Raw genomic sequence first — 230,686 nt, 5'->3', positions numbered from 1 at the left:
ACATAGCTAAGCCGATACTAGCTGCTTTGAGTCTTTTTTTCACTAAAGTAGTATTTGATCCTTTTTGAGTCATCTGTGATAAGGCATTTTCAAGTTTACTAATTGTTGACTGTAAAGATTTTATTGATTCTACTTTATCTATATTTGATACGTTTTTCATGTTAATGTTATCCCTTCTACGTTGCTAACTTGTTTTGTTTAATGTTCAATGAAATCCTTAAAAGCTTGATTTCACTCGAAATATTTTAACATAAATAACTAACTGTATTCGAGTTGGACAATAACTTAAAGCAAAACAGCTATTCCTCTCTCCTCCCCTGCATCATTCTATTATGTGTACTTCTTTCTTCTCGTTAGAATTCCTATATAAACTAGTTGTTAATATTGAATGTTTTATGAACAAAAAAACGTACAAGTAATGTAACCTGTACGTTTTCGCTTTTATTCAGTAAGGTAATAAAGTAATAGCTTCCTGGTCTTCTCATAACTTATGAAATCTCTATACAAAATGGGATAATTCACAATTTCTGTTTCTAGAAAACGATATTGCGGAAACCAATCAAAAAACGATTTTCTTAACCACTTTATTTGTTGAAACGTAATGTTCTGTTCGTTTCCATTTAGTATAGAATTTAAAGTAGCTGCTGTATGCATCCAATAATGATTAAAATCAGCGTTTATACAATCATCTTCGGTAAATTTACTTTTTAGGTCTCGTTGCAATTTTGCTGTAACACGATAAGAAAACGGTTTATTCAGTGGACTATGCATTTTCTGCAATTCTTTAAAAATAATTCGTTTTCCTAACTTCAACTTTCTCCTCCTTTATTTCTCTATCCAATTTAATAAGTTTTCATAATGGTATTTAGCATCTGTATAGCCAAGATTATATAAATTAATGAGTTTTTCTTTATTTCTTTCTATTCCGCTTATTGGAAGTTGTACGCTAGGCTGAATGATATAAAAGTTATCTTTTTGTCCTATTTGATTCATATAAGATATTGTCTCATTATAAAAACGATAATGGTCTACTAAATTCTCTGCGATTTTTGGATATTTTCTATATAGAATTTTAACTAGTCCAGAAAATTTATTTCGCTGCTTCTCATATCCTTCTGGCTTTGTCATAATTACAACGTTCTTTTCATAACCATCAGTTTGAGCTTTTAAAACCGGTATAGGATCTATAATTCCTCCATCTAGCAATTTTCGATTATCATACTCTACAGCAGGCGCTATAAACGGCACTGAGCTGGATGCACGGATGATTTTTAAAATTTCATTTCCATGTTCTTTTTTATTATAATAAACAGCTTGTCCTGATTCGCAATCAGTCGTCCCTATAACAAATTGTTCATTACAGTTTAAGAAAGTTTGAAAATCAAATGGAACAATTTTATTAGGTACTTCATCAAATAAAAAGTCCATCCCAAATAATTCACGTTTTCGAATTAAGTTTCGGTAAGATATATACCTGTAATCTGATACTAGCTCTGTATTTACTTTCTTATTTCTCCCTTTTTGACGCGCCAAATAGGTTGCTCCCATACAGGCGCCAGCTGATACGCCGACTACATACGGAAAGAATAAGTTCTTTTCCATGAAATATTCGAGTACACCTGCAGTATATAAACCTTTCATTCCTCCGCCCTCTAATACTAAACCGGTATTCTTCATGCTATATCCCTCTGCTTCTTTTTTCTTAATTCCATATTAGCATAAGATTTTAAGATGAGGTTATATAAACTAATTACAACAATAACCAGAAACTACTAAAGTAAAGTCATAATATCTTTGAGAGTAACATGTTACAATATAAGTAATTCATTCCACATATATTAAAGGAGGAATTTAATATGGGGTTATTTAGCGGTATTTTAGGAAATGCATCAAATACGAGTTCTGAAAGTGTAGAACGTGATTTAGAGAAGATTATGCTAGACGATGAAAAAGTAGAGCATGCTTATAAATTAATTCGTGATCTAATCGTATTTACAAATCGTCGTCTTATTTTAGTAGATAAACAAGGAGTAACTGGCAAAAAAACAGAATACCATTCTATTCCTTATAAAAGTATTACACAATATAGCATCGAAACGGCTGGGCATTTTGATTTAGATGCAGAACTTAAAATTTGGGTGTCTAGTATGGAGGATCCAATTACGAAAGAATTTAAAGGTGACGATAGTATTTTAAGCATTCAAAAAGCGTTAGTAACCTTTACGACAAAGTAGTGGTTTTTGTATTTTTATTCATTTTAAAAATTACTAACCCGAGTATTTTGGAAGAATATACATTATTTTTGTATATTTAATCTTAAATAATGTAGAAAGGTAAAGCGTATTTTGTATGCTTTACCTTTCTTTTTTGTAATAAACAAGTGTAGTTTTATCATTTAATTTCTTTTTAGCTTCTGTTCTTTTATACTCCATCTTTTCATACAAAAAACAATTTTTCTCTTCTTCTAAAATAGTAGCAAGTTCCCAGCTCGTTGCTTCAGGAAACATTTCCTCAATTAATGTAAGTACCTTTTGGGCAATTCCTTTTCCTTGATAACTCGGGTGAATAAACATTGGACTGATCCAAAATTTAGAGGGTGTTTCTTTTTGTGAAATGCATATCGCTCCAACAAGATTCATAGCCACTATTATTTTATAGAAGCCACCGTCTACATGATTTATTCTACAAATAGTTTTTTCGATAGTTTCATTTGCTGGATTTGTTTCATAGTCTTTATATTTATGTAATAAAGAGCTAAATGAGTCTATTTGCATTTGAAATATAACTTCTGCATCAGTTTCTGTCGCCTTCTCTAATATAATCTCCATGTTACCAATTTAGACGCTTTCTTAAAGAAGTAATATGAGCGGTATGGTGACGACCATGCCATGCGTATAGTCCTATTGCAACAGCAAGTTTTGTTTCACCAGTTTCAGGATGGTTAAATGTCTTTTCTAAATCTTCAATTTTTAGAGAATATAACAGGTTAACCCATCTTTTATGTAATGAATCTAGCATTACTAGTGAAACATCTACCGGTAATTTTGAATCGGGTAACTCTGCCCACTTCTCTTCTTTATACGGCTTAATAGTTGGATTCTTTTCTGTCAGTGCTAATTTAAAGCGTATGTAGCTATTCATATGGCTATCAACGACGTGATGAACTACTTGACGTACAGTCCAACCTCCAACGCGATATGGTGTATCTAACTGCTTCTGATCTAAATCTTTAATTGCCTTTGTTAGTTCATTAGGTAAATCTTCAATTTCTTGAATCCATGTATCAATCATTTCTGCAGTTATAGGACGTTTGTATGTAAATTGGCCAATTGGATAACGTAAATCATTCATGAATAAGTCCTCCTTATTATAAGCGCGAAGTATTTCTCCAAATATAGTGTACAAACTTCACATGTTCTCCATGTAATTCTACAGATGTTACATCTGATTCGTTTTGATAAGAAGAAAATCCGCTTTTTTCTAGTACAATTTGTGATGCGAGATTATTAGTCGTTGTTTTAGCATGAACTTCAGTAATTTCATTATTTTTCGCTACATCTAAAATTAATTTTACGGCTGCTGTTGCAACTCCTTTTTTAGTAAATTTTTCTCCGACCCGATACCCTAGCGAACTAATTCGAGTTTCTGTATCTATATCTACTAAATTGATTCGTCCTACAATTTCTTTTTCTTCATTACGAATTAAATAAAAATAAGAATTTCCATCCACCTGTTCTATTAATAAATCGTCTGGTAGTTTTTGGAAATATTCAAATTCAAAATATTTTGAGCCACGATTTGGTACCATTGTTTCAAAAAAAGATTTATTCGTAAGTTCAAACGTATATAAATCCTTAGCATCTTGTTTCTTTAGTTGCTCTATGTATATTTCCATCCCGTATTCTCCTTCTTGATTTACTAAATGTTATACATTCTTTTTTAATCAATTATATTCCTGCTATTTCTTTCGATTAAGTAATACAGCTAGTAGCACTTTCGGATGAAAAAGATGAAATGGACTACGAATTAAATTCATCACTCGTACTAACCGAATATAAACATCAGAATTACTTGCAGATAGTCGATATATTTGTTTCGTATACCATAGCTGAAATTTTTGTTTTGTAGTTAATTCTCTCTTTAGTTGCGGGTGACGTGAAATTTCTGTTGTTGTCATATCCCAAGCGGTTTCTATTATAGTAGCTGCCTTTTTATAAAATTGTTGTGTAAATGTTTTATCAAGTTGTTTTCTATCTTGCAAAAGTAATTGCAATTGGTGAGCCTCCATAGCAGCAACTGAAATACCTTGGCCGAAAACGGGATCAAAACGACATTGCGCATCTCCAACAACTAATAATCCTTCTGGTACATTATTCACTAAATCAAATCGCCGGCGTACTTGATAAGGAATTTTGTATGTCTTTATATCAGTAATTCCCTCAGCCTTATTTAGGAAATCTGTAACATTAGAAATTGATAGGTTTTCAGCAAAATCATAAAACTCATCATCTGTTTGTGGTGCTTTCTCATTTGCGTATCCACTAAAAGTAACAAAATAACGATTATCTTCTATCGTTTGAATAAGAACACCATAAGGGTTATCAGGGAAACTCGGAGACATTAGCATGTTACAACAGTCTAACTCCTCATTTTCTTTAAGTTTGAACATTTTCGTTGCGTAAAATAAATCAATACGAACTTTCTCTTCTTTTACTTCAATTTCGTATTCTCGTAGCCACTCTATACTTTTCGAGCCAAATCCACTCGCATCAACTACAAGATCCGCATGAACTTCTTCTTGTGTGTCTGTCTCTAAATATTTAACTTTTACTCCACACACTTTGTTAAGCTTTGCATCTACCAATAACCCTTTAACCAATGTTCCATATTTAATAGTAATATTTGAAATTTGATGTATTCGTTTTTGAATATGCCATTCTAGCAAAGGACGACTTTGTTGAATCATATGTATTTCCCCTATGAACGGTTGTTTCCATAGACCGAATTGATTCCATTTCAAATCACGCGTAAAGTTGTTTATAATACTACCCGCTTCTATTAATTCATTCGTAATATTAGGAAACAATTCCTCAATTGCGATTTCTCCACCTTTTAATAACACATGAGGATGATTACTTTGTGGAACTCTTTTTATCGAAGACTTTCCATCCCATCTTTCACCAGCTTCTATAATGATTACTTCTTTAAAAGAAGTTGATAATGCTTTTGCTGCAAACTTTCCTGCCATGCTTCCACCAATAACGATAGCCTTATTAAACATATTTTCCCCCTTAATAAAAAGAGATCCTGCCTTGTATGAATGAAACAGGTTCTTAAACTAATTAACTTCTTTATCATTATACTTAAAATACATCAGTAAATTGCAACATTAAAATTAAAATACCTAATCCCCATACGTAATACGCGAATACTTTTAAGGAGTGACGTTTTAAATATTGAATCATCCATGAAACAGCTATATATCCAAAAAACGCTGCTGATAACGTTCCGACAATTAAAGATGTACTAGAAATAGATTCTGCTTTCCCTTGAAAAACGTCTACAAATTGCAAAATGATAGCTCCGACAATCGCTGGCGTTGATAATAAGAAAGAAAAGTAAGCAGCAGTTTCGCGGTCCAACTTCCTCCATAATGCAGCGACGATTGTCATTCCAGAACGAGAAATTGCCGGAAAAATAGCAGCCGCTTGAAATGAACCGATAATAAATGCATCTTTATATGTAATGTCGTCCATTTTTTTACGACCATTCTTTTGTTTATCCGCCAAGTAGAGAAAGAATCCTGTCACTAAAAACTCCCAACCAATTGTAATACCTGTTTTTGAAATATCCTCAAAAAAATCTTTAAACAACAATCCGATTACAACTGCGGGTATCGTTCCGACAATAAGTAGCAGCATTAATTTTGAAAATGGATTTTTAATTAAATATATAAATTCTTTTTTGTAATAAATAAACACCGCAAGTAAAGTCCCAATATGCAGCATCGTATCTAAAAATAAGCCAGCCTCATCTAATCGGAACAAATGCCTTCCTAAATAAAGATGTCCGGTACTACTGATTGGTAAAAATTCTGTTAAACCTTGAATTATACCTAGTATGAAAGCTTCTAACCAATTCATGATGGTCTCCTTTCTCTTTTGCTTGTACCAATATATGAGGGTTAAATTTTCGATATGAAAAAAACTATATTTCTCTATGAATTTACTTTTCATTTATGGATATATATGTAAAGAGGATTAAGGAGGGTTATTATGTGGAAGCACAAAAAATTCGGTAATGTATTACTTTGGGTGGGCCCTATCCTTGTATTTTTAGGATTATGTATGACAAATGTTATTTCAGATATTCCTTTCTTTGAGGGAAAACATAAAACGGTTGGTATTGTACTTATATTTATAGGTGTAATCTGTTTTGTTGCTGCTAATCATTTGAAAAAAGGAGAAAGATATGAAGAATAAATCTAAATAAAAAACAATCCTGGCATATTAACTAGGATTGCTTTTTATTAATGTTGATTATTTGTAGAATACTTTATCAACGTTATATTTCGCTTTGTATTCATTAATGATATATGTTTCGTAAATTTCTCTTTCTGTTGGATCTTCTACGATACATGCATCAATGCGGTATACTTCATCACGGTGGTTTTTAATTGGTGAAACATTATCTTCAAAATGCTTCTTAATACGTTGTCTAATTTTACGAGCTTTACCTACGAAAAGAAGTTCGTCATTAATATTGTAAAACATAAAAATGCCGCCTTTATCTCTAGGGAACAAGTGGAAATCGATAAATCCATTAATTGGAGTAATGATTGGCTCGTCTCCTTTAATAACTTGTTTACGTTCAGTAATTGAAACATCAGCTTCAGGAATATTAATTTTAATCAAGTTCATTCACGTCCTCTTTTATTATAAAGATAAATAATAGCATACATAAGTAAGAAAAGCTATGTTCAGAGGCATATTTCATTTTATAATTCAAATATTATAGGTGTATCATGTAAACTTTTCTTCCAAATCATATGATCACTGGATTCTCCCCAGTAATCTTTCAATACATAGCTAGGTTTTCCAAACTTTTTTATCCATATACTTTGCGCATTTTTATATCCACTATCTAAACAATATTCTGTTATCCCTCTGCTAAGTAATGTAAGAAACATTGTATGTAGTAATAAACTCCCTATTCCCTTTCTCTGATACTCCGGAAGTATGAATACAGTTCCTATTTCATACAAATTTTTAAGTACACCACCTGTACAACTATTAATCAATGTACTTGCTGGACCGATTTCGATTGTTCCAATGATTTTATCGTTACTTGTATCAATTGCTAATAAAAAGTAACGACTTTCTCCGTTACTATCAAAATCACTTTTCAAATACTGCTTTTTTGAGTTAATTTCATTTTCTATGTCATCCAATAATTGTGACAATCCTTCATTTTTGTATGTATTCGTAATAACTATACGGAAAAATAAATATAGTTCATCTACATCATTCAAATTCGGTCTTCTAACTGCAACGTTAGTCATAAATTCAATCTCCAATCCTCATTATGCCATTATCAATACAACACTTTATATAATCTATTCATCATTATTCTGCAAAAACCTGCATAAATCCAACAGTATAGAAAGCTCATTATAAATATTGATAAAATAATTTTTATATTCATAGTTGTATGAACAGCAGGACCAAGTACCGGAAAGTGGAAAACATCGAGAACAATCATAATACCTATAAGTAGACAAGTTGCTGAAAAGGATACAATCCAAATTCTCCTCTTTAATATTAAAAAAGATACTCCTAAGGCTAGACCTAATAAGCCTGTAGTAAAAGGAAAGACAATTAGTTCACTGGGCTCAATAATAAATAATAGAAAAATAGTAAGAACATAAGAAAGTATTCCCTCACGAATAGAATAGAAAATAGCAAAAAAAATCGGTAATGTCGAAAATGGACTAATGAGCAAACCTATACCAGGAACTAAGTTCCCAGCTGCTTGAAACATGGTGGCCAATGCACTCATCAAAGCTGTAAGTACTAACTTATTCGCAAGGGACAATTTTCTTTTATGAACAAAGCTCGTATCATGTTCTATCATCAGTTGATACCAATAACGTACAAACCAATTCATTAAAATACCCCCTAAAGATACCACATTCATTACTTTCTATATTATTCATACACTTATGGTTTATGAGTTGCTTTCTACTAGTTATAAATCACTATATAATAGATACTTATAGATTGAAGATTTTTAGGGGGACAAGTCAAGTTGTGCGTTTTGGAAGCAGAATAAACTCTTTATGTTTTTAAACTGAGAATTTATATCGTATCAAGGAATAATTTCAAAAATGGTACCTTTGTTAAAATCAGTTACTTTCATAGAACTGTAAACTCCTAAATATAATTTAGTTTGATCCGAATTTGTTCCTAAACTCATATAATAAGCTGGTTGCGTACCAAAATCATAATTGGTTTCAATAGCATGAAAGTCAGCGTGTTTACCGTCTGTACCTGCTCTAGTATAGGCTAAAACACCCTTAATTGGAGACTGAGATTCTCCTTTCTTGGCAAGGTCAGTAAAAACAACGCTACCTGTTAAATTTGGAATTGCATTTCCCATATATGGCTGAACTCCTGTAAGTGAAGTTCCTCCAAACTTATCTGTTCTAGAATCTTTATGAAAATAACTAAGTAGAGGCAGAATACGCTTCACTGAAGTTTGTATTGTTTCATCATAATAAACCATTGTTCTCTCATCCAAAGCCTGATTTTCGGAACAATGTCGTATAAAAGAAGTAGGTAAATCCCCTTCCCATCCTCGCCACCCAAAATTGATAAAACCATCTTGATTGGGAGTTAACCTCATAAAATGCATTTGAACAAGTTCTGTAACTGGTATAGGTTTATATTGAACAAATGAAAAAACAGACTCTACAATATCCTGTCCGACATTTCCGGCGTATTTGATATATTGATTATAAAACCTTTGAAATGAAATGCCGGTTATATTACGTACTCCTTTTGCAACTACTGTAAGTGTTTCTTGTATAGATAAAGGAAGTTCATTAAAACGTGTAACTACAGGAGGGTTATTTATAAATGTATTTTTATTTACATCGATTTCAATTATTTTTCCTGCTATTTCCAAATCATCTTGACTTAAATTAAATGGATCATAACCTGATCCGCCATCTCCATTTGTAAAAACAAGTTTTCCAGTCTCAGGTGAAAAGTTTAAGCTATTGACTCCGTTATGATTAAAAAACGGGCGTTTTATATTAAGTAATGTTCTACGTTTTTGAGGTTGACCGTTTGATTGAAAAATCCATTCTTCAATTGTATCAATATGATCATATTGAGTATCTCTATTTACCCACTTTAAATTTAAAGTTTTAGGGTCACAAGGATTCGGTTTAAATTGTTTAGAAAGTGCACCTGGACCTTGAGTTCCAGCTACTGAATAATGAAGATAAAATAACCCATTTTGAAAAAAGTGTGGATGGAACGCAAGTCCAAGCAATCCTCGTTCATCATAACCGCTACTAGAAACACCTTCTTCAAATGTACCTAATTTAATAATTAGGTGACGAATATCTAAAAATGTCTTTATAACTCCGTCCCCTATGTAAAAAATCTCCCCTAATTGAGTTGCGATAAATAGTCTTTCGGTCGATTCACCTGGAAGTATCGTTGTTTTCAATACAGTTGGTAAATTTACGTTATGAACAATGGGTCGTAAACTAACTTTAACTTTTGTCAATTAACTGTACACCCCTTTTTCTTCTTTTTTATAGAAGAATATGATTAGAGTAGTTCTGTTAGTATCAAATAAGTTATATTCCTTTTTATTACAATTTTGTATATAATATAATTATAAATAATCTGGGGGACGAACTATGATAATCGTACTACAAATCATCTTACCACTAATTTTCGCAGTCTATTTATTTACCCTCTATCGTAAAGGGACGTATGGATCAGCTTCATTCATTTTAGCAGTCATGATAGGAATTTTCGGCTTAGAGAATTTCTTTCAATATGCTAGTCTAACAGATCATGCTATTTATCCATATTGGGGCAGTTTGAAGGCCGTTGTTATCGTTTTATCAGTCGTATTTCTATTTAAAAAAGGTGGTTTAACAGGAAAATATTGATTTTTAATGCGGTACCTATTTTCTTGTTAAATTGCTTTTATTTTATAAAAGAAGAAATATTTATGTAAAAACAAGAAGGGATGTGTTACATATGTCTATAAATATTATTTCAATAGTCTCTATCATAATATGGATTGTGTTAATTACAGAACTTATAAAACCTTCAAAAGAACAGAATGGACGAAAGATAGTAACTTTAGTAACTGCTGGTTCCGCATCAACACTTATTTTGACGGTTTCATTTATTCAAAATGTCCCATTTTGGAATTGATAGTGATATAACTAACAAAAATATGTATAAATAAAAAGATTAGGATTCATTCCTAATCTTTTTATATTTTGAGGTAGCACCATATCCCTAGCAAGCTAAGGTCTTGAAGTATCCCCTCAACAAAATTTAAAGTTTTTCTAAAGTTATTTATGTGAATTCAAATCGTTTTCAGGAACATATGTGGTTCTTTTATAATTTAAATTTCTTTTTAAACTTCTTATATTTTCTGTACGAACGTCTAACAATGTTTAACATAAAATACGGTATTTTAACAGTGAAAGGCAATTTATAAATGAAAGGAAAATAAAAAGTGAAATATGCCTTTTCTAGATCCCTCCACTTACTATCTTCTTTTGTTTTTAAGAAATCAGATACATCTACTACATATCCCCTTCCTTTTTCCATCATCACATTTTTCCCGTGAACATCACAAGGAGTTAATCCTTGTTCCCTCGCATACTCTAAAGCCTCATTGATATCAAGTATTACCTGCTTAGGAATTTTAATTCCCTTATGAATAGCATCGTATAAGGTAATTTCTTTTAAACGTTTCAATACTATGAAATTTTCTCCTTTATATATAAGCTTTGAATAAGAAGGATGATCTCCAATTCTTCGGTATACTTCTGACTCTTTTTCAATTCCTTCTCCTTCTCGCACGTAAACTTTCACTACCCAATCTTTGTATTCTCTGTGCATGAATACTGCGGCATAATTACCTGTTCCTAAACACTTCCAAAGTCTAGGAATATCTTTAACTACTACAGGCTCGAATTCATCCTCACTTCTTATTCTTACCTCTTTTAATAATTCGTCCTTTATCAATCCCACAAAACTATTTATACTCATCATTCCCACTCCGGTTTTGCTAAAAGGGGGCCCACCCACATTTTAACGAAAATATTACACTAAGCGAATTTTAGCATAAAACGAGTCATCTTTCTTCTTAAAATAAAAAGCTGAATCGTTCTATTTGAACTGTTGAATACTTAATATTTATTCTGTTATTCATAGCCAAAAACCGTACGACATAAAAATGTTTTTAACTATTTTCATTTTTTCAAAGTCAACTGTATAGGTTTTTTCTTAGTGCAAGTTCTCTTAGTTCATTAACCATGCCAAATCTATATTACTCTATTTTATAATCTAAAACATTGTTTAGAAGTGTAGCAAGGTTTTTTTAATTGTTCAATTCTTGTTCCACTAATATCTTTGTTAGCAAAAACTTTTATTGTTTTAATAGTCTTTTGTTTAATTCCCACAATGCTGTTTTGTTGCTATCCCATTTCAAAAGCGTTACTGCTTCCTCGAAGCATAACCATTTATAATTGAAGTGTTCTTTAGATAATGATATGTTTTTTGTAGGGACTTTAACTGCAAAAGAAAATTCTTTTATTACATAAACCTCTTCGCCCCAAAGGAATCCTCCAACTACATCCTCTACTGGTAGTGAAGACACAGAATCTAATTGTATATATGGACATTCTCTTGTAATACCAGCCTCTTCAAACGCTTCCCGTTTTGCTGATTCAATAGGAATCTCACCGTCTTCTCCGCCACCAGCTATTCCTTGCCAATAACCATAATCACTTCGTTTGAAAATAGCATATTGAATGGAATTGGCAGTTTTTATATAAGGAAATATCAATACTTGATATGGTGCTCTCATTGCTTAAGCTCCTCTCGAAAATAAGTTTTAAATAAATATAAATAAAGAGCCGACATCACAATTCTACATTATTAATGCAGGTTTATAATGTCAGCCCTCTATTTTTAAAGAATTTTATTTTTCATAAACAGGCTTACTCTTAACAGAGGAAAAACTGCTTATTCCCTGTCGAATATGTTTGGCATGGTTTTTTCTAAATGTTAGCAGTACCCTATATTATTCAATTGCGCCAGCAACATCATAATCATTTAAATCTAATTCAATCGTTTGTCCGAGCGCTAGTTTAGCAAGTTCCGCTCCTAGGTATGGACCAGCTGTTAAACCCGAAGCGCCTAATCCATTCGCAACGAGAATTCCTTCAAAGTTAGGTAGTGGTCCGATAACAGGTAAGAATCCTGGTGTGAATGGTCTGAATCCAACTCTCGTTTCAAGCATTGTAGCATTTTCTAAGCCAGGTGCAACTGCTAATGCCTTATGGAATACTTCATGTAAACCACCTGCTGTTACACGATGATCGAAACCAGTATCATTCTCATGTGTTGCACCAATTACGACATGCCCATTGTCAAACGTTAAAATATATTGATCGTTCGGTGGCATAACAACTGGCATATTTTCTGTTGCTGTATTTTCGATTTGCAGATGAACAATTTGTCCTTTTTGGAATGTAACTAAGAAATTAATTCCTAATGGGTTCAAGATTTCGTTCGCCCATGCGCCTGCAGTTACAATAACCTTTTCTGCTAAAAGTGTTTCATCGTTTACTGTAACTCCAGTAATATGATTTCCTTCACGGACTAATACTGCATCGCCTTTTATAAAAGTTGCACCATGTTTTTTCGCAGCACTTATTAATGCATTGCGTAATAATCTTCCATTTACTCGTGCAGCACCACTAATATGAACAGAACTATATTCTTCTGATAATGCCGGGAATAATTTTTTTGTTTCTTCAGCTGATAAGCGAGTGATTTCACCAATCTCTGGGGCATCTTCACGTCGTTTATAAGCTCGCTCTTCCATTTGATCTAACTTTTTCTCGTCAGTATGTAAACTAATTGCACCTACACGATTATATCCTGTGTCAGTTTCACCGTCTTCTTCTAATTGCTGAATTAACGAAGAATAGTAACGTGCACCGCCTTTAACAATTTTATACCATGCTTTATTACGACGCTGTGATAGCCATGGACATACAATACCTGCTCCTGCATCAGTTGCTTGCCCTAATTGTTGGCGATCCACGATAGTAACATTCGCACCTGCCTTAGCAAGATGATAAGCAGTAGACGCTCCTAAAATTCCAGATCCAACTACAATATACGATTTCATTTCAAACACCTTTTCTCTTTTTGCTAATTATATAAATATAAGAACATTCCTTAGTATAATGGAAGGAATACTTTTTTCAATGTACTCATCACAATTAATTGTTGCAGCATTGTGACTTTCTTAGTCATTATTTTTTCTTTTTACGGAATAATTCAATTGTTTTATAGCCTTGTGAAAGGATTTCTATCATTTTCTCTAGACGTTTTTCACGTGTTTTTTCTTGTTTCACAGAAAAAAGATTACGTGCCCAATCTTTTTGGTATCCAGGCGTTAAACTTTGATAAAACTTAAGTTCATTCGGATGATTAGCTAATAATGCTTCAACATCTTTAATTCGATCTGCATAATCGGCAACACATTGACTCATAGCAGATGTTTTCGTTGTTTTTTTCTTCTCGCGTTTTAAACCTACAACAGTAAAGACTTCATCCATACTTACCATTCGTGCAAATTTAATATCGCTTTCTCCCACATAACCATCTTCTCCAACGTTTAATGCCGGAAACATCTCATCACGGTGAATAAACGTACTATAACGAGCATTACCTTTTTTCGGATATGCGAAGAACACGTAACCTTTTTCAATTAGTAATTCTTCATTACTAATAATAAAATTCGTTTGTTTCACCATTTCATCAAGCGTTTCTACAAATATAAAGATAGCATCGTGTTTTTTTGAGAATGCAGTTTCTTTACCTGTAAAAATGTCATAATTACTTGGTTCGTTAATAACGACCATATTTGTATACTTATTAAGTTTCAATTTATCAATAACTGACATATTAATCTTCCTTTACATTCAAAATTCATTGTACATACTTTTTCGTACTGTTCTAGTGTATTATATGTATTAAGAAAATCAAACTTTAAATCATATTATCCTGCTGCAAAAAAGCCAGTTTTTCATACATATGAAGAAGCTACGGAAATATTAAAAACATTAACTATACCGCAGTTTCCGAAACATATTAGACGAAAACCATTTACACCAAAAATAATAAAGATAGCCGCTTCTGAATAAGTACCGGCTATCTTTATTATTCATAACTTAATAGCAAATAAAGTATATAAAAACTCTCTATATTGATCTTCTGTAATTTCACGCTTAGTTTTTTCCCCATGAATCATTTCAGTTAAACTTGTATTCGTTAATGAAATATGGCCGGAGTTCGTCAACTTAACTGCAATTGGTCCTTTATTAAAAATAGACTTCTCATCTTCTATCACTCTTCTTTGAACATCGTTTACTACTATCTCATCAATAATATGTTTATAAAAAGCATGACAAACTTTCCATTCTCCATCAGTATCTATTCTTTCTAAAACATAATTTCCTTTACTCGTATCTTTCCGTCTCACCCGGTACGAACCATTTTTTGAAGAAACAGACTCGCCAGTAAAAGGTACAGGAACTAGAGGTACTAACGAAGCTATACCTACATCAATTAAATACTGTACATTTTCATAAGTTAAAATAATTGTTATATGGCCATCCTCAAGTGCCCATGCACTTATATCATTTTTATAAACCGTACCCAATGCCAGTTGTACATCATAGCCACAGTCTTTTAAGAAATAGTAAAAAAGAGTATTTAATTCGTAGCAAAGTCCACCACGGGAACTAGTTAAAATTTTCTCCCGTAAGTTTTCCAGAGAGATTTGATTCGTATTTCGTGCTATAACATCTAAATTCTCAAATGGTATAGTGTGCGCAAACGAAAAGAGTATAGTAGGTAATTCTTCAAACTTTACTTCATTACGTTTTTTTAGATTTAATCTTGTGAAAATCTGATCTTGTAAACTTGTCATAATTAGCACCCCTTAAAAATTTATAAGTTTAAATAATATATGCTGATTGTAAATTTTAAGGGGCACTGTAACAATGTACATTTCATTTAACTGTACCGGTACAAAAATTACGATTCACGAGTTAAATTAATAGAAGGCGTCATTACAAATATCTTTTCTGTAATTACTTCTTTTCGGGGCAAACCAAAAGCTACGAATATAAATTTAATAGTTTATCTATAGGCAAATTATTACTATCACTTAAATCAACAAAATATTGACGTTGCCACGTTTGGCTCTTTTTAGCTTGATTGCTAACGGTGGTATCCCAAACAGGATAAATTCTCATTGCCATTTTCCCTGTTTGATTTTGTGTTCTCAATATTTTTTCTTTAAGAAGAATCTCTTTAGGAAAAATAAATTGTCCTACTTTATTATCAGCAATACAAGTGATTACTAATAAATCAGGAGCAGCTTCATAAGAGAAAGCTCTATTTCGCATATTTTCATCTTTCTCCCAAAAAGAAACAAATTGCCCAATTTTATTAGGAGTCAATTTTGATTTTCTAAAACGAATGGTTTTGTTATTTAAGTGGAATAAACATCCTGCATATTCTGCGTTTTGCTTTTCTTCTTTTAGATTCGTAATCATTAAATTGTTAGGTTTGTAAACTATATTGTTTAAACTTCGGATCGTATCATTAAAATTGTTCAAAAAAACTCCCCCTTTATTCATCTCTTAGTTTACCACAAACATCAGTTCTTCTATATCGTATATAATCATTAACTAAGTGAAATGGGGGAATTTAGCAGGATATAATTATTACTTTAATGTACTTAGTTTTTCAATTGCTTGTTGTTCAGTTGCTAAGTAAAAAATGTCATTCCCTTTATTACATTCATAAATAAAATCCTTTAAGCTTTTACTAGTATATATAGAGTAATCTCCAACAATAGCAATCTTTACCTTGTAGTTTATAAACTGTTGAAGGATATCGCCCGCAAGCCGTGTTTTTAGATCAAAGAAATCTTCACTTATTAAAGATTTATGGATAATAATATGTTTCGCATCTACCTCATATTGAACTGTTGCCATAGTATCTAATGCAGACTGAACATTCGATATTAATACCAATAACCGCAATATTGATTCCATCGATTACTACTTTCTTTATTTCCATAGTCTCACCCCTTTATAATTTACACAGTATGAGTAAAATTGTTTTACAAAACTTCGTATTAATCATAGATTAAATTAGCCTCAGCTATTAAAATGGCCTCTATTTTTTGTTGTAAATATATATTTTTTTATTACTAATACGGTCAATGAAATTAATGATAGTTCCTCTTTTTTTATATTTTTGAATATATATATGGAATTACTTTTACTTGTTATAAAAATATTGTGGAGTAACATAACTTAACAAACTATCCAAAGTGTTAATCTCGGCATATGGTTGTATTTTGGTAGTATTCTTGATTTTCTGAGGGTTAAACCACACACCTTTTATATTTGCATTTTGAGGACCAGCAATATCCTTTTCTAAGTCATCTCCAACAAATAAAGTATTTTCCGGTTGTAAATTTAGCTTATTTAATGCTAGTTCGAATATACGTTTATCAGGTTTACTAAATCCCACTTCTTCAGAAATAATGATTGTTTCAAAATACCTATTTAAATTCGTGTTAAATATTTTAGCTTTTTGCCTCTGAGTTGAGCCATTTGTTATAATTCCAACTTTAAAGTGCTTCTTTATTTGATTTAAGAAATGAACAGTATTTTGGTCTATTGAAAAACATCTAGGGAAATTATTATTCCAAAAATCTTGGATGTAATTGCGTGGCAATCTATACTTCGGCGGGAATTCATCAAACAACGATTCTAAAACTATTGTTTTATCACACATGCCGTATTCCCTTTTATCGTATTCTTTGAAATTCTGTAACATGTTGCTTTTAGCCGCACCATCTACATTTTCATAACACTTTTCTAAAACAATTAAAAATAATGCCTCTACTGCTTTATCCCTATCAAGTAATGTATCATCTAAATCAAACAGCATCGCTTTATAACCCATCAAATAATTTCACAACCTTTCTCGCATGATTTAAATAATCCTTAGTTCACACCTTAAGCGTTTACTAAATTAGCAAAAAAACTCTAAAGTTTGTGACGTACACTCTATAATTTCGCTAACTTTTTTTATATTGAAATTCATTTCCGTTTCCCCTTCTAGTAAGTAGCGAAAGTATATGTTCACACAGTTTAAGAAATCACATACAGTTCCCAATATTATACATTAGTTTTTTAGAAATATAAATCGTTCAGCTTTTCATACGATAAGTTTTTTCAAGCATACAATTATTTTTTCATAAAAAGGAATATGGCTAATAATATTTTTTTGGAGAATACACATTCTTGAAAATGAAGCTAATACGTTAAACGTCCTATGAGGTTCCTATTGTATCTCCACATAAACTCCAGATAGTGCGGCTATAATGACTACCAGAGGTGATATTATGAAAAACTATCATATTCTCGTGGTAGAGGACGATCAAGAAATTCAGGAATTAATTAAACAATTTTTAATGACACAGCATTATACAGTGGTAGTCGCTTCAGATGGACTAGAGGGTATGACACAATTTAATAAGCAATCGTTTGATTTAATTCTTCTAGATGTCATGATGCCCAATCTTAATGGGTTTGAAGTTTCTAAAATGATTCGAAGTCAGTCAAACGTACCAATTATTATGCTAACTGCGTTGGAAGAAGAGGAAGATCAAATGAAAGGATTCGACCTTGGGATCGATGATTATATTACAAAGCCCTTTTCATTTCATGTTTTGATTAGACGAGTCGAAGCGGTACTTAGAAGAAGTTATGATAAAAATGTAAATAATCATTTGATATTTAAAGAAGTGCGTATTGATGTGGATGCATATAGAGTATATGTAAATGACGTTGAAATTATATTAACGACAAAAGAGTTTGAAATTCTACAACTACTATTTCAAAATGAGAGAAAAGTACTCACAAGAGAAAATATCGTTGAAAAGGTTTGGGGTTACGATTATTTTGGAGAAACACGAATAATTGATACACATATTAAAAACCTACGCAAAAAATTAGCTATCCCTTATATTAAAACAATAAAGGGTATTGGATATAAAATTGATGAATAGTATTGTGAAACTCATGAAAATGAAGCAAATTACTTATAAACTCTTTATGACTACATCTCTCATTTTATTATCCTTTGCAGTATTGATTTATTTAACTTTATACTTCTTTCTCCCTACATTTTATGAGCAATATAAAACAGATCAACTTCAAACAGGGATAAACGAAATCATTGATAAGTCTAAAAATCTTACGTTTCAAGATGCGATACCACTTTTTGATGAATACGCCAAAAAAAATAATGCGATGCTTTATCTTCAAAATAAAGAAGGAGTAATTATTTACTCTCCTTCATTTTCTTTTATTCAAAGTGGTACGCAAAAAACAGTAGTTACTAAAGCAACACGATTCGAGAATACAAGTACCCTTAGCAATTCATATAACGTTACGAAACCAATTCAATTCCAAGATGGTAGTTTAACGCTTATAGTCTTTGCTACATTTCAACCGATTGATGAAGCTTCACAAGTTTTAGTACGCTTTCTCCCCTATATTAGTATCATTGTGCTCGTTATTGGTATAGGAAGTGCTTATTTTTATTCCAGGTTTATTACAAAGCCACTTATTTATATTAATGAAGGTGCACAAAAGATGGCAAATTTAGATTTCTCCGAAAAAATTGAGGTTCGCTCTACAGATGAGTTAGGAGAATTATCTAATAGTTTGAATGACATGTCTATTAACTTGCAACAAGCTATGTTTGATTTAAAAAAAGCAAATGAACAATTAAAAAATGATATTGAAAAAGAAAGAGAAATAGAAACAAAACGAAGAGAGTTTTTTGCGATTGTAGCACATGAATTAAAGTCTCCTCTTACTGTAATGAAAGGATACTTAGAAGGAATGATATACAATATTGGCCCTTATCAAAATCGCGATCAATATTTAAAGAAAAATCATCAAATTATTGAAAGTATGGAACAATTAGTTCGTGAAATTTTAAGCGTATCGAAATTAGAACAACACACCTTCAAACTAAAAGTAGAGGAAGTTAATCCTTCAAAGTTAATAGGTACAATCACAAAAGATCTCGAATTTTTTGCTTCTCAAAAAAGCATCGAAATAATAAAAGAAATTGATTCTGACCTTTCTATTTATACCGATTGTGCTCTTTTAGAAAAAGCATGTAAAAATATTATTCACAATGCGGTTATGTATTCACCACATAATGAAAAAGTCTATATAAAGTTAATTGAGGATTCTAAACAAGGTCAAATCGAAATGAAAATTATAAATACAGGTGTCAATATTAAAGATGAAGAGATACAACAAATTTTCAAACCATTTTATCGAATTGAAAAATCAAGGAATCGAAATACTGGAGGAAATGGTTTAGGGCTATATATTGTTAAACAAATTCTTGAAACGCTAGATATAAAGTATTCAATAAAAAATATGGAACATAGTGTACAATTTTGCATGAGTATTCCATTATCTAAACATAAAAACAAACAAACTCTCCTTTAAATAGGACGAGTTTGTTTGTTTTTGTAGTAAGTATAAATTTATTAACAGGTTTTTCACGTAATGGACAAATGCTGCTTCTTAAATGGCGATTATCATAAGTAGTGACAAACCGTATTCAATTTACATATTTATCTTCTACTATAGCAGCAAAAAAACGACATTCCGCTTAGCAGCAAATTAGATTCTCTTATTTGAGATGCATTTCATCTATGAAACTGAAAAGGAAGATGAAAAATGTATATTTGCCTCCATTTTTCAGATTAATTTGGAATTCTTTTATGGTAAGCTATATGTAAAGATTAAATATAAAACATAAAGGATGATTCGTATGCAAATAAGACCACAAGTAAGTGAATATAACTCCTATTATGCAACGTATACCAACTTGGTATCAGACGGAAATATCATACATATTCTAGAACAACAAATGAAGGAAACGAATCTTTTATTAAAGGGAATTTCTGATAGTGAGGGACTTTTCCGGTATGCTCCTACTAAATGGAGTATAAAAGAAGTAATGGGTCATATAGCAGATACAGAACGGATTATGGCGTATCGATTACTATCAATCGCTCGAGGCGAGACAGCAGAACTTCCAGGCTATAATGATGATATGTATGTTCTTAGAGCTGCTTTTGATAAGCAATCTATGCAAGATCTTCTTGAGAATTTAATAGTTGTTCGCCAATCTACCCTGCATTTACTTAGAAGCTTAGATAAAGAAGCTTGGTCACAAAGAGGAAATGCGAATAATTCTGAAGTTACAGTTCGTGCATTAGCATACATCATTGCTGGTCATGAGCTTCATCATCTTCAAATTATAAAAGAACGTTACCTTGGTTCTAATTTATATCCAGCAACTTAATATTTGAAGAAAAAGAGTCCTATTTATGTAGGGCTCTTTTTCAGTATTTATAACGGATTAGCGCTTAGAACCATGGCAATTAAATGTCTTTATTTATAAAATTCACCACATAATATTTATGCTATCCCCTCTTATTCTGTACATAATTTTCTTTAGGCTGATATACTATAAACACAATAGTTCTGGAAAGGTGATGATATTATGTATGAACAACAAAATAATAGAGATAGAGATCAAAAAATGATGTTTTCTATGCAAGGAGTTCCCACAAATAAAATTAACATGCATCAATTACCTAAATGGATTAGAATTTTTGGCTATTGTGCGTTTGGTTGGATGATAGTATTTAGTTTAATTATGATTGTAGGTTTAATTCTGCAATAACTATACAGAGTAGGTAAACGGGACGATATTTAGGTCATACATCTAGGTAATGTCCCGTTTTTTATGTGTGATTATCCCATGATATAGGTAACCAATTATAATAAAAAGAACCTGTAGAATATCCTACAAGTTCTTTTTATTATATTATTAAAACGGGAACAACAAACTATTTTAACATTCAGTACAGGGAGACCATTTTGATTATGGCTTGATTTTATTATAAATCAAATATAAGCTTTTGAAAGGTCTGAATCTTGAAAATTATGTCAATTAAAAAGCTACGATGTTTATATTAGATTTCATTTACGACCAACTTCTTCTTACTTAAATACACTGCACGATCTGATTTTTTAGCAACCTCCTGTGAGTGCGTCACAACAATAATGCATTTATTCTCTTTATGTGCAAGTTCTTGAAATAGTTCTATTATATCCATTGCGGTTTCCTCGTCGAGGTTTCCTGTCGGCTCATCTGCAATCAGTAAATCAACATTACAAGATAGTGCTCGAGCAATTGCTACACGCTGTTGTTGACCACCACTTAGTTGCAGGACGTTTCGTTTCGCTTCAACTTCTGTGAGTCCTACCCTCTCTAATAATTGTAATGCTCTTGCTGTTTTATTTTGCACTTTAACACCTGTAATTTCCATTGCTGTTAAGACATTTTGAAGAGCTGTCATATAGGTTATCAAATTATAAGATTGGAAAATTACAGATACATTTTGATTACGGTATCGATCCAAACCAATTTTTCTAATATCTTTGCCATTATACAGTACATAACCATTTTTAGGGACATCCAGTCCACAACCTAAGCTCAGGGTTGTGGTTTTGCCAGATCCGGATGGTCCTAAAATCGTGTAGAAATGACCTTTTTGAAAAGAAAAGTTAACATTATCTAGTATCGCTACATTTTTTCCATTACTTTCATAATAATAATCCAAATTTTTAAACTGTAAAATCGTCTCCATATCGAGCCTCCTCATTCATCTTTTAAAAGAATTTGTTTTGGGTTTAAACGTAGAATAGATAATGCTGGAAGAAGTGTTGCTATTATAGCAATAGCTAGTCCAATTCCACCCATTTTCCCTACATCTTCTCCTGTTACACTTACATCAATTTTATCAATTGGATCTTCTTTTTGATTTTGTAGAGTACCACCAGGTCCAGCCATCATTACAGTACCATTTTGCGAGGTATTTGTTTCTTCGCCTGCAGTAGCAATTTCATTCGACAGTAAATTATCCCCGATATATTGAGAAACTTTAGCTCCTGTTGTTATGGATAATCCAAATGCTAAAATAGCGACACACACTACTTCTACTACGAATTGCGCCATTAGTTTCCACTTTTTCTCTCCAATAGACAATAGAATTCCCATTTCTTTACGACGTCCTTTAATTGATAGCATAATGATTAATCCTAAAATAATTGCACCTGCAATCGATACAATATAAATAATCATTTGAGAAGTCGAAGAGATATTTTCGATAGGACCAATCATTTGCTTGTACAATGAATCATGCGCATCTAATTTATAATAATTAAAATCAATATTAGATTTTTTTGCTTCTTTTTTAAATGCATCAATATATTGTGGATCATTCAAGAAATACACGACTTGAACACTACTTATACCTGGGTCTACTTCTAATTTTTTCATAGTTGAATGCGGCATATATAGTTTATTAGCTGGATCCATAATAGGAGGAGCCTGTTGCCCCATTGCTTGCTCATTTGTTTCGTAAATACCGATAATTTCAACCTCAAGGGTTTCCTTCTTATCCCCTGATTGCACTTTAACTTTGTCTCCTGCTTTCAAATTGTTTAATTCCGCTAATCGTTTTTCCATTAAAGCTACATTCTGATCCTTCATTTGCTCTGTAATTGGTTTTCCATCAATGATTTTACTTTTTCCGTTTTTAAAGCTTTCTTGTAATGCAGTCTTGCGAACTCCCTCAATCATAAAAGAAGCATTCATATCTATTTCTGTACCAGAGCTTGAACCGCCTCGCGCAGCCGCCATTCCCACTTTACCTTTTCCTTCTTCTTCTCCTTCTGAAGCTCCTACTAGTTTAAGCCCATCAGAAATACCGAAAGTGTTAGCTATGTAATTATAATCTTTTACATACTTGGACTTCGCTAATTGATCTGTTTCTTTTGCATCGAGCTGCGGCGGATTTGGCATTTCTCCAGTTTCCTTAGCTTTTTGACCTAATTTGTCGAAATCAAGACCTAAAGTAACATCTACACCAAGTTTTTTTCTTGCAGCATCCGCTGCTTTTTTTGATGCATTTTGAATTGTGAAACCTGAAAGAACCAAATTTGTAACAATTAGAAAAACTGCCATCAAAATTAATGATGTTCCTATCCTTTTTTTCATACTGAGAATTGCTCGTTTCATAAAATTCATTTTTTCTTACCTCCTTGATATCTTGTATTCTACATAGGTTATCTAGAGTTTATATGGAGCTAATCGGTAGTTTAACGAGAGATATAAGGAGTTTATGTGTAGTTATTCATTTACCTGTTCAAGAAAAACTAGAACACAAATTCAAAAACGCAGTCGTTGTTGAACATTGGTAAGAAGTAGTCAATTTAAGAGAATTATAGAAAAAGAGAGGCTAAGGCTTGATTTAATGTATGTAACATGAAAGATATATTTATTATATAATTTCTATACAATAAATATATAGAAGCTGATTGTGAATATCTATATGGGAATTGTAAGGTTCCTCATAGAAATTACATCTTTTAATAAGAAAAGAAGCAAGTAAACATTCTTTTATATGGATAAGAATATTAACTTGCTTCTTACATTTTAGTATAAATTATCTATTGTAAGCTTTATAATATAATATACAAATTCATCACCTATTTTTATAATTCAAGCACCTACTAGTAGGAAAAGAAAATATTTCCTACTTAATTTAAAACATAAATTTTGTTTATGTTTTAAACAATATGTATTTTGGAGGAGGTTAATTTGATTTTTTCAAAACTCATTGATCGGTACGCCTTATATGATTTACACAAAAAAAGAAGTGTAGCATTTCAGTTTACTTCCCTTTCTAACACTTCATTAAATATAAAGAACATAGAATCTTTTTATAAAGTAAAACCATCACATTTTCATTTTGACATTAAGCATTCAAAGCAGGAAAATGAATACATGGTTGGGCAATTCAACTATAAAAGTTCGGTTCAATCCGGTGATTCACGCAACGACTCTGTAACTGGGGAATTATTCTTACATAAAAATGAAAATGCACCTCATGTTATCTTTGTTCACGGTTGGAGAATGGATTCTAACGAACGTGTGAAAAACATATTCCACGATCATATGACCAGCCTGAAGTGGAATATGTATTATTTCACTCTACCCTATCATTTTGAAAGAAAACCCGATCAATCCTTATTCAGTGGAGAGTATATGGTAAGTGCAAATATTGAACGAACAGTACAAGCAACTAGACAAGCGGTAGCTGATTTACGAGCTTTGATTAAATGGATTAAAGCAAATAAAAAGGGCCCCCTGATTCTAATAGGAATTAGTTTAGGCGGATTTATTACTAACTTAACCTCTCTTGTTGAAGAAGAAATTGATATGTTAGCATCCATTTTCTATGCAAATCGACTTTCTTATTCTATTTGGAATACAACTCCAGGTAAATTTATTAGAGAAGACTTGGAACATCATGGTGTTACGTATGATGATTTAATAGATTATTGGAAAATCACTGAACCGAGTCAAGCATTGCCAAAAGTAAAAAAAGAAAATATTTTATTAATTTCAGGTAAGCATGATCTATATGTGCATTCTGAGGATACAGACTACTTGTGGGAATCTTGGGAAAGACCTCCACGATATATTTATAAATGTGGGCATGCCGGGATCGTTCTTAAACGTAAAAAAATTGCAACTGATACTATTGATTTTATTCAAAATCGATTGAACTCCCCGCCCTTATCCAATGTCATGCCTTAAATCGCGAGATTACTAAGTGCAAAATCTTATACTTATATTGTTATATTTTTTACTAGTCACCTTTGTAAATCTTCGTCCCCTAGCCTTACACGATTGAAAATGAAATAAAATAAATAACTAAGGAACTAATTTACCATATAGAAAAACAATGCTCAGCATTTTCACCAGTGATCGCTGTATATGCAATATTACATACAAAAATCTTTATTTGTTACGTTATTAATTTAAAAATAAATTATTCATCCATTAATCTATACCCTCCGTATTTACAGTTATGGATACCCTAATTACATATGAAAAGAGAGAAGAAACATTGGTTAGTTCTTCTCTCTTTGTTTATTTTTAAGATAACTATCTATAAAATTTTTCTAATGTACATAATTACAACGACATTAAAACACTTTGCTCTTAAATCCACTACTTGTATTACTGATTGCATGAAACTCCTTCTTGAGAAAGGTTTTAATTTCTGAATGTTCTGTTGACTGTTATAACATATCCAATTTACAATTTAATTGTGGTGTTCTTTCACAATTAAACTACTTAGAATACACTTCATTTATTTGAAAACAATTACAAATAGAGGTGCTAAAATGAAAACTAGAGTAAATCCAGAATTATTACAAGGGTTAGAGATGTTTCCGGATCTCGATTTACGCCCAGAAAATTTGCAATCAATCAGAGAAGGAATAGCTCAAATGAGACCACCTACCGTTGTTGATGACTCTCTTTCTTTAACAGATAAAGTCATTGTTGGGCCTGATGATAATCCGTTACCATTACGAATTTATCGTCCAAAATCAAATCATGAATCTTTACCTGTCTTATTATGGATACATGGTGGAGGTTATATCTTAGGGTCTATAGATGATAACGATGATACTTGTATGAGGTTTGCAAAAGAAGCTAGCTGTGTGGTCGTGTCTGTAGACTACCGCTTAGCGCCTGAATACCCTTACCCAGCACCAATTGAGGATTGTTATTCAGCTTTAAAATGGATTGCTGATAATGCAAAGTCATTAAACATTGATTCGAATCGAATTGGGGTTGCAGGAGTAAGCGCTGGCGGTGGACTAACAGCAGCATTATCATTATTAGCCCGAGATCGAAAATATCCTTCAATTTGTTTACAAATGCCACTATATCCAATGATTGATGACAGAAATGATACACCTTCAGCGAATGAAATTAAAGAGGGATTTGTTTGGAACCAAAAGGCAAATGAAGCTGGCTGGAAAATGTATTTAGGAGAAATGTATGGAACGGATCAAATCCCTGCCTATGCAGCACCTTCTCGAGCTGAGGATTATAGTGACTTACCGTATACTTACACATTTGTTGGTCAATTAGATCCATTCCGCAGCGAAACATTAACCTATGTAAGCAAACTAGCACAAGCTGGTGTTGATGTGGAGTTTCATTTATATCCAAATGCCTATCACTGGTTTGAAGGGTTAAATCCAAATGCCGATGTATCTATTTATGCTGTGAACGAAATAGTACAAGCAATAAAAACTGGTTTCAAACGAGTATCCAAGGTTGAGGCTTAATCCCATTACAAGAGAAACACTTATAAATAGTATATATGTATTTATCATTTAAATATAATAGCCGATTCTAAATAAGAATCGGCTATTATATTTAAAATCCGCCTAATATATCAAGGTTGAGAAACAGATATAAGATGTTTAGGCGATGTGTTTATTTCCTCTGCTAATGCTTTTATGTTCATCATGATTTGAAGTATTTCTTCTTTTGTTGTCCTTGGGTTGATAGAGCAAAGTCGAATTACTACTTTTTCTTTTAATTTAGTCGTACTTAGCATAGCAAATCCTCTTTGATTAATTTCTTCCACCAATTTTTTGTTTATTTCATGAATTGTATCTGTAGATGTTAGCTCACATGGAATATAACGAAAAGTAACAATTCCTAATTGGGCAGGTGTTACTACTTCCCAATCTTTTTCTTTCCTTAAAAACTCTTCAACTTGTTCAGCTAGCATAATGCCATGATCAATTGCCTCACGAAAAGCTGTAACTCCGAATGCTTTAAAAGAAAGCCATACCTTTAATGCTCTAAATCTACGGGAAAGTTCAATTCCACGCTCTCCAAAATTCACTTTTTCTTCTATATTAGTTTCCGTATCCCTAATATACTCTGGGATCATACGAAACGTTTCGCTTAAATATTGACTATTTCGAATGAGTACACAACCAACATCATAAGGCTGAAAAAGCCATTTGTGCGGGTCTAACGTTAAAGAATCAGCACGATGAATTCCACTTAATAACTCCCTTCCTTTTTCACTGAGAATTGCTGCAGCCCCATAAGCCCCATCCACGTGTAGCCATATATCTTCATCACCACATAGATCAGCCAATTCATCGAGGGAGTCCACCGCTCCGCAATTCGTTGTCCCTGCATTAGCAATAACACAGAATGGTTTTTTCCCTTTTAATCGATCTTCTTTTATTTGTTTTCTTAAAGTACTAACTGAAATTTTTAAATCTTCATCTGTCTCAATTCGGCAAATTTGGTGCTGTTTAAAACCTAATACTTTAAGTGCTCGATCTACAGAAAAATGAGTTTGGTTAGAAAAATAAACAATCGCATTTTCTATGTCATTATTCAGCTTGACCTGTCTCGCTACAGTAAGTGCAGTCAAATTAGCCATGGAACCGCCACTGACAAATAGTCCTTCAGCTGAATCAGGGAATCCTAGCATTGATTTTAACCAGTTAATTGTCGTTAATTCAATTTGTTCGGCACCTGCACCTACTATCCAAGCTGTAGGAAATACATTAAACCCACTTGCTAAAAAATCTGCTAATACACCAACATAATTATTAGGACCTGGCACAAAAGCCATAAAATGAGGATGATCCACATGAGTAATTTGATTAAACACATTGTTATTAAGAAAATGAAGTAATTCTTTTGGATTAGATCCGTTTTCCGGAATCGTTTCAATTAGCTTGTCTCTAAAAATATTACTATCAATCGTTTCTGAAACTGGTTTACTTTTTAAATGATTCATATGATCAACAATCAAGTCAACCGCTTGATATCCTAACTGACGCATCTCTTCGGCTGATAACTGCAAGTTTTTTGTCATTTGGTTTACTCCTATTCTATTTAAAAAGGCGAGTTCTTGCTCGCCTTTTCATTTTTTATAATTTGTAATCACCAATTGCTTGTATTGGATTTTGAAGAATCATGTTGATTAATCCATGGATGTGATTTAATATTCCCTGTATTTTCTCTGCTTCATATACGGTTTGATCAAATCCAAACTTTATTGTAAGCTTTTCTTCAGGGAAGCACATAATTCCATACTTTACATGTGGCTCATCAACAACTTCGTAATCCGTGATAGCAAAATTTCTGTTTTCATTTGAAGAAAAGATTGCTGGATTAGTTGGATAGTTTTCAAAAACCCAAAGATGGTCAGTCAACTCAGTTTTTAATTCACTTTGCTTTTGTATATCAACAAATGAATAGTATGCATACTCATTACATTTCAATGTCTCTAGTTGTACCTTTTGCAGGAAGTCCACAAAAGATTGCGTTTCTGTCCATGCTAATCGGATAGGCAAAACATTTGTGAACAGACCGAACATATTTTCAATTCCTTCTACTTCGGGAGGTCTGACTGATACTAGATTAGGCAATACTACTTCTCTCGTTCCGTTGAATTTGCCAAGCAATATTCCCCATACAGCTAGTAATGCCGTATTCATAGTTATATTATTTTTAGTTACAAATGTCTGTAACTGATCAGTCAAATCCTTGTCTAATGTTAAATCCATAAAAGTGAAGTTTAACCCTTCACTTTTAGATGGGACTTTCTTTTTAGGAATACTAATTTTCTGATTGTATCCTGATAAATAATCTTGCCAAAAATGACGTGCTTTCTCATGATCTTGTGCCAAAGTCCAGTCTATGAATGTTTCAAAAGGTTTTACCATAGGTAACTCCGCCATAGTTCCCGCATTTGTAGTTTCGTAGAGCTGGAATAATTCGTCTATCAAAATGCTGACGCTCCACCCATCACATAATAGATGATGGGAACTCCAAATTACCTTATGCTCATTATTACCTAGTTGGAATATACAGAGACGTGTCATAGGTTCATCATTTTTGAATCCTCGACTTAAATTTTCATTCATCCACTGTTTTAGGAATTCTTGCTGTTCTTGTTTCGTCATCTCAATCAAGTTTTTTATTTCTGAATTTATTTGAACATCATATAGAACAGCTTGCCAAGGTTTTGCTTGTTCATCTTGCACAATTATTGTTCTTAAAGAATCATGACGATCAACTAATTGTTTGAAACACTGAATAAAGAGTTTAATATCCAACTCCCCCTCAAGTGCCCAAATTGTTTGTTCAAAATATGCATTTGTATCAGGTTCATTCGTAGCATGTTCATAAATAACTTCTTGGAAAGGTGCTAACGGGTAAATACGTTCTATTTTTATATCCGGCATTTTTTCTTGTATTTTGGTAAGTGTTTGTTGATTAAGTTGTTTATCTTTAATATTTAGTAATGTAGCTTTATTATCGTTCATTATGTTTACATCATTTGTTTGTGAACTTGAAAAATGGTCTAGCTTTTTAACAAATTGAACCATGTCCCTTAATATAGGAAATGAAAATAGATTTTTTGGTTCAAGCTCAAATCCTTGTCGATACAGTCTGACGGACACTTGAATCGCTTTTATCGAATCTCCACCTAAGGCGAAGAAATGATCATTTACTCCAACTTGATCTATTTTGAGTACTTCTTGCCAAATACTAGTTAATATTTTTTCCATTTCAGTTTTTGGAGCAATAAATACTTCATTTGTTTGTTTCTCGGGAGCAGGGAGCGCTTTCCTATCTAATTTACCGTTTGGAGTCAAGGGTAATTGGTCCAAATAAACAAAATAAGAAGGAATCATGTAATCTGGCAAGTGATCTCGCAAATGCTTTCGTAGTTCTGTTGTACTAATATTTTGCTCAGTTACCACATATGCAACTAAAAATTTTATTCCGTTCTCATCTGTTTGATCAATTACGACAGCATGTTCGACTTGTTTATAAGTTAGAAGACAATGAGCGATTTCTTCTAACTCTACTCGATACCCTTGAATTTTTACTTGGTAATCTTGGCGGCCTAAAAATTCAATATATCCCTCAGAATGCATTTTTCCACAATCTCCTGTTTTGTATATAAGACCAAAATCAGGATGTGACACAAACGCTTCATTTGTTTTCTTTTCATCATTTAAATATCCTTTAGCAAGGCCCACTCCCCCGATATATAAATCTCCAATTACACCAACAGGGCACATTTTCTTTTCATAGTTCAACACATAATACGTTTGGTTTGCCAAGGGCATCCCGTATGGAATACTATTCCAATGTGATTCCACCTGTTTGACCGGATAATAAATTGACCAAATCGATGCTTCTGTTGCCCCTCCTAGTGAAACTACTTCTGCAATCGGAAAATGTCGTTTTATTTTTTCTGGTAAAGAAAGCGGAATCCAATCTCCACTATGTAAAACTAAACGTAAAGAAGAATGTTCAAAATGAGAACCTACTTGATCCAATGCCAAATCCATGATTGCAGGCACTGTATTCCAAATTGTAATCCCTCTACGTTCGACAGTGCGGATTAATTCTTGCATGTCTCTCGGATCACGAATCATTACTAACATTGCACCTGTGCTTAAAGCTCCGAAAATATCGTATACAGATAGGTCAAAACACATGGAAGAGATACCAATAATACGATCATCTTCATTTACCTCATATTTTTGATTTATGTCTTGAATAGTATTTGTAACCGCTTGGTGAGTAATAATTACTCCTTTTGGTTTTCCTGTACTTCCTGAAGTGTATATAATATAGGCAATATCTTCTGGACCAGCAATAGAGGGCATATCTTCTGTTGTATAAAATGACAAATCATTTTCTTCATAAAGACTAGGTTCTAATAAAAGCTTGCATGAGCTATTTTTTAAAATATATGTTTGGCGATCTAAAGGATGATCGGGATCAATCGGAACATAAGCAGCACCTGCTTTTAAAATACCTAGCATATTAACAATTGTGTCAACTCGTCTTTTGGCTAAAAGACCCACTTTGTCACCAAGACCAATGCCCTGCTCTTTTAAGAAGTGGGCAATTTGATTGGAGCGTTTATGAAGTTCCGAGTATGTTAACCATTTTTGCTCAAATACCACCGCTACTTCATTCGGTGTACGTTTTACTTGGTCTGTAAATAATTGATACAGAGTAGTTGAAGGTATTTTTTCTGTTGTTTCATTGTATTGTTCAATTAAAGTTTGATCCGATTCTTTCATCTGCAAAGATGTTATATCGCTTTGTTTCACCAATTGTTCCAATAAGTTAACAAATTGGGAAAACATTGCTTCTATCACATCAATATCAAACAACTCTTCAACATAATTCCAGCTAATTAATAACTCTCCATTTTTTTCAATTACTACATTATCCAAATACACTTGTGGAGTCCGAGCATGAATATAGCGAAGAGAACCAAGTTGTTCCCAAGAGAAAGCACCTGCACCTGCTAACATCGAGGTGAAAACGATTGGCATAACTGCTTTTGGCGTCATTTGATGATATCGAGTAAAATCTCGAATAAAGTTAACTCCATCGTAATGACGATGTTCAAGGCCATCTAATAAAGTAGCTTGCGTTTCTTTTACTCTAGTAAAGAAAGTTTGCTCTGGTTTTACATCAACATCCAACAAAATAAGCGATGTGAAATCTCCTACAATCTGTTCTACTTCATCATGAACAGGATAACGGTTAAATACAGTCAAATTAATTGCTAATCGACGTTGATTACTCCAATATGCCAACACATCACCATATATTGTACAAAGTAGAGCGGAAGGCGTTACCTCTTTCTCTTGTGCTAACTTTCGTAGCTTTGTCCATTTTTCATTGTCCAGGATTTTTGTAAGTGATTGGAATTTAGGAGTAGCAATCTCTGCTGGATCCTTTTTTAACAGCAAAGAAGGTGCAAACGGAAAGTCAGGCAGCTTACTTGTCCAATAATCTTTTGCTGTTTTATATTCTTCGCTTTGTTCCATTTCATCATAGATAAACATATAATCTTGAAAATCAAAAGATAAAGATTCTAATTTTTGATTTGGTTTATAATAATAATGCAACAAATCCTGTCCAACAATGTTCATGCTTGCTCCGTCCATTAATAAAGCATCGTATCGAAAACATAATAAATACGTGTCTTCTTTTAAAAGAAAAGCTTTCAATTCAAACAAAGGCCATTTTCCCAAAGGGAATACATGGTTAGTCATTCGAGAACGCTCTTCTTGCAAGCGAGCATTTTGATTCCTATCATCTAAATCTATGAGACTCACTATTTCAATCTCGTAATCAGGAACGCTTTGTAATATTTGCTGTTTTCCCTCTGGTAAAATTACAGCTCGCAACATTGGATGACGATGAATTACCTTTTGAAAACTTTTTGAAAGACGATTGATATCCAATGCTGTTTCATATTCAAAATATGTTTGAGGTGAAATACCACTTAATTCAAACTGTGAATTCCTTCCTAACATATACGCTGTCTGAACTTCTGTTAAGGAAAATGGATTAGATAAATCTTTAACATGAGTTGGTCTACTTTCAAAGTTTTCCTCTTTATGCTCTAACTTTACACAACAACTCAGTTGAGCGATTGTGGGGTGTTTAAAAAAATCTGTTGTACTTATTTTTAAGCCGTCTTTTCTTAATAAATTAATTACCTGAAGTGCTTTAATAGATTCTCCTTTTAATGCAAAAAAATTATCATGAATACCGATTCGCTCGATCTCCATAACTTTTTCCCATGCACGCACTAATTTTTGTTCAATTTCATTGCGCGGAGCAACGTATGGAATTGATACATAATCCGTTTGTGTTATATCCAACAATCTTTTTCTATCCACTTTTCCATTTGGATTCAATGGAATCTCTTCTACCTGAATCATTTTTTCAGGAATCATAAACTCAGGTAATTTATCACTTAAATATTTTCTGATTTCACCAAAAGACACCTTGTTATCCGATACATAGTAGGCAGCTAATAATTTCCTATTTCCATACACTTGATCAACAACGATAGCCTGATTTATTTCTGGATATTCCCTTAATTGAGTTTCGATTTCTCTTAATTCAATCCGATACCCCCGAATTTTCACTTGATGATCCATTCTACCTAAATATTCAAGTTCTCCATTAGGCAACCAACGAACGAGATCACCTGTATGATACATCATTTCCCCTGCCGCAAAAGGACTCGGTACAAACTTTTCATCTGTCAGTTTATTTTTACCAAGATACCCTCGTGCTACCGCTACGCCAGCAATGCAGAGTTCACCAGGAATTCCAAATGGTTTTAATTGGCCATACTTATTCAATATATAGGAATGATAATTCGGATTTGGTTTGCCAATCGTAACTTCTTTGGAAGTGCTCAAGTCTTTTACTGTTGCGCAAATGGTTGTTTCTGTGGGACCATAGATATTTAAAATTGTTGCTTCACTGATACAACGAATTTTTTCAACCAAATCAATGGAAAATGATTCTCCTGCTAATAAAATAGATTTTAAATCTTTTAGAAAATTTGCCCCTTCTGGATCACTCAAAATCACTTCCATTCGCGATGGCGTTGATTCCCATAAATCCACTTTATGTTTTTTGACCAAATGAGCTAATTCTTTTGTTGCAAACTGGTCCTCTGTAGCAATTACTACTTTTGAACCTTGCGTTAAAGGAAGACATATTTCTAACAAGGAAATATCAAAAGATACACTAGCAAGAAACAAGAATGATTGATTAGCTTTTACTTTTTCTCTCATTACATTTAAAAAATGAACTAGCGATTTTTGTTCTATCATTACCCCTTTTGGATTTCCTGTCGATCCTGATGTGTAAATAACATAAGCTAAATCATTAGGATTATGTTCTCGTACTAAATTACTTTCTTCACCTTGAAAAAGATATTCTTTATCAAGATACAGTACTTCACCTGCAAATTGTGGCAATACTTCCTCTGTTCGCTTACTAAGTAAATATTTTGCTTGACTATCTTGTAACATATATTCAATTCGTTCAGTTGGGTAGTTAGGGTCGATTGGTAAATACGCTGCTCCTGCTTTTAAAATCCCCATCATACCAATAATCATTTCTAATGACCGATCTACCATAACGCCAATAATACTTTCTTTTGAAACACCTTTACTTTGAAGAATAGAAGCCAATTGATTCGCTTTCTTATTCAATTCTCTATATGTCAAAGATTGATCATTACAAACAACAGCAATTTGATCTGGAGTTTTTAATACTTGCGCTTCAAACAAATCTTGAAATGATTGAAACAAGTCTATGCCTGTTTGAAAAGTATTCAATCCTTCTAACAACTCTTTTTCTCCTTCTGCAATAATACAAATATCTTTCAATGCCAAATTCGGATTTTGTGAAACTTGCTTTAAAACATAACAATACGAATTGGCAAACTGTTGCAAAGAAGAGAATGAACGGGACTTGCAAGAAATTTGAAATTCAAATTCATTATGTATTTCATTCCATTTTCTTCGTATCCATAGGACTAAATTATTCTCTGCGTATTCTTCTAGTGAATTTTCATTATGTAATCCTTCCATCCCGATTACAATTTGAAAAGGAGTTAAATTGTGTTTAACTAATAATTCAGAGAGCGGATACTCCTGATTTTCATACCCGAATAAAGTCGTTTGTTCAATCTCATTTACTAACTGTTTAAAGGTGTGATGCGGATGGATTTCACTTCCTAAAGGAATCAACTTATTAAGATTCTCACTTTGTTCAAGATTCTTTTCAATTATAGGAATACCAATAGTAATTCTTTCTTGATCTGTATAATGTGCCAAACAAACTCTTAAAGCGGCTTGAAACCAGCTAAATAATAATAAATCTTGAGACTTACTTATTTTTTGTATATTTTTACTAATTTCTACATTCACTATGACTTGAACGTACTCACAAGGTGTTTCTTTATTTAGTTGGTAATCGCTATTAAATACAGAAAAATCGAGAATCTCGGAAGATAATTGCTCCTTCCAAAACGCTTCTACTTCTTTATTTTCATGAATCGAACTTCGATCTTTAATGTGCATTTTTATCTTTATCCCCCTAATATTCATTTCTTCTACTCGTTAATTTTCAAGCCAACTTCAAGCCCATGGAGAAACACTTGATGGTTATCCAAACATAAAAATTGCTGAATCTCTTCAAATTTCATATGACCAACTGAACAAACCCCTAAATTTAATGTCTCAGCAACCATATTTAAGGTAGCAGTGATAATGCCTGACTCAATACAAGCAAATAAATATCCATCTGAACCGTATTTCGGAATGGAAGCGTTCGCATTATAAACCAAATAAACTGAGAATGCAGATTGAGTAAATAAATCTTGATTAATTAACTCATGATCACTTTTGATCACTTGATCAATGTTGTTTACAATCACAAGACTATTTTTTGATGGGTTATAATAATAAAATCCAGCTTTCATACCCTCTATACGTTTTGGTTTTATATAAACAAAGATATCAATGGGATAGAGCCCGCCTGCACTTGCGTAATGATAGTATATTTTTTCTTCCTTAACCTGTTTTAGAGTTGATAAGAATTGGGAAAATTCCGAAAAACCAATGTGTTTTTCCATTTCAAATTGACGACAAGACCTACGTTCCTTGATTATAGTGGGTAGCTCATCTGTTGTTTCAAGTTGAATTTCGGTTGACCGTGCAGCAACGTGCGTGCGATTTAATTGTTCACTCATATACTTATCTAACTCTTCTTTAGAAAAGCGAATCTGGTTGCTATATGGATTTGGAAAAATCTTTTCTTGTGAAGAAAATACTTCTCTTGGGTGTAATATGTTACTTACTAACACACGATTTTTTATCATGAGTTCTATGTTTTTTTGTGTCTCTTCTACATTTCCTAACGAAAAGCGCTCTACTAGTTCACTAATTTTCACACCTTTTTGAGCCATAAAATAAAAATCAGGAAACCACTCAGACAGAATACCTGTAAATCTCATTTCCCCTATCAAAACTTCATTATGCAACTTCTCCCAATGCTTAATCGGAGACCAGTAATAAATTTTCTCGCTCATATAACCCTCCATAAACGTTTAACTTATTTTTGAGATGCAATTTTCTAATTTACAAAAATTTTTTCGGATTCTGCTCCTTGTCTCATAGTGATTATAAATACATGCACTTTAACGAAACTTGAAAATAATGAAATAACTTTTTCTTCATTAAAATTTTTTATTTCATCATAAAAAATGATTTCTTTTTGGATATTTCACATCCTTTCCCATAGTAATCCTATAAGGTATAAACCATTTATAACATTGAGAATATTCATGTATTTCCAATGTGAAATTATTGTAATGGATTGGAGAGCGGTTGAATATAGTTATTAAATCAAATAATGTTGAGAAAGTTTTATTTATTATATCGATAAAATTTTATGATGTAATTTATTACAAATAGATTAAGAAAAGAGTTTTAAATTTTTCTTAATCAGTTAGTGTGAAAATATCACATACTATTACATACAATCGAGTTACTTACATTTCATATTCAAAATAGAGAAAAGACACCTTGAATGGTGTCTTTTCTCTATTTTAATTCCATATACTTTTTACGCCTTTGTTATTTTTAAACGATTTGTAGGAATTAATACAACTCGAACATCTAGTTCGTTATATGTTCGAATATATAATAAACATTATATGAATTACGAATGTATTTCAGGTAATTTTATAAATAAACTCAAAGATATCTTCTCCTCCTACTGTCACAAAAGAAATAATCTATTGCTTATTTCTTTTATTAAATTGTAATATAATTACAGTATGTGAAATTATATTACATTAACTTTAAAAACGAAGTGAGAATAATCTTCACTTCGCTTTTTTTATTTGCAATCCTTGTTAAATTTGCTCAATGCAGTATTTATTTCCACATTCTTCGCTTTTATTTAATCGGTTTCTCTGTTTTTAAGACAAATGAACTTAATGCAGGAACTTTAATTTTATTGTCATGGACAACATAAAGTGGTTTACTTCCCGCCTGCTTGCTGTCTACTAGTACTTTCCAAGGCCCTTTCGATGGAAGTGTTATTTCAACAGCTTCTCTATTTGCATTGTGAGCCACTGTAAAGTATTCATTTTTATTCCCCTCTATTGTATAAGCTACAGTATTTTTCGGAGCATCAATAAATGATACGTGTGTTTTTATTTGCTCTGCAGATGTCATTCGAAAAGCTGAGTACTTTTTGCGTAATTCTATTAAACCCTTCATATAATCTACTTCATTATTAAACGTTGCACGGCGCAGCCAATCCATCTGGTTAATTGAATCTGGAGATTTGTAACTATTATGATCACCGTATTTCGTCCGCATAAACTCTTGCCCTGCATGTAAAAATGGAACTCCTTGTGATGTTAATAAAATTGAAGAAGACAATTTGTGCATTTGTTTTCGCACTTCATCGCTATCATCTGAATTAGTTAACTCAAGTTTATCCCATAATGTATGATTGTCATGTGCTTCCACATAAGTTAATACCTGTTCCGGATCTTGATAGGTAGACGAATTTGTATCGTAGTCAATACCTGCCGTAATACCTTTTTTAATACGATCTTCCATGTTTTCCTTTCCATTTATAAAACCATTTTCCTTTTCCTCAAATACACTACCTTTCAACCCATCACGTATATTATCGTTAAAATGAGCAATCCCTTTCATTTTCTCTGCATTTTTTTGATTTGCTTTCAGCTCAGCTGCAAGAGGTGTATTTAAATCCCATCCTTCTCCGTGTAGTATAATAGAAGGGTTAATTTGATTAACAGCTTTACGTATTTCATTCATCGTTTCATAATCATGAATACCCATTAAATCAAAACGGAATCCATCTAAATTGTATTCTTTTGCCCAATATGTGACGGAATCTATCATAAATTTCCTCATCATTTTTCTTTCTGAAGCAGTATCATTTCCTACTCCAGTTCCATTTGCAAATGTTCCATCTTCATTGTAACGATAATAATAACCTGGAACTAACTTATGAAAATTAGATTCAGCAGCGTTATACATATGGTTATATACGACATCCATCACTACTCGAAGATTATTATCATGTAGTGTTTGAACCATTTGCTTTAATTCAGTTATTCGAACAATTGGCTCATAAGGATTTGTAGAATAGGAGCCTTCTGGAACGTTGAAATTTTTAGGATCATATCCCCAGTTATATTGCGGTTCATTTAAAGTCTCTTCATTTACAGAAGCATAATCAAATATCGGTAAAAACTGAACGTGAGTAACACCAAGATCCTTTATATGATCAACTCCTGTTTTTACACCTTCTGGCCCTTTTGTTCCTTTTTCTGTTACACCTAAATACTTCCCTTTCTGTTTAATACCACTTTCAGGTTGAATGGAAAGATCGCGTACATGTAACTCATAAATAATAGCATCTTCCGGATTTTTAAATTTTGGCTTTTTGTTTGCTTTCCATTTTTTCGGATTTGTTTCTTCTAAATCAACAACTGCACCTTTATCTCCATTTACAGAAGCAGCACGTGCATATGGATCAACTGCTTCAGTCCACTTATCACCAATTTTGACTTTATACGTATAAAAGAGCCCTTTTTGATTCCCCTTTAGTTCTGCAGTCCAAGTTCCTTTTTCACCTTTTTGCATGTTTATTTCAGTACCTATTTTATCACTCCATTTTTTATATGTAACCAACTTCGCTTCACTTGCAGTAGGAGCCCATACACGGAACTTTGTATATTGCGGAGTATATATATTTCCCAAATCATTACCACCATAATAAAATAAATTGTCGAATTCCTCGCTACGAATGACTTTACCGATTTCAGTATTTGTATCATCTAAGTTTTCAATTTTAACTTTGTATGTTTGTTTTAAATCAATTTTCTGTTCCGTAATTATTTTAACCTTATTAGTAACATCTCCACTGTTTATATCATAAGGAGTAATATTCTTAATTTTAATGCCTTCAATTTCAATTTTCTTTTCCTTAATATTAAACGGGACATTAGTCGTTACAGTAATTTCATGGAAACTATCAATAGTTGCTTTTTGAATTGAGAGATCCGATGAAGGCTTAGAGTTATATACTTTTTCATCACCCGAAAGAATCCATACTTCAGCACGACCGTCCTTTATATTTTCAATCCAACGATCTCCACCATCTTTTTCCCATTCATTTGTTCGAACTATAAATCCTACACGATTATAGTCACCTTCTATTTTTATCTTAGCGTATTTTCCAAATTCATCTTCACCAGTAAATTCATAAGATGTACCATTCGCATTTTCTCCCCATAACCAAAGATTCCAGTCTTTTGTATTTCCAAGCTTTTCTTTGTAATGAATGATAATTTCAGTTGTTTTTGAATTTGAAATTGCCTTCACACTCTGAAAGGAGAAAACAGATGATAACATAACGATTAAAGTAAGTAATAAAACTGTTTTGTTAATTAATCTTTTTATAATTTGCACCACATACACCCTTTCTTCAAATATTACTCTCGATTTAATATGTTTACACTACATAACACTGCTTAAATTAATCTAGAAATCTCTTTTACTTCACCTCCATATTGGCTATTTTCACGTATGTATTTCAATGACCTTTTAATACGAAAGCGTTTGCATTAATGGTTAAAAAAATAGATTTGTTTATACCTTCATATATTTGTAAATACTAAAAGATCAGGGAAATCATTTTAAAGCAATCGTTTGTTATCGCTTTCATTTTATAGACTTTCTATCAAGAGGTCAATATATTATTAATTTTCTGTTTTTATACACTTTAAACCTTATTTATATGTCGCTACTTCTTAAAGGTAAAGCGCCTCATTATTGCTTAGTCAGTTTATTTTCAACAATACATTGCTACGTAAAAAACAGCTAATATCCTTAAAATGATATTAGCTGTTTTTCATAATGTTTTAATATACGAATGAGAACTATATTTCTAAATTATTTAATTTTTGCTGCATCAAATGCTTTTTGAACTGCTTGAACTTCAGCTGTATTTGCACCATATTTATTAGTTGCCACTCGAATACATGCTGATCTCAATTCTTTGAAATTAGAAGTCATGTTTAACTCATCTGTATTTGCATAATAGAAAATATCAAACATTTTATCTTCACCAATTCCTTTAACAGTTACTCCGTTATGAGTTCCGCCTTTTGCAATGAGATACGCAACTTTATTAATAATACTTGAATTAAAATGAACACCGCCTTGATCCCATCCATTAAAATCGTTAAATTCACTGTAATCATCTGGATAAGGTACTCCTAGTGAAGATGGAACAGAAGCTGGGTTTTCCATATCACGGAAAATAGATCCCGTTTGTTCTCCCATTGTCCAGTTAAAGTTTCCATTATTTACGTATTTCTCAATAGATGTTCCCATAATATCAGATAGCGCCTCATTAATCGCACCAGATTCCCCGAAATATTCAAGATTAGATTCGCTAGAAGTAACAGCATGTGTAAATTCATGTCCAGCTACGTCATATGCTTTAACAATAGGATCGCCATATACAAGCATACTTCCATTATTAGCACTTAATGCATTCTGCCAATTTTTCGGATCATTCGTCTCTTCAGAATCCCAAGCGTGTACAACTGAAACTACTTTTTGTCCTTTATTATCAAAGCTATTACGCTTGTATTTATCTTTATAAAAATCAAATACTTTTGTTGCTAAGTAATGAGCACTTACTGCTTTTGGATCGTTAAATGTTGCCGAAGTACTAGTCGCTAATGTACCAGGATAATAGCTTTCTTCTTTAGTAATATCTCTGTAATTCACATCATATGTTTCAATGCCTTGCCCTCTTGTATAATCAGCAAGAGCATATTTGCCATTACTTTGTTTAGAGATACCAAATGAACGAGAAATACCTAAATCATCTTTTCCTGTTCCAGTTAATGATGTAAGACTGCTTTGTTTACTTTTCTTTAAAGCGCCAACTAGTTTATCACTGGCTTTTAAGTTAGATTCTTGTACCATATTTTTTAACATATCACCATTTTGTGCATTTACTAAATAAGTACCAGAAATATAGTTTGGTGTTGCAGCTTCAAACGTAACTTGGTATGCATTTTTAGCTTGTCCATTATTTTCATCAACAAAAATAACCTCTTTAACTTCTGGCTCAGAAATAAACTTGATATCGTTCCCGTACTTCGTATAAATAAATTGTTTTGCTTCATCTTTTGATAGATTAATAGGTTTTTTCAATTCTTCTTGTTTTAGATTTTGCGCGCTATCACCTGAAACACTTTTAATAACACCCTTATTATCTACGTGCGCAGTTAATTGATGGCCATATACTTCTTTTCCTTCGTATGTTTGCTGCATACGCACAAGTGTAGTTCCATCATACGAACCACGTTTTTGAAGGACTTTATAATCTACTCCAGTTTCTCCATTGACTTGTTTTTGGGACAGAGCTTGTTCTGTTTTCTCCTTAAGTGCATCCTTTACTACATTTTCTGGTGCCTTTTGTGACGGCTGTGTAAGTTCACCCGAACGGAACGATTCCTCCTGAATTTGAACTTGTAGTTGATCTGTTTCCTCTGCATGACCTACCCCATATGGTGCCACAGCTGTTAAAGCCAATCCTGTTGTTAATGCTACCTTAGTTAATGTCTTTTTGTTTTTCATTATTTCACCTCGTATAATTTTTGAAATAGAAAGCTTGTACAAAGTATACTGTCTATTTCTGTCGGAAAAAAGAGAAAATACACAATTTATGTAACATTATGCAAAATTACATAAATTGTGGTCAATATTATAAATAATGAATGGAACACATATGAACATTAATTTGAATAAAAGAGAGTCCTTATAGGCGCTCATCCAATTGGTTAGTTATTAATTATCTATATTCATTCTAATAAAAGTATACTTAAATCTAAATAACAACATAAAAACCCACTCTTTACTACTGTAAGAGTGGGTTTCATGCTATTAAAATAACAATTACTATAAGAAACCTTTTAATTTATATTTTTTTAGTAATCCTACTAAGTTTTTTGTAAAATTCACCTTTTGTCTTTGCATGAATAAACTCATTTGGACTAATATTTACTTTTTGTGAGAGTGCTACAATCTCTTCTTTTGAAATTGAGTCTTTCGTATTTATAGATGCTATATTTGTGTATTTTCCGTCTTCTGTTTTTGGAATTTCTAAAATCCCTTTATTCACGAGATCAACTACAGCCTTATGCTCTGAAGAATGTAAATCTACACCAGTAATTTTCCAATTACGCATAACTTCTGGCGTGTATACACCATTCTTTACCTCTTTTAAATATGTAATAGCAAGGTTACGAATGGTTCCACCTGTTTCTCCAAATGCATTCTCTTGTTTAGATGACCAAATTTGTTCAAACTTACGCCCCTCTAAAGCTCCTCCTTTTGCCTGAAGAGCCTCCATTCTATATGCATTCATTCCCAGCGTCATAACATCGCTCATTTTGATTGGTTTGTTTGTACGAATAGAGCGTAAATTTGTAATTCTGCTTCCGTATGGTTTTGTTAAGTCAATTTCGTATTTTACTCCTCCAAAGAAATCGTTCGTACTGTATTTAGATGCACGGCGGGTTTTATCAAAACTAACGGTTACATCTCCGACACGAGATGAGTTAAAATATCCTGCTGCCCATTCCATATAGTCTTTTAAATCTTTTCCAGAAATCTTATATACTGTAATTTCTCCCAAGGCATATTGGTAATTGTACGCAATATCCTTTTTCTTAATAGGACCTGTATCTAAACGGGCATAATCATTATCAATTTGATGGGCTACTACATCTGCTTTACTGTAGTAGAGCATGACTTCATGAAAGAAATCTGATAAAGGTGTTTCTTGAATCTGAACACTTGGAATACCCTTTATTTCATTTTCAGGAACAAGATTTCTACCCTTTAATTGAGCGACTACGACATTTGCATCTCCTCTCGCATATTCGTGAAAAGGTGTTAATGTTTCTTCAAGTGTAGGATCAGATAATATCGTTGTTCCATCAGCATTTTTTACAGGTATAGCGGTAGCGGTTTTATCTTTTAAAACCAATTTCCCATCTTGCTTTGTAAAAGTAAGGTCAATACGTGAAATATGTGTTCCATATTTATCTGGTTCCGTAATAATTACGCCATTTACAACTTCTTTTTTTACAAGTTTATGCATATGAGCTGCAAAAATGGCGCTTAATTCCGGACAAGCATTTGCAATATCTTGAACACCAGTACCAGGGATACCATTCTCATTTTCTAATCCCATATGCATAACTCCTACCATTACATCTACTTTACCTTCTAATTCCTTAATTGCCTTTTTCGTCTCTTCTACCGGATTTTTCACCACTAAACCATCTAAGTGATCTGTCCCTTTTTCAAAATCACTAATCATTGGTGTATTCATACCAATAATCCCAACTTTAATTCCACCTTTTTCTACAATTGTATATGCAGGAAGAAAGCGCTCTCCATTTTCCTTATAAATATTTCCCGCTAACGTTTTTCCCTTATATTGCTCACTAACTTTTTTCAATGTATCTAATCCAAAATTGAATTCATGATTTCCAAATGCCCAGGCGTCATATCCCATTGTATTCATCGCTACCATCATTGGCGATTGTGGTTTATCGTTGAATAATTCTACTGAGTTTCCTTGAATTGTATCCCCAGCATCTACTAATATGGTATTTGGATTTTCTTGACGGACCTTCTTTATAACCGTATAAAGCTGCGTCAAACTTCCACTCATATTTGCTCCATCAAGCGCATAATCCCAAGGCATAAATCTACCATGAATATCTGCAGTACCTAACAATGTAATATTAACTTCAGATTCCTCAGCCTTAGAGATAGGTGGTTTGACTATTACTGCTGTTCCAAGCAGTAATAGAATTACAAAGTAACATACATAGTTCTTCCATTTCATTTTTTGCATAATAATAATATTTCTCCCCTTTTTGTACTTTCATAAAGTTGCTTGAACTTTAAAAATGTAACTTATTATTCAGGAAACTTCAACTACAAAAGATAATTTTGAAGGGGGTTCTGTTGCAAAAATAAAGAGAATAAATTGCATACATCCCCTGACAGAATTGTATTTTATCGTTTCCTGACAGAATACCCCTTCCTTAAGCGTGTGAAGAGTACTTTCAAAATAAGGACATATCATTCATCATCATAAAATCATTATTTCAATTTACTAAAATTCGCATATAAAATATGTTATGATGATTATTTTTTGAATTTCATTGTCGAAGTATTTCCTTCTCAATGAAAATACTTCCAAAAAAATAACCCCGCTCTTCATTTAAGACAGGGTTACACTTATACAGAAAATCGGATAGTTTCATATTTTCTTAAGCTTATTGGTTACTTTCAACTAATTTCATTCTATTTTTGTTTTCTTCTGAATCAATATGAATCAACCGTTTTCCCTGTTTATAATACGCATCAATAAATAGGGAATGATTTTTACTTTTCAATTTCACAAAGCAATTTTATCTCTTTTATTTGTGAAATATGACGCTGTTCATGTAAATAAATCAGTTCTATCCACTGATCAAGGGATAATTCTCCAAGAGCTGGATGCATCACTGCTTTTTTTGCTAATATAGACTCATCTTCTATTGTACTCAGGAAACGCATCAATTCTTTTCTCGATTCGTTTAGCATATTGAGCATTTGCTCCACTTCAAATGGTTCTATACTTGGTTCAATCATTTCTGGAGCTATAAACTTTTTCGTTCTATCTAATAAAATAGTGTGAATTTCTTTACGCTCATTTTGGGTACTATCTAACTTTTTTAATCCTGATGAAATAACTGTTATAACTCTCTCATCTAATAAAACTAAATGATGACAAACTTGTGCAATACTCCATTTATCCTTATCTGGTTTCCTATTAAATTGAGCATCACTCAACAAATTAATTTCCTCAACTAATTGATCTCTCGTTTCATAAAACTTGTCATTTACAAATGTATCCATGTGGATTCTCCTTCATTGCAACCTACATACTTAAATTCCTACGCTAGAAATATTATCTTCAAAAAAAGTTTTTCTTTCACTACTATTCCAATTTCATTTTAAAGCTACAAATGAAATTATTTGTTTTTTATATCTTTTTAATTGGCACAAATAAATTAACCTTTAACTTTCCGTCTAGATCTTCAGCAACATTATTTAAGCAAAACTCTAAATTATCTCTATCATAATCTGCATCATACTCACTATTTGGTAGCCACTCTGCATACATGTATTGATACGCTTCACTTAATTTATGAGGTTCATCATAGAACTGGTATAGACCATATGTACCTCCATCTAATCTTTTAAATTGCACATCATGATGCTTTTCTTTATCGAAGTTTTCAGGAATCGTAACACATGCATCATGCCGGCACTTATGACTTGCAACAAGTTCAGGATTATCCAATGATATTCCGATAAATGATTGCTCTGGTGGATACAGTTTATTTTCAATTGACCAATTCAGTAACTTTCCCCAGTGATCTTGCGGTTCAAAGTAGCTACCAGTTCGTCTTATATACGCTACTTCTAATGGTGGTAATTTTTTTATAACAACTTTCATTTATATCTTCTCCCCTATAAATATGTACACTGTTTAATTAGCTTTCTTTAACATTTATTCCTTCTTAAATAAAAAGAATTCTCTAATCATATAAAGTGAAACTTTAATCAGCGGGAGATGAATTTGAATTGAAATATAATTGATTACTATTACTACTAAAGTAGTATGTACTTTCATACTTTTATTTGATTTTACATTCTTTTTAAATCGATATATTAATTGTAAGAAAATAAAAAGGTGGAGGATTTTAATTGATTAAAGGAATATACGAAGCGCATTTACCAGTATAATGTCCTATCAATTTATCATTAAATAAATGTAAAAAATGACCCTATTTATTCATTTTTAATGCGTATGTATGTACATTTGTTAATTTATTCGATATATTATGGGTATTGAATGATTACGTGAAGTGTATAGGTCGCTTATATAACACCTTATATTTTTATATCCGTGAAAACTACAAAGTGTATGAAAATCCATTTGTCAAATGAATTTAGTGCGGAAGGAGGTTTGTGGTTACTTCATAGGGTATAATAATCAGTTTTTTACTGATAAAAATATAGGAGGCGACATAATGTTTCGTACGATTTCAAATTTCATGAGAGTAGCTGAGATAAGAAGGAAAATCCTTTTTACACTAGCGATGTTAATCGTTTTTCGAATTGGCACGTTTATTCCAGTTCCTCATACTAACGCAGAGGTATTAAAAGTACAAGATCAAGCTAACGTTCTAGGTATGTTAAACGTATTTGGCGGAGGAGCATTGCAACACTTCTCAATCTTTGCTGTAGGTATTACACCATATATTACAGCTTCCATCATAGTACAGTTACTACAAATGGATGTTATACCTAAATTTTCGGAATGGGCAAAGCAAGGAGAAATGGGCCGTAAGAAATCAGCTCAATTCACTCGATACTTTACAATCATTCTCGCATTCATACAGGCCATCGGAATGTCTTATGGCTTTAATAATATAGCAGGTGGACAATTAATAACAGATCAAAGCTGGACTACATACTTATTTATTGCGACAGTTTTAACTGCAGGTACTGCATTTTTACTTTGGTTAGGCGAACAAATTACCGCTAACGGAGTTGGTAATGGTATTTCGATGATTATCTTCGCAGGTCTCGTTGCCGCCATTCCAAATGTTGCAAATCAAATTTATTTACAACAATTCCAAAATGCTGGCGATCAGCTATTTATGCACATAATAAAAATTGTTTTAATTGGACTCGTAATTTTAGCGATAGTTGTTGGTGTTATTTACATTCAACAAGCTGTACGTAAAATACCGATCCAATATGCAAAAGCTGTTTCAGGAAACAATCAATATCAAGGAGCAAAAAACACTCATTTACCGCTTAAAGTAAATAGTGCTGGTGTTATACCAGTTATCTTTGCTTCTGCATTTTTAATGACGCCGCGTACAATTGCGCAGCTCTTCCCTGATTCAAGCGTATCAAAATGGTTAGTTGCAAATCTTGATTTCGCACATCCAATTGGAATGACACTTTATGTCGGTCTTATTGTTGCTTTCACATACTTCTACGCATTTATTCAAGTAAATCCTGAACAAATGGCTGAGAATTTGAAAAAGCAAAATGGATATGTTCCTGGTATTCGTCCTGGTAAAGCAACTGAACAATATGTAACTAAAATTCTATACCGTTTAACATTTATCGGTGCAATTTTCTTAGGTGCTATTTCTATATTACCGCTCGTATTTACGAAAATTGCTACGTTACCACCTTCTGCTCAAATTGGTGGTACAAGCTTACTTATCATTGTCGGTGTAGCACTAGAAACTATGAAGACGTTAGAAAGCCAGCTTGTAAAACGTCATTATAAAGGCTTTATTAAAAAAGTGAATTAATTATAAAAAACACAGTTGGTTATTTTTCCAACTGTGTTTTTTATTTTATCAGTTCTGTAATTAATATACAGGGCTGTTGCTTTATTAAACTACATCTCCTTCTCTAATAACCGCCCTTTTTTGAAATAAGTCCGTAGTGTTGAACGATTGGCCAAAAATACACCAATCAATATAAGACAAGCCCCCATTCCCATTGTAGGATTTAAAGGTTCTCCTAAAATGATATATCCCACAATTATTGCAATCAATGGTGATACATATAACCACGTCGATGGAAATACTGGATTTGTTTTTGATAAGAGCCAGTAATATAATCCGTGGCCACCAATCGATCCGATAAATATGAGATATAAAATAGGCCATTGCACACTCCATGAAGTTAATACGGTTACATTGGGTTGTTCTACAATAATAGATGCGATTAGTAGTAAAATCCCTCCATAAAACATTTGAATACCGTTAATAAGAAATGGTGATACATTTGATAAATCTGAAAGTATTTCTTTCGAACGAATAGAGCCTATTCCGTAAAATAACTCCCCTATAACTAAAACAATACAAGCAATACTCCATATGAAACTTACTTGTTGATGCATTCCTGGTAAAGAAACAAATATAACACCTATTAGTGCAATAACTAAAGCAACGAGTTGTTCCTTTTGTAGCTTCTCCCTATTCCTCTTTGCTTGTATTAACAAGATCATCATTGGTCCCGTAGCAGAAAGAACAGCAGCTAATCCTGAAGAAATATACTGTTCTGACCAATATAAACTTGCGAATGTCATGAATGTTAAACAAAATCCAGCATACATAATGCGTTTTGAAAATATATGTGGCATAATTTCTTTTCGCTTGAATTTAAAAATAATCATAAGGATTATGCCTGCTAAAAAGAAGCGAATTCCTGCTGAAAACAACGGTGGCGCCCCTGCTTCAATTCCAATTTTTATCGTTAAAAATGTTGTCCCGAAAATAATACATACTAAAATGTAATTAAAAATGACCATTTTGCTTCCTCCTTTTTACTCTTAAAATGAGTATAGAGGGTATGGTGTATAACAGTGTATCGGTACATATAACAGTTACTTCAAGTTGTAGTTGATTCCCTATATATTTTTCGCTTTAATTAAGTTAAAAAGAAAAATAGGTGAACCTATGAAAATTGTATTGCGTAAAGAAACAAACATACCGTATTACAAGCAAATATATATGCAAATTGTTGACAGAATACAAAGTGGTATGCTTTCACATGGTGAATCTCTTCCTTCTTTACGTTGTATGGCCACAGATTTACAAATCAATGTATTAACAGTTCGCAAAGCGTATAAACAATTAGAAACCAAAGGGTATATACGCATCGAACAAGGAAAAGGTGCTTACATATATAAACGGGTAAAGAAAGATTTCAAACCAATTCCGTATAAATGGCAACAAACGAAAACGATTAATGTTATGCGTTCTCAATATGCAATGAATAAACACCGTAAATATTATGATTTTTCACAAGCAATTCTGTATCCTCGTCTATTACCAAATCCATTTTTGGCAGACGAAATGCATAAATTGCTGGATAAAAATCCAATGTTGTTAGCAACTTACGGGCCAGTTCAAGGCGATTATGAACTGCGAGTTGAAATAGCAAATTACTTACATGAACACCAGAAATTAGTGACAGACCCATCCCAATTATTAATTACAAGCGGAGCACAACAAGGAATTGATTTAATTGCTCAAACATTATTAAAACCTGGAGATATTGTATTAGTAGAAAGTCCGTGTTACAGTGCTGCGCTTGATGTTTTCATCAATAAAAGTGTTCAAATCATTCCCGTTTCTCTTGATAATCATGGAGTTCGCGCCGACTTAATTGATGATATTTGTCAAAGTAAAAATCCCGTTTTATTGTATACGAATCCAACCTTCCAAAACCCGACAGGTACAGTAATGAGTAAAGAACGAAGAGTGGAACTTATTGAACTAGCGGAGTTATATCAATTTTTTATCATTGAAGATGATTCTTTCGGGGAAATATATTTTGAGGATGCTATAGTCCCGCCTCCAATCAAAAGTTTTGATAAAGATGGCCACGTAATATATATAAAAGGATTTAGTAAAACGTTAGCACCAGGACTGCGTATCGCAGCACTTATTGCCGATGGTCCTATTTTTGAATGGCTATATGCAGTGAAAGGTTCAATGGATATCGGTAGTCCCTTATTAACACAAAAGGCACTTCTGCCGTTTTTACGTGCGGAACGTATGAAAAACCATTTAGAAAAATTACGTACAGCTTTACAAATGAGACGTGATTTAACAATTAATATATTATCGCCATTAAAAGAACTAAACTTTGAAATACCAAATGGAAGTTTTAATTTATGGGTGACACTGCCTGATTCGATAGATCCCTTTACCTTATTACAAAAAGCAAATGAAGTAGATGTCTCTTTTTTACCAGGAACAGCTTGTCTATTAAATTACGAAACAAATGATAACCAATTAAGAATTAGCTATTCAATGTTAAACGAGAAAGATATGGAAATTGGATTAGAGAAATTACATGATACAATACGAAAAAGTATTTGTTAGAAGCAATCTCACATTAGCCAACAATAAATAATACCCGAAAATGAAATTGTATAGTATGGGATATTATTTATTGTTGAGCTTTTTCGTTATTCTTAACAATCGGTTTTAAAACTTGTCTTTCTTTTAATTCTTCAACACTGCCATATTGATCAATAACAATTGCTTTCATTTCCTCTCCTCTCCTCCTTGCTGTTTATTTTAATAACATACAATTATTTCTCAAAATTTTTTGTCTTGAATTAACATATAATTATTTTTGGGGGTAATTATGTAAGAAGCATTATAAAGTGAAACTTTAATCAACCCTCGTCAATCGGTCTTTTTCAGGAAGTTGGTCCCCTCCCAACTTCTTTACTTTCCCTGAATTTTGAGATGAGACTCTTACCGCCCGGCAAATGGCAAATAGCGGGATGAATTACAATACGAATCTTACACACATCTTAGAATCATCCAAAACTGTTTTATTAATTAAATTCAAAAGAAATGGGGCTAACTATATGAGTGAAAAGATATTTAAAATAAATGGAATTGATATATGTACAGAAAGCTTTGGAAACCCTAAGAACCCTGCTATTTTATTAATTATGGGCGCTACATGTTCCATGGTTTATTGGGACGAAGAGTTTTGTGAGCTGTTGGCTAGTACGGGGAAGTTTGTTATTCGCTTTGATAACCGTGATGTTGGACGCTCTGTTGCCTATGAACCTAGAACTTCCAATTATACAGTAACAGATATGGCTGAAGATGCAATTGGAGTACTAGATGCTTATCATATTGATAAAGCTCACCTATTTGGTATGTCATTAGGTGGTATGATTGCTCAAATTGCCGCTGTAAAACATCCCGAAAGAATTTTGACGCTAACTTTACTAGCGACTAGTGTAATAGGATCTGATGACAATACTCGCGATTTACCTCCAATGGATGAAAGAATTTTAACACATCATGTAAATGGCACAAGTATAGATTGGGCAAATAAAAATGATGTGGCAGAGTATTTAGTTTCAGGATCTCGTCTATTATGTGGATCAGAACGAATATTTGATGAAAATAGAGTTTATAAACAAGTAAAACAAGAAATAGAACGCGCAAACAATTTATTAAGTATGTTTAATCACGCTTTACTTCAAGGTGATGATGCATATGAAGGTGTACTTCAATCCATACAAGCACCTACATTAGTTATTCACGGAACAGACGATACAGCACTCCCATTTGAACATGGCCTCGCACTAATTGGTGAAATTCCAAACTCAGTACTATTAACTCTTAAAGGAGCAGGCCATGAAAACCATCCAGATGACTGGGAAAGCATAATTAATGCTATTTCTAAACATACATCTAAAATTTAGATAAATAACTAATGGAAGGGGCACAAATTGTATTGTGCCTCCTTCTAGTTACAAACAAAAACCCATCACTGTATTCGTATGTATAGTGATGGGGACTTTTTATACTTTTCTATGTTTAAAAAAATGGACAATCTAATTGATCAACAGATTCCCATAATTTTTTTTTTGCATTTTCGGTGGATGTATTTGTGTCTAGTGTCATGTTTTTAAAAGGGTTTACTTCGACTTTTAATAAGGATGAAGGCTCCACATATAATGAGAAAACATGGCTGCTTGGTAAAGCTTTTGAAACGTCAATATCTCCTACTTGTTTAAATAGTTGCTGTGCAGCAAAAAAGAAGAAATTAGTTGGATTTGATTGTTTATTCAGCCACGCAAGCATTTCAGGTGATACCGATTTATGAATATTGATTTTTACTCGATCACCACGTTTATATCGCCTAGATCGCATACTTCCACCAACTAACTTATCGTTAAGTTTGTAAATCCTAACTCTTTTTGCTTATGCTCTCTATATTTTGGTGAACAAGTATATACTAATAATCCTCGTGCATTTGTAAATAACGGATTATCTACAAAGATTACATTTTTGAGTCGTCCTTTTTGCTTTAAAATCATTTTTAAACTGTTTTTAATAATTACTGCACCCCCGCCATAAATAAACACGTATGGATCGTCTTTCATATCATCAATTTTGTTTATAATATCCGTTGCAACGCGCGCTGCTAAACCTAATAATGCTGGTTGTGATTCCTCAACTAATAATGCATTTCTAGGGTGTTTATCATTTAAATAAATTTGATTGAACTCTGTAATACTATCAATTGTCTTTGTTGGATACTTCCGGTTCCATCTCGTAATAATTTGTAGTAACGTTTCTTTCACACCATACGATAAACCCTTACTTAGTTGTGGTCTAAAGTTTACGCCTAGTGATACTACTTCTTCTGTCGTCCCTGCGCCAATATCAAAAGATAATAGTGTTTTATCAACAAAATCAATTTCTGACACTTTATTTTGTTCACATTCTATTTTATGTTTCACAACATTTCCTTCTTCATCGTATACAATGCCCCACGTCCCAGAAGCACCCTCAGGCAGGCATTTACAATACTCAATTGAAACATTAATTGTCACATCACGTCCGTTCGGATAATGGAAAATAACCTTATGATTTCCCATATAACGTTTTGCATTTTCAGCAGCTATTTCTTGTGTAATAAGCTGCATAGGAAGAGCGACAGATAAATCATAACGAATATTAATATGACTAGAAGTTGGACTTTGACGCATAGCGCTTACAGCTAAACCTGATAGAATTGTAATAACCATTAACTCATCAGTCGACTTATTCGATTTCTTCTCTACCTCAGTACCTTTTAATTGATCTTGAATAACTTTTTCTCCAACGATGTATCGTACATTATTTAACATTAACGATGGCGAACTTATAGTCACATCAATGTGGTTTTCTAATTCAGATAATGAGACATCTACCTCATCTAAGAGTCCTGTAGGCTCACCTATATATAAAGAATAAATACTCGGAATAAAAATAGGGTCTTGCCCTTTCACCATTAACTTCAAACCGTTGTTTCCTGCATCTGCACCAGCCTTTAAAAGTATAGACATAACTACCCCCTAAATTAATCTGACATCCCTTCCAAATATATGCGAGCCCATTCTTTTACATTCAAATGTATTGTAATTTTTTACTCATTACAAAAACAAGATATTACATAATTACGCATTGCGTGTAAAAAATATTTGACACAAAACTTTCCAAATTTTATACTATAGTTGTAAATAGTTTTTTACAATAGTGGAGGTGTTGTTCTAATATGAATCGTAATAAATTCATTTTAATAACAATCGTTTTATCATTAGTCGCAGTCCTTATACATGGTACCTATAAATACATCAATGAAGGTGTAATTTTAGGTGGAACCATTTTCTCAAGCGCTTTAATACTTAGCTACCTCCTTAATCATATTACATGGGGAGATCCCCGCGGTGTGTCAGAAGAAAGTCAAGATGAGATGGGACAACAAATTACATATAAAAGCTTTAAAATTGCGTATTTTGTGCTTGTAGTTGTAATGTTCCTTTTATTAATCTTCTCCGAAGGATTTTCTATGGGGGCTAATTTAGATGGAGTAAAAAACCTCCCCCTGTTCATCGCAATTTGCTCTTCATTCTTTATTTATCCTATTGTCGAACTCATAGTTGCAAAACAATATAAGTAAAAAGATGAGGTTTTCTACATGTAGAAAACCTCATCTTTTTATATTTACATACTCTCTACAATTGCTTTTAATTTATTCACAGTCCGCCAATTCCTAACTGTAGCTGGTGTATGTAACTTCTGAAACTGGTTCATTAATTTAGAATTTCGAATGCTATTTTTGAAAAATAAATAAACGACCTTCTCATCTATATAGCAATCTTCAAGTTCACTTTTAAATGTAAGCAATTGACTACTCTCTTCTTCAGAAAGTACATTAGCTAAAAAAGCAATATGAACACTTTCTCCTTCTAACAATGAATGAACTTCATATGGACATTGTTTAATAATATTTATAAATTCATCATGTGTTCTTAGCATGACTGGAACATCGAAATCAAATTCTTTTTTTATTTCAGATTGTATTCGGTCCTTTAGAAAGTTTATACCTTCCTCAGATTCGAACACAATATTACCACTTTGTATATATGTTTTCACTTGTTTTAACCCTATTGATTCAAACACTCGTTTTAAATCAGCCATTTTGATTACTTTATGGCCACCGACATTGATTCCTCTTAGTAATGCAATATAAAGTGTCATATTATCCCCCCCACAGTAAAATGAACTTATCAATTGAATCGGTTTTCCCACACATATTTCTCGGATATTTGTTTTAATTCTTCTAACATATCATGAATAGATAATACCTCAAATAAAATAATAGATTCACTTGAAAAATGGTGATGATAATGATTTGGTTTATAATCTTTTAAATCATTTTTATAACTCCAAAATTGCTTGTCTAATTCAGCAATAAGTTTAAAATGTTCCTCATTAATTTCATTACAACGGTTTCTCAATATAGCAATTATAGAATGAATTGTTCGTTGTAATATTTCCTTTTCACTTTGTGACCAGTCACAAGTCTCAATTGACACTCGAGCTAAATTATCTATATGGTAAATGATTTGTTGTAATATATGAAGTTGCTTCTGCATAGTTAAAAAGCTTCGCATTTCCTTCTTTGTATGTTGATGATATTTCCAATCTTTCTGCTCATATTGAACAAATTGTATCGCCTTATGCAATAATAAAGTCAATTTAGATAAATCCTGAGCAGTCTCATTTTTCATACCTTTTCCTGCAACTAATGCAGCAATCCATTCTTCCATAATATTTGCTGTTTTAGCAAATAGATCCTCTGTGCATCCAAAAATCGTTTTCGTATAGTGGGGTGGAAAAATGAAAAAATTCACTAAAGTAGATACTATAATACCAGTAGATGTAGTAGCTAAACGAATTAAAAATGCAGTAAAATAATGATCTGCCGTAATTGGAATCATAGCTACAGCAGTTAAAGTTCCCGCGTGTAACCTTAGTTTTTGACATGTAACGATCGTAAACATTGCAGCTAATGCATAAGAAATTGCTTGGTGGTCTAGGAAAAATGTGAAAGTCATGGCATATGCCGATCCAATTGTTGAGGCCGGAAAGCGAATAAGTCCTTTTTTTATTGAGTCTGTTGCAGTTGGTTCAATTGTAACAATTGCTGTTATTACAGCAAAAATAGTTGGGATGTTAAAAAATTCACAAACTAACACTGTAAGAAAAACTGCAATCCCAGTTTTAATCACTCTTCCCCCAACAATATACCATTTTCTATCTTGATTCATTTTTTATATCCTTCATTTCTGTTTCATTTTATATACATATATTATATATTGTTAAAATAAAAAAACCTACTACATGAATATTCAAGAGTAAGTTTTTTATCTCGTTATTCCATTATAGGTAAATGCATTATTATTTGTTGGCCAATTGGCCCCATTCTCCTAAAACCTTTATCTTGGAAGCCGACTTTTGCATATAAATTTTGTGCAGGAATATTTCTTTCATTCACAGCAAGTACAACTTCATTTTTTATTGGAAAATAACGTTTTACAAACTCTTCTAATAATAACAATGAATTTTTAGCGTATCCTTTTCTTTGTCTATTGTGATTAATAGAAAATGATGTTAAAAGTAAAGCATCCTCATTATCAGTGAACTTCTTTACTCTATCTCCTGTTTGCAATGCGAAAAGACCAACAGGTAACCCGTTGTAATCTAAAATAACAATCACGTTTTTTGTACGATCACTTTTTGCTTTCTCCAGTAATGCGCTTGGATCTGATGTAAACTGGACTTGTTCACTTGGTAAAGTAAATGTTTGTATAACTTCTTTATATTTCTCCTTATACGGAACTAATTGAATTTCCCCTGTGTGTATGTTCATGCTAAACTCTCCCATTTTTTAGCTTATTAACTTATACCTTGCTGTGCTTTTGAATGCACTCTTCCATCTAAAAAGGTAATTTCAACAAATGAATTTGGATCGTTTCCTTTCCAAGCAAAAATTTGTTTAATTTGTGTAGAATGTTCTACCCCTTCTTCTATAAGTAAATCCCCTTCAAAACCAATTAAATCTTTCACTTCTGTATAAGTCATTCCTTCATTTATGTTCGAGAAATGATTTATATTAATAGAATCTTTCTGTTGCCTTTCCATCACAGTAGAAGAAGTTGCTGTTTGATTTTTCACTTCTTTTCTCTGTTCACACGCTGTCATACTGAAACCTAAGCATAAACTAAACAATATACATGCGCTTTTTTTCATCATAACAGTTGTCCCTCCCATCATAATTAAACCATATATTCCCTTGAAAATAAACTGAATATTTAATATTACATTCAAAAACCTCGTACAATTAAGTACGAGGTTAATTTCATTTATTCAAATGATTATTTGATTGATCATCCTGTTCTTTTCTTAACTCTTGTTCTTCATCTTTTGGTAATTGTTTATCATTATCTTTAATTGGATTCGTTTCTCTATTTTCAATCATATCATTTGGAACTTGTGGCATTACTCGGCCCACAATAGCCGCTAATTCATCTAGTATACCTTCACCTGTTTTTCCTTTTTTAATTTGCTTTCCAATTTGTTTTAGGCGTTCATACGTATCAACATCTGCTACAACGACTGCATTAGCACCGTCAGGGTCATTTTTTAAACTTTCTGCAACAGAGTATTTAATTGATTCAACACGAGTTCGATCAAGTTTTGCTTTTACGTCTATACCTACAATAGCATATTTTCCAAAAACGACCGCTGTTGCATCATTCACACCTGGCAAACTTGCTGCTAAAGATGCTAAATGATCTGCTGCTTTTTCATTTGGCTTATTTGATTTATTCGTATAATTAACATTTTTCATTGAAACATTTTTTTGTTCCGACTTTTCGTTTGGATTGTCTTTTTTTCCAATACTGCATCCAGTTATAACGAAGCAAAGCATCAATATATATATTAGAGTTTTCATTATTTTCACCACTTCACTATTAAGGTTTAATCATAAATTTTTTCAACAGCTTGCATTTTCTTTACCTTTTCCTCGGCCCCGCTATTAGCATTAATGAATATTTGATACGTATCTTTTCCTAAAGTACCTATAAATTCATAGCAAAGTACTTCATTATGCAAATCATTGACTACTAAAGCTTTACGTTCTTCCATAACTTTTACATCCGGATTGATTTTCTTTCTTGCTTCTGCTGCAGTTAGCTTTGCCGATGGAACTGTTCGCTTTTGATGTGACGCTAAGTATTCTTTTGCGGAGAACCCAACGATAGAACCATCATCTAAAGCAATTTTCATTTGGATTGCTTCTGGATAAATTCGTACTCCATTTTCATTTACTACATACGTAAATACACCAACATTATCATATTGAGAGCTATCATAAAGCTCCATATTATTAAACTTATGGTCCTTTAAAAATTTCAAACCTTTACTACCTGCATCGTTTAAACTAACTTTCTGTTCTTTAATTTCGCGGTTATTCATAACCCAAATTGGATATCCGCCTTTTCCGGTAATATCCATATAGAACTCATTGTTCGTTGCTTCATCTTTAATTTTCACACTATAGAAGGATTCTTTCGCACCTTTTCCGCTTTTCTCAACATCTACTTTTTCATTTCCTTTTAAATTCAAAAACGATTTGGCAATTTTCGCCGCTTCATCTTTAGAAATTGCCTTTCCTTCCGCTTCAAATCCACCTTTTTTATTTTTTTGCGCACTTGTAAAGGTCGGTCCGAAGTTTGTAGAAGAATATGATGTTACGTTTTTCTCTACAGTTTTCAATCCATCAATAATTGTGTTATCTGCTGGATCGCGATTTGATGCAAGTGCCATTTCTACATCCATCCAGCGTAAATTATTTTTCAAAACAAGATGTTGTACTTTTCTTAGTTCATCTTGTATATTTCCTGCATTTGAATATAAAGTTTGCAACGTTTTATATTCTTGCTCATTTAACGGTTCTTTTTCTAAATCACGAATGGCTGCACGGTAACTAAAATCACCGATATTCGCTAAAAATTCTTCCGTTTTATTAAATGGCATTAATGTTAAAGGAAGTTGCCCTACATCCGAGCGAGCTTCAGATGTTAAACGCCATACATCCGCTAGTGCAGGTGATAAAGATGATCGTGAATTCATCGCAAGTGTTGTACCAATTTTATCGTGCAATAAATCGACTTCGTATGCTAAATCATGGAATGCACGTTGATAACTATTTTCCGCTCGAATTAAAACCGCATTTTTCTCTTGGTGCTCTTTATAGCCCCAGTATCCTGTTCCTACTACACCGACTGTTAATAATACAATGATAATACCTCTTAACATTGTCCCACCTCCACTCTATTTACAGAAAATATGTTTACCGATTTTTTTAATTTGTGGACGAGTCCAAATCCATTTACTAGTCGCAGTATCTGGATTGAAATAATATAAAGCATTTCCTGTTGGATCCCATCCGTTAATCGCATCTAAAACTGCTTTTTTTGCTGTTTCATTTGGCGTTAAATATATTTGTCCATCGGCTACCGCTGTAAATGCTCTAGGCTCAAAGATTACACCTGAAACAGTATTTGGGAACGACGCACTTGTAACACGATTTAAAATAACAGCAGCTACTGCAACTTGTCCTAAATACGGTTCACCACGTGATTCCCCGTATACTGCGTTTGCCATAAGCTGAATATCATTTTGAGAATAACCGTTCGGAACATTTGTCCCTTTATTTTGAGGTGGTTTATTCTCCTGTGCAGTGCCACCACTATTTCCTTTATTCGTTGTCGTCCCTTTATTAGCAGTTGACTTGTCATACTTCGTTGCCTTCACGAGCATTTGCTTCGTTTTAGCTCCAGCTAAACCATCAACGGGTAATCCGAATTTCTCTTGAAAATTCCGAAGTGCCCAGTATGTACCCCATCCGAAAACACCATCCACTTTTCCCGTATAAAATCCGTTATATTTCAAACGAGATTGCAGTTCAATGACATCTTCGCCAGATGCCCCTCTTTGAATGACTTGATTAGAAAAAGCTTCTACATTCTTTAGTTGTATACTACTGACCATTAAAGACAGCCCTATGAACGCAAGTAAAACTGCTATTTTAAAAATAGCCTTTTGACGCATAATTTTTCCTCCTTAATTACGGAAATGATTTCTTGGTTATGTTTTGTAAAAGCCTCGCTTTTATGTAAAGAAGACAAAAAAATCCAAACTAATATCGTTGAAAAAATATGTAAACAATATACAAAAAAGATAAAAGGAGTTCATCATGAAGAAATTGTTAAAGCGTGTCGCACTTGTCATTCTGTTCCTAACAACATGTTCAAATATATATACAGGCTCATCAATTGTTCATGCGCAGCCACCGTATGCCAAATGGGGTAAGCTAGCCGTAGAAAAGACGAAAGAACAATACCCAAAAGCAGAAATTATTGACTATCTTCATATAGGTAGAAAACCCAAAACAGTTCAAATAACTGTTGAAAAATTTAAATTGTGGTTACGTGAAGATGGAAAAGAATATGGTGTTTTTGTTGATGTAGAATTTGAAACAAAGACGGAGAAATTTATAAAGATGTCGTTTCAGAAGACGAGTAGATAAAGTGAAACCCCCACTGTTAAAAACAGACACAGTGGGGGTTCTTGCATTTCTAAAATTCTTTTCTAAAGTTTCGATTCCCTAAAAATCTTACCAATATACAAATAGCGCCAATTACAACTGCTATCCCTATACTGTATAAAAGTACTTTACCATACCCACCTATTCTTGGATCTAAAAACGGATATGGATACCAATTCACGATTGGACCACGTACTAAGCTATATACCACATAAAAAAACGGGAATAAGAGCCAACTTGCAGATTGTTTCCAAGTGATTTTCTTAATAGGTGGATTTAAAATCCAATCTAAAAGCATTGTAATCGGCATGATATAATGTAGCACAGTATTTACCCATGGTATTGCCGTTTGAAGTGATTCTTCTAACCCTCTTAATAATAAAAAATAAATGAGTCCAGTCGTAAGTATGTATACCGTTGCTGCACCACGAAGTATACCAAACTGCTCTGAGCGACCAAATGTAGCTGTTACGATACTACTTAAAAGGAGAATACATGCAACTAAAATGTTACTTTCGATAGTGAAGAAACTAAAAAAGTTAACTGGATTAAACGGCTTCACTTGTGCCCTAATTATGAATTGCGTAATAATGGCGCTACATACTAGAAGACTTAAACAGAATCTAAATAAAGATAAAGTTTTTTCATCCCTCATACATTCCCTCCTTTTCTTATATATAATTGGAGTTTCCCTGTACATGCTCAATAAATAGTTTTAATGGAACGAGCCCACGTTTTGGCATATGACTACTTATAATAGCTACTACTTCTAATTGAGGAATGATAACAATGTATTGTCCGCCATATCCCATAGCAAAATATATACAATACGGTATGTGAAATCTTTCGTTATGTAATACCCACCAGTGATAGCCATATGCGCCGACATGTTCATATGTTTCAAATTGCGCCCTGCTTGACTCTTCTAACCATTGCGCTGATACAATTTCTTTCCCATTCCAATATCCATTTTGTAAACATAATTTTCCTAATTTTAATAAATCGGTAGATTTCATTTTCATACCGAAGCCACCTACATATATACCCTGCGGATCTTGTTGCCACTCGTATTCGTTAATTTTTAATGGATCAAATAAATATTTCTTTGCAAACCGCTCTGTCGAAATTCCAGTAGCTTCTTGAATAATATAGCTCAGTAAATGAGAAGAACCTGAATTATAATTCATTTTTGTAGCAGGTTCTTCAATTATTGGCTTTTCTAATATGTACTGTACCCAGTTCTCTGATTCTACAAAGTCATTTGGGAATACTACTCCATTCCCAAACTCTTTCCAGTCCTCACCAGTAGTCATTGTTAATAAGTGATATAGCGTTAAATCATGTTTTTCCCCAGGTACATTTTCAATCCACTCTGTAATTGATGTATGTATATCATTTATATAGCCCTTATCAATTGCAATACCAATTAATAAAGATACGATACTTTTTGTAATCGAATTTATTTTATATAAGTTATTTGCACATTCGGGTGTTTTATAATACTCAGTTGTTAATTCCCCTTTTTGATAAACAAGAAATGTATTCACTTTTTTCTTTTCGAATTTATTTTCTAGTTGCTTGAAATCCAAAAACTTTACCTCCATTTAAATAGTTACTCCATTTATTATATCTTGTTCCTTCATTTTAAACATAATTGTGCTCAAATAAAAATAAACCTGTCAGCCATAATGAACTGACAGGTTTATTTTTATAATTTCGTACGAACATTCCAAAGCTCTGGGAAGAATTGTTGATCAAGTACTCGCTTTAAATAAGAAACACCGGAGGATCCACCTGTACCCATTTTATGCCCAATAATTCTTTCTACTGTTTTCATATGACGGAAACGCCATTGTTGTAGCCAGTCTTCAATATCAATCAATTTTTCAGCAAGCTGATATAAATTCCAATATTTTTTCACATCCGCATACACTTCCAACCATGCTGCTTCTACTGTTGCATCTTCTTCATAAGGCTGCGTAATATCACGGTTTAACACATCTTTATGAATAGGGAATCCTTCTTTTACTAATGCTTGAATCGCGACATCATATAGACTTGGTTCATGTAGCGCTTTATGAAGTCGTGCATGTAATTCTGGATCCTTTTCATAAATTTTTAATGCGTGTGGCGTTTTATAGCCAAGTGCATACTCAATCATACGATATTGATACGATTGAAAACCTGAAGCTTGACCGAGTGAATCACGAAACTCAATATATTCTGATGGTGTTAATGTCGCAAGAATATCCCAAGATTGAATAATTTGAGACTGAATTTTTGATACACGTGCTAACATTTTAAAAGCTGGTTGTAATTTATCTTGTTTAATAGATTCAACCGCCGCATTTAGCTCATGTAAAATGAGCTTCATCCAAAGCTCACTTGCTTGGTGAATAACGATAAATAACATTTCATCATGATGGTCCGATAATCTTTTTTGAGAAGATAGTAAACTATCTAATTGTAAATACTCCCCATACGTCATATTCTCTTTAAAATCCGTATGAATCCCTTTTTCCATAATTACTTTTTCATTTTCTTTCATATTAGCCAAACGCCCCTTTTATATGATTCTACTTATATTGGTCTAATAACGGCTCGAACTGGACTTCCATCTGCATCAGTTAATGCAAGTGGTAATGCAATAAGTTCATAATCACCGTCTGCTACATGATCTAGTACGACATTTTCTAAAATATGAATTCCATGTTTAAATAATTGATGATGCGCTGCTAATTCTTTATCATCTAGCGGATCAACTGATGGTACATCTACTCCGATTAAACGAATACCTTTCTCTGAAAGAAACGACGCTATGTCTGCACGTAAATGAGGGATCACCTCTGGAAATTCTTCAGCTTTTCCATGTGAAGATGTACGTAATAATAATCGTTCTACACCTTCTAAATGAAAGCTTTCTAATTCCTTTTTCCCGATGCTTTCAAGATTAGAAACGTCAATAATCCGTGCTGGGCCAACATAAACTTGAACATCTAAATCCAATACTTTCTTTCCATCATTATCAAAATGAAATGGTGCATCAATATGAGTGCCTGTATGAATACTCATCGTTAACTTTCCGACATTTACTGAGCCACTTTCTTCTTTTGACCATGAAACTTCATACGAGAACGGTGTGTCTCCTGGCCACGTTGCAATATTATTATTTAGCGGTTGTGAAATATCAATCCACTCTGATGTTTTCATATTTATGCCACAACCTCTCGCTTATTTTCAAACTGCTTATACTCTTCATTTTTCATAATTTTCTTTAATATTTGTACAGATTTCCACACTTCTTCGTATGTGTTATATAAAGCGACCGGCACAAGTCTCACCCCATTTGGCGCTCTAAAATCTGGAATTACTCCATTTGCTTTTAGTGCTTTACATATACGTGCTGCTTCTGCATGCTCTAAATAAATGTGCCCGCCTCGTTTTTCATCCTCTAATGGATTTCCAATTGTAAATTCGAAATCTTTTAATTCATGTCCAATTAAATTCAGCATGTATCTCGTAATATATAAAGATTTCTCACGTAAACGTTCAATACCAGCATCTTTGAAAATTTCAAGTGAACCAATTAATGGTGCTGTACTTAATACGTGCGGTGTACCAATTTGATAAGCACCTGCATGATCAGCAGCTGTTAATGTATGCTCCATATCAAACTGTTTATCTTTTCTAGAACTAAACCATCCAGACAATCCTGGCAGTCTATTAAAATGTTTACTATTTACATAAAGGCCTGCAACACTACCCGGTCCTGCATTTAAATATTTATAATTGCACCAAACAGCAAAATCGACATCCCAATCTTTGAAATGATGCGGAATAGATCCTATTGAATGGCATAAATCAAATCCAATGTGAATGCCGCATTTATGAGCTTCCGTTGTTAAACGTTTCATATCAAGAATTTGACCACTTCTATATAAAACAGAAGGTAATAAAATTAAAGCGATATCATCTTCCATCGCATGGATAATATCTTCTTCAGAAAGTGTTCTACCATCTCTGCTTTTCACTCTTACTAAATGCTCATCTGGATCTAATCCTTTTAAACGAATTTGACTTTGAAGTGCATATATATCTGATGGGAATGTTAATTCATCCGCAAGAATTTTTGTACGTATTCCTTTCGGCTCATAAAATGTGGCAATCACTTGGTGTATATTCGTCGTCGTAGAACCGGTTACAATGGTTTCTTCTGGTAAAGCTCCAATAAGAGGTGCAGTCAACTCACCTAATTTCTCCGAGAGAAAAAACCACGGATGCTCACCCTCTGTCCAGCCGTCAATGCCATACTCTTTCCATGAATCTAGCAAAATAAGTAACGATTTCTCTGCTCTTTTTGAAAGTAGTCCTAATGAGTTTCCATCTAAATATATCGTTCCTTCTTTTTTATAGAATTCAGTTTGAAAATCTTTCAGTTCATCATGTTTATCACATTCAAGCGCATATTCATAATTCGGTTGAAATGGTTCTTTATACATGGTGTCACCTTCTCTTAATTTTCTTTTTATTCTAACTAATTGAAATATATCACCTCAATTGATACGACGTCAATGATATTATGTCAGTTGACTTTATATATGAATTTCTTTTACAATACAGTTATATTTTCAGATATTTCAGTATAAAGAGGTGATTCTTTGAAAAACAGTACCCTTTCATCAAGAAAACACCGCTCCTTAGAAACGAAGAAGAAACTATTACACTCTGGTTACACTATTTTTATACGTAACGGATTTCAAAAAACGACAATTACACAAATTATTAAACATGCAGAAACCGGATATGGTACAGCATATGTATACTTCAAAAACAAAGATGATTTCCTAATTAGTTTAATGGAAGATGTTATGAATCGTTTTTATAATATCGCTGAACGCTCTTTTTCTCCACAAACAAAAGAAGAAGCACGTATAATGATCCAAAATCAAGTTAGAGCATTCCTGCAATTAGCAAATGAAGAACGCGCTATTTTGCAAGTTGTAGAGGAAGCGATAGGATTATCAAGAGAAATACGGCAAAAATGGGATGAGATTCGGGAACGTTTTATAAAAAGCATTAAACAGGATATTACATACTCTCAAGAAAGTGGATTGGCACAACCTAATTTAAATAAAGAGATTGTAGCACGCGGTTGGTTCGCGATGAATGAATCGTTTCTTTGGACTATTATGCAAAACGACAAAAAGATTAACTTAGAGGAAATTGTGTATTCGTTGACGGAGATGTATACGACGGGGTTATATAAATAGCACACCTGCAATAAATACGGTGTGCTATTTTACAACTATAAAAATATTTTATCTGGGTAAGGCAATGCTAAAAGGGGCTTTTCAGATAAAGAGAAATATTTTAGTTTTAACGATTCACCATCTATCGATTTCAACTCGCCACTAGTAACTTCACACTCAAACACAACAACAATATATTCTACTTCATCACCATTCGGATATATATGGCGGTACTTTTCTCCTCCAAATACTCCTTTTTGTTTTTTTACTTGTACTTCCAATCCTGTTTCTTCCCAAACTTCCCGAATTACTGCTTCTTCTGGAGTTTCCCCAAGTTCAATTGCTCCAGCTGGCAAACTCCAGTATTCCCCGCCAGGATATTGAAACAAAATATCTCCCTGCCCATTTTTTATAACAGCAGCTACACTTGGCATGAATATTAGTTCATGTCCTAATTGCTCACGGATTTTTTTATAATATAGCGACATAGACATAAAATTCTCCCCCACTTCATTAGTAAATACCTTTATTTCCTGACATCTATTGTATAATAATACCAATAACAATTCCTATATAGAAAGGACAAGAAAATGTCTCAAGAACAACTAATAAATAGTTTTCTATCATTTTTAGGTGCTACAAAACAGCATACTAGCTTAAGGTTTTTAAATGAACTTATTAAAGCTCATCAAGAAAAAGTAAAGTGGGAAACTCTTACTAAAATAATTGACTGGGAAAAAGGTAATAAAACAGGTCATTTTTTTCCTTCCATTGAGACATACATATACCGTATTACAACAAAAGGTCTCGGGGGTACTTGTTGGACGCACTCAATTGGATTTCATTGGTTATTATCAAATCTTGGTTTTAATGTTCATTATATGTATATGGATCCCGGACATTTATGCTTACGGGTTAACTTAGACCAACCTTATTATGTTGATGTTGGTTATTGTGCACCTTTATTCCAATCTTACCCACTTTATGAATCATTTCAAGTAAGTAATGTAAGAGAAACTTTCACTTATGAAGTCTCAAATAATAAGATTGAAATTACTAGAAATCCAGGTCCCACAAAAACCTTACACATAGAACCAATACACTTATCAAATATGAAAGAACTTATTTCAAGGTCTAACGATTGGCGTACATCTCCTGTATTAAAGAAAATTCAGATTTTCGGTTATATCGATGGTATTCCAACTTCTATTAATGATAATGTTTTAAAACGATATTTCCAAGGTAAGAAAAGAGAACAAATCATTACATCTTCTGAACTTAATTATTGGATAACAGAAAGATTTTGTGTTTATAAAGAAATATATGAAAGAGCTATTGAGATTTTCAATGAAAAAATTTTCAAACAGTAAAAGCGTTACTCATGAGATTGAGTAACGCTTTTACCTTAATATATTTTTAATATTAATCTTCTTTATGATAAGCAGCTTCTACACATTCTGCTAGACGTTCCATTTGTTCTATAGTTAAACCTCGTGAAATCCAGCCTGTTAACTTATACATCATTTTATAATAAAAATTACTAGGTTCATATTCTGAAATTAATGTTAGTGCTGTACCTTCCTCATCTTCTTCTAACATATAAGTCATTGCTGAATATCCTTGCTTCATTTCACTACCTAGTGAAATAATATGGGGTGTATCGTATTCAAGAATTTCTACTTCTGCCTCAAATGTTTTCTTACCTACTTTTTGAACAGAAATATATTTATCTCCTACACGTGGATTCTCTTTATCCATATTTGAAGGATAGCGATTTTCTATTATAAACGTATTCCATTCTTTTATTTTTTCATCTTCTATTATATAGTCACATACAATATCCATTGGTGCTTTTATTACTATTTCAATTGCAAAACTCATTATACTGCCCCTCTCAAATACCCTATCCATTTCTATTTAACTAAATCATTATGCCATATTTTATATAGTGAAATACAAGTGGAATTTTAACTTTTATTGCGAGAATATTTTTCGTAATAAGAAAATCATGAATAAATAATTTAAATACTTATTCATGCAAAATGTTTTACTAACAATACAACAATTAAATATAACGCAACGAGTAGTCAAGCGATGCCCATACTTTTATTTTCTTTATTTTTAAAATTTTGCACGCCTAAGCTAACTAACATAAACCCTAAAAGCGTTTGTAAAATTAGCATACTCAGTTCCGAAGTATCATTCCAACTATAAATGGAATACCCCATTATAATAATTGCAAGTAAAACAGTTACGATCCTATTCATACGCAAACCCTCCCTTTTTAAAAAGAAACCGCTAAGTTTTCTTAGCGGTTTTATTAACAATTTATATTTAGTAAATGTGCTTTTCATGAATTTGATATAAGTCAAAAGAATTTCCTGTCCAATATAACTACGCATGTTAGCCCACTTTTTCTTTATTCAGTCTACTTACAATTCCAACAATAAATTTATATTCAACCCTTCTCTTCTTATCTTTCTTAAAACCCTCTTTCGTATCAAAAATAAAACAAGTTTTCCGAAACCAAATACGTACGTATAAAGACTCAAAATAAATAGGTTTTATAATACCTCGTTCTTCAAATTCAGTCCCATCTTTATTTTCAGTTTCCGTTCGAACAAACCACCTATTCCCGATGCCAATTTCAATATACTTCACATAAGTCCCCCTTCCGGAAATTAATTTCTAACAATTCTATTATTTCCCCGGTAAGCGCACATTCCGACAGAACATGAGCCCACAAAGAAAAAGTAGATTGCAAAAATCTACTTTATAACTTATATTTTTGCATTCGTTTATAAAATGTACTACGGGGTACATTTAATAGTTTTGCAGCTAACGAAACATTTCCATTTGTCTTTTGTAATGCTTCAATCATGCTATCACGCTGTATTTTTTCGCGAAAATGTAATGTATCTTCTGTTTTATTTTCAACTTGTAACTCAAGTTGTTGTTGATTTCCCCTCATTGTTTGTAACAAAAAAGCTACTTGTTTTTCGCATATTTCCCGTCCTTGCGACAAAATGTAAATGCGTTCTAATACATTTACTAGTTCCCGAATATTTCCGGGCCATGTATGTTGTAAAAATTGATTGTATATACTCTTTGGAAATACAACATTCCAATTCTTCTGTTCGCAAAAGTGTTGTATAAAATATGGGATATCCTCTTTTCTTTCTATTAACGATGGAACATATAACGGATAAACGTGCAAACGATAATATAAATCTTGACGGAATTTCCCTTCTTCTACTAACCGTAGTAAATCTTTATGTGTGGCAGTAATAATACGAATATTTACTGGTACCAATTTTGAACTCCCAATTGGAGTTATTGTGCGTTCTTGTAAAACACGCAATAATGCTACTTGCATCTCTGGTGGTACTTCACCAATTTCATCTAAAAATAATGTTCCTCCGTTTGCTTGTTCAAATTTCCCTTTATATCCTTGACGTCGCGCACCTGTAAATGCACCTTCAGCATAACCGAACAATTCACTTTCCATTAATTCTTTAGGCAAAGAACCGCAGTTAACAGCTATAAAGGGCCCGTCTTTTCTTGGACTATTTTCATGAATCGCTCTCGCAACATATTCCTTTCCTACTCCTGTCTCACCACATACATACACACTAGCATCAGTCGGTGAAACAAGCTTAATTTCTTCTAGTGTGTGTTGAAATGCTCTGCTTGTCCCGGTAACTCCTGAAAAAGTAATCCCTTTTATAAATGTGAGAGCAGAATATGTATTCATTTGTTTATTTTCCTTTAAATACATACATTTCCCGATCATTCTTTCATTACTATATACTGGTATCTCTAATTTAGTTTCCAATCCATGGTACATTAACTCTTCAAGTTTCATTCTTGACCAATTATTTATTCGTTCACGAACGCTCTTACTCGCAGAAACGATAACATCTCGATGATTACAAATAACTACTTGTTCATCACTATCAATGACATCTAAAAAACGATGGATTAAGTGTAATTCATTTTGATGAACTCTTATGCTACATTCACGTTCTATTGCATGTGCCATTGAAGTTACCATACCGAGCATATATGGATGCGAAAATTCAATTGGACATGAGAAATTTAGAACACCAATTAATTTCCCGTCATCGTTATGAATGGGAGCGGCCGCACAACTCCAGCTATGAGATACCACGGAGTAATGTTCAGTACCACTTATCATAATAGCTTCTTCAATTTCTAGCGCTGTTCCAATTGCATTTGTGCCAACAGCTGCTTCCGTCCATTTTACACCTTCAATAAAATTAATATGTTTCGCTCGCTTTAACGTTTGTTTATTTCCACTTAACGATAGAACATAACCATCTGGATCGATTAATAATGCCATCATTTGTAGTTCATCAATGGTTTTTCTCATATTTTGTATTTGAGGTAATGCTATATCAAGGAAAATTTCACTCTTTTTCTTTTGTTCTTGAAAAAAAACAGAAGACAAAATTTTCTGACCTTTACTCATATGAGGATTCACATTTGCTTGTTTACATCGGTACCATGATTCTGAAATTCTTTCGTTTATACGGTTCGAATCAAGGACTCCTTCATCAATAAACTTTTTCCATGTATGTAAGTAAAACGGTGAAGCTAACATTGTATCATCTCCCTTTTAATTGTTTTGGAGATTTATAAAACATACTTTTATTATAAAACTGAATAAAAGCGTTTTCAATAAAACTAGAAAGACGACACAAATATGTTAATAATTTGAATATCCTAATGCATTTCTTTATTCTTTTTTAGTAGCACTATATTTTGTATAATGGACGCAAAGAAAATACATAACCAAAACCACTTTTGTGGATTACCATTTATAAAGAAAACAATCACGGCTATTGCAAATAAAATAGTGGATGCTAAACTAAAATATAATTTTGTTTTCATTCCTATTATCCCTCACCCCTCTATTACTTTACAGTACATACTAACTCTTCATTTTTCATCTCTACTATGTACTCCTGTAAAACATATTCTTTCCCACCATGTTTTTCATACCGTTCATGTATTCTTTTAATATGCCTCTCGTCACTTCTAATTTTCGATTCTATTTCTTTATACTGTTCATAACTATCATATTCCCATATGGCAAATACTTCATACGTACCATTCTTATTATCTTTCATCCAGCGTCCTATTAGCCTAGAACCATGCTTTAACTGATTAGGTAAGTTTGTGTGATTGAAATGATCATTAAATACTTCTATGAATTCATTTTTCACTACATAGTACTTCCTTCTGTAAAACATACTTCTTCACCTCTTTCATGAAAAGTATTAGTAAATCTTCCCATCACTACCGTATTATAATACTTTCCATCCGATAGTCTTTTGTCATTTTTCAAAATGCCTTCTACTTCAAAACCTAATTTTTTATAAAGATGAATAGCTTTCTCGTTTGTCTCTAATACTTGTAAAGATATTTTATTCACTGCATTTTCGTCAGCCCATTTAATAGATTGTTGTAATAGGCTCTTCCCCATTCTATATCCCCAAAACTCTTTTAAAATGCAAACGCCAAACTCCACTTTATGAGATAATCTCTTAAAATTTGATCCTTCACATCTTGAAAATCCAACGATTCGATTGTGCACTTCTGCAACTAAAAAGAGATTCTTAGTCTCTTCACTATCTGTTTTTATTATTTTTTGAAATCCTAGATTATCTATAAATCCCTCTCCAGCATCTCTATCCATATTTTCAGTTTCTCCATCAATCTGAACTCTAATTTTCGATAACTGCTCAGCATCTTTCTCAGCTGCAGAACGAATTGTATAAGTTAATCCATTTATATAAAACTCTTGCTCTTTTACAATCATGTCAAACTCCTTTCAAATCAATATAATGGCGCTATTACAACTTGTTTACCTTGTTTCTCAAAGTCCTGAACAGTTTCTTTACTAGCCTCTTCGTCAGTTATAATAATGTCAATTTCTTTTAGAGACTCTCCTCTTATAAAACAATCTATTCCAAGTTTATTATGTGGAACTAAACAAATATTTCTTCTAGCAATTTCACTTACTCTTTTACTAAAATAAGCAACTTCAGGTGTTGCAGTACTAATACCTTGTAATGAAATGCCTCCACCTGTAGAGAAATAAAGATCAATAGAAAATCTACTTATCAATTCAGAGGCAAGTGTATCAGTAATATTCCCTGAAGGTTTTACTTTTCCGCCAATTAAATACGTATCAATATTCTTATATTCTCGTAGATAACCAGCTATTTCTATAGAATTCGTAATAACCGTAAATGATACTTCTGGTAAATATTTCAGCATCGCATTATGAACGGAAGCCCCACCAATAAAAATTGAATCACCTTCTTGTATATAAGATACCGCAACTCTTGCAATTGTGTCCTCATACATTGAGCTATCACTATAACGTTTAGCTGGTTCCGCAGCTAAGTTTCTCACTCGCGTAAGTTCAATTGCACCTCCGTGCGTTCTTTTTAATAAACCATCCTTTTCCATAATAGACAAATCTCTTCTTATAGAATCAATAGACATATCAAATCTTTCCGCAAGATCCTTTGCGATTACTCTTCCATCTGTATTAAGTAGCTCTAAAATTTTCTCTCGACGCTCTTCAGTAAACATGTCATCACCACCGTTATTGAAGATTCAGAAACTTAAACTTTATTTTAATTATATGCATGCCTCTTCCATTTTACAATATTTTCAATTCTTATTTATTCCGTTTTATACAGTCTTCTCCCTCTTTCTATCCTGTTAACTTGACAACCAAATAAATATATATCTGTATATTACGCAAAAACACTTCCATTCACCTTCCTATTGATGTAAAATTATTCCTATGTTTTACTTTTTAATACAGAAAGGGATTACTATGAAACCATTAATCAAAACGACATGTACAGCATTATTATTTACTGGAATATTAACAGGATGTAATAGCAATACTACATCAAAACAAGAAAAGAGCGCTCTCGAAAAGAATGCAATGCACTATGGGGAAATATTTAAAAACGAATACTATAGAGCAACTGTTGAAAATGCTAAATTCGAAAAAATAGACAAAGAGTGGCGTCTCACAGCTCGCGTTACTATAAATAACGCTCGTGTTGACGGACAAACGATAGATCTTTCAGAAATAAAATATTTCATAAAAGATGACAAAACGGGTGAAAAATACGAAGGTAAAGTTATACAAAATGAAAATGCTAAAAAAGTTCCATCTGAATTTTCTTTAACTACTGACATTGAATTTAATATGAAAACTTCACCAAAAGATTTAAATAATATGTATTTATACATAGATAGCAAAGCAGCGCCGTTAACAGATACATATTGGAAGCTTGATAATTTAGTATCTAAATAGAAAGACCAGTCTTACATGACTGGTCTTTTACATTCATACATTTAACTTTCATTAACACTTATAATAATTTTCTAATAACAACTTGAATAACATCAGCTAAACCAGTGTGCCCTTTCCCTTCAATTCGCTCTTGTTCGCCATTAAAGAAATGAATTACCTTATGTTCTTCACACCAAGTAAGGATATCAATTGGATCATACAGCATATCAACATCTTTTGGTCCACCAGTACCATAGTTTATTTGTTTTTTTGAGTAAACTTCAAACATAATTAAACCACCAGGCTTTATCGTTTGTATCATTTTACCTAATATCATTTTTTTATAATCATCATGAAAATGTCCAAATACCATAATTGCTGCATCATATTCATTTTCTGGCAAACTATCAGCTAATAAATCTACTTTTTTTGTATGCACGTTTACGTTATGCTTCTCTGCCAATTTTTTTGTCTTCTCTAATCCATCTTCCGAATAATCAATAGCTGTTACTTCGTTCCCTTGTCTTGCTAGAAATACAGCATTTCTACCTTCTCCCTCCGCGAAAGCTATTACTTTATTGTGATTTGCTAAACGAAATGCTTGTTCTTTAATAAATGTATTAGGTTCTTCCCCGTAAAAATATTCATCTGATTTATATCGATCATTCCAAAATTTAGTCATCATCTTCTCTCCTTCTTCATATCATTTTCTAACTACAATTAAAGATATCAAAGAGTCTTTTTATCCTTAATTAATTTAAAAATAAAAGCAGATTAAAAATCCACTTTTATTTTTTTCGCAAGATCTACGATTTTTTGATTTCGTAACTCTTCTTCCATTTTCTCTTCTGCTGCAAGCATTACTTCATTAATTAAACATCCAGGTTTGTCATGTAAACAACATTCAAACAATGATGTTTTACCTTCAATTGCATGTATAATATCTAAAAATGAAATATCTTCCCAATTCTTACTAAGCGAGTAACCGCCCTTTGGACCAGATGATGAATGTATCATCCCTTCCTTCGTCAACTTAGTTAGTATTTTAGACAAGTACGTTGGTGAAACATTTTGCATTTCTGCTAATTGGTGAACACTAACTAACTTATTTGGTGTAGCCTTTGCCAGAAAAAGCATTGTATGAAGAGCATAATTTGTAGCTTTAGAATATTTCATAATACAGCTCCTATTGTAGACTTCATGTATCTACAATAACTTTATTTTTTTATTATGTCAAACGTTTGTAATACTCCATACAACATTATTTCTTCACAAGTAATACATCTGCCGCGCAAATCGTCACTTCTCTAAATGGAGAGTCAAATAAAACACCTAGTTCAAAACCATCTTCAGTAAGAGCTATTTCATGATATAACCACCAAGCATTTTCAAAGTTTTCCGGCATAGAACACTTTGTTACTCCTATAAAGTGAAACTTTAATCAGTGGGGGTTTTGTTCATCTCCCACTGATTATTAGCTCTAACCAATCGGGCTTTTACGGGCAGTTAATTCCCACCTAACTTCTTTGCTTTCGCTGCATTTTGAGGTGGGTGTCTTACTGCCCGTTAATGCGGGATAAAAGTTATTTCAAGTTTATCAAATTCACTAAAAGTACCAATGCAATCTAATATGATAGACAAAATATCTTCTGACTTTCTCTTTACTACTTTAATTACACTATCTTGTAGTGATGTCTTGTGTAACTGAGCAACATTTGACGGAAGTTTTTTCTCAATGGAATTAAAATATTCTACGTATGATTGATCTAATTATTCCACTCTTTTCTCATAATCTGTTGACCACTCTCGCATACGTTTTTTCAATTCACCTGATGGGCACTCTGAATTAATTGTGATGTTTTGTATAATTGAGTATATCGATTCAGGAAGGAATTTTAATAAATCTATTTTCCTTTCCTCTATTTCTTCCTTTAAACTTTGTATATCCATTTCCGACCATTCTTTTATAGACTCTATAAAACTTAAAAATTCTAAAAATTTATTTTTTTATACCAATCTCTTGTAAAATATTTCAATGACACCTCTCCTAAAACATCTTTACATCCAGTAAAAACAATATATCCACTTATTATATCATTCCAATAACTATTTTTTCTAAAGAAAAAATGTAAAACTGTAAATATTCCGCCTATTATTTCTAAAACTTCAGAATATTTACAAAAGTATAAAATTATAATACATTTTAGCTGTACAAGATTCACCTGTACAAAAATCCAAACAAAAAGGGATGGTTATATGTTGAAGAAATTAGTAGCAGGTACATTAGTAGCGGGATTTGCATTAACTGGAGGACTAGGAGTAGCAAGTGCTGAAGAAAAAAGTAACACAATTAAGTCTTTTGATTATTTAAAAGTGGATGAACAGAACGTTAATTCACTTACAAAATTAAGTGATCAAGATAAAAAAGACATCCAAATTACTATGGTATTACCAGAGCAAAATGAAAATGGAGATTGGTTAGCTTACGGTTTTACTAGTAGAGAAACATTGGATGCTTATATTGAAAAGGATAAAAAAGCACTTAAAAATAAAATTAATCCTTTAGGTAGCGGCGCTGGTAGTACTGATTTTTATGAACATATAAATAAAGGTGGACAATACATTTACTGGAGCAGTGGCTTTAAAAACTTACCTTCTAGCTGGAACGACAGAATTTCTTCTGTAAGTACGGCTTCACCTTCTGCAAGTTATTCAACGACACTTTGGGAGCATACTTCTACACAAGGATATGGAAAAGGTGTTGTATTTAAACACGCTGATTGGTATGGTAAAACTGCTAATTTAGCTCCTGAATGGAACGATAAAACTTCAGCTATTGACGTAAAAAAATAATAGGATATTCAATTTCTTCCGTAAAAATTCAAACCACTATTCTCTTATTCATTTAGAGAATAGTGGTTTATTATAATTCCATTTAAGCATGTACAGCATGCCCTACTGCTTGCGATAGCGCTTCATGAATCGCTTCAGATAAAGTCGGATGCGCTGCAATATAATCTCTCATAATATCGGCAGTAACTTCCGTATGAATCATTACAGTTCCTTGACCAATTAGTTCGGTTGCACGTGGACCGATAATAGAAATCCCAACAATTTCTTGATATTTAGGTTCCACAATAACTTTTACTTTCCCCGTTTGTTCTCCAATAATAAGCGCTTTTCCGTTCGCTGTAAAAGGAAATTCTCCAATTTGTATGTCACCGTACTGCTCTTTTGCATCTTTTTCTGTTAGACCAACGCTAGCAATTTCTGGAGCGGTATACATACAACGAGGTACAGCATGATAGTTAACTTTTACATCTTCTCCGCTCGCGTGTAATGCTGCCGTCGTTCCTTCATGGAAGGCAACGTGAGCAAGCTGGATGCCACCAATTACATCACCAGCTGCGTAAATATGTGATACATTGGTTTGCATATGTTCATTTACAGAAATTCATTTATTTGAATATTGAATGCCTGCTTTTTCTAAATCTAATTGTTGTATACGTGGTTTTCGGCCGACTGAAACGAGAACAAATTCTGGATTAACTTCTTGGATACTTCCTTCATATTCAAATAATGCCTGCTTCTTATAACTATTTAATCCTTTTAAAGCTGCCCCTGTACATATTTTTACGCCATCAGTTTCTAGTTTTCCTCTTAAAATATGTGCGATATCTTCATCTTCACCAGGTAATAATTGTGGTGCCATTTCAATAATTGTAACTTTTGTTCCAAGACGACTATAAATACTTGCAAACTCGCACCCTATTACACCACCGCCAACGATTAATAATGATTTCGGTATATGATCTATGGACATTGCATGGCTACTATTTAAAACCCACTTTCCATCAAATGGAGCAAAGGGTAATTCAGTCGGTTCTGAACCTGCCGCTATAATGAACTGTTCTCCATCTACTACATCTTCTTTATCACCGTATGTAACTCGCACACGATGATCCGTTTCGAATTTCGCTTTTCCTTTTACAACTTTAATTTTATTTTTCTTCATTAAATATTGTATTCCTTGGACGAGTTGCATTACGATTTGTGATTTCCTTGCCTGTATTTGATCCCAATCAATTGATATACTTCCTGTATTAAGCGTAACCCCATAATCATTCGCTTTTCTCACAATGTCATGCACTTCTGCACTTTCTAACAATGATTTCGTCGGCATACACCCAACATTCAAACACGTTCCGCCAAGGTCAGCTTCATCAATAAGAGTGACCTCTTTTCCATTTTGAGCCGCGGTAATTGCCGCTACATATCCAGCTGGTCCGCCTCCAATTACAACTAATTTACTCATTCTCTCACCTTCTCTTTATAAAAGAATTGTTATAGGTTCTTCTAAATAATATTTAATTGTGCGTAAAAATGCAGCTGCTGGTGCACCGTCTAGTACACGATGATCGAATGTTAAACTTAAAGGTAACATACTACCTTTTTTTAATTTTTTCCCTTTATATACAGGAACATGTTCAATTGCGCCAATACCTAAAATACCAGTCTCAGGTGTATTTAATACAGGTGTGAAATATTCAATACCAAAGCTACCTAAATTACTAATTGTAAATGTCGTTCCGTGCATATCATCACTACTTAAGCTACCTGCTCGCGCCTTTTGTGCCATATCCTTAATCTCTTTAGACAACTCTACTAAAGATAAATTATTTGCAAAGCGAATAGCTGGAACGACTAATCCTTTTTCTAATGCGACTGCTATGCCTAAATTCACATGTTCAAATTGATGAATTGCATCATCTATATAAGCGCTGTTCATTTCTTTATGCTCTCCAAGTGCTAATACAACAGCACGCGAGACGAAATCCGTAATGGTTAATTTATTATCGTATCTTTTTTGTACAACTTCCGCTATTTCTTTATGTAAAGCAGCTAAATCTGTTACATCTACTTTCATCGTTAACGTTAATTGTGCGCTATTTTGTAAGCTTGCGTGCATACGATTTGCGATTGCTTTACGCATACCAGTAACAGGAATGGCTTTACTTTCTTCTTTTTCAGATATTTCCGGGACGATTCCTCTTACCTCAAGTGTTTTTAATACATCTGCCTTTGTAATCCTTCTGCCAGGACCTGTACCAACTAATGCCTTGATATCCAGATTTTCAGACTTTGCAATTTTTTTCGCTACAGGTGAAATTTTAATTCTTTGCTTCGATACTTCTTTCCCATTTGGTTCTTGATTTTGTACATTTTGTACTTCTATATTAGATGTTTTTTCTTCTACAACATGTGTGCTTTCCTGCATTTCTACTTTTTCATTCGGTTTACCGATGTAGCAAATTACAGTACCAGGCGGCACTCCTTCATCTTCACTTACAGCTATATCAAGTACCGTACCATCAACTGGCGCTTCAATTTCCGTTTCAATTTTTTCTGAATTAATACTAGCAATCAGTTCTCCTTTTGCTACATTATCGCCTGCTTTAATATTCCAGCTCGTAATAATACCTTCTTTCATCGCCATACCTAACTTCGGCATTACAACTTCTACAGCCATGTTTCTCTCTCCCTTCACATCGTTTTATTACACATGTAATAAAGATTGGTCTCCAATCATTTCTGATACAGTTTCAATTACTTTTTCTGGCGTTGGCAAATACAATTTTTCAAGTGGTGGTGAAAACGGAACCGGCGTATGTGGTGCTGTAATTCGTTTAATGGGTGCATCTAACAAATCAAAACCTTTATCCGCTACAATTGCCGCAATATCTGTTGCGATACTACATCTTGGATTCGCTTCGTCAATAACGATAAGACGATTTGTTTTTTCAACAGATGATAAAATCGTATCTTCATCAAGCGGTGATAAAGATCGTGGATCGATTACTTCTACTTCAAGCCCCTTTTTCGATAATTGCTTTGCAGCTGCAAGCGCTGTATGAACTTGCTTTCCGATTGCGACAATTGTTACATCAGAACCTTCCCGTTTAATATCTGCTTTTCCTAATGGAATTGTATAGTATCCTTCTGGCACTTCACCTTTCATATTGTAAAGTGTTTTATCCTCAAAGAAGATTACTGGATCATCATCTTCAATTGCTGCTAATAATAAGCCTTTTGCATCATACGGCGTGGAAGGAACAACAACTTTAATACCTGGTATGCTCGTAAATAATGCGTACAAACTTTGTGAATGCTGAGCTGCTGCACTAAAACCAGCGCCATGCATCGTACGTACTGTAACGGGTACTTTTGCTTTACCTCCAAACATATAACGGAATTTCGCACCTTGGTTTAATACTTGGTCAAGACAACTACCGATAAAATCATTAAACATTAACTCAGCTATCGGACGTAACCCAGTTGCAGCAGCTGCCATCGCAGCTCCCATATAACCTGCTTCAGAAATTGGTGTATCTAAAATACGATTCCGGCCAAATTCTTGTACTAGCCCTTTTGTAACACCAAGAACACCACCCCAAGCTTCATCATCTTGCAGATGATCAACTTGTGCACCGCCTGCAACGTCTTCACCTATTAAAATTACATTTTCATCACGACGCATTGAGATTTTCATTGCTTCATTAATTGCAGTTGACATACTTACTGTTCTAGTCATATTTTTTCACCCTCCTCTTATTTGTAAGAAACGTATACATCTTTTAATAATTCTTCATCGTCTGGGTATGGACTATTTTCACTAAATTCAATGGATCTTTGTACTGCATCATCTACTGCTTTTTCCATATCAACAAGTTCAGATTCCGTTAATAAACCCTCATGAATTAAATGCTTACGGAAATTCACAATCGCATCTTTTTCATTTAAATGTTCTTCTTTTTCTTCTGATGTTTTATATGTTTGCGCTTCACCTTCAAAATGACCGTAATTACGATATGTCATACATTCAATAATTGTTGGACCATCACCATTACGCGCACGTTCCACTGCTTCTGCAGCAGCTTTATATACAGCTAGAAGATCTTTTCCATCTACTTGAACGCCTGGAATATTATAAGCTTTTGCACGATCCGCAATAGAATCACAACTTGAAGCATATTCAAAGGTAGTTGCTTCACCGTAACCGTTATTTTCTGCAATAAAAATAACTGGTAACTTCCAAATCGCCGCTAAATTAACCCCTTCATGGAATGTTCCTTCATTATTTGCTCCGTCACCGAAGAAGCAAACACTTACATCTTTCGTTCCTTTATATTTAGCTGTCAATGCTGAACCGCAAGCAAGTGGGAAACCCCCGCCTACAATGCCGTTAGCACCAAGCATTCCTTTATCTAAATCCGCAATATGCATGGAACCGCCTTTACCTTTACATAATCCTGTCGCTTTCCCGAAAAGTTCAGCCATCATACCATTTAAATCACAACCTTTTGCGATACAATGTCCATGACCTCTATGTGTACTTGTAATACTGTCACTATCCGTTAAGTGGGCACATACACCAACTGCTACCGCTTCTTCACCTGCGTATAAATGAACGAAACCTGGCAAAACGCCTTGCGCGAACAATTCATGCACCTTATCTTCAAACTTACGAATCTCTAACATTTTTTCGTACATCCAACGAGCTTGTTCTTTCGTAATTTCATTCCCTTTACTTTCAGTTGTTTTTAACATGTCCAGCCCTCCTATTTTCTTGTTCGTCTTTTATATTGCAAGTACCGTGCCAAATTCTAATCCTTGCTTTAATAGGTTTTCTCTTTTCTTTCATAATAAAAAAGTGGACAAAATGAGACATTTGTCTCGTTTTGTCCACTTTTGTTCACCTAATTTGAGAACTATTATCTTATTCATTATCAAAGCTCTGCTGTAATTTTCGGATGTAAATAATTTGCCCAATATGATATGCATTATGAGTTGTTACATTCGCTAACACTTCCCACCACTTTGCAGAAACAGGAAGTCCTACTACATCACTTTCAACCTTTTCTTCATTTATAAGATTTTGCCATTGTAACAGTTTTTCTAGTAGTTTTTCCCGTAATTCATCGAAAGTTTGATTATTTGAAAGCATAAAACTTTTGTTATTATCACCAATAGCGGGCACAGCATTCACATTCGATTCTTTATATCTAGTTTGCCACGTAGAATTCCAATACAATAAATGTTGTACAATTTCAGCTATACTGTTACTCTCTTCATTCGGTTTCCAGAAAGCTTCCCTCTCAGATAGATCTTTCACTGCATCTGAAAATGGGATATACCAACTAGGATCGTTTGCATTCGCCAACAATTGATCTGCTAATACATCCTTCACATGGACCATTTTTCTTCCCTCATTTCATTATCATATTAATATACACTACTCTATATACGCTCATTCCCTATAATCCCCTTTTTTACATACAAATTGATTTCATACTGAATGTAAGAATAATAGATTTTCTTATCATAACTCGTTATGATAAAAGAAAAAGAAAGCTGGCGGAAAATGAATAAAAAAATCGCAATAATTACAGGAGCCTCAAGTGGATTTGGACTATTAACTACACTCGAACTCGCAAAAAAAGATTATTTAGTTATCGCTACAATGCGGAACCTTGAAAAACAAGTGAACTTACTATCTCAAGCTACTCAACTCAACTTACAACAAAACATAAAAATTCAACAATTAGATGTAACCGATCAAAACTCTATACATAACTTCCAATTATTTTTAAAAGAAATACAAAAAGTAGACCTACTTGTTAATAATGCAGGATATGCAAATGGCGGCTTTGTAGAAGAAATTCCAGTAGAGGAATACCGTAAACAATTTGAAACGAACCTATTTGGAGCTATATCAATTACCCAGCTTGTCTTACCGTATATGAGAAAACAAAGAAGTGGAAAAATCATTAATATAAGCAGCATTAGCGGCCAAGTTGGATTCCCTGGTTTATCTCCTTATGTATCTTCAAAATATGCATTAGAAGGCTGGAGTGAATCGCTTCGCTTAGAAGTAAAACCTTTCGGAATAGATGTTGCTTTAATTGAACCAGGTTCTTATAACACAAACATATGGGAGGTTGGGAAACAACTAGCTGAAAACCAATCTGATACAACATCTCCTTACAAAGAGTATATGGATAAAATACAAAAACATATTAATAGCGGTAGTGATACATTTGGTAATCCGATAGATGTTGCTAATAAAATTGTAGAAATTGCTGAATCTAAGCGTACAAATTTACGATATCCAATCGGTAAAGGTGTGAAATTTATGATCTTTGCGAAGAAGATTCTTCCTTGGAGATTGTGGGAATATCTTGTTTTGAGGAGCTTTAGGAAGTTATAAATAAAAAGAGTAACTATCAAGATAAATAATGGTAGCTACTCTTTTTAAATATTCATCATAAAAAAACAAAACGATATTAATATGTAGAAAGAGGATCAAAATAAAGTAACATTGAAACCATAAAAACAAATGCAAAGAATCCAATTATAGAAAGAATATATTCCTTTGTTTCTCTGTTATACTTCCATTCCATCCATACGCGTAATAAGGAAATTGCTCCAAAATAAGTAAGTGCAGCAATTCCTATATTAGCATTTTCTACTTTGAACAGATAAATAAAACTTACTATAAGATATATGATAAAAAGACCTATTTCTAATTTTACATGTAAACCATTTACATGTTTATATATCCAAACATTTCCCTTTGTCATATTTAATTTTTTCCTTAAAAACTTTTCTAAAAAATATCCTCCAATTATCATACTAATAACTATAATCCAAATAGTAGAGTTGCCCATTGCATTCCCTCCTATTAAATTAATTATGTTTTCGTAACAAAGTGGACTATATAATTTTTTAATGTTTCGATAATATCTTCATTTTCTTTATGCTTACTTCTTTAGTAGTAGTTTTATCAAGACATGTTTTATGTATTGTACAACAACAATCTATTTCCCATCCTTTTCTTCGGGATGTATAACCTTTTTCTTGCTATTTTTTCAAAATGAATGTAGATAGTACTCATAAAATTAATAGAGTTATTTTTCTAATTGACAAAAAAACCTATCCTTTTATTTTCTTACTTTCATTTTCTCCGGCTGATCACTCGGATACGTAACATTCTCTTTATTTTCAACGTCCCAACTAATTATAGTCGCACTATCACGTCCCAACTGATGATGCACGTGTTCTAAAACATTGTGAATATTTTCTTTAAGTGTTTTATCATTTCTGTTAATAGTATTATACAAATTTACAGGTATTTCATATCGGCGTTCCCCGCATTCTAATACTCCATCTGTCACCATTACAATTCGGTTCTTTCCAGTACGTAATTCACGAATACCTGATGAATAGCAAGGAACAGGTAAATCAAATGTGTTTACATTTCCAATCCATTCGTAAAAATGACGTTGATTTAATGCATATTGTCCTAACTTATGTAACTCTTCATGAAATACATACACTAAACAATCACCGATAGAAAGCCACCATATATAATTTTCTTTCCTTACACATAGTAAGCAAGCTGTTTCACCTTTAATTTTTTTGCACTTTTCCTTAAATGAAGATGCCTGAAAAATTGTCAGTATATGATTTTCAACAGATTGAAACACTGTATTAATTGGTTCATTCAAAATTACTTTTATATTTTCATATTCTTTTTCGATTGTATTTACTACTAAATCAACACTTTCCGCACTATTATGTCCATCTAATATAGCTGCAAATTCCCAATCACCATTTGACCAAACTAACGCGCCATCTTCGTTCTTTTTTGCTCCGGCGCTTATATTCCCGCCGTATTTACCAAGTACAATATCACCATATTGCTTAACTGAAATTTCTCCTAAGCACATTTCTGTATTTCCAACCCATGAATATTGTCTATTATTTGTTATATGCATATTCACTCACCATATACTTTCGTATTCTTTCGCATAGTTTTTGGATTTTCTCTGCGTCACCATATGGCGCACCATTCCATTTCGCTACTTCAGTCGGTGATCAAAACTCTTTGGGTGTATTTGGATAACGCGGTATGATGTGCATATGCATATGTGGTACACCATTCCCTGAAACAAAAGCATAAATATGTTCTGCTCCCTCACTTTCTTTTAACGCTTTACTTACCCTACTTGTTATAAGTCCGAACGCTTTTGCTTCTTCATCCGTTAATTCAGCAAGGCCAAGTACATGTCTTTTTATATCTATCATGACATAACCAAGGTATGTTTCTTCATTATCCCAATGGACATGTCCAACATAAACGAGTTCATCTTCGTAAATAGCTCCACCTGGAACTATAATATTTCCTTTATGTTTTTTGCAAATGAAGCAGTTTTGTTCTACTTGATTATTTGTTGACATATCCATCACCTTCCTTTTCATATATAATATCACAAAAAAAGGAAAAACAGGTTTCGCATTCCGAATTTTCATTCTTTTTATACAATAATTTTTGAAATGAATTTACATCTCATTATTTCTTCAAAAACGCAATCCCAATTATAATCCCAATCACAATTCCGATTACTAAATTATTTGTAAAGTGCCCTTGAAATACACCAATTACAACCCCTATACCGACACCTATTGCCAAAGCATCATTTCTTTTTTTATTTTTAGCCAAAATTACATCTCCTCCCATCATTTCTCCCTAAATAACATACATTTACTTGAATGTATTAATATACGCACTATCTCGCTTAAATATTCCCCAAAAATGTACTGTAACTTCACATATAATATTTTCCATTTTCTGTACATACTCCTTTTATATTGGAAAATTTTCAAGTAACTATTAATTATACATAGGCATTTACTATAAGAAAGCTTCGTAATTTATTGAAGGAGGAACGATTCAAATGTATCCTCATTGGAATCCAAATATAAATCAACAGTATGTTTATTCCCCTCATCCCGCAAGGAATACATTGCATCATGATTCACAATATATGATGCAGCGTATCGCAAGTCTTGAAAATCAATTAACTAAATTAATCTCATTAATCGAGGAAAATAATCAATTAATTAAATCAATGAAACAACAAAAAAACCAAGTTTGTGCACCAGCTGGAGGTTCTGTTATCGTTCGTATGTGATCTGGATGCAATAAAAAACACACTTTGTATTATAAAAGTGTGTTTTTTATTCATTATTTTCTTTTCGTATGGAACCCTTGTGTAATTCGATCTAATATAATTGCGATTACTACGATAGCTAATCCAGCTTCAAATCCCATTCCGATATTAACTTGTGTTACAGAGCGATATACATCAACTCCAAGTCCTGGAGCTCCTACAAGTGATGCTGTTACAACCATCGATAACGAAAGCATAATGCTTTGGTTCACACCAGCCATAATCGTTCCGGTTGCAAGTGGTAATTGTACTTTAAATAGTTTTTGTGATGCCGTGGATCCAAACGCATTCGCTGCTTCAATTAAATCTTCTGGAACTTGTCTAATTCCTAAGTCAGTAAAACGAATTGTCGGTGGCATTGCAAAGATTACTGATGCAATAATTCCAGGTACTACACCTACTCCGAAAAATGTAATCGCTGGAATAAGGTATACGAATGCAGGCATTGTTTGCATAAAATCTAATGTTGGTTTTAAAAATTTTGAGAAACGTTCATTTTGAGATGCTAATATACCAATTGGAATTCCGACAATAATTGAAATAATAACAGACGTAAGTACGAGTGCTAATGTTTGCATCGTCTGTGCCCAGTAGTTAATATTTAAAATAAATAATAAACCGATCAGTGTAAAAATAATTAAAGATACCTTTCTCGTTGTGTACCAAATGAGGAAACAAAGGATGATAATCATCAATATGGCCGGTATTATTGTTAAAAAATTAGTGAGTAAATCAACGAATCCGCCGATAATATAAGAGAATCCTCGGAATAAGCCTTCAAGGTGCTCATATAAACTTGCAACAAATGAGTCGACCCATTCCCCTAATGGAATCCGCGGTATACTATTCATCGTCTTTCACCTCTTCCTCAATGTTTCCTGCAAGAGCTTGAATGACACTTTCACGTTTAATAATTCCTCTTAGCCTTTTCTTCTCATCGATTACTGGTAACGGATATTTCATCTCTGCCATTTTTGCATATGTCTCTTCCAGTAAAGTATCCAAATACACATGCGGAATATCATTAAGTAATAAATCAGCAATCGGCCACTGTTTTTGTACTGCTTTACTCGCATCATCCGCAGTTAATATACCTAAAAACTCATACTTTTTGTTTACAACATATACAGTTGAGACACCTGCATTCCTCATAATTTGAAGGGCTACACGAGGTCCACGATCAATTAATAAAGTTTCTGGTCGTTTTAAAATAGACTCAGCCGTAATTACTTTTCCTAAATTCACGTCCGCAACAAACTTTTCTACAAATTCATTAGCGGGGCTCATCATAATTTCTTCTGGTGTTCCAATTTGGACAATTTCTCCATCTTTCATTAATGCGATACGATCTCCAATTCGAAGCGCTTCATCTAAATCATGCGTAATAAATATAATCGTTTTTTCCATTTTATCTTGTAACTCTAACAATTCATCTTGCATTTCTTTTCGAATAAGTGGATCTAATGCACTGAATGACTCGTCCATTAGTAATACATCTGGATTATTCGTTAGTGCCCTTGCGATTCCAACGCGCTGCTGCATACCACCACTAAGTTGACTTGGGTAATTATCTTTATGATGATCGAGTCCTACTAACTGTAGCGATTCTAACGCTTTTTTCTCTCGCTCTTCAACCGGAACTCCTTGAATTTCTAAACCATATGCAACATTTTGTATAACTGTACGATGCGGAAATAGAGCGAATTTCTGAAATACCATACTCATTTTCGTTCTTCTTACTCTCCGTAACTCTTCTTTTCCCATCGTTGCGATGTCTTCACCATCTATGTATATATGACCTGCAGTTGGTTTAATCAATTGATTTAACATACGAACTAGCGTAGATTTCCCGCTACCAGACAAACCCATAATAACGAAAATCTCTCCAGAGTAAACTTCAAACGTTGCTTTTTTCACCCCAACGTTCATTCCTGTCTCTTTTAAAATTTCCGATTTACTTTTTCCTTCTTTTAATAAGGAAAGGGCTCTTTGCGGATGTTTCCCGAATACTTTTGTTACGTTTTCAACACGCACCTTTGTATTATCCATGTCACTACTCCTTTTCTACCCATCTATTCACATAGTGTTGCGATTTTACAAAGAAATATTACATAAAAATGACATTCATAAGATTTCTTTAAAATTCTCGTTTCCGTTCATAATAAGAATGCTTACTTATACATTTATTTTATAAGGCAAACGTTACTTAGGAGGTTTTCGATGCGAAAGAAAATTTGGTTTATATGCCTTGCATTATTTATTACTATGATTTTCACTTCATGTAATGCAACAAATGCAAATTCGAAAGGAAAAATTAAACTTGGTGTAACAAGTTGGAAAGAAAATATTGCAACCGCAAACATGTGGAAAGTTTTATTAGAAGAAAAAGGCTACAAAGTTGAACTTATGTATTTAGAAAAAGCCGCAATTTGGACTGGTGTCGCTCGCGGTGATGTTGATGCTAATTTAGAAGTGTGGCTACCCGTTACGGATAAACCGCTAAACGATCGTTATAAAGATGATATTGTTTTAAAATCAAAATGGTATGAAGGTACTGGTCTTGGCCTAGTCGTCCCTTCTTATATGAAAAACATTAACAGTATCGAAGATGTAAATGCACATAAAGGTGAGCTAGATAACAAAATTGTCGGAATCGAACCCGGTAGTAGTCTTATGAATTTAACGAACAAAGCAATGAAGGAATATGATATTAAACTAAAACTTGTCCAATCTTCTGAGGCTGCGATGATGAGTGAATTAAAGAAAGCATATACGAAAAAGAAACCAATCGCTGTTACGCTTTGGAATCCACATTGGGGCTTTTCGGAATTTGACTTGAAATATTTAAAAGACCCTAAGAAAGTATATGGTGAAAAAGATGACATTTATTACTCTGTTCGTAAAGGTTTCGAAAAAGATCATCCGGATATCATAAAATACTTTGACAAATGGAAAATGAACGATGAACAGCTTGGTACATTAATGGTCGAGTTAAATAAAACGAAAGATCCTGAAGACGCGGCGCGAAAATGGATTAAGAAGAATCAAGCGCTAGTTGATGAATGGGTAAAAGATTAATAAAATAGGCTAGAGGGTTAGCATATCCTCTAGCCTGTTTTTAACTTATTTTTTCGTAACAACGTCATCTACTATCCCATATGCCTTCGCTTCTTCTGCAGTCATAAAATAATCTCTTTCTGTATCATGTGCTACTCTTTCAATCGGTTGCCCCGTTTTTTCTGCAATCATTTTATTAATATCATGCTTTAACTTTAATATTCTTTTCGCAGTTATTTCAATTTCTGTTGCTTGCCCTTGTGCACCACCAAGCGGCTGATGAATCATAATTTCACTGTTAGGGAGCGCAAACCGTTTTCCTTTTGCTCCTGATAATAATAACAATGCACCGAATGATGCCGCAAAGCCCATGCATAGCGTTTGCACATCTGGTTTAATTAAATTCATCGTATCTAATATTGCAAAACCTGCTGTCGTTGAGCCGCCTGGGCTATTGATGTATAAAAATATATCTTTCTCGGCATCTTCCGCTTCTAAAAATAATAATTGGGCTACGACACTACTCGCTACTTGATCATTAATTTCTGAGCCGATAATAATAATGCGATCTTTTAATAACCTTGAATATATATCATAGGAACGTTCTCCTAATTTTGTTTGTTCTACTACATATGGAATTGCATTCATTTTAAATCCCTCCAATACTTGTTATGCTGCGTAAAGCATATAACTGTAGGAAGAAGGGTTTTTCACATTAAATAATAAGACTGGCTGTTTAGATGGTAACTTAGTAAAATCTATTGTCGGAAGAAGCTTCGTTAATAATTCCGGTCTTTCCTCACGAATAGATGTTACAACAACTTCAATATCCTCTGTGAATTCGACTATCTCAATCCCTTCTTCACTTACAGTTTTCAGCCTATTTCTACTCCGAAATAAAGAAGCTTTCACTGCACCTTCTGATACAGAACACACTTTAGCAATATCAGCGATACTATATTGAAAAACATCTTTTAATAATAAAATTGCGGATTGCTGTACATTTAATGAAGACAATACTTTCCCTACCATTTCATGCAAATCTGCAATGTTCTCATGTGGTTCTTCAAAAGTAATTTGTTCCTTTATTTTTTCATGAACTGATTTTGATTTCATCTGGTCTATCCAACGATTTCGAGCTATTTTATATACAAGCGTCATACAAATATCTTTATTACTATATTTTTGAAGAACTTTACAAATTGTTTCTTGGGCAAGATCTTCGCCGTCCCATTTGTTTTTCGTTAAAAATGTACAATACCTTTTCAACTCTCCATATTGCTCAATTAAAAAGTCTATATTTGAATGATTCATATCGATATGATTCTTTAAAACATGAGTTACTTTTGTGCACAAAATAACCACTCCTTTTCAGCGCTTACTTAATAAACGATTCAACATAAAAAAAAGTTACGGGGATATAAAAAAATAATGTTTATGTTCAATAATTCGCGGTCATAAATATGTTATGTACAATTTTACGTGAGGAGGAACAAATTTGCCAAAATTAACAATTGAAGGTGCGGGAACTTTTGATGTGAAAGAAGGAACAAAGTTAGTATTAGCAATTGAAGATAGCGGTGTCAACATTCTTCATCGTTGCGGCGGGAATGCACGTTGCACAACTTGTAGAGTAGAAATACTAGCAGGTGATTTCTGTGAAGCAAGTGCGAATGAGAAACATGCAATGACGGAAAAAGGGATTGAAGATCATTTACGATTATCTTGTCAAATGCGCGTACATAAAGATATAGTCGTTCGTCCGGTACTTACAGTTGAAAATTCAGGTCTTGATGCCGGGCCGCGTCCGGCGGAATAAAGAGATGAATTTAAAACAGCTCGCTGGCGAATATGCCGCTAACTTTGTAAATGATGGCATGAAGATTGGGCTTGGTACAGGTTCTACTGTATATTGGACAATACAAAAATTAGGTGAGCGTGTAAAAGAAGGATTATCATTTCAAGCTGTACCAACATCAAAGGAAACTAAAGCATTAGCACATCAACTAAATATCCCCCTACTTTCGTTAAACGACGTACAAAGTCTTGATCTTACAATTGATGGAGCGGATGAAATTGATTCAAATTTACAACTTATAAAAGGCGGTGGCGGTGCATTACTTCGTGAAAAAATCGTTGCCTCTTCCTCTAAAGAACTAATTATCATTGCTGATGAATCGAAACTTGTAACACATTTAGGTAATTTTCCATTACCTGTTGAAATCATCCCTTTTTCATGGAAACAAACCGAAAATAAAATTCAGTCTTTAGGGTGTCAAACAACGTTACGTTTAAAAAATAATGAAACCTATATAACCGATAACAATAACATGATTATCGATTGTATATTCCCTAATCATATTTCTAATCCTGCCCATTTACACACCCAATTAAAAATGATTACTGGTGTAGTTGAAACAGGGTTGTTTATAAGTATGACGAGTACAGCAATTATTGGCACTAAAAATGGGATAAAGAAATTGTAATAAAAGCTAACTTTTTAAAGTTGGCTTTTTAGTATGTTCTTCTTCTCTTAATAGTGCTTTATTATGATATACTAGGAAAACGCAAACTGATTACATTAGAAAGGACTGAACATTTTGCAATCCAAACTTATAACAGAACTTACTGATTTAGAAACTGCCTTTCATATTCGAAAAGAAGTATTTGTAAAAGAACAAGGTGTTCCTCTTACAGATGAATTCGATACATTCGATGAAATCGGAGAGCAATGTAAACATATTTTAGTTTATTATCATGATCTTCCTGTAGGCACAGGGCGTATACGATTTGTTGATGGTGTCGGAAAATTAGAACGTATTTGTATTTTAAAAGATTATCGTACATACGGATTAGGTAAAGTCATCATTCAAACGTTAGAAGAAATTGCTCGTAACGAACAAGCTACAAAAGTGAAGCTACACGGTCAAACACAAGCTGAAGGATTTTATAAAAAATTAGACTATCAAACTTCTTCTGATATATTTATGGAAGATGGCATTCCGCACATACTTATGACGAAAGTGTTATCATAATAAAAAGGGTAGTATATGAATCTTATGTATTCATACACTACCCTTTTTTATTAATAGAAAAGCGAATTCTCAAGATTCCCTTTTGCATCAAAGCCCATCATCTCTTAGTTCATGCCTAGGTAAAGCTTACACTGTTTTCCATAATGATAATGCATAAATCCAGTTTGGATCACCATTTCCTTGATAACTCTGGACTGCTTCATATACTTTTCCTTCGTGTAGAACTCTATCTCCCTTTTTATATGCTTTTTTTGCATCCCACGCTTCATATGAAGCGCTTTCAGCTTTTGTAGTAATTGTGAATATATCACTCTGTACGGGTTCATTTCCAGCTACATCAACAGCTTTCACTACATATTTATAAGTAGTATTAGCAAGCAGATTTTTATCCATATAAGAAGTTGTATTGGATGTTGCAATCTTTTTCATTAATCCTTCTATTTCTCTATAAATATCATAATGGTCTACACCAATGTTATCGTCAGATGGACTCCACATTAAATCCACACTTGACGCTGTCGTTCCCATACTATGTAATCCTTTTGGTTGTGTTGGTGCTTCTGTATCAGGAGTCTCAACTGTCGTTTTTACTGTAAGCGCTGTACTTTCTTTTGATACATTGCCAGCTGCGTCAATTGCTTTTACAGTATAAGAGTAATCTGTACTTGGTTGTAACTTCTTATCAATAAAATGAGTCCCTGGTACTGTATCAATCATCTCTCCGTTACGGAAGATTTGATATCCTTTTACCCCTACATTATCCGTAGAAGCGTTCCATGTTAGTTCTACACTATTCGCTGTTACTTTTTGCGTCTGAAGTCCGTTTGGACTACTTGGCGCTTCTATGTCTGGTTTCACATCATTAATAAGATTAACATCAATTACATTATAGAATGCATTTGCTGTATCAGCTACATCCCATACTGCTAAAATTACATGATATCCACTACGATCAGTAGGTACATTGATTTTATGAGTTAAATTATTTGAAGCTGCAGAACCATCATGTTGTACAGTTCCAATTGGTTCGAAATCTGCTCTTGTTAGCGCTTTATTTGGATTCCATCCTTTTTTAGTAATACAGTAATGCCACTTACTCGTTAAGTGAGGCGCAGTATACTTCCAAGTAAATGTATTTTCCCCACCAGTGATTGTATTTTTAAACCAACGATTTGCTGTTTGTTGATCTAAAATACCACCAAATTTTCCGCCTGCTGAAGCAATTTGTCCATCTACTGGACCACCTTGTGGGAACCCTTTTGGAGCTTCTAAACTTTGTGGTTCATACATAACACTTCCACAGTTTACATTTAGCGCACCATAAGTTGGACTACATAAAGCGGATCGGCTACCGGGCTTTTCAACAAAACCGTGCGCATAAGCATTTTGAGGAATAAGTGTCGTACTAATAATTCCAGCTGTTAATGCTACAGCTCCTAAACTTTTTTTGTTCATTTTCATGTTTTGTAGTTGTTTTAAAAATCGATTATTCATGTTCATGTCTCCTTCTTGTTATACTTTGTAGTGGAATGTGGGCTTTGATGTAAAAGAATAACAAGAGACAAACTTGTACCGATGTATGTATTAATTATGCATACATCGCAGTGAAAATATATTTTTTCCTTGTGAAACATTTCACTTTATGAATATATCATGACATAGAACTGGCCTAAGCATGTGCAGAAGTTGTGCAGAAACAGTGAAATTATTACTAACATATAAAACCACATCCTGAAATCATAAAGTAAAACTTTAATTAGTTGGGGTTTTACGGTCGGTTAATACGGGATAAAATAAAAGTGTACAGCAGAAATTGTAGACTTAGTTCTCAAAATTCACATTTAGTATTTTCATTTTTTCCATTTAAACAATTCTTCTCTTCTTACAACAGAAAAGTGTCTATATCATTTAATATAGACACTTTTTTCATGTATAACTTTATATTTATTACTGACCTACAAATGTAAAAAATAGAATAATATTCTTTTAATCCCGCTTTTTTTTGAAAGTACATTACAAAACGCAATGGCATCGTTCCATGAAATATTGACAACTGGTTTATGATTTTTATCAAAATTATTTAATGGACTATTTGTAATAGCATCATATAGTTTGATTGTTACAGCATACTTCGCAAGAAGAAATGGTTGAATTTGCACTAGCCATTCTTTTTTTATTCGATCATTTCTTAATACTACCTCTCCAGCTGGAATATTTACCATTAATGAATCGATTGTTTGAATTAAATCATTAGTCATTTTCTATTCCTCCAAACGTTCATTTTATATGAATTTATAGTCATATACTCATTACAAAATACAATTTTCAAAAAGCGTTAAATTTTTCATAATAAAAAACGATTAGTTTAATTAAACTAATCGGTAAGATCCAAAAAGAATTGTTGTGTCACATTCTATTATTATATGTGCTCTAAAAATTTCCGAACCTCATTTGGAGATTTTAAAACAATAACCTTTTTCTCTTCGGACAATTGCTCTAACCCTTTTAAAATTGTAGGTCGTTTAGCATTAGGATATTTCCATATCCATTTAAAAAATTGCAAATCAAATCTTTCTTCACATCTCGCGCCCATATCTGGTCTTGTTTTATTCCGGTATTTTACAATTCTTTTAAACGCACGATAAATACAAATTGTTCTATGAATATCAAGGAAGATAATTGTATCAGCTGCATTCAGTCTGATATCCATCGTCCCGCCATAATTCCCATCAATAATCCACTTCTCATCTTTAATTAAGTTATTTTGAACTGCTATTTGTTCTTCTCTCGGAATACCTTCCCAATTCGGTTTCCAAAATAATGCATCAAGATGATGCACCTTAATATTTAATTTATTTCCTAACTGCCTTGCTAATGTAGATTTTCCTGAACCACCAGAACCAATTAATATTATTTTTTTCATACCTTTACGATACCTTCTATAACTTCTTCAATAGCTTCCTTATTAGCAAAAATCCAGAAGAACATTTCTTCATTTAACTTTAATAAATCTGGTAACTGGACAAAATAAGCAATAAAGATAATTTGAATTGAAAGCATAACATACCAAATGGCTTTTCGTTCTTCTTTCGTTAAATCATTTTGTTTATAATAACCTTCAAAGACTTTGCTAACGATATGTAACCATTTCCCTCTTAATCTTTCATCACTAAATAGCTCGCTTAATATACTTGTACAGCAATAACATAAATCAAATATTTTTACATTATTTTCTAAAATCTCAAAATCTATAAACCCTTCCAGTTTATCATCTTTAAAGATGACATTTGATAGATGCATATCACGATGAATAATTTGTCTCGGTAATGAATGGACCGTTTCCTTGAAAGCTGCGTGCATTCGCTCCATCTTTTGAATTACCTCTCGATGAACATACTCATTCTTTTCTAAAATCGGTATAGCCCATTCAAATACCATCTTATATAAATCTCTTTTTATTAACTCATGGTCACTATTCACCGAATGTAATGCTTTGTGCAGATTAGCTATTTCTTCTCCAATTGTACTTGCTAGCCTTTCCAGCTTATCCGTATCTTTAATTTCTAAAACACTTCCGGCAACATACTCATATAAGCAATAACATTTTTCTTTATATAATACATATTGTTCATCATTTTCTGTCTTTACTACTCTCTGTACTTTAATTCCCTTTTCATACAGTTGCTTCAAAACATCGAATTCAACTAGAAGTTGCTTTATCGATCCCGTTCTCTTTAAAATGTACTCTTTATTCTTGCATAAAACCTTCGCTACTTTTGGTTGCATTACAGTAGCTGTGACATGTTCATTTCGAAACCAAAGCTTTGCAATTTCCAGTGCTTGTTCCATTTACAAATACCCCTTTTACAATTCTTATTTCTTCCGAAAAATAACCTCACACAGTATTCCCACTCCAACACCAATTGTATAAGCCACTACATCACTCCACAAAAAACCGTATCCCAACACGAGTCCGCCCAAAGTCGTTGCACGAATGCTATCTATCCATTCCGCGTGATACAATTGGCTCGCTTCAATCCCGTAGCAAAACATTAAACTAATAAAAGCCAACTTCTTCGTCTCTGTTTTAGGAAACAAAAATCCAAAGCCAGTGAAAATCATTAATGCCCATAATGCATCACCTAAATAATCATTTAATAGATGTGGTAGTGCAAAAGCAAACTTTCTTGAGCTAAGACCTAAAATAATAACAACTATAGTAAATAGTGCATATACTACTCTATTTCGTTTCGTATTCATTTTAAAGTCTCCTAATATGTAATGTAAAACTGTAAATAGCTAGTAAAACAAAGTTATTTTACTAGCTATTTATTGATTGCTTTTATGATAAGAAAATGTGGATTCATATTTAAATAATAATATGATTTTTCGCTTACTTCTTTCATTTTTTCAATTGCCTTCGGTTCCACTATCTCTTCTAATACAAAATAATTTGTAGTTTCATTTAGTATGTCTTGTAATGATCTTCTAAAAAACTTGACTTCAATAGTAATATTCGGTTTAACCCAAGTATCTATTAATAACTGTTTTTCAAAATAATTTTCACATGGAAACTTTGTGAAATCCATAAAAGGATGATGAATAGAATAAATAAGTTCTCCACCTGGCTTCAATACACGACGAAATTCTTGAAATACTTGATTCCAATTTTCTATATAATGAAGAGTTAATGAACTTACAATCACATCATACGTATTATCTTCAGATGGCAATGTTTCTTGCAGATCATGACAAAGGAACGTCGCTTCTTCTCCTATATTTTCTTTTGCTGCTTTTACCATTTCAGGACTTACATCAATTGCTGTAACATTTGCTCCTCTTCCTATGAATTGAGAAGTATACCATCCAGCTGCACATCCAGCATCTAATATCTTTTTTCCTTCTAGTTCCTTTGGAATAAGCTCCATCATCGCCGGTCTTTCATAATAACTGTTATATGGATTTGCGAAATCTAGATTTTCTTTATATGTACTCGCTAATTTATCATACGTATCTTTAATCGAATCTTTCATTACACACACTCCTAATACATATTAATCCATTAACTCCTGCTGCTTTTTCTTTGAAAATGATTGTAGTACTAAATCATACGACCAATCAATCATTTTATTAATTTGCTCCTGCTCTATATCCTTATGAATATAAACGGTATTCCAATGTTTTTTATTCATATGATACCCTGGAATAATTGTTTCTGGATAATCTTCTCTTATTCTTAATGCGACTTCTGGATCACACTTCAATGTAATCGCAGCTTTTTCGCCTTCTTCATGATTTACTATCGCAAATATTTTATTATTAAGCCTCATACATGTTGCACTCCAGCCACCTGGAGAATCTTCTGTCGCTTTTCTTTTCGATAAACAGTACGCTCTTGTTGCATTCATTTTAATTGGCACCTCTTATTCTTTCCCTGTTTGATTACGATGCATCACAATTTGCTTCGTTGCTTGAAATTGCTGCTCACCGTAAAACTTTATTAGCTTCTCTCCGCAAAATAGACTAACAATATCAATATGAGATATTTCTGGAAGTAATATTGTAAGCATTTTCTCTCCAATACCTTTATTTCTTACATTCTCATGTACGACAACATCTTCAATGTATGCTCGAAAAACACCATCAGAAACGACTCTAGCAAATCCAACTAATTCATTTTCTTCCCATACTCCAATGGCTATACTATTCTTTAACATTTTTTCAATATCGACTTCTTTTCTTTCTGGCCACCAACCGACAGAATCATAAAGCTTCTTTATTTTTTCTGCACAGATTGGTTGTTCTTGTTGCAATTTATACGTGTACATATGCTTTCTCCCATCAATCAGTATACATAATATTATTATAATCTCTTTTCAAAAAAGTGCTGACTATGACCTTTCGGATGATCTTCAACGATACCATACTCTCGGTAACCGTGCTTTTTATAAAATTCTGGCGCTTGAAAACTAAATGAATCTAGCAATATTAATCTGCACCCTTTTTCCTTCGCAATTTCTTCAATTTTATGTAACAGTTGACTACCATAACCGTCATGACGAACTGATTTATCAACCCATAAAAAGTCGATATGAAGATGATAAAAATACATCGTACCTGTTACACCACCAAATATTTTTCCTTCTTCATTTTTTACTACGAGACTTACTTCTTCCATCGGCTGTTTTACTTCATCTGTTAAGATGGACATATTATATTGAATGACTTTATTTTTAATGTATTCTCCTTCAATACGTGTACCGTTCTCTATATGTTTCATATACATTGCTTCCTTTCAACTTAGTAAGCTACATTTTATTTTTCCCCTTTAAAATACTAATCAAAACGAATCCACCATATGTAACAAAGCATGAAAAGCCAATTATCCCTGGTACAGAGACATAGCCTACCCTTATGTAACTTATAACTGCAAAACAAGCGATAGACAATAAAATAGATGGCCAAAATATAACAGCTATTTTTCTTCGCCCTCGTTTCGATGTACTTTCTTTCTCTTCAGAAACACGTGTGCCAAAAAGCAATACAATACAAATAAGGATCGCTGCAAAGTAAATTGTATCTAATGACAAATTGTGATCATATAGGGCGATTCCAACTTCAAGAGCAATAATCGTTAAAATTAAAATAATGATTGTTAAAGTCTTTAAGTTTCTTTTCAATCGCTCACTCCTAGCATGCTTTCACTATATTCTTTGTATATGTATTTCAACGATACTGCAAAAACTTCATCTATTTCTTTATTTTCACTTCGATTAGGTAAATCTTTCCCCCCAATAACGTAAAGAACCGGGAATTCGTTAAACACCCCTATTATACCAATATTTATTATTGCTGTAGGCAATCCACCTGTCATATGAGCTATATGATAATACGGTATCCCTTCATATTCTCCTTGCTGCCTTACCATTCCATTTATTATTGGTTCCCATAATTCCGGCTCAGTTTTATACCCTCGAAAAATTTGCACTAAAAGTGAATGTATTTCATTTAACTCTCCAACATTTTGTTCATCTCTAGGGTTTTCTTGAACATGTATGTTAGGGAAGTACGTTGAAACATGCTTTCTAATAGTATCCCATCCTCCGCAGTGCAATACAATCGCCTTTGCAATATAACTGTCATGACACGCTATCATCACTTCAACAGCTTTACTGAGTGATATTGTATCTCTTCCTTGCAAATGTGGATATAATTGTGCACTATCTTCTTTTGGATTAAATTTAATTTGGTGAAGCAAATCATTCCAACTAATTTGTTTGTTTTTTACCATGTTTGCTACTGCAAATCCAATTGCCACTTTTGCTGCTGATGCTAAAGGAACATATAGTTCATTATTATAGGAGGCAATTATATCTTCAAATTTTGTAGAAGACACAATCACTCCAACTTGACCAGATTGTATTTCTTTCATTCCTTCAATGACAGTTTGCATATTCGCACCTCTTTTTATATTGTTTTATTACATTCTTTAATTTCGATATAGAATGTATAAAACCTTTTTTGTTACTTGATATGTATGCATACAATAAAAAAGATAGCATGAAATTTTCCCATGCTACCTTTCTAAAATACATACTAAGCAAAACGCAAATATCTATTCTTCCGTAGGCCTTTTAGGACCATTAAGCTCCAATTGATAAAAAGCTAAATCTAACCACCTATTAAACTTATAACCAGCCTTCTTAATTGTCCCCGCATGAACAAATCCATAGTTTTGATGCAAGGCAATACTTTTCTCATTCTCTGCATCAATTCCAGCAATTAAGGTCATATACTCTCTTTCCTTTGCAATTTTGATTAATTCTTTCATTAATGAAGACCCAATGCCACTTTTTCTATATGCCTTATCTACATACACAGAATGTTCAACTGAATATTTATAAGCAGGCCACGCTCTAAATGGACCGAATGTCGCAAATCCTACTACTTTATTATCTAATTCATATACGAAAATTGGATACCCTTCAGCCTTTTTTTGTTCATACCAATCTATTCTATTTTCAAGGGTTACAGGTTTATACGCATATACAGCTGTTGTATAAAGTATCGCATCGTTATAAATATCTAAAATGTATGCTAAATCTTTTTTCGTTGCTTCCCTTATCATTATTTTCTTCCTTTCATCATGTTCACCTTATTTTACTATCTTTTTAATAGTTTTATTTTATCGAAATTTCCGATTTTTATCTACATACGAATACTAGCTTTTCGGAAACCATCAAATATATTTATTGCAGCAGATAACATGTAGAAGAAAATTCCTCCCCCAATGAGCCACGTTTTAAACTCCTCTGAGGAAATAGTAAATGCATTTGCCAAATACGTAATAAACCCTGCGTTAAATACATGTGGATTTACTACAATTACAATGAATACTATCGTCCCAGCTATTTGAAGAATAGCATTCCCAATCGCCAATCTTTGCGTCCATTGTCCCTGCACTAATTTATAAAGGGATATACATATTTCAAAAACGATCATAATTACAACGATTGGCCAGTACTGCAATAAAACATCTTGATTAAAAGTTGGCGAGACAAACTTCAGTCCATTTGCCGTACCGTTATATACGCCAACAAGATAATTCGCATAAAAGTAAAGTGTAGCCCAAACTGCTGTCCACATTAAACCTCCAAAAACTTCAAACTTCGAGATTGCTTTTTTCTTTGGGATATACGAGATGTTTTTCAAATCATCTGGTGTCCATTTTTTTAAACTTGTTGTCAATGGTTGTAGGTCTTTTTCTTTATCTGTTCTTTCTAAAACAGCGAAAACAAGTGTTATCCAAAAAAATACTTGGAGACCTACTTCAAATGTTTTTGCAATTCCTTCACCCATCAATTTTAAAATAACGTTTACTACTGCCTGCTCACCACTATAACTAATAAAACTTTCTGCAGCCATTGAAATAAGTGCAATAACAACTGCAATTGGTATAATCATTTTTAATAATGTCATATATACATCAAAATAACGTGGTCCAATTAAATGCATCGGTCTATCCATGTATCCATTAGCCAATGAAACTGGACTTCCCAATTTTTCAAGAACGCTCTTTACATCATCTTCATTATAATTATCAGGTAACATATCCTCTATTGTTGACCGTATTTCAAGTGTAATATCTTCACGATTTTTTTCAGGTAATCTTTTTGCAACTTCATGGACGTAGATATCAATTAGACTCATTATCGTCCTCCTCCTTTAATAAGTTATACAGTTCTTTTGAATCCTTTATCCATTCTTTTTTCAACTGCAAAAATATTTCTAATCCATATTCACTTAAAACATAATACTTACGAGGTCTACTCTCCGTTTTATCCCAACTACTCGTCACTAATTCCTGCTTTTCTAATCGGCGAAGTAGCGGATATAAAGTACTTTGATCAATTGTAATTCCTGATTGCTCCAATAACTGGACAAGTGAATATCCGTACTGCGGCGTTGTTAATTGACTTAAAACGGCTAACGTTAATGTCCCTCTTCTTAACTCAGTAATTAACGAGTTTAATAAAGTATCCATTCACTCACCTCATTTCCATTACTATATGTCATACAGTATGTGTTTTATACTATGTATCGTACAGTATTAGTGTGACAAAAACTATAATTTTTCACCAAAAAACGGATAATGAAAAGCGCAAATTATATGATTTGTGCTTTTTTAGCTAAGTTATATATATCACTCTAAAAGGTAGCAACCTTAACTACTAATTTTGCAGTTCCAGTAATACTATATTAAGCTACAAATATCGTATACATATGATGTGAACATAACACCTCACTATAGGAAGCTAATAAAACGGAAAATTACCATAGTTGAATGATTCCTGTTTTATTCTTTAGGCACTGTTAATTTCACACTGTTTTCAGCACCTAATCAACGTTATTTCCTTCATAAACTTCATCTTGTTCAAAATCTTTATTTTTGTTTGGTTTATTAGAGAAAAATAAAAAAACAATTAAATTAGGTTAATTGTTTTTCAAATACAAAATCTTTATTTTTTTAAATAACCTATGATATTCGAAAAGACAAATTCTCCAAATGCAAGTGGTATATAAATAAACCATAACTTTAATATTGCCTTTGTTTCTTTGTGATCAGAATCCCCCATTAAAACCAACCCTATCCTTTATTTTCAAATATTTTGATTTTAATTCCAATAACAAGGAAATTATACCATTTACCAATGTTGTAGTCTATGTTTTCTAAAAAATTAAATAAATAAAACTCTTGTATTCCTTCAATATTCAGATAAAAACAATAACTTTTTTACGTTTCATCTTCAAAGTCTATAATGAGTCCTGTTAGAACCGCTGCATTACCTATCGATCGGATCCCGTGACCATCTTAAATTCTTCCCACTCTAACTGCTCTTTTGTGATTCATCGTCACATTATGATGAATCACTCATACATTATCTAGAAGTAAAAAACCCTAATTCACTTTTCTCTTAAAGAGCACAATTCAAATGTGCTCTTTTTAAGTCCGTTCGAATAAAATTCAAAATCCTACTGATAAACAAAAAAACCTCGTTTATCAATAGGATTCATTAGCTATATATAGCGATTATAGCGAACTCCATCACCTATTACTAAAGTCGAACTGATTTAAGTAATATAAATTCCCCTTTTTCTTTAGAAAATTGAACAACCTCTACAATCGCCTCAACATTAATTACTCCGTAAACATGCGGATATTCTTGACCGTTAGAAGCAAGTTCATATTTTACTTCTGCTTTTAATAGAGCTGGATCAATTGTAAGTAATAAAACATCTTCTTCATGCTTGAAATATTTTTCTGCAACTTTTAAAGCTTGATCTAATAATGAACAATGGATAAATCCCTCTTCTATAAGTGATTCTTCATTAATTTCTCCAGTTGTTTTTGCGATTTCCCAATTACTTTTCGTAATTACTTTTGTAATCATAGTGACTCTCCCTTTTTAATTTATGTAATGATATAATAACACTAAATTTTCAACACGTGCTTAATAGATTGGGGACTTATAATGGATAAACCTCTCACTGCATTACAAACTATTATTATACATATGAATAAAAATGAGCATTGGCATGATTTTATTTGTTACTGTCAGCATCGCGAAGCGGGACTTCGAAAATTAGCTTTTAAACATTTAGAGACATTTATTTCAAATGCAAAGAAATGGGAATCAAAAGATCAAGAAGAGTTTGCCATTTCGCTGTTTACTATTTTAGATGCATTAAACGAAAAAGATGGGATCTTAACTTTCTCACTAAATAGTTTTCTAATTGACATTCTATATAAATGGACAGAAAACAATCCATTTGATTCAAGACCTTTTAGATGGATAGGAATTTATATGGACTCTAGCAATAAAGAAGACGATTTAGAAAAATTCCTTCGAAAAGCGATTGAATTAGGTGGTGATACCGAACAAAAAGCCATGATATACCTAGTTTCTAATTACATCAATACTTTAGAATTTGGTACAAATGAATTCCCTTCAGGTTATTGCGGAGATTTAAGCGAATGTATAGAAAAACTTCCCTATATGCTGCAATTAATTAATAGAATTCAGAATAAGAACATAAAGGAGCAAAACATTGGGCAAATACAAGAACAACTACACCTTATTCTAGATTGGTTAGAACATACACAAACTCCAGTAGATGCCGTTCGTGTACGGGAAAAAGGACAAACTAAGGAATTAGAAAAGGTCATTGTATATTATTTACACAACAGCTCAAGTCGTTAATTCATCGTGTACAGAGATAATAAAGTTGTTTAAAAAACGCCAGTCATGTTATTCAACAATCGGGCTATATAACGGAATAAATCCTTGTGAAAATTAAAAACATTTGAAATAATCGTCATTAAGTTGAAGCAGAGCGATTGCAGCAAAAGGTGATACGACTTTTTCTTACTTAATAATCGTACGATAGTTAAAAAATTCAACTAATTATATTCCGAAAGGGTGTGTGTAGTATCTTATCAACTAATGTTTTTACTTATAAATCTAAGGATGGAAAAACAGTAATAATTAGAGAAGCTAAAGAACAGGATGCAGAAAGAATACTAGATTCTGCTTCAAAAGCTTTAATAAACGCTCCATACATGCTAAGTACGGTTGAGGATGTAAAAAAGGTGCGTATCGATGCTATTCAAAAAACGTTAAAAGCTTATCTTGAAAATCCAAATTATGTACAGTTTATTGCTGAAGTTGATGGTAAGTTAGTCGGTGCAATAGATTTTAAGAACGGAAACAAAGAAAAAATTAGTCATCAAGGGGCTTTTGCGATGACCATACTACCTGAATATCGAAATTATGGTATTGGAAGAGCTCTTCTAGAAACGTTAATCAATTGGGCTAAAAATAACAGTAAGATTGAAAAAGTTTGTCTTGAGGTAATGGAAGATAATCTAGGTGCAATCCAGTTATATAAGAATCTAGGCTTCTTTGAAGAGGGTAGAAAAGCAAAGGGTGTAAAATTGGATGATAGCTATCAAAATTTAATATTAATGGCTTTATTCGTTTAAAATCGAACACTAATTTCAATATAAAAAGAGGATCTTCATAGTCATCTCCCTGTTAAGTAGACAGTAATAGAAATCCTCTTTTTATATTTATCTCACATTAGCTTGCAGTAAAAATCCCCACTGATTATAGTTTCACTTTATTTTAATCCTTTAATTAAAGGTGACGCTTCTCCACTATAGAAAATCCATAAGTCATGAAGTGATCTCGTACATCCGACATATAGTAATTTTGCATCATGCTTTGTGTTTTTGTAATGTTCCTCATCCACATCAATTAAAAGCACCGCATCAAATTCTAAACCTTTCGCTAAATAGACAGGTACTACTGATATACCACCTTCATATTTACTTTGGTTTGCTTCAATTACGTTTACCGTTAATCCTGCATTTGTTAATTTCACATATATATCACGGCATTCATCTTCTGTTCTTCCGATTACCGCAATTGTTTTCACATCTGCATTTTGCAAATGTTTTACCGTCTTCACAATTTCAGTAAATTGATTTTCTGTATGAATTACTTTCACATCTTCTCCACTGCGGAAGACTGGTGTTGCGAGTCCTACTGGGATTTCTGCATTTTTAATTATTTCATTTGCAAATTCAATAATTTCTTTTGTAGAACGATAACTTCTTGTCAATTCATAATAACCGGTTTCTTGGAATACTTCCTTAAAAGCATTCCAATCTTCAATTCCTTGGTAATCATAAATCGCTTGCGATAAATCACCTAATATAGTGAAAGAATTACCTAATGTAATTTCTTTTAATACATAAACTTGGAAAGGCGAAAAATCTTGCGCTTCATCAATAACAACGTGATGAAACTTCTGCCCGATTTCAATCCCTGTTATACGATGATGTATGTATATTAAAGCTGGTAAATCTTCTACATACACTTCTTTTTTACGACAACTCTTTTCTGTTTCTTTAACAAGTTCTTCAGGTAATACCTCGAGTATTTCTTTACTTTTTACTATTGAACTATACAGTGAAAGAGCACTCATTTTCGGCCAAAACTTCATATATGCGTTCAGTCTCTTAGTCGCTTCTTTTTTAAGTAATTTTTTCTCGTTTGTTTCCCCGAATTTTTTAAGTTCAATTTCAATCCAGCGCTTCATTCGTCCTACTAATCGTTCTCTTCTTTTCTGTAAAGGATAATGTTTATATTCAACTTGCATCCATTTTTTAATATCTTCTACTGGAATAATCGCTCTATCCCACGCCTCAAAATCTTTTGTCGGAACTAACTCATTTTCAAATTGGATCATTCTCTCTTCAATAAACTTCTTAAATTCCAACGTACCCTTTAATTTACCTAGCATTACCTTCTTTTGATCACGATTAATTGAAAATGCTTCTTTCAATTTTTCTTCTGTCTGCTTTAGTTTCACTGAATCATCTAACGTACGTAATGCCCAATCCAGAAACGTTGTTTGACTAATATTCCCTACACCTAATTCAGGAAGTACACTCGAAATGTAGTCTAAAAACAGACTATTCGGCGCAAATACGATCATTCTTTCTGCTTCTAGTTGTTCACGATATTCATAAATTAAAAAAGCAAGGCGATGTAAAGCAATTGTTGTCTTTCCGCTCCCTGCAACCCCTTGAATAAGTAATGGTAAATTTCTTTCCGCTCGAATAATATCATTTTGTTCCGATTGAATCGTTGAAACAATATCCTTTAGCTTATTATCTTTATTCTCACCTAATCGATATAGAAGAAAATCATCGGCATGCGATACATCTTCATTTCCTTTTACATATGTATCAACAACACGTTCAAGTTCTCTTTTTCGAATGGAAATGTTTCGTTTTAAATACACATCACCTTCTACTAACCCATCTGGTGATTGATAAAATGCTAATTCTTCTCCACCGGTAAATGAATAAAACATACTTGCGACAGGCGCCCGCCAATCAATAATGATTGGCTTCATCGTGTCCATATCCGAAACCCCTACTTTTCCGATATAAATCGGCATAACTTCTTCTTTTCCATCTTCCTGAAAATCTAACCTTCCAAAGTACGGCTCTTGCACACCAATACGTAAGTTTTGTCTATTAGACTCCCTCATACTTTCAAGAATTTGCTCTTTAAAATCTTCTCCATAATAAACCGGGGTTTTTTCAAGCTTATCCAATTGCTCATCCATCGTATGTAAAGTATCCTTCATTTTTTGTAACTCACCTTCAAATATGTTGCTCATTTCGACGATTCCCTCCTGTCCGTTCTAATTTTTCAGTCGAAGTATCATTGTATTAAAAACCCAATCATAAAGTCAATAGTTTCCGTTTAAATTTTCCGAAAAAACTTATTTTTCATCTTTCTAATTTAAAAAGAATATGCAACATCTAAATCACACAAATACACATATAGTATAGTGATGCATACAAAAGATACTACTTTCTATTTGTCTCCTATTTAATTTATCTATTAACAAATATTGTAAAAATTAAAGACTTTAATCAATGGGCGTTTTACTGCCCACAAATAGTAGGATAAATAAAAGTAAAGGAGGCTCTTCAAATGAATATTTTGAATCTATCTCAAGATTAAATATGCTTCTATCTGGCTGTATCCTTATGGTTTGTTGGTCAATTATGTATGTTGAAATATATAGACTTACAAAATCCGTCTGGCCATGTGTTATCATGCATGCAATCGAGGATGCTGTTCCTACTGTTTTAGTTACAATAACAGGGATTATTACTCTTACAAACAGTAGTGATTTTTGGTTAAATCCTACTAGCGGGGTCGCTGCTACTGTTTTATTTCTCGGAATTGGAATCGTACTAAGAACTATAAGAATAAAAAGAGAACGACAATTATTCACACAATAAAAAGCAGATAATGAATTCGTCATTATCTGCTTTCCAATTTTTAAAACTACCTTATTATATTTTTTGATACATAAGCCAGTCTCCAGAGTCTATCACTTTCTTTAACATCTTTTTATCCTGAGCGATATACACATATGCCTCAATTTCCCTATAAGCAACATATACTGTTTGCGTGATTCGATTATATAAATCAGTCTCCGCATTACCTTTATATTCTTCTAGTTCATCTAACTTACACAATATCTCATCATTTACTACATAAATTTCTCCATACACCTGTTCTTCAATCGAATAAGTCATGGCCGGATATCCTTCGTTCGTATCAAATAATTTTCCATATGTCCAAGCTCTGTCTGCGATGCATGTTGCACCTAGCATATAATGAGCATTCGTTTGTCCTCTTCTTAACGTTCCATAAACGAAAACATGATACATAAATTCTTATCCCCTTTATATGCCTCTACTTTCTTATTTGTAAATAAGCACGAATCATAAAGTAACTCACTTCATTCGGAAGCTGTTCTTTAATAGATTTCAGACCACCATCTGCATTTTGAACGGCAGTTTCAATAAGAGATTCATACTCTGCTGGAACAAAGCTTTGCCAATCTACTTCCATTCCATCCTCATAGCAGCGAATTAAATGGTTTTCGATTGTTTGTCTTGATAAGTTACGTTCTTTTGCAATCTCATTCAAATCAATACCTTGTTTATACATTTCATACGTTTCTAAATGAGAATTTGCGGACGCTTTTCCTGACTTTTTACGCTCTGAAACTACTTCTGTCTTAATCGTTTCAGCATAATTTGGATTTTCCTTAATAAAATGCTGAACTGCTTGTAAGAAGTGCGAGCCATATTTCACAAGTTTGTGTTCTCCGATACCTTTTACCGTCAACAATTCGGAATCACTTTGCGGCATTTTCACACACATATCTTTTAATGTTTGGTCAGAGAAAATAACGAATGGCGGTACACCTTCTCCTTGTGCAATTTCTTTACGTACTTCACGAAGCACTTCAAATAAAGGATGGTCTTGAACAATTTGTCTTGTCTCTACTCGTTCTTTTCGTAAAACATTCTCTTTACCAAGTAATACTTCTTTCCCTTTTTCAGTTACTTTTAACGTCGGATAAGTGCCATGTTCAACTGCAATTAACTCGTCTGAAATTAAAAACTCAATAAACTCACTGACCTCTTTTACACTACGGTTCGATAAAAGCCCATACGTTGGTAAAGTATGAAAATTAAATTCAATAACTTTCTTATTCTTCGACCCAGTTAATACTTGCGCTATCATTTGCTTTCCAAAGCGTTGGTTCGTTCTAATCATGCATGATAAAACCATTTGTGATTCTCTTGTCACATCGATGCTCTCGCGATTGTCTGTACAATTACCACAGCGTCCACAATCTTCTTTCGGTTCTTCTCCAAAGTATTGCAAAATGAATGATTGTAAACATTGTTCTGTATGACAGTAATCGGTCATATTTTGCAATTTTTCAAGTTCATTTGAAAAACGTGATTCTCCAGTTGATTGATCAATTAAAAAACGCTGTACTTGTACATCTTGAGAAGAATATAACAATATACATGTACTATCTAATCCGTCACGACCAGCACGTCCTGCTTCTTGATAGTAACTTTCCATATTTTTTGGAAGTTGATAATGAATTACGTAACGAATATTCGATTTATCAATACCCATCCCGAATGCAGATGTTGCTACCATTACACTTACTTCATCTCGTAAAAAGAGTTCTTGTTGCTCATTTCGATCAATATCACTCATACCAGCGTGATATTTTGATACAGAAACTCCTGCCTTCATTAAATCTTCATATAACTGATCGACTACTTTTCTAGTAGCTGCATATATAATCCCAGATTCCTTTTGATTTTGACGAATATAATCCGCCAAATATGCATTTCGATCTTGCCCTTTAATAACAGAAAACGATAAGTTTTCACGCTCAAACGTTGTCATAATTGTATTTTCTTGATTAATTTCAAGTGTATTACAAATATCATCACGTACTTGCGGTGTTGCTGTTGCTGTTAATGCTAATACGAGCGGCTTTTCTGGAAGATAATCTAATATGCGATGTATATGTAAATAACTTGGACGGAAATCATGTCCCCACTGTGAAATACAGTGTGCTTCATCAATCGCAATCATAGGGATTTTCATATCGATAAGTTGGTCAACAAACTCCATCGAATCAAGACGCTCAGGCGCCACATAAAGTAACTTGTAATGTCCTTGTTTCGCTAATTGAATTCGCTGATTTGCTTCTGCAATAGATATAGAACTATTAATATATGTAGCTGAAATGCCATTCTGTACCAATGTATCTACTTGATCCTTCATAAGTGATATTAGAGGCGATATAACCAACGTCGTTCCTTCAAATACTAATGCCGGAATTTGATAACAAATCGACTTACCGCCACCGGTTGGCATAATACAAACCGTATCTTTCCCATCTAGTACATTTTTAATTGTTTCATCTTGTCCTCTTCGAAACGAAGAATAACCAAAGTAGGACGCTAAAAGTTCTTGTGCTTTAGTAAACAAAAAAGAGTCACCTGCTTTTCTTTATCTTTCATCTACTTCTATTATATCAATCACTTATGCGACTTGAAAGGGATGATTAGATGCTTATTGTTTTTTCATTATTCTATGTTTCTTCACTTATTTAATATGAATTAGCATCATTATTTTATATGTTTTACAGCATTTATAACGTAAATCCAGTACACAAGAAGAAAGATTTTCAATTTAAATGTTCATTTTATTTCCCTTTCTTGAATACTACTAATCGTATACATATAAATTCAGGAGGTTACTATATGAATCATCGTAATATGAGTTCCATCAAGGCAAAAACGAAAACACAAAAGCCCCAATTCTCTAATAATGATGCGTGGAAATATGAATCATACTATAAGTATCAGGCATTATTCTCTTATAAAAAGCTTTTTAATTTTCTTTCTCAACTTTTTAGACGTTAATATATGCACAAAAAATATATTATTCACAGAAGTTTTCTCAATATTAAACGTATAGACTTACTACAATTGAATTGTTAACATATATAATAATCTGTTGGATAAACCCCTTAAGTTGACCTGCTTATATTAGCAGGTCTTTTTCATGATTACATACTTCTGTGCACCTCAATCTCACTTCCACTTCTTTTCTCCATTTTATAACCATATTTAAATCCCAACAATTAATGATAATCATAAATTGTTGGGATTTAAATTGTTCACATATAATTATGCAATTCTTCTTTCTCAATACACAAAAGTCATTTTACTTGTTACTATAAAAGTACTCCAGATGAGTTTTTGCTCATCGACATTATCTAGTTATTGGGACCTGCCGCGGGAAGCAGGTCCCTTTGACTGTATTAAGGTACCAATTTCATTTGGACACATTTACCAGGTTTTTTCAAAAGAATTTTATGATAACATTACGTAGTCGAGTCCGACATCTCGGCAATACCCTTTTGAGGGTCTGCAACTTCCCTTGCAGACCCTATTTTACTTTATATTCACTTTATTCATATATACCACAACATCATTCACCTAATTTCTCCATTTCAAATTCCCTAAAAATAATCTAGGACACGTAACTAAAAATAAATGCTTATCATACTTTGAGTTATACATGTTCAAAGGAGTGTTACTATTTATGTATTCTTATTGGCAATCGTATTACTCCCCCTACCATAACCCTTATGTAAACTATGATTTATCCGTACGGAACTACCGAATTAGTAAAAATGAGAATTTTTTAAAAGGGTATATGCGTTCTTTATGGGAACAACACGTCGCTTGGACGAGATTGGCTATTGTAAGTATAGTATTTAATTTACCAGATGTTAACGTTACTGTTGGGCGACTTCTACAAAACGCAACACATATGGGACTATCACTTGAACCATTTTACGGTGAAGATGCAGTGAAAAAATATAGTGCATTAATTAAAGATCACTTAGTAATTGCAGCGGATCTTGTTAAAGCCGCAAAACCTGGTAATCAAAATGCAGCGGCCGCTATAGAGAAAAAATGGTACGCTAATGGTGACGCAATTATTGAATTTCTTAACAGTATCAACCCATATATAGATAAAGAAGAATTTAGAAAAATGTTTTATGAACATTTAGCACTAACGAAAGCAGAAGCACTTGCCTTCCTAAATAAAGATTATGAAGCAGGAGTAGAACTTTACGATAAAATTGAAAAAGAAGCATTAGAAATGGCCGACATGATAACAAACGCAATCGTAAAACAATTCCCGCAAGTATTTCAATAAAGTGAAACTTTAATCAGAGTAGGTATTACTACTAAGTAATACTTGATAAAAATAAGTCGATTTCCCAACATAAATCGGCTTATTTAGTTTTCTCTCCATGATATTTCACCTCTCCTCTTTACATTTAGCTTATATCGATATATTTTATTAATATCCGTTTTTTATAGGAGGAAATAGTTTGATTAACGCGATTGGTCTAGTTTTTATACTTACAAATAAACACGAGAAAAAAAAGAAAGTTTACTTAAATGAAAAATTTGCACTAATAGATATTATTGATTCTAAAGAAGTATTTGATGATGAAGGGAATCCTTTAGTAGAACTAACATGTAAATACAGTATATATTTAGATGAAAAATATTACTGTAAATCTCTCGATGATTATACTGGACAAGTATTTCCTTTCTTAAGTGCAAAAATAGGAAAAGGCCTTCTAAGAAACTTAAACTACTACTTTTCTTACGTTGATGCCTATGATAAGAAACCACCAGTTAAAGAAATAAGACCACTTATGAAACAAGTAACTAACAGATAGCCAAAAATACAAAAAAGAAAGCATCTAACTCTGGATGTTTTCTTTTTTATTGAAAATTCATTAACTTTCATACTCTTCTAAAAGTCTGTATCCAAGCATATTTTAAATTAAAAACATTGGAGGATTAGAGTGAATGAAATACTCAGAAACAATTATAAGCAAACGACTTCGAATACTTAAAATGACGGGTATGTTTTTCATGCTAGTGTTAATAGCATGGATTGGCTATACAAAATTACTTTATGAAAACGGCTTTCTTCAAGAAAAAAAGAATTCAGTAGAAGTAATGAACACTAGCATTACAGGAGAAATAGAGCAGCTTTTTCATATAAACTTGCAAGGTTATCGAAAAACAAGCCTTGATGCTGTTATAGAAGCCAGTAAAACCGATCCAAGTGAACTATCCTTAATTGAACTAGTCAACAAATCCTGTTCGCGAGATTGCATAGGTGAACCAGTTACATATGTAAACTCAAACAATGGATATATCTTTTATAAGGAATCTAATGGAACTAATGTAGCTATAACGGTTAAAAAGAAAGACACATGGGTAATTGTAAAGAAATCTGTTCAAGATGGAATATAATCACCCCAAAAAAGAGTACGCATCGTACTCTTTTTTATTATTAATACCCTTCCTCTTCATGCCTACAATGGCATTTCGCTTTTGTTTTACAATGACATTTTTCACACTCACACTTCGGTTTCTCTTTGCAACAACACTCGTGAAAATCATTGCGCTTACATCTACATCTCCCAAACATTAAATCATCCCAAAATTTATTACAATCTTGAAAATGTCCACAATGACAAGTATTTCTCATAAATATGCTTCCTCCTTGATAGAATTCATCATATTCTATGTTTGAAAGTATACAAAGGCTTGTTTATTAGTCTATTTTCTCCATATTATAAGTAGAGTTAAAAGATTAAATAAAAATAAAAACCGTCACATGACGGCTCTTATTTTTATTTAGCAAACTACTCTTTTGTATAAAAATATTTAATTCCTTTCATATCTAACCAAGCAGTTGCTTTGTCCAGTTCGTTCCCTTGACGATAATCTGTTTCGAAATACACAAGCCCTTGGTTATCTCCACGAGATATTATTTTAGAAGTATATCCAAGCTTATCCATCATTTGAATCAAGTCAGAAATTAAATTTACACCAAATTCATAAGTAACTACTTTGTTATATTTATTCACTATAATTCCAACCCCTTCTTGTTTTTTTATCGGCTCAACAATTTGATTTGTAAACCAAGCTAACGGCTTATTTCCAATCAGCTTATTTAAATCACACTTGCCGATACCAGCCACATTGCCTGTCTCTGTGTATTGCCAAATATCACATGGATACGCCGGTTTGTTACCACCATAACGAGGAATCCATACAAAATCACAATTGACATTTGCCATTCCAAATGGAGCATACATATGATGAGCAATATATAAACCGACTTTCTTAGCTCCTAATCTGCGTAATTCATCAATAAAAGCTTGTGCACCCGCTCTCATATCGTTCATTGTTCTTACTTCTACGTCAGCTACCCAAACTGTTGCATTTTTATCACCACGGTTCCAAAAGTCTCTTGCTTCTATCCGTGCATCCTCTACTGAAACGAAACGACAGAACGCATAATTACCAAACGGAATATTCCTTGCTTTCATTGCTTGTACATAATTTTTATATAAAGGATCTACATAGTTTGAACCATCTTGCACACGTACAATTACGAAATCTAATTGTGGTGCTGCGATATCCCAGTTAATGTCGCCATTCCATTTCGAAATATCTACAATATAACCCATTATTTAACATCTCCTTTTTCATTATTATATTCAAAGCTTGTTTTTTTGTTATTATCAACTAATAAATAGTATGAGAGGTATTATATTATTGGGTAATAATTTAAAATTCGGCTTATGTATTGAGAAAACAAAATATTATTACGGGTTTAATAAGTAAAGATTTACAAAACTCTAAACTATATAAAGTGAAACGATAATTAGTAGGAGGCTACGAGCAGTGTAATTCCCACCTAATTTCTTAGCTTCATCCGAATTTTGAGGTGAGAATTTTACCGCCCACAAATAGCTTGATAAATAAAACCACCTTTCTGACAGGTGGTTTTGTGTACTAATTTACATATAAATTGTCCATATTTTTATAGTTACTTAATATACTTGTTAACTAAAAATAAGACAATTTTTAGTTTTTAATCAAACCAATTTTCGTTTTATCTCACGTACTCATAGTACCATTTACGTGCATCTAACCAAGCTGTAAATTTATCGATATTCCCGGACGGATAGCCATTCGTTATAGCATAACCAATGCCATCTTTTTGAACGACAATTTGTCCATCAATACCCGCATCAACCATAGCTTGAGCCAAAGCTTGTAAATTACTAAATGCTACACCACCAGTTTTTACTTTGAGCAAATTCGCTGCACCTCCTCCAGTTTGTCCTGTAAGAGCAAATACAATAGAATTAGCGATTTTATCAACATTCCATTTTGCCATGTCGGATTCATTATCAATAAACCCTAATTCAATAAGAATAGCCGGTGCCTTCGTTCCATTTAATACTGCTAAATCTGTACGTTGTTTCGCACCTCGATCACGCCATCCAATATCTTTTGCTAGTTGAGCTGAGATTTTAGCCGCCAAATCTTTCTGATCATAATATAAAACCTCAACACCCTGTCCATTTCCATCACTTGCATTAAGATGAAAAGAAATAACTAAATCCACAGCATGGGAATTGCTATTCCGAATGATATTATTTAAATTTTGTGATTGAGTTGCCCCTACCTCGTCCGTATCGTCATAAACCGTGTGTCCTAGGGCTCTTAACTTAGCCGCCACGGCATCTTTAACTTGCCTATCTAGAACGTGTTCTTTCCGATTCCCGAAATTAGCACCTTGAACAATACTATTGTGTCCTCCGTGCAAACTATATCTAGCCATTATTCATCAACATCTCCTTTCTTAATATCTTATTCAAAACTTGTCTTATTGCTATTCCCACTTACAATCTTAACTGTGCCCATACGTCCTATATTTTCTAAAAGTGACGCAATTTGTTTTCGATATAAAAAAGCTATCGCTTCATAAATCGAATGATTTATTCTCTAAATTACTTTTACATGAATGACGACACGAACAAAAAAGCATCACCCTTTCGGCGATGCCTAAAAACTCTATTTTACTTTTCAGCTCCCTAAATAAATAGAGTTTAAAATCACTGAAACTACACCTATATTTCCTCCCCTTCCTTCACAGCTTCTTTCAACCTCTGCAACATATACCCAATTCCTTTACACCCCTCTAGCGGATATGTAATCATTTCTTCTGGATATAACTTTGTCACTACTTTTTTATGCTTCTTCCCTGCTAGTAAGACGATTTCGTCAAACTGTAGTAAACTTTTATCTACCATCTGTTTTTGTAATTGCTCTATACTTATTACCTCATCGCTTTTTGAATCAAATGCAAGATCATAGTTTTCTAATACAATATCACTTGGTCTTAAAAATCCATGTTTCGCTGATAATATAACCCAGTTTTCGAAAAACATAGTTGCGTACGCCTGACATGCTTTTCCGAACGGACTAATATATACATCTTTTGCTTCCATCGGTCCGTAGTCTGAATGTTTATCCCAAATTTTCTTTTTTCCGCATGGAATTATACATAGCCTTTTCATATATATTTCTACTCCCTTTACTTTGGTAAATAAAATTCGTTATTTTGTACATTTTTTCTCGAAATACTATATAATAATTCTGAAAGTTAAAATTACACATTTTACCATATGCGTACTATAGATTACTCTCATTGCAAATATTATAATACCATAAAAAATTTTTCATTTTTTCTTCAAAATAATGAAACTAAATTATAATACAAGTATGTATTAATAAAACAATAAGGGAGGTTCATAAAAATGAAAAATATTATCCCTGCACTATTAGTCTATTTTATCGTTTGCGTTATTTCCGTTATCATCCCAGCATCTGAAGGCTATAATTATGTCGGCTGGAAGTTATTTGTTGGGCAAGTGTATGCGATACCTATTTTCTTCATTACTACGATAATCACATTTTATATAAACAAGAAAAAATCTTACGAATAAACGATTATAAGGATAGCTAACGCTATCCTTATTTTAATTCGTTAATCAAAACTTTATATCCTTTCTTCTAAAAAGTTAAACGCAACATCTGTATTTCAGCGTTTAAACGCAGTTCCTCCGAAATCCAGCTCTCTAATTTTGAAACAGATGCAATATTTTTTCAAAAAGCCCCTGTAATTTACTTTTCAATACTTCCATATCATTAAGCATACACAATGCGACTGTTTAAAAGTTAAAAATTTCTGCTTATTATAAATAAAAAAGGACAAGTAGCCAATCTGACTACTTGTCCTTACTGTTCATCTGTACGCAATACGATTAAGCTTGGAATGCTTCTGTTAATACTGGTACGATTTGTTTTTTACGAGATACAACACCTTTTAAAGTAGCTGTATTGTTTTCTAGTGATACGTTGTATGCTTTCTCAACAACGTTTGCTGCTTTACCGATCGCAAGACCGACAGAATCGTTAGTTAAGATATCAGTTACAACGAATAAGAATAGGTCTAAACCTTTTTCTTCTACTACTGCAGAAATTACTTTTTCAAGTTCCGCTTGGTGTACAAGAACGTCGTTTGTATCAACAGCGTTTACTTGTGCGATTTCAACTTTCGCATTACCCATTTGGAATTCTTTAGCATCAAGAGAGATTAATTGCTCCATTGTTTTTCCGCTTAAGTCAGCACCAGCTTTTAACATTTCTAAGCCGTAGTTATCTGCATCTACACCAGCGATTTCCGCTAATTCACGAGCAGCTGCTACATCTTGTTCTGTGCAAGTTGGAGATTTGAATAGTAAAGAATCTGAAATGATTGCAGATAACATTAAACCTGCAACTTCTTTACGAATTGTTACGCCATTTTCTTTGTACATTTTGTTTAAGATTGTAGCTGTACAGCCAACTGGCTCACAACGATAGTATATAGGATCGCTTGTTTCAAAGTTAGCAATACGGTGATGGTCAATAACTTCTAACACATGAACTGATTCGATATCGTTAGCACTTTGTTGACGCTCGTTATGGTCAACTAAAATAACGTTGTCCACTTCGCTTGCTACTGTCTCAACAAAACGCGGTCCTTCTACTTTAAAATAGTCTAACGCAAATTGAGTTTCACCGCTGATTTCGCCTAAACGTACAGGCTCAGCATTCATTCCTAATTCTTTTTTCAATTCTGCATAAGCAATTGCAGAACAAATTGCATCTGTATCTGGGTTTTTATGCCCGAAAACTAGTACTTTTTCCATGTTTTCCACCTCTTCATGAAAAGGATATCTTAAAGAAGCAAATATGACAATATTTAAAGCATATTTTTTTATAAATAATTGCACTTTCTTCTCTATTTTTCATCATTTTCATAAAAAAAATCATCTAAAATGAATTAGATGATCGAAATGTATGTTTCAATTAAAATAATGTAGGAGCTTGCACTACATTGTTAAAAGCGAAATTTGAGGATAAGCCATTATTCAAAAGGTTTACATCTATAACTTGATAAAACGCATTTCCAGTGTCTGCAATTTCCCAAACAGCTAAAATAAGATGGTATCCACTACGGTCAGTTGGTACATTCGCTTCGTGCGTTACTGTTGTCCCTGGTCTAGCTCCACCGTCATTTTTCACATAGAATGGCACTAAATCTAAATCTGATCGCGTCAAAGGTTTATTGGGATTCCAACCTTTTTTCGTAATATAGTATTTCCACTCTTTCGTACTATGAGGAGCCGTTAGTTTCCACTTGAATGTATTCGTCCCGCCATTTAACGTAACTTTCTTCCACCTATCTACAGTTTGAACATCTAAAGCGGGAAAATGACCAGCCCCTGCAATTTGTCCATCAGAAGGTCCTAGTTGCGGAAATCCACCTATTCCTTCTACGCTTTGAGGTTCATATTGAATCGGTCCACAATTTACATTTACCCCTTGCTTACATAAATAAGATCGGCTCGCTGGTGATTCTACATATCCATGAGCTGAAGCCTTTTCTGAAAATCCAAATGTTAATAATCCCGTAAGTAATACGCCACCACTTAAAATAACTTTCTTCATCTTTTGTAAACTATTCTTTTTCATTCTTTCATCCCCTTCCCATAATAAAGCGAAAATAACTATAGTTGGCTAGTCATCTTCTCTACATTTATTATAAGACGAGAATCATTACTAAAAGAACCCTCTAAAAACTTTCTCAAATTCATTTAGTGCGTTAATTAGATTATAATTAACTATTTTAACACCGCCAGAAAAATATAGACGGTGTTAAAAATAGTCGTTTATTATTCACTTACTAATAATTAAGCACTCTCCCCGTTTGATTATAACTTAAATGTTTTTATAATAAAGAACCGTAGCATCTAACTTTCCATTCGTAGAAATTGCATACCCTGGTATTGTTCCAACTTCTTGGTAGTCTAGTGATTTGTACAATTTATTGGAAGGATCTCCTTCTCTTGTATCTAATACTAAAAGAGACCTATTTTCTTGCTTTGCTCGTTCCTCTGCTTTTTGCATAAGCGATCGTCCAATACCGTTTCGTCTAAAGTTTGGATGAGTCATTAATTTGCAAATCTCGGCTCTATGAATTCCGTTAGGCTTAGTAACTAATTGTAATTGAATACTCCCTGCTACTTCGTTGTTTATTTTAGCCACATACAATATCACTTCTGGCGCTAATACTGTTTGCCAATACTTTGTTGCATCTTTTTGTTCCAGTGGAGGCAAAAAACCAATTGATGCCCCATCATTTACAACCATTTTCAAAAGTTTCGAAAGTTCTTCTATATCATTTTCTAGTTTCTTAATTTCTTCAATTACTAAATTCCGCATTACTTTTCCCCCTTTTGTTTCATTGTAACAATTTTTAAAGAAGGAATAATGAAATAATAAGAGGAATTTATAGTTAAGATATGATTTTTTGTGAAAGGATAACGATATGAAATATATATTAGATAGAACGTACGCAAAAGAATTACTCGAATGGGCATATGAACAAAACCCGGGCCCTTGGTTTGAACATTCACTACATGTTGCTCATGCAACTGAAAACATAATTATAGAACTTATAAAAAAAGGGTACAAGCTAGATGCTGACATAGCATATAACGCTGCCCTTTTGCATGATATCGGAAGATACAAAGGTTTTACCAAATCGGTCATTCATTCCTATGATGGTTATATGTATATGAATGATTTAGGGTATACAGGAAACGCTGTTATTTGTGTGACACACTCATTCCCATGCAAAAATGAACATATAGATATCGCAGCGGAATGGAGTCTCGTTCCTGACCATATGAGAAGCCGGTTAGTTGAAATATTAAATGAACATTGTAACTACGACTTATACAATAAAGTAATTACTCTTTGTGACGCTCTTGCTGATGCGGATGGCTTTACTACGCTGGAAAGAAGATTAATTTCTGTTGGTTTGCGTCATGGTACAACATCTCATACATCTTTACATTGGAAAGGGTTTTATGCGATTAAGAAAGAATTAGAAGCTTTAATCGGTAAGAGTATATACACAGTTCTTCCTGATGTAGAAAAATCTATTTATGAAGATATAGAATATTAAAGTAAATACAAATTGAAAACGATAAACTTTGTATGTATGTTTCTAAAAGACTCTTTCAAAAATGGAGGGATTTCTTATTAGTAAAATAGGATTTGACTTGATAAACCTTGAGGGGAATTTTGAATTTGGATATGAAGATATAAAAAAGATTTCTATAAGATGTAAATTTTCTAACTGTTCACATACAAACGAACCAAACTGCGCGGTTAAAAGAGCTATCTCTGACGGTGCTCTTTCTGAAGAAGTAGTTAACAGTTACTATAGAGATTTTAATGAGGCACATTATGTTTCTAAACAGAAAAATAAAACAAAAGCCATTGATTATATGAAGCAATTGAAGCTTTTTACAAAACCTTAAAATTAAATAAATAGTTGTTATTTCTCATTCCTACTAAATTTAAAATTCTCCCATTATTGTATAACCATAAATTGAACCCATCCTAGATAATTTTTATACTCAAATTTAATTTCACATAAAAAACGTTTTAAACATAAAGTTTAAAACGTTTTTTTATTCAATGCTTTTGATTTTTCAATTCTGTTAAACACTCTTGCACTAAAGTTACCGCTTGACTCATCGCAGCTCCGCCAGCAAATGCTGCTGAAACACCACATGCTTCTAGAATCTCTTTATCCGAACATCCTTGATCAAGACAACCTTTTGTATGATAAATTGTACAATACTCATCTTGCGTTGCTAAACTAATTCCTAATGCAATAAGTTGTTTTTCTCTTTTTGTTAAAGAACCCTCTTGAAAACAAGCTTGCGTGAACGCATTATATGTCTCAGCGATTTCAGGAATTTGATTTGTAAAACTACCTATACCTTCTTTATAATGATGTAGAATATCATTTATCGAACTATGTTGCTCATGTTCCATCTTATTCCCTCCAGTCATATTATCCATACTTATTGTAGTATGTGATGAAATGGAGGCAATATACCTTCTTTTAAATTAAGAATTTTCAATTAATTTTAGTTATAATTTTAAATTATCATCGACAATAACTTTTTCTCTAGAACTTTTTCTTTCAACCTCTTTACTTCTTTCTTCCCAAAATGTTAATCCTTCAATCCCCACATTTTTAGGATTAAATACTGGATCTTTCCCTTCTTTTTTCTGCGTTTCATAATCTTTTAACACTTTTAATGCGGTTTTACTTAAAAGTAAGATTGCGATTAAGTTTAACCATGCCATACTACCGATTCCTAAATCTCCAAGATTCCATAAAAGCGACGCTGATTCAACGCTACCGATGTAAACCATAATTAAAAATCCAAATTTTAAAACTGGTTTTAACCAGCCATACTTCAGTTGACGATCTAAATAAGTAAGTGTCGTTTCAGCGATATAGTAATAAGCGAGTAACGTTGTAAATGCAAAAAAGAAAATCGCAATTGAAATAAATATTGGACCAAACCCTGTTATCACAGTTTCAACTGCTTGTTGTGTATAAATTGGACCAGCTTCCACATTTCCTATGTTTTGTACAATGGCGGTTTTCCCTTCAGGTATAACATTATACATACCTGTTATTAAAATCATAAGAGCTGTCGCTGTACATACGACAATTGTATCGATATATACGGAAAACGCTTGAACTAATCCTTGTTTTGCGGGATGCGATACTTCAGCAGCCGCCGAACTATACGTCGCTTCTCCGACACCAGCAACGTTTGAAAATACAGCGCGTTTTACGCCCCATGCAATAGCTGCACCAACAATTCCACCAAACATTTCATTTACACCAAATGCGCTAGAGAAAATTAAAGCAAACATACTTGGAATCTCCGTTACATTCGCAATTAATATGATACATGTAACAATTACATAACCAATTGCCATAAATGGAACAAGCATTTGAGAAACGCCAGCAATTCTCTTTACACCACCAAAAATAATTGCTGCTAGTAACACGACTAAAAATATACCAGTTATATATTTGCTAATACCATTAGAGTTTTCAAATCCAACTGCGATACTACTAGATTGAATACCTGGTAATAACACGCCATATGAAAGTGTTACAACTACTGCTACAATGACTGCAAACCATTTCATTTTCAAACCTTTCTCAATGAAATATGGAGTACCGCCGCGATATTCATTCCCTACTTTACTTTTGTATACTTGAGATAATGTTGATTCTACAAACGCGCTCGCTGCCCCTAACAAAGCCATTACCCACATCCAAAATACAGCTCCAGGACCGCCGAAAGCAATTGCTGTCGCTACCCCTGCAATATTACCAATTCCAACTCTTCCTGATAAGGCTAAACAAAATGCCTGAAAAGATGATATTCCCGTCTCTGAACTCTTTCCTTCAAATAATAGTTTAATCATCTCTTTAAAATAACGGATTTGCAAAAAGCGTGTTGCAATCGTGAAATATACGCCTGCCCCTAATGCAAAAACAACTAAACCGATACCCCACACTTGCCCTACTAACCATTCTACTAAATTCTCCATCCAAATCCCCCTTATCATTCTTTGGAAAAGCAATTTTGTATATAAAAAAAACGGACAACTATTATCAAACTTTCTAGTTGTCCGCATCTTTCATTATTTCATCCCTCAATTTTTATCAGTAAAACGCCCTATTACTTTATATTTACCCAAACACTTTTCACTTCTGTATAATTATCAAGCGCATATGAACCTAATTCGCGGCCGATACCAGATTGTTTATATCCACCAAATGGTGTAGCTGCATTTTCTAAGTTATAATCATTAATCCACACTGTTCCTGCTTTTAATTTATTTGCTACTTGATGACCCGTTTTGATATTTTGCGTCCATACACCCGCAGCAAGGCCATAGGATGAGTTGTTGGCTCGTTCAATTACTTCTTCTGTCGAATCAAATGGAAGTACGACAACAACTGGTCCAAATATTTCTTCCTTAACGATTGTCATATTGTCTGTAACATCTGTGAATATAGTTGGCTTAACGAAATAACCTTTTTCAAGCGCACGTTCGCCACCAGCCGCAACTGTAGCACCTTCTTTCTTCCCTTGCTCAATATAATTTAACACACGCTCTTGTTGTTTCTTAGATACGAGTGGACCCATTTCCGTTCCTTTCTCCATACCTGCTCCAAGTTTTACGTTGTTCGCCATTTTCACAAGTGCATCTACTACAGTTTCATAATGTTTACAATGAACAAATACACGTGATCCTGCGCTACAATTTTGACCGTGGTTATACATAATACCTTGGAATGCACCATTTATCGCTTCTTCCAAGTCCGCATCTTCTAAAATGATATTTGGTGATTTTCCGCCAAGCTCTAACGTTACATGCTTAATCATTTCTGCAGATTGACGCATAATATACTTTCCTGTAACAGTAGATCCTGTAAAAGCAACTTTATCAATGTCATGATGATTTACAATTGCAGCCCCTGCTTCAGGACCAAAGCCTGATACAAAGTTTACAACGCCGTTTGGAAATCCAGCCTCTTTAAAGAGTTTCGCTGTATATAGTAAAGATAAAGGCGTTTGCTCTGCTGGCTTTAATACAATCGTACAACCTGTCGCCAGTGCAGCTCCCATTTTCCAAGAAGACATAACAAGCGGAAAATTCCACGGAATAATTTGTCCTACAACACCAACAGGTTCATGTCTCGTATAATTCAAGTAATCTTTTGAAATCGGGATTGTTTGCCCAATAATTTTTGTAGCCCATCCTGCGTAATAACGATAATTTTCTACAGTCGCTGAAATATCATCATCAAGTGCTACTTGATATGGCTTTCCATTATCTAAAGCTTCTAGTTGCGCTAATTCTTCTCTATGTTCTTCAATTAAATCTGCTAATTTATAAATAAGATGCGCTCTTTCAGCAGTAGTCATTTCTGCCCACGGGCCAGATTCAAATGCAGATCTTGCCGCTTTTACTGCAGCATCAATATCCTCTTCTTGCGCTTCACATACGACTGCTAGAACCTCTTCTGTTGCTGGATTGTACGTTTCAAACGTCTTTCCGCCAATAGCAGAAACAAATTCGCCATTAATAAACATTTTAATTTCTTCATTTAAAAACGCTTCCACTTTTGGTTTCAGCTCAATATTTGTCTTTAACATTATGTTCTCCTCCTTATTTAAACAGCTGCATGAGCTGCAATATTTGATAAAATCGTTTGAAGCTTTTGATCTTCTTCTACAGTTAACCCTAGTCTTGGATAGCGAGAAGGTCCTCCCGCTTGCCCATGTAATTCCATAGAACGTTTAACGATTTGAACATATTTCCCTGATCCTTCAAGAAACTCGCAAAGTGGTAAAATAGCATCGTTTATTTCCCACGCCTTTTCTAATTCACCATTTTGAAAATGCTCATACATTTTTGTAACGAGACCGGGAACGATATTTCCTGCTACTGAAACCCATCCCGAGGCACCAACTAAATATGATTCCATAACTAAATCTTCAGAACCACAGAAGACTTGGAAAGCCCCTTCACTTTGTCTTACTAAATCTCTCGCTTTTCGAATATCTCCGCTAGATTCTTTAATATGTGTAACATTTTCACACTCTTTTCCAATACGGAGCATTAGCTCTGTACTCATATCAACACCAGAAGTAAATGGATTATTGTATAACATAATTGGTATATTTACAGAGTTTGAGATTTCTTTAAAATGAAAATAAATCTCCTCTTCCTTCGGTTTACAATAGTAAGAGTTTATAATTAATACACAATCCGCTCCGTGCGCTTCTGCATGTTTCGTATATTCAATTGTTTCTTTCGTCGTCTCTGCTGCAGTTCCAACAATAACTGGAATACGGCCATCAATTTCTTTCAACACGGTTGCTACCATTTTAAATCGTTCTTCTTTTGATAAACTTACAAATTCTCCTGTACTTCCATTAATGATGATACCTGCAACGTTTTGTTCGATAAAGTAATTTACATTTTGCTTTACCCCATCCCAATTAATTTCCTGAAATTCATCCATCGGGGTTATTAATACTGGAAATGCCCCTTTAATTTTTTGCATATTTATCTCTCCCTATCACATTTTATTTTAATAAGAAACCTGCCGGAAACGGATCCGTAGGGTCTAATAGAAACGTCTGCATCCCTGTAATAAACCCTCTACTTTCAAAACGGAAAATGTATCCTAGTTCCTCCTTCTTCACTTTCTCCACAGTTATAAAACTATTAAATATACTTTCATTTTTAAAAGGTTTATCCGCCATATAATCATTTTTAAATAACGCATGAACATAGGAAACAATAGTAGAAACAAAACCTGGCGAACGTACGATAAAGTTATCTTCATGAAATGTAATCGATTTTATATGGTTCTTTTCTTTTTGCGAAGGATCTACTAAAATAAGCCTTTTTATTAGCGACTGTTTTTGTATAGCCTGCAGTGTAGCTTCTCCCCATCTTTTCAATTCAGAAATGTTTTCCATGCGAATTTCTGGCGAATACGCACCTTTTTCTACAACTGCATATACTTTATCTGCTTGTATAAGAGAATAACTTACATTACCAACCTGTAAATTTTTCTCAATCATATAGCATAGTTTGCTTTCAAACGAAACCGATATAACTTCATCATTCTCTACATACGCATGAACTAAAAATATTCCACATAACGTTTCAATTTTGTATTGATTGGACTCTCTCTTTTTTAAATACCCACTTTCGAGTAACATCGTTATTACTGCAACAATGCCTCCATAATGAAGCGGAATCGAACCTTCATGATTAAAAAATAATACAGCTGCATCCACTTCATTATAGATAGATGGAACGACAATACACCCATTCAAACCGATAAAACCACGTGGTTCATTTAATAAAAGCTTCATCTCTTCTGCTAATTCACCTGAAAATTGTTCATTTAATTGCTCCAAACTGTAGTAGTATTTGCATGGTACGTCTTTCATTACACGAAATGCCTCGCCATTTACATGTACGTCTACTGCTGTATACATTTTTTGAATGTTCATTTTATATCCTCCGTTTCATGTTCCATCGGCGGAATTAGCAAAAATCCTTCTTTAAGTGGATCCATTTCATTGTAAAAAAATCTATGCATACCCATAAGCCAAGCTGATCCCGTAATTTTCGTTATGACAGCTTCAATATTTTCAACATGTGTCGTATTCATGACATATCCTTTAAATAAAGAACCAACGATACTCTCATGAATGAACTCTTCACCAATTTCGATTTCTTTCTGAGCGTATAATACAGCTAGCTTCGCAGATGTTCCTGTACCGCATGGAGATCGATCTATTCCGCCTGGTGGTACAACAACTGTATTTTTCACATGCGCACATTCATGAGTAGGATCTGTATAAAATTCAACATGTGTTAATCCTCTTATAAACGAATACTCTGGATGAGTGATTTCAAACTTCTCATTAATTGTGTTCCTTATATGAATCGCCTTATCGATGATTGTAGATGCATTTTCTGGTACTAATTCTAGATCTACTGATTTCGCATCAATAATGGCATAAAAATTCCCTCCATACGCAATATTAGCCTCTATAGTTCCAATGTCTTTCACTTGTACAGTAATATTTTTCAATAAAAAAGCTGGTATGTTACAGAAAGATACTTCTTTTGCTTTTCCATCTTGAACAGCAATATCTACTTCAACTAAGCCAGCCGGTGTATCTAGTTTTAAAGAAGTAATCGGTTCAACTACCGGAATTAAACCTGATTCAACTAACGCTGTACATACACCGATTGTATCGTGACCACACATCGGTAAATATCCACCTGTCTCTATGTATATAACACCTATATCAGCCTCAGGATGACACGGGTCTGTTAATAATGCTCCTGACATTACATCATGACCACGCGGTTCATTCATTAACAATTTTCGAATCCAATCATACTCCTTTTTCATATGTAACATCTTCTCTACCATCGTCTCTCCAATCAACTTTGGAAGTCCACTAATTAATGTCCTCGTTGGATTCCCACCTGTGTGTGTATCAATCGTCGTAAAGGCTCTTTGTGACCTCATCCGTTTAACACCCTTTCTGTAAAACGACTCAAACGAAGTGGTTCAATAGGAATAATTGTCTCTTTTTCATTTAATAACTCTTCAATTACTTTTCCAGTAACTGCTGCAAGACTAATCCCATCACCTTCATGTCCAGCGGCAATGAAATAATTCGGAATATGTTCCACTCGTGAAATAATCGGTAAATGATCTTCCGTCCACGGACGTAAACCAGCGTAAGAACGAATTACCATCATATCTGCCATTTTCGGATAAAAACGAATTGCTCTATTTGCGATACATTTAATGACTTCATTATTTATCCTCGTATGAAATCCTACAAATTCACGACTACTACCAATTAAGAAATTTTGACTTTCAGTAGGCTCAAATACGAGCGCAACCCCGTATTTTTCAGTTAAAGCATCCACTTTTCGTTTTCCGCCAAATTTAGAAATTAAATAACCGAATTCCATTACTTTACGGCATCCTACGTGTTGTTGCCTTGAAGCTACAATAATATGCCCTTTTCTCGGTTCAATTGGCATATTTATATTTAACATCTGACCAATCTTAGGAGCCCACACACCGGCTGCATTTACAACTTGTTGTGCTGTAAAAGTTCCATTCGTAGTTTCTACAACAAATGAACCATCCGTCTCTATTTCCATACTCTTTACTTCCGTCTGCTTAAAAGCTTTTGCGCCAAACTTTTGTGCCTCTGACACAAGCGAGAAAGCAAGGAGATATGGATTCACAGTTGAATCCGTCGCACATTCTAAACCACCTAATAAATCATCAGCAAAAAAAGGCGACTCTTCCCTTATATCTTGCCTATCAAGCATTCGAAACGGTAATCCAGCTTCTTTTTGCCGATTTACCCATTGCTGCGCAGCTTCCATCTCTTCGTCTGACTCACATACGAGAATACTTCCTGGTGCCCTATATTCAAATGAATGCTCTAATTCTTCACTTAAATCAGTTACTAATTTTTGACTTACTAAAGACATTTGACTATCAAATCCCGGGTCTTTATCAATGGCCAAAATATTCCCATCACACCGTGAAGACGTCCCGCTGACAAATTCCCCTTTTTCAATGATTGTTACGTCTCTTCCGTATTTTGAAGTGTAATAAGCGATAGAACACCCTATTATTCCACCACCTATAATTAAAACGTCGCAGTGCCTCACAATATACTCCTCCTTTCCTAGCCCTCTCACTTTCTTTTCATGCAATTGACGTGCCAATTCTGTACATATACAATTTTTATAAATAATATTTTTATTTGTAAAAATATTTTAAATTTATAGTAAATAGGTGTATTATTTTTTTATCACTGTCAAAATTTTTATACATAACAGGAGGACATTATGGAATTTTCATTTCCGACTATACAAGAATTTTTGGAAAGCGTTTTAATCAATCATACATGTTGCCTTGATCGCATTAAGAAAATAAACGAAAGGTTTTATTATCTCCCTTCTACTACAGAAGAATATAATTGCGCAATTATTTATGTAGATGACTCATTCACTGCATTAATTGACGCTTTTTCTTATGAATTAGCTGTTATCATCCTTAACGAAAACGATGAGCCGATATGCTGTATAACTTCTCAGCAAATGATTCCATTTCTTTATAAGTCCTACAATGAACTACAGTCATTTTATGACACTGTAATACAAACAACTGACTCTTCTGTTACAGTAATTGATAGTAAAGAATGCGTTCGAACTTGGACAGATGGTGCTGAAAAAATATTTTCAGTCAACCATAATGAGATTATTGGGCAACCGATTACTCGTTTTTTTGATTATAAAGACTTGGAAATTTTACAATCTTTACATGATGGAAAAAGCATAGTCGCTCAGTTCCATCAGCCTCGCCCCGATTTATTCGTATTAATTAATTCAAATCCAGTTTATTGTAATGATGAAATTATAGGAGCAGTCGTTTCAGAAACAGATGTTACAAATCAAGTCGCTTTAAATGAAAAACTATTTAATATGTCACATGAAATGCACCGTTTAGAACAAGAAGTGGCAAAGTATAAAGATGAATCCGATCCATTCCTTGCGATGAATGGAAAAAGTCCTGTTATACAAAGAACGATACAATTAGCTAGAAAAGTTTGTTCGGTGAAATCAACTGTTTTAATACTTGGGGAAAGCGGAGTTGGAAAAGAAGTATTTGCGAAAGCAATTCATGAAGCAAGTGAAGCAGCGAAGGCGCCTTTCATTTCGATTAACTGCGGGGCAATTCCAGAAGCATTATTTGAAAGTGAATTATTCGGTTACGAGCGTGGGGCGTTTTCTGGAGCAAATAGTAAAGGAAAAAAAGGTAAAATTGAACTCGCGCAAGGCGGTACTTTATTTCTTGATGAAATAGGTGAAATGCCACTTGATATGCAAGTAAAACTGTTACGTGTACTGCAAGAGCGAAAGTATTACCGAGTTGGTGGTGAAAAAGAAATTAATATTGATTTCCGTATTATCGCTGCTACAAATCGTGATTTACAAGAAGAAATGATAAAAGGAACTTTCCGAGAAGATTTATATTACCGCTTAAATGTAGTTAGCTTGCAGATTCCACCGCTGCGCGAAAGACGCGAGGATATTATTGAATTAACCTATTCTTTCTTAAACGATTTTTCAATCAACTATAACAGACCAATTCGTGACTTACCTTCAAGCATTATGCATGAACTGCTTCATTACAATTGGCCAGGTAATATTCGCGAACTTCGAAACGTTGTTGAGCGGCTTGTGGTATTCGCAACAGACGGAATTATAAAACAAGAATATTTACCATTTCATACGACTGAAACTTTAGACAACCATACAGCCCATTCCCTATTACTCAGCAACAATAATACAATCCTTTCTTTACAAGAAGAGATGGATGAGCATGAGAAAAAAGTTATTGAAAGGGCTTTACGAATTTTAAATGGGAATAAATTAGAATGCGCAAAACAACTTGGTGTAACAAGGGCTACTTTATATAACCGTTTAAAGAAACTTGGACTTCAATAAAGAATCAGTATGCACCGATCAGGCGTTTACAGGTAGCCCTCTCTCCCTCCTCTATATTGGCATGATTTTTGCATATATAATTTATGAAAACCGAACTAGAGGAGGAATACATATGACAAATAAAAACAACTTAATCGTTTGTCGTTGTGAAGAGGTTACATATGGGCAACTTCAATCGACAATTGCTGAATATAACTGCTCGGCAAGAGAATTAAAACTAAGAACACGTGCTGGCATGGGATTTTGCGGTGGTCGCACATGCAGAATAATGATAGATCGAATGATTGAAAATGCGAATCCTGACATAACTCTTAATGAACTACCGTTAAAATATCAACCACCAATACGTGCAGTTACTTTTGGATCGGTAGGTGAAAGTAAATGAGTAGAATTACACATCACCCTATTTTAGGTACTTTACAAAGTAGTGAGCGTATTACCTTTCAATTTAACGGTCATCAATACGGAGCATATGAACATGAAACGATAGCTGCTGCCCTGTTAGCAAATGGAATAAGGACATTAAGAGTTCATGAAGATAGCGGAACACCGCGAGGTATTTATTGTAATATCGGGCACTGTTCCGAATGCCGCATGACAGTAAATAATCAAACAAATGTACGCGCATGCTTAACTGTTGTAGAAGAAAACATGGTTGTTGAAAGCGGGAAACAGCATCCGAATATCGTGAGAGAGATGGTGAAAAAACGATGAGTGATGTAATTATTATTGGTGCAGGGCCAGCGGGATTATCTGCTTCTATTTCTTGTGCTCGTTTCGGACTAAAAGTGCTCGTTATTGATGAATTTATGAAGCCGGGCGGGAGATTGTTAGGACAGTTGCATCAAGAGCCTACTGGAGAATGGTGGAACGGAATAAAAGAATCGAAGCGACTTCATGAAGAAGCAGAATCACTTTCAGTACATATCAGGTGCGGTGTTTCGGTCTATAATTTAGATAGAGATGAAAACAATTGGTTTGTACATACTAATATCGGTACGTTAGAAGCACCTTTCGTACTACTTGCTACTGGAGCTGCGGAATATTCTATTCCCCTTCCTGGCTGGACACTTCCAGGAGTGATGTCAATTGGAGCAGCTCAAGTTATGACAAATGTTCATCGCGTGCAAGTTGGAAAAAAAGGAATTATTATTGGTGCTAACATTTTGTCTTTCGCCATTTTAAGTGAATTGCAATTAGCGGGAATTACAGTAGATCATATTGTACTCCCTGAGAAAAGCGAGTTAAGTCAAAAAGCTGGTGAACCTGAAGAAGTTTTAAACTCTCTTTTAAATGTAGCTCACCTCGCTCCTTCTGCTTTCTTACGAATAGGTAGTCACTTTATGAAATTTGATTGGATTCGAAAAGCTGGATTAACATTCTATCCAAACAACGGAATGAAAATAAACGGAACGCCACTTCACCTTCGGAAAGCAGCTCTTGAAATTATCGGAACAGATCAAGTTGAAGGTGTACGTATTGCTAATATTGACTCTAAAGGAAAGGTTATCAATGGAACAGAGAAAATATATGAAGCAGATTTTGTATGTATTGCCGGGGGATTATACCCACTTGCCGAACTTGCAGCTGTAGCTGGTTGTCCCTTCCATTACATTTCAGAATTAGGCGGACACGTTCCTCTCCATTCCGAAACAATGGAAACCCCTCTTCCCGGTTTATTAGTAGCCGGCAATATTACAGGCATTGAAAGCGGAAAAATTGCGATGGCGCAAGGAACAGTTGCAGGTCTATCTATTGCTAAATATGCAAGCAAAAAACGTGATATAGTCGACCAACAATTATCTCACGCCATTCAAAACGTTCACTTTGTTCGTCAGAAATCTGCAATTCAGTTTAATCCGATGGTAGATATCGGTAGACGAAAAATGAATGAAATTTGGCGTGATTACTCATCTACATATGCACATACTAAAAAGAGCTGCTGAGATTATTCTCAACAGCTCTCTTCTCTACTCATCTGAGTTATTAAATTTCGCTAATGCGTAAATACCTTCTTCGTCATCTAATTCAAGTTGTAATCTCGCTGCAAATGAATTGACATTATATTCTCTGTCAAGCAATAAGCGTAAAGCTTCGATTAAGTTTGCTTGAATTAAAATTTGCTGGCGACCATTTACCTCTACTTCCGCAGAGAAACCGTAGTCGTCATCATACATGAGTTCAACTAATACTTCTTCTGGACCCACTTGTCTTTTTTCAGCGATATATATACAAAGCGCATTTATAAGCTCTTGTTCAGAAATTTTTATTGTTTCCATGCTACTTCATCTGCCTTCTTCTTACGTTGGTCTTTGAAGTATTTAAATGCACGAACTGCTAACATTACGATACCAGCCATTACTAACATATTTACCATAAACGCTAATACAGAACCAAGAGCTCCCATATTTGCAAATAAGCTACCCATTAGTAAACCACCAAGACCACCTAGTAATAAACCTTTCATAAAGCTTCCTTTATTACTTTTTGGTGCCGTGTTTGTTGCTTTCGTTTTTGAATCTGGAGTCGTTTTTTGGGAATTTACATTTGAGTCTTTTTTGTTTAAATCAACTTTTGACTTTTGACCTGAACTTGGTGTAAATGATTTTTTACCAGATTTGTAACTTTTCGCTGCTGCATGATCTACGAACATAAAGCTGCTAGCCCCAAAGATAACCATGAATGCTGTCATTACTGCTACAAGTTTTTTCAACATATTATATCCATTCTCCTTTTATATAGATATATGTGAAATCTATCTTTCTAGTAAATTCAGAATAATAGATTTGTTTTTAAGAACATTTTAAAGGTTCTTATGAACTTATTATATGAACTTTTGTCGAAATATGCAAGTATTATTTACTTTCAACAGTTTGGTCACAAAGGAAAAATTAAGCAAAACAGAATTGACTTTAAATGAAACAAAACATATTATAAGTTCATAAGAACTTTTTATTATTTTGGAGGTGAAAAGATGGAAACATTTCATCTCACACGAAACGAAATGGCTACCCTTCTTCTATCACTAAGAGGATGGAATACGAAAAAGCCTCTCGGTATTTTACAAGAAGCTTGGGCAAAGTCACATAAAAAAGATATTGAAAGCGGACAAAGCGTTACAGCTTTTATTACTACCGCACTTTCACCTATTTTTGAAAAGCTGATTAAAATTGACGATACTGATGTCGGTTTTTCTTTAAATGAAATAGTTGCGCTTGGCAATCAGATTGAAAACACAAGTTTCTCTGTAACTGCTATGCAAAACTGGGTGAAACGAGATATAAAAGAAATGATTGGCTCTCCTCAAAAAGGGAAAAAATATTCAATTGAACAAGCAGCCTTACTATTTATTGTCGAAGATTTAAAAACAGCACTTGATTTTGAATCCATTCGTAAGCTATTACGCCTTATTGTAAATGATCCAGCTGATCGAAGTGATGATTTAATCAATCCTGTTCATTTATATGTAGCATACTCTTCTTTATTTGAAGAACTCAATCAAGGGAATTGCTTACAATTAAATGCAACAGATACCGTTCATACAATTGAAAACATCGTAAAAGAAAAAGCTGATAAAATCGCAAGTAAGTTCGATCAAATTAATAACGAACAACGCGAAGCAATTCGTAACGCTATTATTATTGCGACCCTTTCTGTACATACCGCTTATGTACAAATGTTAGCAAAGCGTTACGTAACAGCAACTTTATTTTTACAGAACTTAGATGTGAAGCCTTAAAAAATAGGAGCAGAAATGCTTCTATTTTTTTACAACGAAAACAAGCAACCATCTGTTCCAAATATACAACAAATGCTTGCTTGATTTATTTAAATTTAAGTTTCATATAAAACCGTAGTATTACGCATATCTATAAGTAGTGTCATTTAAGGTTCCATATATCCCCCTAACCCTCATTACATTCAGAATTAACTGTTTTTTACCGTGCTATTTTCTCATTCTTAATTCTATGCATATCATACACTTTCACTTCATTCTCTATATATGATTTTACTTTTTTAAATCCAGCTTTCTCATAACAACGAATTGCCCTTTTGTTGTCTTCTCTTACCTGTAATACAACTGCTTGTATATCGGAATCTAAAAACGATTTACTTATGAAATACTTTGTAATTTCTGTTCCAAGTCCTTTTGAATATAAATTCGAAACGCCAATAAGAATAGAGTATTCCATCACATAGGTATCATCATATTTCGTCTTTTTTAATCCGACTCTTCCTATTACTTCATCTCTCACTATTATTACATGATAACTTGCATAAGACCGCGCTAATTTTTCAGTCCAATACTCCCGAAGTTCTTCTATTGTATATCGCTTAAATGGTTTCACATCTGCTATGTTATGTAATTCTTCATCGTTATACCATTCTAATATAATTGATAAATCATCTAATTCTAGAAGACGTTCTTTCCAGTTCACATTTCCACCCCATCTATTTTATGTTTTCAAACCACTTTAAAAAGAATAGGCATATTCTTTTTTAGGCAATTTTACTATCTTTTGAATGAAATTTGATTTCTCTAAAATATCCTCTAACTGCCCCTCACTATAAACGTAAATACTCCCTACATATGAACTGTACGCCTTTTTCTCAGTTATTATCGTTAAATTGTTATTTTCCTTTTTAAAATCACCCTCCACTCCTTTTTGAAATGATAAACTTTTGGTTGCTGAAACATACAGTTGAATTAAAGATCCTATTTCAACATCACCTGATTTTGCAAAGCACTGTATTTCATTTAAAATCATTTCATCTTGTAACGGAAGAAAGTCTTCTACTTCTAACTTCTCTCCTTTATGAAAGAAGTTTTGAAGTTCAGGAGTATAGAACGAAAGATTTTTCTCCTCTATCATTTTAAAAATTGTTTGCAGCAATATGTCTTTTCCTATCACAAACGGGTGGCCAAATCCATTATTGTAAAGCCCTTCTTTCATTTTCATTAATTGTTCGATGAAGGGGATTCCCGATTCTTCAATAACAAGTTTACCGTCAATTAAACGCATGTTAGCAATCAATTCTTCTATCTGTAAACCTTCTAATTCAAGCGACGAGTAATATAAATCTCTATTCCAAAAATCTAATTGATCCATTCCTAATGAATTAAATAAGAGCTCATCTATAATTGGAAAAACTCCATCTTCTGTTAAAGCTTTCGTTACATCATCTAATAATCTAGGTGTTTGATTTAAAATCGTACGTATTTCTTCGTCCTCTTGAATGATTCGTACCGTCCACTCACTATGATCTTCACCCGATATTTGCTGAAAACAATGTGAATATGGCCCATGTCCAACATCATGTAGAAGGGCTACAGTAGATACTAGCTTTCGTTCATATTTCGATAAATGTATGTCACCAATCTCAGTAAGATGTTCTATCACTTTATTTACTAGCACATATACACCTATCGAATGTTCTTTCCTCGTATGTATTGCGTTCTCATGTAAAAAATAAGTATGTCCTTGTTGTTTAATATTCGCCAACCTTTGAAATGCTTTTGTATCTATCAATCGAAGGATATCTCTATCACGAATAGAGATTGGTCCATAAATCGGATCTGTAATATACATACGTTCTCCTCCTATTTTTGTAAATGAAAGACCTATATCATTATACTTAATTTTCAGTCTATTATCATTGATATATGAGAAATTTTTAATAATCTTTTCATTAACCCTTCATGAAAACGTAGCTTATATACTTTACTATAATACTTATGAGAGACATAAAAGAATTGAAATAGCAATCCCCTATGTAAATAAGGTATAATCTACATATAGTGAACCTTTTACGTAATTAAATAAAAGGTTCTTATACTCAAAAATTCATAAACTAGAAGGTGCAACAATGTTAAGTAGTTTTATTCATTCAGTATTAACGTTTTTTGAAGGATTAGGTTATTGGGGCATTATGCTTGGACTTATGATTGAAATTATCCCAAGTGAAATTGTCCTTGCTTATGCAGGATACTTAGTATTCAATGGAAGTATCTCATTTATAGGCGCAGTTGTATTCGGTACAATTGGCGGTGTTATTGCCCAAATCTTTATTTATTGGCTTGGACGATACGGCGGACGCCCTATATTAGAACGTTATGGAAAATATATTTTCATACATAAAAAACAAATAGATGCTGCAGAAGATTGGTTTAATCGTTACGGAACTGGCGTCATTTTTACAGCACGCTTCATTCCAGTAGTGCGTCATGCGATTTCAATTCCTGCTGGTATTACAAAAATGCCTTTACTACGTTTCACTACATTAACAGCACTTGCGATTATCCCTTGGTCTATTATTTTCATTTATTTAGGTGAAAAACTAGGTGAAAATTGGGAAAATATTAACGATATTGCTGGTCCTTATGTGAAATCATTCGCAATTGGTGGCGTCGTACTTATACTTTTATACTTCGTTATAAAAAAATGGACAAAAAAGCGTAAAAATCTTGCTTAAGAATATAACAAAAACCGCTATAAATTCATTCGGAGTTATAGCGGTTTTTTATTTATTTATATATGAATTAATCTTCAAGAATTATATAACACCTTTCCATCTACATTTACATGGATAAGCAACCGTTTGATCATTTCTTTCGTATATTATCTCAAAAAGGAGTGATTCCCCTATGCATTGGCAGCAAAAAATACTATACTTAATCGGACGCCCTATCGGTATTTCCTTCATAAATGGGCAAGGAACTTCTGGTGTATTATGTTCAGCTCATGATGGTCAATTGTATGTGTATGAATACCTTTATCAAGCCCAGTTCGCAATGAAACATTATGATTATAGACAGATTCAAGATATACATGCATTCCCAAATTGTCCTCACCAAAATCCTCTATACTAAAAAAATCGGAACGGCTCATAGCCATTCCGATTTCTATACTTTATTTCTCAGAATTAAATTTCTGCACTGCTTCATCAAAATAAATCCAACCTTTCCAGCCCAAATGAATCGTATCTTTTAAGAAATACTTATCATATTCATGACCAGAGAAATCAACTACTGGATATCCTGCTTTCTCAACCTGTTCTCGAACTTTTTTATAATACACTTCACGGCGTTCTTTCGGGAATCCAGTATAATCATACCAAGGCCCATTGACAGGTACAGAAATAAAGAGTGGTTTGACATTTTTCTCTTTAAATAAATCTAAAATAATTTGTAAATCATCGTATTCTGGTGATTCATCATATGTTTCATTTGCTCTAAAGTTTTTTAAACCTTTTAGTTTTTTCTTCAGATTATTCTTATGATAATACGGATTTTCAATTCCGAATGTATTTGTAGTAGACTCTGCTTTCCCTTCTTGTTCTGCGTGTTTACGTGCGTCTTCCCAAGAAATTGAACGAAGTCCGATATTTGTTTTCTCTTTCATCGGTTCGATTTTAAATAAAGAGTTAAATAAATCTCTATGATCTAAAATATTTCGATGCATATAAGCAAGTGGTTTAACTAAACCTGCTTTTATGTTATGTTTCGTATCATTATATACAATACCTTCTAATGAATTTTTTAATATATCATCTTCTTGAACAACTTTATAATCTAATAGCCGTTTCGCGATTTGCTTCTTCATTTCTGGATTTATCTCATCATTAAAAATAAAATGATATGCTTGTTGTTTGGAGAAATTATTAGTGAAATCCCCTTGTGATACACCAGTCTTTGTAAACCATTGTGGTGAAAGAACAAAGACTACTTTTTTACCTTCTAATTCATCCATAGTAGATGTCATATTTAAAATATGAGCTAAACTTTGTGTACCACCAGTTCCAATTAAAAACGGTGTAAAACCAGCTGGATTTACTTTGAAATAATTAGACGGATGATATGCATCCATTCGTAAAAATTCTGATGAACCGTACATCGGTAAATACTGTGAATTCTCTAACATTTTTTGCTGTAAGAAAACACTTTGTAATTTCTCTTTTTGTAAAGAAGTTGCCGCATCTTCTACCTTCTTATCACTAATAAGCGATACTAAACTTTTCGATGGGATTAGAATGATAATGAAAAAAAGCACACACGCTAAAATTATAGGACCAAAAGCATGCTTCATTTTCATCTTCTATCCCTCTTTCTATCGTTATTAAATTGTAACCCTTGTTTTTGACACGTCATCTTTTCTCTCCTTTTTCTCTATACATGTTCCATTCTATTTATCTATTATATACATGTATGTATTTCCTTCCTTGTTCTATTAAGCCCTATATAAATAGCGCAAGAAAATGTTTCCATAGAAACACGTTAATTATACAAGATTCTACATAAATTTCACACTGGAATTTTAGTAATAATTTTATTTTTAAGTCGTAAAAAAACATATGAAATGTCTATATTTCATTCGGAACTGTACAAAAAAACAGACTATCACATACGTGAAGTCTGTTTCCCCATTCTTTTATTTTTGTACATCTGCCCATTTTAAACTTGTAGCTGGACCAAATTGATGTACATATAAATCTTTCACATATGGTTTTTGTAAGTAAGATAATCCGCGCTGGAATACCGGTGCAATTACTGCATCATCAAGTAGCATTTTTTCAGCATCTTGCATTGCTTTCCAGCGAGCCTTTTCATCATTACCTAATTCTGTTTTAATCTTCTTAATTAACGCATCATATTCTGGGTTTGCATATTCTGTATTATTAACACTGCTTCCAGAAAGAAATACTTCTAAATAAGTCATTGGATCTGGATAATCCGGTAACCAGCGTGATAACGACATTTCATATTCTTTCTTCTTCTCAAGTGCTAATTTTTGCGTATGTGGCTGTAATTTCACATTCACTTTTAAGCCTGGTAAGTTTTTCTCAAGCTGCTCTTTAATGTACTCTCCAACTTTTTTAAAGTTTTCTAAGTCATAATTTAATAGTTCTAACGTCACTTCATTTGTACCTGTCTCTTGTTTTGCTTTCTCCCAATATTCTTTCGCTTTTTTTACATCAGTTTTATTAAACTCACCTGCCGTACTTCTAAAATCTTTCTTATCTGGGCCCTTTAAGAATCCTTTTGGTACGTAATAGTTTGCTGCAACCGACCCATCATTTAAAAATGAATCTGCGAGTCCCTTCTTATCAAAAACTGTACTTAGCGCAAGACGTGCATTTTTATTTTTAAGAATCGGTACATTTTCATTAAATCGGAAGAAGTACATAACTGGATCTGTATATTGTTTTAGCTCTTTATTATTTTTATATTTATCTACGAATTCTGTAGAAATAACAGCTCTATCAACTTTATCTGTTTCATATAAATTTACCGCAGTTGAAATTTCTTTTACAATTTGATAGTTTACTTCATCTAACTTCACTTCTTTTTTATCCCAATACTTATCGTTTTTCTTCATTGTAAAGCTAGCTTCATGCTTCCACTCTGATAATGTAAACGGTCCATTATATACCGCTTTATTTGCTTCTAATCCATATTTATCACCTTGCTCTTTCGCATATTTTTCGTTAATTGGATAGAAGGATGGTAAAATTAATAATTTCGTAAAATACGGTACAGGATGTTCTAGCTCTACGACGAATGTTTTATCATCCTTCGCTTTTACTCCTAATTCATCTAGACCTAGTTGTTTTTTATTTATCTTCTCAGCATTTTTTACATCGTACGCAATGTATGCATATTGAGAAGCTGTATCTGGATTAATCAATTGCTTCCAAGCGTATACGTAATCATGGGCGGTTACTGGATCTCCGTTAGACCATTTCGCATCACGCAATTGGAATGTATATGTCTTTCCATCTTTACTCACTTCATATTTTTGTGCGCCTGCCTCAATTACTTCATCATTTTTCGATAGACGGAATAGTCCTTCCATTACGTTATTCAAAACGTTAAACGAGATTGCATCTGTGACTTTCACTGAGTTTAACGACGGAATTTCACCCGTTTCTAGTAACTGTAATACTTTCTTGTCATCTTTCGGCTTTGTCGTTGTTTTTTCTTTTTCGCAACCAACTAAAAATGAAGAAACGAATAGAATACTAACTAATGAGTAACGAACAACTTTTTTCATTTAAAAACCCCCTCTATTTTTAAGGTAAGTAACGACGAGCACCAGCGTATTCTTCTATATATCCTGGTGTATTTAGCGGTATAATCTCTACCGATCTTTCAGCTCTTGGTGAGTGAATCATATTGCCATCACCAATATACATTGCGACGTGATGGACACTACCTTTCCCTTGATCATGTGCAAAGAAAATTAAATCTCCTTTTTGTAGATTTTCTTTATCAACTGCAACTCCTGCTCTTGATTGTGGTCCAGAATCTCGCGGAATTGTAATGCCGTGCGATTTATAGATCGTATGCGTGAAGCCAGAGCAATCAAATCCAAAACCACTTGTACCAGCCCATATATACGGTAAACCTAAAAACATTTTCCCTGTGTTTATTAAATCATCGGCCGCCGGGGTTGGAATATCATTTTGAGAACGGTAAACCGTTCCATCATTTTTTCGTAGCCAAGCTTTCTGACCATTTGGCAACAATACACGGTATGAAATTGTGTCTTCACTTAATAGCGGCAGTCTTGTATTATAACTGACTTCAAGTGATTTATGTTTTTCAGAAGGATTTATATATAAAATCGCTGTTGGCTTTGTTATTAACACAAAAGGTTCATTTGTTTTATCTGCAAATTCTTGATTATATGTTAATTGCTTTTCAGGCATCCAGCCCGGATAACCTTCTTCATTTCGTGGCGTTGGCTGTCCATGCACTAATACCTTCACCCATTCACCTTTCTTATCAATAACAGTTACTTCTTGACCGAGTAACGCTTGTGTTTCTAATTTATTTGCATTTGTTAACCATAGTTTCTCGTCAAGTGTCATTGATTTCGTCCATTTCCATAGATCCACTGGATTTGTTGCACTCGGTGTATCGATTGGCCTTAATGAATCAGGTACTGTCCATAACGTTGCAGCAGATACATCTATAAATGCTTTATTATCCTTCTTTTCTTCAGCATTTGCCGATGTAAACGATGAAAATATAAATAAAGTTGTTAAAAATGCAGTTCCTACTTTTTTCATATTTATCCCCCTTAAAAGATAGTTTACTAGTCTCTTCTCCTAAAACTTACTATTCACTGTCGATTGAAGGTTTATCTTTGATCCAGAATAAGTCATTCCTTCTGGCTCTTCCATTAACCAAAGCGGTGCATCAAGATCAAAATAATGAATATTAGGATGCGCTGCCGCTAAATGCGCAACAGCACTAACGGAAAGTGAAGACTCCATCATGCTGCCCACCATACACTTCACACCAGCTGTTTCTGCGATATCTGCAATACGCCATGCTTCACGTATGCCACCACATTTCATTAATGTAATATTAATGAAGTCTGCATATCTTCCTTGAACGAGCTTTAATGCGTCACTTGCTGAAAATATACTTTCATCGGCCATAATTGGCGTTTGCACACGATCTTTGACGTACTTTAACCCATCCCAATCTTTCGCGTGTACTGGTTGTTCAATAAATTCTATATTTAAATTACGATTTTCCATCTCTTGAATGATAGAGACCGCTTCTTTTGGACTCCAACCTTGATTCGCATCTAAACGTAATGTCGTATTTCTTGGTACCACATTTCGAATTGCCTCAATACGTTCCAAATCTAAATGCGCCTCTTTACCCACTTTAATCTTCAATGTTTGAAATCCTTTTTCTATATGTTTCTTCGCTTCTTTTGCCATTAATACAGGTTCATCTACACTCACTGTAATATCGGTATGAATTTCTTTCTTCCCGCCTAACAATGCATATAACGGCACATTTTGATATTGGCAATATACATCATATAAAGCGATATCTACCGCTGCTTTCGAACTTGAATTTCCAATACAACTCATTTGAATGCCCTGTAGTAACTGCTGAAACTGAATGATATTTTGACCAATTAAACATGAACGCATCGGTCCTAAAATCGCTTCTTCCATTCCGCTGGTGAAATCCCCCGTAATAACTGGCGTTGCGGCTGCAGCCCCCTTACCAATCACTCCTTCGTCTGTATGAATATAAACATCTATACTTTCAATTTCTGTTACAGTACGAAGCGCGGTTTTAAACGGTGTATGCAGTTTTACACGTCTACGATTTACTTTTACATCTGTAATTTTCATTTTGTTCATCCTTTCGTTCTCCAATGAAGTGAAATTTTAATCCACCGGAGATTTATACCCACGGATTATTAGGTAAACCCATTGGGCATTTACTCTCCTATCTCTCTACTTTATTTTCGTTTGCTTTTGATGTAGGACGATAATTTGAAATAAAAAAATCCAGCCATAAGAATGATTCTTACGGCTGGATTTTGTCTATGATTGAGTAGACAAAGCAGCAATCTGATTATATTTTTTCTGTGCATCTTTTAGCGCTACAAGTAATGCTTTTTGAGAAGAACCGAAATATCGGTTCTTTACTTCCATTACTAACGCCGGGTCATTTATATTTTTATGTAGAAATAAATATTTAACAAATTGAGATGTTAATGCAATTGTCGCTGAGCAGTCTGCATCTACAATTTCCCCTGTATCCTTAACAAGTACAAATGCTACGAAATAGCTTTTAAACTTTTCAGTAATGGGATTATTTTGAGGTGCTTTCGCATCCCCTACGATATAAATTGTATTTGAAGCGTACACAGCTATCTTCCTTTCGTATACGAGGATAACGGGTTTCTTAATAGTCGTATGAGCGAGGAACTCAACGTTGATTAAAAAATGTATCCGCTTACCTTGTATTATAATATAATTGACAGAATTTTAACAACATTTTTAGTGCATATTCCATATCTATGAAAATAGCTTAAACTCTTCATTTTTACAATATGTGATTGTTCCTTGTACCATGACATTCATACATAAAAAAACAGTTAGCGATGGCTAGCTATTTTTTTATTACTTGGGTATCACAAATATAGTTTCATTTGACTTAGAAAATTGATACTCTTTTCTCGCAAACTTCAAAATTTCTTCTTCATCATCTGTTAAATTTTCTATGTTAGTCTTTAAAGAATCTTTATCTTTCTTTAAAGATACTAAGTGTTTCTTTTGATTCGTAATCGTATCTTTCTTTTGATCAATTACTTCTTGTTGCTTCGTTAAAATATATTGAACGTACAGAGTAGTTGCTGCAATAAAAAAGACCATTAAAATAAGTCGCCTTAACTTTTTTTTATTTATCCTACGCTTGTCACTAGGTTGTGATAATTGCTCTGGTATATTAGGAACATTTACTCGTTTGAGTTTCCTCATTCAAATCCCCCTAACCCATATTTTTCACTACCATCGGCACGTTTTCTTACTAAACTAAATTCTATTCTTATAAAATAAACTCCTTCACAAAAATATCCCATAAATTAACCAATTAAAGATAGCATTCGACGACATTTCTACATTTACACCGATTTTTTTTATACATGCTGCTATAAAATAGTAGTTTCTGTAATTCTTTTTCTACTATTGTAGAAGAGTTTTTTCACACACAAAATTCCTTCCCCACATATCCATGTTATAACATGCTTACAAGGAGGGGGAATATGCATTACCGCACATTAGGTAAAACTGGAATAACTGTTTCTGAAATAGGTTTTGGCGCATGGGCAATCGGTGGTGATGAATGGGGACCTGTTAACGATAAACAATCTATAACCGCTATAAAAAAAGCAATTGAGTGTGATGTGAATTTTATTGATACTGCGGATGTGTATGGTTTAGGACATAGTGAAAAGTTGGTAGCTACCGCGATTAAAGGACATCGTAATGATATTATCCTATCAACGAAAGGTGGTTTAATCGGACATCACTACGACCCTAATGGAGTTCCTGTATATGATACTCCCGAAAAAATCATCGCCGTATTCGAAACAAGTTTACAACGTCTTCAAACAGATTATATTGATCTTTATTTTTGTCATATTTGGTGGCATAATCGTAGAGAAACAGAAGCATTTCTACGTGCATTTGACATATTAAAACGTGATGGCAAAGTAAGAGCAGTCGGTGTTTCGACTCATGATTTACAATACATTCATCATTTCAATAACAACAACGAAATTGATATCGTACAACTTGATTACAATATATTAAATCGAAAACCGGAAAAAGATATATTACCATTCTTACAAGAGAAAAATCTAGGAGCTGTTATTCGTGGTCCATTAAAAATGGGCATTTTAACTGGAAAATTCACAAATAAAACAATTTTTCCAGATGGAGATTTACGCAAAGATTGGCCAAATGAAACTTGGTTTCAAGAAGACTTACAAACCGTAGAGAAACTTCGGTTGCTCTCAAATAAAAATCAGACCCTAGGGCAACTTGCACTTCGCTATGTACTCTCTCATCCGGCAGTAAGTGTTGTAATTCCTGGTGCAAAAACAGGAACACAAGCACAAGAAAATGCAAATGCATCTGTTCGCCCTATTTTGAGTGATGAAGAGCTTAACTATATTCATTCAATATAAAAAGCCCAATCCGGGCTTTTTAATTTGGCAAACTAATATCATACTCCATTCGCTTCGCTGTGTCCTCCGCAACATGCACACCTAACAAGTTTTTCACAATATGAAATGCCATATTAATTCCAGCTGAAATTCCGGCAGATGTTATAATATGTCCTTCATCTACAAACTTTACATTTTCTATAACTTCAACATTTTGAAACTCATTTTTAAACTTTTCAATACTAGCCCAATGTGTTGTTGCTTTTAAACCTTCCAGTAAACCTGCTTTCGCCAGTAATAGCGCTCCTGTACAAACTGAAGTCATCAGCTTTACTTCTTTCATTTGTTGGCGAATCCATTTTATTACTATTTCATTTTTTATTTCATATTTTCTAGCACCTAGCCCACCCGGAATTATTAAAATATCCACTGGTGGTAAATTTTCAATACTATAATCTGGCTGTACCTTCAATCCATTCCTTGCTGTAATCATTTCCCCATTCTCGCTAACTGTATAAACAGTAAATGTTTTTTCTTCATTCACCTCAGTTACAGAAAAAACTTCAAATGGCCCTGCAAAGTCTAACACTTCTACTTCATTAAATAAAAATATACCAACACTCCATTTATTCATCATAAGTTCACTTCCTGTTTCAAATGATGTAAAAGGTGATTATATCCTTTTTCTAATGCAATATCATACGCTGTTTTCCCATCATTTTTCTTAATCATCTTATTAGCTCCATTTTTAAGGAGCAACATAATTATTTCTTCATTTCCTAATAATGCTGCTTCGTGGAGTCCTGTCCAGCCACCACTTTGCATAATATTTACATCTGATCCTTTTTCAATTAAGAAAGCGACAAGTTCACTTTGCTTGTTCGCAATTGCCGCTTGCAAAGGTGTATTTTCATTTTCGTTTTTCGCTCTACTATGTATATCTGCACCGCTTTCTACAAGAAAACTCGTTATTTCTTTCTGTCCAAAATAAGCTGCTAAATGAAGTGGTGTCCAGCCATCTTCACTACATTCGTTAACAATACTTGGACTCGCCTTTATAAACTTCACTACTTTTTCCTTATTACCACTTATAACAGCTTGTGCTATTGATTGTAAATGCTCCATAATAATCTCCCATCCTTCAAAATATTTAAGCATCTCCTTCTACATGTTCTATTAATTATTATATTTTCCTTTTAAAACCTTAAGTTTACATAATAATATTATATATCACCTTTTGTGCTTAATGCTGAATAGCAATAATGTTAAAAATACTGCCTTTAAACAATGAAGACCATGATTTCATTAGAGTTACTGAAAAAGCAAGCAAAAAACTATACACATAGTTTTCATCATATTTGTTCAGTTGCATGAACTAAAACAGGTAATGTTTATTCTGCTATTTATGCTTTCAACATATCAAATAATATTATTCCAATAAAAAAACAATCCATTTTTAAAATGGATTGTTTTTTTATTTCTGTTTTATGCGGTTTATTTTATTTTTGTATTTTCAATGATGGAATAATTACATTTACAAAAATGAAACGCTACTATCTTAGCCCCTCTTATAGTAAGTTTTTCGTTTGAAAACAAAAATACAATTTCACCTTACAATTGAAAAAACATGCGTAAAAGTTTCTAAAACAGCTGCCTTATCATACTAATCTATAGCAATTCTGTCTTCTTCCCTTACCTGTTTCCTTTAACACATACGATTTTAAAACTAGCGCCGTTAATGAATCTGTTAATGTTTTATATGATAAATTTGATAATGCCAATAGATCGTTTGTATATAACATTCTATGCTTCTCTAATAATAATAGTACTAATCGTTCAGACGGTTTTAATGCCTCGTCACTTTCTAGTATAAAGTCTATATTTTTCATTTCTCTAATTACTACTCCTTATAAAAAAATACTTTAGGTGCTAATTTAATATAAAAATAATACATAACAAAACTATAGATATATTAAAATAGCACCATCTAAAAACACTATTATACTATAACATAGAAGTAGTGTTTCCCCAAATAGGAAATGCTTTTTTATATCGCTGTAAGATTCTTGCAAACGTACATAATATTTTGTACCATTACCCGCCAAGTTTTCTTCTAATTTCGCTGCTCATCCTGATGTATTTGTAATCAATGAAGTTCTTCTAAATTTATAAACAAATAAAAAACGGTTCGTCTATCATGCCCTAAACATGAATGACAACCGTTTTCCAGCTTCTTCTTAATTAACATGTTCTATCTTAAATATTTCTTGCAATATGCGGCTTACTGTAATGACTTGTTCCACCGCCACCAACTACTACTTTACCACCTTTTTCGAAAATTAATAATTTACTTGAACCATCTGCAAGAAGCACTATTACTTCAGCATTATTACTTGTTGCTACATAAATTACATAACCACTCTTTGATATACAAGTTTCCCAATTCGAATCAAATTCTGATCTTACTACACGATTTGAATACACTTGATTTTCAATTCTATCTTGTTCTACGTTTTCCAAATTGATTCCTCCCACTTCACTAAAATAGCATTTATAGGAAAATAACAGCCCTATATTAAATAGTAGCCGACTTTAACATAAATAGTATATGTAATTAGTAGGAGAATGCTTGGACAACGAAAACGAAATAGACTTCAAAAATTTCACAATTGAAACTTCTCTTTAATCATTTCCGCCACTTCTTTTGCACTCAAATACGTGTTATTAATTTTTATATACTCTTCTTTTTCAATTTCACCATGAAGAGAGTTTAATCTATGCTTTTTCATCGTTTCTTTCAAATTATTTTCAGACCACTCAATATCTCTTTTTTTCGGTTTATGTTCTAATCTATTCGGGCTTTTATTTCGTTCTAATCTTTCATCTAATTCCGCTTCCAGCTCTACAAAATACACTGTCCCACCTTTTGATTCAAAAATACTTTCTACATTATGTATATAATCCCAATCCGCTTGGAGGTCAAATGCCCATATATACGTAAAAATCATTCCAGATAAATCACTTTTAGATACTTCTTCAAATATTTCATTACGAAATAAACTTACTAGTCTTTTTGCTTCTTTCGTACTGTAATCAAAAATTGGACTTACTAAATCAATTGTCATGTGGTTATGAAAAAGTTTTAAACCGGTTAATGTTGCTAATTATTGCCCCACTGTCATTTTTCCAACTGCTTGTGGGCCAAATATTAATATAAGTTTCATTTATTTCCCTCCAATCTTTCTCTATAAACCATTACATAAAATTAAAAATAAGGCAGCCGATTTTAAATCGATTGCCTTATTTTTTATTCATATTTTTAGTTCTATTCTTTTCGCATAGCTTCAAAAGTAATCATTTGATTTGCATTTGACGGTTCTTTTTCATAATCATATTCAGCAGAGCAAGTAATGTTAGAGAAACCTATACTTTCTAACAGAAGTTTAAACTCTTCTATTCCATACCAACGCAGTGCAAAGCGTTGTAGTTCTGTTTGTACTAACTGTCCTTTACTCCACTTTTCATATTTCAAATATGATACAGTAACTTGGTTCAGCCAATCTATTTCAATTGATTTATTTTCTAATGTGATTCCGTCTCCACTCGGCAAAGAGAAAGTCGATGTATGAATTTCCCCAGTCTTCCAGTCATGCGGAAGCATAATATCTACGATTAATCGTCCATCTGGATTAAGATGTTCATAAAAACATTTCAATGCATTTATAGAATCCACACGATTTTCAATTAAACAAAAAGATCCAGTAGGAATGATAATTGCGTCATATTTATACGGAAGTGAAAATTGTTGCAAGCTTCCTTCATATAAATTAGGATGTAAGCCTCTCTCTTTACAGCGCTTACGACAAGAATCTAGCATTTCAGGTGAATAATCTATCCCATCCACTTTAAAACCAGCCTCTAGAAGCGGAATGATGACACGCCCTGAACCTACTGCGGCTTCGAGGATTCTTCCTCTACAATCTTTTAAACGTTCTTTGTAATACTCAATATCACCATTTAAAGAATAACCGACTGGTTTTGTGTAATCATATAGTTCCGTACAAAGTGTACTATAAAAGCTAAACATTTATTTTCTCCTCCGTTTTTACGTACGGAAGATTTCAATTCAACTAATCTTCCTGTACCTCTAATTTTAATGAGATTTCGAAAGAGCTGACTGTCATAATATATCACTCACTTTCCATAGAATATAATGATATTGTATTACATAACCTTCCAATTTGAAATATAAAAATTAAAAATTCAGACTACAAATTAAAGAGCTTACTTTAGTAGGCTCTTCAGAAAAAGTATTTATTTCACAATCGGCAATGTCACTTCACTTAATTTCACTGTAAGTTTCGTGCCAGCTTTCGGTCTAATTGTATAATCATAATCACTTGCAATTAAAACAACTCCGATTTGATGCCCCGCTTTAAATACATAATCATCTGGCTGCATGTCCCATGTAAATGTATAATCTTTGCCCGGTTGAATCGCTGTTGAATTTTCTATACTCTTTAAGTTTTGTGGATCCATCCAGCCTCTCGTTACGATTTCCGGCTTCGCTCCTCCATAGTCAACAAGTAATGCTGTTAAATTTGATACAGATCGATCAATATTTCCTGTAATTGAAATCTTTGGTGTACCACTTATACGCGTATCTTTTTGCAGTACAGGCATTGTATATACTAATCGATTTGCTACTTCTAATTCTGGATTTGCTACTAATTGGTTTGATTTCATTTGTGCATCATCTAAGAATGAGAAAACTTTATTAGCCGATCCCATACTTAATGGTAAATTGACTGATTTATTACTTAAATACATACGGATTTTTGAAGGTACAGCTGATGGATCTGGCCAATTTTTTATCTTTTGCCACGTTTTATTTTCTCTTTGCACATCAACCATTGGTTCATCCATAATTCCATTTTCAATTCCGTACAACCAATAATCTAACCATTTATTTTGTGTTTGCTGCCAGTTATTACTTGATGTCCCACCATGACCACCTTGGTGTAGCCACATTTTACGAGGAACATTATTTTCTCCAAGTGCTTCCCACCATTGCGCGAACTGTTTTGTTTTAACATTCCAATCGTTTAAACCATGAACAACAAATACACTCGCTTTTACATTTTTAGCATCTTTTACATAGTTACGTTTATCCCAAAAATCATTATAATTACCTGTTTTTCGGTCTTGTCCAGCCGTTAACTCTTTTATAACTTGTCCGCAAACTTCAGGGTTTTCCCTTGTCAGTACTGCTTCTGCCATATTATCTGTATCTTCCCCTTGATATCCGCCTGGAGCAATGACTGCACCATTTGCACGATAATAATCATACCAACTACTAATTGCTGCGATTGGAATAATTGTTTTTAAACCTTCAACTCCAGTAGTCGCAACAGCATTTGGTAATGTACCATTATAGGAAACTCCAGTCATACCTACATTTCCTGTAGACCAATTTGCCTGAACTTCCTCACCCTGTTCTGTAAATGCTTTCGCGCGACCGTTTACCCAATCAATAACAGATTTTGTCCCGAGTATCTCTTGTTCATCTCCAGTTGTAGGGCATCCATCTGATTTTCCAGTACCAATACTTTCGCCTAGAATAACTGCATAACCTCTTGGCACGTAATAGTTCCCATACGAACCAAGATTAACCGCTCCATACGGTTTTCCTTCATACGCATACAATTCTTCATCTACATTATATACAGGAACATCTTTTAATCCAGATCGATATGGACTCATTTCATAAATAACAGGAACTTTCACATTCGGATCTGTCTTTGGACGCATAACTTTTATCGATACTCTGTCTTTCTTACCGTCTCGATCACTATCAACTTCTGTCTCTACATATAAATTTTCGATAATAGCTTCATCGAGAGAATAAATCGGTTTTGTCATCCCATTTTCTAATTCAATTTTCGTACTTTTAGTCTCTTCCTTCTTCTCTGCATGCACATCCATAGTAAAGCTAGGTATAATTGTTGCAGATAGCATTGCTGACAGTGTAATTGCCATTTTCTTTTTACTCAAAATGTTCCCTCCCCTTATTCGTTCTCTTTTACTATATAACAAAATAACTGAAAATTCAGTTTTATTTTATATAAAAGTTGAGAAACTCAAAGATTTCTTATTAAGTAAAATTTAATGCAGGTATGAAAGTATTTTCCCACTTCCTCCTTCTTTATAAAGTGAAACTTTAATCAGCCCTCACCAATTGGGCGTTTACGATCAGCAGGGCCACTTCTTTGCTTTCGCTGAATTTTGAGGTGGGGTCTTACTGCCCGGCAAATAGCGGGATAAATAGAGAAAAAGACAACCGATATTTCTATCGCTTGCCTTACATTCCATTTATTATTTTTCTAACTCTTTAAAGGTATCTTTCAAGTCTTTATCAGATACCTTTATATCTGCATTTTTAAGCAGTTCTCTAGTAACTTGTTGATGGAATTGAGGATCTTGTATACGTTGCTGTTCTAATTCTTTACGAATATTCTCTTTCTCTTCCTCATACGGTTTAAGCTCTTTTTTATCCGTTAGCTTAATAATATGATATCCGAAAGAAGATTTAACAGGTTCACTCAATTGACCAACTTCTAACTTATACGCAGCATCCTCAAATTCTTTCACCATCATACCAGGTCCAAATTCAGATAGTTCCCCACCTTTTTCTTTAGAACCTGGATCCTCTGAATATTGTTTAGCCAATGCCGCGAAATCTTCGCCACTATTTAATTTTTCTTTAATTTCTTTTGCTGTCTTTTCATCTTTTACTAAAATATGGCTAACTTGAAGCTTTGGCTTATAATGATCTTTAATATCTTTTTCCGTTACGGTTGCTTTAATAGCTTTTTCAAAAGCAAAAGTAAGCTTTAATTTCTCTTTCAACTGATCTTCATTTTTCACACCATTGGATTCCATATATGTATTAAAATTATCGCCCATCTTGTCTTTTAATTCTTTTACTTGTTTCGTTACCTCTTCATCCGTAACTTTATATTTATCATTTAATACTTTTTCTACTACCATTTCAGATAAATTCTGTTTACCGTAGTTTTCTTTTAATTTTTTGTTAAAATCACTTTCTGAAATGCTTCCTGATTTTGTCGTTACAATATTATCTGATGAACCACATGCAGATAAAGATAACGTCATACCCATTAAAATGCTACCAATTACTAATTTCTTTCTTTTCAAATCTGAATACCTCACTTCATTAAATTCAAATATAACCATTTAAATATAACGTTTTCCTGTGAACTTCACGTGAATTTAATGAAAGTAGAACATTTGCTAATTCTCCATTTAATACATCAATTTTGAACATTATGGTGATTCATCCTGTATCGCTAATCTCTAAAGCTGCAAAAAGGACTAATATTTTCATTAGTCCTTTTTCACATTTATATAAAATTGAATTTCTCCATCTATAGAGGAAACTCCATATTCAAAACCATGCCTTTCTAAAATACTTTTCACTATCGCTAAACCTAATCCTGTACCTGATTTTTCTTTACTACGAGAAGATTCTAGTACATAAAAAGGCTCCCAAATTTTCTCGATATCCTTAATTTTATCCGTAGGAATGCCATTTTTTATTTGGAAATATATACTTTTATTTCTATCTTCTAATGTAATTATTATGTTTTGATTTGCTGTATATTTTATCGCATTAGAAATTAAATTTTGAAACACCATTCTCATTTTATTTAAATCTGCATAAACGATTGTATCGCCCGCATTACAATTTACTTGCAAGTTAATTTCTTTCGAATCCAGTTCAATCTGATGCTTATCTAATATACTCTGGACCAGTGGTTCAATGGGGAATTCTTCTTTTTGTAAAATATCTCTTTCTAGTTTAGAAAATCGTAATAGTTCTTCAATTAAGTTTGATATTTGATCTGTTTGTTTAATAATTGTATCTACATAAGTCCCATCATCTAATCCATCTTTAATCCCCATAGAGTATGCTTTTACTAATGCGATCGGTGTCTTTAATTCATGCGTTACATCACCCATAAATCGTTTTAAATGTTCATTACGATCAGTTAAATCTTGATGTGCTTCATGTAGTTTTTCGCTCATGATATTAATACTATTGGCCAACTCTCCTATTTCATCATTCGTTTTCACTTTCGTTCTTTTAAACTGTAAATGTGAAATATCCTGAGCTACATCACTTAGCTCTTTCAGTGGCGTCGTTATTATTTTTGAAAGTATCCACACAAGTAAAATAATAAGAAGCAGCGAGAAACATACGATGTATAAGTAAAATGTATTTAACGTATTTATAATTTCATTTGAATTCGCAATGGAAGTACCAATTAAAATTATCGTATCATCTTTCGCAATATATTTAGCAAAAAAACTCGCTTTTACCTTTCCTTGATCGTACAGTTTATTCGATTGCCCTTCCGTTTTCACTTTCATGACTTCGTCTTTCGTAATCCAAAGCTTATTTAACGTTACTTTCTTTTTCGTAAGTTGCATGCGTAACGCGTCGTTCATAGCATCTTCTGACTGATTAATTGGCGTATACGCAATTGTAACGTTATTTTCACTTTCAATTATATGGATAACATCTTCTAAGTCATTGACTGGCGCATTTTGTATTTGAGTTGTAAATTCATTTAAGTTCTCACGTGTTTTATAAATATTATATTTCGGCAGGAGATAGTTAATTAACAATAAAGAAATTGTAAATATAAGAATAACGGTTAAAGAAATGCTGAGAAATAGCTTTTTCCCAAGTTTATTCATTTTGTTCCTCCAAACTATAACCCAGCCCACGATGCGTCTTAATAATATTTTCTCCAATTTTTTTACGCAGCCTTCTTACATGTGTATCAACCGTTCTCTCTTCTCCAAAATAGTCAAATCCCCATACAATGTCTAACAATTTTTTACGAGTTAAAATAGTTCCTTTATGATTTAAAAAGCATTTTATTAATTCGAGCTCTGTTTTTGTAATTTCTAACTCTATATCATTTTTATATACTTTATTTTTGGCGAAATTTATCTTTACATCTTGTACTTGAATAATATCATCATGCTGAATAAGTTTTTTCGCTCGTGTAATTAGTACTCCTGGATGAAATGGTTTTTTTACGTACTCATCTGCCCCACTTTGAAGCGCTGCTAATTCATCTTCACTTTCACTTTTCGCCGTAAGCATTAATACTTTTACGCTTGAATTCTTTTTTATTTCCTGACAGACAGTAATACCACTATGTTTCGGCATCATCCAATCCAAAATAGCTAAATCAATTTTTTCATCATAAAATATTTGAAGTGCTTCCTCTCCGTCTTTCGCTAATAATACTTCAAAGCCTTCTTTTTCAAAATAAGCTTTTAAAATCCTTAACATATCTTGTTCGTCATCTGCAATTAAAACTTTCATATTTTTTCCTCCATTGCTTTTAAACAAAAACCAATTGTATCATACAACATCTTTGTTACATGAATGTGACAGAAAAATATTTAAAGCTTTTGAGGGGATAGTAATGGTGAGGTGTTGTACTATGATAAAAAAAATCGGGGTCATTTCTCTTCTTCTATTTCTATTATCAACAAATGCGTTCGCAAATACAAATCAACAAATTGAAGTATTTGATTGTCAAAAAGAAATGGTCATTCAAAAACAATCTTTAGATCCAGTAATCCAAAAAGAAGCAGTTCAATACGCTAAATCAATTACTGGTCCATTTAAAAACTTAAATGTCGTTCCAAAAGATGGCTATATGATAAAAATCCCTTTATCTAAGCCGGTTTCTATTACTAATCAATGGTTACACACTACAATAGACGAAGTACTTATACTACTCCCACTAAAAGAAAAGCCTTATATTATGCTTTATGATGATGAAAATAATCCGCATTTTTATTATGTAAAAGGTAAACCAGGATTATTATTGAAACAAATGAAGGTTAAAATGTAATTGAATGAAAAGGAGTCACCTTATAAGCTAAATTTTAAAAGCTAAGGTGCTCTTTTTTATAATAACAATTTGGTAAATGAAATTATAAAAGTTGTTTTTTTATATAAGGGTCGCAACTTCATATATATCAGCGATTTTTAAGATATATCGATTTACCAACAAAAACCCTGTCCGTAGCTATTCTTTGGATAGTAATCTCTATAATAGTTTGTAGTGACTCGATCCCTTATATAATCCCCCTTTTACAAATCCATTTGCAGTATAAAACACATCCCCTTGCTTCGTGTCAGCATGTAAAACAATCACTTCAAAATACTTTTCCGCATGACATAATAGTTGGTTTAATAATAAGTTCCCTAACCCTATACGCCGATAATCCCTTGAAATATAAAATCTCCTTAACCGCACAATCTTATTGTCTTTTGTGTACGGATCCTCATTTAAACCTCCAACTCCAATTAACATATCACCTTGGAAAACACCATATAAACATTCTCCAGTTTTATTGAATACATTTATTTTGTTTTTATATTCATTTATTAGTCTTATAAGGAAATTAAAACCTTCTTCTTCACTGTCTTGAACGAGATGACTGAATTCATACTCCATTAAATTTTCTATTTTTTGAATATGTATATCTTTCAAGTCCATTCCCCCTAAGTATGAAAACACATAAAAATGCTCGAGAATCATTTATTCTGAGCATTTTTATGGTTGTTACTTTATGTAATTCATAGCGTGCGTATTCTTCACTTCAGATAATATCCCCTTCAACTCCATTAAATCATCTATTACTATATCAGCCTGAGCAAGTTCATCTTCTTGCGCAAAATCAAAATTACATCCAATCGCAAGTAAACCGTTGTCTTTCGCTGCATTTATATCAGATAGCCGGTCACCAACTACCGCTGCCTCTTTTATATCATATTTGTTCATAATACTTTTAACTAAGTCACCTTTATTTAGCGATTGTATTTGTTCAATACTAAACGTTTCAGTCACCCACTTGTCTAAAGCATAATAAGTTACGATTGCTCTTAAATATTCTTTCAAACCATTACTAGCAATGTAAATTGAACAATTATTTTCTTTTATATATGTAAATATTTCTTTTACATTTGGATATAAAGCGCCTTTTCCGCTTTTTATGTTTTCAATTAGTCTATCTAAAAAATATGCATCTGTTTGTTCTCTTATTTCAATAGAATGGTCCGGTAATAAAGCTTCCCAAACTTTCGGTAGCGGCACACCCATAATTTCACGGTATTTTTCAATCGGTGTTACCGTATCCCATAATTGAAGTGATCTTAAGTGATCAAAAGTATCATCTAGCGATAATTCTAAAATTTTATCTGTTTGAAATAATGTTCCATCCATATCAAAAATTAATGCTTGTAACATTCCTATCTCTCCTTTTGGACTATAGTTTTACCAGATATATTTTTAAGCATCTCAATAATAATTTCTGAACAATAATTCGCAGCAGTTTTCGCGAAGTCATCATAAGAAACTTGAGCTTCATCATCTGCGCTGTCAGAAATACATCGTATAACAAGAAACGGTATATCATTTATGTAGGCGACATGTCCAATTGCTGCTCCTTCCATTTCTGTACAATGAGGTGCGTATTCGTCTATTAATTTCGCCTTTAACTTTGAATCTTCAACAAAACATTCACCGCTGACGATTCTTCCTTCATGAACCCTAGTACGTAAACTACTACTATTACATGCTTTACGTGCTAACTCTACCAATTCCTTACTTGCGATAAATTCTTCCTTGAACGGAAATAAGTTTTTCATTTGATTTTTACTTACATCATGATGGGTTACGTTAGTTGAAATAACTAAATTGCCAACTTTTACATCTGGATGTAACCCACCAGCAACGCCTGTATTAATGATAGAGTCTACATCAAATTTATGAATTAATGTTTGCGCGCATGCAGCTGCATTTACTTTCCCTACACCAGAACGTGTAATAATTACTTCTATTCCCATGAATTCTCCAATATAAAAAGGCATTCCCGCTATTGTCTGTTCCTCTTGTATAACTAGTTTTTCTAAAAGTAAATCTATTTCAATTTGCATTGCTCCAATAATGCCGATTCTGTTCATGTATGTAGTCTCCTTTATTAATTAATCCCTTTAATCCTCTCAGACATAACCGACAATAAAAATTTCGGAAGTACAAGTTGTCTCTTTAACCTTTTCGGCTGTGAGAGTAACCTATACAGCCATTCAGTTCCGGTATCCCTCATCATTTTCGGTGCTCTTTTTACAGTACCAGATATTATATCAATCATGCCTCCGATACCAATAGATAGCGGAACGTTTAATGTTTGTATGTTTTCATAGATGAACTCTTCTTGTTTTGGTGAACCTAGTCCTACTAGTAGTAAATGCGGCTTGAATTGCTTAATTTTCATTTTTATTTCTTCTATTTCTTCACCATTTACAAATCCATGCTGTCCTTTAAACTGCGCCCCTGGGAACTGCTCATTTAATTTTTCTAATACCTTTTTATTACTTTCTGGAGCGGCTCCAAAAAGAAAGACACGATATTCATTGTCGTTACAATATTTTATTAAATCGTGAGTTAAATCCGCTCCAGTAACACGTTCTTTCAAAGTTCCTTTTAATATTTTCGAGCCAATTATGACACCAATCCCATCCGCTGTTATTAAATCCGCAGATAGTAACATCTTTTTAAACTGCTTTGATTTTTCCGTATTTTCCTTTGCAGACATAACAATTTCAGGATTTGCAGTTACTACAAACCTTGGTTTCTCTTGTTGTTCATGTAGCCAACCTTTTAATAAACTTATAGCTTTTGCATATTCTAAAGTTGAAAAAGGTATACCTTTTATAAACTGCTGATCCACTATACTCTCCCCTTACATAAGCTGCAAATATTCATCAATATCTTTAGAAATTTGAATAAAAGCCTTATTCCAAAATTCATAATTTCTTATATCTATTTCAAAATATTTTTTCATAAGCTCCTCTACTGGAACCTTTCCTGTTTCTCGTAAAAACTCTTTATATTTCGAATGAAAAGTACCTTTACTTTCTTGAGCGATTTCTAATAAACTAAAACTTACTAAATATCCAATTGTGTATGGATAATTGTAAAAAGGAACATCTGCTATATAAAATTGAATATATTTCATCCATACAAACGGTTGGTATTCACTTAAAGCATTTCCATAAGCTTCTTTCTGTGCCATTATAGATAATTTCTCAATTTCATCAGCACTTAAAGGACCCTCTTTACATTTTTCATAAAATGTTTTTTCAAACTGATACGATGCTCGTATTGCCATTACATAATTAAAACTATTTCTTATTTTCCAGCTAAGTAATGACTTTTTCATATCTTTACTATCCGTTGTTTCAATTAGATAATTTAAGAGTACCGTTTCAAAGAAAATAGATGCTGATTCAGCCGTACTCATTGGCAAATTATCATCTAAAAAAGATATAGATTGTTCGAAACTCATATTATAAAAATGCCAAGCGTGTCCTAATTCATGAGCGAGCACTCTTACACTATCTATACTCCCATCATAGCGCATTGAAATTCGTGATTCTTTCTCACTGAAAAATGGAGCACAAAACCCACCTGGTGGTTTATTCTCTCTCGGTTCAGCATCTACCCATCCACTTTCTATCGCATTACGTGCAAATTCTGCTAATTCTTCATCAATATTCTTACATGCATCATAAACGTTTTGTACTGCTACTGAAAAAGGAATTATAACCTCATTACTTTCCTTTACTGTCATAAGTTCATGCCATGTAATTGACTCTTTTCCCTTCTTATACACGTTTAAAGCACTTACTAATTTATATCAAGGTTTTCTTCTGTCGCATTCCACATTTGGAATAATACAGCTTCTGAAATGCCATTCGCATGAAAAGATTGTGTTAAAATCTCTCTATCTTCTATTTCATTACTCTTTGCATTACGCAATCTCCCTATTTGATTTAATACAGTAGCAAAGATTTCTTTTTCCTTATGTAAAGTACTTGTAAGTAACTCGAATACTTCTAATCTTTCCTTTTCATTTTCACTATTCATTGCAATATTATTTGCTTGTCCAAAGGATAATTGTTTATTATTGTGCTCTATTTCTATCCTATCCCGTAATTGTATGTACATATCTTCCCACGCACTAAGTTCATTTTTTATAAACTTAATATTAATATTATCGGAAGTTTCTACTTCACTATGTTTTATTATTTGCTGTACTTCACTTTTTAGTTCCTTCACTTTCACATTCAATTTAGTAAGGTCAGATGAAACACTTTCTTCAACCCATTGACAATACAAATAGTATTCTGCTTTTTCAATAGCTTGTATAAGCTTTGAAAGAACCTCTACATCTTTTGTTACAAAATATTGCTCTTTCAACTCTAAAATCGGAAATAGAATATCCTCATTCAAATACAATCGATTTAAATCCCATCTAGCAATTTCTTGCATTTTTATAGCCGCCTCCTATTTTTACAAATAGTTACAGATATTTCTTCCTACACAATTATATATGAAATAAAAAAATTTCGATATCCTTAAATATTCAGATTCCTATAAATGCATTCTTATTTATATCTTTTCTTCTACCATAAAGTATCATTTCACATATAAAAAATAATCCCTCTACAGGATTGCATTTGATATAGGCTAACTTCAAAGGTTTCATCTTCATCCATACCATATCGACCGATTATCACAGATTAAAAAATAAAAAAGGATTGATCAAAAGATCAATCCTTTACTCTACTTCATTTAAGAAAAATAACGTTATAACGCCAGGACCTGTATGTGCACCGATTGCTGCACCAATTGTATTTACGATAAATACTTCACAGCCAAATCTTTCCGTAATTAATGCTTTTAATGCTTCAGCTGTTTCTAAATCGTCACCGTGAGTCATACCGATTGTTTGACCTTTAAGGTCTTTACCACGCTCTTCCATAATATCAACAATTCGGCTTAATACTTTCTTTTTCCCTCTTACCTTTTCAAGTGGTACAAGTTTTCCTTCTTCCACGTTTAAGATAGGCTTAATGTTTAGTAAACCACCGATAAAACCAGCTACTTTACTTAAACGTCCACCTCTAACAAGGTACTGTAAGTCAGCTACAGTGAAGATGTGCTCCATATGGTTCATTAGAAAAGCGACACGGTTTAAAATATCTTCTTTTGATGCGCCGTTTTTTGCCATTTTAGCAGCTTCTAATACGACAAGCCCTTGACCAAGCGAAGCACATTTCGTATCAATAATTTCTAAATCTAAATCTGCATATGTTTCTTTTACTTCCTCTTTAATGACAACTGATGATTGATATGTACCAGACAGTTCAGATGAAAAAGCTAAATATATACAAGGATTACCTTCTTTTGCATAAGAAACAAATTTTTCTTGGAAAGTTTCAAGTGAAGGCAATGACGTTTTATAAACAGCGCCTTCTCTCATTTTTTGCAGTAATGTAACTGACTCTAATGTTACTCCATCTAAATACTCTGTTTCTACTTCATCATATACACGGAGTGGAATTAAATCAATATCATATGCTTGCAGCAATTCTACTGGTAAATCCGCCGCACTATCCGTAATGATTTTAACACCCATTTTTAAACCTCTATTCTGTTATAAATATAAAATAATAAAATAAAAATAGTACTTTTAAATTATATACGTAAAACTTAAATGAAGAAAGGAAAACACTTTATATTGTATGCACTATTCTTCAAAACTTGAACTATTAATGAAAATGGTTCTATTTTAAACACCTTTTTCTTATCATTTTTCAATAACACGAATAATTTTATAAGTATTTTGTATCATCATATTTTAATTCTTTATCTTAATATAATCTTTTCAAATTTATACTGTTTAAAATTTAAAAGCCACATCCAATAAAGGAAATGGCTTTTAAATTTCCATAAAACAACCAAACTTTATTTCCCATCACATTGTTCTCATTATTATTTTGGCGATGTTAATGATTAATATTTATAGCCTGTACTATATTCACCTGTAAGAATCACTATATAAAAAAACAGGTTAAACATTTTATAAAATATTTAATTTTACTAGTAAAGCTAATAAAATTTGGAGAAGAATTTGAACATTTACTGCTATGTCTGTATCCGTAGTCGTAACTGTAACATTTCTAGAATTTCTAATAACAGTTTCTTGTTTATTAATTTGTTTAATAGATGATTTTTGAAACAATTCTTGTGCTACACGATCAGCTTTTTCACTATCTGCTATAGAAATACTTATTATAACCACAATAGCTGCTTGTAAAGCTGCTTGAATAGATAACGCAGCTTTTGTATCAGTAGTAGTAACTTCTACATCTGCTGAATCAACTATTGTAATAGATTCTTCAGAAATTTGATAAGTTTTACTTTCTTGCGCAGCTGCTTCTGAAACGCTAGCATTTTTAAAAGACGGATGAGGATTTGAAGAATCTAATGCACTCCACTTTTTATTTCCATCTGAATGACATGTTTTTTCCATAAGTTCACCCCCTTTCAATCTAAATAATTATTAACCTGTGATTGTATTTCAGAAATAATACTTTTAATTTGCTGCTTTTTTTCTGGCGATAAATTTTTTAGTTTTTCTTCATTTATCCCATGCCTATTAAAAATATCTGAGAGTAAAAGGTCTATAATTATATTCTTTTGATCTTTATCAAACTTAAAGGAAGAAAATTTATTTAAATCATCCATTTACAATGTTCACTCCTATCAGTTTTCTATAAAAATTTCAAATAACTACCAGCATTATATGTATTTAAATAACAATTGCTTGGACAAGTAACTTAATCTTCTATTTTCCCTTCTTTTTACTAATGAAATCAAAAGGCTGTCTTCTAATGCGAAGACAGCCTCCCGTTACTTAACATATATAAGTTTTAATTACTGTTAAATAATAAGTTCACCTTTGCTATTGTATAGTTATCCCCACTTACCTTCCCATCAATCTTGAATTTTAATTTAGTCATAATAAGAAGTCCAAGCTTGTACCACATATTACAACAAAAAAATATTTACTTTGAGTGAACCATTATAGCTAAATATAAATGGGATAGACACTTTATAAAATGTTTAGTTTAACTAGTAACGCTAATAAAATTTGAAGGAGAATTTGAATATTCACTGCAATATCTGTATCAGTAGTTGTTACGGTTACGTTTCTGGAATTTTTAATAAATGTTTTTTGTCTATTAATTTGTTTAATAGATGATTTTTGAAACAATTCTTGTGTTATTTTATCTGCCTTTTCACTATCTGCTATAGAAATACTTACTACAACCACAATAGCTGCTTGTAACGCAGCTTGGATGGATAGCGCAGCTTTTGTATCTGTAGTAGTAACTTGTACATCTGCTGAATCTACTATTTCAATATATTCCTCAGAAACTTGATCGATTTCATCTGTTTGTATAGCTTCTTCTAAAAAATTTGCATTTTTACTATATGAATAAGAATTTACTGATTCGGAATCCTGATTTATTGGCTCAGAAACCTGTTTTTTTGGTTCACAATCCTTTTTTATTGGCTCAGAATCCACTTTTTTTCGTTCAGAATCCCGATTTAATGGATCCCGGTTTTTCTTTCGTCTACAAACTTCACAATCACACATAAAATCACCCCTTTTAAACTAAAAAATTAGCAATATTAAAATATTGGCTAACTACTAGCATTTTATGTATTTTTTAATAATTTGTTTGGACAAGTAACTTGAATTTATATTTTACTTCTAATTCTTTTTTGTAATAACAAAAAATAGCCTTCTAACAAGAAGACAACCATCTTTTATTTCACATTTATATAAAAGACCCATACTTAAATACACTTAACTTCATATAATATTTTTAGAATGAGTAGTCGTTACTGAAGGGCACTTTTCGAAGTGCTCTTATCTTTAATCTCCCTCTTTTTCAGGAAGAGTTTTTTACTAAATCCTAATATGATTTGTATCACTAAGGCTGGCGATTACCACATTTCCTTAATAGCTTCAATGAATACAGTAGCTACTAATTAAAATATCCCTATGATTTTCTCTACACTAAAAAAATCGTGCGTTATCGAACACATGAACTATTTTTTATTTTGACTATGTAACACTAAATTCACAACATTATTATCCTATATTTGGTGAAGCCTACATTTCAATGCCAGCAACCCCACACTTTTAACTAATAACTTAAACAAATGTGCTATCTCAAGGTTCCTTTGATATAGTATCTTATGTTCTATATAATGAAGAGAGCGCTAGTATTCGGAAGGAGGATGTATATGAGTATTCAACTAGCTACATCTAACGATTTAAAATGGATTAATAGTCAATATGAATCAATAGGATTTGTACGAAGTGATTTAAAGAGAGATAAAGTTGCAATTATTACATATAACAACGAGTATGCAGGTGTTGGACGATTAGTCCAAATAGATGCAGATACTATAGAAATGGGCGGGATTTTTATTCTGCCTCAATTTAGAGGGCTACAATTAGCTGGTGAGCTTGTTTCATTTTTAGTAGAAACTGCGAAAAAATTACAAATACAAGATGTATATTGTCTTCCTTTTGAGGAATTAGAAAACTTTTATAAGAAATATGGCTATACTGAAGTCGATACTACGAAAGAAGTAGTCCATCCAATTATTCTAAAAAAATATAATTGGTGTTTGGAGAATTACGATAAACACGTTCTACTCTTCAAATTGTAAATGTAATAAAAAAATATATTCTCAATTGCTTTTCTATCCGTACTCCTAATCGGAGCTAAGGATTAATCAAAGATATTTTATCTCTCCTTTTATAAATGGTTGATTAAAACTCAATGTTCCGTTAATACTATAGGTAACATGATTGTATTTCTCCATTCTCCCTTGGAGAAGAGCAGTTAGCTTTTGCTAGCTGCTCTTTTATTTTTTCAAAAAGTCACATAAATATCTTTAATTCCAAACATTCAAAAGATAAAATGTGATAAGATTGTTATGAAGATATTTACCAACTAATAAATGCGCCCTAGACTTACGTACTAGGGCGCATTTATTTTTTAGTATGAACTTCCTTCACTCATCTATTGTCCACAAAATAAGTATCATATGCCTTATCAAATTCATATCCTAACTTTTCTGCTAGTTTAGCAGATGGAGTATTCGCTGCGTCCCAATTTGGATACTTTCCACTTTCTAAGCAATCCAATATAAGAGCTGCACTTACTACAGTTGCCAAGCCCTCTCTTCTATGATTGTGATCAGTCGCAACTTCAATTTCAATCCCATCATTATAAATACTATAGGAGGATGCACCGCATACAACTTCTCCGTTATATAAAATGCTATAACCTATACCACGGTTTATATAATCTTCTACCGACTGAAATTGACTTATAAAATCTTCAGAGATTTTATGTAATGTAGGGCTATTTGCGATATGCTCATCTATTCTTTTTAACTCATATCCTTTTGGAAGTATTGATATAAAAGACTGTAATTTTGAACGATTAAAACCTTCTGAATTTCGTTTGAACTTATAGCGTAAAAACTTATCTATTTTTCTTTCATGGAATGTTTCTAAGCGTTGTTTCCACTCTTCACTATTTAAGATAACTAAAATTCTTTCAGGAATATTACGTAATAACTCTTCTGTTTGTTGCACATTTGGGTCTCCAGCGTAAAATGTGAAAATTCCTACCGTAACTTGTGCTACTGTTGGATTTTCAAGATCATTTACCCAAGCAGTCCCCATATGCCCTTGTAAATAAGAAAGTAAAACAACGTTATTGAAATCCTCAAACATAGAAACTAGTTTTTTTCTTGTATGTATATTCGCTTCATATATCATTTACATTCCCGCCTTCTTTAAAATCAATCGTATTCTAAATCTTTAAGAATCAACTTATATAATTTTTCACTCAACCGCTTGTTATATAAGCAAGCACTATTAAACTAAAATTTTATATAATTATAAATTATTCACAAATATAAAATTATTATAACATCTAATAAAAAAGAGTATCTCACTTTTTAAACTTTTGAATATACATCGTGTATGTATAAACCCTCAACATAATGTATGAGGATTTATCAAAAAATGCGTTACAACTCCTTCTTAGAAATAAAAGATTCCATTTCACCATTTTTATATACTTTAGTCAATTTAACAACTGACTTGTACGTGTTAACCTCATCCCTTATCATTTTTTTCAACTCTTCTATTTCGATATTACCAGTTCCACTCTCTACTTTTAAACAATTTGAAATGTTTAAGTATCCACTAGATGCGAAAACAATAATGAATGTAATATCAGGAAAATTAATGAACAGTATTCCAAACTTTAAAGGGTTCGCAGCAGTATCGGATAAAACTAATCGAAAATCTAACAGTTCAGGTACTTGAACAAAGTCCTTAGAAACAATCGCTTTACCTACAATTGCAACTTGCTTTACTACATTCCCAAGTTCATCTGTAAATTCAGTACATATAGGTGTATCTATTGTTTTAGCTTGTAAAGATACATTTAATTCTACATTATGAAAATCGAAAAAGATTGTACTACCCTCTGTTAAACATTGCGGGCACACATTTCCTAGCAAGCTAAAGTCCTCTTCAATATATTTAACTTTTGTTTTGCAACTACATACTTTCCCTATTCGAATCGCATCAATCTTTGAACAATCGACAAATATAACCTCATTGTCTTCTTGTACGAATGATACGATACCTGTTTTCTTATTAAATGAAAGAAAATAAGATACAACAATTTCCTTTCTTGCTATTATGATATTTTCAACTTTAGTATACGCTTCTAGACTTTGTAAAAACTCACATATACTATTTTGGCAACACCCACAATCACGTTTCGGTTCACAACCCACTTACACTCCATCCCTTCTCTATATAGAATTGCTACTACATATATATGAGTAGCAAATAAGAAAAGCTTGGACAATATAACTTTAACGTAACATTATCGTTACCTACTCGTACATTTATATGGAAATTACACCAATTTTGAGTAAGGACACATAATTTTTACTATAAATACATATAACAATTTCATCTTTCATAAAAAAAACGTTATAATAAGGTGTAGCCTCTACGATTACGTTATAAAGGAGATTAAAACTATGGCTAAAATTAAAGTGTACCAAGCAAAAGAAGAAAATATGGATGCAGTAAAAAATATCATTGATGTTGAGGAACAAAACCCAACTGCTGAAAATTTACAAAATCTATATGCGTGTGTATTAGATACTGAAGATATGGCATTGCCTGAATCATATATTGAAGAAGATATCTTAATTGATTCTATTGAAGTTATGGTTAACGCTTCTCAAAGCAAAGTAAGAGACTTAGGCGCATACGATGTAATCGAAGTTCAAAACAAAGGCAAGAAAACGCAAATTTTATTACTTGCAGACGAAGAATACGAAATTATCGAAGGCTAATCTAACACCGTACATACGAAAAAGCTCCTTTCCAATTGGAAAGGAGCTTTTTCATTACGCTTTTGATGTTTCACTCTTTTTATTCATTTGTTCTTTCTTAATTACCATACGCTCATTTCCCATAAAGAAAATGAATATGAATGCTAATCCAGCTGGTACCAATGCCCACATGAATGTTTGAACAATTGAACTAGAAAGAGCGTCAATAATCTTATCTAATATTTGCGGAGGGATTTGAGATCTTGCCGATTCTGATAAAATGGCTCTTGAATCCCCTAATTTTGTATTCATTCCCCCGCTCATACCTTTAAACGCTTCTTCTAATTGATCTTGGAAACCTGTTCTTTGGATCATTCCGAAGATTGTAATGCCTAGTGTCATTCCTAATGAACGAATGAAGTTACTCGTTGAAGTCGCAGACCCGCGCTGTTCCATACCGAAGTTGTGAATAGCTGCCATACTTAGTACAGAGAATGAGAAACCGACTCCAAATCCGATAATAATCATATAAACTGTTAATAATGCACGACTTGTTTCTGGTGTTAACGTGCTTAATAAGAATAATCCAATTAGCATAATAACCGCAGAAATAATCATAATGTTTCGGTAGCTAAGCTTAGTTGTTAAAAATCCGCCTAACTGCGCTGTTACGACTGACCCTAACATCATCGGTAAAAGTAATAATCCTGAGTTTGTTGCAGTCCCGCCGTATACACCTTGAATGAATAACGGAATGTATACAGTTGCTGACATAAATGCAGCCCCGTAACATAATGCAATAATTGTACTCATTCCGAATAAGCGCTGTTTAAACATCTCAAATGAAATAATTGGTTCTTCTACTTTTCGTTCAATAAAAATGAATGCGATGATTAAAATAGCGAATCCACCAAATAAACTTAAAATAAAGCTAGAATCCCAATCATATTTTTGTCCGCCTAGTTCAAGCGCAAACATTAAAGAAACTACTGCACCAACTAAAGTAATTGCGCCAAACCAATCAATTTTTTGCTTTCTATGAACGCGTGATTCTTTATAAAAGAATGTAATAAAAATAAGTGCTAAAATGCCAAGTGGTAAGTTAATATAAAATACCCAGTGCCAGCTAATGTAATCGGTAATATATGCGCCAAGTAATGGCCCGAAAATACTAGATAATCCAAATACAGCTCCAAATAAACCACCCATTTTCCCGCGTTTTTCAGGTGGGAAAATATCAAAAACGATAGTAAACGCGATCGGCACTAATGCCCCGCCGCCAATACCTTGAATAGCACGATAAATACCTAACTGTGTAATATTTTCAGCAGTACCACAAAGTGCCGAACCAATCATAAAGACGATTAAACCGAAAATAAAGAATCTCTTTCTACCATACATATCTGATAGCTTACCGAAAATCGGCATGCCTGCCATTTCTGCGACCATATAGGCGGAAACGACCCATACAAAGTTTTCGAGGCCTCCTAAGTCACCAACGATTGTTCCCATCGCCGTTACGACAATGGTATTATCCATCGATGCCATTAAAATACCTAGCAATAAGCCCGCCACAACAAAGCCGAGCTTACTATTCTTCTCAACCATATCTCTTGCTCTCCCTCATACTACTTATATTTGTTTATGTTCTTTTACGACTGCATTACCTTTTTGATTAAAACTAGTATGATATTCTACAACACTAATTTCACATCCAGGACCAATTGTGACGTTGTTGCCTCTTACAACTTCAGCAATCGTATGTTCTAAATAGATATCATCTCCTTCAACAATCGAAGTTTGGAGGTTCCCAGCATGACTAGTAAAAGGAATAAATCTCGCTTTTTTACGAACGGTAATTTTTTTACCACCAATTTCTCTTACCTTACTGCCTTCATAACGAAGTGAGATTTGAATATTTTCAGCATTAAGTAATCCATCACTTTCAAGACCACCAGTTAATGATAAATCTTCTACTTCAATATCTCCCTTTACATTTAAAGCACCTTTTACATCTACGAAATCACCTGAAAACTTTCCTTCAATATCTATCATACCTCTAACTTTTGTTTTTTCAATATGAGCATCACCATGAATTTGTGTATTACCATATACTTTTACATATTCCGCATCTACATTTCCTTGTACTTCGTTATCTCCATACACGACATAGTTTTTCACTTTTACATTACCACGTACATCACTCGTTCCGTACGTTTTAAACTCATTGCAACTCATATCATTCGTAATTGTTCCTTCACCGCGAATCTTCACTTTATTATAATCTCCGCCTGCTGAATTACCAGAACCATTTACTGTGAGACTATGTGGATGTTCCATACTGATTTCTCCCTTCCGTTAAACCTGCTTAATTTCTTTTACATTTGCATTTTTATCAACAGTAAGAACACCAGTATATTCAATCAGTTCAATCTCACAGTTTGCTCCTACTGTAACATTGTTTCCTCTTACCGTTCTTATGTGAGCATAATCAATATCGATATTGTCACCTTCTAATAGTTCAGCTTCTAACTGCAAGCCAAACACTGTTTTAAATAGTCTACTAAATGTACCTGATCTATGTCTTACTTTAATCGTTTGACCACCAATTTCTTTCGCTCGACATGTACCGTGAATATTTATATTAATTTCATCTGCGCTTAATAAACCACCGATTGTAAATTGTCCTTCTGAAGAAAAAGTATCCACTTCACAATTACCGTCAATTGTAGCTTGACCATTGACTTTAAATTCTTCACCAGTGACATTTCCACCTATTGTACCTTTTCCTGCAATTTTCAAACTGTTTGCTTTTACATTTTGCGTAATTGTTGCTTTTCCATCAATTCGCATCGTTTCAGCTTGAACTGTGCCATCAACTTTACCAGATCCGCTAATTCGTGCACTGCTACTTTTCAAATCGCCAGTAACTGCACCGTAACCGTTACATTCAAATTGCTCACATTCAACATTTCCATTCACAGTTCCTTTTCCGTTTAATTGCACTTTATGAAACTCGCCACCATTCGATGAACCGTAACCATTTATAATCAAATTATCTGTACGCATACTTTCTCCTCCACTACAACAATTTAGTTTTTAATGCTTCGGTATATTTCATAATCGCTTCGCGTAAAACGATTTTGGTGCCTTTTTCAAAAATTAAATCGTCCACGTTTGAAACTAATAAACATGTAGAAATCCCTAACTTTCGGACAATGATTAAATCACAAGTTTTATGTTTAATTGCTTCATAATTTTCACGTAAAACTTGCAAGACCATTTTTCCTTCTTCTAAACTAATCTCTCCTGATTGTAGTAATTCTTCTAACATGTACACATAAAGAATGTCTACAAATTGAAACTCTGCTGTTTTATTCGTTTGTTCTATGAAAAATTGTAAAACTGGTTCTGATGCAATCCCCTTGCATAAAATGTCTTCCTTTGTTAAAAGAATTTCTCTCACACTCGGCGAAAACATGTTCGCTAGTTCATCAAGTGATAAATCCTCTTTCATCGTTTGGATTTTATCGATACGCTCTAATATCTTTTCTTTCGGAAAAAATGTCTCTTGACCTGTAAACGTTGATTTTCGTACAAACCAATCTTCCGGAATTAAATTTTTTCTTTTCCACCTATATAACTGTCCGTATGAAATACCAGTTAGTTCTAATAAATCTTTTTTTGAAATTAAATCTGTACTCAACTGTACAACACTCCTTCCTGATAACAATGTAACATAACACTGTTACGTTGTAAATAAACTTTTATCACAAGTAGCGTAACAATGTGTAAAACAAACCTATTCCTACATACAAAAAAGGCTCTTACACACCTTATGAAAATGTGCAAAAGCCCTTATATATCAAGACTTAAACCAAATATTATAAAAATCAATCCAACCTTGTGAATTAATCATTATATTTTGAACTTTTTCATGTGTACTTACCTCTTGTTTATTACGATATAAAGGAATAATATGAATTTGACGTAACAAAGTATCCTCGATATCGCGTAACAGTGTAACTCTTTTCTCTAATTCTTCTTGTCTAAAATAAGGAGACAACTTTTCATGAAAGTCCATGCTGCTTTGTCCATGAATAAAACTATTTTTTGTAAGAAACATATATAATAGACTATCTTCTATTCGTTCACTAATTGTGGCACTATCATGCATCATATCGGCCTTTTGTATCGTACTTACTTCCAATAGCTCTTCTATATCAAGAAAATTATTTTCTACACGAACCCCGTATTTCGCACACTCTTTTTGTATCCACTGTGCATCTTCAACATGATCTCGTCCTGTAAATGTGTAGAGTTGTAGCACTTCATTATGATAAGTACTCCTTTTAATTAAACTTTCTACATCTTCCTCAATCTCTACAATGCTTTCACCTGCTAATATTAGTTTTTTTGCCACTTCTCCACGTTCTCCGCCGAGTTCTTGAACGATTGTATAACCATGAATGATGTTGTATAACGCTTTCCGAAAGAACGCATCTTGCATTGGTCCTTCTTTCGTAAGATTACATGTTATATATGTCACGTTCGACTCAAGCCGAGACAATTCTTTATTATGTTTTTCTTTATCTTTATACTGCGCCTTTACTAAAACATCGTATGTACTTACACCTTGTTCTATATTCCACAACTCAACACGATCTAAAAAAGGTCTTTCACGAAAATATAAAGGATGTCCTTCTAAAATGAACAGATTTTCATTACTTTTATATAATTGAAAAGGCCCTGTTCCAATTAGCCCTCCTGCTTCATCTTCATTCACGATAGAACACTGTTCTGCACTTAGCATATGTAAAAACATTCGATTTTCTGTATGTAATTGAATTTCGAAAACGTAGTCATCCACTGAACGGATACTTTCAACGTGTTGTAACATCCATGCGTGTGCATTATTTTCCAGCTTCATAAATCGATTCAACGAGTATATAACATCATGTGCAGTAAGTTGTTTTCCATTATGAAAGTGAACTCCTTTTCGTAAGTAAAACGTCCATATTTTTTTAGCGTCATTATATTCCCAGTGAAATGCAAGTCTTGGCTCTATAATGTTTGTATTACCGTCTACATACACGAGTGTGTCGAATATATGTTTTACCATATGGCATTCTGAGCGCATTGTAGCGTATACAGGATCTAATGTGATATCTAAATTCATTTGTACTTGCAACCGGAGTACATCTCTTCTCCCTTCAGATGTCATTTCAACCTTATGACCAAATATTGAATCCACCCAGCAGTGATATTCTCCCTTTACCGATGGAAAATGCGAGCTATAGCGTTCCACAAATATGCTTCCGCTTTTCACATCCCCTTTTTTCGTTATTTCTTTTCCTCTATCTAAAATTAAAGAAATCGGGTGCTTTTGAAATATTAACTTAGAACGATTTCCTCTACCGCGACCTGGAAACCACTTAATCCAATTTAAATCATCTAATTTTTTTATAATTAATTTACTATTACGCTCTGTACAAAATAAAGTTTCAGATATATTTTGCACTGTTACTTCCAAACGTTCTCCCTCTTTTTTTCCTTTTCCATAAGCAATCCATAGTTCAATGTATTGATCTAAAATAAACATCAAAATCCCCCTAAAAGGTGAAAAATACTCCCTATTCTTTCTACCCTTTTTCCAACTCTCCTTTCATCTTATCATTTCAATATAGAAAGGAGGAATTAATATTGAATTATCTCTTACTTCGTTACAATAAACCTATTTTTATTAGACTGTGCGGTGAATTATTAACCCGAACGACTGAATCTATGTTAGCTCTCATTATGATTATTTACGTCAATAAAATGTTAAACGGCAATGTAATAATAACTATGCTGATTTTCGGCTTACAGCCACTTTCAGACATTTTATTTACACTTATTGCTGGAGGAATTACTGATAAATATGGTCGAAAAAAGATTATGTTACTCGGATTATTACTACAAGGTGTTGCAATCGGTAGTTTTGTTTTCGCTCAATCCGTTTTTATATTTGCACTGTTATATGTCATTAATGGTATTGGCCGTTCCTTATACATTCCAGCTCAGCGTGCACAAATTGCTGATTTAACAAAACAAGAGCAGCAAGCAGAGATTTTTGCTCTCCTACAAACGATGGGAGCAATTGGATCCGTAGTCGGTCCTTTAATCGGTGCAATTTTTTATAATACTCACCCAGAATATTTATTTATCGTGCAAAGTGTAACCCTTACGATATATGCCGTTGTTGTTTGGACCCAGCTCCCAGAAACCGTTCCACCTATAAGTAAGTCGAAACAAACAGTTGAGGCAAGTTCACCAAAACAATTTGTTTTTAAACATTATGCCATATTCGGTCTTATGGTTTCTACACTTCCTATTAGCTTTTTTTATGCCCAAACTGAGACGAATTATCGTATTTTTGCAGAACATGTATTTACTAATCTCGTATTCATACTCGCATTTATTTCAATATGCAAAGCCATTTTGGAAATCATTCTACAAATCTTCCTCGTAAAATGGTCTGAACGATTTTCTATGGCGAAAATCATCCTTATTTCTTACGCCTGCTATACAATAGCTGCAGTTGGCTTTAGTTATTCAACGACGATATTGTCGTTGTTCTTCACCTTACTCTTTTTAGTCATTGGAGAAAGTATTGCTCTAAACCATTTATTACGATTCGTTTCAGAAATTGCACCTCATGATAAACGTGGTTTATATTTTTCAATTTACGGTATACACTGGGATATATCTCGAACGTGTGGACCAGTTATTGGTGCAGTTTTATTAAGTAAGTTAAATGGAAGTATGCTGTTTTATATTTGTGCTAGTTTCTTATTAATTGGAGGTATTGTTCAAGCGCTATTTGTTCAAAATTTGGAACGTAAAAAAATCGTGAACCATCCTACACATAATTTATAGGTTACTACTTTTTCAGTAGATCAACATTTCTTATTGGATGAATGCTAAAAGTATTTCGCATATGACAGGAGACGTTCCTTATTTACAACTAAAAACACCTCACTTAAAGAAAGTGAGGTGTTTTTGAAATCACTTAATTTCTTATCCTGCCATTTTATTAATACTATCCTCTGGTGAAAATACGGAAATATGATCTACCTTACCAGTCGATTTTGGAATGACAAATTTCAATTCATACTGGTTATTTACTTTGTATACATATATTTTGTCTTCACCATTCTCTTTAACTGAAGATGGTTTTCCTAATGCTTTTACAATTTCTTGTAATGTAATCGATTTTAGTTCTGCATGATATGAGCGTACATCAAAAACTTGTGATCCTTTATTAAATCCGAAAACAACATTTTTATTTGTAAAAGTTGCGTACATTCCGTTCCCTGCTTGTTCGGTTTTATTTGCTTTCCCCCACGCTTTTTCAATTTCTTCAATATCCCCTGTATTGGCTCCAAATGGTACATTAGGTACTTTTCCTTCTTTTGCGAGTTCAAACAAATCTTTAACGTGGTTAATTGATTTTTGATTAAGTGTTCTATTTTCCGAATCTGACTCAGGTGATGGGTTTGTTGTTTTTTCATTACTTGGTTTTGCTTCAGGATTTTTCTGTTCTTCTGAAGAATTGCTTTGTTCATTTTTATTATTTTCCGAGGTTAGATTTGTTTCCTTTCTTTCGTCTGTCCCTTTACATGCTGCTAATGCAAATGTGCATGTAAAAGTGAGGAATATCATACCTATTTTCCAATATACCTTCATCACTTTTACCCCCTATTGTATTTTATTCATTTCGATAACCAACCGGATGCGAAGTATAATATCGATTAAGGACTTCTAATTCTAAATCGTCACTTTCCCATAATTTAAAAAACTTGGATTTATATTGTTAATCATCGTATTCATCTCCTTATTTAAACCTTCTCTTCTCAATGATAATATCCTCTATCTATATACTTAAAACATGCTGTTACAACAGCTCCTTGAAACAGAAAAAAACCAGTAGGAAATAATTATTCTTTTCCTACTGGTTGAAATGAAATTAAACGGTAAATCTTAGCTTCTTAAAAAATATAACGATAGTGTTTTTTACAGTTTCAAAATTATAAGCAAACGTATTGTCTCCACTTAATGATGAAATACATGTTAAACCTGCAGCTTTAATAAAAGCTTTTACATCTACAAGCATAGAATTAGCCTCCATGAATTTAATTACAATCATTATAACAAGTGTTTTACGATGCTAACATGAAAGTAATAAATACATTTCTATTATTAATTTATCCCGCTATTTGCCGGGCAGTAAGATCCCCACCTCAAAATTCAGCGGAAACAAAGAAGTTAGGTGGGGGCCCTGTTGTCCGTAAAAGCCCGATTGGTGAGGGCTGATAATCAGTGGGGATGAACAAAACCCCCACTGATTAAAGTTTCACTTATTTAGCTCACAGTACACCATTCCAATGTCATATAAAAAAGCTGCCCAAAAAGGGCAGCTTCAAATATGTATATTACACTTCCACCGTTTTACCATCTTCAACAATATGATAAAGTAAATGCGCTAAATGATGAATTGGACCGTATTCTTCCTCTTCCTCATCTGTTTCACCTTGGAACTCAAGATCGTTTAAGTACAGTGCTAAAAATTGATAGTATAGTTTTAAATCAAATCCGTAGCACGCAGTTGGCTCTTCATGATCACCTTCGTACTGTAACATTAAGTATTGATCGTTTCCTTCTGCATCTTCTGCGTCAAAGAATACGAAGAATCCAACGTTTGTATCTAAATCAAATAGATGACGAGTGCCTTTTTCTGTTGCTTTGTTAAAGTCCTCTTCACTTAATTTATGTACTGTTGTCGCTTTAGCATTATCTTCTTGATGGAAATTTACTGTAAATGTTTTCAATGCTGACACCTCCTGATTGTATAATACTAGCATAACATATAAAAAGGACTGCTTACAAATGTAAACAGTCCTTACATTCATTTTCGCATTGCTCGTAATAAGAAGCTTACGATAAAAATTAAAATAATCGCACCGATTAAAGCTGGAATAATTGCATATCCGCCAATGACTGGACCAAAACTACCAAGTAATTTCGAACCAACCCAAGAACCGATAATACCAGCAATAATATTACCTATTACACCACCAGGTACGTCCTTTCCAGTAATTAAGCTCGCAAGCCATCCTAATATACCACCGACGATTAAAGACCAAATCATATAATAACCTCCTTTACATTTCACCAATCAAAATATAATTAGAAACAATTGCTTACCATTAGTTATGTGACATTTTTCATAAGTTATTCATGTTGTTCAACTTTAAGATTTTTGAGAATAATACACACAGATTAAACCTTTTTTTGAACTAACGATTTATCCGACTTATTATTACACACATTAAGGACAATCTGGCTTCAATATTGTTCGCATAAACTCTTCTTTAAAAGCTGCATAGTTAAAACCAACAGCAATTCTTTGAATCGGCCGATCATCAAACCTTGTTGGCTCAGCTATTTTTCTAAAGTCTGCTACACTTTGGCCCCTAGTCACATCATTTGTCGTACTAATCCACACTGCCGATTTTTTATATTCGAAAATACTGTCATTTATAAACGAGATAAACGGTAGTAAATCGTGTATAGGACTTCCACCAATACCCGGATATTCTTTTTTATAGAAATTCTCATAATAAAAATCAATCATTGGTTTAATGAGTTTCGCCTGTCCAGTTCCTTGTTTATCTATTATATTGGCCATTTCAGGTGTAATAAGCGCGCCCTGTGTTACATTTAACGGGTATATGCTAGCGTTTTTCGCATATTTCATAACAATATTTGCTGCAATTGGATCACCATAAAAATTCGCTTCAGATACTGGTGTAACATTACCTGGAAATAGGAAAGCGCCGCCCATTATATAATACGAACAAATACGATCCATTATATTTGGATACAATAAAAATAACGTAGCAAGCGTCGTTAGTCTCCCTGTCGCCACAATTATAATATCTTCTGGACAAGGTTCGATTAATTTGATTAATTCACAAAAATTTTCTCGTTTACAAATTCTCATCTCAGGTGGAATAATAGGACCTAAACCGTGGTCCCCGTGGATTTCAGGGAAAAACAAAGGCTCTTCAGCTGTCATCGGTCTACTCGCACCTTCAATAATTTTCACTTGTGTAGCATAGTACCTTTCCAAAAAATAAACATTTTCCGTAACGATATCTCGTGATACATTCCCGTACTCAGCAACAATACCTAGAATATCTAATTTACATGTTTTATTTGCATAAATTAACGCTACGGCGTCATCAATACCAAAGTCTCCAAAAAAGATAATTTTCTTATTAACTATTCTCACCCCTCTTGAGCATACTCTACTATTATTATTATGTGAAAAAGACAAGGCGGTGAAACAGCGCAAACTAAAAAAGCCGCCTATTTATTGGCGACTTCAATCTTTTTATAAGACAAATATGCAAGTACATTTTTACTTGAATCGTATTTCGGGTTATTTCCTTTTCTCGGCTCTCTCATATGTGTCTTTTCAAATCCAGGAATGTCTGGCATTTTCCCCATAAATTCAAGCATTTCTTCCTCAGTACCTTCAATGCGTACACGAATCATTATAACTATTCCTCAATTCTCAGTTTCTCTGTACTAAGTATATCGTACTTCAGAAAGACTGCAACACATTTATCTTTTTAACGTTGTACTTTTTTTACATATAAACATAGCCATTTCAGTATAGAACGATTCTACTTTATTATTTTTAAATTGAATATTAAAATATCCCTTCATTTCGTTTGGTGCTTTCATCATACATTCTGTTAACTTTTCACGCTTTTGTACAGGGACATCCATCATATTACACCACCAGTCAAAATCAAACTTCTTATCAAAAGTCAGACATGACTGCATTTGCAAACCGTTTTTTTCTAATAAAGTAAGCCATTCTGTCTTTTTTAGAGCTCGTTCATGACTTGGGTCACGCTTTTTTTCTATAAAATTATAAAATGTATCATATTCATTATTTTCTGGCGAAACATTATCTATTAAGATGAATAATCCATTATCCTCCAACGTACGATTTACTTCATAAATAAATTGAGCCGGACTCGTAAAATGATGGGCTGCAATCCGGCATGTAATTGTATCAAAAAAATGGTCTGAAAATGGTAAATTCTCTGCATTTCCTGCTACAAATGATACATTTTCATGACCATTCTGCTTTATAAAAACTTTTGCTTTTTCTAACATCTGTTCTGTTAAATCAAGTGCAACTACTTCTTCAAACATAGGTGCTAACATATTTGCCACATGCCCGCCACCAGTAGCAACATCAAGAAGACGATTATTATGACGAGACTCAACTTGTTGAACTACATATTGTAAATCCAGTCCTTTAGCATGTATTTTACTATTTACATATTTATCTGCATTACTGCCAAACTGTTTTTTCACAAGCTCTTCTTTACTCATATTATCATCTTCTTTCTATTGTTATTTACATATACGACTCATATAATTATTACAATTCTCTTCATGTATTTTCAAATCCTCTTTTCATCTCACTTCTCATCATGTTCCCTTATAATCAAAATAATATGATTACACGTTCTTCCATTAAACAAAAAAAGGCTACGGGAACTTGCCCCCTAACCTGACTAAATATTTACTACATTTTTATTTCTTCGTATATATCTATATAATATAAATCCTCTTTCAACTTCATAATAACATCTACTTCGTTATAAGTAGCCTCACGAGCATGTAAACCGAATTGATCCATACCAATCCATATCCACCCAGGTGTAAGATATAAAACATCTATATTAAAATAATCTAACTTAGTAAGCTCCGATGTAATAAATTTATCTTTATTAGCGATTTGTTTATCTATTAAACCGTATTCTTTTCCATTTTCAAATAGCGAAATAAATTTCCCTACAATCGGATGTTCACGAACAATAAAATGATATTCTTTTTCCTCTATATTTACCACAATCAAACGAGAAACAGATAAATCAGGCCCTGAATTCGACATATTTGTTTATTCACCTCCTTATATAGGCTTCTTAAATATGATAACAAATGAATATTCAAATTAAGTTAATATAATGTAAAAAATAAAAAAGCTGAATTCCCTTTAGAAATCAGCCTTTATAATTTGATTAACTTTATTCTTTTACAAATTATTATAATGTTTCTTTTTCCTCATCATTTCCGGAAACTAAACTTCCTATAGCATCTGCTGTTACTTCCACTACAAATTCACAAATACCAGCTACAACTTCTCCAATTATTTCATCCATCTTTTTACCCCCTTATTTTATGTAACCTATTTGCATTATAGAAGAAATTGGTAAATACAAACTATCGAAAAAGGTGACATAAACCTTACAGAATTGTAAGCTCTTTTATCCCTTTACTTATCCCCTTTGAAACTCCAAGTATTTTTAGCAGACATATAGGCCATCATAATATGAAGCAAGTAATAATCTAGTGTCAGGAGGCGTTTAATATGTATTACGTAAAATTAATTAAAGGTCAATCTTTCTACGCTTTTGATCATCGTTTCTTAGTGTCTGAAGAAGAAGAGGTTTCAGAGAAAATTTATAATTACTTACGACGTAATGAATTTTTTGAAGTACGTAAAGAAGAATATTCTGCTTAATTACAAAAAGCATTAAGAAAAATATCATTTAGTTGGGATATATTCTTGATGCTTTTATGTGAATTGCTTCTTTCCAACACTTGTTTTCGACTTTATTAAAATATTCTAGTATTTGTCCAAACTACTCATCCTGTAAGTAAAACTGATGAAACAACTTTTGCAGTCCCATTTTCTCCAAATAAAGCAATTGTACGTACAAACATTTCAAGCTATAGATCAAAACGTTGGCAGTGGAACACACGAATATTCATTAACTGTAGAAAACCTTACTAGTGGTGCAAGCGCAGAAGTTGTTGGCCCACTATCTTTTAGCGTTTTAGCTATTGGACAAGAGCGTAAATGTTGCTAAGTGAATCTAATATTTAATTTTGTACTTGAGAAAAGCGAGGCGTAGTTATACGTTCTTGCTTTTTTATATGTACCTTTACTTTCTATTAGCTTTAATCATAAATTTTTTACGTTTTGATTCACTTATTTCATCAATTAACACATCAAACTTTTGACAAATCAAAAAGATTGAAATCCAATTATGAAACACGTAATATAGACTCTGACTCTAAAAAAGTTCGTATGAAAATAATACATAAATAAGGAGGTTTTATATACGAGTTTTTCATTTTAAAAGACGGAGAGGTTTTATGTTATGTGGCGTAATAAAAACGTTTGGATTGTTCTAATTGGGGAGTTTATTGCAGGTCTAGGATTATGGCTTGGTATTCTTGGCAACCTTGAATTTATGCAAAAATATGTCCCTTCTGATTTCATGAAATCAGTTATATTATTTATCGGACTATTAGCCGGTGTTCTAGTTGGACCTATGGCTGGCCGTGTCATCGATCAGTATGAAAAGAAAAAAGTTCTTCTTTACGCTGGATTTGGTCGAGTTTTAAGTGTTATTTTCATGTTTTTTGCTATTCAATTTGAAAGTATCGCATTTATGATTGCATTTATGGTTGCTCTTCAAATTTCAGCAGCATTTTATTTCCCTGCATTACAATCTGTAATCCCACTCATCGTACGTGAGCATGAGTTATTACAAATGAACGGTGTACATATGAATGTTGGTACAATTGCTCGTATTGCAGGTACTTCACTAGGTGGAATTCTTTTAGTTGTGATGAGTTTACAGTACATGTATGCCTTCTCAATGGCAGCATACGCCTTATTATTCCTCTCGACTTTCTTCCTACAATTCGAAGACAAGAAATCAACAACACCAAGTAAACAAGCTGCAAAAGATAATAGCTTTATGGAAGTATTTCGTATTTTAAAAGGAATTCCTATTGCTTTTACAGCACTTATATTAAGTATCATCCCTCTATTATTTATAGCTGGGTTTAATTTAATGGTTATTAACATTAGCGAAATGCAACATGATCCTACGATTAAAGGGTTCATATATACAATTGAAGGTGTCGCATTTATGTTAGGTGCCTTCGTAATTAAACGTCTATCTGATCATTTCAAACCTGAAAAATTACTATATTTCTTCGCAGTTTGTACTGCTTTTGCACATCTGTCATTGTTCTTTAGCGATATAAAATGGATGGCTCTTACATCATTTGGTTTATTTGGGTTTAGTGTTGGCTGCTTCTTCCCTATTATGTCGACGATTTTCCAAACGAAAGTGGAAAAAAGTTATCACGGTCGCCTCTTCTCATTCCGTAATATGTTTGAGAGGGTTATGTTCCAAATCGTCTTACTTGGCACAGGCTTCTTCTTAGATACAATTGGGTTACAATATATGGTTCTCATCTTCGGAGTCGTTTCATTATTGATTATTTCTATTTCCCTTTCTAAGCAGAAACATTATGAAAAACAGCATTCGCAATCTGCGAATTTATAAAATAAACAAAGAAGTATGGATCTAATATTGAATCCATACTTCTTTGTTTTATAATACGCCTATTTATTACGTTTATTGAAATTACCTAAAGGAGTATCCCCCTTTTATTTCGAATAGATTATAAAAAGTACTCTTTATAAAAGGAGTGGTAAAATGTCTGATGGCATCGAAGTATTTATTATCCTGCTCTTTGCAATTGTTCTGTTTAGCATCCTAAACTTTTTAGCCATTTCCTTATCTGGACATAGTTTAAAAAAAAGAATCGTGGCAGGTTTCATATTTTTACTACTGACTCCCATTATCTTTTTGACTATCGCAACATTTGCTTCTATATTCGATAAAGCAGGATTTGGCGCAGGTACGTTAGCCTTTATGATCGCAAGCGTATATATATTAAATGGAATAGTAATTCTGCTTTCCTCTTTATTTATCCTCAAAAAAGACATAACATAGGCTATAGTACTAGCATGAATCTGACTTTACACTAGATTCATGCTTATTTAATTTCTCCTAAATTTTTATATGAAATTAAATAATTCTTTAAAAAAATTTAAACTTTATTTATTATAATATCCCTATCGCATTCGCACGTTTATTCAAATTTAAAAGAAAGGAGCACAAAATGAAAAAGGTTCTACTTACAATTCCTATACTAATTATCCTACTTAGTGGATGCAGCAATAACGATATATACGGTTCTTGGGAAGTCGTTGACAATAAAAAAGGTGAATGTCCTGTATATTATAAATTTGAAACAGTTGTCAAAAAAGAAAATAAAGAGAAAATTGTGCAAAATTTAGTAGAAATGCAAACAACAAAGAATAAAGACGATTTATATAAAGGCTCATTTGTAAAAAATTCTAATGTATATCACATTGATTATGGTAATTCATTTACATCGGACCAAACTTTAAAAGTTGCCGACGGTACATTAAATGTATACTTTTTGACAGCCGAAAAATTATGCACATATAAAAAGAAATGATTACATTTCAGAGGAGACGCAGAAAATATTTTCTGCGTTATTTCACTTTAGAAATCGTCCACAAAAATAGCCCTTGTTTTCGTATTCTTTTTCATTCAAAACATGAGAAATATGCTTAATAAAAACTAGAAAATACCTTAAGTTATATAAAATGAATCATATAATACACATTTCAATTAACACATCTACGCTATTTACATCGATACTTTTCAAAATAGGCTGATCCTTCCTCTAAATTTGTCAATCGTTTTAATTTTCATAAAAAAATGATAAAATATAAACATGTGTTTTCAGAATAATTAAAAATGCAGAATGAAAGCACTGTTTTAGGAGGGGTTTTGATGACTTACACGTTAGCAACTAGAATGAAAGCATTCCAATCTTCTATATTTAGTGAATTAGGAGCCTATAAAAAAGAAAAAATTGCAGCAGGTCATAACATGATTGATTTGAGCATCGGAAATCCTGATATGCCGCCCGCTGATTTTGTAAGAGAAACAATGGTACATACAGCGAGTGAAAAAGAGAGCTACGGGTATACATTATCCGGTATTCAAGAATTTCACGAAGCTGTAACTGAATATTACAACAACACTCATAACGTTTTATTAAATGCGGATAAAGAAGTTTTATTATTAATGGGTTCACAAGACGGGCTCGTTCATTTACCTATGGTTTATGCAAATCCAGGTGATATTATATTAGTTCCTGATCCAGGATATACAGCTTATGAAACAGGTATTCAAATGGCTGGTGCAACATCTTACTACATGCCTTTAACGAAAGAGAATGATTTCTTACCAGACTTAGAAGTTATCCCTGAAGAAATTGCCGATCAAGCGAAGATGATGATTTTAAACTTCCCAGGGAATCCCGTTCCAGCAATAGCTCATGAAGATTTCTTTAAAGAAGTAATCGCATTCGCGAAAAAGCATAATATTATCGTTGTCCATGATTTTGCTTATGCTGAATTTTATTTCGATGGTAATAAGCCAATTAGCTTCCTCTCTGTACCTGGTGCTAAAGAAGTTGGTGTAGAAATCAATTCTTTGTCAAAAAGTTATAGTTTAGCAGGTAGCCGTATTGGATATATGATTGGAAACGAAGAAATTGTTCGTGCACTTACTCAATTTAAATCTAATACCGATTACGGTGTATTTTTACCAATTCAAAAAGCGGCATGTGCTGCACTAAGAAACGGTGCTACGTTTTGTGAGAAAAACCGTGAAATTTATCAAGAACGTAGAGATACACTAATCGATGGATTCCGAACATTTGGCTGGAATGTCGATAAGCCAGCTGGTAGTATGTTTGTCTGGGCTGAAATTCCACAAGGATGGACTTCTCTAGACTTCGCTTATGCATTAATGGATCGTGCGAATGTCGTTGTTACACCTGGTCATGCATTTGGACCTCACGGAGAAGGCTTCGTACGTATTGCACTCGTTCAAAATAAAGAAGTGTTGCAACAAGTTGTTGAAAACATTAGAAATAGCGGCATTTTCGTCCTTGAAAAAGTAAATGAATTAGTTAAAAATTAGTTCCCACTCCCCTGCTTAACTTTAGCAGGGGTATTATTAATTGGAGGTACTTTCATATGCATATTAAAGACACACTTCCCCATCTTTATCCATTTTTAATGATTGATAAAGTAACAAATGCAAAACAAGATGAATTCGTTACAGGATATAAACTCATTACAAATAACGAATGGTTTATAAATGATAGTCAAAAACATATGCCTCATATGTTAATTGTAGAAGCACTTGCTCAGCTTAGTGCATTTGTACATACCAGTGATTCTGAAGGACTAGGATTCCTCTCCTCTTTAGATGGAGTTGAATTCCACGGAAAAGCATATCCCGGTGATAAACTTGATTTACATTATGAGCTAACGCGCAATCGCCGAGGTTTTGTTCTTGGTAAAGGTATTGCAACTGTCAACGACCAGCCTATTGTAACTATAGAAAAACTATTAATATATCAAGCAGATTAAAGTGTTCCTTATATCAGTTGGAAATATCTATTCTCAACCAATTAAGTAAATAGGAAAACATATTACGTAGTTAGGAGCAGGAAAATGGAACATACTATCGGTATCGATGCTGGAGGCACATTAACGAAAATAGCTTATTTTAACGAAAAAAAGCTATTAACTTTTAAAAAATTTTATTCTCATGAACAACATAAAATAATAGATTGGATTAAAAACAACAATGGCATAAAACAAATATGTATTACGGGTGGTAAATCGAAATTATTACAGCAACTGCTTACAGGTTCATATAAAATAATAGAGCTAAACGAATTTGAATCTACTCTTGCAGGTGTCCAATACATATTAAAAGAAGAAAAACACACTATAAACAATTTTATTTTAACCAATATCGGTACAGGTACTTCTATCCATTATGTTTATAATGAACAATATATTCGCGCTGGTGGAACCGGAGTTGGCGGTGGGACTATTATGGGACTTTCAAAATTGTTAACAAATATAGATCATTTTGAAGATATAATACCTCTAACAAAAGTAGGATCTAGAAAAGAACTAGATATTACGGTTGGAGATATTTATGGTGGTATTCTTTCCCCTATCGATAATAACTTAACTGCTAGCAACTTCGGAAAAGCAGCCATTACAGAATCAAATAATAGTAGCTCCGATATACTAGCTACTGTGCAAGGACTTGTCGGTGAAGTCGTTACTGCATTAAGCCTTCAATTCGCTGAAACAAAAAACATTGAACATATTATTTATATTGGTTCGACTTTATGTAATAACGTACAACTTCAACATATTATTAGTAGCTACACCGAATATCAAAATAAAACACCAATCTTTTTACAAGATGGTGGTAATAGCGGTGCAATTGGTGCATTACTTCATGCTACGAAATAAAAAGCTGACTTTTGTCAGCTTTTTAGAAATGGCACTTCAAATTCAATAATTGATTCCCCGTTCTCTCCAATCCGCTCCACGCTTATTCTATCAATCACACAATTTAACTCCCCATGAAAACTAGGAATCTCCTTCACTACTTCAGCAGCTAATTCGGCACTTTCTTTTCTTCCGACTGTTACATGCGGGATGTACGGAATGTCTTCTTTCAAAAATTGTAATAAAGGTCCTGTATACAGCCTATCATGTAGTTCTTCTATTTGTTTTCTTCCTCCATCAACTTCTAAAAACAAATAGTTTCCTACACTAGTGATACGATTTGCAAACTCAATTTCAATTTTGCCTCCCCCTATTGATACATTAAAAATATGAGATTTTAATTCATCATTTGAAATATTACTCTTAAATGGGAATACGATTGTTATATGCGGTAGAATTAATCCAAATAAAGGATCATGTTTATGTCTAATGTTCTCTATTTTATCGATGGACATGTTGTTTAGAAAAAGTAAAATTGTACGCATTTTTATCCCCTCAACTTTTCCTCATTATAATATGTATCATATTCTATGACAGCCTGCCCTTCAACAACTTGTTTTGCTTACCTATAAAAATAAAAAAACTTCTCAAATGAGAAGTTTTCATATAGCATGATTATTATTTTCCCGCCAAACTTTCCTAAACTTATACTTTGAACTGTTCCACCACCGGGTAAATGATTAACAATTGCAACCACATCTGAATTATTACCAACGTATGTCCCAGTATATTTCTTAAAATCATCTGACCTAACATCATATATATCTTTTATTCTTTCTCCGTCAGAACAAGCCGCAATGAATAAAAAAATTGTTAGCATAACGATCATGTTATGATGCATATATTTCATTTAGCATCCCCCATTTTTATCGATATTCGTTAATTACAATATTTACTTTCAAATCCCTTTTTAAATATACGCATTTTAATCAAAATTAAAAATTTTCATTTTTATGTTTACAATTATCCATTAATTGTATATACTTACTAACGTAAGAAAAAAATTCTAAAAGGAGGTCGAAGGAAATGATGAAATTACAATTACATGCATTAACTTTAGCGTTAACTGCACCTGTGTTTTCTGGACAATTAAATATGAATTCGACCACCCTAATGGAGAATTGAAAATCGTACTTTATTTCATTTAATTCATAAATTCGCCACAGGAGGTCGTATACTTTCCTGTGGCTTTTTCACGCCCAGCCATAGGAGAACTGTATCTTCCTGTGGTTTTTTTGCGCGATTTTTTTAGTCTCTTACATTATTTTTCTAAGAAAGGAGCAACATTCAATGACTATTAGCGTATTGTTTTTAAGTATTACGATTCAAAGAAATACAATTTCCAAAGATGAAATTCTTCATAATCAACAAATTGAAAAAGCTATGAATGATGTTAAGGAGCGCCAAGCACTTTACTGTGATCACCTGTAATTCCTTTTCGAAAGGAGGAATTCATTTATGACTTTTCATATTTTCTTTTTTACGACTGTGCTTCAAAAAAATACTTTATCTGAAACTGAAATCAATCGTAAACAACAGTTAAAACGACTGACTGATAAAATAACTGACATTAAAAGTTCGCACTACACTCAAATGTATTAAAAATATATTTTAAAGGGGTAATATATTCATGAAATTTAAAGCATTCTTTTTAACAATCACCATTCAAAAACGTAAGCTCTCACAGAAAGAGATTTTACGCGAGCAACACATCCAAAACATTATGGACGAAGTAAAAGAGCGCCAATCTTCTTATTACACTCGTCTTTTCTAAATCACTTATAAAGGGGTAATTATCTAATGAAATTTAAAGTATTCTTTTTAACCATTACCATTCAAAAAAATAAATTTTCCGAGTCTGAAATGCTCCATGAGCGACAAATTAATCAGGCTATGGATTCTGTAAAAGAAAGACAAAGTCATTACTGTAGTCACCTTTAATTTCTTATTACACTCGTTTTTTCTAAATCACTTATAAAGGGGCAATTATTTTATGAAATTTAAAGTATTCTTTTTAACCATTACCATTCAAAAAAATAAATTTTCTGAGTCTGAAATGCTTCATGAACGACAAATTAATCAGGCTATGGATTCTGTAAAAGAAAGACAAAGTCATTACTGTAGTCATCTGTAATTCCAATTCGAAAGGAGGAATTCACATATGAAGTTTCACCTTTTCTTTTTAACGATTACGATTCAAAAAGAAACAATATCTCAAAATGAATTAAAACAAGAAAGACAATATAAACAAGTTATTAATGAAATTCGAGATCGTAGAAGCAAATACTACACTCATCTTTAATCGTTTAACTATATAGAATTGAAAGGAGTAGATTATGATGTTAATAGCACGCTGTAAAGAAATGATTTGGATAGTTCAGAGGGATTCCACATAGTTTTATAGAGCTTATATCACACAAGTTCATCACTGAATTTGATATATAAAAAATATATAATAAAATCAAATCAACCCGCTTTTAATTTTTTTTTTATAAACAAAAGATACACCACTTAAAAAGAGGTGTATCTTTCTTAGGTTTTACTATTTCCGATTACTTCTCTTCGTCTTAAACAATCTCACTAAGTTCGAAACAACTGTTTTTGTTACTGCATAAACTGGTACTGCTAAAATCATTCCGATGATTCCAGCAAAGTTACCTACCCCTAAAATTAGGATAATAATTGTTAATGGGTGGATGTTTAATTTTGAGCTCATAATACGTGGTGAAATAATATTACTTTCAAACTGTTGTACAATTGTTACGATAATAATTACGTATAAGGCTTGCATCGGAGATACGAACAGTCCTACAATAACAGCTGGTGCTGCTCCGATAAATGGACCTAAGTTAGGAATGATGTTTGTAAATGCTGCTATAATTCCTAAAACAAAAGCGTACGGTAAATCGATAATTAAATAACCGATAAAAGTAAAAGCACCTACAAATATACAAACGAGCGCTTGCCCTTGAATATATGCAGATAATGTTTCGTTCGTTTCCTTAATGATACGAAGCCCCTCTTCACGGTAAGACTCTGGTAATAAACTTACCGCTTTTCCTGGAAAGGCATGTCCATCTTTAAACATGTAAAATAAAATGAACGGTACAGTAAATACAACTAACGCAACGTTCGTGATAATACCAAATAAAGCCGTTGCACTCGACGTAATTGTATTTGGTATATCTTTTAAGTATTCAATCGCATTTTTTTCAATTGTTTCAATGGAAACGTAGTTTTGTGTAGATAACCATTCAAACAACCTATGATGTGATAATTCTTGTATGTATACTTTTCCCTCTTTTATGTAGCCTGGCATATTTTTTACTAAGTCCATTAGCTGTTGTGAAATCGTAGGAACAACTACTCCAACGCCAACCGCAGTTAATGTTATGATAAAAAGATATAACAGCAATATCGCTAAATTTCTAGGTACTTTTTTATTCTCCAAAAAGATTAATACAGGATTAAATATGAAGTATAAAAAAAGCGCGATTAAGATTGGGAAAAATAATGTTGATATGAAGATACCAATCGGTTGAAATAAAAATGATATTTTTGTGCAAATAAATATGATTCCTACAACCATTAGCACTTCTAATGTCCAAAAGTGCACTTTTGATTTCAAAAAAATGGCCTCCTTTAAACTAGCACTTCTCTTCATTGTACCAAAATAAGTATGAATTTCACATAATATTTTCCTTTACAATATTCCAAAATACCGATAAATACACTACAATGAGATTACATACAAATTTGCAGGTAAAGGTGATAAAAATGACACAATGCATCATTTGCAGAAAAGATACGAAAGAACTTAGTGAACAATATGTCATTCCAGAAATATTATGTGGATATTATTTCACAAACTCAATTTGTGATACTTGCCATGAACAAATGACAACAAATATTGATCGTCCTTTAATTAGGCATAAATTGAGTCAATTTAAGATTGAACAAATGAAAAGACAAATTGATTCCCCACTCTATACGAATGAGCACGGCGAAGAACTTGCGGCTGCTGAGACTGATGTTGTCGAAGTAAGCGACGAAATTCTTTATTCTAATGCATTAATTATGAAACTATGTAAAAAGCACGATATTTCCTTACATAATGAAATTTGGAAAGAGGAACGTGTAACGAAAGTAGCGAGTTCTATTCAACGTGAATTGCTATTAGATAACCGTAAATATAAAATGAGTATATTAAAAATGGCTTATACATTCGCTGTACAAACAGTTGATGGCTACTTTGAAAATCAAGATGCAATTGATATCTCTACCATTCTCTCAAATGCAGATTTCGTGGAACTAAAAGAAAAAAGCATTGTACGTGATTTAAGCAAAAGTTCTTTATGGAATACGCTAAATACAAGTAGTGAAAATCATTACTTTATTTTACTTAGCGATAAAGACGGTCTGTTTTGCTTCATTCGTTTGTTTGACATCTTTGATGTTGTCGTTCATTTATCAGAAAAAAGATTTGACCTTCCATCACCCATTGTCGGTGTAAATAATGTGAATACACAGAAATTTCATGTCCAAAGTTTAAAACAGTATATGGATGGGCTGTTTAAAGAAAAAGCACCTACTATATAACAAGGACCAGAACATACGGTCTCCTTTCTTGATGAAAAGACACTGTGTTATAATGAGTATGAAAAGAACAATACAATCACATAAACCAATTATAAATTGTATATAAATAAAAAAGACTAGTGTGCGGCTACACACTAGTCCACGTAACTTAGCAGATTGGATTGTTCATTTATCCTATTTGTTTCTTACAAACAAAACAACCCACATTCTATAGGCATAGGTGGGTTGTTATTTTTTGAGCTTGTCTATTAAAACGACGACGAACGTTAACAATGCAACGAGAAACAGTCCACCCTGCAGTAGCAACGCTATTTCACTCACGTATTATCACCCCCCTCCTACTCGGAGAAGTGATAATTGAACAACCAACCGCACCTTAAGTTACCCTTTAATTTTACCATATTTTCTAATAATTTACGATGAAAACCCGCAAGCGAATAACTTGCGGATTTTTTATCCCGTATTAACAGGCAATAAACAAAATGAAGCAATAAATAGATGAAACTTTATTTCTGACTATTTTTCTAATGCATATGCATCAGCAATCATTTCACCAACAATTTTATTTGCTTCTTTCTTCTCGTCTTTCAATAATGGGAATAACAATTCTGCCACATCATATGCTTCTTCTAAATGTGGATATCCTGATAAAACAAACGTATCAATTCCTAACGATTCATATTCTTTTATTCTTTCTGCTACTGTATGCGGATCGCCTACAAGTGCAGTACCTGCCCCACCTCTTACAAGTCCGATTCCAGCCCATAAATTAGGGCTTATCTCTAACGACTCTCTCGTACCTTTATTTAAATGTGTCATCCGTTTTTGACCAACCGAATCATATCTTGCAAATGTCTTTTGAGCAAGCTCAATTGTTTCCTTATCCACATATTGAATTAAACGTTCGGCCTCTTCCCATGCTTCTTCTTCTGTCTCTCTTACAATTACGTGTAATCTAATGCCAAATCGTACTGTACGCCCCTTCTCTTCTGCAAGTTTTCTTACTTCTTCTATTTTCTCTTTCACTTGCTCTGGCGGCTCTCCCCACGTTAAGTATACATCACTATGTTGAGCTGCTACTTCTTTTCCAGCAGTTGATGATCCCCCGAAATATATAGGAGGATAGGGCGTTTGAACTGGTGGGAAGACAACTTTACTATCTGTAACTTTAATATGTTTTCCTTCTAAAGAGATCGTTTCACCCTGCAATGTCGATTTCCAAACTTTTAAAAATTCATCCGCTGCTTCATATCTTTCATCATGCTCAAGATATAATCCATCTCCTTGTAGTTCAACTGGATCTCCTCCAGCTACTACATTGATAAGTAGTCTCCCATCTGAAATTCTATCAAATGTAGATGCCATCCTCGCTGCAACTGTAGGTGACATTAGTCCTGGTCTCACTGCTACTAAAAATTTTAGTTTTTCTGTTTCAGCAGCAAGAGCTGAAGCTAACACCCAAGGGTCTTCACATCCTTGACCAGTTGGAAGTAAAACACCCGTATATCCTAAATAATCAGCTGCCGCAGCAACTTGCTTATAATAACCATATTCAGCTGCTCTTCCTCGTTTTGTCGTTCCTAAATATCGACCATCTCCATAAGCCGGAATAAACCATAATAATTCCATACCTTTACACACCCCTTATTTATTTTGAATCGTATACTAACACATTCTATATAAATTACCCCTAATAATTTATATGTTAATCCCCTGTCTCACCTTTAAAGTTATCTCGCCATCTTAAAAACTTCACTTCTAGTAAACGTACTAGAGAGTCAGAAAACTTCCCAACAAATGCAAATATAATTATGCCGACAAATACGATATCTGTATTTGAAAATTGCCTTGCATCCATAATCATATAGCCAATACCTTCTGTAGACCCCATAAGTTCTGCTACTACTAAACTCACCCATGCAACACCTAACGATAACCTTGCTCCTAGTAAAAGGTTAGGCAATGCAGCTGGTAAAATTAGTTTCGTGATTAATTTTCTTTTACTAAACTCTAACACTCTCGCAACATCAAATAACTTTGAATCCACACCTCTAATACCTAAAAATGCGTTTACGTATAAAGGAAAAAATGCACCATCTGCAATTAATAACACTTTCGATGTTTCACCAAAACCGAACCATAATACGAAAAGCGGTGCAACAGCTAAATGAGGTACAGTTCTTAACATTTGCACAGATGGATCTAAATATTGCTCACTTCTCGTTGAAAATCCAACAATCGTTCCTAAAATGATTCCTAAGCCTCCGCCAATAAAGAAACCAGCCGCAGCCCTAAATACACTAATACTTAAATGGCCGAATAACTCTCCTGTTTTAATAAGATCTTGGAAAGCTAGAAAAATATCTAATGGTGTTGGTAAGACTGTTTTAGAAACAAGACCGAATACGCCAGCCAACTGCCAAATTATTAATATAATAACCGGTATAGTAATCGCCCTTACTAAAATTTTTACATTTAACTTTCGCACCTTCTTGACGCTGTTTTTCTCAATCGTTATACTCGCTCGTTTAATAACAGCTTTCGTATTTTCCACTTTACAAAACCTCTTTTCACTTCGCTTTCAATGCTTTTTCTACGAAAGAATTATCTACAACTTTTTCCGTCTTAAGTTCTTTCTTTATAGAACCGAGCTTATATTGAAAATCCGCTGTCTTTTGTTGTTCTGCTATTATTTCCTTCGTTACCGGAACTAAAATTGGTTTGTCGTGATTAAACACTTCTTTTACGATCTCCGCATCTATCTTTTTTACAGAAGTATATACTTTTATTGCTTCATCTAAGTTAGCATCTTGCCATACACGTGCTTTCTCATAAACTTTGAGGAATTTCTCAACTAATTCTGGATGTTCTTTCGCAAATTTTGTTCTCGTAATTAAAAATTCTGGTGAAGAGACATTTAATGTTTCACCGTCTGCAATCACTTTCGCACCTTTATTTAATGTATGTAATGATATGAAAGGGTCCCAAATCGCCCATGCATCTACTGATCCTGATTCAAATGCAGGCTGCGCTTCATCTGGTTGTAATTGAATGACATTTACATCTTTTGCATCGATACCTTCTTTATCGAGTGCTCGATATAATAAATTAAAGGCACTACTTCCTTTTGCTACTGCAATTTTTTTACCTTTTAACTCTTTTACACTCGTAATCTTGCTATCTTTTTGAACGAGAATTCCAGTTCCTTTTCTCGCATAACTTGTATTGGCGATTTCGGTAAATCCAATACCTGCTGCTTGCGCTGAAATGACTGGAGAATTCCCTACTTCACCAAAGTCTAATCGGTTTGATGCAATTGCTTCAAAATAAGGAGGTCCACTTTGGAACTCTGTCCATTTCACTTTAACTCCTTCTTTTTTAAACTCCTCTTCAAACCACCCCTTTTTCTTTGCTAGTAATAGCGGGCTTAATCCTTGCTGTATACCAATTTGTATTGTTACATCTTCTTTCTTACTACTTACTGTACTTTTTTCACATCCTAATAAACATACTGATATAGCTAAAGCAAAAGAAAGAACTTTAAATTTTTTATACATATAAAATCACCCTTTTCCTATATACTTGTTTGAATCAATCCTCCATATTCAAACTGCTGTAATACTTTCGTTCGAAGTTGTTGGAATAATTGAGAAGTTTTATTTCGCGGATAAGGCAAATTATTTTCAATTACTTTATGTATTTTTCCAGGCTTTGTACTCATAATGATGATTCGGTTTGAAAGATATATCGCTTCGTCTATATCATGTGTAACGAATATCATTGTTGTTTTCTTCTGCTCCCAAATATTTAGCAATACTTCTTGTAAATGACTTCGAGTAAAAGCATCCAGCGCTCCAAAAGGTTCATCAAGTAATAATATATTGGGATCTCTTAATAACGCTCTTGCTATCGCAACACGTTGTGACATCCCGCCTGAAATTTCTTTCGGATACGATTTTTCAAAGCCATCTAACCGAACGATTTCAACCCATTCTCTCACCTTATCTTTCACATACTTATCTTTTAACGACAAATCTGCCGCTATATTTTCTTCAACTGTTAACCATGGAAAAAGCCTATGTTCTTGAAAAATAAAACCTTGTTTCTTGCTGGTTTTTAAAATAGGCTCCCCGTCAATAACAACTTCACCTTCAAAATCATTATCTAGACCTGCAACAATTTTTAGTAATGTACTTTTTCCACACCCACTCGGACCGATTACTGTAACAAAATCCCCTTTCTCTAATTGAACATTAATATTCTCTAATACTTGAACAATACCAGTTTGTTTCAAAAAATATTTTGATACCTCATCAATTGAAACAGTCATTTCTTTCCCTCCTTAAAATGATTCATATAAATGAACAGATTCAGTATTTGTGCAATAAAAAAACCAAAGGCATTTTATCAACAGATAAAATGCCTTTGGTTTCTCCAATCAGCAATATGTTATGGAATTAAGTACATATTATACAAATATTTCCGATAAGTCAACTAGGTTTTATTAAAACATACATATGATTTGTTTGAACATTTTACTTTTTTTATTTAAACGGTATCGTTTACTTACTATTTTTTATGATCTTTAATCCACTGTAACCAATAAGAAAACTCACACGCTAAATGCATTTGATGGGATTTAATAACTAAGCGACGAAATTTCTACAAAAAAAGAGTAATTTCAAGAAATATGCTACTAACCTTAGATTTATCAAAAAAGTTAGATCGTATAACTTAAGACTACTCATTCCTATTCAAAATATTTATGTAATTTAATTTTATTTCCTCTGCACCCTGGCTGTCTCCAAAACTATTGATGGAAGCTCTTTTTGAATGATTTCTTTTAATCCATAAAGAGCTTTCTTCACATAACCACCTTCGAAATTTCCTAATGGTTCTGGTACTTCATCCTCATCCAATATGAAGTATTCTCCATTTGGAAGTACCATAATATCGATGATTAAATCTTCAAAGGAAACCACTTCATCTTTTATTTGTGTGTTTTTTACGATATTAAAATATGAACCTAAATACTTTCCTTTTATATCTCTCCATACGTATAAATTGTACGGACGATCTTTCCAGTAATATGCGATTGTATAACTCCCTTTTGGGATTGTTAACTTAGTATCATTTGCAGTCATTGTAAATGAATACTGCACCTCGTGAAACAAAACGATACTTTGTGATTGTTTTTCAAGTAATAAGCAATTGTGATCTACTATTGTTGAGTTATACCGGATTTTTCTTTCTATAATTTCAATTTTCGATGTAAGTAGCTTATTCATTATTTTGTTTCCCCTTATGCTAGTTCTATCCTCAATTATATCCATTTATGTAGTGATAAAGAAGTATATAGTTTTTTATATAATGATTTATACAAGTACATAATAAAAACTCCTTCTTATTTAGAAAGAGTTTTTCACTATCCATGTTTCATATTTTTTCACTTCTAACGGAAGCTCATTTGTTTTTATGCAACTAACAGCACTATTACTCATGTTTTAACTTTTCCTTAACCGCATCATAAAATTTTCGTTCTTCATCAACATTTAAGTAAACACGACTTACTGTTTTAGAAAAGCCGTATAACAACTGCGCTTTCACTGGCTCTTTTAATGTTATTTCAAAAGTAGCAGGTTCTTTTATGAACTCCATAACAGTTGCATCCAATACCTGTTTCCCTTCTTTTGCCGTTAGCAATTCCCCCTTGTAGAACGCAATACTATCTATTTGTGTAAATGGCATAACGATTTTCTTTCCTAATCCGATTTGAATGATTACTTGTTCTTCTGTTACGACAAGGGGATTTTTGCGCATCGCTTGTATTTCAGCTATAAAATAAATCATCGCGTATACATTTAAAATAAGTAAAATCCATGCTATTACTGAATTCCACTGATGTAGTAAATAATGAAAACCAATGCTTTCAATTACTGTTGCGTGAATAATCATGATATACACACCTATAGCACCAGTCTTTTTATGATATGAGTATACAGATTTACCTGTTGGTACTTTTTCACGCCACGATAAAAACGCATAATAGATTAACTTACACTCTGTTAGAATGACATCTACTAACTTACTTCTTTTCATAGTAGCGTCAAACGCTGCATCAATTGCATAAGAAAAGGAATAATTTTCTCTTCTATATTCTTTATATTTTTTTATTATTTTAGGAAGCACTCTAACAATTTTATAGAGAAGGAATAATTCTATACCTACAAATGCAATTTCAGCCGCAACAATAATATAAGAGATGAATGAAAAAGCTTGTAAATAGTCACTTGGAATAATAAATCTTGCAAAAATATAACCAGCTATTACAACAGGAACTATATACGTTAATGAGTATCTTTTTCGAATAATGAAGAAATACGTGATGATTGGAATGACAAACATGCAATCTAATAATGACCCAAGCACAACTTCTTTCGGCGCAACTGGTACAATTGGAAGGGCATACAATAAATAGTTTGATAGCATAATTAAAGAGACGAGTCCAATCCAAATACCTTTTCGCCTTTGTGATAGTGTAGCCTTCATACGTTCACTCCTTTATTTAAAAACCTCATTTAAATGGTCTTTATAAAATGAAATGGCACGTTCAAATTCTTTTACTTCCTCTACTTTCACGACAGTTTCAAGTAATAATTTCATCGCTGATTCGTGATCGTTTACGTTATATTTTGCTAATGATAAAAATACTTTCATCGGAGCGTTCTCTGGGAATTTTTTCACCCCAGCTTCTAATACTGTAATTGCCTTTTCATATTCCCCTATACAACGATATGTACTTCCTAAACCAATATAAGCACCGCAAAGCGATTCGCCATCAAGTCCATTTGCGATTGCCTGCTCATAATACGGAACTGCTTCTGTTTCTAGCCCCATTACATCATGTATCCACGCACACTGATACAGTACTTCTGCATCCTTTGTAAAGTTTGTTAATCCTATAAGCATCTCTTTAGACTGCGCATACTTCTTTTCGTTTCTAAGTTTAATAGCTTGCTTTAATAAATGTTCCATAGAATCCACTCCTCACCAATTATTCTGTGTATAGCTCTTGATTGATATACGCTTCACATTCGTGTAAAAGTAAAATTCCCACCAATTAAAGTTTCGCTTACTTATTACTATGCGGATTCATTCTTATCTAAAAACTTAATTTTAAAAAGCAGTGACACGATTACATAATATCTCTAAGCTTTTGACAATTTCTTTCGCTGTTTCATCTTTCCCATTGCACAACTTCCCTTTACCATTCTGTCCAATTACATAATGCACAGCTCCGCGCGAATATAAAGAATGTGGTGAATTCGCAATCATTACATTCGCCCTTGCTTCTTTCATTCTATTTTTTGCTCTTTCAAACAGTTCTTCTTCACTTAAATCACTTTCAAGTTTAAAACCAACAAGCACTGTTTCTGGGTCCCATTCTTTTATTTGTTTTAATACTTTTGGAGCCTTTTGAAAATGAATAATCGGTGCTATATCACTTGAAATTTTTCCGTTCATATTAAGAACATTACCATCTTGATCACAAATCTTCTCCACAATCCAATCTGATCCAGCCGCTGCCATAATGACTGCATCAACCTTTTCATGTGTGATGATACTTTTCATTTTATCTTGTAAATCAACGATTCCTTCAAACGGATGTAATTCTAACCCTCTATGTACATCACTCGGTTTCTCCGCAAAATAACCGTGTAAATATATAACATGTGCCCCTTTAGCTAGAAGTTCTTCTGCGATTATCCTTCCAATTGTACCTTTGGCCATATTCGTATGCCCGCGTACTTGATCCCATTTTTCTAGACAACCACCGCTCGTAATTAATACCTTTTTCCCCTTCATTGTAACCATCCCTTACTAATTTTTCTTACGAAACCATTCTGTTCCAAAGTCAACTATATCACGCTGTTTCATTAGACGACACGTTGCATTCCCTATCTTCCCATTTTTTACAGTTCCTTTTCGCTCAAACTCCACACCAATTTCTACAAACTTCTCAGATTCGTAATCCATTTCAACAAACTCTTTCCACACTCTTTCACCGTTTTCTATAATAGGTGCTCCTACTTGTATTAACTCACATGCACCAGAACGCACCTCGGATAAATGAACAGACGTATTGGAATCATATCCAACACCAATTAATAATACGTACCCGTCTAAATCATATATTTTTCTTAATGGAGATTCTTCTCCAAAGCTCATTGATAACGAATGGTTCATTGTTATTTCTACTGCATGTTTTCCCCATGCAGCAAAACTTCCTAACGGATGATTACTACGTACTACATTCGGATATGTACGAAAACATTCAACTATTTCACCCATTCCCCTTGTTGGGGTTATACGTGAATCAAATGCTGGGACGTTATCTCGGATAATTTGCCACCAGTCTTCCGGTACAGGTGGTCTTGACCAATGTTTCGGATCGGACAAATCCGAAGATTGCGTTGGCATTATTATCGTTCCTTCTTCCGTAACAACTTTCATTAATGCTTCTACTACAGCAACCGCACCACCAGATATCCACCCGATAGAACTTAGTGATGAATGAACGATAATTGTCATTCCTTTTTCGACTCCTAATGCTTTTAAATCTTTTGTTATTGTTTCGATTGTATTTGGAAATTGTGTACTTGCAACTATTTCATTCATTTTCATATTGGTTCCCCCACTAGCTACGTAAATTTAAACTTTTATATAAATATATTATCATATTTTTCTTAATTTTTAACTTAATCATTTTTCATATCTATAAAAAATGGTAATATTATTACACAAAAATATTTAAATTATAATATTAAGATTTAAATTAAAAAAGAAAGTGAAGATTTTACATCCAACCATAAAAAGCTGTTTTATACATAGACGAAAGAGCTCATCACAAATGATGAGCTCTTTGTTTACTTTATCCTTCAATTGTAACCCCAGTAAACATTGATAAGTTTCCCGTTATTTTCTCACCTACACGTAAAAATAAGCCTGCTGCTCTTCCGCTTATACAGTGAGAGCCAATTAATAGTTTACCAGTATATGGACCATCCCATGTGTCAATGGTATAGTCAGGCATTTCTATGTATTGCTGGTATATCTTCCTTTGTTCAAAGTAATACTCTGTTTTATCTTCAGCTAATAATTCATCATTTTCGTATATAGATACTCCGCCACCTTCACGACCAAATACAGGTTTTGAAACGTATGATTCATGTCTTTCTAGAAATCGCTTATTTGAAAAATATGTTGGTAGAAAGTATTTATAAATAATGTCTTGCTCTTCTTCTGTAAAGAAAACACTTTCTTCATAAAACTTCCAAATTAGTGCGAGTACACTTTTGTTTTGCATAACAAACGCGGCTGGCGGATTAATAATTTTCACTCTTTCTTGCGCAATATGATCTAAAAATTGCAAACCAATCCTTTTCCCATTCTTATCAACGTCCGTTACTAAATACTCTATTGGATACAGTCTATATAAATATTTTATTTTTTCTCCACTTGGCGTATATATACCATCTTCCGCAACGACAATGTCTTGTATTCCTACATAGTCCGTTGACTGATTTAAGCAATACGTTCTTAAAAACTGGACCGTTTGTCTATCTTCATCGTGCCAATCATAACTAGTAAAATATATCGTCTCTTCAGGGCCTATATGATAGTCATGTTTAATTTGTTCCCATGCTTGCACAATATGCTCTTCTATATGGTTTGGGTGATTTACATCATGATAACGGCATAACACTTCATTTGCGACAGACGGTTCTAAATAGCCTGTTGGCGTATCACAATTTACTTCTATTAATTTTATATCGTCACCATTTACGATAAAATCAAACCTTGTAAAATATGAAAATAAACCATTATGTTTCATTCTCGCCATTTCCCACGCTTCAGCTGGAAATCCAAGTTTTTGAAAATCTTCTGTCGTATTTACAATATATTGATACGTTCTATATAACACATACATGATTTCTTCTGTCGCTTTTGAGATAGCAGTATAAGTTTTTGCTGGCATGCGATACATCCCTGTTGCCATATATTGATTCCATTCTTCATTCTCTAACAGACTAGGCCAAGTGAAACCATTCCTACTAGCCTCTTCTGCAAGTGAAAACCATACTTTCATATACTCTTCTTGCTCTCGTTGTGTATACATTACTCCATTACCCTTTCGTTTTAGGATCCTGCTGGCGCTTTTGCGTTTCCAATTCCACTTGAACCAGAGTTTACTTTCGGTGTTTGCGTAGTAGATGATTTTGGCGTATTTGTATCTGGTGTTACTTTATTGGATGGATTTGGCTGCTGTTTATTTAAATCCACTTTATTGGAAGAATTATTGTTACCGTTAGAACCACCAGAATAACCACCGCTACTACCGCCACCTGTTCTACGCTCATCTTTTTCACGATATGGAATAACATTATTTGCATATGGTTTCTTCATTAAATTTGGTTTTGCTGTATAATTCATATTTGAAGTTCTACTCGCTAATAAATATCCTGCTACAAATGGAAGTATCGGTAAATGAGAGTTTTCATGATAGGATGAAAATGACGGATTATTTTCCTTGCATAACTCATCTGTCTCTATATTTTCATTGGTTGGGGCTTTATCATCACAATTTAATGTTTCTTGTTCATTTCTTTGTTTTGCACCATCTGTTTTAACAGCTGTACTTTCTTGCTGAGCAGTTTCTTCTTCATAATCACCACAACCTGTTAATAAAAAAGATGACATCCCTATTGAAGTAGCTATTTTTATAAACTTACTTTTCTCCATTCTCACGTGTTATACACCTATCTTCTTTTATCTATATTTTTCCAGATACCTATATTATATAATGAAATTATTATTTTTTTCAAACTATATTCAATATGTACAATTATATATTTTCATGCTATTTTTCCATGTAACAATGAAATCTTTCTATCCCTGGATATTTTTCTCCTAAACTTTTAACTTGAAAACCAATTCTTTTATAAAATTCTACCGCCCCATCGTCTGTCTCCGCTTCTATATAAGTCAATTGGTCTACTCTTACAATCTCTTTAATCATTTGCAGTGCAATTCCTTTTTGACGATAATCTGGAGCCACTGCTATATGACATATTCTTGCTTTAGTTTCTCCGATTATTTCAATACCTAGACAAGCTTTTTCTTCATATTTGTACAAAGTCCCTTTATTACTTTGATAAAATATTACTGCCTTCTTTAAGCTTATTTCATTTGGACCGACAGCATATTGTAGCACATTTAATATTGAATCTTTTTCAATTTGTTCAACGCGCTGTATATTCATACTTTCATCCCTTTCTATGAAAAAAGACTAGCTCTTAATAAAAAGAGCTAATCTCATTACGCCGTTATTTTTTCTTCTTTTTTTACAACGACAGCCACATAACTATGAAGTATCATTCCAATAATAACGAGACTCATACCAATCCAAGATAATGATGACGGAATTGGTGCAGATAACCAGATCAGCTCTCCTACTAGCGCAAATAAAACTTCACCAGACTGCGTCGCTTCCACTGTTGCTAATTTTTGTGGATCATCTTTCACAAGATCTGTCGCAAAGAAAAATAATACTGTCGCGATTAACCCAGAGCTAACTGCTACAATAAAACATTGAAAAACTTGGCTACTTGACGGTAATCCGCCAGTTGATACTTCGTAACCAGATAATAAAAACCAAAATGGTAAACTTGCTAATGTCATACCGAGTACTCGCTGAAATACATCTAATTCCCCTTTACAAACTTGCATCATTTTTCTATTTCCAAGAGGATACGCAAATGCTGCAATAACTACAGGAACTACACATAAAATGGTTTCACGAATACCTAATGAAGAAGCATGTTCTACTTGCATGAGAACAACACCGAATAAAATAATGCCCGACATAACTAATTCCTTCATCGGAAGTTTTTTATGTAGTGGATCCACCGCAAAAAATGGTGTTAACAAAATCCCTGCAACGATTGTAATTTGCCATGTTGATGCAACGAGCCAACCTGGTCCGAACGCTCCAGCAAAACTAAGCGGTGCATAAAAGAGACCAAATCCAACGATACTCCAAACTAACCATTCTTTCGGATTGTTTTTCATATATTGAAAGAGTTGCTTTAAGTTCCCTCTATACATAACAATAAGTAATAGCATTGGAACCGTAAAATAATACCGTAATGATGCACTCCAAATCCAGCTTCCACCTTCTAAGTCCATTGCCCTGTTTAAAACAAAAGTAAAGGCAAAGAAAAATGATGCCAGTATCCCTATAACAATTGCTTTCATTGTAAAACCCCTTGTATTTAATTTTTAATCTCTATGACATATATTTTAGTATACGCGATGAAAAATCTACATACAAACTTACATTTCATTTTGGAATGATGAAGGAATTGTAGTAGATTTACATGGGAATAAAGTGCATTGGTATGAAATCGAGGTCATTACATACCAAAATTTTCAAGGGGCAAAATCTACTTTAATCTCGACCCACTATACTCACCATGAAAATATACGCATCCGCTATAAAAGATGGCTACCAACTATTGCACATTCAATTTACTGGTTTTCTATTGAGAAACCAGTAAATTGAATGATAGCTTGGGAAGAAAAGCGAACGAATAAAAACAAACGCCTCCTTTAATTATTATTTAGAGGCGTTCGTTCATTCAAAAATTAAAGAATATGTAGTTTATATTCTCTGTATAATTTCCTCAATCGACTTATATGAGCTTGATGATACCGTTTATGATCTGCTATATGCCATATTTCCCATCTTATTGTCGCAGTTTCCCCTTTTTCATACAAAACTTTCTCTCTTAAAAGAACAACACCATATGTTCATCATCACTATACACACCATTCATTTTTATAGCCCTTTTTTCAATTCCGTACGTTTTAAATCCCATTGATTCATATAATCGTTTTGCTGGTTCGTTCGTTGACACAACCCCTAAATTGAATTGCTCTAGCTTCATCTCTTTTGCCCTTTCAATTGCTTTACGTATTAAATCACGTGCAAGACCACTTCTTCGATTTTCAGTATCTACATACATCGCAACGATATGTCCTTTATGCTTATATGCGTCCTTTTCTTCTGTTAATAAAGTAACAACCCCAACTAAACGATTTTCATTATTAAAAGCACCAAATGTAAAACTACTGTTGGATGAAAGATTACTAGCAACGCGTTCAAGAGGTTTTTCTTGACGTACTGCTTCTTCATAAGTCGTTACAAATGCTTCTGGATTTACTTGTAATGCTTGTAAACGTAACTCCCAATATTGTTTTGCATCCGCTTTTGTAAGTAATCGAATCATTTTATCTTCCCCTTTTTAATTTACATAATATTTTTATAGGCTACTTTTTTTTGATTCATACTCTTCTTTTAATATACTGTAACGATTGCGATGAATGAACTTCCCCTGTCTCAATCGATCATTTCTCATTAACCCTTCGCATACAAATCCGGCATTTTCATAACTCTTTTTAGCTTGTGTATTATCTTCATCTACACGTAACCAAATTTTCTCCAATTCAAACTGGGAAAAACCTATTTGTAACATGCTGTTTAGAGCTGCCATTCCAAATCCTTTACCCCAATAGTCTTTATTTCCAATCGCAATTCCTAGTTCTGCATTTTTATTTGTTTTATCAAAATTTTTAAGGTCTACCCATCCAATATGTATACCTGTCTCAGTAACGATTGCCCTTTGTTCATAACCATTTTTTCGGCTTATACAAGCTTCAATCCAGTTTCTCGTATCTCCACGAGTGAACGGAGGATATTGATCTGGTACAACTAAATGCTTTGTTACATTTCTATCTAATGACCATTGATAGCGATCTTCTACATCATCTAGTGTCAATTCTCTTAATTGAACATATGGTACATTCATTGTTCTCTCCCGTTTTATAAAAATGATCAAAAGCCGCTACAAATTTGTTTGCATATTGCTCATCATATCTTCTTAGCACTCTAATAAACCATTTTGAACTCCCAAGCCACATACCATTTACTCTTAATACATATTCATGTACTAAATCCGCTAATAAATTAGCTATAAACAATTCTTCTTCTCTTTTCGTTGCACCAATAAAGTCATCTAAAGTATCCGTAATAAAATATCGCTTCTGCTTAATCGTTTCTTCGGTCCATTTAGCTGGTCCTTTATGTAGTAAATCATTCGCTTCTTTTTTTAATTTCTCAACAATTTCCTGTTCCCCTTTTAATGCAATCCCTTCTGAAACTAATTGTGGTAACGACGGTCTCCCTCGATCACAATCCATTTTGAAAAAAGTTTTATATGTTTCAAAATTATGAACAAACACCTCAACAGGCCATCCATTACTATAGAAAGATTCTCTATAACAAGAAGTTAAACTGTGGTCAACTATTACAATATCAAGGTCAGATGTTTTCGTCGCTTCTCCTCGTGCAACGCTTCCGCCGAGTAAAGCTACATCACAATTCGGAAATTGTGATGTAATTATGTTTTGTGCTGCTTCGATTGGTTTCATAACCGCTCCTCTTTTCTTATTCCACTTTCTTTTTTTTAGCTCTTTCTCTCGCTTTTTTTATATAGCTTTCTGCATCTGGTGTTTTACATGATGTTGCACCGTGATCAACCTCTACTTTTCCAATTTCACTTGCAATTCCAATCGCTTGTCGCTCTAAGTCTTCATTACGAATTCCTATTGCGATTAAAGCACTATTCATCGCTTCTTTTTTTCTATTTTTTTCATTATGTATATTTTCTTTAATCTCTTCTAAGTACGGAGAGAAGAAATCATCATGTAACGTTTTATTTTTAATCGCTATATTTGCTAATAAAGACCAGCCAGCTCTTCCAATCCATTCATCATTAGACTTTGTCCACTCTTCCATTCTTTCTATTGCAATTGGCGAAGTACATATAGATGTCATAAGAACATCCATTAAACAGTAATAATCAACATCCTGAACCCAACTATTAAGCTGCTCTGTCGTTATTTTCTTCGGGTCTAAAATATAAGTTGCTAATGTCATCGCGTCCATATTTTTCGTTTCCCACAATTCAACTGCTAAATCGTGATCTTTTTTTATCATCTTTTTTAACAATTTTAAATTTGCAAAACTAACTCCAAATAACGGCTCTTTCGCTCCGTGGTTTTTATACGTTTTTCGATTTTGTTCTGTTCCATATCCTTCTAGTTGCTGCATTACTTCCTCAAGTAACATATACCCACCTCTTTATCTTTTATGTTGACTCTATATATGTATGTACGATATATTCTACATTACTTTTTGGTTTACCTATATTTATTTTTAAAATACGGTATGTGAAATTTCTAAACATTGCACAACTACACTATCAAAAAACTGTATATTTAACATGTACAGTTTTTTGATGGTAACAATTTTCCGTAGAATAAGATATAAACTACGAAAGAATTTTTAATGAGAGGTGTATTTCCAACATGTTTAGAAAACTCTTTAAAATGGTTTACTATCATACTTTTATACCTCCTTCATAAATTATGTGTATTACATTTGTTCTTAGCCAAAATCTTTCTACATTTTAATAACTCTCTCAATAAGATTTTCTTATATAGAAATCCCTACAAACGCTGTAGGGATTTTTGTATAAATCATTTTGTTACACTCTTTTTCATATGATAATAGTTTCTTTATTCAGATGCATTCATAAGCACAATTCTCCAACCACCTGGATCCTCTATTGTGGTTCCTTTCTCTATCCAATACGGGTTTTCTGGTTCCACCTCATGATAGCCCATATTACTTAATCGATTTACTATCTTTTCAATTTCATCTTTATTAGGCATATAAAAAACTAGTAAATTATCTTTTGTCGGTGCTGGACATGGACTTCCATTAACATGTGTAGTAAACTCCAAATGATACTCTTCATCTGGTAATCCAAACATAACCCCGTCATATCCTTCGTGATTGTGAAATTCTCCTATACGTTTTAGTCCTAATCCTGTTTCATAAAAACTTATCACTTCTTCAAATTTATCTGTTGGTCTTGCAATTCTAAATTGAACCCAATTCTTCATGCAAATCTCCTCCTTTTCATTTTCCAAAGCTTTATAGTAATTAGTATAGGTTACATATATTTCCTTTAACATCCCTCATTAGTGTGAGCTTCCTAAGTTGAAAGACCTATTAGTTAATAAACAATAGGTCTTTCGTATAAAATTCATATAAAACTAGTTATATAAATGTAGAGATGAAATATAAGCTATTACGTATGAAATAATTCTCCTTGCAGAGCCTTTATATACCGATCAGCAAATCTTTGTACAGCTTCATTCGCATCTTCCACCACACCATGAAATGCATTATATAGTCGGCTAAATACAAATATTCGAATCAATAATTAGAACGAAAATGAAGTGATACGAAAGTATGATTAGCCTTCTTTCGGTTTTAAGACTTTAGTCTCATTCCTATAAATTTTTTATTTCCTACTTCCAAGGTAATAGTTTTTAATTTTATTAAAACTTTCTAATATATTTAACACTTTAATCGTTAAAAGAAAGCACAAATCTTCATAAAATAAACGAATCAATTAATTTTTTGTCACAACTTTAACACAACCATACCTACTATTACACATCAGGAGGGTATTAGGTTTAAATTAAGGAGAGAGGTAATTATGCTGTATGAAGTATTTGATACGGAAGGCAGTAACAATATAAAGTTTGTTGATAAAACTAACAGGTGAATTTAATATGATAATTGAAGAGTTTGTAAAGAAAGATTAATATTGATTTCAAGCTTCATTTTAGGGGAAATAAACATTACAAACTATATGAATTAATAAGTAGCATTAAAGCAAAATTTATATCCACGAAATATTTAAATTCATATACAATTTTATACAACCACTTTTTATAAAACAAGAAAAGTGGTTGTATGTGTTAGAAAGTATTCTTTTTTACAAAATCACGCTACATATTTCATTAAACTACAACTACTCGTTTTCTTTTTTCTTCTTTTGTTCCTCAGAAGGTTCTTCTGTTGGGTCTGGTTCTTGTTCATCCTTTTTGTTTAATTCATTATTTTTTTCTTTAGCAGGATCTTGTTTGTCATTTTTTTCCTCCTGTCTTTGTTCAGAAGGTTCCTCCGTTGGATCTGGCTCCTTTTCGTCTTTTGGAGCTGGATTACAACCAATTAATAATCCTACTGTAAATATGCTTGTCATAAATATTGAAAACATTTTTTTATAATTCAATTAAAACACCTCCTAAAATTAATATCCCTTATATTGTTTCCAATTAATAATTCAATTTATCCAATTATTTGTGACATTTCTTTAAAAATGACATTCCTTTAAAATCTTGCATACATTTGGCTAAACTTTTTTACACTTGTAAAAAAGTTTCTTTGCATTTCCCTACCTATAATTGCTAATATAGTAGAGTAGAACTTTTATAGAGAGAAGGAAAATTATGCACAATGGAATTCGAATGACAACTTTAGTAAAAAGGGCTATGTTAGTGTGTGCGGGGGTATTATTCACATACGAAGCGGCTTTTGGATCAGTACATACCGCTCTAGCTAGTACAGAGGATGAAGCAAAATCTGTTCAACTTGTAAGTGAGATTCAAACATCTCTTGCTCCGAAAGAAGCGCCAAAACATTATAACGGGCAAGTTAGAAAAGTCGCTTATTTAACATTTGATGACGGTCCTGGAAAATACACAGCTGAGCTTTTAGATATGTTAAAGAAAGAAAATGCAAAAGCAACATTCTTCCTAATTGGTTCAAACGTAAAAGCTTTCCCTGATCTTGTAAAACGCGAAGATGCTGAAGGCCACTACGTTGGGATGCACAGTATGACTCATAACTACAAGAAACTCTACACTGAAGGTCATTACGTAGATGAAATGAAGGAAGACCAAGGCTTAATCGCTGGTGTTTTAGGTAAATCACCAGTATTAACTCGTCCATCTTACGGCTCTATGCCAGGATTAAACGAAGCTCTTCGCAACAAAGTTGTAGAAAATGGCTTAAAAGTTTGGGATTGGACAATTGATTCTTTAGACTGGAAATATAACAAAATGCAAGTTGATGCTGCATCTGCTAAAATTGTAGAAAACGTGTTACATGGTGCTACAAATCCAACAGAAGTTATCCTTATGCATGATATTCATCCACAATCAGTAAAAGCAGTTCCTGGAATTATTAAAGGACTGAAAGAAAAAGGATATGAATTAGAAGCATATAATGAGAACGAACACTTCCCATTAAACTTCTGGCATGATAATCGTATGTAATGAAAAGACTTGATTTCCTCTAGTAGGTTATCAAGTCTTTTTTATCGTTTTTAGAATTTCCTTATAGAGAAAACCTATACACGCTTGCACCATATCAATATTATACGTCCCTTCCCTTTTATCAAATAAATTTAACTTTGAAATATCACATGCTATCTTTAACCTAGTTTAAATAAGTCGATATTATATGATCGTATTTATAGTACAAACTGAAGAAGCTTGGAATCAATTTAAGAAAGAAACGCGATAAGTAAAAAACTACAAAAGCGACTTATTCAAAATAAAAACATACATATCAGAATACAGACAAAAAAAGGATTGAATATACAATTTCAATCCTTTTTTTATATTATCAACACTTTAGCACATATTACTCTTAAGGAGTGATATGTATATGGATTTTCTTTCACCTGAATATTTGTCTGCCCTACTGGCCATCATTGTAATCGATTTAGTGTTAGCCGGAGATAACGCCATCGTAATTGGATTAGCAGCAAGAAGATTACCGAAAGATCAACAAAAGAAAGTTATTATATGGGGTACAGTCGGGGCAATCGCTATTAGAGCCCTCGCTACCTTAGTTGTCGTTTGGTTATTAAAAATACCTGGTTTACTTTTAATTGGTGGTGTACTCCTTATATGGATTGCTTACAAATTAATCGCTGAAGGCAAAGATCATGATATTAAAGCAGAAGAAGGATTTTGGTCTGCCATTAAAACTATTATTATTGCTGATGCGTTAATGGGCATTGATAATGTACTCGCTGTTGCAGGAGCTGCCCATGGTAACTTTTCTTTAGTAATCATTGGGCTATTAGTTTCTATTCCTGTAGTTGTATGGGGCAGTACATTGATTTTAAAATGGGTAGATCGTTTTCCTGTCATCATTACGATTGGAGCAGCCGTTTTAGCTTATACTGCCGCGAAAATGATTGTAGATGAGAAATGGTTCGCTGGATTTTTCGAAAGTAACCCTTTCGTTAAATGGGCATTTATCATTATTATCATCGTCGGTGTAGTTTTCTTCGGAAAGGCAAAACAAAAAGCAAAAGCTGGTTCTGTCTAATAATGATGGTATATTTACAAATAAAAGGCACTATTCATATGAATAGCGCCTTTTATTATTTATTTAGCTTCCCCCTCCGGAGTCGTTTTTACTTTCGTTTTGTTTTTATCACGGTTGTTATAGTTATACTTCGAACGGTCTACTGGAGTAAATCCTTCCGGTGTGTAGAATCGTAATAAGTCACCATTTACGACTTGGTCAGAGTATTTTAGTGAGTTTTGAACCATTTGTTCATTTTTCTTTATTTCATCTGTAAATTCTACTGGTTTTCCAGTAGTTGTATCATAATATTTGCCGTTTAGTGCCGTAACTGTTGGGCTTACGTAATTACCGTTACGGAACGCAACGACTTGTTTATGATCTGGTGATAATAAATCAGAACCAAATTGAACATAATTCTTTGTATCTGTACCTAGTAAGTGTAATAGTGTTGGAAGAACGTCAATTTCACCACCGTATTGATGTTGTACGCCACCTTTCACTCCTGGTACACGAACGATTAAAGGTACACGTTGTAACTGTGCATTTTCAAATGAGTTCATTTCTTTACCCATTACTTTTGACATTGCTGCGTTATGGTTATCTGAAATACCGTAATGGTCTCCGTACATAACGATAATTGAGTTATCATATAAACCAGATTGTTTCAAGTAATCGATGAAGCCTTTTACAGATTCGTCTAAATAGCGTGCTGTTTGGAAGTACGTATCTACTGATGAATCACCTGTTGTTGCTGGTTCAATCGTTGCTTCTGCCTTATCAATTGGATAAGGGAAATGGTTTGATAACGTAATAAATTTTGTATAGAACGGTTGTTTCAACGTTTGTAATAACGGAATAGATTCATTAAAGAATGGTTTATCTTTTAATCCGTAGTTTACTACGTCTTTTTCATTCATATCATAGTATGACGCATCAAAGAATTTATTAAAACCAAATGATTTATAAATATCGTCACGGTTCCAGAATGTTTTGTAGTTACCGTGGAATACTGCTGATGTGTATCCTTGTTGTCCTAAAATAGCTGGTGCTGATTGATACGTATTATGAGATTTCGTTGTAAAGACAGAACCTTGCGGTAAACCAAACATTGAATTCTCTAACATAAACTCCGCATCAGATGTTTTCCCTTGTCCTGTTTGATGGAAGAAGTTATCAAAGTATAGTGTATTCGCATCTTTTGTAAATGAGTTTAAGAACGGTGTAACTTCTTGACCATTTAATTTGTAATCAATTAAGAAGTTTTGGAATGACTCTAAATGAATGTAAATTACGTTCATTCCCTTTCCTTTACCGAAATACTCAGGATTTGGACTTGCATAAGTTGATGTTAAATAATTTCGTACTTCTGTCATATTATCGCCATCAGCTAATGCTCGTTCTGTCGATGCTTTCGCACTTTGAATTCCATCATAAATTGTGTAGTTGTATGCACCTAAATATTTCACAATATAATTACGGTCAAACGTTCTAGTTAATAATTCAGGACGGTCAGACTCTGCAAGACCTAAGTTAACACTGAATAATAAAATACCTGCTACAAATACTAATGATAATTTATGCTTCGCAACACGAATTGGTTTCGGATTTGCAAATTTCGTTGCTACTAATCCAATTAAAATAATTGTATCTAAGAAGTATAGCGGATCATAAAGATGTAGCAACGCAACAATACTACCACCTAAATCTCCAAAGTTATTCGTTTGTGTTAATGTCGGGAACGTAATAAAGTCACTGAAAAAGCGATAATATACTACGTTTGCGTATAAAAGAATCGACAATAACAAGTTGATAACAATTAACCAAATATAAGATCGTTTCCCTTTTGCAAATAATGCAAGTCCTAAAAATAGAACTGCTGAACTAAGCGGGTTAAAAAACAGCAAGAATTTTTGAATTGTGTTTGAAATTCCTAAATTAAATTCCGTTACATAAGCTGCATATGTTTTGAGCCAAAATAAAATAACGGCAAACAGAAAGAATCCAAAATGATTGCTTAACACATTTTTGCTCTTTAATAAGAACTGTTTCATTTCTCCACCTCTTTTAATCATCCAAGGCTTATTTTTTATAAGTCTGTCTCTCTATTCAAATTTTCTTCTTCAAATAGATTATCTTTATTTAACTATATGAAGAATATTAGTAATTATAATTTGAAGCTAGTATTTATTCAACTATTTCTTTCTAGACATTTTGACCTTGGTTTCTATTTAACAAAATAAATTTGTAACATTTCCTGTTTTCTCCCAAGATTCATCCACTAATTATGACACCCCATACTATATACCTTTATAAACTCATTCGCAAACTATTCTATCTCCAAATTTGGTACATATTTCACATGATAAAATAATGCGATTTGATTATATTACTCCACTTACATTTCCTTTCTTCAACTAACTCTTTAAATCTTAAACTCATTACATCCCTTCCATACATAAAAAATTCTCATGTTCATTGATATTATATTTGAATAATTATTCATTTGATCTCCCAGCGATGTTACGTTTTCTCGACAAAAAAACTCGCTCTTTTTAGAGCGAGTTTTTTCATTATATATTATTGACCTTTGTACATTGCATCTACTTGTTTTTGAAGTTCCTCATTTTCTAAGAACTCATCATAAGTAGCCTCTTTATCGATTACACCGTTTGGTGTTACTTCGATAATGCGGTTTGCAATTGTTTGTACGAACTGATGGTCATGAGATGTGAATAAGATTGTACCTTTGAATGCGATTAAACCGTTGTTTAACGCTGTGATTGACTCAAGGTCTAAATGGTTCGTTGGATCGTCAAGTGTGATTACGTTCGCACCACTTAACATCATTTTAGATAACATACAACGAACTTTTTCGCCTCCAGATAATACAGAAACGTTCTTCTTAACTTCTTCACCTGAGAATAACATACGGCCTAAGAAACCACGTAAGAAGCTTTCAGACTCATCTTGTGGAGAGAATTGACGTAACCATTCAACTAAGTTGTAATCACTGTTCTCAAAGTACTTAGAGTTATCTCTTGGGAAGTAAGATTGAGAGGTTGTAACACCCCATTTGAATGAACCACTATCCGGCTCCATTTCACCCATAAGGATTTTAAATAATGTTGTCATTGCAATATCGTTACGGCCGATAAATGCAACTTTATCACCTTTATTTAAAGTGAAGTACACATTATCTAACACTTTTTCACCATCAATTGTTTTAGAAAGACCTTCAACAGTTAATAAGTCATTTCCTACTTCACGCTCAGGTGTGAAGCCAACGAATGGGTAACGGCGTGATGACGGTCTAATATCATCTAATGTAATTTTGTCTAATAATTTTTTACGAGAAGTTGCTTGTTTCGCTTTAGAAGCGTTTGAACTAAAGCGTGCAATGAAGTTTTGTAACTCTTTTACTTTCTCTTCTTTTTTCTTATTAGCATCTTGTGTTAATTTTAAAGCTAATTGGCTTGACTCATACCAGAAGTCATAGTTACCAACATAAAGCTGAATTTTACCGAAATCAAGGTCAGCCATGTGCGTACATACTTTATTTAAGAAGTGACGGTCATGGGATACTACGATAACTGTGTTTTCAAAGTTCATTAAGAAGTTTTCTAACCATTGAATCGCTTTTAAGTCCAAGTGGTTGGTAGGCTCATCTAATAATAGAATGTCAGGTTGACCGAATAAAGCTTGAGCAAGTAATACTTTTACTTTCTCTGCCCCAGTTAATTCTGACAATTTCTTATCATGAAGATCTTCACCAATACCTAAACCTTTAAGAAGGATTGCAGCTTCTGACTCAGCTTCCCAACCGTTAAGCTCAGCGAACTCACCTTCAAGTTCAGCAGCACGCATACCATCTTCATCACTAAAGTCTTCTTTCATGTAAATAGCATTTTTCTCTTGCATTACTTTGTAAAGTTGCGTGTGACCCATAATTACTGTTTCTAATACTGGGAACTCTTCATATTCGAAGTGGTTCTGTTTTAATACTGCTAGACGCTCACCTGGCGTAATATGTATGTCACCTGTTGACGGTTCAATTTCTCCAGATAAAATCTTTAGAAATGTTGATTTACCAGCACCGTTTGCTCCGATTAAACCATAGCAGTTACCTGGCGTGAATTTTATGTTAACATCTTCAAATAATTTGCGATCCGCGAAACGCAAACTAACGTTACTTACTGTAATCATTTGTGTCCTCCTACTAATACCGCTTATTTCAGCGTTTTCTCACCGATTGTCTTAAAAAATCGCATATTACGACTCAATTATTGTAGACTATAGCTATTATATAGTAGAAGCTGGATGAATAGCAACGGTTGATTACCTTTCTACAATGAAATCGGATAGTTTTTGTCCATTCCCCTAGCTATTGTATGTATATCATCGACCTCTTTCTCATATAACCTTTCACTGCTCATTCTGTAATATATCGGATTCATTTTCTTCTGAAATATTATATACCGAAAAAACTGTAGAGAAATCATTCCCTACAGTCTCTTCTTATTTCGTATTTATTATTTTCTCTTTGTAACTCTTCATTTTACTCGTTAACCCTATTAACGCTGGTAATAATATCGGCATCACAATTAAAGCTAATAGAAGAAGTGCAACGCCAACTACTGATGCAACTTGTATAAGTGTTAATACACCTGATGGAATTAATGCTGCAAATGTCCCGCCTAAAATTAGCGCAGCTGATAATACAACTCCTCCTATATGACGAGATGCAGTTACAATTTTCGTTACCGAATCCCCTTCTATCTCGTTATAGCGCATCATTACGAAAATACTATAATCCACTCCTAAAGCGACAATCATAATGAAGCTAAAGAATGGAACATTCCAGCTTAATGACTCTACATGTAATACATGTGCACTAATTTGTTCGCTTATACCAAGTGATGCAAAGTACGCCAATAGTAATGAGCCAATAATAAATATTGTGTTTAGTAATGAGCGTGTAATTACGATTAATACAATCGCAATGCCAATCAACATAATCGTAGCTGTACGTAAGAAATCTTTCCCTGTTACTTCTTTTAAATCCACGTTTCTAGCTGTTGTTCCGCCAATTGCTGTTTTCGCATCATGTAATTCCGTTCCTTTTACAGTGCCATCGATTGTTTTATTAATTTCTTGAATAATTGGCATCGCTTCTTTTGAATACGGATTTACATCTAAAATGATAGTCATTTTAGCAATTTTTCTATCCTGTGACATGTACGTGTTCAATGCTTTTTGGAAATCTTCTCCCTCTAGCACTTCTTTTGGAATATAAAACTTCTCAGAGCTTTTCGATTCATTGAGCTCCCCTAAATATTTCTGTGCGTCATGCAGGCCATTACTTACTTTTCCAAGCCCTTCTGTACTTTTAGATAAACCGGATTGTAATTGGCCCATCTTTTCTTGCAGATCTTTAAGGCCCGTTAAAAGTTGTCCTTGCCCATCGTTTATTTTCGTTAATCCAGACTGTAACTCAACTGATTTATTTGCAATTTGTTTTGAACCTGAAGAACCTTCATTTAATCCATTTTTAAGATCGGCTGCTCCCTTTTGTAACTTATTAACTCCATTGCTCATTTCTTTTAAGCCGTTATCCACTTTCAGTAACGATTGATTCGCTTCTTTAAATGAACTCATCGCCGTTTTGTGCTGTGTTGCTAATTGATTTAATTCATTTGAAAGTACGCTTAATTTCTTTTGAGCCTCTTTAGCAATTCCTATCGTTTGTTGTATGTTTGGATCATTCGCTAATTCTGGTTTCGTTTGAACGAAATTGGTCATTAACATTTCAATTTGTTCATATCCCTTTTTCGCACCATCAATCGCTTGAGAAATACTTCCGAAGTATTGATCGTAAGAGTTTAAACCTTTTTCTAACTGTGCATAACCAGCATGCAGCTGCGACGTTGCATTAGATAGAACATTTATATTTTCGTTTACTGAAGCTAAACCACTCTCAATTTGCTGTGCTCCTTGTTCACCGTCGTTTATGCCATTTGATAATTGATGTAAAGCTGTTCCTAATGCTGATACCCCGTTTTTCGCCTCGTTCGTTCCATCAATTAATTTTTGAACATTCGCAAGACTATTTGAATCATTACTTCCCATTTTATTTTTCGCATCTGTTAATCCATCATTAATTTCCTTTATGCCACCATCGGCATCCCCTAATCCTGTATTCAATTCTCCCGCTTGCTTATTTAAATATAATTCTTTTATCTTCTCACCAGTTGGACGTGTTGGTGCATATACTTCTGACACACCTTTAACTTTCGAAATTTTATCAGTTAATTCGTCTAAAATTTGTAGAGAAGTTCCTTCATCCAGCTTTTTATCAGATTGAATGACTAATGTACTCGGTGAAGAGAAACCAGGCGGAAAATGATCCTCTATTACGTTAATACCCATCTTGGATTCATACTTATTATCCACTTCAAATAAATCATTGTAATTAAGTGTATTAGAGTATTTTAATACGAAAGGAATCGATATTACGACTACGATGATTAAAGCGACAAATGGTCTTGCTACTGAGTTTTTCGCAAAGAATCCCCATAAGCGACTATCCTCATGACCTTTAAATGTTTTAACTGGATAAAACATTCCTTTTCCTAAAAGCACCATGAAAAATGGATTTAAAGTCGTTAATACGAGTAATAATACTAAAACACCAATTGCTACCGCTGAAGTAGATTGATATAATTTAAAACTTGCTAACGCAAGTGATGCAAAACCAATTAGCACCGCTATTCCGCTATATAATACAGTTTTACCTGCTGATTTGAATGTTTCTTTCGTAGTTAAAAATGCATTTTCTTGTTTACTTAATTCTTCTTTAAACCTCGTATATAATAAAATGTTATAATCTGTTCCTACCCCAAACAGGACGACGACTACGAACACTTGTGTAAAGTTTGAGAATGGAAAATTAAATTGATCTACAAGCTGGGCAATAATCCCCATTGAAACTAAATACGATATACCAACTGTAAGAAGAGAAACAATTGGAACAACTGGTGAACGGAATACAAGGATTAATACTACAAGAATGAAAATGATTGAAATAACTTCTGTCTTTTTCACTCCCTCTTGAGAGGATTTAAGAAAATCACCCGCTATTAAGTCACTTCCTGTTAAATACGTTTTTACCCCTTTCGTTTGCACTTTTTCATGAAGATTATTTGAAACTTTTGATATTTCACCATGTTTTTTATCTATCGATATTTGCGTTAAAATAGTCGTATTATCTTTAGAAACTAATTGTTTCTCCAAGTCTTTATTGTCTAAATGTGAAACAACTTCCTTAATTCCTAATTGCTCTTTTTCATTTCGCAGGGCGTTGATTGTTTTTGTTATTTCCTTTTTTTGTTCATCTGTTAAAACTGCCTTATTGCCACTATTAAAAACGGCTATAATTTCATACTTTTCAACCCCTTCTTTATCCATCTCTTTCATCATCTTGTCAGCAATACTGCTTTGCTTTGTATTAGGGATTGTAATTTTCCCTTTTTCTTTCACTAATTTATCCATATTAGGCATCGTTACGACCATTGTAATAGTAATAACTATCCATAATAGAAAAGTTAAACTTCTCCAACTTTTTAACTTGCTCATTTGAATCATCTCCCGTTTTGAAATTTACACGTGGAATGAATATTCATTCCTAATCTTTTGAAAAAATTTATAGGAATGAACGTTCATTCCTATCATTCTATTAAATTATTAATTAACTATATTAAACTAGGTAAATCGGAATGAATATTCATTCCTATCCTTATAACGCTATAGAATCAAATGATTCTAATAGCATTCCAACAGCTTTCTTCCAATTCCTTTACCAATTCATCTGTATATTCTAACTGCCCTGTTTCCATTACTTTAATTAATTTTTCAATTGGTTGATATACAATAATAATTAAAGCAATTGGTGGTAATGGACGAAGCAAACCTTTTTCGATTCCATCTTCAATCAAGTTCATGAAGAAACCCATGAAGTCCTCGAATATTTCATTGCTATGTTCATCTAGAAAATAACTATCACAGTGAGAATTTGTAAAAAGAAAAGCATCTGCATTTTGTCTCGCAAATTCAAATAAACGGTTGTATGTATGGCTAAACTGTTCACGAATATTTGCATCGACCGGGAAATCATTTTTTATTAATTCCGATAGTTGTAAAACACTTTTCGTAAATAAAGAATTAACAAGCGCTTCTTTATTTTCAAAATAACGGTAAATCGTACCTGCACCTACTTTTGCTTTTTCAGCAATCATGGGAATTGTTGTACCATCATAACCTCGTTCTGCAAAAAGTTGTATTGCAGCATCAAAAATATCCTCTTGTTTGTTTTTAGCCATTTTTCCACCTCAATTTCCAGGAATGAAAATTCATTCCGTTTTTAATTATAAATTAGATACGCTAAAAGTCAAGTGTGTGACAAAGTATAGCTGTCATTTCTTATCCCCTATTTGTGAATGAAATTATATGAGCAACTTTCTGGATATATTGGCGCAACTTAAAATTATATCAGCGATTCTCATGATATATCGGCGCAACTCTAATTATATCAGCGATTCTCATGATATATCGACTTACCGAAAGAAATTCACAATATAAGAGGAGGATATCCCAAAATTTCACTTGGGATAGCCCGCCTTCATACATGCAAATTAAAAGAAATCATAAATAAACGGCTTACGCACTGGTACTAAATTATCAAATGACCGTATTACTTCGTCACTTCCACTAATGAATTCCAGTTCATTTAGTTCTAACGGACGTTTATATCCAAGCATTATTGCCGATAGCGCAGTTATATCCAGTTTAATTCCTTTTTCCGTTGTTTCTTCTACAATTGTTATTTCATGATTTGCAAGTCTCACTGTTATGTTATTCCATGGAGCAAATGCGTCTGTAATGTTTAGGATCACTTCTTGCTGTACATTGTTCCAATTCAACTCATATTGTTTTAAAAACTGCTCCACATCTACAATTCTTCCCATAAAATATGGTTTTATTTCTGTCTTCACGCGTGGCTCTTGCAATGTATATAATAATGGTTCGCTCTCACTTACTGTCATTTCAATTTCTTTAATCATAGAATCATGCTGACAAATAAAGTTCCACAGACCATTTCGTGCTTCATTATGCAGTGGTACAAATTCTTCTACTGTCATTTTATAGTTTTCTATTTTGTATAACATGTAACCTGCTGCCTTTTTATTTTCATCATAGTAAATGGCTAATGTTAAATCATCATAAACCGCTTGTAACCACCAGTTCTTCTCTCGAACTAACATACATGAAAAACGTTCTGCAAATGCTTCATAGAGCTTCTCGACTTCTTCTGGATGATTTTCTTTATTAAAACGTTTCACAGTACCATTTACTTGTTTTTTCATTACTAAATCGCTCTTACTCATATGACATTTGAGTAGATTCGCACAAAGTTCCCAGCCGTATTTACGATAAAATGAAACAGCAAATGGATGTAACATAGAGACTGTATAGCCATCTTTTTTCATTGTTTGAAGTGAATGTTGAAGTAGCTCTTTTACATACCCACTTCTTCTGTACTCTGGATACGTCGCTACTCCTGCAACGCCACCCATTTTAAATTTTTCTTTACCTATGTAAATATGAAACGGAATGAGGTGTAGTTTTGCAGCTAAGTCTTCCCCTTCCATAATGCCGTATATTTCATGACTTTCCTTCATTTTTGTAAGTTGCTGCTGTAATCGTTCCTCATCTACTTTATATTGAAAAGCGTATTCTGATAAACGTAATGCTTCTCTGAACTTATCTTCTTTTAATTGTATGACATTCATATAATTCTCCTCCATTCCCTATTTAAATTGTATCATAATTCTTACTATTATAGTTCGGTAAGTGAAATTACACGGACGTTTTAACAAAAAAAGCAGATACATCACGTATCTGCTTTCCACCCTTTTTATTTAGCTAACTTTTGAAGTTCGTCAAAGAATGTAGGATATGATACACCTACTGCTTCTGCATCTTCAATAATTGTTTTTCCTTCTGCCAGGCAGCCAGCAATTGCAAGCATCATTCCGATACGGTGATCACCATAACTATTTACTATATTGCCTTTTAGAGCTGATTTTCCATAAATGATCATACCGTCATCAGTTGCTTCTATTCGAGCTCCTAGTTTCGTTAACTCAGCAACGACTGTATCAATACGGTTTGTTTCTTTTACTTTTAATTCGTGTGCATCTTTAATTACTGTAATTCCTTCTGCTTGCGTTGCCGCTAATGCAATAACAGGAATCTCATCAATTAATCTTGGGATAATATCCCCGCCAATTTCAATTCCTTTTAATGAAGATGTTTCAATCGTAATGTTTGCAGCTGGTTCTGATGATCCTTCGTTAATTGGCTCTACAGTGAACGTAGCACCCATTTTCTCTAAAACATCAATAATACCTGTACGAGTTGGATTCATCCCTACATTTTGTAATACTAGTTTACTATTTGGAATGATTGCACCGGCTACTAGGAAAAATGCAGCTGATGATACGTCACCTGGCACTTGAACATCTGTTGCTGTTAGCTTTTGTCCACCTGCAAGTTTCACTGTTTTTCCTTCGCGCGTTACTGTAACGCCAAATGCTTCAAGCATTCTTTCCGTATGATCACGGGAAATATGTGGTTCTGTAACAGCTGTTACACCTTCTGCGCGAAGTCCTGCAAGTAAAATAGCTGACTTTACTTGTGCGCTTGCTACAGGCGAAGTGTATTCAATTGCTTTTAAATCTCCGCCCCGTATTGTTAGCGGTGTAAACGTTCCTTCTTCCCGCCCATCAATGTTTGCACCCATTTGTTTTAATGGATTTGTAACACGTTTCATCGGTCTTTTTGCGATAGATGCATCACCTTGTACGCAAGAGAAAAATGGTGTATTTGCCAAAATCCCTGACATTAAACGTATAGTTGTACCAGAATTACCAACATCTAATACAGCTTTCGGTTCTTGTAAACCTTCTAATCCTTTGCCAACTACAGTGACTTCATCACCGTTTTGCACGATGTCTACTCCCATTTCTTTAAAACAAGAAATCGTACTTAAACAATCTGCACCGGGCAAGAAACCTTTAATTGTTGTTTTTCCTTCTGCAATCGCACCGAACATGACAGCGCGGTGTGAAATGGATTTATCTCCTGGAATTGTAATGTTACCATTTAATCCGTTATTAACAGGTTGTATCGTTCTTTCCTTCACGTTTTCACCTTCTCATTTAAATTGTTTCATAAGTTTGGTATTTTTCTTCTCCAAGCGCTAGCTTTGCTTTCATACGATCTTCTTCTCTTTGGAAGCTAATACGTAATACCCCAAGCAATCCTTCACGCGCTTCTAATATTTGCAAGTTCGTAATACTAATTTCTTCGCGCGCCAAAATACTCGTAATATGAGCCAATGCCCCTACTTTATCTAAAACATCGACGTATAAGTCGTGATAGGCAGGAATTGCCCCTCTCTTTCGTACTGGTAAAGAGTCACGGTATTCTTTCGCGTCTGCAAAATAGTTTTGAATCTCGCCTGCATCTCCGGTCGAAACTGTATCATATAAATCTTCCATTTCAGAGATCCACTCTTTTAATAATACCATTAAATGCTCACGATTTTGTTTAACAATATCACTCCACATTTTTGGGCTACTAGATGCGATACGTGTAATGTCTTTAAATCCTCCGGCAGCTAGTTGATGAATGAGCGGATTATCTCCTGCATGTTTCTCCACTTGCTTTACTAACCCAGCTGCGATAAGATGCGGAAAATGACTAACGATCCCTGTTACATAATCATGTTCTTCCGTATTTAAAACGAGAAAATGAGATCCCGTTCCATTTAACCAACGCTTAAGTTCTTCTACATGTTCATTTGGCACATGATTCATCGGCGTTAAAATGTAAAATGCATTTTCAAATAAATGCGCTTTTGCACTTTCAACGCCTGTTTTATGAGAACCTGCCATCGGATGTCCGCCAATGAAAGAAACTTCTTTTGAAAACAAAGCTTCCGCTTCATTCATAATCGTCCCTTTTGTACTACCAACATCGGTTACAATCACATCTTCTCGTAAACGAAATGACGCTAATTTGTGTAATAACTTCTTCGTTTCTTCAACTGGAGAAGCAAAAACAATTAAATGTGCCTCTTCACATGCATGCTGTAAATTAATTGCTATTTCATCTACTACATGTAATTCTTTTGCACGCTCTACTTGCTCTTTAAATATATCGTACCCTGTTATCGTTACATCGTGCTCTTTCTTAATTGCTAATGCGAGAGAGCCTCCTATTAAACCTGTTCCAATTAATACTACCTTTTTACGCATTTTCCTCATCTCGAGACTTTCTTTTTTTATTTTCAAAGTGTTGTTGTAACACTGAAATCACCCCTTCATTTTGCTCCCTTGTTCCGACTGTAATACGGATACCATTCGGGAACGGACGAATAATAAATCCTGCGTGTGCACAAGCTTCATAAATCTCTCCAGCATTCTCAACTGGCAAGAAGATGAAATTTGTTTGCGATGGATAAAATGGAATTTCATTTTCCTTACAAAAGCTTTCATATTGTTGTAATCCCTCTGTATTTACACGAACTATTTCCTCAATAAACTCATCGTCACCAAAAGCAATCGTCGCTGCTTTTTGCGCTAATGAAGATACGTTAAATGGCAAACGAACGACATTTAATTTTTCGATTAACTCTTCCTGTCCAACCGCATATCCAACGCGGAAAGAAGCTAATCCGTACGCTTTAGAAAATGTTCTAAGTACAAGAATATTTTTATGTTTTTCTAAAAGCGGTAATGTCTCTGGGAAATCTTTTGCTGTTACGTATTCATAGTACGCTTCATCAATGACAATTAACGTATTTTCACTAATACCTTCAATGAATTGAGTCAATTTTCGGTCATTCACATATGTGCCTGTTGGATTGTTCGGGTTACAAATCCATACAATTTTTGTATTGTTATCTACTACTGAAGAAATTTCTTCTAAGTCGTATACACCGTTATTTAACGCAACTTCCTTCACTTCGCAACCTTCTATAATTGCATGATGACGGTACTGCGGGAATGTTGCACCTGCTGTTACAATGTTATCTCCCGCTCGTAATACGGCGCGGCTTATTATTTGAATGATTTCATCTAAACCACTACCACAAAGTACTTGTTCCATTTGCACATGCAACTTATCTGCGATTGTTTGACGGAGCGTTGTAGCACCTCCGTCAGGATATAAAGCATGTTCCAACCAAGAGTTTTGCAACTCTTCTAAAACTCTCGGTGAACAACCAAATGGATTTTCATTCGATGCTAATTTCACAAACAAATGATCTCCGTACACTTCTTTCATTTGTTCTGGTGATTTACCTGGTTTATATGGTTGTAATGATGATAGTTGATCTTTTACTTGCACGTTAAACCCACCTTTTTATTAAAATTCTTTTGCGTAGTTATTGTGTTGCATAATATTTTGTTTTAATAATTCCATACGATCTTTTCCGAATTGTTCGACTAGAGCATCTGCAAGTTCCCATGCCACAACAGATTCAGCTACTACACCCGCCGCTGGTACTGCGCAACTATCAGATCTTTCAATACTCGCTTGGAATGCTTCTTTCGTATCAATATCAACGCTTGCTAACGGTTTGTATAAAGTAGGAATCGGCTTCATCACGCCTCTTACGATAATTGGCATACCTGTTGTCATACCGCCTTCTAGACCGCCGGCATTATTCGTTTTTCTCGTGTATCCTTTTTCTTCATCCCACAGAATTTCATCATGCACTTTGCTTCCTGGTTGTCGTGCCGCTTCAAAACCTACGCCAATTTCAGCACCTTTAAATGCATTTATACTCATAATTGCACCAGCAAGTTTTGCATCTAATTTACGATCGTAATGGACGTAACTACCGACGCCAATCGGCATACCTTCTGCAATGACTTCCACAATACCACCGATTGAATCTCCACTACTTTTTGCGTTGTCAATCGCATTCATCATTTCTTGCTCTACTTCTTTATCTAAACATCGAACTGGTGAGTTTTCAGTAATTGTTTGAATTTCTTCAATCGATAAGTTTGAAATATGTTTTGCTTTTACTCCACCAATTTCAAGAACATGTCCTGCAATTTCCACGCCTAATTCGCTTAAAATTTGTTTTGCAACTGCACCAGCAGCTACACGAACTGTCGTTTCTCTTGCAGATGACCGCTCTAATACGTTTCTTATATCACGATGACCATATTTAATTGCTCCATTTAAATCTGCATGTCCGGGACGTGGTTTTGTAATTGTACGTTTCATGTCTTTACTTTCTTTTTCCGAAATTGGCTCTGCACCCATTACTTTCGTCCAATGTTTGAAATCATCATTTTTTACAATTAACGTAATCGGTGATCCAAGTGTCATCCCGTGACGAACACCACTTACAATTTCAACTGTATCTGTTTCAATTTGCATACGTCTTCCGCGTCCATGACCTTTTTGTCTTCTTAATAATTCTTTATTAATATGTTCCGCCGTAAGTGTCAAACCGGCTGGTACACCTTCTAAAATAACTGTTAACTGCGGTCCATGTGATTCTCCAGCTGTAATGTATCTCATTTCTCTTGCCCCTTTACTATTTTTTTGTACAAAAAAGTCCCTACTGAGCGCTCAGTAGGGACGATGTTTATCGCGGTACCACCCTAGTTGTAGACTTCTTTCGTCTACCTCTCTTCTTCTTTAACGATCGTTTGACCGTCTTCCCCTCCAAAAGTTGTCGGGAAAGATGCTCCAAGGCTGTAATTCATGCTTACCTTTGTACTGATTCACACCGACCATCAGCTCTCTTTAACAGTGAGATAAGCACTACTGTTTCCTCTTCAACGCATATATGATATGGAATTAAGATAATTTATTTTTGAAACCTTTTAACTCATCCATGAATCTATGGAATTCTGGAATGTCCATTTGTTGTGCAGAATCTGATAATGCAACTGCTGGATCTGGATGAACTTCAGCCATTACTGCATCTGCGCCAATTGCAAGTGCCGCTTTCGCTGTTGGTAATAATAAATCTCTGCGTCCAGTTGAATGTGTTACATCAACGATAACTGGTAAATGTGTTTCTTTCTTTAAAATTGGTACTGCAGAAATGTCTAATGTGTTACGTGTTGCTCTTTCGTATGTGCGGATACCGCGCTCACAAAGAATAATTTGATCGTTACCTTGCGCAATGATGTATTCCGCTGCGTTAATGAACTCATCAATTGTTGCTGCTAATCCACGTTTTAATAATACTGGTTTGTTAACTTTACCTACAGCTCGTAATAAATCGAAGTTTTGCATGTTACGTGCGCCAACTTGAATTACATCAACGTAGTCTAATGCCATTTCAACATCGTTCGGATTTAAAATTTCACTAATAATTGCTAAGTCAAACTCATCTGCTACTTGACGTAAAATTTGAAGTCCTTCTACTCCTAAACCTTGGAAATCGTATGGAGAAGTTCTCGGTTTGAATGCACCACCGCGCATTAATTTTAAGCCTTGGTCTTTCATCGCTTGCCCTACTTGGCGAACTTGTTCTAAGCTTTCTACCGCACAAGGTCCCATGATGAATGTTTGTGTTCCGTTACCAATCAATTCACCTTTTACATCAACGATTGTGTTTTCTTGTTTCTTTTTACGTGATACTAATAACGCTTTACGGTTATCATCTTCTTGTAACTCTAAGCTAGCTTTGAAGATTGTTTTGAAAATATGTTGAACTGTTGATGTTTCGAATGGTCCTTCGTTATGCTCTGCGATCATATCAAGTACTTCACGCTCACGTACTGGATCAAAGCGTTTCGTACCTTGTACTTGCTTTTGCTCTCCAATTTTTTGAACGATTTCACCACGTTTGTTTAAAAGGTGTAATAGTTGTAAGTTAATTTCATCTACCTGTTTACGTAATTGATCTAATTCATGATTTGCCATTTGGAAATCCTCCTCTAATGTTTTAAAAGTATAGTAAGAGAATAAAAAATTCTCTATTTTCTGAACTGACTAATTATACAAATTTATAGTGGAATCGATACCTCTTCTTATCTTAAACTAATAATTCGTACAAAGACATGAACTACTAGTTAGAAACCCACTTTTTTGTACAAAAAAGCCCTACTGATCCAATCAGTAGGGACGATATTTATCGCGGTACCACCCTAGTTGTAGACTTCTTTCGTCTACCTCTCTTCATTGTTAACGATCATCTGACCGTCTTTCCCTTCATAAAGACAATACTATCTTTACTACGAAAAAGATGCTCTAGGACTGTAATTCGCTCTTGTTTATGTACTGGTTCGCACCAACCACCAGCTCTCTGTTACAGGGAAACAACAACTACTGCTTTTCCTTTCAATGCATGACTATTTTATTTTCAAGTTGGACCACTAAAATACAAAAAGTCCCTACTGAATAAATCAGTAGGGACGATATTTATCGCGGTACCACCCTAGTTGCAGACTAACTTTCCGTCTACCTCTCTTCACTGTTAACGATCAATTGACCGCTTTTTCCTCATAAAGACAAACTATCTTTATTACGAAAAAGATGCTCCAAGACTGTAATTCATGATTATCCCTGTACTGGTTCACACCAACCACCAGCTCTCTGTTACAGTAAGATTAACCACTACTGTGATCTCTTCATTGCACTTTGTTTATTCAAATGTTTTTTGAAATTGAATAAGTATGATTCGTATTATAGAACGCTTTTCAAAACACTGTCAACAACTTTTTATATATTTTTTAAAATTCCACTTTCGTCCTATAATTCTTTTTGTAAATCACCCATTACAATTCCTATGCGAATCATTTCATTTTCTAGTAAATGTAAAACATATTCCTCTACTTCATACTGAACTAATAATTCTTTTATTTGTATGATTTCTTTTTCAAATAAAACGGCTTCGTGACATGTTTGTAGTAAAATAAAAAACACATTTGCAAATATTTCTTTATGCGCTTTCATACTTTCTTTTTTATGAAGCATTTCAATCAATAACTGCTTCATTTCCTCACCTGTACATTTACCATGTACACTTGAAAATGCACGAGACATAATACATAATCCTTTTTCTAATATTTCATCCATGTATAAAATAATACGTAAAAGCATTACATATTCTCTTGCAGTTATCTCACCCATTTTTGGTCGTTCTCGCAAAAATACACTGAGCCAAGCTGTCCAAAATTTTTGTTGTTCTTTTACACTTAATGTTTTGACGTAATAGCATAAAAACTGCATAAACTTAATTTTATTTTCTTCATTTTCTAGTATGAGTAACGGGTATAACCAATCTGTTTTTTGCTCCCAATATAGTACACATTTAATAAATACAAAGCTAAGCCACTTCAAGAAAGCTTCTCTCGTATGCGGATGTAATACTTCCAAATGTTCTATCGCATACTTAATAAATCGCTTCATTTCTGTAAATAAAGGTAAATTTATTTGCGTGTAACATAAGCCGGCCCATGCATATTCCGTAATCTCATTTTGTTTTTTTAAATCTAAGTATGGTAACAAATATTTTCGGCACCATTGTTTTTCAATATGATATAAAAATGTAATATCTGCTATTAAACGGGCAAACATAAAGTTTGTTCGTTCCGAATTAACTCTTACTTGTTCTTCAAATAAAAATAAATATTCATATACATTACGATCGTATAAATGATCATATGATAACAACTTTAATAATACAGCCGTCATTTTTCCAACTGGATGCTGAATTGATTCATTATAAAAATCTTGTTTCCCAAGCTTAAAATCTGTATCACTCTTCATAACTTGAGGAAACACTGAAAAAGCAAATCGTTTTACAACACGTATACTATTCTCTTCTAACTCTTCTAGTCGATTACTAACTTCATATAGAAAACTACTAATTAACCAATGAAAAGCGGTATTTCTAACAAATTTCTGCAATAGCGGAATAATTTTTTGGATTTGCTCATTCGTCAATCCTCGATTATTTCGCCATTCTCTAATACAAACAAACCATACTTCATTACTTATTTCTTGCACTCCTACTAATCGGTATGCAAATGAAATACTCCACTCTGTGTTTAATTTACATGCTTTTGATAACATCTCTAAAAAATGGCGTTGTTCAAAAACACCATCTTGCGAAAATTGCTGAACTTGCTTCATAATTTCAACATCTTTCAGCTGCAATAATCCGTCAGCAGTTACATTGCAAGTAATGCTTTCTGCTGTATCTTCTTTCTTTTGTACACTGTATCGTTCAGAATGAAAATGAGGATGCTTTTGCTTCATTAACTCATACCCATTTGCCGTAGATGGGCTACTCGAATCACACTTGAATAATAAGTCTAATACGAGACATGCATCAAATACCCTCTCTTCTGTAAGATGCTTTATTACAGTTCGAGTGACTTCTTCTTTTGTTTTTTCTAAACAATGTGCATAATGCCTTTTTAAAAGTTGAAAAACTTCGTGTTTATAAGTGAAATCTAAAAGAAGTCCTTCATGTAACAACCATTTCATTTTGTCATCTACACGAACAAAAATATTTTTATTCATCGCATCAATTGCAATTCGCTTTTGAAGTACACTATTTGCTTCTATCATTTCTGTAATATAATAATCCGCTTTTTTCTCATTGTTTTCGCATAAATAAGTTAGACACTCTTTTACAATTCGTATTAAAAATGCAAGATCATTTTGATGAAACTCTTTCTCTACATTTTCCTTATTTCTTTTTTTCAGTGCCGTTTGTCTTAACGACAACATTCTCAATTTTTCTAATCCAATCATCATAATTGGAACAGCATAATAAGCGATATATGGCCTCATCTTTTCGTTCCAAATTTGCTCCACATGAGAAAATGTAGATACTGGTAAGCGACTCGATTCCTCGAGTTCTATTGATTCTTGCGTATCATTCCCCCATTTTCTTACACGTTTCAACTTCAGTTTTCCGTCTAAAATAAAAGTTAGTAACAATAAGGCAATTTCTTTATGCTCAGGAAAAGAACATTTTTGCAGTAACTTAGAAATCTTTTCTATAGAGCTACTATCTTTTTCAGCTGTTTCTAATAAAAGGAGTGTCCACCTTGCAAACAACAGCGGGTCCATCTTACTCTTCGTTTCGTTTAAGTAGTTACAAATTGTTCTCCATAATAACGGTGATATTTTAGAATAGTTTTTATAAATTAATTGAAATAATTCTTTCTGATGACTAAAAAGAAATTGTTCCACTAACCATTCTGCAAGTAATTCATCTACTTCATTATAGTTTGGCGTAAGCATAAACAAATTTTGTAATTTACCTTCTGCTTCTAACCATTCGACCCATTCATAATCATGAGCAAATTCCACAAAGTAACGTACTGTTTCAATTTTTTTAATCGATTGCTTTATGTATGATAATTGTTCCTGTTCTACTGACGGGGGAACCGTTACAATATCCCGAATACGCATTCTTTTCGTAATATAATTATCACCCATTAATTCAGCCCAGCGTTTTACCGCTTTTACGAGGGATTGATGATTATTCACCTTATTCGGATACACAATTGGTCTTATCCCTAAATGTTCCCAATGGTACGTATTTTCTCCTTGTGCGACAAAAGCAAATCGTCTTGTACTTGGTGGTAAACCAGTTGCTAAATATTTCATTACTGGGTCATTATGACTATATCCAACGAATAAAACGGTGTAATTTGAGAATAGATCAACTAAAAATCTTCTTGCCCATCCTTCTGTTAAGTAAGCCCTTCCAAAATCACCGTCTGTTAAAATTAAAGCCTCTTTCTCCTGTTCTACATTACCATGTATATAAGCAAGACCTTTAAAAGCTCTCCCAGTCGGTAAAGCTGGAGCGTAATAAACATTGATATCTCTATTTATTTCCTTAATTGCTGTTGTAAAATGTTGATCAAAATTTGTTGTTACAATGCGGATATCTGTATCTAAAGGAAATAGCCTTGGAATTGCATAATGCAATGGATTCGGTTTTGATTTCTCTATATGAACAAGATCTCTTGCGACTTGATGTACATCTTTTGTTTTCGCAATTTTACCAAGATAATAATCATGTGGTTCTGTTATTTCGCGTTTTTCGACATATAACGTTTTTGCAATTTCATCAACTAAATCATCAAAATTCGGTAAGTTTGATTTCCCTTTCATAGAAACTCCCGCTCCAACAAATAACACTAACTTTCCTTGCTCAAGGTGATCAATTAACTCATCTGGAATTTCTACTTCTGAAGTAATCCACATCCTGGATTCCCCCTTACCTAAAAATGTCATACACTCTCATTTTACTATAACATTTTTTCAATGTTTTTATAATATTTAGACTAAATTCCGAACATGAAAAAGTTTTATATAAATAAATCCGTTACAATGTATGAACTTCAGAATTTATTGAAAAACTATGTATAAATCGGAGGTGTAAATTTTGAATGATTTCACAGTAGTGCTTATCAAGTTTATATCGTGCATTATCGCATTTAGCATTGGGCTTGCTTTATTTTTCCCTGCAACGTTTGTTCAAATTATTTCATTCAGTCTCTTTGTTACAATCGTATCCTACATGTTCGTTGATAAAATTATTTTAAATCGAATTGGCAATACTGGTGCCATTATGTCGGATTTCTTATTAACATATTTAAGCGTATGGATTTTCGGTAATATTTTATTAGACAACTATATGCAAATTGCATGGGGCAGTATCCTTTCTGCCATCGTCTTCACTTTATCTGAAGTAATCGTTCATCGCTTCTCTAACTCTCATACAAGGCACAACAATGATAACATTCGTATTAATCGCCGCTTTGCATATGGTACGGAGTTTGCTGAAGAACAAAATATATTGGATAAAGACAAGAAGAAGTAACATTTTAATGCAGGAGCACCCTTTTTAATTATGTGGTGCTTCTTTTTTGTATATTTTCATTATGGTACGTGAAATTATATAAACGATTATTTCAAAATATCGACTTACCGACAATATTTGACGCTTTTTTCTAATAAAAAAACTACCTCTTATTTAGAGGCAGCCACTTTCAAGTCTTTTAATGCAACAACATCCGCAAACGCTCCCAATACTGCGTTATGATGTTGCACAATATCTTCAGCACGTAACACTTCTGTATTAAATGTACTATGCGCATCACTCACTAACGTTACTTTATATCCTTCACTACATGCTCTGCGCGTTGTCGTATCTACACAATACTCTGATTGCATTCCCGAAAGAATAACGTGTTCAATTCCTTTCTCTTGTAACACTTCGCTTAAGTTTGTCTTATGGAATGAATCTGGCGTCGTCTTTTCAACAATATTATCTCCTTCTTGCGGAGCGATTGCCGCATGGATTCGCCACCCATCCGTACCTTTTTCTAACGGATGGTCTTTAGGACCGTTATGTTGGACATAAATAATTGGGATATCATTTGAACGACATTCCCTAATAAGCTCTTGCAATGTTTGTAAAAACTTTTCCCCATTATGTACTGGCATTCCAGCTGTATACATACCCACTTGCACATCAATTACGATTAATGCTTTTTTCATTTCACACATCCCCCTTTATTTGTATAAGCCATTATTATTGTTTATATTCCATCATCCAACAATCTTCTAATTTCCCCTCATGCAACTCATGTTCCTTTAAAATCTTTACTTTTTTAAATCCACTTTTTTCATAACACTTTATTGCTCGTTCATTATTTACTTTCGGATCCATTGCAATTGCTTCTGCTCCCATTTCACCCATAATATATGTAATTGCTGCCTGAACGAGTTTTGTTCCAATTCCCTTTCCCCAATAAGCTGGTTCACCGATAAATTGGTCCATACCCCATACATTTTGTGATTCTTTATAGCCATATGACGCTTTCCACTCTGAATCCACTGGGTACATTTGTATGTAACCAATGGGAACGGTATCAAATTCTATTAAACATCTTTTTTCATTACCGTTTGGATTATGTATAAAATGATCAAGCACCTTTTCTACAGACTGCGGATTATCTCGTCCTTCGTAATACCGCAGGACTGCTGGGTCCGTTAACCATTTAGAAACGATAGATGCATCATCTTCCATTACGTATCTAATCAATAAACCTTCTTTTTGAAAAAGCATATTATACCTCTATTATTCCTTTATATTTTTTCTTGCTGTTACATCTTTCATTGCACCTACTAATGCATATGGTAGTAATGTAATCGCAAAAAATGCTGTAAATACGTTAAATTGCGGGATTGTATAGAGTGTAAACCATTCAGTGAAAAATTGAGAATTTAATATTCTATTAAAAAACTCTCCACCTGGCCTAAAGTTTGGTGCCCACCCAGTGATTTCACACAAAATAAAGTGAAACTTTAATCAGTGGGGGTTTTGTTCATCCCCCACTGATTATTAGTTGAACCAATCGGGCTTTTATGGGCAGTTGATCCCCCACCTAACTTCTTCGCTTTCGCTGAATTTTGAGGTGGGGTCTTACTGCCCGTTAATGGGGGATAAACAGTAACTGAACAATAAAAAATGCACTTAGATAACGAAACCACATCCGTTTCCATATAGGTTTTGCATTTTTTAATGTATCTCCCGTCTAACCCCCTTCTTAAATATCCATCATATTGATTATACACTTCCCTCACTTTTTTTGTTAAAATTTTCTATATAATTAATACTGTTGGAGGAATACATTATGTCTAAACCTATACTTACATCCACTTTAATCATTCTTAGAGGAAACTCCGCAAGTGGTAAAACAACGATTGCAAAACAACTACAAGAACATTTTGGACAAGGGACACTTTTAGTATCACAGGATGTTGTACGTAGAGATATGCTTAGAGTACACGACACAATGGGTAATTTATCACATGATTTACTATTTGAAATTACGAAGTACGGAAAAGGAAAATGTAAATTTGTTATTTTAGAAGGTATATTGAACAGTCATAGGTATGGTGAGATGTTAAAAGAATTAATTCGTTATTTTGATGAAAATGCATTTGCATATTACTTTGATTTATCATTAGAGGAAACTATTAGAAGACATAACACAAGGGACAAACGACATGAATTTGGTGAAGATTCCCTACAAAAATGGTATAATCCGCACGATACAATTGAGGTTACGAGAGAAACTATTTTTACAGATAACTTTACGCAAAAAGATATATTTGATGTGATTTTTAATGATATTAAGATATACAAATAAGACTGACATAATCAATCAGTCTTATTTACATTATGTACCTTGTATCTCGGTCTTCATTACAGGACAATCTTGACATAAATAAAAATAGATATTCATTTTCCCAAACTATTCTTCTCTACTTCTCAATAAACTTCTGTTCTACTTCCTTACCTCATTCTTAATAGTTTTTCTAAACATGAGACAATTTTTATGTTTTATTACAGGTTTATTAGTAAGCCATTTAAAAATCCTATTATACTTCTACTAAAAAAATAAAAGCCAGCCTCAATAATGAAGTGCACCCCAATTGTTAGACACAGTCTAACAATTGGAGGTGCATTTTTTATGGCTAAATTTTCTTCAAAAGAAAAAATCCAAGCGGTGAAACGATATTTAGATGGTACAGAAAG

At 33.3% G+C, this 230,686-nt stretch carries 237 protein-coding genes, 15 pseudogenes, 1 riboswitch and 3 other annotated features (1 of these 256 cut by a window edge); of the genes and pseudogenes, 66 read left to right on the top strand and 186 right to left on the bottom strand.

The window, feature by feature from the left end; genetic code table 11:
• The 3 genes from CGQ22_RS12960 to CGQ22_RS12945 all read right to left on the bottom strand — a co-directional run.
• Nucleotides 1-160 carry the 5' end (the start) of a hypothetical protein gene (locus CGQ22_RS12960; RefSeq protein WP_000800306.1) on the bottom strand. It extends 206 nt beyond the left edge of the window, so 160 of the gene's 366 nt are visible here — the first part of the coding sequence; its start codon is at nt 158-160; the stop codon falls past the left edge of the window.
• Between the two features lie 281 nt (nt 161-441).
• Nucleotides 442-813 (bottom strand): YxiJ-like family protein, encoded by a 372-nt coding sequence (locus CGQ22_RS12950; RefSeq protein ID WP_089148781.1) that lies wholly within the window; start codon nt 811-813, stop codon nt 442-444.
• 12 nt (nt 814-825) lie between these two features.
• Nucleotides 826-1,677 (bottom strand): patatin-like phospholipase family protein, encoded by an 852-nt coding sequence (locus CGQ22_RS12945; protein ID WP_000799070.1) that lies wholly within the window; start codon nt 1,675-1,677, stop codon nt 826-828.
• Between the two features lie 179 nt (nt 1,678-1,856).
• Here CGQ22_RS12945 and CGQ22_RS12940 point away from each other — a divergent pair, with 179 nt between their 5' ends.
• On the top strand, nt 1,857-2,234 hold the full coding sequence (locus tag CGQ22_RS12940; protein WP_000522472.1) for a PH domain-containing protein: 378 nt from the start codon (nt 1,857-1,859) through the stop codon (nt 2,232-2,234).
• A gap of 120 nt (nt 2,235-2,354) precedes the next feature.
• Here the strand turns inward: CGQ22_RS12940 and CGQ22_RS12935 are convergent, their stop codons facing one another.
• From CGQ22_RS12935 to CGQ22_RS12915, 5 genes are all read right to left on the bottom strand, one after another.
• A complete protein-coding gene (locus tag CGQ22_RS12935) occupies nt 2,355-2,828 on the bottom strand; it encodes a GNAT family N-acetyltransferase (RefSeq protein ID WP_000402629.1) in 474 nt (157 codons plus the stop codon).
• A 1-nt stretch (nt 2,829) separates the two neighbouring features.
• Nucleotides 2,830-3,351, bottom strand: coding sequence for a YfiT family bacillithiol transferase (locus CGQ22_RS12930; RefSeq protein ID WP_000999057.1), 522 nt, complete (start codon nt 3,349-3,351; stop codon nt 2,830-2,832).
• A 16-nt stretch (nt 3,352-3,367) separates the two neighbouring features.
• A complete protein-coding gene (locus tag CGQ22_RS12925) occupies nt 3,368-3,895 on the bottom strand; it encodes a GNAT family N-acetyltransferase (RefSeq protein WP_089148780.1) in 528 nt (175 codons plus the stop codon).
• A 63-nt stretch (nt 3,896-3,958) separates the two neighbouring features.
• Entirely contained in the window at nt 3,959-5,281 is a 1,323-nt protein-coding gene (locus tag CGQ22_RS12920) for an FAD-dependent oxidoreductase (protein WP_000482046.1), read from the bottom strand.
• An 82-nt stretch (nt 5,282-5,363) separates the two neighbouring features.
• Nucleotides 5,364-6,143 carry an undecaprenyl-diphosphate phosphatase gene (locus CGQ22_RS12915; RefSeq protein WP_001104297.1) on the bottom strand — a complete coding sequence of 260 codons (780 nt, stop codon included), beginning with the start codon at nt 6,141-6,143 and terminating at the stop codon, nt 5,364-5,366.
• Nucleotides 6,144-6,275: 132 nt separating this feature from the next.
• Between CGQ22_RS12915 and CGQ22_RS12910 the strand changes: the two genes are divergently transcribed.
• Nucleotides 6,276-6,482 (top strand): hypothetical protein, encoded by a 207-nt coding sequence (locus tag CGQ22_RS12910; protein ID WP_000265461.1) that lies wholly within the window; start codon nt 6,276-6,278, stop codon nt 6,480-6,482.
• 57 nt (nt 6,483-6,539) lie between these two features.
• On the opposite strand, the gene CGQ22_RS12905 is transcribed toward CGQ22_RS12910, so the two are convergent.
• From CGQ22_RS12905 to CGQ22_RS12890, 4 genes are all read right to left on the bottom strand, one after another.
• Complete coding sequence (locus CGQ22_RS12905; RefSeq protein ID WP_001048941.1) at nt 6,540-6,920, bottom strand: nucleotide excision repair endonuclease; 381 nt, start codon at nt 6,918-6,920, stop codon at nt 6,540-6,542.
• Between the two features lie 77 nt (nt 6,921-6,997).
• Complete coding sequence (locus CGQ22_RS12900) at nt 6,998-7,561, bottom strand: GNAT family N-acetyltransferase (RefSeq protein WP_000185960.1); 564 nt, start codon at nt 7,559-7,561, stop codon at nt 6,998-7,000.
• A gap of 32 nt (nt 7,562-7,593) precedes the next feature.
• Nucleotides 7,594-8,166: a YybS family protein gene (locus CGQ22_RS12895; RefSeq protein ID WP_001103995.1), complete on the bottom strand. Its 573-nt coding sequence runs from the start codon at nt 8,164-8,166 to the stop codon at nt 7,594-7,596.
• A 201-nt stretch (nt 8,167-8,367) separates the two neighbouring features.
• Nucleotides 8,368-9,798, bottom strand: coding sequence for a PQQ-dependent sugar dehydrogenase (locus CGQ22_RS12890; protein ID WP_089148779.1), 1,431 nt, complete (start codon nt 9,796-9,798; stop codon nt 8,368-8,370).
• A gap of 136 nt (nt 9,799-9,934) precedes the next feature.
• Between CGQ22_RS12890 and CGQ22_RS12885 the strand changes: the two genes are divergently transcribed.
• Nucleotides 9,935-10,192: a hypothetical protein gene (locus CGQ22_RS12885; RefSeq protein WP_089148778.1), complete on the top strand. Its 258-nt coding sequence runs from the start codon at nt 9,935-9,937 to the stop codon at nt 10,190-10,192.
• A 91-nt stretch (nt 10,193-10,283) separates the two neighbouring features.
• Nucleotides 10,284-10,463: a hypothetical protein gene (locus tag CGQ22_RS12880; protein ID WP_000026326.1), complete on the top strand. Its 180-nt coding sequence runs from the start codon at nt 10,284-10,286 to the stop codon at nt 10,461-10,463.
• A gap of 189 nt (nt 10,464-10,652) precedes the next feature.
• On the opposite strand, the gene CGQ22_RS12875 is transcribed toward CGQ22_RS12880, so the two are convergent.
• The 8 genes and pseudogenes from CGQ22_RS12875 to CGQ22_RS12840 all read right to left on the bottom strand — a co-directional run bounded on the left by CGQ22_RS12875 (nt 10,653) and on the right by CGQ22_RS12840 (nt 17,330).
• On the bottom strand, nt 10,653-11,312 hold the full coding sequence (locus tag CGQ22_RS12875) for a protein kinase family protein (RefSeq protein ID WP_000026515.1): 660 nt from the start codon (nt 11,310-11,312) through the stop codon (nt 10,653-10,655).
• Between the two features lie 379 nt (nt 11,313-11,691).
• Nucleotides 11,692-12,132: an NUDIX hydrolase gene (locus CGQ22_RS12870; protein WP_089148777.1), complete on the bottom strand. Its 441-nt coding sequence runs from the start codon at nt 12,130-12,132 to the stop codon at nt 11,692-11,694.
• Between the two features lie 216 nt (nt 12,133-12,348).
• Nucleotides 12,349-13,464, bottom strand: a complete 1,116-nt coding sequence (locus CGQ22_RS12865) for an NAD(P)/FAD-dependent oxidoreductase (protein ID WP_000844392.1) — start codon at nt 13,462-13,464, stop codon at nt 12,349-12,351.
• A gap of 127 nt (nt 13,465-13,591) precedes the next feature.
• A complete protein-coding gene (locus tag CGQ22_RS12860; RefSeq protein ID WP_000110857.1) occupies nt 13,592-14,245 on the bottom strand; it encodes a YdeI/OmpD-associated family protein in 654 nt (217 codons plus the stop codon).
• Nucleotides 14,246-14,505: 260 nt separating this feature from the next.
• Nucleotides 14,506-15,273, bottom strand: a complete 768-nt coding sequence (locus CGQ22_RS12855) for an arylamine N-acetyltransferase family protein (protein ID WP_000202737.1) — start codon at nt 15,271-15,273, stop codon at nt 14,506-14,508.
• A gap of 190 nt (nt 15,274-15,463) precedes the next feature.
• A complete protein-coding gene (locus tag CGQ22_RS12850; RefSeq protein WP_139032759.1) occupies nt 15,464-15,967 on the bottom strand; it encodes a MepB family protein in 504 nt (167 codons plus the stop codon).
• A 108-nt stretch (nt 15,968-16,075) separates the two neighbouring features.
• Nucleotides 16,076-16,433 (bottom strand): annotated as a pseudogene (locus tag CGQ22_RS12845) (DUF4180 domain-containing protein).
• 204 nt (nt 16,434-16,637) lie between these two features.
• The gene (locus CGQ22_RS12840) at nt 16,638-17,330 is read right to left on the bottom strand and encodes an HAD family hydrolase (RefSeq protein WP_000540720.1); all 693 of its coding nucleotides are present in this window, start codon (nt 17,328-17,330) and stop codon (nt 16,638-16,640) included.
• A gap of 442 nt (nt 17,331-17,772) precedes the next feature.
• Between CGQ22_RS12840 and CGQ22_RS12835 the strand changes: the two genes are divergently transcribed.
• The 4 genes from CGQ22_RS12835 to CGQ22_RS12820 all read left to right on the top strand — a co-directional run bounded on the left by CGQ22_RS12835 (nt 17,773) and on the right by CGQ22_RS12820 (nt 21,152).
• Complete coding sequence (locus tag CGQ22_RS12835; protein WP_000800727.1) at nt 17,773-18,438, top strand: response regulator transcription factor; 666 nt, start codon at nt 17,773-17,775, stop codon at nt 18,436-18,438.
• Nucleotides 18,431-19,903, top strand: a complete 1,473-nt coding sequence (locus CGQ22_RS12830) for a sensor histidine kinase (protein ID WP_001084902.1) — start codon at nt 18,431-18,433, stop codon at nt 19,901-19,903. The genes CGQ22_RS12835 and CGQ22_RS12830 overlap by 8 nt, the downstream gene beginning before the upstream one ends.
• A 328-nt stretch (nt 19,904-20,231) precedes the next feature.
• Complete coding sequence (locus tag CGQ22_RS12825; protein WP_001167136.1) at nt 20,232-20,768, top strand: DinB family protein; 537 nt, start codon at nt 20,232-20,234, stop codon at nt 20,766-20,768.
• 201 nt (nt 20,769-20,969) lie between these two features.
• Complete coding sequence (locus CGQ22_RS12820; RefSeq protein WP_000273233.1) at nt 20,970-21,152, top strand: hypothetical protein; 183 nt, start codon at nt 20,970-20,972, stop codon at nt 21,150-21,152.
• 292 nt (nt 21,153-21,444) lie between these two features.
• Here the strand turns inward: CGQ22_RS12820 and CGQ22_RS12815 are convergent, their stop codons facing one another.
• Nucleotides 21,445-22,122 (bottom strand): ABC transporter ATP-binding protein, encoded by a 678-nt coding sequence (locus CGQ22_RS12815; RefSeq protein WP_000447858.1) that lies wholly within the window; start codon nt 22,120-22,122, stop codon nt 21,445-21,447.
• 11 nt (nt 22,123-22,133) lie between these two features.
• The gene (locus tag CGQ22_RS12810; RefSeq protein ID WP_001010229.1) at nt 22,134-23,564 is read right to left on the bottom strand and encodes an ABC transporter permease; all 1,431 of its coding nucleotides are present in this window, start codon (nt 23,562-23,564) and stop codon (nt 22,134-22,136) included.
• Nucleotides 23,565-24,137: 573 nt separating this feature from the next.
• On the opposite strand from CGQ22_RS12810, the gene CGQ22_RS12805 reads away from it, so the two are divergent.
• On the top strand, nt 24,138-25,139 hold the full coding sequence (locus tag CGQ22_RS12805) for an alpha/beta hydrolase (RefSeq protein ID WP_000577709.1): 1,002 nt from the start codon (nt 24,138-24,140) through the stop codon (nt 25,137-25,139).
• A gap of 593 nt (nt 25,140-25,732) precedes the next feature.
• The gene (locus CGQ22_RS12800; RefSeq protein WP_000857945.1) at nt 25,733-26,689 is read left to right on the top strand and encodes an alpha/beta hydrolase; all 957 of its coding nucleotides are present in this window, start codon (nt 25,733-25,735) and stop codon (nt 26,687-26,689) included.
• 110 nt (nt 26,690-26,799) lie between these two features.
• Here CGQ22_RS12800 and CGQ22_RS12795 read toward each other — a convergent pair whose 3' ends face one another.
• The 8 genes from CGQ22_RS12795 to CGQ22_RS12760 form a co-directional block, all read right to left on the bottom strand.
• Nucleotides 26,800-28,254, bottom strand: coding sequence for a pyridoxal phosphate-dependent decarboxylase family protein (locus CGQ22_RS12795; protein ID WP_000164808.1), 1,455 nt, complete (start codon nt 28,252-28,254; stop codon nt 26,800-26,802).
• Between the two features lie 55 nt (nt 28,255-28,309).
• On the bottom strand, nt 28,310-35,320 hold the full coding sequence (locus CGQ22_RS12790; protein WP_139032760.1) for a non-ribosomal peptide synthetase: 7,011 nt from the start codon (nt 35,318-35,320) through the stop codon (nt 28,310-28,312).
• A gap of 32 nt (nt 35,321-35,352) precedes the next feature.
• The gene (locus CGQ22_RS12785; RefSeq protein ID WP_139032761.1) at nt 35,353-36,330 is read right to left on the bottom strand and encodes a SagB/ThcOx family dehydrogenase; all 978 of its coding nucleotides are present in this window, start codon (nt 36,328-36,330) and stop codon (nt 35,353-35,355) included.
• Between the two features lie 871 nt (nt 36,331-37,201).
• Complete coding sequence (pulA, locus tag CGQ22_RS12780) at nt 37,202-39,760, bottom strand: type I pullulanase (protein WP_089148773.1); 2,559 nt, start codon at nt 39,758-39,760, stop codon at nt 37,202-37,204.
• 483 nt (nt 39,761-40,243) lie between these two features.
• Nucleotides 40,244-41,947 carry a M4 family metallopeptidase gene (locus CGQ22_RS12775; protein WP_000791456.1) on the bottom strand — a complete coding sequence of 568 codons (1,704 nt, stop codon included), beginning with the start codon at nt 41,945-41,947 and terminating at the stop codon, nt 40,244-40,246.
• Nucleotides 41,948-42,287: 340 nt separating this feature from the next.
• Nucleotides 42,288-44,240, bottom strand: coding sequence for a bifunctional metallophosphatase/5'-nucleotidase (locus CGQ22_RS12770; protein ID WP_001171080.1), 1,953 nt, complete (start codon nt 44,238-44,240; stop codon nt 42,288-42,290).
• A gap of 536 nt (nt 44,241-44,776) precedes the next feature.
• A complete protein-coding gene (locus tag CGQ22_RS12765) occupies nt 44,777-45,292 on the bottom strand; it encodes a DinB family protein (protein WP_000379370.1) in 516 nt (171 codons plus the stop codon).
• A 127-nt stretch (nt 45,293-45,419) separates the two neighbouring features.
• Nucleotides 45,420-45,896, bottom strand: a complete 477-nt coding sequence (locus CGQ22_RS12760) for an AraC family transcriptional regulator (RefSeq protein ID WP_000869610.1) — start codon at nt 45,894-45,896, stop codon at nt 45,420-45,422.
• Between the two features lie 577 nt (nt 45,897-46,473).
• Here CGQ22_RS12760 and secY point away from each other — a divergent pair.
• Nucleotides 46,474-47,778 (top strand): preprotein translocase subunit SecY, encoded by a 1,305-nt coding sequence (gene secY / locus CGQ22_RS12755; protein WP_000490135.1) that lies wholly within the window; start codon nt 46,474-46,476, stop codon nt 47,776-47,778.
• An 89-nt stretch (nt 47,779-47,867) separates the two neighbouring features.
• On the opposite strand, the gene CGQ22_RS12750 is transcribed toward secY, so the two are convergent.
• A complete protein-coding gene (locus tag CGQ22_RS12750; RefSeq protein ID WP_000234327.1) occupies nt 47,868-48,785 on the bottom strand; it encodes a DMT family transporter in 918 nt (305 codons plus the stop codon).
• Nucleotides 48,786-48,933: 148 nt separating this feature from the next.
• Here CGQ22_RS12750 and pdxR point away from each other — a divergent pair, with 148 nt between their 5' ends.
• Both pdxR and mleBCA read left to right on the top strand, forming a co-directional pair.
• On the top strand, nt 48,934-50,367 hold the full coding sequence (gene pdxR / locus CGQ22_RS12745; protein WP_089148772.1) for a MocR-like pyridoxine biosynthesis transcription factor PdxR: 1,434 nt from the start codon (nt 48,934-48,936) through the stop codon (nt 50,365-50,367).
• A 497-nt stretch (nt 50,368-50,864) separates the two neighbouring features.
• The gene (gene mleBCA / locus CGQ22_RS12740) at nt 50,865-51,719 is read left to right on the top strand and encodes a BCA family alpha/beta fold macrolide esterase (protein WP_089148771.1); all 855 of its coding nucleotides are present in this window, start codon (nt 50,865-50,867) and stop codon (nt 51,717-51,719) included.
• A 115-nt stretch (nt 51,720-51,834) separates the two neighbouring features.
• Here the strand turns inward: mleBCA and CGQ22_RS12735 are convergent, their stop codons facing one another.
• Entirely contained in the window at nt 51,835-52,170 is a 336-nt protein-coding gene (locus tag CGQ22_RS12735) for a hypothetical protein (protein WP_001257760.1), read from the bottom strand.
• Between the two features lie 11 nt (nt 52,171-52,181).
• The gene (locus CGQ22_RS12730) at nt 52,182-53,351 is read right to left on the bottom strand and encodes a ParM/StbA family protein (protein WP_000025621.1); all 1,170 of its coding nucleotides are present in this window, start codon (nt 53,349-53,351) and stop codon (nt 52,182-52,184) included.
• Between the two features lie 209 nt (nt 53,352-53,560).
• Here CGQ22_RS12730 and CGQ22_RS12725 point away from each other — a divergent pair, with 209 nt between their 5' ends.
• A complete protein-coding gene (locus CGQ22_RS12725; protein WP_001081360.1) occupies nt 53,561-53,965 on the top strand; it encodes a hypothetical protein in 405 nt (134 codons plus the stop codon).
• A 44-nt stretch (nt 53,966-54,009) separates the two neighbouring features.
• Here the strand turns inward: CGQ22_RS12725 and CGQ22_RS12720 are convergent, their stop codons facing one another.
• The 7 genes from CGQ22_RS12720 to sleB all read right to left on the bottom strand — a co-directional run bounded on the left by CGQ22_RS12720 (nt 54,010) and on the right by sleB (nt 59,469).
• Entirely contained in the window at nt 54,010-54,546 is a 537-nt protein-coding gene (locus CGQ22_RS12720; RefSeq protein WP_000177389.1) for a DUF1697 domain-containing protein, read from the bottom strand.
• Between the two features lie 29 nt (nt 54,547-54,575).
• Nucleotides 54,576-55,619 (bottom strand): aromatic acid exporter family protein, encoded by a 1,044-nt coding sequence (locus CGQ22_RS12715; RefSeq protein WP_089148770.1) that lies wholly within the window; start codon nt 55,617-55,619, stop codon nt 54,576-54,578.
• 104 nt (nt 55,620-55,723) lie between these two features.
• Nucleotides 55,724-56,236, bottom strand: a complete 513-nt coding sequence (locus tag CGQ22_RS12710) for a GNAT family N-acetyltransferase (protein ID WP_003301495.1) — start codon at nt 56,234-56,236, stop codon at nt 55,724-55,726.
• A gap of 11 nt (nt 56,237-56,247) precedes the next feature.
• A complete protein-coding gene (locus tag CGQ22_RS12705) occupies nt 56,248-56,604 on the bottom strand; it encodes a hypothetical protein (RefSeq protein WP_000976443.1) in 357 nt (118 codons plus the stop codon).
• 106 nt (nt 56,605-56,710) lie between these two features.
• On the bottom strand, nt 56,711-57,307 hold the full coding sequence (locus tag CGQ22_RS12700; RefSeq protein ID WP_000854058.1) for a YhcN/YlaJ family sporulation lipoprotein: 597 nt from the start codon (nt 57,305-57,307) through the stop codon (nt 56,711-56,713).
• 26 nt (nt 57,308-57,333) lie between these two features.
• Complete coding sequence (gene ypeB / locus CGQ22_RS12695; RefSeq protein ID WP_000943726.1) at nt 57,334-58,674, bottom strand: germination protein YpeB; 1,341 nt, start codon at nt 58,672-58,674, stop codon at nt 57,334-57,336.
• Between the two features lie 15 nt (nt 58,675-58,689).
• The gene (gene sleB / locus CGQ22_RS12690; protein WP_001249053.1) at nt 58,690-59,469 is read right to left on the bottom strand and encodes a spore cortex-lytic enzyme; all 780 of its coding nucleotides are present in this window, start codon (nt 59,467-59,469) and stop codon (nt 58,690-58,692) included.
• 145 nt (nt 59,470-59,614) lie between these two features.
• Here sleB and CGQ22_RS12685 point away from each other — a divergent pair, with 145 nt between their 5' ends.
• Complete coding sequence (locus tag CGQ22_RS12685) at nt 59,615-59,947, top strand: DUF3889 domain-containing protein (RefSeq protein ID WP_000734902.1); 333 nt, start codon at nt 59,615-59,617, stop codon at nt 59,945-59,947.
• A gap of 49 nt (nt 59,948-59,996) precedes the next feature.
• Here the strand turns inward: CGQ22_RS12685 and CGQ22_RS12680 are convergent, their stop codons facing one another.
• The 5 genes from CGQ22_RS12680 to kynU all read right to left on the bottom strand — a co-directional run bounded on the left by CGQ22_RS12680 (nt 59,997) and on the right by kynU (nt 64,464).
• Nucleotides 59,997-60,620, bottom strand: coding sequence for a Pr6Pr family membrane protein (locus CGQ22_RS12680; RefSeq protein ID WP_001204114.1), 624 nt, complete (start codon nt 60,618-60,620; stop codon nt 59,997-59,999).
• 16 nt (nt 60,621-60,636) lie between these two features.
• Entirely contained in the window at nt 60,637-61,554 is a 918-nt protein-coding gene (locus tag CGQ22_RS12675) for a serine hydrolase domain-containing protein (RefSeq protein ID WP_000346249.1), read from the bottom strand.
• A 119-nt stretch (nt 61,555-61,673) separates the two neighbouring features.
• The gene (gene kynA / locus CGQ22_RS12670) at nt 61,674-62,513 is read right to left on the bottom strand and encodes a tryptophan 2,3-dioxygenase (RefSeq protein ID WP_000661973.1); all 840 of its coding nucleotides are present in this window, start codon (nt 62,511-62,513) and stop codon (nt 61,674-61,676) included.
• A 32-nt stretch (nt 62,514-62,545) separates the two neighbouring features.
• The gene (gene kynB, locus CGQ22_RS12665; RefSeq protein ID WP_000858074.1) at nt 62,546-63,175 is read right to left on the bottom strand and encodes an arylformamidase; all 630 of its coding nucleotides are present in this window, start codon (nt 63,173-63,175) and stop codon (nt 62,546-62,548) included.
• A gap of 2 nt (nt 63,176-63,177) precedes the next feature.
• Nucleotides 63,178-64,464 carry a kynureninase gene (kynU, locus tag CGQ22_RS12660; RefSeq protein ID WP_089148769.1) on the bottom strand — a complete coding sequence of 429 codons (1,287 nt, stop codon included), beginning with the start codon at nt 64,462-64,464 and terminating at the stop codon, nt 63,178-63,180.
• A gap of 159 nt (nt 64,465-64,623) precedes the next feature.
• Between kynU and CGQ22_RS12655 the strand changes: the two genes are divergently transcribed.
• Nucleotides 64,624-65,235 (top strand): TetR/AcrR family transcriptional regulator, encoded by a 612-nt coding sequence (locus CGQ22_RS12655; RefSeq protein WP_000798546.1) that lies wholly within the window; start codon nt 64,624-64,626, stop codon nt 65,233-65,235.
• A 35-nt stretch (nt 65,236-65,270) separates the two neighbouring features.
• On the opposite strand, the gene CGQ22_RS12650 is transcribed toward CGQ22_RS12655, so the two are convergent.
• Complete coding sequence (locus tag CGQ22_RS12650) at nt 65,271-65,708, bottom strand: NUDIX hydrolase (protein WP_089148768.1); 438 nt, start codon at nt 65,706-65,708, stop codon at nt 65,271-65,273.
• A gap of 96 nt (nt 65,709-65,804) precedes the next feature.
• On the opposite strand from CGQ22_RS12650, the pseudogene CGQ22_RS12645 reads away from it, so the two are divergent.
• Nucleotides 65,805-66,609 (top strand): annotated as a pseudogene (locus CGQ22_RS12645) (arylamine N-acetyltransferase family protein).
• 27 nt (nt 66,610-66,636) lie between these two features.
• Here CGQ22_RS12645 and CGQ22_RS12640 read toward each other — a convergent pair.
• From CGQ22_RS12640 to CGQ22_RS12605, 7 genes are all read right to left on the bottom strand, one after another.
• Complete coding sequence (locus tag CGQ22_RS12640; RefSeq protein ID WP_000006414.1) at nt 66,637-67,095, bottom strand: SRPBCC domain-containing protein; 459 nt, start codon at nt 67,093-67,095, stop codon at nt 66,637-66,639.
• Nucleotides 67,096-67,301: 206 nt separating this feature from the next.
• The gene (locus CGQ22_RS31425; protein ID WP_139032764.1) at nt 67,302-67,481 is read right to left on the bottom strand and encodes a DUF3953 domain-containing protein; all 180 of its coding nucleotides are present in this window, start codon (nt 67,479-67,481) and stop codon (nt 67,302-67,304) included.
• A gap of 136 nt (nt 67,482-67,617) precedes the next feature.
• A complete protein-coding gene (locus CGQ22_RS12630) occupies nt 67,618-67,875 on the bottom strand; it encodes a DUF3977 family protein (RefSeq protein ID WP_000873842.1) in 258 nt (85 codons plus the stop codon).
• Nucleotides 67,876-67,987: 112 nt separating this feature from the next.
• A complete protein-coding gene (locus CGQ22_RS12625; RefSeq protein WP_089148766.1) occupies nt 67,988-69,838 on the bottom strand; it encodes a sigma-54-dependent Fis family transcriptional regulator in 1,851 nt (616 codons plus the stop codon).
• 313 nt (nt 69,839-70,151) lie between these two features.
• The gene (locus CGQ22_RS12615) at nt 70,152-70,490 is read right to left on the bottom strand and encodes an NIPSNAP family protein (RefSeq protein WP_000499984.1); all 339 of its coding nucleotides are present in this window, start codon (nt 70,488-70,490) and stop codon (nt 70,152-70,154) included.
• Nucleotides 70,463-71,059, bottom strand: a complete 597-nt coding sequence (locus CGQ22_RS12610) for a GNAT family N-acetyltransferase (protein ID WP_000635684.1) — start codon at nt 71,057-71,059, stop codon at nt 70,463-70,465. The genes CGQ22_RS12615 and CGQ22_RS12610 overlap by 28 nt, the downstream gene beginning before the upstream one ends.
• A 17-nt stretch (nt 71,060-71,076) precedes the next feature.
• On the bottom strand, nt 71,077-71,841 hold the full coding sequence (locus CGQ22_RS12605) for a DeoR/GlpR family DNA-binding transcription regulator (protein WP_089148765.1): 765 nt from the start codon (nt 71,839-71,841) through the stop codon (nt 71,077-71,079).
• Between the two features lie 250 nt (nt 71,842-72,091).
• Here CGQ22_RS12605 and CGQ22_RS12600 point away from each other — a divergent pair, with 250 nt between their 5' ends.
• Entirely contained in the window at nt 72,092-72,583 is a 492-nt protein-coding gene (locus tag CGQ22_RS12600; protein ID WP_000803254.1) for a hypothetical protein, read from the top strand.
• 58 nt (nt 72,584-72,641) lie between these two features.
• Here CGQ22_RS12600 and CGQ22_RS12595 read toward each other — a convergent pair whose 3' ends face one another.
• The 4 genes and pseudogenes from CGQ22_RS12595 to CGQ22_RS31420 all read right to left on the bottom strand — a co-directional run.
• The gene (locus tag CGQ22_RS12595) at nt 72,642-73,247 is read right to left on the bottom strand and encodes a class I SAM-dependent methyltransferase (RefSeq protein WP_049108040.1); all 606 of its coding nucleotides are present in this window, start codon (nt 73,245-73,247) and stop codon (nt 72,642-72,644) included.
• 89 nt (nt 73,248-73,336) lie between these two features.
• Nucleotides 73,337-73,738 (bottom strand): Rrf2 family transcriptional regulator, encoded by a 402-nt coding sequence (locus tag CGQ22_RS12590; RefSeq protein ID WP_000877650.1) that lies wholly within the window; start codon nt 73,736-73,738, stop codon nt 73,337-73,339.
• An 85-nt stretch (nt 73,739-73,823) separates the two neighbouring features.
• A pseudogene (locus CGQ22_RS12585) lies at nt 73,824-73,991 on the bottom strand (DUF4085 family protein); the annotation flags it as partial.
• A 152-nt stretch (nt 73,992-74,143) separates the two neighbouring features.
• Nucleotides 74,144-74,598 (bottom strand): annotated as a pseudogene (locus CGQ22_RS31420) (DUF4085 family protein); the annotation flags it as partial.
• A gap of 220 nt (nt 74,599-74,818) precedes the next feature.
• On the opposite strand from CGQ22_RS31420, the gene CGQ22_RS12575 reads away from it, so the two are divergent.
• Nucleotides 74,819-75,415: a hypothetical protein gene (locus CGQ22_RS12575; protein ID WP_000914454.1), complete on the top strand. Its 597-nt coding sequence runs from the start codon at nt 74,819-74,821 to the stop codon at nt 75,413-75,415.
• Between the two features lie 82 nt (nt 75,416-75,497).
• On the opposite strand, the pseudogene lpdA reads toward CGQ22_RS12575, so the two are convergent.
• The 5 genes and pseudogenes from lpdA to CGQ22_RS12550 form a co-directional block, all read right to left on the bottom strand.
• Nucleotides 75,498-76,877 (bottom strand): annotated as a pseudogene (gene lpdA / locus CGQ22_RS12570) (dihydrolipoyl dehydrogenase).
• A 15-nt stretch (nt 76,878-76,892) separates the two neighbouring features.
• Nucleotides 76,893-78,092, bottom strand: coding sequence for a dihydrolipoamide acetyltransferase family protein (locus CGQ22_RS12565; protein WP_089148764.1), 1,200 nt, complete (start codon nt 78,090-78,092; stop codon nt 76,893-76,895).
• Nucleotides 78,093-78,119: 27 nt separating this feature from the next.
• Nucleotides 78,120-79,154, bottom strand: coding sequence for an acetoin:2,6-dichlorophenolindophenol oxidoreductase subunit beta (gene acoB / locus CGQ22_RS12560; protein WP_000198898.1), 1,035 nt, complete (start codon nt 79,152-79,154; stop codon nt 78,120-78,122).
• Between the two features lie 17 nt (nt 79,155-79,171).
• Nucleotides 79,172-80,170, bottom strand: coding sequence for an acetoin:2,6-dichlorophenolindophenol oxidoreductase subunit alpha (acoA, locus tag CGQ22_RS12555; RefSeq protein WP_000921275.1), 999 nt, complete (start codon nt 80,168-80,170; stop codon nt 79,172-79,174).
• A gap of 169 nt (nt 80,171-80,339) precedes the next feature.
• Nucleotides 80,340-80,819 carry a DinB family protein gene (locus CGQ22_RS12550; protein ID WP_000233784.1) on the bottom strand — a complete coding sequence of 160 codons (480 nt, stop codon included), beginning with the start codon at nt 80,817-80,819 and terminating at the stop codon, nt 80,340-80,342.
• Nucleotides 80,820-80,984: 165 nt separating this feature from the next.
• Between CGQ22_RS12550 and CGQ22_RS12545 the strand changes: the two genes are divergently transcribed.
• Nucleotides 80,985-81,830, top strand: a complete 846-nt coding sequence (locus CGQ22_RS12545) for an oxidoreductase (protein ID WP_046945016.1) — start codon at nt 80,985-80,987, stop codon at nt 81,828-81,830.
• A 76-nt stretch (nt 81,831-81,906) separates the two neighbouring features.
• Here CGQ22_RS12545 and CGQ22_RS12540 read toward each other — a convergent pair whose 3' ends face one another.
• The 4 genes and pseudogenes from CGQ22_RS12540 to CGQ22_RS12525 form a co-directional block, all read right to left on the bottom strand.
• Nucleotides 81,907-82,290 (bottom strand): DUF4181 domain-containing protein, encoded by a 384-nt coding sequence (locus CGQ22_RS12540; protein WP_000528451.1) that lies wholly within the window; start codon nt 82,288-82,290, stop codon nt 81,907-81,909.
• Nucleotides 82,291-82,563: 273 nt separating this feature from the next.
• Entirely contained in the window at nt 82,564-83,400 is an 837-nt protein-coding gene (locus CGQ22_RS12535; protein WP_000548333.1) for a PP2C family serine/threonine-protein phosphatase, read from the bottom strand.
• Nucleotides 83,384-83,869: pseudogene (locus CGQ22_RS12530) on the bottom strand (HIT family protein). Before CGQ22_RS12530 ends, CGQ22_RS12535 begins: the two are co-directional and overlap by 17 nt.
• A gap of 106 nt (nt 83,870-83,975) precedes the next feature.
• Entirely contained in the window at nt 83,976-84,143 is a 168-nt protein-coding gene (locus CGQ22_RS12525; RefSeq protein WP_000508470.1) for a glycine zipper domain-containing protein, read from the bottom strand.
• A gap of 217 nt (nt 84,144-84,360) precedes the next feature.
• Between CGQ22_RS12525 and CGQ22_RS31415 the strand changes: the two genes are divergently transcribed.
• The gene (locus CGQ22_RS31415; RefSeq protein ID WP_139032765.1) at nt 84,361-84,597 is read left to right on the top strand and encodes a hypothetical protein; all 237 of its coding nucleotides are present in this window, start codon (nt 84,361-84,363) and stop codon (nt 84,595-84,597) included.
• A 53-nt stretch (nt 84,598-84,650) separates the two neighbouring features.
• On the opposite strand, the gene CGQ22_RS12515 is transcribed toward CGQ22_RS31415, so the two are convergent.
• Nucleotides 84,651-85,487, bottom strand: a complete 837-nt coding sequence (locus CGQ22_RS12515) for an ABC transporter permease (RefSeq protein WP_001084769.1) — start codon at nt 85,485-85,487, stop codon at nt 84,651-84,653.
• Nucleotides 85,480-86,685, bottom strand: a complete 1,206-nt coding sequence (locus CGQ22_RS12510; protein WP_000370606.1) for a quaternary amine ABC transporter ATP-binding protein — start codon at nt 86,683-86,685, stop codon at nt 85,480-85,482. The genes CGQ22_RS12515 and CGQ22_RS12510 overlap by 8 nt, the downstream gene beginning before the upstream one ends.
• A 171-nt stretch (nt 86,686-86,856) precedes the next feature.
• Between CGQ22_RS12510 and CGQ22_RS12505 the strand changes: the two genes are divergently transcribed.
• Nucleotides 86,857-87,714: a glycine betaine ABC transporter substrate-binding protein gene (locus CGQ22_RS12505; protein WP_089148763.1), complete on the top strand. Its 858-nt coding sequence runs from the start codon at nt 86,857-86,859 to the stop codon at nt 87,712-87,714.
• 45 nt (nt 87,715-87,759) lie between these two features.
• On the opposite strand, the gene clpP is transcribed toward CGQ22_RS12505, so the two are convergent.
• The gene (gene clpP / locus CGQ22_RS12500) at nt 87,760-88,341 is read right to left on the bottom strand and encodes an ATP-dependent Clp endopeptidase proteolytic subunit ClpP (protein ID WP_000991610.1); all 582 of its coding nucleotides are present in this window, start codon (nt 88,339-88,341) and stop codon (nt 87,760-87,762) included.
• 21 nt (nt 88,342-88,362) lie between these two features.
• On the bottom strand, nt 88,363-89,049 hold the full coding sequence (locus tag CGQ22_RS12495; protein WP_000337504.1) for an RNA polymerase subunit sigma-70: 687 nt from the start codon (nt 89,047-89,049) through the stop codon (nt 88,363-88,365).
• A gap of 142 nt (nt 89,050-89,191) precedes the next feature.
• Between CGQ22_RS12495 and CGQ22_RS12490 the strand changes: the two genes are divergently transcribed.
• The 3 genes from CGQ22_RS12490 (at nt 89,192) to CGQ22_RS12480 (ending at nt 90,728) form a co-directional block, all read left to right on the top strand.
• Nucleotides 89,192-89,512, top strand: a complete 321-nt coding sequence (locus CGQ22_RS12490; RefSeq protein WP_001125388.1) for a 2Fe-2S iron-sulfur cluster-binding protein — start codon at nt 89,192-89,194, stop codon at nt 89,510-89,512.
• 4 nt (nt 89,513-89,516) lie between these two features.
• Nucleotides 89,517-90,179: a ribose 5-phosphate isomerase A gene (rpiA, locus tag CGQ22_RS12485; RefSeq protein WP_089148762.1), complete on the top strand. Its 663-nt coding sequence runs from the start codon at nt 89,517-89,519 to the stop codon at nt 90,177-90,179.
• A gap of 114 nt (nt 90,180-90,293) precedes the next feature.
• Nucleotides 90,294-90,728 carry a GNAT family N-acetyltransferase gene (locus CGQ22_RS12480; RefSeq protein WP_001190880.1) on the top strand — a complete coding sequence of 145 codons (435 nt, stop codon included), beginning with the start codon at nt 90,294-90,296 and terminating at the stop codon, nt 90,726-90,728.
• A 126-nt stretch (nt 90,729-90,854) separates the two neighbouring features.
• On the opposite strand, the gene CGQ22_RS12475 is transcribed toward CGQ22_RS12480, so the two are convergent.
• The 15 genes and pseudogenes from CGQ22_RS12475 to CGQ22_RS12405 form a co-directional block, all read right to left on the bottom strand.
• The gene (locus CGQ22_RS12475) at nt 90,855-92,222 is read right to left on the bottom strand and encodes a lytic polysaccharide monooxygenase (RefSeq protein WP_089148761.1); all 1,368 of its coding nucleotides are present in this window, start codon (nt 92,220-92,222) and stop codon (nt 90,855-90,857) included.
• A 475-nt stretch (nt 92,223-92,697) separates the two neighbouring features.
• Nucleotides 92,698-92,986, bottom strand: a pseudogene (locus tag CGQ22_RS12470) (formylglycine-generating enzyme family protein); the annotation flags it as partial.
• A 161-nt stretch (nt 92,987-93,147) separates the two neighbouring features.
• Nucleotides 93,148-93,651 (bottom strand): DNA topology modulation protein, encoded by a 504-nt coding sequence (locus CGQ22_RS12465; protein ID WP_046945014.1) that lies wholly within the window; start codon nt 93,649-93,651, stop codon nt 93,148-93,150.
• Nucleotides 93,648-94,577: a phosphotransferase enzyme family protein gene (locus tag CGQ22_RS12460; protein WP_000434095.1), complete on the bottom strand. Its 930-nt coding sequence runs from the start codon at nt 94,575-94,577 to the stop codon at nt 93,648-93,650. The genes CGQ22_RS12465 and CGQ22_RS12460 overlap by 4 nt, the downstream gene beginning before the upstream one ends.
• Nucleotides 94,578-94,601: 24 nt before the next feature.
• Nucleotides 94,602-94,988, bottom strand: a complete 387-nt coding sequence (locus tag CGQ22_RS12455; protein WP_001093461.1) for a ribosomal maturation YjgA family protein — start codon at nt 94,986-94,988, stop codon at nt 94,602-94,604.
• A gap of 65 nt (nt 94,989-95,053) precedes the next feature.
• Nucleotides 95,054-95,761, bottom strand: a complete 708-nt coding sequence (locus CGQ22_RS12450; RefSeq protein ID WP_089148760.1) for a class I SAM-dependent methyltransferase — start codon at nt 95,759-95,761, stop codon at nt 95,054-95,056.
• Between the two features lie 21 nt (nt 95,762-95,782).
• Nucleotides 95,783-96,136 (bottom strand): MmcQ/YjbR family DNA-binding protein, encoded by a 354-nt coding sequence (locus CGQ22_RS12445; protein WP_000994630.1) that lies wholly within the window; start codon nt 96,134-96,136, stop codon nt 95,783-95,785.
• Nucleotides 96,137-96,151: 15 nt separating this feature from the next.
• Nucleotides 96,152-96,556 carry a GNAT family N-acetyltransferase gene (locus CGQ22_RS12440; RefSeq protein ID WP_046945011.1) on the bottom strand — a complete coding sequence of 135 codons (405 nt, stop codon included), beginning with the start codon at nt 96,554-96,556 and terminating at the stop codon, nt 96,152-96,154.
• Nucleotides 96,557-96,591: 35 nt separating this feature from the next.
• Nucleotides 96,592-97,008 carry a GNAT family N-acetyltransferase gene (locus CGQ22_RS12435; protein WP_000680417.1) on the bottom strand — a complete coding sequence of 139 codons (417 nt, stop codon included), beginning with the start codon at nt 97,006-97,008 and terminating at the stop codon, nt 96,592-96,594.
• A gap of 28 nt (nt 97,009-97,036) precedes the next feature.
• The gene (locus CGQ22_RS12430; RefSeq protein WP_000827982.1) at nt 97,037-97,408 is read right to left on the bottom strand and encodes a hypothetical protein; all 372 of its coding nucleotides are present in this window, start codon (nt 97,406-97,408) and stop codon (nt 97,037-97,039) included.
• Nucleotides 97,405-98,181, bottom strand: a complete 777-nt coding sequence (locus CGQ22_RS12425; RefSeq protein WP_089148759.1) for a serine hydrolase — start codon at nt 98,179-98,181, stop codon at nt 97,405-97,407. Before CGQ22_RS12425 ends, CGQ22_RS12430 begins: the two co-directional genes overlap by 4 nt.
• A gap of 162 nt (nt 98,182-98,343) precedes the next feature.
• Nucleotides 98,344-98,856 (bottom strand): GNAT family N-acetyltransferase, encoded by a 513-nt coding sequence (locus tag CGQ22_RS12420; protein WP_089148758.1) that lies wholly within the window; start codon nt 98,854-98,856, stop codon nt 98,344-98,346.
• An 80-nt stretch (nt 98,857-98,936) separates the two neighbouring features.
• Nucleotides 98,937-99,938: an HAAS signaling domain-containing protein gene (locus CGQ22_RS12415; protein WP_089148757.1), complete on the bottom strand. Its 1,002-nt coding sequence runs from the start codon at nt 99,936-99,938 to the stop codon at nt 98,937-98,939.
• The gene (locus CGQ22_RS12410; protein WP_000380305.1) at nt 99,925-100,272 is read right to left on the bottom strand and encodes a PadR family transcriptional regulator; all 348 of its coding nucleotides are present in this window, start codon (nt 100,270-100,272) and stop codon (nt 99,925-99,927) included. The genes CGQ22_RS12415 and CGQ22_RS12410 overlap by 14 nt, the downstream gene beginning before the upstream one ends.
• Nucleotides 100,273-101,286: 1,014 nt before the next feature.
• Nucleotides 101,287-101,348: riboswitch (Fluoride riboswitch) on the bottom strand.
• Complete coding sequence (locus CGQ22_RS12405) at nt 101,345-101,680, bottom strand: DUF952 domain-containing protein (protein WP_000629083.1); 336 nt, start codon at nt 101,678-101,680, stop codon at nt 101,345-101,347. It overlaps the preceding riboswitch by 4 nt.
• 81 nt (nt 101,681-101,761) lie before the next feature.
• On the opposite strand from CGQ22_RS12405, the gene CGQ22_RS12400 reads away from it, so the two are divergent.
• Both CGQ22_RS12400 and CGQ22_RS12395 read left to right on the top strand, forming a co-directional pair.
• A complete protein-coding gene (locus tag CGQ22_RS12400; protein ID WP_089148756.1) occupies nt 101,762-102,490 on the top strand; it encodes a hypothetical protein in 729 nt (242 codons plus the stop codon).
• Between the two features lie 221 nt (nt 102,491-102,711).
• Nucleotides 102,712-103,272 (top strand): GNAT family N-acetyltransferase, encoded by a 561-nt coding sequence (locus tag CGQ22_RS12395; protein ID WP_000337119.1) that lies wholly within the window; start codon nt 102,712-102,714, stop codon nt 103,270-103,272.
• A gap of 137 nt (nt 103,273-103,409) precedes the next feature.
• On the opposite strand, the gene CGQ22_RS12390 is transcribed toward CGQ22_RS12395, so the two are convergent.
• A complete protein-coding gene (locus CGQ22_RS12390; protein ID WP_000065194.1) occupies nt 103,410-105,485 on the bottom strand; it encodes a HelD family protein in 2,076 nt (691 codons plus the stop codon).
• 319 nt (nt 105,486-105,804) lie between these two features.
• Between CGQ22_RS12390 and CGQ22_RS12385 the strand changes: the two are divergent.
• Nucleotides 105,805-106,119, top strand: a pseudogene (locus CGQ22_RS12385) (CPBP family intramembrane glutamate endopeptidase); the annotation flags it as partial.
• 54 nt (nt 106,120-106,173) lie between these two features.
• Here CGQ22_RS12385 and CGQ22_RS12380 read toward each other — a convergent pair.
• Complete coding sequence (locus CGQ22_RS12380; RefSeq protein ID WP_000274902.1) at nt 106,174-106,554, bottom strand: gamma-glutamylcyclotransferase family protein; 381 nt, start codon at nt 106,552-106,554, stop codon at nt 106,174-106,176.
• A 25-nt stretch (nt 106,555-106,579) separates the two neighbouring features.
• Nucleotides 106,580-108,697 (bottom strand): DNA helicase RecQ, encoded by a 2,118-nt coding sequence (recQ, locus tag CGQ22_RS12375; RefSeq protein WP_000494267.1) that lies wholly within the window; start codon nt 108,695-108,697, stop codon nt 106,580-106,582.
• Between the two features lie 275 nt (nt 108,698-108,972).
• On the opposite strand from recQ, the gene CGQ22_RS31950 reads away from it, so the two are divergent.
• The 4 genes from CGQ22_RS31950 to CGQ22_RS12355 all read left to right on the top strand — a co-directional run bounded on the left by CGQ22_RS31950 (nt 108,973) and on the right by CGQ22_RS12355 (nt 111,564).
• Nucleotides 108,973-109,134 carry a hypothetical protein gene (locus CGQ22_RS31950; RefSeq protein WP_001016536.1) on the top strand — a complete coding sequence of 54 codons (162 nt, stop codon included), beginning with the start codon at nt 108,973-108,975 and terminating at the stop codon, nt 109,132-109,134.
• Between the two features lie 685 nt (nt 109,135-109,819).
• Nucleotides 109,820-110,443, top strand: a complete 624-nt coding sequence (locus CGQ22_RS12365) for an acetylglutamate kinase (protein ID WP_139032766.1) — start codon at nt 109,820-109,822, stop codon at nt 110,441-110,443.
• Nucleotides 110,444-110,621: 178 nt separating this feature from the next.
• Entirely contained in the window at nt 110,622-110,978 is a 357-nt protein-coding gene (locus tag CGQ22_RS12360) for a hypothetical protein (RefSeq protein ID WP_000606231.1), read from the top strand.
• A 133-nt stretch (nt 110,979-111,111) separates the two neighbouring features.
• Nucleotides 111,112-111,564: a hypothetical protein gene (locus tag CGQ22_RS12355; RefSeq protein WP_000877572.1), complete on the top strand. Its 453-nt coding sequence runs from the start codon at nt 111,112-111,114 to the stop codon at nt 111,562-111,564.
• Here CGQ22_RS12355 and CGQ22_RS31945 read toward each other — a convergent pair whose 3' ends face one another.
• The 4 genes from CGQ22_RS31945 to CGQ22_RS12340 all read right to left on the bottom strand — a co-directional run bounded on the left by CGQ22_RS31945 (nt 111,565) and on the right by CGQ22_RS12340 (nt 114,692).
• The gene (locus tag CGQ22_RS31945) at nt 111,565-111,738 is read right to left on the bottom strand and encodes a hypothetical protein (RefSeq protein WP_000503012.1); all 174 of its coding nucleotides are present in this window, start codon (nt 111,736-111,738) and stop codon (nt 111,565-111,567) included.
• A gap of 221 nt (nt 111,739-111,959) precedes the next feature.
• Nucleotides 111,960-112,790, bottom strand: a complete 831-nt coding sequence (locus CGQ22_RS12350) for a GH25 family lysozyme (RefSeq protein WP_089148754.1) — start codon at nt 112,788-112,790, stop codon at nt 111,960-111,962.
• A 428-nt stretch (nt 112,791-113,218) separates the two neighbouring features.
• Nucleotides 113,219-113,953 carry an N-acetylmuramoyl-L-alanine amidase gene (locus tag CGQ22_RS12345; protein WP_000135279.1) on the bottom strand — a complete coding sequence of 245 codons (735 nt, stop codon included), beginning with the start codon at nt 113,951-113,953 and terminating at the stop codon, nt 113,219-113,221.
• A 289-nt stretch (nt 113,954-114,242) separates the two neighbouring features.
• Complete coding sequence (locus CGQ22_RS12340; protein WP_000824872.1) at nt 114,243-114,692, bottom strand: DUF6884 domain-containing protein; 450 nt, start codon at nt 114,690-114,692, stop codon at nt 114,243-114,245.
• Nucleotides 114,693-114,932: 240 nt separating this feature from the next.
• Between CGQ22_RS12340 and CGQ22_RS12335 the strand changes: the two genes are divergently transcribed.
• A complete protein-coding gene (locus CGQ22_RS12335; RefSeq protein WP_000789486.1) occupies nt 114,933-115,121 on the top strand; it encodes a DUF4017 family protein in 189 nt (62 codons plus the stop codon).
• A gap of 318 nt (nt 115,122-115,439) precedes the next feature.
• On the opposite strand, the gene ppaC is transcribed toward CGQ22_RS12335, so the two are convergent.
• From ppaC to CGQ22_RS12320, 3 genes are all read right to left on the bottom strand, one after another.
• The gene (gene ppaC, locus CGQ22_RS12330; protein ID WP_089148753.1) at nt 115,440-116,369 is read right to left on the bottom strand and encodes a manganese-dependent inorganic pyrophosphatase; all 930 of its coding nucleotides are present in this window, start codon (nt 116,367-116,369) and stop codon (nt 115,440-115,442) included.
• 160 nt (nt 116,370-116,529) lie between these two features.
• Nucleotides 116,530-117,195 carry a lytic polysaccharide monooxygenase gene (locus CGQ22_RS12325; RefSeq protein ID WP_000742279.1) on the bottom strand — a complete coding sequence of 222 codons (666 nt, stop codon included), beginning with the start codon at nt 117,193-117,195 and terminating at the stop codon, nt 116,530-116,532.
• A 246-nt stretch (nt 117,196-117,441) separates the two neighbouring features.
• Nucleotides 117,442-117,945 (bottom strand): GNAT family N-acetyltransferase, encoded by a 504-nt coding sequence (locus CGQ22_RS12320; RefSeq protein ID WP_001245253.1) that lies wholly within the window; start codon nt 117,943-117,945, stop codon nt 117,442-117,444.
• 106 nt (nt 117,946-118,051) lie between these two features.
• Here CGQ22_RS12320 and CGQ22_RS12315 point away from each other — a divergent pair, with 106 nt between their 5' ends.
• Nucleotides 118,052-118,693 carry an HD domain-containing protein gene (locus CGQ22_RS12315; RefSeq protein ID WP_000874109.1) on the top strand — a complete coding sequence of 214 codons (642 nt, stop codon included), beginning with the start codon at nt 118,052-118,054 and terminating at the stop codon, nt 118,691-118,693.
• Between the two features lie 61 nt (nt 118,694-118,754).
• Nucleotides 118,755-119,051 (top strand): P-loop NTPase family protein, encoded by a 297-nt coding sequence (locus tag CGQ22_RS12310; protein ID WP_000398279.1) that lies wholly within the window; start codon nt 118,755-118,757, stop codon nt 119,049-119,051.
• Nucleotides 119,052-119,208: 157 nt separating this feature from the next.
• Here the strand turns inward: CGQ22_RS12310 and CGQ22_RS12305 are convergent, their stop codons facing one another.
• The 7 genes from CGQ22_RS12305 to CGQ22_RS12275 all read right to left on the bottom strand — a co-directional run bounded on the left by CGQ22_RS12305 (nt 119,209) and on the right by CGQ22_RS12275 (nt 126,864).
• Nucleotides 119,209-119,601 carry a carboxymuconolactone decarboxylase family protein gene (locus tag CGQ22_RS12305; protein ID WP_002005224.1) on the bottom strand — a complete coding sequence of 131 codons (393 nt, stop codon included), beginning with the start codon at nt 119,599-119,601 and terminating at the stop codon, nt 119,209-119,211.
• Between the two features lie 72 nt (nt 119,602-119,673).
• Nucleotides 119,674-121,164: an alanine/glycine:cation symporter family protein gene (locus CGQ22_RS12300; protein WP_000429510.1), complete on the bottom strand. Its 1,491-nt coding sequence runs from the start codon at nt 121,162-121,164 to the stop codon at nt 119,674-119,676.
• Between the two features lie 131 nt (nt 121,165-121,295).
• Complete coding sequence (locus tag CGQ22_RS12295; RefSeq protein WP_089148752.1) at nt 121,296-122,780, bottom strand: aldehyde dehydrogenase family protein; 1,485 nt, start codon at nt 122,778-122,780, stop codon at nt 121,296-121,298.
• 17 nt (nt 122,781-122,797) lie between these two features.
• The gene (gene dapA / locus CGQ22_RS12290; RefSeq protein ID WP_001169462.1) at nt 122,798-123,694 is read right to left on the bottom strand and encodes a 4-hydroxy-tetrahydrodipicolinate synthase; all 897 of its coding nucleotides are present in this window, start codon (nt 123,692-123,694) and stop codon (nt 122,798-122,800) included.
• 22 nt (nt 123,695-123,716) lie between these two features.
• Complete coding sequence (locus CGQ22_RS12285; protein WP_001025571.1) at nt 123,717-124,658, bottom strand: proline racemase family protein; 942 nt, start codon at nt 124,656-124,658, stop codon at nt 123,717-123,719.
• On the bottom strand, nt 124,655-125,692 hold the full coding sequence (locus CGQ22_RS12280) for a proline racemase family protein (RefSeq protein ID WP_089148751.1): 1,038 nt from the start codon (nt 125,690-125,692) through the stop codon (nt 124,655-124,657). Before CGQ22_RS12280 ends, CGQ22_RS12285 begins: the two co-directional genes overlap by 4 nt.
• Entirely contained in the window at nt 125,689-126,864 is a 1,176-nt protein-coding gene (locus CGQ22_RS12275; protein ID WP_089148750.1) for an NAD(P)/FAD-dependent oxidoreductase, read from the bottom strand. The genes CGQ22_RS12280 and CGQ22_RS12275 overlap by 4 nt, the downstream gene beginning before the upstream one ends.
• A gap of 180 nt (nt 126,865-127,044) precedes the next feature.
• On the opposite strand from CGQ22_RS12275, the gene CGQ22_RS12270 reads away from it, so the two are divergent.
• The 4 genes from CGQ22_RS12270 (at nt 127,045) to CGQ22_RS12255 (ending at nt 130,652) form a co-directional block, all read left to right on the top strand.
• Nucleotides 127,045-128,706 carry a sigma-54 interaction domain-containing protein gene (locus CGQ22_RS12270; protein ID WP_000395821.1) on the top strand — a complete coding sequence of 554 codons (1,662 nt, stop codon included), beginning with the start codon at nt 127,045-127,047 and terminating at the stop codon, nt 128,704-128,706.
• A 112-nt stretch (nt 128,707-128,818) separates the two neighbouring features.
• On the top strand, nt 128,819-129,091 hold the full coding sequence (locus tag CGQ22_RS12265; RefSeq protein WP_128266982.1) for a (2Fe-2S)-binding protein: 273 nt from the start codon (nt 128,819-128,821) through the stop codon (nt 129,089-129,091).
• Nucleotides 129,088-129,420, top strand: a complete 333-nt coding sequence (locus CGQ22_RS12260) for a (2Fe-2S)-binding protein (RefSeq protein ID WP_000087067.1) — start codon at nt 129,088-129,090, stop codon at nt 129,418-129,420. The genes CGQ22_RS12265 and CGQ22_RS12260 overlap by 4 nt, the downstream gene beginning before the upstream one ends.
• Entirely contained in the window at nt 129,417-130,652 is a 1,236-nt protein-coding gene (locus CGQ22_RS12255) for an NAD(P)/FAD-dependent oxidoreductase (RefSeq protein ID WP_001286107.1), read from the top strand. The genes CGQ22_RS12260 and CGQ22_RS12255 overlap by 4 nt, the downstream gene beginning before the upstream one ends.
• 24 nt (nt 130,653-130,676) lie before the next feature.
• On the opposite strand, the gene CGQ22_RS12250 is transcribed toward CGQ22_RS12255, so the two are convergent.
• Both CGQ22_RS12250 and CGQ22_RS12245 read right to left on the bottom strand, forming a co-directional pair.
• Nucleotides 130,677-130,985, bottom strand: coding sequence for a YxcD family protein (locus tag CGQ22_RS12250; protein WP_000447750.1), 309 nt, complete (start codon nt 130,983-130,985; stop codon nt 130,677-130,679).
• The gene (locus CGQ22_RS12245; RefSeq protein WP_000914478.1) at nt 130,973-131,422 is read right to left on the bottom strand and encodes a hypothetical protein; all 450 of its coding nucleotides are present in this window, start codon (nt 131,420-131,422) and stop codon (nt 130,973-130,975) included. The genes CGQ22_RS12250 and CGQ22_RS12245 overlap by 13 nt, the downstream gene beginning before the upstream one ends.
• Before the next feature lie 258 nt (nt 131,423-131,680).
• Here CGQ22_RS12245 and CGQ22_RS12240 point away from each other — a divergent pair, with 258 nt between their 5' ends.
• Nucleotides 131,681-132,445 carry a DUF1836 domain-containing protein gene (locus CGQ22_RS12240; RefSeq protein WP_000447231.1) on the top strand — a complete coding sequence of 255 codons (765 nt, stop codon included), beginning with the start codon at nt 131,681-131,683 and terminating at the stop codon, nt 132,443-132,445.
• 199 nt (nt 132,446-132,644) lie between these two features.
• Here the strand turns inward: CGQ22_RS12240 and CGQ22_RS12235 are convergent, their stop codons facing one another.
• Complete coding sequence (locus CGQ22_RS12235) at nt 132,645-133,145, bottom strand: GNAT family N-acetyltransferase (protein WP_001104067.1); 501 nt, start codon at nt 133,143-133,145, stop codon at nt 132,645-132,647.
• 36 nt (nt 133,146-133,181) lie between these two features.
• Nucleotides 133,182-134,297, bottom strand: coding sequence for an HD domain-containing protein (locus CGQ22_RS12230; RefSeq protein WP_000275989.1), 1,116 nt, complete (start codon nt 134,295-134,297; stop codon nt 133,182-133,184).
• A 277-nt stretch (nt 134,298-134,574) separates the two neighbouring features.
• Here CGQ22_RS12230 and uptA point away from each other — a divergent pair, with 277 nt between their 5' ends.
• Both uptA and CGQ22_RS12220 read left to right on the top strand, forming a co-directional pair.
• Complete coding sequence (gene uptA, locus CGQ22_RS12225) at nt 134,575-135,180, top strand: undecaprenyl phosphate transporter UptA (protein ID WP_000952913.1); 606 nt, start codon at nt 134,575-134,577, stop codon at nt 135,178-135,180.
• Between the two features lie 172 nt (nt 135,181-135,352).
• Entirely contained in the window at nt 135,353-135,577 is a 225-nt protein-coding gene (locus CGQ22_RS12220) for a hypothetical protein (protein ID WP_000558686.1), read from the top strand.
• Between the two features lie 40 nt (nt 135,578-135,617).
• On the opposite strand, the gene dltD is transcribed toward CGQ22_RS12220, so the two are convergent.
• The 6 genes from dltD to CGQ22_RS12190 form a co-directional block, all read right to left on the bottom strand.
• The gene (gene dltD / locus CGQ22_RS12215) at nt 135,618-136,799 is read right to left on the bottom strand and encodes a D-alanyl-lipoteichoic acid biosynthesis protein DltD (protein ID WP_000782300.1); all 1,182 of its coding nucleotides are present in this window, start codon (nt 136,797-136,799) and stop codon (nt 135,618-135,620) included.
• Between the two features lie 336 nt (nt 136,800-137,135).
• Nucleotides 137,136-138,758, bottom strand: a complete 1,623-nt coding sequence (locus CGQ22_RS12210; protein ID WP_000758240.1) for a peptide ABC transporter substrate-binding protein — start codon at nt 138,756-138,758, stop codon at nt 137,136-137,138.
• A gap of 19 nt (nt 138,759-138,777) precedes the next feature.
• A complete protein-coding gene (locus tag CGQ22_RS12205) occupies nt 138,778-139,779 on the bottom strand; it encodes a C40 family peptidase (protein WP_000755429.1) in 1,002 nt (333 codons plus the stop codon).
• Nucleotides 139,780-139,818: 39 nt separating this feature from the next.
• Entirely contained in the window at nt 139,819-140,880 is a 1,062-nt protein-coding gene (locus tag CGQ22_RS12200; protein WP_139032767.1) for a dipeptide epimerase, read from the bottom strand.
• A gap of 186 nt (nt 140,881-141,066) precedes the next feature.
• Nucleotides 141,067-141,393, bottom strand: coding sequence for a DUF3870 domain-containing protein (locus CGQ22_RS12195; protein WP_000271314.1), 327 nt, complete (start codon nt 141,391-141,393; stop codon nt 141,067-141,069).
• Nucleotides 141,394-141,648: 255 nt separating this feature from the next.
• Nucleotides 141,649-142,005 (bottom strand): FtsB family cell division protein, encoded by a 357-nt coding sequence (locus CGQ22_RS12190; protein WP_089148748.1) that lies wholly within the window; start codon nt 142,003-142,005, stop codon nt 141,649-141,651.
• Between the two features lie 284 nt (nt 142,006-142,289).
• Between CGQ22_RS12190 and CGQ22_RS12185 the strand changes: the two genes are divergently transcribed.
• Entirely contained in the window at nt 142,290-143,216 is a 927-nt protein-coding gene (locus tag CGQ22_RS12185; protein WP_089148747.1) for an aldo/keto reductase, read from the top strand.
• 19 nt (nt 143,217-143,235) lie between these two features.
• Here the strand turns inward: CGQ22_RS12185 and CGQ22_RS12180 are convergent, their stop codons facing one another.
• The 10 genes and pseudogenes from CGQ22_RS12180 to CGQ22_RS12135 all read right to left on the bottom strand — a co-directional run bounded on the left by CGQ22_RS12180 (nt 143,236) and on the right by CGQ22_RS12135 (nt 152,619).
• A complete protein-coding gene (locus tag CGQ22_RS12180) occupies nt 143,236-143,832 on the bottom strand; it encodes a DJ-1/PfpI family protein (protein WP_000981432.1) in 597 nt (198 codons plus the stop codon).
• Nucleotides 143,829-144,320 (bottom strand): ankyrin repeat domain-containing protein, encoded by a 492-nt coding sequence (locus CGQ22_RS12175; protein WP_000400685.1) that lies wholly within the window; start codon nt 144,318-144,320, stop codon nt 143,829-143,831. The genes CGQ22_RS12180 and CGQ22_RS12175 overlap by 4 nt, the downstream gene beginning before the upstream one ends.
• Nucleotides 144,321-144,853: 533 nt before the next feature.
• On the bottom strand, nt 144,854-145,084 hold the full coding sequence (locus CGQ22_RS12170; protein ID WP_000789031.1) for a hypothetical protein: 231 nt from the start codon (nt 145,082-145,084) through the stop codon (nt 144,854-144,856).
• 367 nt (nt 145,085-145,451) lie between these two features.
• Entirely contained in the window at nt 145,452-145,715 is a 264-nt protein-coding gene (locus tag CGQ22_RS12165; protein ID WP_000432429.1) for a hypothetical protein, read from the bottom strand.
• 143 nt (nt 145,716-145,858) lie between these two features.
• Nucleotides 145,859-146,419 (bottom strand): annotated as a pseudogene (locus tag CGQ22_RS12160) (AAA family ATPase).
• Between the two features lie 101 nt (nt 146,420-146,520).
• On the bottom strand, nt 146,521-147,282 hold the full coding sequence (locus tag CGQ22_RS12155; RefSeq protein WP_000490915.1) for a class I SAM-dependent methyltransferase: 762 nt from the start codon (nt 147,280-147,282) through the stop codon (nt 146,521-146,523).
• Between the two features lie 227 nt (nt 147,283-147,509).
• A complete protein-coding gene (locus tag CGQ22_RS12150; protein ID WP_089148746.1) occupies nt 147,510-149,249 on the bottom strand; it encodes a Xaa-Pro dipeptidyl-peptidase in 1,740 nt (579 codons plus the stop codon).
• Nucleotides 149,250-149,570: 321 nt separating this feature from the next.
• Nucleotides 149,571-150,413, bottom strand: coding sequence for a peptidylprolyl isomerase PrsA (locus CGQ22_RS12145; RefSeq protein WP_089148845.1), 843 nt, complete (start codon nt 150,411-150,413; stop codon nt 149,571-149,573).
• Between the two features lie 189 nt (nt 150,414-150,602).
• A complete protein-coding gene (locus CGQ22_RS12140) occupies nt 150,603-151,979 on the bottom strand; it encodes a sensor histidine kinase (RefSeq protein WP_001037265.1) in 1,377 nt (458 codons plus the stop codon).
• A complete protein-coding gene (locus CGQ22_RS12135; RefSeq protein ID WP_000865978.1) occupies nt 151,972-152,619 on the bottom strand; it encodes a response regulator transcription factor in 648 nt (215 codons plus the stop codon). Before CGQ22_RS12135 ends, CGQ22_RS12140 begins: the two co-directional genes overlap by 8 nt.
• Nucleotides 152,620-152,740: 121 nt before the next feature.
• Here CGQ22_RS12135 and CGQ22_RS12130 point away from each other — a divergent pair, with 121 nt between their 5' ends.
• A complete protein-coding gene (locus tag CGQ22_RS12130; protein ID WP_000591771.1) occupies nt 152,741-153,157 on the top strand; it encodes a hypothetical protein in 417 nt (138 codons plus the stop codon).
• Between the two features lie 198 nt (nt 153,158-153,355).
• Here the strand turns inward: CGQ22_RS12130 and CGQ22_RS12125 are convergent, their stop codons facing one another.
• The 9 genes and pseudogenes from CGQ22_RS12125 to CGQ22_RS12085 all read right to left on the bottom strand — a co-directional run bounded on the left by CGQ22_RS12125 (nt 153,356) and on the right by CGQ22_RS12085 (nt 160,823).
• Nucleotides 153,356-153,850 carry a GNAT family N-acetyltransferase gene (locus CGQ22_RS12125; RefSeq protein WP_057187471.1) on the bottom strand — a complete coding sequence of 165 codons (495 nt, stop codon included), beginning with the start codon at nt 153,848-153,850 and terminating at the stop codon, nt 153,356-153,358.
• Between the two features lie 24 nt (nt 153,851-153,874).
• A complete protein-coding gene (locus tag CGQ22_RS12120; protein WP_002181464.1) occupies nt 153,875-154,558 on the bottom strand; it encodes an HAD hydrolase-like protein in 684 nt (227 codons plus the stop codon).
• 2 nt (nt 154,559-154,560) lie between these two features.
• On the bottom strand, nt 154,561-155,274 hold the full coding sequence (locus tag CGQ22_RS12115; protein WP_089148745.1) for a 5'-methylthioadenosine/adenosylhomocysteine nucleosidase: 714 nt from the start codon (nt 155,272-155,274) through the stop codon (nt 154,561-154,563).
• A gap of 17 nt (nt 155,275-155,291) precedes the next feature.
• The gene (locus CGQ22_RS12110) at nt 155,292-156,041 is read right to left on the bottom strand and encodes a WecB/TagA/CpsF family glycosyltransferase (RefSeq protein ID WP_000372660.1); all 750 of its coding nucleotides are present in this window, start codon (nt 156,039-156,041) and stop codon (nt 155,292-155,294) included.
• A gap of 12 nt (nt 156,042-156,053) precedes the next feature.
• Nucleotides 156,054-157,645, bottom strand: a pseudogene (locus tag CGQ22_RS12105) (M3 family metallopeptidase).
• Between the two features lie 289 nt (nt 157,646-157,934).
• Nucleotides 157,935-158,795: a DegV family protein gene (locus CGQ22_RS12100; protein ID WP_000538299.1), complete on the bottom strand. Its 861-nt coding sequence runs from the start codon at nt 158,793-158,795 to the stop codon at nt 157,935-157,937.
• A 444-nt stretch (nt 158,796-159,239) separates the two neighbouring features.
• Nucleotides 159,240-159,692 carry a spore coat protein gene (locus CGQ22_RS12095; protein WP_000415813.1) on the bottom strand — a complete coding sequence of 151 codons (453 nt, stop codon included), beginning with the start codon at nt 159,690-159,692 and terminating at the stop codon, nt 159,240-159,242.
• Between the two features lie 14 nt (nt 159,693-159,706).
• Nucleotides 159,707-159,907: a spore coat protein gene (locus CGQ22_RS12090; RefSeq protein ID WP_000342252.1), complete on the bottom strand. Its 201-nt coding sequence runs from the start codon at nt 159,905-159,907 to the stop codon at nt 159,707-159,709.
• Between the two features lie 367 nt (nt 159,908-160,274).
• Nucleotides 160,275-160,823, bottom strand: coding sequence for a spore coat protein (locus tag CGQ22_RS12085; protein ID WP_000332789.1), 549 nt, complete (start codon nt 160,821-160,823; stop codon nt 160,275-160,277).
• A 656-nt stretch (nt 160,824-161,479) separates the two neighbouring features.
• On the opposite strand from CGQ22_RS12085, the gene CGQ22_RS12080 reads away from it, so the two are divergent.
• Entirely contained in the window at nt 161,480-161,911 is a 432-nt protein-coding gene (locus CGQ22_RS12080; protein WP_089148744.1) for a GNAT family N-acetyltransferase, read from the top strand.
• 352 nt (nt 161,912-162,263) lie between these two features.
• On the opposite strand, the gene CGQ22_RS12075 is transcribed toward CGQ22_RS12080, so the two are convergent.
• Both CGQ22_RS12075 and CGQ22_RS12070 read right to left on the bottom strand, forming a co-directional pair.
• Entirely contained in the window at nt 162,264-163,034 is a 771-nt protein-coding gene (locus CGQ22_RS12075; RefSeq protein WP_089148743.1) for a GNAT family N-acetyltransferase, read from the bottom strand.
• A gap of 254 nt (nt 163,035-163,288) precedes the next feature.
• Complete coding sequence (locus CGQ22_RS12070) at nt 163,289-164,068, bottom strand: BC_2878 family exosporium-associated protein (RefSeq protein ID WP_089148742.1); 780 nt, start codon at nt 164,066-164,068, stop codon at nt 163,289-163,291.
• Nucleotides 164,069-164,320: 252 nt separating this feature from the next.
• Here CGQ22_RS12070 and CGQ22_RS12065 point away from each other — a divergent pair, with 252 nt between their 5' ends.
• Nucleotides 164,321-164,641: a hypothetical protein gene (locus tag CGQ22_RS12065; protein ID WP_001062727.1), complete on the top strand. Its 321-nt coding sequence runs from the start codon at nt 164,321-164,323 to the stop codon at nt 164,639-164,641.
• A gap of 54 nt (nt 164,642-164,695) precedes the next feature.
• On the opposite strand, the gene CGQ22_RS12060 is transcribed toward CGQ22_RS12065, so the two are convergent.
• From CGQ22_RS12060 to CGQ22_RS12040, 5 genes are all read right to left on the bottom strand, one after another.
• A complete protein-coding gene (locus CGQ22_RS12060) occupies nt 164,696-166,228 on the bottom strand; it encodes an MDR family MFS transporter (RefSeq protein ID WP_000229654.1) in 1,533 nt (510 codons plus the stop codon).
• Between the two features lie 24 nt (nt 166,229-166,252).
• The gene (locus CGQ22_RS12055; protein WP_000400908.1) at nt 166,253-166,960 is read right to left on the bottom strand and encodes a polymer-forming cytoskeletal protein; all 708 of its coding nucleotides are present in this window, start codon (nt 166,958-166,960) and stop codon (nt 166,253-166,255) included.
• An 18-nt stretch (nt 166,961-166,978) separates the two neighbouring features.
• A complete protein-coding gene (locus CGQ22_RS12050) occupies nt 166,979-167,689 on the bottom strand; it encodes a bactofilin family protein (protein WP_001258385.1) in 711 nt (236 codons plus the stop codon).
• A 13-nt stretch (nt 167,690-167,702) separates the two neighbouring features.
• Nucleotides 167,703-168,326, bottom strand: coding sequence for a YhbD family protein (locus CGQ22_RS12045; RefSeq protein ID WP_000102239.1), 624 nt, complete (start codon nt 168,324-168,326; stop codon nt 167,703-167,705).
• Nucleotides 168,327-168,485: 159 nt separating this feature from the next.
• A complete protein-coding gene (locus CGQ22_RS12040; protein WP_089148741.1) occupies nt 168,486-170,222 on the bottom strand; it encodes an ABC transporter substrate-binding protein in 1,737 nt (578 codons plus the stop codon).
• A gap of 101 nt (nt 170,223-170,323) precedes the next feature.
• On the opposite strand from CGQ22_RS12040, the gene CGQ22_RS12035 reads away from it, so the two are divergent.
• Entirely contained in the window at nt 170,324-171,538 is a 1,215-nt protein-coding gene (locus CGQ22_RS12035) for an MDR family MFS transporter (RefSeq protein ID WP_001108460.1), read from the top strand.
• Between the two features lie 141 nt (nt 171,539-171,679).
• Here the strand turns inward: CGQ22_RS12035 and CGQ22_RS12030 are convergent, their stop codons facing one another.
• The 8 genes from CGQ22_RS12030 to CGQ22_RS11995 form a co-directional block, all read right to left on the bottom strand.
• Nucleotides 171,680-172,348, bottom strand: coding sequence for a YjgB family protein (locus CGQ22_RS12030; RefSeq protein ID WP_089148740.1), 669 nt, complete (start codon nt 172,346-172,348; stop codon nt 171,680-171,682).
• A gap of 280 nt (nt 172,349-172,628) precedes the next feature.
• The gene (locus CGQ22_RS12025; protein ID WP_000959549.1) at nt 172,629-172,775 is read right to left on the bottom strand and encodes a hypothetical protein; all 147 of its coding nucleotides are present in this window, start codon (nt 172,773-172,775) and stop codon (nt 172,629-172,631) included.
• A gap of 319 nt (nt 172,776-173,094) precedes the next feature.
• Nucleotides 173,095-173,490, bottom strand: a complete 396-nt coding sequence (locus CGQ22_RS12020; protein WP_000847589.1) for a hypothetical protein — start codon at nt 173,488-173,490, stop codon at nt 173,095-173,097.
• Nucleotides 173,491-173,567: 77 nt separating this feature from the next.
• The gene (locus tag CGQ22_RS12015) at nt 173,568-173,810 is read right to left on the bottom strand and encodes a GlsB/YeaQ/YmgE family stress response membrane protein (protein WP_000638306.1); all 243 of its coding nucleotides are present in this window, start codon (nt 173,808-173,810) and stop codon (nt 173,568-173,570) included.
• A gap of 180 nt (nt 173,811-173,990) precedes the next feature.
• A complete protein-coding gene (locus CGQ22_RS12010; protein ID WP_001223681.1) occupies nt 173,991-174,956 on the bottom strand; it encodes a nucleoside hydrolase in 966 nt (321 codons plus the stop codon).
• Between the two features lie 77 nt (nt 174,957-175,033).
• Nucleotides 175,034-175,222: a DUF3970 family protein gene (locus CGQ22_RS12005; protein ID WP_000621885.1), complete on the bottom strand. Its 189-nt coding sequence runs from the start codon at nt 175,220-175,222 to the stop codon at nt 175,034-175,036.
• 69 nt (nt 175,223-175,291) lie between these two features.
• The gene (locus CGQ22_RS12000; protein ID WP_000031308.1) at nt 175,292-176,077 is read right to left on the bottom strand and encodes a class I SAM-dependent methyltransferase; all 786 of its coding nucleotides are present in this window, start codon (nt 176,075-176,077) and stop codon (nt 175,292-175,294) included.
• A gap of 196 nt (nt 176,078-176,273) precedes the next feature.
• Nucleotides 176,274-176,642, bottom strand: coding sequence for a hypothetical protein (locus CGQ22_RS11995; protein WP_000071478.1), 369 nt, complete (start codon nt 176,640-176,642; stop codon nt 176,274-176,276).
• A 477-nt stretch (nt 176,643-177,119) separates the two neighbouring features.
• On the opposite strand from CGQ22_RS11995, the gene CGQ22_RS11985 reads away from it, so the two are divergent.
• The 8 genes and pseudogenes from CGQ22_RS11985 (at nt 177,120) to coaW (ending at nt 183,005) form a co-directional block, all read left to right on the top strand.
• On the top strand, nt 177,120-177,272 hold the full coding sequence (locus CGQ22_RS11985; protein WP_000291905.1) for a YqbF domain-containing protein: 153 nt from the start codon (nt 177,120-177,122) through the stop codon (nt 177,270-177,272).
• Between the two features lie 181 nt (nt 177,273-177,453).
• Nucleotides 177,454-177,621, top strand: a pseudogene (gene exsC, locus CGQ22_RS11980) (exosporium protein ExsC); the annotation flags it as partial.
• Between the two features lie 294 nt (nt 177,622-177,915).
• On the top strand, nt 177,916-179,118 hold the full coding sequence (locus CGQ22_RS11975; RefSeq protein WP_000269261.1) for an MFS transporter: 1,203 nt from the start codon (nt 177,916-177,918) through the stop codon (nt 179,116-179,118).
• A gap of 153 nt (nt 179,119-179,271) precedes the next feature.
• Nucleotides 179,272-179,571, top strand: a complete 300-nt coding sequence (locus CGQ22_RS31410) for a hypothetical protein (protein WP_001279458.1) — start codon at nt 179,272-179,274, stop codon at nt 179,569-179,571.
• 169 nt (nt 179,572-179,740) lie between these two features.
• Nucleotides 179,741-180,103 (top strand): hypothetical protein, encoded by a 363-nt coding sequence (locus tag CGQ22_RS11965; protein ID WP_000757018.1) that lies wholly within the window; start codon nt 179,741-179,743, stop codon nt 180,101-180,103.
• A gap of 341 nt (nt 180,104-180,444) precedes the next feature.
• Nucleotides 180,445-181,644: an LL-diaminopimelate aminotransferase gene (locus CGQ22_RS11960; protein WP_000222707.1), complete on the top strand. Its 1,200-nt coding sequence runs from the start codon at nt 180,445-180,447 to the stop codon at nt 181,642-181,644.
• Nucleotides 181,645-181,700: 56 nt separating this feature from the next.
• Nucleotides 181,701-182,099 carry a 3-hydroxyacyl-ACP dehydratase FabZ family protein gene (locus CGQ22_RS11955; protein WP_089148739.1) on the top strand — a complete coding sequence of 133 codons (399 nt, stop codon included), beginning with the start codon at nt 181,701-181,703 and terminating at the stop codon, nt 182,097-182,099.
• Between the two features lie 84 nt (nt 182,100-182,183).
• Nucleotides 182,184-183,005, top strand: coding sequence for a type II pantothenate kinase (gene coaW / locus CGQ22_RS11950; protein ID WP_089148738.1), 822 nt, complete (start codon nt 182,184-182,186; stop codon nt 183,003-183,005).
• A 14-nt stretch (nt 183,006-183,019) separates the two neighbouring features.
• On the opposite strand, the gene CGQ22_RS11945 is transcribed toward coaW, so the two are convergent.
• Entirely contained in the window at nt 183,020-183,529 is a 510-nt protein-coding gene (locus CGQ22_RS11945; protein WP_001259202.1) for a 2'-5' RNA ligase family protein, read from the bottom strand.
• Between the two features lie 155 nt (nt 183,530-183,684).
• Nucleotides 183,685-183,894, bottom strand: a pseudogene (locus CGQ22_RS11940) (DUF4825 domain-containing protein); the annotation flags it as partial.
• Nucleotides 183,895-184,334: 440 nt separating this feature from the next.
• Between CGQ22_RS11940 and CGQ22_RS11930 the strand changes: the two are divergent.
• Genes CGQ22_RS11930 through CGQ22_RS11905 form a run of 6 tightly spaced genes read left to right on the top strand, consistent with a single transcriptional unit; the run spans nt 184,335 to nt 185,346 of the window.
• Nucleotides 184,335-184,475, top strand: coding sequence for a YrzI family small protein (locus CGQ22_RS11930; RefSeq protein WP_000156196.1), 141 nt, complete (start codon nt 184,335-184,337; stop codon nt 184,473-184,475).
• A 27-nt stretch (nt 184,476-184,502) separates the two neighbouring features.
• A complete protein-coding gene (locus CGQ22_RS11925; RefSeq protein ID WP_000142730.1) occupies nt 184,503-184,646 on the top strand; it encodes a YrzI family small protein in 144 nt (47 codons plus the stop codon).
• 28 nt (nt 184,647-184,674) lie between these two features.
• Nucleotides 184,675-184,818 carry a YrzI family small protein gene (locus CGQ22_RS11920; RefSeq protein ID WP_000668963.1) on the top strand — a complete coding sequence of 48 codons (144 nt, stop codon included), beginning with the start codon at nt 184,675-184,677 and terminating at the stop codon, nt 184,816-184,818.
• 26 nt (nt 184,819-184,844) lie between these two features.
• Entirely contained in the window at nt 184,845-184,985 is a 141-nt protein-coding gene (locus CGQ22_RS11915) for a YrzI family small protein (RefSeq protein WP_000669805.1), read from the top strand.
• 52 nt (nt 184,986-185,037) lie between these two features.
• Nucleotides 185,038-185,178, top strand: coding sequence for a YrzI family small protein (locus CGQ22_RS11910; protein WP_000669805.1), 141 nt, complete (start codon nt 185,038-185,040; stop codon nt 185,176-185,178).
• Between the two features lie 27 nt (nt 185,179-185,205).
• Nucleotides 185,206-185,346, top strand: a complete 141-nt coding sequence (locus tag CGQ22_RS11905; protein ID WP_000668498.1) for a YrzI family small protein — start codon at nt 185,206-185,208, stop codon at nt 185,344-185,346.
• Nucleotides 185,347-185,586: 240 nt separating this feature from the next.
• Here CGQ22_RS11905 and CGQ22_RS11900 read toward each other — a convergent pair whose 3' ends face one another.
• Nucleotides 185,587-186,672: an AI-2E family transporter gene (locus CGQ22_RS11900; RefSeq protein WP_000837892.1), complete on the bottom strand. Its 1,086-nt coding sequence runs from the start codon at nt 186,670-186,672 to the stop codon at nt 185,587-185,589.
• 149 nt (nt 186,673-186,821) lie between these two features.
• Between CGQ22_RS11900 and CGQ22_RS11895 the strand changes: the two genes are divergently transcribed.
• Nucleotides 186,822-187,643, top strand: a complete 822-nt coding sequence (locus CGQ22_RS11895; RefSeq protein WP_000189712.1) for an HNH endonuclease — start codon at nt 186,822-186,824, stop codon at nt 187,641-187,643.
• 228 nt (nt 187,644-187,871) lie between these two features.
• Here CGQ22_RS11895 and CGQ22_RS32425 read toward each other — a convergent pair whose 3' ends face one another.
• The 22 genes and pseudogenes from CGQ22_RS32425 to CGQ22_RS11795 form a co-directional block, all read right to left on the bottom strand.
• Entirely contained in the window at nt 187,872-187,964 is a 93-nt protein-coding gene (locus CGQ22_RS32425) for a putative holin-like toxin (RefSeq protein ID WP_001289320.1), read from the bottom strand.
• A 195-nt stretch (nt 187,965-188,159) separates the two neighbouring features.
• The gene (gene ssuD / locus CGQ22_RS11885; RefSeq protein WP_089148737.1) at nt 188,160-189,272 is read right to left on the bottom strand and encodes an FMNH2-dependent alkanesulfonate monooxygenase; all 1,113 of its coding nucleotides are present in this window, start codon (nt 189,270-189,272) and stop codon (nt 188,160-188,162) included.
• Between the two features lie 76 nt (nt 189,273-189,348).
• Complete coding sequence (locus CGQ22_RS11880) at nt 189,349-190,197, bottom strand: ABC transporter permease (RefSeq protein ID WP_089148736.1); 849 nt, start codon at nt 190,195-190,197, stop codon at nt 189,349-189,351.
• Nucleotides 190,198-190,213: 16 nt separating this feature from the next.
• On the bottom strand, nt 190,214-191,200 hold the full coding sequence (locus CGQ22_RS11875; RefSeq protein WP_089148735.1) for an aliphatic sulfonate ABC transporter substrate-binding protein: 987 nt from the start codon (nt 191,198-191,200) through the stop codon (nt 190,214-190,216).
• A 17-nt stretch (nt 191,201-191,217) separates the two neighbouring features.
• Nucleotides 191,218-191,973: an ABC transporter ATP-binding protein gene (locus tag CGQ22_RS11870; protein WP_000218572.1), complete on the bottom strand. Its 756-nt coding sequence runs from the start codon at nt 191,971-191,973 to the stop codon at nt 191,218-191,220.
• Nucleotides 191,974-192,421: 448 nt separating this feature from the next.
• Nucleotides 192,422-192,931 carry a ribonuclease FAU-1 family protein gene (locus tag CGQ22_RS11865; protein WP_001037880.1) on the bottom strand — a complete coding sequence of 170 codons (510 nt, stop codon included), beginning with the start codon at nt 192,929-192,931 and terminating at the stop codon, nt 192,422-192,424.
• 205 nt (nt 192,932-193,136) lie between these two features.
• Entirely contained in the window at nt 193,137-194,192 is a 1,056-nt protein-coding gene (locus tag CGQ22_RS11860) for a hypothetical protein (RefSeq protein WP_000648429.1), read from the bottom strand.
• Nucleotides 194,193-194,204: 12 nt separating this feature from the next.
• Nucleotides 194,205-194,678 (bottom strand): tetratricopeptide repeat protein, encoded by a 474-nt coding sequence (locus CGQ22_RS11855; protein WP_000400636.1) that lies wholly within the window; start codon nt 194,676-194,678, stop codon nt 194,205-194,207.
• 141 nt (nt 194,679-194,819) lie between these two features.
• A complete protein-coding gene (locus tag CGQ22_RS11850) occupies nt 194,820-195,509 on the bottom strand; it encodes a phosphopantothenoylcysteine decarboxylase domain-containing protein (RefSeq protein WP_000676728.1) in 690 nt (229 codons plus the stop codon).
• Nucleotides 195,510-195,524: 15 nt separating this feature from the next.
• Nucleotides 195,525-196,328, bottom strand: a complete 804-nt coding sequence (locus tag CGQ22_RS11845; RefSeq protein ID WP_000783346.1) for an AAC(3) family N-acetyltransferase — start codon at nt 196,326-196,328, stop codon at nt 195,525-195,527.
• Nucleotides 196,329-196,575: 247 nt separating this feature from the next.
• The gene (locus CGQ22_RS11840; RefSeq protein ID WP_000288525.1) at nt 196,576-197,823 is read right to left on the bottom strand and encodes a glutathionylspermidine synthase family protein; all 1,248 of its coding nucleotides are present in this window, start codon (nt 197,821-197,823) and stop codon (nt 196,576-196,578) included.
• A 20-nt stretch (nt 197,824-197,843) separates the two neighbouring features.
• Nucleotides 197,844-198,452 carry a hypothetical protein gene (locus CGQ22_RS11835; protein ID WP_001242220.1) on the bottom strand — a complete coding sequence of 203 codons (609 nt, stop codon included), beginning with the start codon at nt 198,450-198,452 and terminating at the stop codon, nt 197,844-197,846.
• A 112-nt stretch (nt 198,453-198,564) separates the two neighbouring features.
• Nucleotides 198,565-198,966, bottom strand: a complete 402-nt coding sequence (locus tag CGQ22_RS11830; RefSeq protein WP_089148734.1) for a GNAT family N-acetyltransferase — start codon at nt 198,964-198,966, stop codon at nt 198,565-198,567.
• Nucleotides 198,967-199,022: 56 nt separating this feature from the next.
• Complete coding sequence (locus CGQ22_RS11825) at nt 199,023-199,961, bottom strand: DMT family transporter (RefSeq protein ID WP_089148733.1); 939 nt, start codon at nt 199,959-199,961, stop codon at nt 199,023-199,025.
• Nucleotides 199,962-200,351: 390 nt separating this feature from the next.
• Nucleotides 200,352-200,498: pseudogene (locus CGQ22_RS31405) on the bottom strand (DinB family protein); the annotation flags it as partial.
• Nucleotides 200,495-200,995, bottom strand: a complete 501-nt coding sequence (locus CGQ22_RS11820; protein WP_000620319.1) for a GNAT family N-acetyltransferase — start codon at nt 200,993-200,995, stop codon at nt 200,495-200,497. The gene CGQ22_RS11820 and the pseudogene CGQ22_RS31405, both read right to left, overlap by 4 nt.
• A 33-nt stretch (nt 200,996-201,028) precedes the next feature.
• The gene (locus CGQ22_RS11815) at nt 201,029-201,574 is read right to left on the bottom strand and encodes a GNAT family N-acetyltransferase (protein ID WP_001102505.1); all 546 of its coding nucleotides are present in this window, start codon (nt 201,572-201,574) and stop codon (nt 201,029-201,031) included.
• Nucleotides 201,531-202,196, bottom strand: coding sequence for a nucleotidyltransferase domain-containing protein (locus CGQ22_RS11810; RefSeq protein WP_089148732.1), 666 nt, complete (start codon nt 202,194-202,196; stop codon nt 201,531-201,533). The genes CGQ22_RS11815 and CGQ22_RS11810 overlap by 44 nt, the downstream gene beginning before the upstream one ends.
• A 16-nt stretch (nt 202,197-202,212) precedes the next feature.
• Nucleotides 202,213-202,896, bottom strand: coding sequence for a DNA alkylation repair protein (locus CGQ22_RS11805; RefSeq protein WP_000923463.1), 684 nt, complete (start codon nt 202,894-202,896; stop codon nt 202,213-202,215).
• A gap of 449 nt (nt 202,897-203,345) precedes the next feature.
• On the bottom strand, nt 203,346-203,735 hold the full coding sequence (locus tag CGQ22_RS11800; protein ID WP_089148731.1) for a VOC family protein: 390 nt from the start codon (nt 203,733-203,735) through the stop codon (nt 203,346-203,348).
• A gap of 188 nt (nt 203,736-203,923) precedes the next feature.
• A pseudogene (locus CGQ22_RS32900) lies at nt 203,924-204,037 on the bottom strand (hypothetical protein); the annotation flags it as partial.
• Between the two features lie 618 nt (nt 204,038-204,655).
• Nucleotides 204,656-204,916 (bottom strand): hypothetical protein, encoded by a 261-nt coding sequence (locus CGQ22_RS11795; protein ID WP_001106981.1) that lies wholly within the window; start codon nt 204,914-204,916, stop codon nt 204,656-204,658.
• 217 nt (nt 204,917-205,133) lie between these two features.
• Here CGQ22_RS11795 and CGQ22_RS11790 point away from each other — a divergent pair, with 217 nt between their 5' ends.
• Both CGQ22_RS11790 and CGQ22_RS11785 read left to right on the top strand, forming a co-directional pair.
• The gene (locus CGQ22_RS11790; protein WP_000551445.1) at nt 205,134-205,961 is read left to right on the top strand and encodes a peptidoglycan-N-acetylglucosamine deacetylase; all 828 of its coding nucleotides are present in this window, start codon (nt 205,134-205,136) and stop codon (nt 205,959-205,961) included.
• 394 nt (nt 205,962-206,355) lie between these two features.
• Nucleotides 206,356-207,027, top strand: coding sequence for a TerC family protein (locus CGQ22_RS11785; protein ID WP_000346948.1), 672 nt, complete (start codon nt 206,356-206,358; stop codon nt 207,025-207,027).
• A 59-nt stretch (nt 207,028-207,086) separates the two neighbouring features.
• Here the strand turns inward: CGQ22_RS11785 and ltaS are convergent, their stop codons facing one another.
• From ltaS to CGQ22_RS11725, 11 genes are all read right to left on the bottom strand, one after another.
• A complete protein-coding gene (gene ltaS, locus CGQ22_RS11780) occupies nt 207,087-209,060 on the bottom strand; it encodes a lipoteichoic acid synthase (RefSeq protein WP_000808745.1) in 1,974 nt (657 codons plus the stop codon).
• 526 nt (nt 209,061-209,586) lie between these two features.
• Nucleotides 209,587-211,212 carry an ABC-F family ATP-binding cassette domain-containing protein gene (locus CGQ22_RS11775; protein WP_000633864.1) on the bottom strand — a complete coding sequence of 542 codons (1,626 nt, stop codon included), beginning with the start codon at nt 211,210-211,212 and terminating at the stop codon, nt 209,587-209,589.
• A 312-nt stretch (nt 211,213-211,524) separates the two neighbouring features.
• A complete protein-coding gene (locus CGQ22_RS11770) occupies nt 211,525-214,641 on the bottom strand; it encodes an MMPL family transporter (protein WP_139032768.1) in 3,117 nt (1,038 codons plus the stop codon).
• A 176-nt stretch (nt 214,642-214,817) separates the two neighbouring features.
• On the bottom strand, nt 214,818-215,384 hold the full coding sequence (locus tag CGQ22_RS11765) for a TetR/AcrR family transcriptional regulator (RefSeq protein WP_001107290.1): 567 nt from the start codon (nt 215,382-215,384) through the stop codon (nt 214,818-214,820).
• 312 nt (nt 215,385-215,696) lie between these two features.
• Complete coding sequence (locus tag CGQ22_RS11760) at nt 215,697-216,854, bottom strand: GNAT family N-acetyltransferase (RefSeq protein WP_001100921.1); 1,158 nt, start codon at nt 216,852-216,854, stop codon at nt 215,697-215,699.
• Between the two features lie 125 nt (nt 216,855-216,979).
• Nucleotides 216,980-218,269: a 3-phosphoshikimate 1-carboxyvinyltransferase gene (gene aroA / locus CGQ22_RS11755; protein ID WP_000664613.1), complete on the bottom strand. Its 1,290-nt coding sequence runs from the start codon at nt 218,267-218,269 to the stop codon at nt 216,980-216,982.
• 16 nt (nt 218,270-218,285) lie between these two features.
• Nucleotides 218,286-219,386, bottom strand: coding sequence for a prephenate dehydrogenase (tyrA, locus tag CGQ22_RS11750; RefSeq protein WP_001228129.1), 1,101 nt, complete (start codon nt 219,384-219,386; stop codon nt 218,286-218,288).
• Entirely contained in the window at nt 219,379-220,479 is a 1,101-nt protein-coding gene (hisC, locus tag CGQ22_RS11745) for a histidinol-phosphate transaminase (RefSeq protein ID WP_001197237.1), read from the bottom strand. The genes tyrA and hisC overlap by 8 nt, the downstream gene beginning before the upstream one ends.
• 18 nt (nt 220,480-220,497) lie before the next feature.
• Entirely contained in the window at nt 220,498-221,670 is a 1,173-nt protein-coding gene (gene aroC, locus CGQ22_RS11740; protein WP_001269424.1) for a chorismate synthase, read from the bottom strand.
• A gap of 53 nt (nt 221,671-221,723) precedes the next feature.
• Nucleotides 221,724-221,943: a binding site (T-box leader), on the bottom strand.
• A gap of 9 nt (nt 221,944-221,952) precedes the next feature.
• Nucleotides 221,953-223,029, bottom strand: a complete 1,077-nt coding sequence (locus CGQ22_RS11730) for a bifunctional 3-deoxy-7-phosphoheptulonate synthase/chorismate mutase (RefSeq protein ID WP_001273575.1) — start codon at nt 223,027-223,029, stop codon at nt 221,953-221,955.
• Nucleotides 223,030-223,223: 194 nt separating this feature from the next.
• Nucleotides 223,224-223,459: a binding site (T-box leader), on the bottom strand.
• 54 nt (nt 223,460-223,513) lie between these two features.
• Nucleotides 223,514-223,749 (bottom strand) — a binding site (T-box leader).
• 108 nt (nt 223,750-223,857) lie between these two features.
• Nucleotides 223,858-227,340 carry a DUF4020 domain-containing protein gene (locus CGQ22_RS11725; RefSeq protein ID WP_000265218.1) on the bottom strand — a complete coding sequence of 1,161 codons (3,483 nt, stop codon included), beginning with the start codon at nt 227,338-227,340 and terminating at the stop codon, nt 223,858-223,860.
• 181 nt (nt 227,341-227,521) lie between these two features.
• Between CGQ22_RS11725 and CGQ22_RS11720 the strand changes: the two genes are divergently transcribed.
• Entirely contained in the window at nt 227,522-227,959 is a 438-nt protein-coding gene (locus CGQ22_RS11720; RefSeq protein WP_000997702.1) for a YndM family protein, read from the top strand.
• A 149-nt stretch (nt 227,960-228,108) separates the two neighbouring features.
• Here CGQ22_RS11720 and CGQ22_RS11710 read toward each other — a convergent pair whose 3' ends face one another.
• From CGQ22_RS11710 to CGQ22_RS11700, 3 genes and pseudogenes are all read right to left on the bottom strand, one after another.
• A complete protein-coding gene (locus CGQ22_RS11710; protein WP_000709547.1) occupies nt 228,109-228,639 on the bottom strand; it encodes a cysteine hydrolase family protein in 531 nt (176 codons plus the stop codon).
• A 34-nt stretch (nt 228,640-228,673) separates the two neighbouring features.
• Complete coding sequence (locus tag CGQ22_RS11705; protein ID WP_000898777.1) at nt 228,674-229,210, bottom strand: GNAT family N-acetyltransferase; 537 nt, start codon at nt 229,208-229,210, stop codon at nt 228,674-228,676.
• 12 nt (nt 229,211-229,222) lie between these two features.
• Nucleotides 229,223-229,441, bottom strand: a pseudogene (locus CGQ22_RS11700) (YfzA family protein); the annotation flags it as partial.
• A 337-nt stretch (nt 229,442-229,778) separates the two neighbouring features.
• Here CGQ22_RS11700 and CGQ22_RS11690 point away from each other — a divergent pair.
• Nucleotides 229,779-230,297 carry a kinase gene (locus tag CGQ22_RS11690; RefSeq protein ID WP_000042588.1) on the top strand — a complete coding sequence of 173 codons (519 nt, stop codon included), beginning with the start codon at nt 229,779-229,781 and terminating at the stop codon, nt 230,295-230,297.
• Between the two features lie 197 nt (nt 230,298-230,494).
• Here the strand turns inward: CGQ22_RS11690 and CGQ22_RS32275 are convergent.
• A partial coding sequence (locus CGQ22_RS32275) for a hypothetical protein (RefSeq protein ID WP_217900037.1) occupies nt 230,495-230,686 on the bottom strand: 192 nt, incomplete at its 5' end.

This window comes from Bacillus sp. M13(2017) (genome assembly GCF_002218325.1).
Classification (GTDB): domain Bacteria; phylum Bacillota; class Bacilli; order Bacillales; family Bacillaceae_G; genus Bacillus_A; species Bacillus_A thuringiensis_K.
The sequence above is the reverse complement of the archived record's forward strand: the minus strand, read 5'-3'. Positions and strand labels throughout refer to the sequence as shown.

What these genes read in the sequence shown, in the direction of transcription:
- CGQ22_RS12945 (WP_000799070.1), bottom strand. Translation starts at nt 1,677, where the DNA reads ATGAAGAATACCGGTTTAGTATTAGAGGGCGGAGGAATGAAAGGTTTA.
- CGQ22_RS12940 (WP_000522472.1), top strand. Translation starts at nt 1,857, where the DNA reads ATGGGGTTATTTAGCGGTATTTTAGGAAATGCATCAAATACGAGTTCT.
- CGQ22_RS12935 (WP_000402629.1), bottom strand. Translation starts at nt 2,828, where the DNA reads ATGGAGATTATATTAGAGAAGGCGACAGAAACTGATGCAGAAGTTATA.
- CGQ22_RS12930 (WP_000999057.1), bottom strand. Translation starts at nt 3,351, where the DNA reads ATGAATGATTTACGTTATCCAATTGGCCAATTTACATACAAACGTCCT.
- CGQ22_RS12925 (WP_089148780.1), bottom strand. Translation starts at nt 3,895, where the DNA reads ATGGAAATATACATAGAGCAACTAAAGAAACAAGATGCTAAGGATTTA.
- CGQ22_RS12920 (WP_000482046.1), bottom strand. Translation starts at nt 5,281, where the DNA reads ATGTTTAATAAGGCTATCGTTATTGGTGGAAGCATGGCAGGAAAGTTT.
- CGQ22_RS12915 (WP_001104297.1), bottom strand. Translation starts at nt 6,143, where the DNA reads ATGAATTGGTTAGAAGCTTTCATACTAGGTATAATTCAAGGTTTAACA.
- CGQ22_RS12910 (WP_000265461.1), top strand. Translation starts at nt 6,276, where the DNA reads ATGTGGAAGCACAAAAAATTCGGTAATGTATTACTTTGGGTGGGCCCT.
- CGQ22_RS12905 (WP_001048941.1), bottom strand. Translation starts at nt 6,920, where the DNA reads ATGAACTTGATTAAAATTAATATTCCTGAAGCTGATGTTTCAATTACT.
- CGQ22_RS12900 (WP_000185960.1), bottom strand. Translation starts at nt 7,561, where the DNA reads ATGACTAACGTTGCAGTTAGAAGACCGAATTTGAATGATGTAGATGAA.
- CGQ22_RS12895 (WP_001103995.1), bottom strand. Translation starts at nt 8,166, where the DNA reads ATGAATTGGTTTGTACGTTATTGGTATCAACTGATGATAGAACATGAT.
- CGQ22_RS12885 (WP_089148778.1), top strand. Translation starts at nt 9,935, where the DNA reads ATGATAATCGTACTACAAATCATCTTACCACTAATTTTCGCAGTCTAT.
- CGQ22_RS12880 (WP_000026326.1), top strand. Translation starts at nt 10,284, where the DNA reads ATGTCTATAAATATTATTTCAATAGTCTCTATCATAATATGGATTGTG.
- CGQ22_RS12875 (WP_000026515.1), bottom strand. Translation starts at nt 11,312, where the DNA reads ATGAGTATAAATAGTTTTGTGGGATTGATAAAGGACGAATTATTAAAA.
- CGQ22_RS12870 (WP_089148777.1), bottom strand. Translation starts at nt 12,132, where the DNA reads ATGAGAGCACCATATCAAGTATTGATATTTCCTTATATAAAAACTGCC.
- CGQ22_RS12865 (WP_000844392.1), bottom strand. Translation starts at nt 13,464, where the DNA reads ATGAAATCGTATATTGTAGTTGGATCTGGAATTTTAGGAGCGTCTACT.
- CGQ22_RS12860 (WP_000110857.1), bottom strand. Translation starts at nt 14,245, where the DNA reads ATGTCAGTTATTGATAAATTGAAACTTAATAAGTATACAAATATGGTC.
- CGQ22_RS12855 (WP_000202737.1), bottom strand. Translation starts at nt 15,273, where the DNA reads ATGACAAGTTTACAAGATCAGATTTTCACAAGATTAAATCTAAAAAAA.
- CGQ22_RS12840 (WP_000540720.1), bottom strand. Translation starts at nt 17,330, where the DNA reads ATGGGTTATAAAGCGATGCTGTTTGATTTAGATGATACATTACTTGAT.
- CGQ22_RS12835 (WP_000800727.1), top strand. Translation starts at nt 17,773, where the DNA reads ATGAAAAACTATCATATTCTCGTGGTAGAGGACGATCAAGAAATTCAG.
- CGQ22_RS12830 (WP_001084902.1), top strand. Translation starts at nt 18,431, where the DNA reads ATGAATAGTATTGTGAAACTCATGAAAATGAAGCAAATTACTTATAAA.
- CGQ22_RS12825 (WP_001167136.1), top strand. Translation starts at nt 20,232, where the DNA reads ATGCAAATAAGACCACAAGTAAGTGAATATAACTCCTATTATGCAACG.
- CGQ22_RS12820 (WP_000273233.1), top strand. Translation starts at nt 20,970, where the DNA reads ATGTATGAACAACAAAATAATAGAGATAGAGATCAAAAAATGATGTTT.
- CGQ22_RS12815 (WP_000447858.1), bottom strand. Translation starts at nt 22,122, where the DNA reads ATGGAGACGATTTTACAGTTTAAAAATTTGGATTATTATTATGAAAGT.
- CGQ22_RS12810 (WP_001010229.1), bottom strand. Translation starts at nt 23,564, where the DNA reads ATGAATTTTATGAAACGAGCAATTCTCAGTATGAAAAAAAGGATAGGA.
- CGQ22_RS12800 (WP_000857945.1), top strand. Translation starts at nt 25,733, where the DNA reads ATGAAAACTAGAGTAAATCCAGAATTATTACAAGGGTTAGAGATGTTT.
- CGQ22_RS12795 (WP_000164808.1), bottom strand. Translation starts at nt 28,254, where the DNA reads ATGACAAAAAACTTGCAGTTATCAGCCGAAGAGATGCGTCAGTTAGGA.
- CGQ22_RS12790 (WP_139032760.1), bottom strand. Translation starts at nt 35,320, where the DNA reads ATGCACATTAAAGATCGAAGTTCGATTCATGAAAATAAAGAAGTAGAA.
- CGQ22_RS12785 (WP_139032761.1), bottom strand. Translation starts at nt 36,330, where the DNA reads ATGAGCGAGAAAATTTATTACTGGTCTCCGATTAAGCATTGGGAGAAG.
- CGQ22_RS12775 (WP_000791456.1), bottom strand. Translation starts at nt 41,947, where the DNA reads ATGAAAAACAAAAAGACATTAACTAAGGTAGCATTAACAACAGGATTG.
- CGQ22_RS12770 (WP_001171080.1), bottom strand. Translation starts at nt 44,240, where the DNA reads ATGCAAAAAATGAAATGGAAGAACTATGTATGTTACTTTGTAATTCTA.
- CGQ22_RS12765 (WP_000379370.1), bottom strand. Translation starts at nt 45,292, where the DNA reads ATGGATACATTTGTAAATGACAAGTTTTATGAAACGAGAGATCAATTA.
- CGQ22_RS12760 (WP_000869610.1), bottom strand. Translation starts at nt 45,896, where the DNA reads ATGAAAGTTGTTATAAAAAAATTACCACCATTAGAAGTAGCGTATATA.
- secY (WP_000490135.1), top strand. Translation starts at nt 46,474, where the DNA reads ATGTTTCGTACGATTTCAAATTTCATGAGAGTAGCTGAGATAAGAAGG.
- CGQ22_RS12750 (WP_000234327.1), bottom strand. Translation starts at nt 48,785, where the DNA reads ATGGTCATTTTTAATTACATTTTAGTATGTATTATTTTCGGGACAACA.
- pdxR (WP_089148772.1), top strand. Translation starts at nt 48,934, where the DNA reads ATGAAAATTGTATTGCGTAAAGAAACAAACATACCGTATTACAAGCAA.
- mleBCA (WP_089148771.1), top strand. Translation starts at nt 50,865, where the DNA reads ATGAGTGAAAAGATATTTAAAATAAATGGAATTGATATATGTACAGAA.
- CGQ22_RS12735 (WP_001257760.1), bottom strand. Translation starts at nt 52,170, where the DNA reads ATGCGATCTAGGCGATATAAACGTGGTGATCGAGTAAAAATCAATATT.
- CGQ22_RS12730 (WP_000025621.1), bottom strand. Translation starts at nt 53,351, where the DNA reads ATGTCTATACTTTTAAAGGCTGGTGCAGATGCAGGAAACAACGGTTTG.
- CGQ22_RS12725 (WP_001081360.1), top strand. Translation starts at nt 53,561, where the DNA reads ATGAATCGTAATAAATTCATTTTAATAACAATCGTTTTATCATTAGTC.
- CGQ22_RS12720 (WP_000177389.1), bottom strand. Translation starts at nt 54,546, where the DNA reads ATGACACTTTATATTGCATTACTAAGAGGAATCAATGTCGGTGGCCAT.
- CGQ22_RS12715 (WP_089148770.1), bottom strand. Translation starts at nt 55,619, where the DNA reads ATGAATCAAGATAGAAAATGGTATATTGTTGGGGGAAGAGTGATTAAA.
- CGQ22_RS12710 (WP_003301495.1), bottom strand. Translation starts at nt 56,236, where the DNA reads ATGGGAGAGTTTAGCATGAACATACACACAGGGGAAATTCAATTAGTT.
- CGQ22_RS12705 (WP_000976443.1), bottom strand. Translation starts at nt 56,604, where the DNA reads ATGATGAAAAAAAGCGCATGTATATTGTTTAGTTTATGCTTAGGTTTC.
- CGQ22_RS12700 (WP_000854058.1), bottom strand. Translation starts at nt 57,307, where the DNA reads ATGAAAACTCTAATATATATATTGATGCTTTGCTTCGTTATAACTGGA.
- ypeB (WP_000943726.1), bottom strand. Translation starts at nt 58,674, where the DNA reads ATGTTAAGAGGTATTATCATTGTATTATTAACAGTCGGTGTAGTAGGA.
- sleB (WP_001249053.1), bottom strand. Translation starts at nt 59,469, where the DNA reads ATGCGTCAAAAGGCTATTTTTAAAATAGCAGTTTTACTTGCGTTCATA.
- CGQ22_RS12685 (WP_000734902.1), top strand. Translation starts at nt 59,615, where the DNA reads ATGAAGAAATTGTTAAAGCGTGTCGCACTTGTCATTCTGTTCCTAACA.
- CGQ22_RS12680 (WP_001204114.1), bottom strand. Translation starts at nt 60,620, where the DNA reads ATGAGGGATGAAAAAACTTTATCTTTATTTAGATTCTGTTTAAGTCTT.
- kynA (WP_000661973.1), bottom strand. Translation starts at nt 62,513, where the DNA reads ATGAAAGAAAATGAAAAAGTAATTATGGAAAAAGGGATTCATACGGAT.
- kynB (WP_000858074.1), bottom strand. Translation starts at nt 63,175, where the DNA reads ATGAAAACATCAGAGTGGATTGATATTTCACAACCGCTAAATAATAAT.
- kynU (WP_089148769.1), bottom strand. Translation starts at nt 64,464, where the DNA reads ATGTATAAAGAACCATTTCAACCGAATTATGAATATGCGCTTGAATGT.
- CGQ22_RS12650 (WP_089148768.1), bottom strand. Translation starts at nt 65,708, where the DNA reads ATGTCTATGTCGCTATATTATAAAAAAATCCGTGAGCAATTAGGACAT.
- CGQ22_RS12640 (WP_000006414.1), bottom strand. Translation starts at nt 67,095, where the DNA reads ATGAGTTTTGCAATTGAAATAGTAATAAAAGCACCAATGGATATTGTA.
- CGQ22_RS31425 (WP_139032764.1), bottom strand. Translation starts at nt 67,481, where the DNA reads ATGAATAGGATCGTAACTGTTTTACTTGCAATTATTATAATGGGGTAT.
- CGQ22_RS12625 (WP_089148766.1), bottom strand. Translation starts at nt 69,838, where the DNA reads ATGTTAGCTTCACCGTTTTACTTACATACATGGAAAAAGTTTATTGAT.
- CGQ22_RS12615 (WP_000499984.1), bottom strand. Translation starts at nt 70,490, where the DNA reads ATGTTTTACAGAAGGAAGTACTATGTAGTGAAAAATGAATTCATAGAA.
- CGQ22_RS12610 (WP_000635684.1), bottom strand. Translation starts at nt 71,059, where the DNA reads ATGATTGTAAAAGAGCAAGAGTTTTATATAAATGGATTAACTTATACA.
- CGQ22_RS12605 (WP_089148765.1), bottom strand. Translation starts at nt 71,841, where the DNA reads ATGTTTACTGAAGAGCGTCGAGAGAAAATTTTAGAGCTACTTAATACA.
- CGQ22_RS12600 (WP_000803254.1), top strand. Translation starts at nt 72,092, where the DNA reads ATGAAACCATTAATCAAAACGACATGTACAGCATTATTATTTACTGGA.
- CGQ22_RS12595 (WP_049108040.1), bottom strand. Translation starts at nt 73,247, where the DNA reads ATGATGACTAAATTTTGGAATGATCGATATAAATCAGATGAATATTTT.
- CGQ22_RS12590 (WP_000877650.1), bottom strand. Translation starts at nt 73,738, where the DNA reads ATGAAATATTCTAAAGCTACAAATTATGCTCTTCATACAATGCTTTTT.
- CGQ22_RS12575 (WP_000914454.1), top strand. Translation starts at nt 74,819, where the DNA reads ATGTTGAAGAAATTAGTAGCAGGTACATTAGTAGCGGGATTTGCATTA.
- CGQ22_RS12565 (WP_089148764.1), bottom strand. Translation starts at nt 78,092, where the DNA reads ATGGCTGTAGAAGTTGTAATGCCGAAGTTAGGTATGGCGATGAAAGAA.
- acoB (WP_000198898.1), bottom strand. Translation starts at nt 79,154, where the DNA reads ATGACTAGAACAGTAAGTATGTCAACTGCAATTAATGAAGCAATGAAA.
- acoA (WP_000921275.1), bottom strand. Translation starts at nt 80,170, where the DNA reads ATGTTAAAAACAACTGAAAGTAAAGGGAATGAAATTACGAAAGAACAA.
- CGQ22_RS12550 (WP_000233784.1), bottom strand. Translation starts at nt 80,819, where the DNA reads ATGGTCCATGTGAAGGATGTATTAGCAGATCAATTGTTGGCGAATGCA.
- CGQ22_RS12545 (WP_046945016.1), top strand. Translation starts at nt 80,985, where the DNA reads ATGAATAAAAAAATCGCAATAATTACAGGAGCCTCAAGTGGATTTGGA.
- CGQ22_RS12540 (WP_000528451.1), bottom strand. Translation starts at nt 82,290, where the DNA reads ATGGGCAACTCTACTATTTGGATTATAGTTATTAGTATGATAATTGGA.
- CGQ22_RS12535 (WP_000548333.1), bottom strand. Translation starts at nt 83,400, where the DNA reads ATGCATATAACAAATAATAGACAATATTCATGGGTTGGAAATACAGAA.
- CGQ22_RS12525 (WP_000508470.1), bottom strand. Translation starts at nt 84,143, where the DNA reads ATGGGAGGAGATGTAATTTTGGCTAAAAATAAAAAAAGAAATGATGCT.
- CGQ22_RS31415 (WP_139032765.1), top strand. Translation starts at nt 84,361, where the DNA reads ATGTATCCTCATTGGAATCCAAATATAAATCAACAGTATGTTTATTCC.
- CGQ22_RS12515 (WP_001084769.1), bottom strand. Translation starts at nt 85,487, where the DNA reads ATGAATAGTATACCGCGGATTCCATTAGGGGAATGGGTCGACTCATTT.
- CGQ22_RS12510 (WP_000370606.1), bottom strand. Translation starts at nt 86,685, where the DNA reads ATGGATAATACAAAGGTGCGTGTTGAAAACGTAACAAAAGTATTCGGG.
- CGQ22_RS12505 (WP_089148763.1), top strand. Translation starts at nt 86,857, where the DNA reads ATGCGAAAGAAAATTTGGTTTATATGCCTTGCATTATTTATTACTATG.
- clpP (WP_000991610.1), bottom strand. Translation starts at nt 88,341, where the DNA reads ATGAATGCAATTCCATATGTAGTAGAACAAACAAAATTAGGAGAACGT.
- rpiA (WP_089148762.1), top strand. Translation starts at nt 89,517, where the DNA reads ATGAATTTAAAACAGCTCGCTGGCGAATATGCCGCTAACTTTGTAAAT.
- CGQ22_RS12475 (WP_089148761.1), bottom strand. Translation starts at nt 92,222, where the DNA reads ATGAATAATCGATTTTTAAAACAACTACAAAACATGAAAATGAACAAA.
- CGQ22_RS12465 (WP_046945014.1), bottom strand. Translation starts at nt 93,651, where the DNA reads ATGAAAAAAATAATATTAATTGGTTCTGGTGGTTCAGGAAAATCTACA.
- CGQ22_RS12460 (WP_000434095.1), bottom strand. Translation starts at nt 94,577, where the DNA reads ATGGAACAAGCACTGGAAATTGCAAAGCTTTGGTTTCGAAATGAACAT.
- CGQ22_RS12455 (WP_001093461.1), bottom strand. Translation starts at nt 94,988, where the DNA reads ATGAATACGAAACGAAATAGAGTAGTATATGCACTATTTACTATAGTT.
- CGQ22_RS12450 (WP_089148760.1), bottom strand. Translation starts at nt 95,761, where the DNA reads ATGAAAGATTCGATTAAAGATACGTATGATAAATTAGCGAGTACATAT.
- CGQ22_RS12445 (WP_000994630.1), bottom strand. Translation starts at nt 96,136, where the DNA reads ATGAATGCAACAAGAGCGTACTGTTTATCGAAAAGAAAAGCGACAGAA.
- CGQ22_RS12440 (WP_046945011.1), bottom strand. Translation starts at nt 96,556, where the DNA reads ATGTACACGTATAAATTGCAACAAGAACAACCAATCTGTGCAGAAAAA.
- CGQ22_RS12435 (WP_000680417.1), bottom strand. Translation starts at nt 97,008, where the DNA reads ATGAAACATATAGAGAACGGTACACGTATTGAAGGAGAATACATTAAA.
- CGQ22_RS12425 (WP_089148759.1), bottom strand. Translation starts at nt 98,181, where the DNA reads ATGCAAACTGTCATTGAAGGAATGAAAGAAATACAATCTGGTCAAGTT.
- CGQ22_RS12420 (WP_089148758.1), bottom strand. Translation starts at nt 98,856, where the DNA reads ATGATAAGGGAAGCAACGAAAAAAGATTTAGCATACATTTTAGATATT.
- CGQ22_RS12415 (WP_089148757.1), bottom strand. Translation starts at nt 99,938, where the DNA reads ATGAGTCTAATTGATATCTACGTCCATGAAGTTGCAAAAAGATTACCT.
- CGQ22_RS12410 (WP_000380305.1), bottom strand. Translation starts at nt 100,272, where the DNA reads ATGGATACTTTATTAAACTCGTTAATTACTGAGTTAAGAAGAGGGACA.
- CGQ22_RS12405 (WP_000629083.1), bottom strand. Translation starts at nt 101,680, where the DNA reads ATGATTACAAAAGTAATTACGAAAAGTAATTGGGAAATCGCAAAAACA.
- CGQ22_RS12400 (WP_089148756.1), top strand. Translation starts at nt 101,762, where the DNA reads ATGGATAAACCTCTCACTGCATTACAAACTATTATTATACATATGAAT.
- CGQ22_RS12390 (WP_000065194.1), bottom strand. Translation starts at nt 105,485, where the DNA reads ATGAGCAACATATTTGAAGGTGAGTTACAAAAAATGAAGGATACTTTA.
- CGQ22_RS12380 (WP_000274902.1), bottom strand. Translation starts at nt 106,554, where the DNA reads ATGTATCATGTTTTCGTTTATGGAACGTTAAGAAGAGGACAAACGAAT.
- CGQ22_RS31950 (WP_001016536.1), top strand. Translation starts at nt 108,973, where the DNA reads ATGAATCATCGTAATATGAGTTCCATCAAGGCAAAAACGAAAACACAA.
- CGQ22_RS12365 (WP_139032766.1), top strand. Translation starts at nt 109,820, where the DNA reads ATGTATTCTTATTGGCAATCGTATTACTCCCCCTACCATAACCCTTAT.
- CGQ22_RS12355 (WP_000877572.1), top strand. Translation starts at nt 111,112, where the DNA reads ATGAAATACTCAGAAACAATTATAAGCAAACGACTTCGAATACTTAAA.
- CGQ22_RS12350 (WP_089148754.1), bottom strand. Translation starts at nt 112,790, where the DNA reads ATGGGTTATATTGTAGATATTTCGAAATGGAATGGCGACATTAACTGG.
- CGQ22_RS12345 (WP_000135279.1), bottom strand. Translation starts at nt 113,953, where the DNA reads ATGGCTAGATATAGTTTGCACGGAGGACACAATAGTATTGTTCAAGGT.
- CGQ22_RS12340 (WP_000824872.1), bottom strand. Translation starts at nt 114,692, where the DNA reads ATGAAAAGGCTATGTATAATTCCATGCGGAAAAAAGAAAATTTGGGAT.
- CGQ22_RS12335 (WP_000789486.1), top strand. Translation starts at nt 114,933, where the DNA reads ATGAAAAATATTATCCCTGCACTATTAGTCTATTTTATCGTTTGCGTT.
- ppaC (WP_089148753.1), bottom strand. Translation starts at nt 116,369, where the DNA reads ATGGAAAAAGTACTAGTTTTCGGGCATAAAAACCCAGATACAGATGCA.
- CGQ22_RS12325 (WP_000742279.1), bottom strand. Translation starts at nt 117,195, where the DNA reads ATGAAAAAGAATAGTTTACAAAAGATGAAGAAAGTTATTTTAAGTGGT.
- CGQ22_RS12320 (WP_001245253.1), bottom strand. Translation starts at nt 117,945, where the DNA reads ATGCGGAATTTAGTAATTGAAGAAATTAAGAAACTAGAAAATGATATA.
- CGQ22_RS12315 (WP_000874109.1), top strand. Translation starts at nt 118,052, where the DNA reads ATGAAATATATATTAGATAGAACGTACGCAAAAGAATTACTCGAATGG.
- CGQ22_RS12310 (WP_000398279.1), top strand. Translation starts at nt 118,755, where the DNA reads ATGGAGGGATTTCTTATTAGTAAAATAGGATTTGACTTGATAAACCTT.
- CGQ22_RS12305 (WP_002005224.1), bottom strand. Translation starts at nt 119,601, where the DNA reads ATGGATAATATGACTGGAGGGAATAAGATGGAACATGAGCAACATAGT.
- CGQ22_RS12300 (WP_000429510.1), bottom strand. Translation starts at nt 121,164, where the DNA reads ATGGAGAATTTAGTAGAATGGTTAGTAGGGCAAGTGTGGGGTATCGGT.
- CGQ22_RS12295 (WP_089148752.1), bottom strand. Translation starts at nt 122,780, where the DNA reads ATGTTAAAGACAAATATTGAGCTGAAACCAAAAGTGGAAGCGTTTTTA.
- dapA (WP_001169462.1), bottom strand. Translation starts at nt 123,694, where the DNA reads ATGCAAAAAATTAAAGGGGCATTTCCAGTATTAATAACCCCGATGGAT.
- CGQ22_RS12285 (WP_001025571.1), bottom strand. Translation starts at nt 124,658, where the DNA reads ATGAACATTCAAAAAATGTATACAGCAGTAGACGTACATGTAAATGGC.
- CGQ22_RS12280 (WP_089148751.1), bottom strand. Translation starts at nt 125,692, where the DNA reads ATGAGGTCACAAAGAGCCTTTACGACGATTGATACACACACAGGTGGG.
- CGQ22_RS12270 (WP_000395821.1), top strand. Translation starts at nt 127,045, where the DNA reads ATGGAATTTTCATTTCCGACTATACAAGAATTTTTGGAAAGCGTTTTA.
- CGQ22_RS12265 (WP_128266982.1), top strand. Translation starts at nt 128,819, where the DNA reads ATGACAAATAAAAACAACTTAATCGTTTGTCGTTGTGAAGAGGTTACA.
- CGQ22_RS12260 (WP_000087067.1), top strand. Translation starts at nt 129,088, where the DNA reads ATGAGTAGAATTACACATCACCCTATTTTAGGTACTTTACAAAGTAGT.
- CGQ22_RS12255 (WP_001286107.1), top strand. Translation starts at nt 129,417, where the DNA reads ATGAGTGATGTAATTATTATTGGTGCAGGGCCAGCGGGATTATCTGCT.
- CGQ22_RS12250 (WP_000447750.1), bottom strand. Translation starts at nt 130,985, where the DNA reads ATGGAAACAATAAAAATTTCTGAACAAGAGCTTATAAATGCGCTTTGT.
- CGQ22_RS12245 (WP_000914478.1), bottom strand. Translation starts at nt 131,422, where the DNA reads ATGTTGAAAAAACTTGTAGCAGTAATGACAGCATTCATGGTTATCTTT.
- CGQ22_RS12240 (WP_000447231.1), top strand. Translation starts at nt 131,681, where the DNA reads ATGGAAACATTTCATCTCACACGAAACGAAATGGCTACCCTTCTTCTA.
- CGQ22_RS12230 (WP_000275989.1), bottom strand. Translation starts at nt 134,297, where the DNA reads ATGTATATTACAGATCCGATTTATGGACCAATCTCTATTCGTGATAGA.
- uptA (WP_000952913.1), top strand. Translation starts at nt 134,575, where the DNA reads ATGTTAAGTAGTTTTATTCATTCAGTATTAACGTTTTTTGAAGGATTA.
- CGQ22_RS12220 (WP_000558686.1), top strand. Translation starts at nt 135,353, where the DNA reads ATGCATTGGCAGCAAAAAATACTATACTTAATCGGACGCCCTATCGGT.
- dltD (WP_000782300.1), bottom strand. Translation starts at nt 136,799, where the DNA reads ATGAAAATGAAGCATGCTTTTGGTCCTATAATTTTAGCGTGTGTGCTT.
- CGQ22_RS12210 (WP_000758240.1), bottom strand. Translation starts at nt 138,758, where the DNA reads ATGAAAAAAGTTGTTCGTTACTCATTAGTTAGTATTCTATTCGTTTCT.
- CGQ22_RS12205 (WP_000755429.1), bottom strand. Translation starts at nt 139,779, where the DNA reads ATGAAAAAAGTAGGAACTGCATTTTTAACAACTTTATTTATATTTTCA.
- CGQ22_RS12200 (WP_139032767.1), bottom strand. Translation starts at nt 140,880, where the DNA reads ATGAACAAAATGAAAATTACAGATGTAAAAGTAAATCGTAGACGTGTA.
- CGQ22_RS12190 (WP_089148748.1), bottom strand. Translation starts at nt 142,005, where the DNA reads ATGAGGAAACTCAAACGAGTAAATGTTCCTAATATACCAGAGCAATTA.
- CGQ22_RS12185 (WP_089148747.1), top strand. Translation starts at nt 142,290, where the DNA reads ATGCATTACCGCACATTAGGTAAAACTGGAATAACTGTTTCTGAAATA.
- CGQ22_RS12180 (WP_000981432.1), bottom strand. Translation starts at nt 143,832, where the DNA reads ATGATGAATAAATGGAGTGTTGGTATATTTTTATTTAATGAAGTAGAA.
- CGQ22_RS12175 (WP_000400685.1), bottom strand. Translation starts at nt 144,320, where the DNA reads ATGGAGCATTTACAATCAATAGCACAAGCTGTTATAAGTGGTAATAAG.
- CGQ22_RS12170 (WP_000789031.1), bottom strand. Translation starts at nt 145,084, where the DNA reads ATGAAAAATATAGACTTTATACTAGAAAGTGACGAGGCATTAAAACCG.
- CGQ22_RS12155 (WP_000490915.1), bottom strand. Translation starts at nt 147,282, where the DNA reads ATGTTTAGCTTTTATAGTACACTTTGTACGGAACTATATGATTACACA.
- CGQ22_RS12140 (WP_001037265.1), bottom strand. Translation starts at nt 151,979, where the DNA reads ATGAATAAACTTGGGAAAAAGCTATTTCTCAGCATTTCTTTAACCGTT.
- CGQ22_RS12135 (WP_000865978.1), bottom strand. Translation starts at nt 152,619, where the DNA reads ATGAAAGTTTTAATTGCAGATGACGAACAAGATATGTTAAGGATTTTA.
- CGQ22_RS12130 (WP_000591771.1), top strand. Translation starts at nt 152,741, where the DNA reads ATGATAAAAAAAATCGGGGTCATTTCTCTTCTTCTATTTCTATTATCA.
- CGQ22_RS12125 (WP_057187471.1), bottom strand. Translation starts at nt 153,850, where the DNA reads ATGATTCTCGAGCATTTTTATGTGTTTTCATACTTAGGGGGAATGGAC.
- CGQ22_RS12120 (WP_002181464.1), bottom strand. Translation starts at nt 154,558, where the DNA reads ATGTTACAAGCATTAATTTTTGATATGGATGGAACATTATTTCAAACA.
- CGQ22_RS12115 (WP_089148745.1), bottom strand. Translation starts at nt 155,274, where the DNA reads ATGAACAGAATCGGCATTATTGGAGCAATGCAAATTGAAATAGATTTA.
- CGQ22_RS12100 (WP_000538299.1), bottom strand. Translation starts at nt 158,795, where the DNA reads ATGGGTGTTAAAATCATTACGGATAGTGCGGCGGATTTACCAGTAGAA.
- CGQ22_RS12095 (WP_000415813.1), bottom strand. Translation starts at nt 159,692, where the DNA reads ATGGAAAAAACATGTCATTCAGATGGAAATAAAAAGTGGAGTGCATTA.
- CGQ22_RS12090 (WP_000342252.1), bottom strand. Translation starts at nt 159,907, where the DNA reads ATGGATGATTTAAATAAATTTTCTTCCTTTAAGTTTGATAAAGATCAA.
- CGQ22_RS12085 (WP_000332789.1), bottom strand. Translation starts at nt 160,823, where the DNA reads ATGTGTGATTGTGAAGTTTGTAGACGAAAGAAAAACCGGGATCCATTA.
- CGQ22_RS12080 (WP_089148744.1), top strand. Translation starts at nt 161,480, where the DNA reads ATGAGTATTCAACTAGCTACATCTAACGATTTAAAATGGATTAATAGT.
- CGQ22_RS12075 (WP_089148743.1), bottom strand. Translation starts at nt 163,034, where the DNA reads ATGATATATGAAGCGAATATACATACAAGAAAAAAACTAGTTTCTATG.
- CGQ22_RS12065 (WP_001062727.1), top strand. Translation starts at nt 164,321, where the DNA reads ATGGCTAAAATTAAAGTGTACCAAGCAAAAGAAGAAAATATGGATGCA.
- CGQ22_RS12060 (WP_000229654.1), bottom strand. Translation starts at nt 166,228, where the DNA reads ATGGTTGAGAAGAATAGTAAGCTCGGCTTTGTTGTGGCGGGCTTATTG.
- CGQ22_RS12055 (WP_000400908.1), bottom strand. Translation starts at nt 166,960, where the DNA reads ATGGAACATCCACATAGTCTCACAGTAAATGGTTCTGGTAATTCAGCA.
- CGQ22_RS12050 (WP_001258385.1), bottom strand. Translation starts at nt 167,689, where the DNA reads ATGCGTACAGATAATTTGATTATAAATGGTTACGGTTCATCGAATGGT.
- CGQ22_RS12040 (WP_089148741.1), bottom strand. Translation starts at nt 170,222, where the DNA reads ATGTTTATTTTAGATCAATACATTGAACTATGGATTGCTTATGGAAAA.
- CGQ22_RS12030 (WP_089148740.1), bottom strand. Translation starts at nt 172,348, where the DNA reads ATGAAGGTATATTGGAAAATAGGTATGATATTCCTCACTTTTACATGC.
- CGQ22_RS12025 (WP_000959549.1), bottom strand. Translation starts at nt 172,775, where the DNA reads ATGCTTGTAGATGTAAAAGCTTTTATTAAAGCTGCAGGTTTAACATGT.
- CGQ22_RS12015 (WP_000638306.1), bottom strand. Translation starts at nt 173,810, where the DNA reads ATGATTTGGTCTTTAATCGTCGGTGGTATATTAGGATGGCTTGCGAGC.
- CGQ22_RS12005 (WP_000621885.1), bottom strand. Translation starts at nt 175,222, where the DNA reads ATGATTCGTGTACGCATTGAAGGTACTGAGGAAGAAATGCTTGAATTT.
- CGQ22_RS12000 (WP_000031308.1), bottom strand. Translation starts at nt 176,077, where the DNA reads ATGAGTAAAGAAGAGCTTGTGAAAAAACAGTTTGGCAGTAATGCAGAT.
- CGQ22_RS11995 (WP_000071478.1), bottom strand. Translation starts at nt 176,642, where the DNA reads ATGTCGAATTCAGGGCCTGATTTATCTGTTTCTCGTTTGATTGTGGTA.
- CGQ22_RS11985 (WP_000291905.1), top strand. Translation starts at nt 177,120, where the DNA reads ATGTATTACGTAAAATTAATTAAAGGTCAATCTTTCTACGCTTTTGAT.
- CGQ22_RS11975 (WP_000269261.1), top strand. Translation starts at nt 177,916, where the DNA reads ATGTGGCGTAATAAAAACGTTTGGATTGTTCTAATTGGGGAGTTTATT.
- CGQ22_RS31410 (WP_001279458.1), top strand. Translation starts at nt 179,272, where the DNA reads ATGTCTGATGGCATCGAAGTATTTATTATCCTGCTCTTTGCAATTGTT.
- CGQ22_RS11965 (WP_000757018.1), top strand. Translation starts at nt 179,741, where the DNA reads ATGAAAAAGGTTCTACTTACAATTCCTATACTAATTATCCTACTTAGT.
- CGQ22_RS11960 (WP_000222707.1), top strand. Translation starts at nt 180,445, where the DNA reads ATGACTTACACGTTAGCAACTAGAATGAAAGCATTCCAATCTTCTATA.
- CGQ22_RS11955 (WP_089148739.1), top strand. Translation starts at nt 181,701, where the DNA reads ATGCATATTAAAGACACACTTCCCCATCTTTATCCATTTTTAATGATT.
- coaW (WP_089148738.1), top strand. Translation starts at nt 182,184, where the DNA reads ATGGAACATACTATCGGTATCGATGCTGGAGGCACATTAACGAAAATA.
- CGQ22_RS11945 (WP_001259202.1), bottom strand. Translation starts at nt 183,529, where the DNA reads ATGCGTACAATTTTACTTTTTCTAAACAACATGTCCATCGATAAAATA.
- CGQ22_RS11930 (WP_000156196.1), top strand. Translation starts at nt 184,335, where the DNA reads ATGACTATTAGCGTATTGTTTTTAAGTATTACGATTCAAAGAAATACA.
- CGQ22_RS11925 (WP_000142730.1), top strand. Translation starts at nt 184,503, where the DNA reads ATGACTTTTCATATTTTCTTTTTTACGACTGTGCTTCAAAAAAATACT.
- CGQ22_RS11920 (WP_000668963.1), top strand. Translation starts at nt 184,675, where the DNA reads ATGAAATTTAAAGCATTCTTTTTAACAATCACCATTCAAAAACGTAAG.
- CGQ22_RS11915 (WP_000669805.1), top strand. Translation starts at nt 184,845, where the DNA reads ATGAAATTTAAAGTATTCTTTTTAACCATTACCATTCAAAAAAATAAA.
- CGQ22_RS11910 (WP_000669805.1), top strand. Translation starts at nt 185,038, where the DNA reads ATGAAATTTAAAGTATTCTTTTTAACCATTACCATTCAAAAAAATAAA.
- CGQ22_RS11905 (WP_000668498.1), top strand. Translation starts at nt 185,206, where the DNA reads ATGAAGTTTCACCTTTTCTTTTTAACGATTACGATTCAAAAAGAAACA.
- CGQ22_RS11895 (WP_000189712.1), top strand. Translation starts at nt 186,822, where the DNA reads ATGACACAATGCATCATTTGCAGAAAAGATACGAAAGAACTTAGTGAA.
- ssuD (WP_089148737.1), bottom strand. Translation starts at nt 189,272, where the DNA reads ATGGAATTATTATGGTTTATTCCGGCTTATGGAGATGGTCGATATTTA.
- CGQ22_RS11875 (WP_089148735.1), bottom strand. Translation starts at nt 191,200, where the DNA reads ATGTATAAAAAATTTAAAGTTCTTTCTTTTGCTTTAGCTATATCAGTA.
- CGQ22_RS11870 (WP_000218572.1), bottom strand. Translation starts at nt 191,973, where the DNA reads ATGACTGTTTCAATTGATGAGGTATCAAAATATTTTTTGAAACAAACT.
- CGQ22_RS11865 (WP_001037880.1), bottom strand. Translation starts at nt 192,931, where the DNA reads ATGAATAAGCTACTTACATCGAAAATTGAAATTATAGAAAGAAAAATC.
- CGQ22_RS11860 (WP_000648429.1), bottom strand. Translation starts at nt 194,192, where the DNA reads ATGAAGGCTACACTATCACAAAGGCGAAAAGGTATTTGGATTGGACTC.
- CGQ22_RS11855 (WP_000400636.1), bottom strand. Translation starts at nt 194,678, where the DNA reads ATGGAACATTTATTAAAGCAAGCTATTAAACTTAGAAACGAAAAGAAG.
- CGQ22_RS11850 (WP_000676728.1), bottom strand. Translation starts at nt 195,509, where the DNA reads ATGAAGGGGAAAAAGGTATTAATTACGAGCGGTGGTTGTCTAGAAAAA.
- CGQ22_RS11845 (WP_000783346.1), bottom strand. Translation starts at nt 196,328, where the DNA reads ATGAAAATGAATGAAATAGTTGCAAGTACACAATTTCCAAATACAATC.
- CGQ22_RS11840 (WP_000288525.1), bottom strand. Translation starts at nt 197,823, where the DNA reads ATGTATACACAACGAGAGCAAGAAGAGTATATGAAAGTATGGTTTTCA.
- CGQ22_RS11830 (WP_089148734.1), bottom strand. Translation starts at nt 198,966, where the DNA reads ATGAATATACAGCGCGTTGAACAAATTGAAAAAGATTCAATATTAAAT.
- CGQ22_RS11825 (WP_089148733.1), bottom strand. Translation starts at nt 199,961, where the DNA reads ATGAAAGCAATTGTTATAGGGATACTGGCATCATTTTTCTTTGCCTTT.
- CGQ22_RS11820 (WP_000620319.1), bottom strand. Translation starts at nt 200,995, where the DNA reads ATGATTCGATTACTTACAAAAGCGGATGCAAAACAATATTGGGAGTTA.
- CGQ22_RS11815 (WP_001102505.1), bottom strand. Translation starts at nt 201,574, where the DNA reads ATGAATGTACCATATGTTCAATTAAGAGAATTGACACTAGATGATGTA.
- CGQ22_RS11810 (WP_089148732.1), bottom strand. Translation starts at nt 202,196, where the DNA reads ATGAAACCAATCGAAGCAGCACAAAACATAATTACATCACAATTTCCG.
- CGQ22_RS11805 (WP_000923463.1), bottom strand. Translation starts at nt 202,896, where the DNA reads ATGTTACTTGAGGAAGTAATGCAGCAACTAGAAGGATATGGAACAGAA.
- CGQ22_RS11800 (WP_089148731.1), bottom strand. Translation starts at nt 203,735, where the DNA reads ATGAAGAATTGGGTTCAATTTAGAATTGCAAGACCAACAGATAAATTT.
- CGQ22_RS11790 (WP_000551445.1), top strand. Translation starts at nt 205,134, where the DNA reads ATGCACAATGGAATTCGAATGACAACTTTAGTAAAAAGGGCTATGTTA.
- CGQ22_RS11785 (WP_000346948.1), top strand. Translation starts at nt 206,356, where the DNA reads ATGGATTTTCTTTCACCTGAATATTTGTCTGCCCTACTGGCCATCATT.
- ltaS (WP_000808745.1), bottom strand. Translation starts at nt 209,060, where the DNA reads ATGAAACAGTTCTTATTAAAGAGCAAAAATGTGTTAAGCAATCATTTT.
- CGQ22_RS11775 (WP_000633864.1), bottom strand. Translation starts at nt 211,212, where the DNA reads ATGATTACAGTAAGTAACGTTAGTTTGCGTTTCGCGGATCGCAAATTA.
- CGQ22_RS11770 (WP_139032768.1), bottom strand. Translation starts at nt 214,641, where the DNA reads ATGAGCAAGTTAAAAAGTTGGAGAAGTTTAACTTTTCTATTATGGATA.
- CGQ22_RS11765 (WP_001107290.1), bottom strand. Translation starts at nt 215,384, where the DNA reads ATGGCTAAAAACAAACAAGAGGATATTTTTGATGCTGCAATACAACTT.
- CGQ22_RS11760 (WP_001100921.1), bottom strand. Translation starts at nt 216,854, where the DNA reads ATGAATGTCATACAATTAAAAGAAGATAAGTTCAGAGAAGCATTACGT.
- tyrA (WP_001228129.1), bottom strand. Translation starts at nt 219,386, where the DNA reads ATGCGTAAAAAGGTAGTATTAATTGGAACAGGTTTAATAGGAGGCTCT.
- aroC (WP_001269424.1), bottom strand. Translation starts at nt 221,670, where the DNA reads ATGAGATACATTACAGCTGGAGAATCACATGGACCGCAGTTAACAGTT.
- CGQ22_RS11730 (WP_001273575.1), bottom strand. Translation starts at nt 223,029, where the DNA reads ATGGCAAATCATGAATTAGATCAATTACGTAAACAGGTAGATGAAATT.
- CGQ22_RS11725 (WP_000265218.1), bottom strand. Translation starts at nt 227,340, where the DNA reads ATGTGGATTACTTCAGAAGTAGAAATTCCAGATGAGTTAATTGATCAC.
- CGQ22_RS11710 (WP_000709547.1), bottom strand. Translation starts at nt 228,639, where the DNA reads ATGAAAAAAGCATTAATCGTAATTGATGTGCAAGTGGGTATGTATACA.
- CGQ22_RS11705 (WP_000898777.1), bottom strand. Translation starts at nt 229,210, where the DNA reads ATGCTTTTTCAAAAAGAAGGTTTATTGATTAGATACGTAATGGAAGAT.
- CGQ22_RS11690 (WP_000042588.1), top strand. Translation starts at nt 229,779, where the DNA reads ATGTCTAAACCTATACTTACATCCACTTTAATCATTCTTAGAGGAAAC.